The organism is Chitinophaga sp. YIM B06452, assembly GCF_039655965.1.
Classification (GTDB): domain Bacteria; phylum Bacteroidota; class Bacteroidia; order Chitinophagales; family Chitinophagaceae; genus Chitinophaga.
This window is the reverse complement of the sequence record NZ_JAWLKY010000002.1, coordinates 172,253-402,938: the sequence shown is the minus strand read 5'-3', so window position 1 is coordinate 402,938 and position 230,686 is coordinate 172,253. Positions and strand designations below refer to the sequence as shown.

159 protein-coding genes (2 of these 159 cut by a window edge) are annotated in these 230,686 nt (G+C 54.1%); 92 read left to right on the top strand and 67 right to left on the bottom strand.

Features of this window, described 5'->3' with window-relative positions; translation table 11 throughout:
- Positions 1-1,033, top strand: the 3' portion of a protein-coding gene (locus R3I13_RS11225) for an MFS transporter (RefSeq protein WP_346318045.1). It extends 146 nt beyond the left edge of the window; the window shows 1,033 of its 1,179 coding nt (coding positions 147-1,179); its start codon lies beyond the left edge, outside the window; it ends in the stop codon at positions 1,031-1,033.
- A gap of 122 nt (positions 1,034-1,155) precedes the next feature.
- Here R3I13_RS11225 and R3I13_RS11220 read toward each other — a convergent pair whose 3' ends face one another.
- The 4 genes from R3I13_RS11220 to ppsA form a co-directional block, all read right to left on the bottom strand.
- On the bottom strand, positions 1,156-3,390 hold the full coding sequence (locus tag R3I13_RS11220; RefSeq protein WP_346318044.1) for a trypsin-like peptidase domain-containing protein: 2,235 nt from the start codon (positions 3,388-3,390) through the stop codon (positions 1,156-1,158).
- A gap of 338 nt (positions 3,391-3,728) precedes the next feature.
- The gene (locus R3I13_RS11215) at positions 3,729-4,640 is read right to left on the bottom strand and encodes a DUF1266 domain-containing protein (protein ID WP_346318043.1); all 912 of its coding nucleotides are present in this window, start codon (positions 4,638-4,640) and stop codon (positions 3,729-3,731) included.
- Between the two features lie 7 nt (positions 4,641-4,647).
- Positions 4,648-4,989, bottom strand: coding sequence for a hypothetical protein (locus R3I13_RS11210; RefSeq protein WP_346318042.1), 342 nt, complete (start codon positions 4,987-4,989; stop codon positions 4,648-4,650).
- 213 nt (positions 4,990-5,202) lie between these two features.
- Positions 5,203-7,653: a phosphoenolpyruvate synthase gene (gene ppsA / locus R3I13_RS11205; RefSeq protein ID WP_346318041.1), complete on the bottom strand. Its 2,451-nt coding sequence runs from the start codon at positions 7,651-7,653 to the stop codon at positions 5,203-5,205.
- Between the two features lie 399 nt (positions 7,654-8,052).
- Between ppsA and R3I13_RS11200 the strand changes: the two genes are divergently transcribed.
- Positions 8,053-8,511 (top strand): Lrp/AsnC family transcriptional regulator, encoded by a 459-nt coding sequence (locus R3I13_RS11200; protein ID WP_346318040.1) that lies wholly within the window; start codon positions 8,053-8,055, stop codon positions 8,509-8,511.
- On the opposite strand, the gene R3I13_RS11195 is transcribed toward R3I13_RS11200, so the two are convergent.
- From R3I13_RS11195 to R3I13_RS11185, 3 genes are all read right to left on the bottom strand, one after another.
- Positions 8,508-10,025 (bottom strand): PepSY-associated TM helix domain-containing protein, encoded by a 1,518-nt coding sequence (locus R3I13_RS11195; protein WP_346318039.1) that lies wholly within the window; start codon positions 10,023-10,025, stop codon positions 8,508-8,510. The genes R3I13_RS11200 and R3I13_RS11195 overlap by 4 nt on opposite strands.
- Positions 10,026-10,098: 73 nt before the next feature.
- A complete protein-coding gene (locus R3I13_RS11190; protein WP_346318038.1) occupies positions 10,099-10,506 on the bottom strand; it encodes a hypothetical protein in 408 nt (135 codons plus the stop codon).
- A gap of 4 nt (positions 10,507-10,510) precedes the next feature.
- Positions 10,511-13,045, bottom strand: a complete 2,535-nt coding sequence (locus R3I13_RS11185; RefSeq protein WP_346318037.1) for a TonB-dependent receptor — start codon at positions 13,043-13,045, stop codon at positions 10,511-10,513.
- A 218-nt stretch (positions 13,046-13,263) separates the two neighbouring features.
- On the opposite strand from R3I13_RS11185, the gene R3I13_RS11180 reads away from it, so the two are divergent.
- Positions 13,264-14,193 carry a hypothetical protein gene (locus tag R3I13_RS11180; protein ID WP_346318036.1) on the top strand — a complete coding sequence of 310 codons (930 nt, stop codon included), beginning with the start codon at positions 13,264-13,266 and terminating at the stop codon, positions 14,191-14,193.
- Positions 14,194-14,251: 58 nt separating this feature from the next.
- Here the strand turns inward: R3I13_RS11180 and katG are convergent, their stop codons facing one another.
- The gene (katG, locus tag R3I13_RS11175) at positions 14,252-16,528 is read right to left on the bottom strand and encodes a catalase/peroxidase HPI (protein WP_346318035.1); all 2,277 of its coding nucleotides are present in this window, start codon (positions 16,526-16,528) and stop codon (positions 14,252-14,254) included.
- Between the two features lie 223 nt (positions 16,529-16,751).
- On the opposite strand from katG, the gene R3I13_RS11170 reads away from it, so the two are divergent.
- The 10 genes from R3I13_RS11170 (at position 16,752) to R3I13_RS11125 (ending at position 35,669) form a co-directional block, all read left to right on the top strand.
- Positions 16,752-17,336, top strand: a complete 585-nt coding sequence (locus tag R3I13_RS11170; RefSeq protein ID WP_346318034.1) for a sigma-70 family RNA polymerase sigma factor — start codon at positions 16,752-16,754, stop codon at positions 17,334-17,336.
- 128 nt (positions 17,337-17,464) lie between these two features.
- The gene (locus R3I13_RS11165) at positions 17,465-18,637 is read left to right on the top strand and encodes a FecR domain-containing protein (RefSeq protein ID WP_346318033.1); all 1,173 of its coding nucleotides are present in this window, start codon (positions 17,465-17,467) and stop codon (positions 18,635-18,637) included.
- 249 nt (positions 18,638-18,886) lie between these two features.
- A complete protein-coding gene (locus R3I13_RS11160; RefSeq protein ID WP_346318032.1) occupies positions 18,887-22,156 on the top strand; it encodes a TonB-dependent receptor in 3,270 nt (1,089 codons plus the stop codon).
- A gap of 24 nt (positions 22,157-22,180) precedes the next feature.
- Complete coding sequence (locus R3I13_RS11155; protein WP_346318031.1) at positions 22,181-23,623, top strand: RagB/SusD family nutrient uptake outer membrane protein; 1,443 nt, start codon at positions 22,181-22,183, stop codon at positions 23,621-23,623.
- Positions 23,624-23,977: 354 nt separating this feature from the next.
- Positions 23,978-28,057 (top strand): carbohydrate-binding protein, encoded by a 4,080-nt coding sequence (locus R3I13_RS11150; protein ID WP_346318030.1) that lies wholly within the window; start codon positions 23,978-23,980, stop codon positions 28,055-28,057.
- Positions 28,058-28,185: 128 nt separating this feature from the next.
- Positions 28,186-28,758 carry a sigma-70 family RNA polymerase sigma factor gene (locus R3I13_RS11145; protein ID WP_346318029.1) on the top strand — a complete coding sequence of 191 codons (573 nt, stop codon included), beginning with the start codon at positions 28,186-28,188 and terminating at the stop codon, positions 28,756-28,758.
- Between the two features lie 80 nt (positions 28,759-28,838).
- Positions 28,839-29,828, top strand: coding sequence for a FecR domain-containing protein (locus R3I13_RS11140; protein WP_346318028.1), 990 nt, complete (start codon positions 28,839-28,841; stop codon positions 29,826-29,828).
- A 75-nt stretch (positions 29,829-29,903) separates the two neighbouring features.
- Positions 29,904-32,987, top strand: a complete 3,084-nt coding sequence (locus R3I13_RS11135) for a TonB-dependent receptor (RefSeq protein ID WP_346318027.1) — start codon at positions 29,904-29,906, stop codon at positions 32,985-32,987.
- Between the two features lie 18 nt (positions 32,988-33,005).
- Positions 33,006-34,784, top strand: coding sequence for a RagB/SusD family nutrient uptake outer membrane protein (locus R3I13_RS11130; protein WP_346318026.1), 1,779 nt, complete (start codon positions 33,006-33,008; stop codon positions 34,782-34,784).
- 27 nt (positions 34,785-34,811) lie between these two features.
- Positions 34,812-35,669, top strand: a complete 858-nt coding sequence (locus R3I13_RS11125) for a glycerophosphodiester phosphodiesterase family protein (RefSeq protein ID WP_346318025.1) — start codon at positions 34,812-34,814, stop codon at positions 35,667-35,669.
- Positions 35,670-35,751: 82 nt separating this feature from the next.
- Here R3I13_RS11125 and R3I13_RS11120 read toward each other — a convergent pair whose 3' ends face one another.
- Both R3I13_RS11120 and R3I13_RS11115 read right to left on the bottom strand, forming a co-directional pair.
- Positions 35,752-37,203, bottom strand: a complete 1,452-nt coding sequence (locus R3I13_RS11120; RefSeq protein WP_346318024.1) for a serine hydrolase — start codon at positions 37,201-37,203, stop codon at positions 35,752-35,754.
- A 77-nt stretch (positions 37,204-37,280) separates the two neighbouring features.
- On the bottom strand, positions 37,281-37,856 hold the full coding sequence (locus R3I13_RS11115) for a Crp/Fnr family transcriptional regulator (protein WP_346318023.1): 576 nt from the start codon (positions 37,854-37,856) through the stop codon (positions 37,281-37,283).
- A gap of 102 nt (positions 37,857-37,958) precedes the next feature.
- Here R3I13_RS11115 and R3I13_RS11110 point away from each other — a divergent pair, with 102 nt between their 5' ends.
- Positions 37,959-38,735, top strand: coding sequence for a type 1 glutamine amidotransferase domain-containing protein (locus R3I13_RS11110; protein ID WP_346318022.1), 777 nt, complete (start codon positions 37,959-37,961; stop codon positions 38,733-38,735).
- 61 nt (positions 38,736-38,796) lie between these two features.
- Here R3I13_RS11110 and R3I13_RS11105 read toward each other — a convergent pair whose 3' ends face one another.
- Positions 38,797-39,873 carry a serine hydrolase gene (locus R3I13_RS11105; RefSeq protein ID WP_346318021.1) on the bottom strand — a complete coding sequence of 359 codons (1,077 nt, stop codon included), beginning with the start codon at positions 39,871-39,873 and terminating at the stop codon, positions 38,797-38,799.
- A 168-nt stretch (positions 39,874-40,041) separates the two neighbouring features.
- On the opposite strand from R3I13_RS11105, the gene R3I13_RS11100 reads away from it, so the two are divergent.
- Genes R3I13_RS11100 through R3I13_RS11085 form a run of 4 tightly spaced genes read left to right on the top strand, consistent with a single transcriptional unit; the run spans position 40,042 to position 44,102 of the window.
- On the top strand, positions 40,042-40,935 hold the full coding sequence (locus tag R3I13_RS11100; protein ID WP_346318020.1) for an aldo/keto reductase: 894 nt from the start codon (positions 40,042-40,044) through the stop codon (positions 40,933-40,935).
- Positions 40,932-42,104: an enolase C-terminal domain-like protein gene (locus R3I13_RS11095; protein ID WP_346318019.1), complete on the top strand. Its 1,173-nt coding sequence runs from the start codon at positions 40,932-40,934 to the stop codon at positions 42,102-42,104. The genes R3I13_RS11100 and R3I13_RS11095 overlap by 4 nt, the downstream gene beginning before the upstream one ends.
- A gap of 17 nt (positions 42,105-42,121) precedes the next feature.
- The gene (locus tag R3I13_RS11090; protein ID WP_346318018.1) at positions 42,122-43,684 is read left to right on the top strand and encodes a sodium/solute symporter; all 1,563 of its coding nucleotides are present in this window, start codon (positions 42,122-42,124) and stop codon (positions 43,682-43,684) included.
- A gap of 10 nt (positions 43,685-43,694) precedes the next feature.
- A complete protein-coding gene (locus tag R3I13_RS11085; protein WP_346318017.1) occupies positions 43,695-44,102 on the top strand; it encodes an L-rhamnose mutarotase in 408 nt (135 codons plus the stop codon).
- 6 nt (positions 44,103-44,108) lie between these two features.
- Here R3I13_RS11085 and R3I13_RS11080 read toward each other — a convergent pair whose 3' ends face one another.
- Positions 44,109-44,978 (bottom strand): AraC family transcriptional regulator, encoded by an 870-nt coding sequence (locus tag R3I13_RS11080; RefSeq protein ID WP_346318016.1) that lies wholly within the window; start codon positions 44,976-44,978, stop codon positions 44,109-44,111.
- A gap of 266 nt (positions 44,979-45,244) precedes the next feature.
- Between R3I13_RS11080 and R3I13_RS11075 the strand changes: the two genes are divergently transcribed.
- The 6 genes from R3I13_RS11075 (at position 45,245) to R3I13_RS11050 (ending at position 59,697) form a co-directional block, all read left to right on the top strand.
- Complete coding sequence (locus R3I13_RS11075; protein ID WP_346318015.1) at positions 45,245-48,367, top strand: SusC/RagA family TonB-linked outer membrane protein; 3,123 nt, start codon at positions 45,245-45,247, stop codon at positions 48,365-48,367.
- Positions 48,368-48,386: 19 nt separating this feature from the next.
- On the top strand, positions 48,387-50,198 hold the full coding sequence (locus R3I13_RS11070) for a RagB/SusD family nutrient uptake outer membrane protein (protein ID WP_346318014.1): 1,812 nt from the start codon (positions 48,387-48,389) through the stop codon (positions 50,196-50,198).
- A gap of 290 nt (positions 50,199-50,488) precedes the next feature.
- Positions 50,489-53,482 carry a LamG-like jellyroll fold domain-containing protein gene (locus R3I13_RS11065; RefSeq protein WP_346318013.1) on the top strand — a complete coding sequence of 998 codons (2,994 nt, stop codon included), beginning with the start codon at positions 50,489-50,491 and terminating at the stop codon, positions 53,480-53,482.
- 126 nt (positions 53,483-53,608) lie between these two features.
- Entirely contained in the window at positions 53,609-56,686 is a 3,078-nt protein-coding gene (locus R3I13_RS11060; RefSeq protein ID WP_346318012.1) for a two-component regulator propeller domain-containing protein, read from the top strand.
- A gap of 66 nt (positions 56,687-56,752) precedes the next feature.
- Complete coding sequence (locus tag R3I13_RS11055; protein WP_346318011.1) at positions 56,753-57,400, top strand: response regulator transcription factor; 648 nt, start codon at positions 56,753-56,755, stop codon at positions 57,398-57,400.
- An 80-nt stretch (positions 57,401-57,480) separates the two neighbouring features.
- Entirely contained in the window at positions 57,481-59,697 is a 2,217-nt protein-coding gene (locus tag R3I13_RS11050) for a prolyl oligopeptidase family serine peptidase (protein ID WP_346318010.1), read from the top strand.
- On the opposite strand, the gene R3I13_RS11045 is transcribed toward R3I13_RS11050, so the two are convergent.
- A complete protein-coding gene (locus tag R3I13_RS11045; protein ID WP_346318009.1) occupies positions 59,666-60,490 on the bottom strand; it encodes a LuxR C-terminal-related transcriptional regulator in 825 nt (274 codons plus the stop codon). The genes R3I13_RS11050 and R3I13_RS11045 overlap by 32 nt on opposite strands.
- Positions 60,491-60,682: 192 nt before the next feature.
- Between R3I13_RS11045 and R3I13_RS11040 the strand changes: the two genes are divergently transcribed.
- The 9 genes from R3I13_RS11040 to R3I13_RS11000 all read left to right on the top strand — a co-directional run bounded on the left by R3I13_RS11040 (position 60,683) and on the right by R3I13_RS11000 (position 67,274).
- Positions 60,683-61,048: a hypothetical protein gene (locus tag R3I13_RS11040; RefSeq protein ID WP_346318008.1), complete on the top strand. Its 366-nt coding sequence runs from the start codon at positions 60,683-60,685 to the stop codon at positions 61,046-61,048.
- Between the two features lie 83 nt (positions 61,049-61,131).
- Positions 61,132-61,671, top strand: a complete 540-nt coding sequence (locus R3I13_RS11035) for a cupin domain-containing protein (protein WP_346318007.1) — start codon at positions 61,132-61,134, stop codon at positions 61,669-61,671.
- Between the two features lie 15 nt (positions 61,672-61,686).
- A complete protein-coding gene (locus R3I13_RS11030) occupies positions 61,687-62,169 on the top strand; it encodes a DUF1772 domain-containing protein (RefSeq protein ID WP_346318006.1) in 483 nt (160 codons plus the stop codon).
- On the top strand, positions 62,166-62,660 hold the full coding sequence (locus R3I13_RS11025; RefSeq protein ID WP_346318005.1) for a hypothetical protein: 495 nt from the start codon (positions 62,166-62,168) through the stop codon (positions 62,658-62,660). Before R3I13_RS11030 ends, R3I13_RS11025 begins: the two co-directional genes overlap by 4 nt.
- An 11-nt stretch (positions 62,661-62,671) precedes the next feature.
- A complete protein-coding gene (locus R3I13_RS11020) occupies positions 62,672-63,163 on the top strand; it encodes a hypothetical protein (protein WP_346318004.1) in 492 nt (163 codons plus the stop codon).
- A gap of 94 nt (positions 63,164-63,257) precedes the next feature.
- Positions 63,258-64,016, top strand: coding sequence for a DUF5602 domain-containing protein (locus tag R3I13_RS11015; RefSeq protein WP_346318003.1), 759 nt, complete (start codon positions 63,258-63,260; stop codon positions 64,014-64,016).
- Positions 64,017-64,048: 32 nt separating this feature from the next.
- Positions 64,049-64,405, top strand: coding sequence for a hypothetical protein (locus R3I13_RS11010; RefSeq protein WP_346318002.1), 357 nt, complete (start codon positions 64,049-64,051; stop codon positions 64,403-64,405).
- 5 nt (positions 64,406-64,410) lie between these two features.
- Entirely contained in the window at positions 64,411-65,376 is a 966-nt protein-coding gene (locus R3I13_RS11005; RefSeq protein WP_346318001.1) for a cytochrome c peroxidase, read from the top strand.
- 185 nt (positions 65,377-65,561) lie between these two features.
- Complete coding sequence (locus tag R3I13_RS11000) at positions 65,562-67,274, top strand: tetratricopeptide repeat protein (RefSeq protein WP_346318000.1); 1,713 nt, start codon at positions 65,562-65,564, stop codon at positions 67,272-67,274.
- Between the two features lie 99 nt (positions 67,275-67,373).
- On the opposite strand, the gene R3I13_RS10995 is transcribed toward R3I13_RS11000, so the two are convergent.
- From R3I13_RS10995 to R3I13_RS10975, 5 genes are all read right to left on the bottom strand, one after another.
- Entirely contained in the window at positions 67,374-68,894 is a 1,521-nt protein-coding gene (locus tag R3I13_RS10995; protein ID WP_346317999.1) for a redoxin domain-containing protein, read from the bottom strand.
- A 20-nt stretch (positions 68,895-68,914) separates the two neighbouring features.
- On the bottom strand, positions 68,915-70,495 hold the full coding sequence (locus R3I13_RS10990; protein ID WP_346317998.1) for a RagB/SusD family nutrient uptake outer membrane protein: 1,581 nt from the start codon (positions 70,493-70,495) through the stop codon (positions 68,915-68,917).
- A gap of 19 nt (positions 70,496-70,514) precedes the next feature.
- On the bottom strand, positions 70,515-73,850 hold the full coding sequence (locus R3I13_RS10985) for a SusC/RagA family TonB-linked outer membrane protein (RefSeq protein ID WP_346317997.1): 3,336 nt from the start codon (positions 73,848-73,850) through the stop codon (positions 70,515-70,517).
- Between the two features lie 228 nt (positions 73,851-74,078).
- Complete coding sequence (locus tag R3I13_RS10980) at positions 74,079-75,050, bottom strand: FecR domain-containing protein (RefSeq protein ID WP_346317996.1); 972 nt, start codon at positions 75,048-75,050, stop codon at positions 74,079-74,081.
- A gap of 97 nt (positions 75,051-75,147) precedes the next feature.
- Positions 75,148-75,702, bottom strand: a complete 555-nt coding sequence (locus R3I13_RS10975; RefSeq protein ID WP_346317995.1) for an RNA polymerase sigma-70 factor — start codon at positions 75,700-75,702, stop codon at positions 75,148-75,150.
- A gap of 136 nt (positions 75,703-75,838) precedes the next feature.
- On the opposite strand from R3I13_RS10975, the gene R3I13_RS10970 reads away from it, so the two are divergent.
- The 9 genes from R3I13_RS10970 (at position 75,839) to R3I13_RS10930 (ending at position 92,208) form a co-directional block, all read left to right on the top strand.
- Complete coding sequence (locus tag R3I13_RS10970; RefSeq protein ID WP_346317994.1) at positions 75,839-76,633, top strand: DUF72 domain-containing protein; 795 nt, start codon at positions 75,839-75,841, stop codon at positions 76,631-76,633.
- A gap of 84 nt (positions 76,634-76,717) precedes the next feature.
- Positions 76,718-77,302 (top strand): RNA polymerase sigma-70 factor, encoded by a 585-nt coding sequence (locus R3I13_RS10965; RefSeq protein WP_346317993.1) that lies wholly within the window; start codon positions 76,718-76,720, stop codon positions 77,300-77,302.
- 84 nt (positions 77,303-77,386) lie between these two features.
- Complete coding sequence (locus tag R3I13_RS10960) at positions 77,387-78,538, top strand: FecR domain-containing protein (protein WP_346317992.1); 1,152 nt, start codon at positions 77,387-77,389, stop codon at positions 78,536-78,538.
- Positions 78,539-78,755: 217 nt separating this feature from the next.
- A complete protein-coding gene (locus tag R3I13_RS10955) occupies positions 78,756-82,169 on the top strand; it encodes a TonB-dependent receptor (RefSeq protein ID WP_346317991.1) in 3,414 nt (1,137 codons plus the stop codon).
- A gap of 24 nt (positions 82,170-82,193) precedes the next feature.
- The gene (locus R3I13_RS10950; protein WP_346317990.1) at positions 82,194-84,041 is read left to right on the top strand and encodes a RagB/SusD family nutrient uptake outer membrane protein; all 1,848 of its coding nucleotides are present in this window, start codon (positions 82,194-82,196) and stop codon (positions 84,039-84,041) included.
- A 22-nt stretch (positions 84,042-84,063) separates the two neighbouring features.
- On the top strand, positions 84,064-84,444 hold the full coding sequence (locus R3I13_RS10945) for a DUF5017 domain-containing protein (RefSeq protein WP_346317989.1): 381 nt from the start codon (positions 84,064-84,066) through the stop codon (positions 84,442-84,444).
- A complete protein-coding gene (locus R3I13_RS10940) occupies positions 84,441-85,823 on the top strand; it encodes a mandelate racemase/muconate lactonizing enzyme family protein (RefSeq protein ID WP_346317988.1) in 1,383 nt (460 codons plus the stop codon). Before R3I13_RS10945 ends, R3I13_RS10940 begins: the two co-directional genes overlap by 4 nt.
- A 43-nt stretch (positions 85,824-85,866) precedes the next feature.
- Positions 85,867-89,094 carry a polysaccharide lyase family 8 super-sandwich domain-containing protein gene (locus R3I13_RS10935; RefSeq protein WP_346317987.1) on the top strand — a complete coding sequence of 1,076 codons (3,228 nt, stop codon included), beginning with the start codon at positions 85,867-85,869 and terminating at the stop codon, positions 89,092-89,094.
- Between the two features lie 24 nt (positions 89,095-89,118).
- Positions 89,119-92,208: a PVC-type heme-binding CxxCH protein gene (locus R3I13_RS10930; protein ID WP_346317986.1), complete on the top strand. Its 3,090-nt coding sequence runs from the start codon at positions 89,119-89,121 to the stop codon at positions 92,206-92,208.
- Positions 92,209-92,219: 11 nt separating this feature from the next.
- Here R3I13_RS10930 and R3I13_RS10925 read toward each other — a convergent pair whose 3' ends face one another.
- The 3 genes from R3I13_RS10925 to R3I13_RS10915 form a co-directional block, all read right to left on the bottom strand.
- Positions 92,220-93,290, bottom strand: coding sequence for a 3-oxoacyl-[acyl-carrier-protein] synthase III C-terminal domain-containing protein (locus tag R3I13_RS10925; protein WP_346317985.1), 1,071 nt, complete (start codon positions 93,288-93,290; stop codon positions 92,220-92,222).
- A gap of 208 nt (positions 93,291-93,498) precedes the next feature.
- Positions 93,499-94,167, bottom strand: a complete 669-nt coding sequence (locus R3I13_RS10920; RefSeq protein WP_346317984.1) for a response regulator transcription factor — start codon at positions 94,165-94,167, stop codon at positions 93,499-93,501.
- Positions 94,168-94,231: 64 nt separating this feature from the next.
- Positions 94,232-94,879 carry a Pr6Pr family membrane protein gene (locus tag R3I13_RS10915; protein ID WP_346317983.1) on the bottom strand — a complete coding sequence of 216 codons (648 nt, stop codon included), beginning with the start codon at positions 94,877-94,879 and terminating at the stop codon, positions 94,232-94,234.
- Positions 94,880-95,061: 182 nt separating this feature from the next.
- Here R3I13_RS10915 and R3I13_RS10910 point away from each other — a divergent pair, with 182 nt between their 5' ends.
- The gene (locus R3I13_RS10910; RefSeq protein ID WP_346317982.1) at positions 95,062-95,694 is read left to right on the top strand and encodes a DUF2306 domain-containing protein; all 633 of its coding nucleotides are present in this window, start codon (positions 95,062-95,064) and stop codon (positions 95,692-95,694) included.
- 1 nt (position 95,695) lies between these two features.
- Here the strand turns inward: R3I13_RS10910 and R3I13_RS10905 are convergent, their stop codons facing one another.
- Positions 95,696-96,259 (bottom strand): dihydrofolate reductase family protein, encoded by a 564-nt coding sequence (locus R3I13_RS10905; RefSeq protein WP_346317981.1) that lies wholly within the window; start codon positions 96,257-96,259, stop codon positions 95,696-95,698.
- A gap of 256 nt (positions 96,260-96,515) precedes the next feature.
- The gene (locus R3I13_RS10900) at positions 96,516-97,091 is read right to left on the bottom strand and encodes a cupin domain-containing protein (RefSeq protein WP_346317980.1); all 576 of its coding nucleotides are present in this window, start codon (positions 97,089-97,091) and stop codon (positions 96,516-96,518) included.
- A 135-nt stretch (positions 97,092-97,226) separates the two neighbouring features.
- Between R3I13_RS10900 and R3I13_RS10895 the strand changes: the two genes are divergently transcribed.
- Both R3I13_RS10895 and R3I13_RS10890 read left to right on the top strand, forming a co-directional pair.
- Complete coding sequence (locus R3I13_RS10895) at positions 97,227-97,808, top strand: hypothetical protein (RefSeq protein ID WP_346317979.1); 582 nt, start codon at positions 97,227-97,229, stop codon at positions 97,806-97,808.
- Between the two features lie 25 nt (positions 97,809-97,833).
- Positions 97,834-98,526 carry a DUF2071 domain-containing protein gene (locus R3I13_RS10890; RefSeq protein WP_346317978.1) on the top strand — a complete coding sequence of 231 codons (693 nt, stop codon included), beginning with the start codon at positions 97,834-97,836 and terminating at the stop codon, positions 98,524-98,526.
- Between the two features lie 54 nt (positions 98,527-98,580).
- Here the strand turns inward: R3I13_RS10890 and R3I13_RS10885 are convergent, their stop codons facing one another.
- From R3I13_RS10885 to R3I13_RS10875, 3 genes are all read right to left on the bottom strand, one after another.
- Positions 98,581-99,921: an ectonucleotide pyrophosphatase/phosphodiesterase gene (locus R3I13_RS10885; protein WP_346317977.1), complete on the bottom strand. Its 1,341-nt coding sequence runs from the start codon at positions 99,919-99,921 to the stop codon at positions 98,581-98,583.
- Positions 99,922-100,028: 107 nt separating this feature from the next.
- The gene (locus R3I13_RS10880) at positions 100,029-102,281 is read right to left on the bottom strand and encodes an excinuclease ABC subunit UvrA (protein WP_346317976.1); all 2,253 of its coding nucleotides are present in this window, start codon (positions 102,279-102,281) and stop codon (positions 100,029-100,031) included.
- A gap of 76 nt (positions 102,282-102,357) precedes the next feature.
- The gene (locus R3I13_RS10875) at positions 102,358-102,600 is read right to left on the bottom strand and encodes a hypothetical protein (protein ID WP_346317975.1); all 243 of its coding nucleotides are present in this window, start codon (positions 102,598-102,600) and stop codon (positions 102,358-102,360) included.
- Positions 102,601-102,761: 161 nt separating this feature from the next.
- Here R3I13_RS10875 and R3I13_RS10870 point away from each other — a divergent pair, with 161 nt between their 5' ends.
- Entirely contained in the window at positions 102,762-103,562 is an 801-nt protein-coding gene (locus tag R3I13_RS10870; RefSeq protein ID WP_346317974.1) for an alpha/beta hydrolase, read from the top strand.
- Here R3I13_RS10870 and R3I13_RS10865 read toward each other — a convergent pair whose 3' ends face one another.
- From R3I13_RS10865 to R3I13_RS10840, 6 genes are all read right to left on the bottom strand, one after another.
- The gene (locus tag R3I13_RS10865; RefSeq protein WP_346317973.1) at positions 103,563-105,464 is read right to left on the bottom strand and encodes a hypothetical protein; all 1,902 of its coding nucleotides are present in this window, start codon (positions 105,462-105,464) and stop codon (positions 103,563-103,565) included.
- A gap of 74 nt (positions 105,465-105,538) precedes the next feature.
- A complete protein-coding gene (locus tag R3I13_RS10860) occupies positions 105,539-106,105 on the bottom strand; it encodes a pentapeptide repeat-containing protein (RefSeq protein ID WP_346317972.1) in 567 nt (188 codons plus the stop codon).
- Positions 106,106-106,171: 66 nt separating this feature from the next.
- The gene (locus R3I13_RS10855) at positions 106,172-106,987 is read right to left on the bottom strand and encodes a CHRD domain-containing protein (RefSeq protein ID WP_346317971.1); all 816 of its coding nucleotides are present in this window, start codon (positions 106,985-106,987) and stop codon (positions 106,172-106,174) included.
- 295 nt (positions 106,988-107,282) lie between these two features.
- The gene (locus tag R3I13_RS10850; protein WP_346317970.1) at positions 107,283-111,014 is read right to left on the bottom strand and encodes a glycosyltransferase; all 3,732 of its coding nucleotides are present in this window, start codon (positions 111,012-111,014) and stop codon (positions 107,283-107,285) included.
- Positions 111,011-112,345: a glycoside hydrolase family 2 TIM barrel-domain containing protein gene (locus tag R3I13_RS10845; protein WP_346317969.1), complete on the bottom strand. Its 1,335-nt coding sequence runs from the start codon at positions 112,343-112,345 to the stop codon at positions 111,011-111,013. The genes R3I13_RS10850 and R3I13_RS10845 overlap by 4 nt, the downstream gene beginning before the upstream one ends.
- A 95-nt stretch (positions 112,346-112,440) precedes the next feature.
- Positions 112,441-112,887, bottom strand: a complete 447-nt coding sequence (locus tag R3I13_RS10840) for an SRPBCC domain-containing protein (RefSeq protein ID WP_346317968.1) — start codon at positions 112,885-112,887, stop codon at positions 112,441-112,443.
- A 124-nt stretch (positions 112,888-113,011) separates the two neighbouring features.
- Between R3I13_RS10840 and R3I13_RS10835 the strand changes: the two genes are divergently transcribed.
- The 3 genes from R3I13_RS10835 (at position 113,012) to R3I13_RS10825 (ending at position 115,616) form a co-directional block, all read left to right on the top strand.
- On the top strand, positions 113,012-114,001 hold the full coding sequence (locus tag R3I13_RS10835) for a helix-turn-helix domain-containing protein (protein WP_346317967.1): 990 nt from the start codon (positions 113,012-113,014) through the stop codon (positions 113,999-114,001).
- An 88-nt stretch (positions 114,002-114,089) separates the two neighbouring features.
- Complete coding sequence (locus tag R3I13_RS10830; protein WP_346317966.1) at positions 114,090-114,548, top strand: DUF1569 domain-containing protein; 459 nt, start codon at positions 114,090-114,092, stop codon at positions 114,546-114,548.
- 339 nt (positions 114,549-114,887) lie between these two features.
- Entirely contained in the window at positions 114,888-115,616 is a 729-nt protein-coding gene (locus R3I13_RS10825) for a DUF72 domain-containing protein (protein ID WP_346317965.1), read from the top strand.
- Between the two features lie 7 nt (positions 115,617-115,623).
- Here R3I13_RS10825 and eutC read toward each other — a convergent pair whose 3' ends face one another.
- The 4 genes from eutC to R3I13_RS10805 all read right to left on the bottom strand — a co-directional run bounded on the left by eutC (position 115,624) and on the right by R3I13_RS10805 (position 119,865).
- Positions 115,624-116,361, bottom strand: coding sequence for an ethanolamine ammonia-lyase subunit EutC (eutC, locus tag R3I13_RS10820; RefSeq protein WP_346317964.1), 738 nt, complete (start codon positions 116,359-116,361; stop codon positions 115,624-115,626).
- Entirely contained in the window at positions 116,358-117,731 is a 1,374-nt protein-coding gene (locus tag R3I13_RS10815; RefSeq protein WP_346317963.1) for an ethanolamine ammonia-lyase subunit EutB, read from the bottom strand. The genes eutC and R3I13_RS10815 overlap by 4 nt, the downstream gene beginning before the upstream one ends.
- 12 nt (positions 117,732-117,743) lie before the next feature.
- A complete protein-coding gene (eat, locus tag R3I13_RS10810; RefSeq protein WP_346317962.1) occupies positions 117,744-119,051 on the bottom strand; it encodes an ethanolamine permease in 1,308 nt (435 codons plus the stop codon).
- A 175-nt stretch (positions 119,052-119,226) separates the two neighbouring features.
- The gene (locus R3I13_RS10805) at positions 119,227-119,865 is read right to left on the bottom strand and encodes a hypothetical protein (RefSeq protein ID WP_346317961.1); all 639 of its coding nucleotides are present in this window, start codon (positions 119,863-119,865) and stop codon (positions 119,227-119,229) included.
- Positions 119,866-120,020: 155 nt separating this feature from the next.
- On the opposite strand from R3I13_RS10805, the gene R3I13_RS10800 reads away from it, so the two are divergent.
- Positions 120,021-121,154 (top strand): serine hydrolase domain-containing protein, encoded by a 1,134-nt coding sequence (locus R3I13_RS10800; protein ID WP_346317960.1) that lies wholly within the window; start codon positions 120,021-120,023, stop codon positions 121,152-121,154.
- 22 nt (positions 121,155-121,176) lie between these two features.
- Here R3I13_RS10800 and R3I13_RS10795 read toward each other — a convergent pair whose 3' ends face one another.
- The gene (locus R3I13_RS10795; RefSeq protein WP_346317959.1) at positions 121,177-122,559 is read right to left on the bottom strand and encodes a serine hydrolase; all 1,383 of its coding nucleotides are present in this window, start codon (positions 122,557-122,559) and stop codon (positions 121,177-121,179) included.
- Between the two features lie 726 nt (positions 122,560-123,285).
- Here R3I13_RS10795 and R3I13_RS10790 point away from each other — a divergent pair.
- Entirely contained in the window at positions 123,286-126,336 is a 3,051-nt protein-coding gene (locus R3I13_RS10790) for an ATP-binding protein (protein ID WP_346317958.1), read from the top strand.
- A 7-nt stretch (positions 126,337-126,343) separates the two neighbouring features.
- Here R3I13_RS10790 and R3I13_RS10785 read toward each other — a convergent pair whose 3' ends face one another.
- The 3 genes from R3I13_RS10785 to R3I13_RS10775 all read right to left on the bottom strand — a co-directional run bounded on the left by R3I13_RS10785 (position 126,344) and on the right by R3I13_RS10775 (position 131,442).
- The gene (locus tag R3I13_RS10785; protein WP_346317957.1) at positions 126,344-126,982 is read right to left on the bottom strand and encodes a response regulator transcription factor; all 639 of its coding nucleotides are present in this window, start codon (positions 126,980-126,982) and stop codon (positions 126,344-126,346) included.
- Between the two features lie 575 nt (positions 126,983-127,557).
- Entirely contained in the window at positions 127,558-128,316 is a 759-nt protein-coding gene (locus R3I13_RS10780) for a response regulator (protein ID WP_346317956.1), read from the bottom strand.
- Between the two features lie 9 nt (positions 128,317-128,325).
- The gene (locus R3I13_RS10775) at positions 128,326-131,442 is read right to left on the bottom strand and encodes a two-component regulator propeller domain-containing protein (protein WP_346317955.1); all 3,117 of its coding nucleotides are present in this window, start codon (positions 131,440-131,442) and stop codon (positions 128,326-128,328) included.
- 540 nt (positions 131,443-131,982) lie between these two features.
- Here R3I13_RS10775 and R3I13_RS10770 point away from each other — a divergent pair.
- The 9 genes from R3I13_RS10770 to R3I13_RS10730 all read left to right on the top strand — a co-directional run bounded on the left by R3I13_RS10770 (position 131,983) and on the right by R3I13_RS10730 (position 146,572).
- The gene (locus R3I13_RS10770; RefSeq protein WP_346317954.1) at positions 131,983-135,162 is read left to right on the top strand and encodes a TonB-dependent receptor; all 3,180 of its coding nucleotides are present in this window, start codon (positions 131,983-131,985) and stop codon (positions 135,160-135,162) included.
- A 19-nt stretch (positions 135,163-135,181) separates the two neighbouring features.
- Positions 135,182-137,083, top strand: a complete 1,902-nt coding sequence (locus tag R3I13_RS10765; RefSeq protein ID WP_346317953.1) for a RagB/SusD family nutrient uptake outer membrane protein — start codon at positions 135,182-135,184, stop codon at positions 137,081-137,083.
- 15 nt (positions 137,084-137,098) lie between these two features.
- Positions 137,099-137,809 (top strand): DUF3823 domain-containing protein, encoded by a 711-nt coding sequence (locus R3I13_RS10760; RefSeq protein WP_346317952.1) that lies wholly within the window; start codon positions 137,099-137,101, stop codon positions 137,807-137,809.
- Between the two features lie 72 nt (positions 137,810-137,881).
- A complete protein-coding gene (locus R3I13_RS10755; protein WP_346317951.1) occupies positions 137,882-138,952 on the top strand; it encodes a cellulase family glycosylhydrolase in 1,071 nt (356 codons plus the stop codon).
- Between the two features lie 20 nt (positions 138,953-138,972).
- Entirely contained in the window at positions 138,973-140,538 is a 1,566-nt protein-coding gene (locus R3I13_RS10750; protein ID WP_346317950.1) for an MFS transporter, read from the top strand.
- Between the two features lie 62 nt (positions 140,539-140,600).
- A complete protein-coding gene (locus R3I13_RS10745; RefSeq protein WP_346317949.1) occupies positions 140,601-143,855 on the top strand; it encodes a PVC-type heme-binding CxxCH protein in 3,255 nt (1,084 codons plus the stop codon).
- Between the two features lie 5 nt (positions 143,856-143,860).
- A complete protein-coding gene (locus R3I13_RS10740; RefSeq protein ID WP_346317948.1) occupies positions 143,861-144,577 on the top strand; it encodes a ThuA domain-containing protein in 717 nt (238 codons plus the stop codon).
- Positions 144,578-144,606: 29 nt separating this feature from the next.
- Entirely contained in the window at positions 144,607-145,719 is a 1,113-nt protein-coding gene (locus R3I13_RS10735) for a Gfo/Idh/MocA family oxidoreductase (RefSeq protein WP_346317947.1), read from the top strand.
- Between the two features lie 4 nt (positions 145,720-145,723).
- Complete coding sequence (locus R3I13_RS10730) at positions 145,724-146,572, top strand: sugar phosphate isomerase/epimerase family protein (RefSeq protein ID WP_346317946.1); 849 nt, start codon at positions 145,724-145,726, stop codon at positions 146,570-146,572.
- Between the two features lie 202 nt (positions 146,573-146,774).
- On the opposite strand, the gene R3I13_RS10725 is transcribed toward R3I13_RS10730, so the two are convergent.
- Entirely contained in the window at positions 146,775-147,710 is a 936-nt protein-coding gene (locus R3I13_RS10725; protein ID WP_346317945.1) for a DUF6607 family protein, read from the bottom strand.
- A 249-nt stretch (positions 147,711-147,959) separates the two neighbouring features.
- Here R3I13_RS10725 and R3I13_RS10720 point away from each other — a divergent pair, with 249 nt between their 5' ends.
- On the top strand, positions 147,960-148,322 hold the full coding sequence (locus tag R3I13_RS10720; RefSeq protein ID WP_346317944.1) for a VOC family protein: 363 nt from the start codon (positions 147,960-147,962) through the stop codon (positions 148,320-148,322).
- Here R3I13_RS10720 and R3I13_RS10715 read toward each other — a convergent pair whose 3' ends face one another.
- On the bottom strand, positions 148,323-149,093 hold the full coding sequence (locus tag R3I13_RS10715; protein ID WP_346317943.1) for an SH3 domain-containing protein: 771 nt from the start codon (positions 149,091-149,093) through the stop codon (positions 148,323-148,325). It abuts the gene before it with no gap.
- A 112-nt stretch (positions 149,094-149,205) separates the two neighbouring features.
- Positions 149,206-149,694, bottom strand: coding sequence for a DinB family protein (locus tag R3I13_RS10710; protein WP_346317942.1), 489 nt, complete (start codon positions 149,692-149,694; stop codon positions 149,206-149,208).
- 276 nt (positions 149,695-149,970) lie between these two features.
- Between R3I13_RS10710 and R3I13_RS10705 the strand changes: the two genes are divergently transcribed.
- The 9 genes from R3I13_RS10705 (at position 149,971) to R3I13_RS10665 (ending at position 165,241) form a co-directional block, all read left to right on the top strand.
- A complete protein-coding gene (locus tag R3I13_RS10705; protein WP_346317941.1) occupies positions 149,971-152,349 on the top strand; it encodes a TonB-dependent receptor in 2,379 nt (792 codons plus the stop codon).
- Between the two features lie 167 nt (positions 152,350-152,516).
- Entirely contained in the window at positions 152,517-152,975 is a 459-nt protein-coding gene (locus tag R3I13_RS10700; protein ID WP_346317940.1) for a hypothetical protein, read from the top strand.
- Between the two features lie 129 nt (positions 152,976-153,104).
- Positions 153,105-153,359 (top strand): hypothetical protein, encoded by a 255-nt coding sequence (locus R3I13_RS10695; protein ID WP_346317939.1) that lies wholly within the window; start codon positions 153,105-153,107, stop codon positions 153,357-153,359.
- Between the two features lie 86 nt (positions 153,360-153,445).
- The gene (locus R3I13_RS10690; RefSeq protein WP_346317938.1) at positions 153,446-154,006 is read left to right on the top strand and encodes a sigma-70 family RNA polymerase sigma factor; all 561 of its coding nucleotides are present in this window, start codon (positions 153,446-153,448) and stop codon (positions 154,004-154,006) included.
- A 191-nt stretch (positions 154,007-154,197) separates the two neighbouring features.
- Positions 154,198-155,229 (top strand): FecR domain-containing protein, encoded by a 1,032-nt coding sequence (locus R3I13_RS10685; protein ID WP_346317937.1) that lies wholly within the window; start codon positions 154,198-154,200, stop codon positions 155,227-155,229.
- Positions 155,230-155,414: 185 nt separating this feature from the next.
- A complete protein-coding gene (locus R3I13_RS10680; RefSeq protein WP_346317936.1) occupies positions 155,415-158,576 on the top strand; it encodes a SusC/RagA family TonB-linked outer membrane protein in 3,162 nt (1,053 codons plus the stop codon).
- A gap of 34 nt (positions 158,577-158,610) precedes the next feature.
- Positions 158,611-160,287, top strand: a complete 1,677-nt coding sequence (locus R3I13_RS10675; protein ID WP_346317935.1) for a RagB/SusD family nutrient uptake outer membrane protein — start codon at positions 158,611-158,613, stop codon at positions 160,285-160,287.
- A 250-nt stretch (positions 160,288-160,537) separates the two neighbouring features.
- Entirely contained in the window at positions 160,538-163,738 is a 3,201-nt protein-coding gene (locus R3I13_RS10670; RefSeq protein WP_346317934.1) for a SusC/RagA family TonB-linked outer membrane protein, read from the top strand.
- Positions 163,739-165,241 (top strand): SusD/RagB family nutrient-binding outer membrane lipoprotein, encoded by a 1,503-nt coding sequence (locus R3I13_RS10665; protein ID WP_346317933.1) that lies wholly within the window; start codon positions 163,739-163,741, stop codon positions 165,239-165,241. It abuts the gene before it with no gap.
- 4 nt (positions 165,242-165,245) lie between these two features.
- Here R3I13_RS10665 and R3I13_RS10660 read toward each other — a convergent pair whose 3' ends face one another.
- The 8 genes from R3I13_RS10660 to R3I13_RS10625 form a co-directional block, all read right to left on the bottom strand.
- Complete coding sequence (locus tag R3I13_RS10660) at positions 165,246-166,076, bottom strand: glycoside hydrolase family 16 protein (RefSeq protein ID WP_346317932.1); 831 nt, start codon at positions 166,074-166,076, stop codon at positions 165,246-165,248.
- A gap of 153 nt (positions 166,077-166,229) precedes the next feature.
- Positions 166,230-168,941, bottom strand: a complete 2,712-nt coding sequence (locus R3I13_RS10655; RefSeq protein ID WP_346317931.1) for a sugar-binding domain-containing protein — start codon at positions 168,939-168,941, stop codon at positions 166,230-166,232.
- A gap of 4 nt (positions 168,942-168,945) precedes the next feature.
- On the bottom strand, positions 168,946-172,296 hold the full coding sequence (locus tag R3I13_RS10650; RefSeq protein WP_346317930.1) for a DUF5107 domain-containing protein: 3,351 nt from the start codon (positions 172,294-172,296) through the stop codon (positions 168,946-168,948).
- Positions 172,297-172,307: 11 nt separating this feature from the next.
- Positions 172,308-173,645, bottom strand: coding sequence for a sugar porter family MFS transporter (locus R3I13_RS10645; RefSeq protein ID WP_346317929.1), 1,338 nt, complete (start codon positions 173,643-173,645; stop codon positions 172,308-172,310).
- Between the two features lie 11 nt (positions 173,646-173,656).
- On the bottom strand, positions 173,657-174,343 hold the full coding sequence (locus R3I13_RS10640; protein ID WP_346317928.1) for an SGNH/GDSL hydrolase family protein: 687 nt from the start codon (positions 174,341-174,343) through the stop codon (positions 173,657-173,659).
- 9 nt (positions 174,344-174,352) lie between these two features.
- The gene (locus R3I13_RS10635) at positions 174,353-175,969 is read right to left on the bottom strand and encodes a glycoside hydrolase (RefSeq protein WP_346317927.1); all 1,617 of its coding nucleotides are present in this window, start codon (positions 175,967-175,969) and stop codon (positions 174,353-174,355) included.
- A 10-nt stretch (positions 175,970-175,979) separates the two neighbouring features.
- Positions 175,980-177,557 (bottom strand): RagB/SusD family nutrient uptake outer membrane protein, encoded by a 1,578-nt coding sequence (locus tag R3I13_RS10630; RefSeq protein WP_346317926.1) that lies wholly within the window; start codon positions 177,555-177,557, stop codon positions 175,980-175,982.
- Positions 177,558-177,576: 19 nt separating this feature from the next.
- Positions 177,577-180,696, bottom strand: a complete 3,120-nt coding sequence (locus tag R3I13_RS10625; RefSeq protein WP_346317925.1) for a SusC/RagA family TonB-linked outer membrane protein — start codon at positions 180,694-180,696, stop codon at positions 177,577-177,579.
- Positions 180,697-180,878: 182 nt separating this feature from the next.
- On the opposite strand from R3I13_RS10625, the gene R3I13_RS10620 reads away from it, so the two are divergent.
- Together R3I13_RS10620 and R3I13_RS10615 are read left to right on the top strand one after the other, a co-directional pair.
- Positions 180,879-181,763, top strand: coding sequence for an AraC family transcriptional regulator (locus R3I13_RS10620; RefSeq protein WP_346317924.1), 885 nt, complete (start codon positions 180,879-180,881; stop codon positions 181,761-181,763).
- Between the two features lie 55 nt (positions 181,764-181,818).
- Complete coding sequence (locus tag R3I13_RS10615) at positions 181,819-182,274, top strand: YhcH/YjgK/YiaL family protein (protein WP_346317923.1); 456 nt, start codon at positions 181,819-181,821, stop codon at positions 182,272-182,274.
- A 361-nt stretch (positions 182,275-182,635) separates the two neighbouring features.
- Here R3I13_RS10615 and R3I13_RS10610 read toward each other — a convergent pair whose 3' ends face one another.
- From R3I13_RS10610 to R3I13_RS10600, 3 genes are all read right to left on the bottom strand, one after another.
- A complete protein-coding gene (locus tag R3I13_RS10610; protein WP_346317922.1) occupies positions 182,636-183,169 on the bottom strand; it encodes a hypothetical protein in 534 nt (177 codons plus the stop codon).
- On the bottom strand, positions 183,157-183,627 hold the full coding sequence (locus tag R3I13_RS10605) for a sigma-70 family RNA polymerase sigma factor (protein WP_346317921.1): 471 nt from the start codon (positions 183,625-183,627) through the stop codon (positions 183,157-183,159). The genes R3I13_RS10610 and R3I13_RS10605 overlap by 13 nt, the downstream gene beginning before the upstream one ends.
- 94 nt (positions 183,628-183,721) lie before the next feature.
- Positions 183,722-184,408, bottom strand: coding sequence for a DUF1080 domain-containing protein (locus R3I13_RS10600; protein WP_346317920.1), 687 nt, complete (start codon positions 184,406-184,408; stop codon positions 183,722-183,724).
- Between the two features lie 87 nt (positions 184,409-184,495).
- Here R3I13_RS10600 and R3I13_RS10595 point away from each other — a divergent pair, with 87 nt between their 5' ends.
- Together R3I13_RS10595 and R3I13_RS10590 are read left to right on the top strand one after the other, a co-directional pair.
- Positions 184,496-186,328 (top strand): sugar-binding domain-containing protein, encoded by a 1,833-nt coding sequence (locus R3I13_RS10595; protein WP_346317919.1) that lies wholly within the window; start codon positions 184,496-184,498, stop codon positions 186,326-186,328.
- Positions 186,329-186,490: 162 nt separating this feature from the next.
- Positions 186,491-189,334, top strand: a complete 2,844-nt coding sequence (locus R3I13_RS10590; RefSeq protein WP_346317918.1) for an insulinase family protein — start codon at positions 186,491-186,493, stop codon at positions 189,332-189,334.
- A 63-nt stretch (positions 189,335-189,397) separates the two neighbouring features.
- On the opposite strand, the gene R3I13_RS10585 is transcribed toward R3I13_RS10590, so the two are convergent.
- From R3I13_RS10585 to R3I13_RS10570, 4 genes are all read right to left on the bottom strand, one after another.
- Entirely contained in the window at positions 189,398-190,423 is a 1,026-nt protein-coding gene (locus tag R3I13_RS10585) for an SO2930 family diheme c-type cytochrome (RefSeq protein WP_346317917.1), read from the bottom strand.
- A gap of 9 nt (positions 190,424-190,432) precedes the next feature.
- Positions 190,433-191,671, bottom strand: a complete 1,239-nt coding sequence (locus tag R3I13_RS10580) for a parallel beta-helix domain-containing protein (RefSeq protein WP_346317916.1) — start codon at positions 191,669-191,671, stop codon at positions 190,433-190,435.
- An 11-nt stretch (positions 191,672-191,682) separates the two neighbouring features.
- Complete coding sequence (locus R3I13_RS10575) at positions 191,683-194,433, bottom strand: carboxypeptidase-like regulatory domain-containing protein (protein ID WP_346317915.1); 2,751 nt, start codon at positions 194,431-194,433, stop codon at positions 191,683-191,685.
- 326 nt (positions 194,434-194,759) lie between these two features.
- Positions 194,760-195,653 (bottom strand): LytTR family DNA-binding domain-containing protein, encoded by an 894-nt coding sequence (locus R3I13_RS10570; protein ID WP_346317914.1) that lies wholly within the window; start codon positions 195,651-195,653, stop codon positions 194,760-194,762.
- Between the two features lie 93 nt (positions 195,654-195,746).
- Here R3I13_RS10570 and R3I13_RS10565 point away from each other — a divergent pair, with 93 nt between their 5' ends.
- On the top strand, positions 195,747-196,535 hold the full coding sequence (locus R3I13_RS10565) for a DUF4846 domain-containing protein (RefSeq protein WP_346317913.1): 789 nt from the start codon (positions 195,747-195,749) through the stop codon (positions 196,533-196,535).
- Positions 196,536-196,582: 47 nt separating this feature from the next.
- Here the strand turns inward: R3I13_RS10565 and R3I13_RS10560 are convergent, their stop codons facing one another.
- Positions 196,583-196,786, bottom strand: coding sequence for a cold shock domain-containing protein (locus R3I13_RS10560; RefSeq protein ID WP_346317912.1), 204 nt, complete (start codon positions 196,784-196,786; stop codon positions 196,583-196,585).
- Between the two features lie 191 nt (positions 196,787-196,977).
- Between R3I13_RS10560 and R3I13_RS10555 the strand changes: the two genes are divergently transcribed.
- The 5 genes from R3I13_RS10555 to R3I13_RS10535 are packed head-to-tail and all read left to right on the top strand — an operon-like array spanning position 196,978 to position 201,765.
- Complete coding sequence (locus tag R3I13_RS10555) at positions 196,978-197,817, top strand: S1-like domain-containing RNA-binding protein (RefSeq protein WP_346317911.1); 840 nt, start codon at positions 196,978-196,980, stop codon at positions 197,815-197,817.
- Between the two features lie 14 nt (positions 197,818-197,831).
- A complete protein-coding gene (locus R3I13_RS10550) occupies positions 197,832-198,212 on the top strand; it encodes an SRPBCC domain-containing protein (protein WP_346317910.1) in 381 nt (126 codons plus the stop codon).
- Between the two features lie 18 nt (positions 198,213-198,230).
- A complete protein-coding gene (locus R3I13_RS10545) occupies positions 198,231-198,710 on the top strand; it encodes a hypothetical protein (protein WP_346317909.1) in 480 nt (159 codons plus the stop codon).
- A 13-nt stretch (positions 198,711-198,723) separates the two neighbouring features.
- A complete protein-coding gene (locus R3I13_RS10540) occupies positions 198,724-199,581 on the top strand; it encodes a metallophosphoesterase (protein ID WP_346317908.1) in 858 nt (285 codons plus the stop codon).
- 51 nt (positions 199,582-199,632) lie between these two features.
- Complete coding sequence (locus R3I13_RS10535) at positions 199,633-201,765, top strand: TIM-barrel domain-containing protein (protein WP_346317907.1); 2,133 nt, start codon at positions 199,633-199,635, stop codon at positions 201,763-201,765.
- Positions 201,766-202,025: 260 nt separating this feature from the next.
- Here R3I13_RS10535 and R3I13_RS10530 read toward each other — a convergent pair whose 3' ends face one another.
- Entirely contained in the window at positions 202,026-202,373 is a 348-nt protein-coding gene (locus R3I13_RS10530; protein WP_346317906.1) for a hypothetical protein, read from the bottom strand.
- 186 nt (positions 202,374-202,559) lie between these two features.
- Here R3I13_RS10530 and R3I13_RS10525 point away from each other — a divergent pair, with 186 nt between their 5' ends.
- On the top strand, positions 202,560-204,077 hold the full coding sequence (locus R3I13_RS10525; protein ID WP_346317905.1) for a carboxypeptidase: 1,518 nt from the start codon (positions 202,560-202,562) through the stop codon (positions 204,075-204,077).
- A gap of 231 nt (positions 204,078-204,308) precedes the next feature.
- Here R3I13_RS10525 and dinB read toward each other — a convergent pair whose 3' ends face one another.
- Together dinB and R3I13_RS10515 are read right to left on the bottom strand one after the other, a co-directional pair.
- The gene (dinB, locus tag R3I13_RS10520; RefSeq protein ID WP_346317904.1) at positions 204,309-205,385 is read right to left on the bottom strand and encodes a DNA polymerase IV; all 1,077 of its coding nucleotides are present in this window, start codon (positions 205,383-205,385) and stop codon (positions 204,309-204,311) included.
- Positions 205,386-205,430: 45 nt separating this feature from the next.
- On the bottom strand, positions 205,431-205,745 hold the full coding sequence (locus R3I13_RS10515; RefSeq protein ID WP_346317903.1) for a hypothetical protein: 315 nt from the start codon (positions 205,743-205,745) through the stop codon (positions 205,431-205,433).
- Positions 205,746-205,907: 162 nt separating this feature from the next.
- On the opposite strand from R3I13_RS10515, the gene R3I13_RS10510 reads away from it, so the two are divergent.
- Both R3I13_RS10510 and R3I13_RS10505 read left to right on the top strand, forming a co-directional pair.
- Complete coding sequence (locus R3I13_RS10510; RefSeq protein ID WP_346317902.1) at positions 205,908-206,411, top strand: DUF4251 domain-containing protein; 504 nt, start codon at positions 205,908-205,910, stop codon at positions 206,409-206,411.
- A 54-nt stretch (positions 206,412-206,465) separates the two neighbouring features.
- On the top strand, positions 206,466-208,121 hold the full coding sequence (locus tag R3I13_RS10505) for an FAD-dependent oxidoreductase (protein ID WP_346317901.1): 1,656 nt from the start codon (positions 206,466-206,468) through the stop codon (positions 208,119-208,121).
- Here R3I13_RS10505 and R3I13_RS10500 read toward each other — a convergent pair whose 3' ends face one another.
- From R3I13_RS10500 to R3I13_RS10490, 3 genes are all read right to left on the bottom strand, one after another.
- The gene (locus R3I13_RS10500) at positions 208,122-209,246 is read right to left on the bottom strand and encodes a DUF2341 domain-containing protein (protein WP_346317900.1); all 1,125 of its coding nucleotides are present in this window, start codon (positions 209,244-209,246) and stop codon (positions 208,122-208,124) included.
- Between the two features lie 72 nt (positions 209,247-209,318).
- A complete protein-coding gene (locus R3I13_RS10495) occupies positions 209,319-210,005 on the bottom strand; it encodes a LytTR family DNA-binding domain-containing protein (RefSeq protein WP_346317899.1) in 687 nt (228 codons plus the stop codon).
- 3 nt (positions 210,006-210,008) lie between these two features.
- The gene (locus tag R3I13_RS10490) at positions 210,009-211,118 is read right to left on the bottom strand and encodes a sensor histidine kinase (RefSeq protein WP_346317898.1); all 1,110 of its coding nucleotides are present in this window, start codon (positions 211,116-211,118) and stop codon (positions 210,009-210,011) included.
- A 170-nt stretch (positions 211,119-211,288) separates the two neighbouring features.
- Between R3I13_RS10490 and R3I13_RS10485 the strand changes: the two genes are divergently transcribed.
- Both R3I13_RS10485 and R3I13_RS10480 read left to right on the top strand, forming a co-directional pair.
- Complete coding sequence (locus R3I13_RS10485) at positions 211,289-213,427, top strand: TonB-dependent receptor (protein WP_346317897.1); 2,139 nt, start codon at positions 211,289-211,291, stop codon at positions 213,425-213,427.
- An 87-nt stretch (positions 213,428-213,514) separates the two neighbouring features.
- The gene (locus tag R3I13_RS10480) at positions 213,515-214,012 is read left to right on the top strand and encodes an outer membrane beta-barrel protein (RefSeq protein ID WP_346317896.1); all 498 of its coding nucleotides are present in this window, start codon (positions 213,515-213,517) and stop codon (positions 214,010-214,012) included.
- A gap of 83 nt (positions 214,013-214,095) precedes the next feature.
- Here R3I13_RS10480 and R3I13_RS10475 read toward each other — a convergent pair whose 3' ends face one another.
- Both R3I13_RS10475 and R3I13_RS10470 read right to left on the bottom strand, forming a co-directional pair.
- Entirely contained in the window at positions 214,096-214,788 is a 693-nt protein-coding gene (locus R3I13_RS10475; protein ID WP_346317895.1) for a DsbA family oxidoreductase, read from the bottom strand.
- Between the two features lie 106 nt (positions 214,789-214,894).
- Positions 214,895-216,103 (bottom strand): FAD-binding oxidoreductase, encoded by a 1,209-nt coding sequence (locus R3I13_RS10470; protein ID WP_346317894.1) that lies wholly within the window; start codon positions 216,101-216,103, stop codon positions 214,895-214,897.
- Positions 216,104-216,270: 167 nt separating this feature from the next.
- Here R3I13_RS10470 and R3I13_RS10465 point away from each other — a divergent pair, with 167 nt between their 5' ends.
- The 7 genes from R3I13_RS10465 to R3I13_RS10435 form a co-directional block, all read left to right on the top strand.
- Positions 216,271-216,852, top strand: a complete 582-nt coding sequence (locus R3I13_RS10465; RefSeq protein WP_346317893.1) for a hypothetical protein — start codon at positions 216,271-216,273, stop codon at positions 216,850-216,852.
- Between the two features lie 80 nt (positions 216,853-216,932).
- Positions 216,933-218,894 (top strand): M1 family metallopeptidase, encoded by a 1,962-nt coding sequence (locus tag R3I13_RS10460; protein ID WP_346317892.1) that lies wholly within the window; start codon positions 216,933-216,935, stop codon positions 218,892-218,894.
- Between the two features lie 219 nt (positions 218,895-219,113).
- A complete protein-coding gene (locus R3I13_RS10455) occupies positions 219,114-223,160 on the top strand; it encodes a two-component regulator propeller domain-containing protein (protein ID WP_346317891.1) in 4,047 nt (1,348 codons plus the stop codon).
- 449 nt (positions 223,161-223,609) lie between these two features.
- Complete coding sequence (locus tag R3I13_RS10450) at positions 223,610-226,819, top strand: TonB-dependent receptor (protein WP_346317890.1); 3,210 nt, start codon at positions 223,610-223,612, stop codon at positions 226,817-226,819.
- A gap of 18 nt (positions 226,820-226,837) precedes the next feature.
- Complete coding sequence (locus tag R3I13_RS10445) at positions 226,838-228,481, top strand: RagB/SusD family nutrient uptake outer membrane protein (protein ID WP_346317889.1); 1,644 nt, start codon at positions 226,838-226,840, stop codon at positions 228,479-228,481.
- Between the two features lie 17 nt (positions 228,482-228,498).
- Positions 228,499-229,722 carry a glycan-binding surface protein gene (locus tag R3I13_RS10440; RefSeq protein WP_346317888.1) on the top strand — a complete coding sequence of 408 codons (1,224 nt, stop codon included), beginning with the start codon at positions 228,499-228,501 and terminating at the stop codon, positions 229,720-229,722.
- A 2-nt stretch (positions 229,723-229,724) separates the two neighbouring features.
- On the top strand, positions 229,725-230,686 hold the 5' portion of the coding sequence (locus tag R3I13_RS10435; protein WP_346317887.1) for an alpha-L-arabinofuranosidase. 784 nt of this gene lie beyond the right edge of the window; only the first 962 of its 1,746 coding nucleotides appear in the window; it begins with the start codon at positions 229,725-229,727; its stop codon lies beyond the right edge, outside the window.

Here is a 230,686-nt window from a genome sequence, read left to right as displayed (position 1 = left end):
GTCTGATACCTTGTCGAACCTGTTGCCTATGGCGGTTTTCCTCTGGTTCCTGATCTTTTCCGTGCCCACGGGCATGCTGATGAACAGGATCGGCAGGAAACGCACCGTGCAGCTGAGCATGCTCATCACCGGCGTTGGCCTGCTGGTGCCGGTGATATCCTATACTTTACCCGTGGTGCTCTCCGCCTTTGCGCTGCTGGGCATCGGCAACACCTTGCTGCAGGTGGCGCTCAACCCGCTGCTGACCAATGTGGTGAGTAAAGACAGGCTGACCAGCAGCCTTACTACCGGGCAGTTCATCAAAGCGGTAGCCTCCTTCCTGGGCCCCATTATTGCAGCCTATGCCGGCACGCGCTTCGGGAACTGGCAGTTGCTGTTCCCGGCATTTGCGGGCGTCACGCTGCTGTCTTTCCTCTGGCTCAGCGCCACGCCGCTGCAGGAAGGCGGGCGCAGGGAAAATACTTCTACTGTCGCGGAATGCTTTGCCCTGCTGGGCGACGGCAGGATATTCCTGTATTTCCTTGGCATACTGACATTGGTGGGTATTGATGTGGGGCTGAACGTATCCGCTCCCAAAATACTGATGGAGCGCACCGGCATGGCGCTTGAGCAGGCGGGTTATGTAGCCAGCGTATATTTTGTTTTCAAGACCGCCGGCACGTTCCTCGGCGCTTTCCTGCTGGCCAAATGGCCCGCCCACAGGTTTTACCTCGGGTCCGCCATAGCCGCGGTGGCTGCCATGATAGTGCTGCTGTTTGCGCACAACGCAGGCGTGATCTACGCCGGCATTGCACTGGCCGGGTTTGCCTGCGCCAATATTTTCTCCATCCTGTTCTCTTTTGCATTGCAACGGATGCCGGAAAGGTCTAACGAAGTGTCGGGCCTGCTGATCATGGGCGTTTCAGGCGGCGCTATTTTTCCTTTGCTGATGGGCGTCGCTTCCGATGCGGCGGGCGCGCAATGGGGAGCAATAGCGGTGTTGCTGGTTTGCTGCGTATATCACTGGGCGCTTGCGGCGAAAGAGATGAGATAGGAGAGTGCGTGCGCTTAGTTCCGCCAATACCGGATGGGGGCCGGTCCCGTCTTTTTTAAAAAAAATGCCCCGGGAGCAAACATGCTGTTCGTTCCCGGGGCACTTTTATTACTATTGTTTAATTACCGCTTGATGATCGTTTCACTTCTCCATTCCTTCCCGTTATAAACCCGCAGGAAGTAAACATCCGGTTTTAATCCTTCCATATCCAGCGTCAGTTTTTTAATGCCCTCGCTATAACGGGCCTGTTTCACTACGTGGCCTGTTTTATCTGTCACCTGTATTTCGCGGATGGACATGGCCTTTTCGCTCCTGGCGGATGTCTCATCCAGCGCAATTTCTACCCGGTTGCTGACGGGGTTGGGCGTAACGGTGAACGCAAAACTGCAGCTTTGTACGAAATGGTAATATCCCGGCGACCATTCACTCCAGCCGCAGTTGTTCCGCACCCTGAACCGGAAGGTTACAACATAGGGCTGGGATTGCGTCGGGAATGTGCCGGTAAATCCTGCCCGGTTCACAATACTGGTGCTGTAACACGCTAAGCTGCCTGAGTTATAATTGATGCTATAGGAATATGGGCTCTGTATCCAGTATTCTACCTCTGACACACTGGCGTTCGTACGCAGCGCGCAGCCACCGGCGCCGTTGTAGGTAACCCCGAAGGACGGGGTGCAGGGATTCCCTGTTTTTTCAAAAGTAAACCCATCCAGTTCCGGTTCGGCAACGCCTACCAGCTTGGAGGCGGTCCTGCTGCTGCCGCAGGTGATCTCCGTGGCGGTGAGCGTAAACGTTCCGCAGCCCACCCTCGTTACCGTTGCCGGGTTGCCGGACGGTGAAACGGTGGCCACGGCGGGGTTGGAAGAGGTCCAGGTTACGTTCCCCGTATAGGGGGCGCCGTTATAGTACAATGTATAATTTTCCGCAGGTGCGTTGAGGTAGGAATTACCTGTTACCTCAAGCGTACCCGGGAACGTGTTCAGTTGGTTGATGTTGGTGGTATTCGTGGTAACGAAGCCGCTGTTGAGCGGATCCAGCCAGTTGCTTAACCGCGTGGAATTCGTTCCGCCTCCCGTCCAGGAAATATCGAACCTGCCGTATTCGCCGATAGGTGTCTGTATACAAAAACAAACGTTGTCTCCAAGTATGCACCCGTTTGCCTGGTTGCCGTGCAGCTGCCCTACAATACGGTGGTTGGGATCAAATAAAGGCGCGCCGGATGAACCGTGCTGCACGATCCCCACATCGAAGGTAGCCCGCCAATGGTCGGCCGCCCCGCCAAGATAAGATACCGCAACGAGTGGATTATTATCCTGGCTGATCTTCATCAGGTCTCCCATAGGATGATGAATGGTGGTGGCAGAAGCGGCCGGTGTTGTGCTCCTGGTCCATCCCGCATAAGTGATATTGGAATTGACGGGCGGCGTATTGTTCAGCTGCAGCAGGGCGAAATCTGTTTCGCCATGGTTGGCCCGCAGGGTGCATCCGTTGAACTGCATGTCTTCCAGCCAGCCGGTATTCACATTGCATTGGGTGCTCCAGGTCTGGAACTGGAATACCCAGTTGGGTACATTGCCGGCATCCAGGCAGTGATTGGCGGTGAGCAGGTAAGGAGTGCTGGTGTTGCAGGTATTCATGACCAATGCGCCTGTACAGGCTTCGCTGCCATTGGCCACGATCAGCGCGATGGAATTCCGTTCGTTGTTCCAGCCATTACCCGCCGGGCAGGCAACGTTTACGTTACAGGCGGCCGACGCGCCGGGATCGCCGAAAAAGTCGGTCCCGAACTTCTGAAATCCGAAATTGATCTTGTCGATAATAAGGGTATTGCCTTTTTCTTCCCCCTTCGGCACTTTCAGGGAAATGGTCAGCTCATTGCCCTGGTATACCCGCGTAGCCCACATCTGCTGCGGGTTATTCTCCCTGGCGGTAATGCTGTCCGTCAGTTCATGGCGGGTGTAGATGCTCAGTACGGCATTTGCGGAGAGGATAAACTTCCCGAACTGAAGGGAAAGGTTAAGCGCCTTTGCGCCTTTCAGCGAATACAGGTAAGTGGTCCCGCTTTGATCACTCTCCACTTTGGCGGATTGCAGCACATCGATGGAAACATGCGCCGGCGTGGCAAACCTGTTAACATATTGCCCGGGATCCGCTCCGCCGGTTTTACCGCCGGCCTTCAACTGGTCGAAAGACGCAGGCGCCGCCACCAGCTGCGGAGCAATGCCGGCTGCCCGGGCGGACACAGTGGCGGGTATGCCGTCTTTGAATATTTTCGTCTTAACCTGGGAAAATGAAATAAGGGGAATTAAGCTGCATAATGCTCCCGTAAGGAGTATGCGCTTGTAGAAGTGTTTCATGGATTTCTGATTTCTGTATTGAATAATAGGTACATGCAAAACTATTGGAGGCAAAAAACGGGTTACAATATCCGGGTGCTGACTGCAGGTATAGTTGGGTCACAAAATTCAGGGCTCGGGAAGTAGTCAGGTTTCCAGGTTTTCATGCACTGCTCTCTATGTACAGGCACTATGCAATATAAAAAATAATTTCTATTCGATGCGTTCGTGCAGCTGCTAATTATTCCGCTAAAATAAATTGCTCTCCCGTTCCCATACTACTTAAAGGTTCAGACATTGAATACTATCAAAAAAACAAAAGCCACCGTGAAGTGGCTTTTTATATTTCGTATAACAGATCATCCTTCCGGGTGAAATGCAAATTTCACCCATGGACTTTGCGGATCACTCAGCAGCAGCTCCATGCCGGCCTGCATTTCAGTCATTACGTCTTCGTCAATTCCATTCCACACGCACCTGGCAAACTGGTAAGAAACAGAGAGCTGTTTCCAGGAAGCATACATCTTGCGGATAGGCTCCGCGCAACGTTCTATGTAAGATAATGCTTCCTCTCTCGTAAGGTAACCTGCGTCAAATCCGCCGCGGCTGAGATTGATGATGCGGGTATAGTCCCATATCAGCATCTCGGGCTGTGTATCCGGCTGGATCAGCTGCCGCTCCCTGTACAGCTCCAGCGCATCCCGCATGTTCCGCAGCCGCTCCAGCGCCGTTTCTTCTTCGATCTTGTTTGAGGCAACATACTCGCGCAGGAAAGCCTTGCTTTCTTTAATGGAAACGGTATTCATGGCCTGCCAGATAATATCGTACTGGATGCGGTGCCCTTCGTTGAACAGCCAGGTGAGGGTATCTGTCAGTTCTTCCTTGCTGTCTATATCCCACCACTGGGAGAGCAATTCCCTGCAATCCTGCCGGGTGAAGCCGGTGGTAAGGTCGTTGAGGTACTGGCCGTTCATGATGGCCAGGTCTGCCCCGCAGGCAACCGCCCACTGCTGCCCCGGTGTGAGCGTGCCGGCCGGGTTCAGCAGTATTTTTTTCGGCGCCGCGGAGGAGTTGGCTTCCGCATCATCGCCGGTGAACATGGCGTTGAATTGCTGCATGTTCTGGCTGAACTGGTTCAGCTGGCTGGCCCAGGCGTTGGAAAACTGCATGGACTGCTCCATTTGTTTCCGGTACATGTCTATGGCTTCCTCGCTCATGCCCATGGCTTTGAGCGATTGCAGGTATTGTTCGATATTATTGAGCGGGTTCATGGATGGATCAGGATATTTTGGTTTGCAGTGCCGCAGATACTTCCGCTTCCAGCTTATTCCAGGAGGGGAGCAGTATCAGGCGGGTCAGGAAATTGCCGAACAGGGTGCGGTCCAGGACCATATTGGGTACAATGCCGTCCACGTCCACGGTGTTCTTCTTTTCATTCACAAATACACCCACGCCGATGGTGCCGGATTTTTTGATGACCACGCAGTTCTTGGGGCCGGAGAGGTTGATAGACCAGCGGTCGTGCACAATATCACAGCTGTATTTGCCAGACAGCTGCTGCTTGATGATCGCATGAAGTTCCTGGATGGAAGGCGGTGTTTGTTGCAATTGTAAGGTCATAGAAATGGAATTTGAGTGTTGTGGTTTGTGTAACACAAAAGTAGTAGCCTTCCGGCCCGGAAACGGGGCGTTTCCAGATATGCCGGGAACTTTTTAAAATCCGCGCGCTTTGGGGCCGGATTCGATGGGGGATAGGTTCCTGAAAGAGGAATGGCCCCGCAAAGAGGCCATTCCATGTCAAACATGCATCATCAAATGTATCCGAGGTTGATCTTAGACTTTTAAAGCGGCGCTTTCCTTCTCCTTCAACGCCTTTTCAATGGCGGCAATTTCATTGATGGTTTTGAAAACAGCATCCGGGGTGACGGAGATGCTGTCAATCCCTTCTTCCACCAGGAACCGTGCAAAGTCCGGGTAGTCAGACGGGCCCTGGCCGCAGATGCCCACTTTTACGCCGTTCTTTTTGGCCGTTTGGATCAGCATGCTGATCATTCCTTTCACGGCGGGGTTCCGCTCGTCATAAAGATGCGCTACCAGGGAAGAGTCGCGGTCCAGCCCAAGGGCCAGCTGCGTGAGGTCGTTGGAGCCGATGGAAAAGCCGTCGATATGTTTGGCGAATGCGTCGGCGAGGATGATATTGGAGGGCAGCTCCGCCATCAGGTAAAGGTCCAGGCCGTTCTGGCCTCTCACCAAACCGAATTCCTGCATCGTCGCCTTTACCTTCTGCAGCTCTTCCACGGTCCTGCAGAATGGTATCATCACCACGATATTAGACAAGCCCATTTCTTCGCGGGCTTTCCGGATGGCTTTGCATTCCAGGCCGAAAGCGGGTTTGTAGGCATCTGAATAATACCGGGAAGCCCCGCGCCAGCCGATCATGGGGTTTTCTTCCTCCGGCTCGAAATATTTTCCTCCCAGGAGGTTGTAATATTCGTTGCTTTTAAAGTCGGAGAAACGGACGATGACCTTATTGGGATAGAACGATGCGGCAATTTTGGCAACACCGCATGCCAGCTTATTCACGAAAAAGTCTTCTTCATTTTCATAACCGGCAATGCAGGCTTTTATCCGCTCGGTCAGCTCCGCGTCTTTAATCTGCTCATGCTGCAGCAAAGCCAGGGGATGCACCTGTATGTAGTTGTTGATGATGAACTCTTCCCTGGCAAGGCCCACACCCTTGTTCGGCAAATTCGCGAACTGGAAGGCCATGGAAGGAGAAGCTACATTGAGCAGGAGATCTGTTTTGATCGCGGGCAGGCTGTCCAGGTCGTATTCTTCTTTCACAAACCTGATCACGCCATCGTACACGTAACCCACATCGCCTTCCGCACAGCTCACCGTGATGGGCCGCCCGTCCTGCAAGAGTTCCGTGGCATTCCCGCAGCCTACCACCGCCGGCAATCCCATTTCCCTCGCCACGATGGCGGCATGGCAGGTCCGGCCTCCTTTGTTGGTAACGATCGCGGAGGCTTTTTTCATGATGGGTTCCCAATCGGGGTCCGTCATGTCGGTGACCAGTATATCTCCTTCGTTGAATTCATGCCCTTCCAGCACGCGTTTGTCCAGAGAATAGAGGATATTCACCTTGCCGCTGACGATCTTGTCGCCCACGGCAATGCCTTTTACGAGCACTTTATCGCCTCTCGTTTCATCGCTGATCTTATAATCAATGAATTTGCTGCTGTTCTTCCTGGAATGAACGGTTTCCGGGCGTGCCTGCACGATGAACAGCTCTTTGCTCATCCCGTCTATCGCCCATTCAACGTCCATCGGCGTCCAGGTTTTTTTGAGACCGCTGTAGTAACTTTCGATCTTCATCACCCAGTCGGCCAGCTTTAGGACCATGCTGTCCTTCAGGCAGAAGCGGTTTTGGAAAGCGCGCTCCGTGGGGATCACGCGTACGCGTTCGTCTGCATCGTCGCCATAGACCATCATCTTGTCTTTCGCGCCCAGCTTTTTTTCGATCAGCGCGGCATATCCTTTCTGCAGGGCGGGTTTAAACACCACGTATTCATCGGGCGACACTGCGCCCTGCACTACCAGCTCTCCCAGGCCGTATGAGCCGTTGATCACCACTACGTCCCTAAACCCGGATTCCGTGTCCAGCGAAAAGGCAACGCCGCTGGCGCCCAGGTCGCTGCGCACCATTTTCTGCACGCAAACGGAGAGGCCTACCGTGAAATGATCGTACCCGAAGTTTTCGCGGTAAGAAATAGCCCTGTCGGTAAACAGCGAGGCGAAGCAGTTGCGCACCGCATCTACCAGCGCCGCAGGCCCTCTCACATTCAGGTAAGTTTCCTGCTGGCCTGCGAAGGAGGCGTCAGGAAGATCCTCGGCGGTGGCGGAAGAGCGCACGGCAACATCGGTAATATCCTGGCCGTATTGCGCGGATAATCCTGTGTAGGCGTCAATGATCTGCTGGGATAAATGGGCGGGGAAGCGGGCGTTCCGGATCAGGTTTCGCACGGAAAGGCCCGCTCTTCTTAAAGATTCCACCTGGTTGTAGTCGATCTCCTTTACCAGCGATTGGATCTTTGCAATAAGGTCGTTGTGCCTGATAAATTCATTGTAGGCATTCGTGGTGATCACAAATCCATCCGGGATCTTGATGCCGAGCGTTGTAAGGTGCTGCAGCATTTCACCCAGGGACGCATTTTTTCCTCCCACCAGGCTAATATCCTCTATACCCACTTTTCCAAGCGGCAGGATATATTGATTGTTCATATTGGGCGATTGTTTTGGTGTATGTCGAAAAATGCCGGCTCAGCGGGCGGCCCGTGGAAAAATAAAATGCCTCGTGTGGAATATAAAATGCGAAAACTTTGTCAGGTTGTTTAAGATCAAGAGTTTCCTGTTACGGAAACTCTTGAGGAATGAATGGTTGGTTTATGATTGGCGATCGAAAAAATGAATGGTTGGTTCCTGGCCGGGAAAATGTCCTATCTTCCGGCTGAAATATTTTCAATCTAAATTCAAAAATGTTTTCCATATTTAGCGTGATTTAGCAGAAAACCGTAAAAATTCCGGAAAATGCCGGAATGCGGGTTCTTTTCAATGGAAAAACACACATGCGGATGGGAAACACCGAATTTCTTCCGGCGTACTTCTTAAATTTTTGAAACGATGACGGACCTTGACCACACTGACATGGAAATTTTACGGTTGCTGCAGAAAAATGCAGAGCTGACCAACAAGGAAATTTCGTACAAGCTGCATAAGTCTGTAGCCACTATCCACGAGCGGGTCAGGCGGCTGAAGGAGCAGGGGTATATCAGGCGGGTTGTTGCCATCCTTGACAGGAAAAAGATAGACAAAGGCCTGATCGCTTTCAGCCATGTGCTGCTGAAAGACCATTCGGCCAATACCTTAAGCTCGTTTGAAAAGGAGGTGGTGAAATTTCCCGAGGTAATGGAATGTTTCCAGATGACGGGCACCTTTGACTTCATCCTGCGCATCGCCACAACGGATATGGACGCCTACCATATTTTCTACCGCAAGCTGGCTACACTGCCCAATATCACAACTGTACAGAGTTTCTTTGTATTGTCTGAAACCAAAAGCGATACGGCTTACCCGATTTAAAACACCTTCATATTCAATTGCGCAATGAGGATGATCACGGGAAGGAACACCAGCAGGAAGGCCAGCGACAGCGCGAAATACCGGTGCACCCGTTTCGGGTAACGCCTGAAAGGCCCCAGCAGCAAGAGACAGATAATGCACGCCAGCAGCGCGATGATGAAATTGACGCATATACTGATGCCTGTATACAACACCGAAAACAACGCCGGCTGCACTACTATCCCGGAGATGAGGCCATACAACGCACCCGCCAGCAATGAACATACGAGCAGCAGCGCCGCGTATTTCAGGCCTTTTTTAAAATAATGGGAAAAACATTTGCCGTAGCTCATGTAAACCTTTACGACCGGCTTTTCCGGCGCAGCGGGTTTCCGCTGCTGCTTTTTATGCCGCGGCCACCAGATAATGAAACCTGTGATGTACAAAAGCACCGGTATCAACCCGCCTATCAATGCCAGGATGCGGGTGGGCATGCCGCCGAAAGTGCCGTAATGCAAGGGCGTCAGCCAGCTCAGGTATGAATTGCCGATGTTGGGAAAATCGTTCTCGCTGTTGAGCAGCACTTTCCCGGTATACTGGTCCACGAAAAGCATAATGCGGTTGCCGGTCCTGGCGGGGCCTTCAGACTTCATATCCAGCCGGTAGACCATATCTTTCGTGGTAGGCACGGCGATGCCGAGCAGTTGCCCGTAAGGCGCCGTTTTTGCGGCAATGGCTGCAACTTCCGCAGCAGTAAGGCTCCTGGCGCCTTCCGCATATTGGGATTTCTGCGCGAATATGCTGGCTACGGATTGGGGAGACTTCCCGGTCAACATAAAAAGAAAAGAGATGAACACGGTGCTGAAAGTGATCGCAAAGCCCGTCAGCGAAAGCAGGATGATCACGGGAGAGGAGTAGAACCCGAGCACGTTGTGCCAGTCGTAGTTCTGCCGTTTGAGTCCTGCCTTGAAATTTACCGTGAGCACGGACCGCCATTGTTTCCATTTGCGGTATTGCTGCGGCACCCACATGCGCAGGCCGCTGATGGTGAGGATAAGCATGCATAAAGCCGCCAGCCCTACAATGTACCTTCCCGCTGCAGGTATCAGCAGGGTGCGGTGAATGTTCATCACGATGCGGATGAATGCACTGTCTGTCAGCCGCTTCCCGCAGAGCTCGCCGGTGTAGGGGTTTACAAAGAACTCTTCTTCCGTTTTGAATTGAAAGAAACGGTAAGTGGCGTTGGGATTGGTCTCGTCTGTCTGGAAAACGTAATCGAATTTTCTACCAGGATATTTTTGCTGCACCACCGGGATGATCTCCTGGATCGCATAACGTTTCTGTCCTTTTAAGGTTTCAAACAGTTCCCGGTTCAGGGCAATGTCTATTTCATCCTGGAATACGAGTATGCTGCCGGTGAGGCCAACGATGCATAAAATGGCCCCGGCAATGATGCCTACATACAAATGCCATTTGCCAAACCATCGTTTCTGGTGCTGCGCCCAGCGCCATTTCTTCTTTTTATGAGTTGTCATCCTGGTAATCTGGTCGGTGATATTAAAAAACGGAGTTGCAGTTCATTTGCCTGCAACTCCTGCGAAACCGGGGTCAATTGGGAATAATGGATGATTTCCGGCTGATGTTGAGTTCTTTTACCAACAGGATATTTACGGCAATGATGAAGGCCAGCAATGCCAGTTGGCGGATATCGCTGCTTTCATGCATGAAGGTCATAACAAGATGCACGACATTCAGCAGGCCGAGCAATATGGCAAACACCAGGCTGGCCCAGGTAAACCATTTTCTTGTAACGTACAGCGCAGCCAGGCCGGCGCTTAAAGGCACTATTTCGATCAGCAGGCTGAAAAGATGGGATGACAGGGGCACTTCGCCTTTGGCATCCGGTATCTTAATATCCACGCCAAAGAACAGCTCCGCAACGTGATAATATCCGTGCAGCAGGTAACAAAAAACGATCAGTATCCACAGCAGCGCGATCTTAAATTGATGATTCATGGGTTTAGAATTTAACGGTTACAGTGCCAATAAGCTGTCTTTTCATCTGCGGGATGATGTTGCTCCAGCCCATCCAGTATTTTTCGCCGGTGATGTTGTTGACCTTCACGCCGAGGCGGTAACGTTTGGCGTCGTAGGTGATGTGCGAGCCCAACACGGCATAGGCCGGCAGTACCAGCGCGCCGTCGGGGCGCTGGTTGAACGCGTAGGACTCGCCGGAGTAATTCAGGCTCAGCCCAATACCCAGGCCTTTCAGTTTGGTTTCGGTAAAGGTGTAGTTCGTCCAGAAGTTGACCATATTCCAGGGGCCGGAACCTACCGGCCTTAGCCCTTCCACATCGGCTTCTGCTTTTACGTACCGGCTGTCGTTATATGCGTAGCCGAGGAGGATGGTCCAGCCGGTAAAAGGGTTGGCCACGATCTCGGCTTCCAGGCCTTTGCTTTTCTGCTCGCCGTCCTGTATGTTGAACTGCGGATCGCTGATGTCAGTACGGATCATGTTTTTGGCGAGAATGTCATAGTAGCTGACGCTGCCGGTGAGCTTGTTCCCGAACAGGCTGTATTTAACGCCTGCTTCTTTCTGGTTGGCCTCTTCAGGCACAAATGCCTTATTGTTCCGGTCCGCACCGAATTTATTGGTGAAGCTGTTCTGGTAGTTGGCGAAAATGCTCAGCACGTCTTTTACCGGCATGATGATCAAACCGAACTTGGGCGACCATTTGGTCTGGTTCTCTTTCAGGATGAGGTTGCGGAAGTTATCCATCCTCACGCCCGCCGATACGATGATGTAATCGGTGATATTGGTCACGTTGTTCACATACCCGCTGATCACACGTGATTTCTGGTCGTAGGGCAATGTGCCGGGAGGCCTGGTGGAAAAGGCGTTCAGCACGTTGGCTTTGTTGAGGTCGTCCATTTTTGGGGAATTGCCGTCTACCGGCACGATGTCGAACAGGTCGGGGTAGGGCACTGCGCCAAAGAGGCTGCCATAGAACCGGTTGTACGTTACGAGCGATTTATAATAGGCATAATCAAAGCCAATCACTGCGCGGTTCCTCACTTTACCCCACTGGTAATCCGAAATGAAGTTCTGTTGTACATTGAAGGTGTTGGTGCTGCCTACGGGGCGCCATACCATCCTGCCGGTACTGTCGTGCCCGGGCGTACCGAAGCTGGGCGCGCCGCCGCTCATCATGGAATTGATAAAAGTGCCGAGGTAATTGGGCAGCAGGTATTGATAAGGTGCATAACCGTTGTTGTGGCTAAGGCTGTAGGTTACAGCCGTTTGGGTGGTCCAGTGGCGGGATATGCGGTAGGAGCCGTCTGCAAAGAACGCATTGGACTGCGTGGAGGAATACACCTCGTTGTTGATGAAAGAACGGTCGTAGCTCAGTTTGAATTCATCTACCTTATCCGTACCGAAAGCCTCTTTGAAGGTTTTCGGCGCCTGGGACATGATGGCGGCTACCTGTTGCTGGGACAATCCCTGCTGCAGCAACACACCACTCAATGCGTTGTTGATCGTACCGGGTGTGAGGATGAACATGAAGTTGCCGCCGTTGCTGTTCCCTTTGGAACCGACGATCTCCGCATCCAGGTTCAAAGTGAGCCGGTCGTTCGGCTTGTACAGGAACGACGGAGCGATGATATAGCTGCGCTGGAAACCTGCGTCCTGCCAGCTGTCCTGGTTCTGGCCGGCGATGTTCAGCCTGGCCGCCATTTTATCTTTCTGTATCACGAAATTGGCATCCGCGGAAGCGCGGTAGAAGTTGAAGCTGCCGTAAGACACATCCGCATAACCGCCATTCTGGAAATAAGGTTTTTTGGTAACGCGGTTGATGAGGCCGCCGTAGGAAGAAACAATGCTGCCGAACATGGTGGCGGAGGGGCCTTTGATTACTTCAATGCGTTCCAGGTTGGCCATTTCCACGTTGGTGTTCACGATGTTGGGCAGGCCGTTGCGCACCTTGGTAGTCACCTGGAAGCCCCTGCTGACGAAGATGGAACCGCCATCGGGCCGGCTGGTGGCATCCCACAGTTTGGTCATGCCCGGGGCATTCTTCATGGCGTCTTCCAGTGTCATGGCATTTTGCTTGCGGAGGATGACGCTGGAGATGGAATGCACGATCTGCGGCGTTTCCAGCGAGCTGAGGGAGATTTTATTCGCAGTAGACGCGGCCCTGTTCATGATCTTGCTGGTTTCCACTACTACTTCTTCCAACTCGCGGGCGCCGTATGTGATGGTGAAATCAAGTTTCGTATTGCTGCCGGCAGTGAGTGTAACGTTTTCCGTTTTCTGCACTTTGCCTGTGAAGGATAGCTGAACGGTATAAGTGCCGGGCTTTATGTGCTGGATGCGGTATTCCCCGTTCTCGTCTGTAACGGCGCCCCAGCGGGAATCCAGCAGGGCAACGGTGATGGAACCGACCGGCTGGCCCTGGCCGGTGGTCACTTTCCCGGAAAGGGAAGCGCTCTGGCTGTAGGCCGCTACGCTCAGCAATAATAATAAAAGGAGGAATGTATATTTCCTGGTGTACATGGTATAGCGTTTTGGCCTGTAAAAATGGAGCGTATTGGCGGAGTTAGTTTTTGAAATCCGGAAAAAGAATTATCAAATCGGGAAATATTAGCGCGCGCACCGGTGTTAAGCGTCTTCTTTTTATTGAAAAAAAATGATATCATTGATTGACTGTTGAATAAAACCATGCGGAAACGGCTTCCCTAAACCGGGTAAATCATTTAAAAATCACTCACCATATGCGGAACATACCCCTCCTCATCCTGACATGCCTGTTCCCGGCCGCTTTATTTGCGCAAAAGCTAGAGACGGTCTACCTGGATAAAAAAGACAGCACATCGAATATGTACATCGCCGTTATCCCGGAAGCCAAACCGGTAAAGGCTTTGATGATCCTGTTGGATGGATTTGGCACCGCGCCGGAGGATGTCCGGCAGCAGACGGAATTGCCGAGGTATGCAGCACAGCAGGGAATCTTAACTATCATCCCGTTATTAAAGACAGGGCCGTTATATTTTGGTACAGACGCTGCGTCGCAGCAGTCCTTAAAAGAGCAGATAGGGGAGGCCGTTGCCAGGTACCAGGTACAGGGGAAAGATCTTTTTATCGGCGGCTTTTCCATCGGCGGCGCCTGCGCGGTAAAATATGCGGAACTGGCCGTTAAAGAAAACTATCCTGTCAAACCCAAAGCCGTATTTGCAGTGGACGCGCCACTCGATTGGGAGCGTTTCTATCATTCAGCCAAACGCGTGGTAAGGCTGTCGGACCCTGCCCGGGTGAACCCGGAGGTTACGTACATGATAGACAGGATCGAAAAAGAAATGAAAGGAACACCGCAAACCGCGCTGGAAAATTTCTACAACAATTCCCCCTATTCATATTCCGATTCCACCCAGCGGGCAGTGAAGACCCTCGTGAATACGCCGCTCATGCTGATCACGGAACCGGATATACAATGGTGGCTGAGCCAGCGGGGATATGACTATTCATATATCAATGTCACAGACCACGCTGCGATGATCAATGAATTGCAGCGGCTGGGGAATAAAAATGCCGTGCTGGTAACGACGGAAAACAAAGGCTTCAGGAAGCCGGACAACAAGCGGCATCCGCATTCGTGGAGCATCGTAGACCCGGAGCAGCTGGTAAAGTGGTTGATGTCTCATTGAAATGAATAAAGCCTCCGCTAAAGGAGGCTTTATTTTTCATTATTCACTGGATTCATAATTACGCAAGGTCAAACCTGTCCAGGTTCATCACTTTGGTCCAGGCCGCTACGAAGTCTTTTACAAATTTCTCTTTCGCATCTGCGCTGCCGTACACTTCCGCAACCGCCCTCAGTTCCGAGTTGGAGCCGATCACCAGGTCTGCGCGGGTGCCTGTCCATTTTACTTTGCCGGTGGCGCGGTCGCTGCCTTCATAGAGTTCTTTGTCCTCGGAAATGGCTTTCCAGGCGGTGTTCATATCCAGCAGGTTCACAAAGAAGTCGTTGGTGAGCAGGCCGGGACGGGCGGTGAAAACGCCGTGATTGGAGCCGTCAAAATTGGTTCCGAGCACACGCAAGCCGCCCAGCAATACGGTCAGTTCAGGCGCTGTAAGGGTCAGCAGTTGCGCCTTGTCTATCAGCAACGCTTCGGTAGACACATGGGATCTTGATTTGCGGTAATTGCGGAAACCATCAGCGGCGGGTTCGAGGTAACCGATAGATTCAACGTCGGTCTGTTCCTGCGAAGCATCCATGCGGCCCGGTGCAAATGGCACCGTGATAGCCTGTCCTGCGTCTTTCGCCGCTGCTTCAACAGCCGCGCTGCCGGCCAGTACGATCAGGTCTGCCAGCGAAACTTTTTTGCCGTCTTTCTGCGCGGCATTAAATTCTTTCTGGATGCTTTCGAGTTTATCCAATACTTTCTGCAGCTGCGGCGGGTTGTTTACCTGCCAGTATTTTTGAGGAGCGAGGCGGATGCGCGCACCGTTGGCGCCGCCGCGTTTGTCCGAACCACGGAAGGTGGAAGCGGAGGCCCAGGCCGTGGATACCAGCTCGGATACGGTCAGTCCAGACGACAGTATCTTCGACTTCAGGGCCGCAACATCGCTGTCATTGACCAGCGCATGATCTACTTCAGGGATGGGATCCTGCCAGATCAGTTCTTCCGCGGGTACATCAGGGCCGAGGTAGCGCGCGCGGGGGCCCATATCGCGGTGTGTTAATTTGAACCATGCACGGGCGAATGCATCTGCAAACTCATCCGGGTTTTTGAGGAAGCGCCGGGATATTTTTTCGTAAACGGGATCGAATCTTAAAGAGAGGTCGGTGGTGAGCATCGTGGGCAGGTGCTTTTTACCGCTGTCGTACGCATCGGGAATAATGTTCCCCGCGTCTTTGGCTACCCACTGGTGCGCGCCAGCCGGGCTTTTGGTAAGCTGCCATTCAAAGCCGAACAGGTTCTCGAAGAAGTTGTTGCTCCATTTCGTGGGCGTTTTTGTCCAGATCACTTCCAGGCCGCTGGTAATAGTGTCTGCGCCTTTACCGGAACCGTAAGCGTTTTGCCAGCCCAGGCCCTGCTGTTCCAGGCCGGCGGCTTCCGGCTCTTTGCCTACATTGCTGGAAGGGGCCGCGCCATGGGTTTTGCCGAAGCTGTGGCCGCCCGCTATGAGCGCAACTGTTTCCTCGTCGTTCATGGCCATGCGGCCGAAAGTATCGCGGATGTCTTTCGCCGCTGCAATGGGATCGGGGTTGCCGTCGGGCCCTTCGGGATTCACGTAGATGAGGCCCATCTGCACGGCCGCCAGCGGTCTTTCCAGGTTGCGGGAATGGATGTGGCCGTCTGCGTCATCGTCAGACGATACTACGCCATGTTCCTTCGGCACGCCTTCAGAACCGTTTGCATAACGGATGTCGCCGCCCAGCCAGGTGGTTTCTGCGCCCCAGTACACGTCTTCATCGGGTTCCCATACATCCGGGCGGCCGCCGGCAAAACCAAATGTTTTAAAACCCATGGATTCCAGCGCAATGTTGCCGGTGAGGATCAGGAGGTCTGCCCAGGAGATCTTGTTGCCATATTTTTGTTTGATGGGCCAAAGCAGCCTGCGGGCTTTATCAAGACTTACGTTGTCGGGCCAGCTGTTCAGCGGGGCAAAACGTTGCTGCCCTGCGCCTGCGCCGCCACGGCCATCGAACACGCGATAGGTGCCTGCACTGTGCCAGGCCATGCGGATGAACAGGGGGCCGTAATGCCCGAAGTCTGCCGGCCACCAGTCCTGCGAGTCGGTCATCAGCGCATGAAGATCTTTTTTCACTGCTTCCAGGTCGAGGCTTTTAAAGGCTTCGGCATAATTAAAATCCTCACCCAGCGGATTGGATTTGGAAGCGTGCTGGCGCAGGATGCTCAGCTTCAGCTGGTTTGGCCACCAGTCGCGGTTCCTGGTGCCGCCGCCGCCAACATTCTGCTTCAGGCTGCCATTGTGAAACGGGCATTTGCTGATGTCGTTCGATTCTTTTCCCATTGTAATAAGTTTATGTATTGAGTAAACAATTGCCTGCACGCAGTAGTTGTGCAGACGGGTAAAATTACCGTATTGAGTCAATAATAAAAATCTATTGAATTTATGATTTGATAGGCAGAATCTATTTGTTGTAAAATCGGCGAGGTTGAAAGAAGCCAGCCCTTATCAATAATTTTATTACATTGGCAATCATTCAACCAATATATCGCATCCACGTTTAGGCATGAACGACCGTTCACACACAGATAAAGCGTTATTCCGGTTAATTGCAGAGGGCGACGAGGCCGCTTTCCGCGAGCTGTTCCATGCCTACGTTCCGCAACTGGAGCCGCTGGTGATGCACCTTACCAAAACCGCGTCCGTCACGGAGGATATTATCCAGGAAACGTTCCTAAGGGTATGGCTCAACCGCGACAAGCTGCCGGCTATCGAAAACCCGCGTTCCTGGCTGCTGCGGATCATCTTTTACCAGTCGTTCACCTGGCTGCGCCGCCGCAGCGTGCACCACAAAGCCCTGGACGCCATGGCCCGGGGCGACGAGGAAATGCGCAGCACCACGGAAGAAGCCGTGGCATATGCCGCCATGCTGCGGCTGGTGGGGGAGGCGGTGCAGCAGTTGCCTTCGCAGGCCAAGAAGATCTACAAGCTCAGCCGCGAAAACGGTCTTCGCATCCCTGAAATAGCCGCCCAGCTCGAATTGTCCCCCAATACCGTAAAAAATTCCCTTGTACGCTCCCTGCAGGCCATCAGGCGGCACATGGAGGCGGGCGGGTACTGGCTGCCGCTGATCGTATTGTGGATGCTGTAACCGGTTTTCCCGCTACCATGGCTGATCTTCTCTTTTTTGAATTTTTTTTCCTTCCAATAGGTCCTAAATATTCAGTTGCGCGTCTGTTTTGATGAAAGCGCCACGTAAACTGAAAAACGATACCAAAATTGACTACCCAACAACGTATAGCGGTACTTCTCAAAAAAGCTGCGGACGCCACAGCCACGGCGGAAGAATTACAGGAGCTCGCCGATCTCGTACAGCATGACCCCTCCGGGGAGCGCGCGCTGGAGATGGAAGCGCTGCTGCGTGAAGATGCAGCGCCCGGGCAGGTATACGACCAGGTGCACTGGAACAGGCTGGCCGATAACATTCTCGCGGCAGACCGCCCTCAGCCGGCAAAAGTAATACCCTGGCGCCGCCGCGCCTGGGCCGCCGCCGTTGTGCTTATTCTCGCATCCTCCGCAACTTATTGGCTGCTGCGCCGCCCCGTTTCCATAAAAGAACCTGCGATAGCAACAACGCCCGTTCAGAAAGACATCGCCCCCGGCGGCAACAGGGCCGTGCTCACCCTGGGAGACGGTACCGAAATTTCCCTGGACAGCGCGGGCAACGGCATACTGGCGCAGCAGGGCAATGCAAAAGTGATCAAAACCGGCAACGGGCAGCTGCAATACGATGCGCCGCAAAACGGCGGGCAACCCGTCTTCAACAAGATAGCCACTCCCCGCGGCGGGCAATACACCATCACCCTGCCGGACGGCAGCCGCGTATGGCTGAATGCTTCCAGCAGCCTGCGTTACCCCGCTGTTTTCAGCAACAGCAATAGGGTAGTGGAACTGAAAGGCGAAGCATATTTTGAAGTAGCAAAACAGGCCGGTCAACCCTTCGTCGTGAAAGTGGATGAGATGGAAGTAAAAGTGCTCGGCACGCATTTCAATATCATGGCTTACGACGACGAGCCGGCAGTGAACACCACCCTGCTGGAAGGCGCGGTGGAAGTGAAAAAGGCCGGTGTTGCCCGGAAGCTGAAACCCGGCCAGGGCGCCAGCCTGCACCGCCGGAGCGGCGAACTGGAGCTGCTGCCCGAAGTGAATACCGAAGAAGCGGTGGCCTGGAAGAACGGTTTCATCCAGTTCGAAGGCAACGACATCCGCTCGGCCATGCGCCAGATTGCGCGCTGGTACGATGTGGAAGTAGTATATAAAGGCAATGTGCCTGCGCATTTCAGGGGCATTATACCACGGAATGTGCCCGTATCGCAGGTATTAAAAATGCTGGAACTGACAGGAGAAGTGCATTTCGAGATAGGAGACAGGCAAATTATTGTTTCACCATAAAAACGCAGCGAACCAAAATTTTTTCAACGTTATGAGTCCCTGAACTATGATACCATGATGGCCCAAATAAAAGCCGGAAGCGTTCGTACCGCTCCCGGCGGGGTTTGGGTGCATAAACCAACAATCGTTTCGCAATTATTATTTAATTACCCATAACCGTACAAATGTATGCTTTTTTCCCAAAGCAGGCCCCGGTATGCCCGGCGGCGACTGAAGATTCCGCGATTATCAGCAAAAACGTTACTGATCATGAAATTGATAGTGCTTTTGATGACCACCGCCTTACTGGAGGTACATGCAGCAGGATTTGCACAGACCGTGTCGATCTCTGCGCGCAGCACTTCACTGGAAAAGGTTTTTAAAGAGATCAGGAAACAAACGGGTTATACCTTCCTGTATACGGACGAGCAGCTGTTCCACGCCCGCGCTTTCAGCCTGGAGCTGAAAGACGTGCCGCTGAGGCAGGCACTGGACCAGTGCTTTGAAAACCAGCCGCTGCACTATACCATTGAAAACAAGACCATCGTGGTAAAACGCAAGCCCGCCGCCAACAACACCGTTGCTCCCGCCGATGTGGTGGTAAAGGGAAAGGTCACGGACGACAAAGGACAGCCGCTGCCGGGTGTTACCATCCAGGTGAAAGGCACGGCCCGCGGCGTAACCACTAACGCGAACGGGGAATACAGCATCGAAGTACCCGGCCCGGATGCCGTGCTCATCGTGTCTTCCATCGGTTACGACCGCAGGGAAGTGCCGGTGGGCGGCAATACCGAGCTGAACATCGACCTCAAAGTTTCGGCCTCCAGGATCACGGAGCTGGTGGTAGTGGGTTATGGCGAACAAAAAAGAGGGTCGCTTACCAGCGCCATCTCTTCGTTGACGGCCAAGGACTTCGAAGCCCAGCCTGTGAACCGTATCGACCAGGTGTTGCAGGGCCGTGTAACCGGTGTGCAGGTAACGAATTCCGCAGGCTCTCCCGGTGGCGCGGTGCGCATCCGCATCAGGGGCGCCAACTCCATCAACGGCGATAATGGGCCTATTTACGTGGTAGATGGGTTCGTTGGCGCGGAGCTTTTTTCCATCAACCCCGATGATATCGAATCCATACAGGTGCTGAAAGATGCCGCCGCTACTGCCATCTACGGCAGCAGGGGGTCTAACGGCGTTATTCTCGTTACCACCAAAAAAGGCAGCAAAGGCGGCCTGAAAGTAAATTTCACCACCCGCTTATCTACTTCGCAGGTCATCAAAAAAATGGACCTGCTCAATGCCGAAGAGTTTGCCACCACGGTAAACGAACGCGCCACCGCGCTGGGCACCGCCAAACCTTTTACGGATGAGCAGATAGACGGCTTCCGCAAAAACGGCGGCACCAACTGGCAGGATGAGATCTTCCGCAACGCCCTCGGCCAGGAATACCAGCTGAGCCTCTCCAACGGCAACGATAAAAGCGGGTACTTCATCTCCGGCGATTATCTCAACCAGGACGGCGTGATCAACAATTCATCCTACCGCCGCTACACGCTCCGCTCCAATATCAATTCAAAACTTACCAATAAAGTTTCAACTTTCCTCAACATCACCGGCTCTTACAGCACGGCGCAGAACGTAGACATCCCGGCAGACGGCCCCCACAGCCCGCTTGCGCAGGCCGCCACCTGGTCGCCCACCGTACCGGTGCGCAAGGCAGACGGTACCTACACTACAACGGATCCCGTTGGCTCCGTGTTCTTCAACCCGGTAGCGCTCACCACCGAGCAGATCTCTGCCCGGGAACGCATGCTGGCCAACGCCATCGGCGGGTTCAAATTCGACGATATCGCGCTGCCCGGCCTGTCGCTCAGCCTCCAGTACGGCGCGAACTATCTCGAATACCAGGATAAATCTTTCGCCGGCAAAGTGATCAACTCCGGCACGGCTACGGCCAGCCTCCGCACCAACAAGGAGATCAAGCTGCAGAGCACCAATATGCTCAACTACCGGAGAACATTCAACGACCACAGCATTGATGCGACGGCGGTATTGGAATACCAGCAGATCGTGTACAGCTACATGTCTGCCGGCGCATCAAACCTCACGTATGAATCTTTCCACTGGAACAACCTCACGCAGGGAACCGCCGGCAGCCCGGGTTCCGGCTATTCCAAATCATCCATTTTTTCTTTGGTGGGCCGTGTGAACTATGGTTATAAAGACCGCTACCTGCTGTCTGCAGCCGTTCGCCGCGATGGTTCCTCCAAATTCCTGGGTGGTAATAAATACAGCTATTTCCCGTCCTTCTCCGCCGGCTGGATCATCAGCCAGGAGCCGTTCATGAAAGACCAGGAATTGTTCAGCAACCTGAAACTGCGCGGCAGCTGGGGCTTTACCGGCAACGACGGCGTTGGCCCGTACAGCACTTTCTCTGCCTATTCCAACCGGAATGCTTCCTTCACCAACTCTACTTTCCAGAACGGCCTCATCCTCGGCGTGATCGGCAATCCTGACCTGAAATGGGAAACCACCGAACAGCAGAACGCCGGTATAGACGCTTCGCTGCTGAACGGCCGGGTGAACATCAGCGCGGACTACTTCGTGAAAAATACCCGCGACCTGCTGCTGAATGAGAACCTGCCCATTTACCTGGGCGGCAACGTGATTACCCGCAACGTCGGTTCCGTGCAGAACAAAGGCTGGGAATTTTCCGTGGAAGGCGATGTAGTAAACCGTGGCGCCGTTACCTGGAACACGGCCGTGAATGTTTCCTTCGTAAAAAATAATGTGCGGTCTACCGGCTCGAAGTCTATCATCTTCGATCCTAACAACCGCAAAATTGGCGGCGGCATGTCCCCGCAATCCGAGTTTGTGGTAATGGCGGGCCAGCCGCTGGGCGCCATCTGGGGCCTGCAATACCTGGGCACCTGGAAGCCGGGCGAAGAAGCCGCGGCTGCCAAATTCGGCGCCAAGCCTGGCGATTCGAGGTACCTTGATCTGAAGGAAGACGGCGTGATAGACGCGGGCGACTACGCGGTGATCGGCACCGGCATTCCCAGGACATCCCTGGGTTGGACCAACACTATCAACTACAAAACTTTTTCATTGAACATTTTTTTTCAGGGCATGTTCGGTTTCGATAAACTCAACTACAACAACGCCGCGGCCATGTATCTCGGCGGCGACGCCCGCCAGGCCACGCTGCGCGACATCCTGGACCGTTACATTCCCGGCAAGAATGAAACTTCCGACATACCGGCTTTCAGCTCTACCAATAAAAATTTCACGCAGTCTACCCGCTTCCTTGAAAAAGCAGATTTCCTGCGGCTGAAAAACGTCAGTCTTTCTTACACCTTACCCAGGCCCATATTGCGGCATGTGGGGCTTAAGGTATTCGTGAGCGCCACCAACATCCTCACCTTTACCGATTATTCCGGCATCGATCCGGAAGCCAGTTCTTCTTCCGGCGATTTCAGGCAGGGCATAGACTATGGCTCGTACCCGAACGCCAAAACGATTACCGGCGGGCTTACACTGAATTTTTAATGGTTTGATCCAAAACAGCAATTCATGAAAAAGATATATTTCTCCGCACTCATCATCCTCTTCGCCGGTTGCTCCAAATCACTCGAAGAAAATCCACGCGGTCTCGTCATAGGCAGCGAAGGCCTGAGCAGCCAGGCCGGCCTGGAAGCCGCGCTCACCGGTGCTTACGGCAGCCTGATGGTTCCCTGGGAAAGCGGCTTCACCACCGTTTCCCAGATCGCTATGAGCATGGGTGCAGACGACCTTACCACGCATCCCGGCTCCAACAAAGAAGAGTTCAGGGAATTCGACCGCTTCAACGTTTCCTCGCTCAATAGCCGCATGACGCCCATCTGGCGCGGTTGTTACAAGGTGATACAATCCACCAACAACATCATCAACAATTATACGGCGGTGAAAGACGGCAACGAAGCCACCGTGCGCGCGATCGTAGGCGAAGCGTATTTCCTGCGCGGACTTTGTTATTACTGGCTCACCCGCTACTGGGGCGCGGTGCCGCTGGTGCTTACCGAAAAATATACTTCAGACCAGCTGAACATGCAAAAAAGCCAGCCGGCCGATATCTACAAACAGATCGAGGCGGACCTGCTGAAGGCGGAAGAGTGGGTGCCCAACAACAAACGCGACCCGGGAAGGCCGAACAAAGGTTCTGTGAAAGCGCTGCTGGCGGATGTGTATCTCACCGAAGCCGGGTGGCCGCTGAAAGACCAGAGCAAATATGCGCTGGCGGCTACGAAAGCGAAGGAAGTGATCGATAACAAAGGCACTTATAAATTCGACCTGTACCAGGACGGTTTCCTGAAAATATTCGCAGGCGGCACATCAGAAGATGTGTTTACGCTGTTCACCCGCGGGCAGTGGTCCACCTACAATTCATTCTACGGCCTTTCCACCATGCCCGAAAATGAAGGCGGCTGGTCCGACTTCTTCCCCGAGCTGAACTTCTTCAACAACTTCCCCGCAGGCAGCAGGAAAGACGCTACTTTCTCCACTTCTTTCGTGGTGGGCGGCGTTACAATTCCCTGGCAGGAGGTTACAACAAAACATCCCTACTACAAAAAGTTCACCATCCAGAGCGGGCAGAAAGACACCTATATGTCGAACAACCCTGTGGTTATGATCCGCTATGCGCATGTGCTGCTGATCTATGCCGAAGCGCAGGCCAGGTCTGGCGCTGCTCCTTCGCCTGAGGCATATGCCGCCATCAATGCCGTGCGCCAGCGCGCGGGGCTGGGAGACCTTACGCCCGGCCTGAACAGCGCTGCGTTTGCTGATGCCGTGGTGGATGAAAGAGCCTGGGAATTTGCCGGTGAATGGAGCCGCTGGTTCGACCTCGTGCGCCTGGAAAAAGTGGAAGCGGCCAACGCCTCCAAAGACCCCGGCGACCTTACGCCCGGCCCGATCACGAAGGCAAAATACTGGCTGCCGATACCCGGTGCGGATGCGCAGATGAACCCTAATCTTTAATTCCACATTTTTACGAGCCCGTCATCGCGGGGAACGATGAAGCAGAAAAAGCCGTCATTGCGAGGAGCAGTAGAGCCAAAGCGGGGGCGCGACGAAGCAATCTCCCGCATTGGATTGATATACCCGGTGTTTGGAGATTGCTTCGTCGCCCCTCCCGCACAAGTCCCACGCCGCTCCTCGCAATGACGGTCTTTGGGGCGATGACAGGCACCCCGCAATGACGGACCTCGATGCACGGCAAGTTGCTCTTTGCAATGACGATTTTTTGAGACGATGGCAGGCTTTTCACGCGCTGGTACAAACAAGCGCATAATCAATAAAAGTTAACTATCACCACAATGAAAAACACCCGTTATGAAAAAACTTTTACTGCTCCTCCTGGGCGGCCTGCTATGCTGCAATGTGCTGCACGCCCAGTTCCTGCTGCTGGACGATTTTGAGGGCCACGGCCCCTGTTCCGGCAGATGGACCTTTTACGCCGGGGCCAATGCCACCGGCAATGTATTGTTCAACGTGCCCAACCCAGCCCCCTCATCCATTAACCCCAGCTCGCATGTAGCGAAATTCACGAAAGACACGACCTGCTTCGAGTACATGAGCGCCAGCTGCGGCCTTACCTCTACCTTCGACCTCAGCGGCGGCGGCGTTTTCAAAATGCTGGTGTACAGCAATGTGCGCGAAGAAGTGATGTTCAAACTGCAACCTGGTAACGACTACACGAAAGCAGTGTTCTTTACCTACAAGATCAAGAACGTCAACCAGTGGGAAGAAGCCACCTTCAACTTCTCGAGCGTGGCGAACAGGACGGATTTCAACCGCATCGCCGTACAGTTCATCGACGGCCGGAAAGCCAATGGCATCCTGTATTTCGACCTGGTGCAGGCGCCCAACCCCATCAGCCTCAACTTTATTAATACCAGCATCCTGATGGGCCAGGAAAACGGGGCGGTGATACCGGTGAAGCTGAACCGCGCTGTATTCAACGACACGCTTACCCAAACGAACTGGAATGCGGAAAACCTGCCGCCGGGCGTGAGCATCGGCAGCGTTCAGCGCGTGAACGATACAATGGCGAACATTGTACTGGCAGGCAATTCCCCGGCCAACTATTCCCGCACCACACTCAAACTCACCGTAGCTGGGCAGGAGGTAGACAGTGCCAACACACCGTCTTACACCGTGAAAGGCAACGCCGTTTTTGAAGGCAACCCCAACTGGACGATGATCTACAACGACGAGTTCAATGTGGACGGCGTGCCCGACCGCAGCAAATGGACGGTGGATCCCCAGCCGAAAGGCTGGATCAACGGGGAACAGCAGGTGTATACAGACAGTACGCACGACAATGCACGCGTGCGCAACGGCAACCTGGTGATCACCGGGAAAAAAGATTTCCCGAACGGCGTGTCCACAGAACCATGGTCTTCCGCCCGCGTCATCTCACAGAACAAAATGGATTTCCTGTATGGAAAAGTAGAGGTGAGGGCCAAGCTGCCCAAAGCGAGAGGCTCCTGGCCCGCCATCTGGATGATGCCTACCAGCAGCGTATACGGCGGATGGCCGAAGAGCGGCGAGATCGATATCATGGAACATATCGGGAACCAGCTGGGCAGGGTGATGTCTACCGTGCACACCCAAAACAGCAACTGGCAGAACGGCGGCCATCTTACCGGCTCCCGCAACTTCCCCGATGCGCATACCGCGTACCATACGTATTCCGTGGAATGGTCGCCGGACTCGCTGAGGTTCGTTTTCGACAGCCTGCATATATACACATATAGAAACCCGCATACCGACTGGAAGGACTGGCCTTTCGACCAGAAATTCCACATCATCCTCAACGTCGCCATCGGCGGCGGCATGGGCGGCAATATCGTGGAAAGCGACTGGCCGGACAGCATGAATGTAGACTACGTGCGCGTATACCAGAAAGGCCTGGGCACGCCTTATCCTGACACGGTGATCGTAACGCCCGCCAACCAGCTGGTGCTGGCCGGCAAATCGTTGCAGTACACCGCGAAGGTGCTGGATCAGAACGGGCATGTGATGAACCTGGCGCCTCAATGGAGCATCACCGGCGCCGGCAATACCATTACCAGCACAGGGCTGGCCACGCTGGATACTTCCGGCGTCATCACCGCCACGGCCGGGCAGGATACCATATCGGTCAGCGGTTCGGCATATGTCAATGTGCGCACGCCTAATTACAAGCTCATCCCCGCAAGGATAGAAGCCGAGGCGTTCGACAACTCCAATTCTTCGCAAACCGAGCCTACACAGGATACCAGCGGTGTGGTAAACGTAAGCTACATCGGCAAAGGCACCTGGTTCGATTACGATATCGATGTGCCTGATACCAACAAATACCGTGTACAGCTCAGGGCGGCGGTGAACAATGCCACCAGCGCCAGCATTTACCTGGATACTACCTTACTGGCCACCGTGAAGCTGCCTGCAAGCGGCGGCTGGCAGAAGTGGATCACCGTATCGTCGCCCAAGATCAGATTCAGGGAAGGTAAACAAACCATCCGCGTTTATTCCAATGCATCCGGCTGGAACTTCAACTGGCTGCGGATCGTGGATGCGGACAGCGTGGTGGTGACGAACGTGGTGGTAACGCCCGATTCCGTGACGCGTAAATACGGCGAAACCCAGCAATATAGCGCCAAAGCGTTCGACCAGCGCGGCGATATCGTATCATTCACGCCCGAGTGGAAATTGCGCAATAACGATACCGTGAATGCGATCGACCAGCAAGGCCTGTTTACCGCCGGCGATTCAACCGGCTGGTTTATGGTGAAGGCGAGAGACGAAGGCGCGACCGGAACCGCCATGGTGAAAGTAGTGCCCGTACCTGTCTTGACAAGAGTAGTCATTTCACCGCGCAGCGCTACCGTGCCCGTAGATGCTTCTCAGGCGTTTACCATTACCGGGTACGACCAGTTCGACAGCATTATGCCTGTGCCCGCGCAAAGCGGCTGGGCGGTTACCGGGGCGCGCAACCGCGTTAGTACGGCGGGTGTGTTTACCGCAGGTGATTCCATCGGCACTTTTATGATCACCTTCTCCAACGGTGTTGCGAAAGACACCGTGTATGCCACTACCACCTGGGGCTGTACGGTGAATGATCATTATGAAGCGGAATCCGCTTCGTCCGTGGCCGGCGGCTCCACGCTGCAGGCCTGCACCGACGTGGGCGGCGGCCAGAACTATACCAACCTGGCAAGCGGCCACCGCTTCACCTATAGCAATGTTAACGTGCCGAATCCCCGCAAGTATACGTTCCGCATCAGGGTTTCATCTACCTATCCGGGTGAAATGAGGGTAAATTATAATGGCCAGGTATACGGCTACATTAAAATACCCAACACCGGCGGCAAATGGGTGACCATTTCAGATACCGTTCACCTGCCCGCCCTCACAACCATGAACATCACCGTGGGTTCCGGCAGTCCGAAGTTCAACTGGTTCAGTCTTGAGAACTGCGCGCCGGAAATCGTGCGGCTGGATCTGAGTCCTGATACGGTGGATGTGAGCGCCGGCAACTCGCAGCCGTTTATACTGACGGCTTACGATTCCAGCAACACCGCCGTGATGCTGCCTCCTACACAATGGACGGCCACTGGCGCAGGTAATGCCATCAGCTCCCAGGGCGTGTTCACAGCCGGGACAACGGCCGGCGCCTACACGGTAACAGCGGTGACACGCGGCCTCAGCGTTTCCGCGGTGGTAAACGTGGTGAGTGCTCCCTGTACAATTAATAACAAACGCGAAGCCGAAGCCTTCACAACGCGGCACGCGGGTCCCTGGCTGCAGGCTTGCACGGACGTTGGCGGCGGCCAGAATTTCACCGGCCTGGCCACTGGCCACTGGTTCTCTTATGACAACCTGTACGTGCCCACGGCGGGCGTTTACACCGTCAGCATAAGGGTGAATTCCACGGCGGCGGCGCAGATCGGAGTTGGTTATTCCGGCGTTACATTCGGGCTGATAGACATACCCAATACCGGCGGCACCTGGCAAACAGTGAAAGACACCGTGACACTGCCCGCATCGCCCAACATCACCCTGAGCGTTAAAGCAGGCACCTTCAAATACAACTGGTTCAGCATTGACAATTGTAATGCAGTGCCGGCTGAAACCGCGCCGCTCGTTGCCGTGTCTGCCAAAGCAGAACCGGAAGCCAAACCGGAGGTTACACAGGCTGCAAGGGTGTATCCCAACCCTGTTTCAGGCAATGTCACCATCGACCTGCCGGAAGGCTACCGCACGGCCACCCTGCTGGATCTGCAGGGCCGCGCCATCAGGTTGTGGATGATACAGCGGGGAGATACGAAGCTCGTGAAGGATCTCAGTTTCCTGAAAGATGGTTTTTACCTGATCAGGCTGGAAGGAACAGGGAAAACGGAAGTGCTGCGGATCATCAAACAATGACAAGGTAATTTATAACCGGAAAGCCGTCTCTACTTTAAAGGGGCGGCTTTTTTTTGCCTGCTTCAGAAAAGGCTTTACAATTTTATAACATCACTCTAAACGCGGTTCCTTGTAGTTTTGCCCGCGACATGGACATGCCATATTTTGCCGGACGCTTGCCAGACCAGGTAGACCTGGGTGCCTTTGATGCGTTATACCATCAATATCACCAGGCCGTGTACGCCAACATATGGAAGATCGTAAAACAGCACGAAGCCGCGGAAGACATACTCCAGGAGGTTTTCCTGGCCCTCTGGGAAAACCGCGTAAAGCTGGACGCCGCCAAAGTAGCGGGCTGGCTGTTTGTGACCAGCTTCAACAAATCCCTCAAATACCTCAGGCAAAAAGAAAGGCAGCTGGTGCCGCTCAGCACCACTGAAATTTACCCGGAAGAGCCGCTCAATGAAGAATTATATACCTTCCGGCTGTCTATCGTCGAAGAAGCGGTGAACCATCTTCCGGAACGGAAAAAAGAAGTTTTCAGGCTGTGCCGCTATGAAGGCAAATCATATGACGAAGCGGCGCATATTCTAGGCATTTCCGCCGCTTCCGTAAAAGATTATCTTAAACAATCTACCCGGTTCATCAAAGACTACATCTCTCATCATCCCTCCGAAAGCCTTACCACAGGCGCCGCTTTGCTCTTTTTTTATCTCAGCTGAAGTACATAACAATTTCGTAACACGGAACGGCATCCCCTTTTTCCCGGTTCAGGGTATTTATACCAGAAACCAGGAACAGCATGGCATTAAAAAGAAATGAACGAAGGGAGAAAGCCCGTTTGAAAAAGGAGTTTGAAGACTTTCTTCATTCCGGCGACCCCATCCTTCCCCCGGAAAGGTCAGCGCTGCTGCTGGAGAAATTGCACAATAGCATCATTGAGAGAGAAAATACATCCAGGCGCAGCAATACCAGGCGAATGATCGTGATGTCTGCAAAATGGGCGGCCGCGGCCATGATATTATTAATTGCCGGCGCAACCTGGCGGCATTACAGCACCGGGCAAAAAGCGGTGCCGGTTGCGGCTTCGATCGAAATAAAGAAAAACCTGCCGGTCGTTGAATCCAACACCGGCAGCAGCGTCCGCCGCCTCGTGTTGCCGGACAGTTCCGTCGTGAAACTGGCGCAGGGAAGCTCCCTCAGCTATTACACGCCGTTTGATACCGGCCGGCGGGATGTCAGGCTTACAGGGAAAGCAACCTTTGAGGTGACGAAGAATGCGGCAAAACCTTTTACGGTGTATGCCGGGGATATCAGTACAACGGTTTTAGGTACCCGGTTTATGATGAATACGCTCCAAAAGAATAAGGTAAGCGTAAGATTATTCGAAGGGAAAGTAGTGGTCCGCTCTACCGTGAAAACATCCGGTATGAAGGACGTATACCTGACGCCGGGAGAGCAGTTCGTGATGGATAGCCGTTCCGGGCAATTCACGGTAAAGTCTTTCAGGGAACCGGCCGGTAACATCCCGCTGCCCGTGCAGGTTACAGATACAACCAGCATATCACTTGAATTCAACCAGGAGCCGCTGGTGAAAGTACTGGCCAGCATAGGAAGGCAATACAATGTCGAATTCAAATTCAGCGATGCGGGCTTTGATAACATGCTCGTAACAGGCAAGCTCCTGCCATCTGATTCACTGGACGCGGTGCTTTCGATGCTGGGGAACGTCAATGGACTGGTATTCAAAAAAGTGGACAGTAACAGGATAGAAGTAACCAGGATTCAATAAGAAAAAAACTTAACCCCTTAAAAAACGTGTCCATACGGGCATGCGGGGAAACTTTTGTCAAAACGAAAAAGCAATATGATGAAATTCAGATCTCTAACAGTCAAATGGTGGCTATGCCTCGCAGCATTTGCCTTTTCAATTTCATTGAAGGCGCAGGAGAAACCACAACTGACGGGCATCGTCACGTCCGAAAAGGGAGACGCGCTGCCGGGCGTTGGCGTGAGCATAGTGGCAACCGGCACTACTGAGAAACAAAACACCGCTACCAATGAAAAAGGCATGTTTGCCGTATCGGGCCTGAAGCCCGGCAATAAATACCAGTTCACGTTTTCCTTCATGGGGTTTGAAAAATATGTGATCAAAGATTTCGTGATCAAAGCCGGCGCCAACAATTCATTGATCATACGCATGAAAGAAGCGCCTGCCGATCTCAATGAAGTGGTCGTGATCGGCTATGGTTCCGTGCTCAAAAAAGACCTGACCGGCGCCATCTCCACCATAAAATCAGAAAAGATCACAGAGGTGGCGGTAACCAATGTTACACAAGCCCTCCAGGGCCGCATAGCCGGTGTAATGGCGCAAACAACTTCCTGGAAACCCGGCGCTACCACGCAGGTAAGGATCAGGGGCAACCGTTCCATCAACGCCAGCAACGAGGTGTTGTACGTAGTGGACGGCATCCCCCTCACGGATGGCGCAGACCAGATCAACCCCAATGATATTGAGACCATCAACGTATTAAAAGATGCATCCGCCACCGCGATATATGGCAACAGGGGCGCAAACGGGGTGATCATCATTACAACCAGGAAAGGAAAGCCCGGCCAGACCACCGTGGAATATAACGGCTACTATGGCGTGCAGAAACACCGCCCCATGCCGCAATTGATGAATGCCGCGGAGTTCGTGGAGTTTTCCCGCGAAGCGCAGCGTAACGCACTGGGCGGCGCTTACGATCCGAAACCCAGCCGTGAGATGGATTTTAAGAACGACCAGCTCGTGGCTACTCCTTATATGTTGCAGAACATGGAGAACGCATGGGCCAGCGGCACCTACGATCCTTCCAAACTGACCAGCACAGACTGGATGAGCTACGGCCTCCGCACCGGCAGCATGCAGGATCACCAGGTGAGCGTGCGCGGCGGAACGGATAAAACAAAGCTGCTGCTGTCTGCCGGTTATTTTAATAACGCAGGCGTGGTAAAAGACCAGGATTATACTCGCTATAGTATCCGCGCCAACGTAGACCACAATATCAGGGAACGTATAAAGATCGGCACGCAATCCCTGTTTACCAGCTCAAAGCTGAACGCCGGCTGGTCCGAGATCTTTGATGTGTATGGATTAAAAAGCTTCAATCCCCTCGCTTCTCCTTATACGGCAGACGGGAAAACGCTGGCGTTATTCCCCACCAACAACACCCGCACACCCAACCCCATTACCAACTTCGGCAATACCAAACGCCTGGTGAAGCAGGACCGTTACATCGGGAACTATTACCTGGATATTTCTTTCCTTGACGGGTTCAATTTAAGGTCCAATGTGGGGCTCGACTACCGTGGCACGCAAAACCTCAATTTCGACAAAGCCAATACCGCTTCCGCCGGAGGAGAGGCGCCATCCAGGACTTCCAACGGCGGCAATAAGAAACTCATGTACAGCTGGGAGAACATCCTGAGTTACAATAAATCTGTGGGTGATCATAATTTCTACGCCACGCTGGTACAATCCATACAATCTGAAACCATAGAAAGCTACGGAGTTTCCGTGAGGGACCTGCCTTACGACCAGCAGCTGTACTACAACCTGGGCAGCGCTTTGACCATCAGCGGCGTTTCCAGCGCTTACACCCGTTCATCGCTGGCTTCATTTATGGGAAGGCTGAACTATAACTATAAGAATAAATACCTGGCCACCGTTTCTACCCGCTACGATGGTTCTTCCGTGCTCGCCGAAGGCCATAAATGGGTGGCTTTCCATTCCGTGGCGCTGGCATGGCGCCTGAAAGGGGAGAATTTCCTGAAAGACGTAAATACCATCACCGACCTGAAACTCCGCCTGGGCTGGGGGAGAACAGGCAATGCAGGCGTAGCGCCTTATACGACATGGGGTAGCCTTTCCACCGTAAGATATGTATACGGCGAAACCTCCAAACTGGGTTTTGCGCCTACAGAAATGATCAATCCCGATCTTGGCTGGGAAACAACCGGGCAGTACAACATAGGGCTCGACTTCTCACTGCTCAGGGGCCGCATTTCAGGCAGCATCGAAGCATACCGGCAAAACACCAGCGACCTGCTGCTCAACCAGCAGCTGCCTACCGTATCTGGTTTTGACAAGATCCTCGTGAATATTGGTAAAACAACCAACAAAGGTTTCGAAGTAACCATCAACACCGTGAATGTATCCAACAGGAAGCTCAAGTGGAGCACAGACTGGATATTTGCCACCAATAAACAACAGATCGTGGAGCTGTATAATGGTAAACACGACGACCTCGCTTCCGGCTGGTTCATCGGCCACCCCGTGAAAGTGATGTACGACCTGAGCCCCAACGGCATCTGGCAGGACACAGAGGCAGACAAAGCCGAGATGGCTAAGTTCGCCGTTAACGGCGCTGTTTTCAAACCGGGAGATATCAGGCCGCTCGACCTGAACAACGACTATAAGATCGACGCGGCAGACAGGCATATCTTTGGCCAGCAAGACCCGAAATGGACAGCCAGCCTGGGCAACAACTTCCAGTATGGCAATTTCGATGCTTCCATTTTTATCTATGCCAACATCGGCCAGACCGTTTATCATAGTCTGGATATGCGTTTTGACGGCCGCTACAACCAGCCCAAGCTGGATTACTGGACGCCCAATAACCCCAGCAACAAATATCCCCGCCCGTTCCTTGGCTCTGCCGGCCTGAACTACCTGGGCATCCTGAACTATTATGACGGTTCTTTTATGCGGGTGAAAAATATTTCCCTGGGTTATACTATTCCCGCCACTCTTGTGCACCGGGCGCACCTGGAGAAGTTCCGGGTTTACGCCAGCGTGCAGAATCCTTTTGTTATTACCAGTTTTCCCGGCACAGACCCGGAAGGCGCCACCGGCTTCAACGAGCCGAGCCTGACCATGTACCTGCTGGGCGTAAATGTGAGTTTCTAATACTATAAAGAGAAATAAATGAAAAAGATATATGCATGCCTTGCGATCGTAGCAATCGCTTCTTTCACCGGCTGTAAAAAATTCCTGGAAGAGAAAGTGATCTCCAAGGTCTCTTACCAGCTCTATGAAACGCCGGAAGGCGTGGAAGGCGCATTGACAGCGGCTTACAACAACCTTAGGCTGGCTGTGAACGGAGAACGCGCCCTTACTTTCAGCGACGCAGGTACGGACCTTTTCACGGCGGGTTCCGACGGTGACCTGTCTTTCAACCAATACCTTGCCACTCTCAGTTCCCTCAACGGCGATGTGTCCGAGTACTGGGATTATCACTATTTCGGCATCTCCCAGTGCAACGTAACGCTGAACTACCTGCCCAAAGTGGTCATGGACGAGGGCAGGAAGAAGGTGGTTGAAGCAGAAGCAAAGTTCCTGCGTTCGTTCTATTATTTCGAGCTGGTTCAGCATTTTGGTAATGTGCCTTTGGTGCTTACTGCGATAGATAAAGTGAAAACCGATTTTAAACGTTCGCCGGTGAAGGATATTTATGCCACCATTATTCCGGACATGGTAACGGCGGTTGAGCAGCTGCCAATAATGCCCGCGGAGCAGGGACGCGCTACCAAAGCCGCTGCCGCGCATCTGCTGGCGAAGATCTACCTGGCAAGAGGAAGCGCCGTTTCCGCTGAGCAGAAGGCCATCCGTGGTTCGAAGGCAACGGATATAGACAGCGTTATTTTTTACGCCGGTAAAGTGGTAAGGCAGGAGATGGGCGCCTATTCCCTGGTGCCGGATTATGCACGGCTGTTCGATATCACCAACCAGGTAAACCCTGAAGTGGTATTCGCGGTGCAGTTTACCACCAATACCCTTAACAACGGAAGCGGCAACAACATGCACCTTTATCATGTTCCGCAATACGACGCCGTGAACACCAAAATATTGCAGCGCACTACGGAGTACGGCCGTCCTTACCGCAGGGTACGCCCCACGCCTTATGTGTACACCGGCCTGTTTGGCGCTACCCGCAAGTATGATTCCCGCTTCGCGAAGTCGTTTGTATGGGCTTACATTGCCACCCAGGCGGCAACAGGCATTACCACTACCGCCGGCAACAAAGTGGATGTGAAAGTGGGAGATACGGCTATCTGGTTTACCCCCACGCTCTATGCCACACAAGCGGAACAGGACGCCGCCACCCAGGAAAACAAGCGCTTCCCTTATTTCTTCCCGCTCAACTTCTACATTCCCTTTTCCAGGAACAACATCTTCCCCGGCCTGAAAAAATGGCTGGATAAAACCCGCGTTACTACCAACGATACCAATGGCTCGAAAGACTGGATGGTGTTCCGTTATGCCGAAACATTGCTGCTGCTGGCGGAAGCATACGGCCGCAAAAACGATTTTGACAATGCCGCCAAATATATCAATGAAGTAAGAACGCGTGCTGCCTATAAAGATGGTGAAATGAAAACCACCCAATACTGGACGTTTGAAGGCGGCAGCTACGCAGACAGGACCACGGGCACCGTTCCGCAAATGCAGGTGACCGCAGCGCAGATCAGCACGGGTTTTGTTGATTTCATACTGGAGGAAAGAGGCCGTGAAATGCTGGGCGAGCTGAACAGGTGGGAAGACCTGGACCGTTGCGAAAAGCTGGTAGAACGCGTGAAATTGTACAACCCGGACGCAGGTAACATCCGTAACTTCCATGTACTGCGGCCCATCCCGCAAACGCATATCGACAGGCTAATACCCAAGGGGCCGATTGAAGAAGAGCAGAATATAGGTTATTACTAACAGCAAAAAACCATAAAACACACTCGTATGTTCAGGAAAGTTCTATTTGCAGCGTTATTGCAGGCGGCCGTTTTTTTTACGGCATCCGCACAGGAAACGGCCCGGTTTAAAGAGATCAATAAAGCGTTTTTGTCCCCCGGTTCAAAGATAGTGATGATCGCATCGCACCGCGGCACGCATAATGATTGCCCGGAAAACTCCATGGCCTCATTCAAAAAGGGTATAGAGTTAGGCATTGATGTGATCGAGCTGGATGTGCGCCATACAAAGGATGACTCGCTGGTGGTGATGCACGATGCCTCTGTTGACAGAACCACCAATGGCACCGGTAAAGTGGCTGATCTTACTTTTGAGGAGATCAGGAAATTGCGCCTGAAGTTCAACGGCCAGTTGACAGACGAACAGGTGCCCACGCTGGAGGAAGCGCTGAACCTGGCCAAAGGAAGGATACTGGTAGACCTGGACATCAAGACCAACCGTGTTCCCCAAATTATAGAGGTGGTGAACAGGACGCAGACGGCCGGCACCACCATGTTTTTCCTGGGCCGCGGCATTTATGCGAAAATGGTGAAAGAGAAAGACCCTGCTTTCAGGACACTGGTGAGAACACACCAGGCAGCAGACGTCGATTCGCTGTTTGCCGTTACTAAAACTGAAGCCGTACATATCGACCCTTCACACAACACCGTGGAAGTAACCTCGAGAATAAAGGAGAATGGCGGGCGCGTATGGATCAATTCACTCGGCGAAGTGGATAAAAGAGCCGCTGCCGGCGACCTGGAAGCTTTTGGCGAATTGCTGAAGAATGGCGCGAATATGATACAGACGGATTATCCTGCTTTGCTGATGAAATATCTGAAAAGCAAGAACCTTTATTACAACTGACACTACAACGTAATAAATGCAGAAGGCCGTCCCAGCAACCGGAGACGGCCTTTTTGTATGGTAAGGAACCGTGCTGTGGTTACTATTTCCCCATAATTTCCGCTATCATCTTCTTTCCATGCTCGTTACCCGGGTTGAGCGCAATGGATTTCCTGTAATGCTGCAAGGCTTCTTCTTTTTTACCATCAGCCAGCAACGCTTCTCCGTAGCTGTCATACACGTTCCAGCTGTTGGGGAACAGGTGCACGTTTAGGCGGAAGACCGCCAGTGCTTCCCTCAGCTGCCCTTTAGACATCATCCGGTATGCCCATTCGTTCAATTCGTTTTCGCTGGGATTAAGGCTGGGATTGTTTTTCATGGCTGCATCTGTAACCGCGATGGCATTATCATACCTGGTTTTCCGCAAGTTCGTTCTCAGCAGGGTAATCAGGTCGTTTTGAATGATGCCGGGAATGTAGCACGCAGCCAATTCTTCCAGGTAATCTTCCGGGGAACTGCCACCCAGGTTCGTGAGTACAATCACTGCCAGGTCATCGTCAGGATACACGAGGAAGGCGTTACGGCCCCCGCCGTTCATGCCGATGGCTTTATGTTTGGAGCGCCACTTGGCCATGCCCCATCCCATGGACCATTGCGCGGGTGTTCCGTTGCCGAGCGTTGAGCGCGACCATAGTATGTCGAGCGAAGAGGTGTTCTTTAACAGTTTCCCCGTTTGCAGGCTGATGATCCAGCGTGCCATGTCTTCCGCAGTGCTGTTGAGGCCTGCCGCCGTCCTGGTGAATTCCGGGAACTCGTGATATCCCATTTCCAGTTTTTCTTTGGGCAATTTCCGCCCGTCCTGGTTTTTCCTGTAATGATAGGTAGGAGCATAAAGCGGTATCACATCGCGGGAATCGCCGAAAACGGTTTGCTGCATGCCCGCCACCCGGAATTGTTTTTCTTTAAAGAACTCATCGAAAGGCTGCCCGCTTAATTTCCGGATGATCTTTCCCAGCAGGTACCCGTTTGTTTGATTATAGCTGAATTGCCCGCCGGGCCTGAAATCCATCGGGAGCGTTTTTAATTTCGCCCAGATGGCGCCTTCATTCCTTAAAGCGCCCACGCCCCCTGTCTGGGGATCAAATAATTTCAGTATATCGGGTATGCCCGAGGTATGCGTAAGCAGCTGCGCAACGGTAACCTCCTGCCAGGGGGCGGGCAGGCTGTCCACATAGGCGGCCACAGGATCGGATAATTTGATCTTTCCTTCTTCCACCAGCTGCATCACCGCCACGGCGGTAAACACCTTGGTGCAGGAATTAATGGGGAAAACGGAATTGCCGGTAACCGGTATGTTGTTCTGAATATGCGCAGTGCCATAGGATTTGCTTAAAACAATCTTTCCATGTTGTACGATTGCAATTTGCAATCCGGGTATCGACCGCTCGTTCATTTCCCTGGAAATGATACTGTCGATGGCGGCCGGCCTGTCCTGGGCGGGCAGTTGCATCCCGGTAAAAAGGGCTGCAAGCAAAAGGGCGATTTTCAACTGCATATTGAAAGTGATTTAGGGCCAGGATCTGGTCATTGAATATAAAAAAAGTTATGTGAAATACATGTCGTAAATGCCGCTCACTCCGCACCGGAAATGCTCATCCGGCTTAGAGTTTCCCTGGACACGCCGATGTAGGAAGCAAGCACAGCTTTGGGTACACGCTGGAAAAGGGTAGGATATAATTCGAACAGCTGCCTGTATTTTTCCTGGGCGTCGCTGCTCAGCAGCGACAATATGCGGCGTTGCAAAGCCACATAACCATAATTGGATTTTACCCGGAAAAAATGTTCCATCTTATGCATTTCACGGCACAGTTTGTCTTTATTTTCTTTTGTAATGCCCAGCAGCTCACTGTTCTCCAGGCAATCCGCAAAGCTGGAAGCCGGCGTGCCGTTCAGGTAAGCGCCATAGTCAGACAGCCACCAGTCTTCCATTGCAAACTGCAGGATGTGCATTTTCCCGCTTTCATCCAGGATATAGGATTTTAATAATCCCGACAATACAAAGAATTCATAAGGCACCGGGTCTCCCTGTTGTATCACGAACTGGTGTTTTTTGTATTTCTTCCTGGTGAAAAATGAAAGGACATGCGCGAACTCCGTATCGGTAAGCGGTACAATTTTTTCTATCTGGCTTCGAAATACTTGCTCCATAAGGGTTTGGTTTGAATGTGATGTACATCACACCATAATTGTGATCCGGATCATTGGCGGGTTACCCGTTTGGTGATGAACTTTGTACAAAATAAACAAAGTATGAAAACATTGACAAAAATACTCCTGGCCGTGGGTTTCCTGTTTGTTGCTGCAATAACGCAGGCCCGGCAGGCGGGAATAAAAAATGAAAATATGAAACACAAAAAAGTATTGTTCATACTTAGCTCCGTCAGCAAAGTAAAGGCTACCGGGCAGCCTACCGGTACCTGGATAGAAGAGTTTGCCTCACCTTATTATTACCTGCTGGAGAAAGGCATTGATATTACGATCGCCACTCCTGAAGGCGGTATTGCGCCAATAGACCCGAAAAGCCAGCTGCCTGAATACTTCACGCCGGCGGTGAAGAAATTCAATGAAGACAAGGCAGCCAGGGAAAAATTGAACCATACGCAAAAGCTTTCCGGGATCAACCCGGGGGAATATGATGCGGTGTTTTATCCCGGCGGCCATGGCCCTACCTGGGATCTGCCCGGGAATAAGGTTTCCATTGCCATCATCGAATCGTTCTACCGGGCGGGTAAGCCGGTGGCGCTGGTGTGCCATGGCCCGGCTGCCCTGGTAAATGCAATGGCCGCAAATGGAGAACCCCTGGTCAAAGGCAAAAAGGTATCCGGTTTCACGAATTCAGAAGAGCAGGCCGGCAAAACTACGGACGCGGTGCCTTTCCCGCTGGAAGACCGTTTGAAGGAACTGGGTGCGCTTTACCAGAAAGGCCCCGATTGGCAGCCGTTCGCCGTTGCGGACGGCAAATTGCTGACCGGGCAAAACCCCGCTTCGGCGGAACTGGTAGCGGAGCATTTGTTCCGGCTATTGTGAGGTTGAAAATGACTATATGGAAGGCGGTCCTTTACAGGCCGCTTTCTTATTGAACATTCATTCAGGACTGGGGAGAGAAAGCCGGCAATATATATTTCACCAACAGGTCGAACGCCCGCTTCGCGCTCCTGGAGCCGTAGTTGCCCTGCGTGAAAACCACCACCAGGCCAAGCTCATTAATGATCATGATATACTGCCCGCCGTTCCCGGAGGCGAAAAGCACATCCACAGCCAGCCTGACGGTCTTGATCCTTTCCCTGTACCAGTAGTACCCGTAACGGGCCGCTTGTGTGGTAGACGCTGGTACCCCGCCGATCTCCGCAAATGAAAAGCCGCGGATGACAGTTGTTGCTGTCGTGGATTCCCGCAGCCAGGATGAAGAAACGATCTGCCTGCCCTGCCACGTCCCGTTTTGCCGCACCAGTTCTCCCAGCTTCAGCATATCAGCGGGAAGCATAAAAAACGACCCGGCGGTAGTGACGTGGCCGGTTGCATCCATTGTCCAGCGATATTTGCGGATACCCAGCGGGCGGAACAGGTATTGTTCAGCAAAGCGTTGTACCGGCATCCCGGCGGTTTGACTGATGATGCCGCCAACGATGACCGGGTTGCAGGATGTGTACGCCCACACCTTGCCCGGGGCGTTTTTCAGGGGGAGGTCCAGTGAAAACTTCAGCCAGTCATTCGTTTCGCTCATTTCATCCTCGCAGTCCTTCCCGTCGTTGAATTCCTCACAATCGAATCCCGATTTCATTTCAAGCAGGTCTTTGACCGTCATCGCTCCTTTGCGGGCATCAGGGTTTTTGAATGGCTGATACTTTGGAAAAAAGGAATAGACCTGCTGACGGATATCTTTGATGAAACCTTTATCCAGCGCAATGCCCGCCAGCAGGCTGGTAACAGACTTGAAAGCGGAGCGGGTATCGTGGAGGGAGTCTTTGTTCCAGCCGTTGAAATAACGTTCGTATACCTTTTTCCCTTCTTTTGCGATCACTATGCTGTGGATGTTGGCATAGACGTTCTGTTCCGCTGCGCGGGTCATACTGTCCAGCAGCGGCAGATTAGCCGGACGGGTTTTCTCCTGCGCGTTTGCCGCAAGTGTGTACAACACGGGTATGGATAATAAAAAGCGTTTCATGGCAGGGTATGTTTAAATAGACTTTTTCAAAGATAGAAAACCATCCGCTCCGGGCGGCCGGGTCAAAAAAACATGTAAATTGGTCAAAAAGCATCTGGCCGGGCTGCCTTACGCCACACTACATTTGGGCGTAGAGAAAATTAGTCATTAAAACATACAATTCCCGTAATGAAATTCGAACGGCTCATATTAGGTACGGCTGGTATTGGCGGCATATGGGGGGATGTTTCGCAGGAAGCCTCCGTTGAAACCGTATTGCTGGCGCTGGAGCGGGGCGTGAAAGCGATCGATACCGCGCCGGCATATGCGCGTGCAGAAGCGTTCCTCGGCGCTGCATTGAATCAATGGAAAGGGCCGGCGCCCGCGATCAGTTCCAAAGTAGGGCGGCTCCAGGGTTTTACCGCTTACGACGGGCGTTATGATTACAGCCGCGATGCCATGTTCAGGAGTGTAGCCGCCACCCTTGAGAATGTGGGTGTTACTTCTCTCGATATACTTTTCCTGCACGATCCGGCCCAGATCCCCGAAAATGCTTTCGGCGCCGCGGTGGAGGTATTGCAGGAACTGAAAGCCAAAGGGTATGCGCGTGCGCTGGGGCTGGGCGGCAACCCGCCGGCATGGGCCTGGCGGTGGTTGAATGGCGGCGCTTTTGATGTGCTGATGGAATACAACCGGCTCAACGCCTGCCATACGCCGGCGATGGAAACTTCACTGCCAGCCTGCGAAGTGGCCGGGCTGCGTTATTTTGCCGCCAGCCCGCTCTACATGGGCCTGCTGGGCAAATCGTTCGCCACTTTCTCCGGCGATCTTCCTGCATGGCTGACGGAAAATGATGTAGCGGCAGCACGGTGGCTGGGCCTGTTGGCGGAAGCGGAAGGCATGCCGCTTCATACATTGGCCCACCGTTTCCTGCTTTCCGTTCCTTTTTCATTTAATATCGTCATCGGCCCTTCCAACCCAAAAGAGCTGGAAAAGACCCTCGGTGATTTTGCCGCCGGGCCGCTGCCTCAAACCCTCTACCAGAAAATTTTGCATTACAGCAAGGATATCATTACAAGATGAAAGACATCAGCGACCAGTTATTCAATATTATCCGCGTCCGGATCAACGTGCTGGAACCGGTTCCCGTGGCCATGCCCTTCCAGGACGCTACCATGGGCCCGTTCCTGACCTTCGGCCTTGCCGTCATCACCCTGGAAGACGAAAACGGTTTCCTCGGGGAAGCGCCGGTATTCAGCAGCTATACCAACATCCTCGAATCCTGTTTCCTGCCCATCCTCCTGCATAGCAAAGATGTTCCGTATAACGAGATGTACAGCAAGCTGTACTGGTCCATCCGCAACGAAGGCTTCCGGGGCGCAGCGGCGGCCATGCTCGGGCAGATCGACTTCGCGCTGCATGATCTCGCAGCCCGCCGTGCCGGCCAGCCGCTGCACCGTTATCTCGGCGCCACCCGCGATCATGTGAAGATCTATGGCAGCGGCGGCGGCACGAATTATACCTATGCGCAGCTGGAAGCAGAGGCCGGTTTTTTCCTCGGACAGGGCGTGGATTGTTATAAGATGAAAATAGGGAAGGACTTCGGCGCCCGCCTGCACGAAGATGCGGAGCGGGTAAAATTTGTGCGCAGTCTCCTGGGGCCTGATGTGAAACTGGCGGTGGATGTGAACCAGGTCTGGAATGTAGAGCAAACCCTTCGTTTCCTGGACCTCACGGCGGCGCAAAACATTGCGTGGATAGAAGAGCCCGTGCATTCCGCCGCCATGGACCAGATCAGGACGCTTTGCGCCGCGTCGCCGGTGAAAGTTTCTTTCGGCGAGTCTGAGCGGACTTCCCGGATGTTTCCTACCTTGTTGCAAATGGGAGTGCTTCACCTGCAGCCGGTACCCACACAGATCAGCGGCATGCGGGAATGGGCGGAAGTGCGCGACCTGGCAAAAGCGGCCGGGGCGGACTTTTCCTCCGGCGGTTATTCGCTCTACACTGCGGGCCTTATGGCCACAGCCGGTGAAGATTGCCGCGTGGAATACCTGCATTCCATTATGCACGGGCTTGAAAGATATTTCAGTGTGAAGCCTCAATGGCGCAAAGGGGGATGGTCGCTGCCGGAAATTGAAGGCGCGCCGGTGCGCGTGGATTGGGATTACTGGCGCCGCGCCGGAAAGATCACGCGCAGCGTGCAGTGGGAACCATCGTCTGTAAAGGCTTACCTGCCGAACGTCATTTTATAAAACGAAAAACGCATTCCTTGGATATAACACTGGAAGGGGCCGATTACCTTGTACTCCTGCTGTACGTTGTGGCGTTGCTGGCCACAGGTTTTTACCTGAACAGGCGGAGCAAATCCGCCGGCCGCGATATTTTTCTCGGCGGCCGCTCCCTCAGCTGGTGGCAGATCGGTTTTTCGCTGTTCAGCGCCAACGCCGGGCCTTCCATGCTGGTGGGCTTCGCCAGCATCGGGTTCACCCAGGGCATGGTAGGCAGCAACTTCGAATGGCTGGCCTGGGGCTTCATCTTTTTGATGTCCATGTTTTTCCTGCCGCACTACATTTCGACAAAAGTATTTACCATGCCGCAATTCCTGCTCGCCAGGTTCGGCAAGCCATCGTATAATTTCCTCGTCATCTACAGCCTTATTTCCATCCTGGTGGTGTGGCTGGGCAGCGCGCTGTATGCAGGCGGGCTTATTATTTCGCAGATCTTCCGGATACCGCTTATGCAGGCAGTGTCTGTAGTGGCGCTCATCGCAACGAGCTTTACGGCCGTGGGCGGACTGAAAGCGGTGGTGCGCACGGGTATTTTTCAATCCGCCGTTATTATACTCTCTTCCATCATCCTTGTATACCTGGCGCTGGAAAAGATCGGCGGCCTGCAGGCATTGTCGGAAGCGGCGCCCGCTCATTACTGGCGGCTGTTCCGCCCGGCGTCGGACCCGGAATATTCCTGGGTGGCCATTGTACTGGGGTATCCTGTAGTGGGCATCTATTACTGGTGCACAGACCAGACGATCGTGCAGAAAGTGCTGGCGGGGAAAAACATGCAGGAAGGGCAGTATGGCGCGATCTTCATTTCCGTGCTCAAGATCATCATGCCGTTTATTTTCATCTTTCCCGGCATTATGTGTTACGTGTTGTACAAAGACGTTGCGCAGCCGGACAATGCGTACATCACGCTCGTAAGCCAGGTGATGCCGCACGGTTTCCTCGGTCTGTGTATCGCCGCGCTGATCGCGGCTTTGATCGACACTGTATCTTCCGGCCTCAACTCATTCAGCACGGTTTTCACACTCGATGTGCTGGCACGGTACCGGCCAATGGACGATTCCTCGAAAAGAACCACCGGGCAATGGGTGACGGTGCTGGCCGCGGTGCTGGCCATTGGCGTAGCATATTTATTTTCCCATTCGGGAAAAGGATTTTTTGAACTGAGCCAGGGCATGGTGTCTATCCTTGCGCCGCCGCTGTCCGTCGTGTTTGTAGGGGGCATTTCCTGGAAGCGGGTGAACAGTACGGCAGCGGAAGTAGTGCTTTACGGCGGCGGCCTGGCATGCCTGGCGGTAGGCGCCTGCCATGTGCTGAACTTTCCCTCGAAAACGTTCTGGCCGCATTTCCTGCTGCTGTCGTTCTACTTGTTCGTGGCCATGTCTGCCGTGCTGGTAGCGGTTACTTTGCTAACGAAGCCGCCGGCCGTTCACGCGCTGCCTTCCATCGCGGAATCGTGGCGCAGGGGCGGGAAGAGCCCGGCCAGGGTTTGGTTGCTATGGGGTTTGCTGGCCGCGGTGATGTGCGGAATTTATCTTTACTTCGGTTAAAATCATCAACATGCGTTTGTGTATGCTCCTGGCGTTGGCGCCTGTTTTGTTATTACTGTCCTGCAGCCGCGAACGGCTCATGGAAAAGGTATTCGTGGTACAGATCAAAGCCGGGGAAGACAAGCTGAAAGAATACCTGGAATATCACCGCGCAGTGTGGCCCGAAGTAGAGCAGGGCTTTGAAAAGGCCGGCTACAGGCAGATACGGCTCCTGCGCAGCCAGCATACCGTGGTGATGATCATTAAAGTGCCGGAAGGGGCAGACCTGGAGGCAATGGGAAAAGAAGCGGAGGCATACAACCCGCGCTGCGCGGAATGGAACCGGCTGATGAGCGGGTACCAGGAAGGCGTGCCGGGTACCGCGCCCGGGCAAACGTGGACGGTGGCGGAACCGTTTTATCTTTTCGGCCGCGAATGATGATGCCTAGCGGCTTTCAGGCATTTCGTACTGGCGCATGAAGTCGCGCGGCGAAAGACCCTTTACTTCCTTGAAATGTTTATTGAAATTGGACAGGTTGTTATACCCGCTCAGGTAACAGGCTTCTGTTACATTGTGTTTCTTTTCCAGCAGCAACTTGGCGGCATGGCCAATACGCACTTCCTTCACAAAATCGATCAGCGTCCGGTTGGTCCGCGCTTTGAAATACCGGCAGAACGCGGCGGGCGACATGTGCAGGATATCCGCCGCGGCTTTCAGCGAGATCTCGTCGCGGAAATTCCTGAAAATATAATCGAACACTTTGTTGATCTTTTGCGCTTCGCCGGAAGAGCTGACTGAATTGTAGTAAGGGGAAGCCAATACTTCCGAAGGCGCATTGGCCAGGAGGTCCAGCAGGCTGAGCATCAGCGCCACGCGCGCCATGCCGGTGGAGAACAGCATCTGCTGCATGATCATTTTCGCAGACTGGATCGTATAACCTGAAAAGGCCACGCCTTTCGCCGCTTTGCTGAACAATTCATTCAGCTGCCGCGCTTCCGGCTTCTCCAGCAGCTGCTGCCCCAGGAAGTCCGGGAAAAAATGAATAACGGTGGCCTGCGGCTGGATCATGGGGTCCAGCACGGTGTAATACTGCCAGCAATGCGGCAGGTAGCTGCCCAGCAATATCAGCTCTGTTCCCTCGAAATCCTCTATATGATCCCCTATAAATCTTTTGCCGCTGCAATTCTCCAGCAATGCGATCTCGAAATTGATGTGAGACCGGAACGCGGCGTATTTTTTTATTTCCAGTATCTCTGAACGGATGGTAAATGACTGGTCAGGCGGAAAAGTGAAATTCTCATATATGTATTGCATACGTAGCTTATCTCCTTGAAACGATCCTGGTTGTCCTGAAAAGCAATAAAAAGTCCTCAAATATAACGAATTCCTGGCTTAACGGCCGGTTCGGGAATGAATGCGCGGCGCGAAATGCCGGCCTGCAAAAAAAGCATAGCTATTAGTCAAATTTAGGGTGGTGGAGGGACGGGTATTGTAGGAATTTTATGCCATAGCCAAACACATGGGATGTCAATTCCGCCAGAGGAGCTGTTGGTCATTTTTCCACCTATACAATTCCAATTATGAATCAATCAAAATTTATGTGCTGGATGCTGGGCCTTATTTGCCTGGCATTGTATTCCACGCGTATGTATGCACAGGAAAGAATTATTTTAAAAGGCGCTGTTACCGACTCTACGGGCGCGCCGCTGCCGGGGGCTTCCATCAGCCAGGTTGGCGGAGAAAAAAGAAATGTCGCGGCAGACGGGGAGGGGAAGTTTGAGTTGAATGTATCTCCCGGCGCGCGTCTTAAAGTTTCCATGACGGGTTATGAATCGCAGACGGTTACGGTAACGGGCGCTTCCATCCGTATTGTGCTCCGGTATTCCGCCACTTCGCTGAAAGACGTAGTGGTAACAGGTTACGGCACGCAGCGGAAAGACCTGGTAACGGGATCGGTGGCTTCTATGAAAATGGACGAAGACCGGCGCAATTTCCCCACCACGTCTATGGCCAACCTGCTGGCCGGCCAGTTCCCGGGCGTATCCATTTCCACGCCTTCCGGCATCCCGGGCTCTTCGCCGGGCGTCCGCATCCGCACGGGCAGCACTTTCCCGGGAACTTCACAGAACCCGCTGTATGTGATAGATGGTATTATCAGTTCCGCGGATGATTTCAACAACCTGGCGCCTAACGACATCGATAACGTTTCCGTGCTGAAAGATGCAGCTGCTGCATCCGTGTACGGGGCCCGTGCCGCCGGCGGCGTCATATTGATCACCACCCGCAGGGGGGCGCTCGGCATCGCGCGCATCAGCTATTCTTTCAACACCGGCGTTTCCAAACGCGGAAAGAACGCGGAACGCACCAACGCGATCGAGACCGGGGAGATCTACAACCGCCTCAATCCCGGCTCCAGCAGCATGTGGTCGCAGTCGGATTTCGATTATTTCCGCAAGATCAATAACGGCTGGGGATATGACCAGCTGAATGAAGTATACAACGATCCCAACATCACCGCGCATAACCTCAGCGTGAGCGGCGGCAGCGAAAAGATCAAATATTTTATTTCCGGCGCGTATATCAAGGAAGACGCCGTAATGAAAAACCTCACCTTCAATCGTTATAACTTCCGCGCAAACCTGACGGCGGACATTACACCCCGCCTGCAGGCCTTTGCCGGCATCGGGTTGTACAATAATCTCACCTACGGACCGCCATCCACCGCGGTGGCCGGCAACCCGAACGACCTCTACCGCAAACAGCTGCTCTGGCAGCCGGAGCAACCGGTATGGACGGACGGCGGCAACCCCATCGATTACGGATGGATCGGCAACGTAGGCGCGGAAGCGCGCGGCGACGGGGGATACATCAAAAGGAACTTCCTCACGCCGAACATCAACCTGCGGCTGCAATACAAGGTGCCGGGCATCAGCGGCCTCACCGCTTCCGGCCAGTTCTCCAAGAATTACTCCTTTAACCGTTCCAAATATTTCGAAAAACAATATGACATGTGGGTGATGAAAACCACCGGCGTGCGCCAGATCAGCACAAACGACGGCGACCGCGTGGCCATCAAACGTTCCTCACAGATCGGCAAGAACTTCCTGCAGGAAGACTATAACTGGTTTACAAACTACCAGCTTAATTTCCAGCTGAACTACGATACCACCTTCAACAAAGTACACCACGTGCGCGGTTTGCTGGTATTCGAAAAAGCGCATTATGAGTTTGGCGGCATACAAACCGCGAGGGATAATTTCCCCGTGTACCTTACAGACCAGTGGTGGGCCACAAGCGGCGACCGCCTTGATTCTTACAACGGAGGCAGCACCGAACAGGCCAACGGCCGCCGGTCGTGGGTAGGGCAGCTGGGCTACGACTACGATGGCAAATACATCGTGGCCTTCAGCTACCGGTACGACGGGTCTATGCAGTTTGCGGAAGATAAACGCTGGGGCTTCTTTCCCTCTGCTTCCGCCGGCTGGGTCGTGTCTAAGGAAAACTTCTTCAACAGCGTGAAAGGCATCCAGTTCCTGAAGCTCCGCGGGTCTGTGGGCGTTACCGGCAACGACTTCGTGGGCGGATGGCAATGGCAGCAATCGTACCAGAACGGCAGCAATGCGTATTTTGGCAACGACGGGAAAACCAATGCAGGCATCACTTACGGCCCTATCGTAAACGAAGGCCTGACATGGGAAAAGACGCTCAGCTACAACGCAGCCGTGGACGTAAACTTCCTGGATCATTTTAATGCCACGCTGGAGCTTTACCAGGTGAAGACCTACGACATCCTCGGGCAGCGCATCGCCTCCGTGCCGCCTACTTTCAGCCGCACGCTGCCCAGCGCCAACTATGGCGAAATGAAGGCGAAAGGCGTGGAGTTCTCTATCGGCATGAACAGGAAGTCCGGCAACTTCAGTTACTACGTGAATGCCAACGCAGGCTATGGCGTAGCGAAATACATCACCCGCGACGAAAACGTGACCTATCCCTGGCAGCAAACGGTCGGCTTCAACGCCAGCAGGGTGGTTTCCCGCGTGGTTACCGGCATGCTGCGCACGCAGGCGGATGTAGATGCATTCCTTGCCAAAAATCCCGGTTACAAATATTACGGCATAACACCGCAGCCCGGGCATCTTACCTACGAAGACATCAGCGGCCCCGGCAACAAACCTGACGGTATCATAGACGACTGGGATAATAAAGTGCTTAAGCCCAACAACCACCCGGTGACCGTAGGTCTCAACCTGGGCGGCGAATGGAAAGGCATTGCATTGCAGGCTTCCTTCGGCGGCAATTTCAACCAGTGGCGGATGGTGAACAATCTCGTGGATGGCAACGTGGAATGGAACCGCATGTGGAAGAAATGGTATACAGACGCCTGGACACCCGAAACGCCCAACGGCATGCTGCCCCGCCGTTATTCCGCCAACGACGGCGCCAGGAGGGTGACCAACGACGCAAGCTCTTTCTGGATGAAGAACGCCAGCTTCCTGCGCCTCCGCTTCCTCAGCGCTTCCTACAGCCTGCCCGGCAGTTTGACAAGCAGGGTGGGTATCTCCGGGCTGAAATTCTATTTCAACGGGTCCAACCTTTTCGTCATCAGCAAATTCGGGAAAACGTACTACGACCCGGAAATGGCGGACGGGTTTACCTATCCCATCATGAAAGCATTCAACTTCGGCGCTATCCTTTCGCTGTAATCTCTTAAACGGTCCAAACATGAAATTGAATAAAGAACTCCTCATAATACTCCTTGCAGCAGCAGCGGCCATCGGCAGCCAGTCCTGCAAAAAGGGGCTCGACTACGAGAATAAGAACAACCTGAACCCGGAGACCGTCTGGAAGGACTCTTCGATGATCAAAGCCTTCCTCAGCGACATCTACGGGCGCATGATGCCGGGATGGCCTTTCAACGGCAACAGTTCAGACGAAGGCATCAGCAATGTGCGCAGCATGCCGGATTACAACCGTGGTATTATTTCCGTATCGTCTACCACTTCATCGCTGAATTATACGCAGATAGACCGGATCAACTTTTTCCTGGACCAGCTGGGGCAAACGCCTTCGGAGGTATTGTCCGGTCCTACCAACCAGCAATACCAGGGTGAAGCGAAGTTCTGGCGTGCATGGGCTTACTGGGGCATGGTGAACAGCCTGGGCGGCGTGCCGCTGATCCTGCACACGCAGCAAACGGATAATATAGACGCGCTGTTTGTGCCCAGGAATAAAACATCCGAATGCGTAGCCCAGATCATCCGTGACCTGGACAGTGCGATTATGCTGCTGCCGGGCGTATATCCCAATGCAGGGATGGATTACGGCCGCATCACACGCGTGGCTGCCATGGCCTTTAAAGGAAGGGTGCTGCTGAGTTATGCCAGCCCGCTGTTCAACCCGAACAACGATGCCAACAGGTGGCAGGCGGCATATGACGCCAACAAAGCAGCGGTGGATTTCGCGGTGGCGCAGGGTCATGCGCTGCATCCGGCCTTTAATAAGATCTGGGTGCAGGAGCGGAATAAAGAGATCATCATGGTGAACCAGTTCCAGTATCCCAATCATTCCAATAACTTCAACGGCATCCGGCCGGAACCGCTCACCAAAGACGCTTCGAACAACAACCAGCCGATCCTTTCACTGCTGCTGGCCTTTCCAAAGAGAGACGGTTCGCCAATGCAGTTCGATAAGAACCAGCTTGCAGACCCGGCATATAATGCACAGTTCCTCACCGATTTCTACACCAACCGCGACGACCGCTTCTATGCGACCGTTTTCTGCGGAGGCACGCCTTACCCCACGCCCGATGAAGTAGCGCCCATTTACGTGAAGGGCAACAGCTTCTGGAATGTATGGCGGTACAATGCAAACGAGAATACGTACGTGAATATCATGAACGTCATCCATCCGGCTATGCCGGGCAATCCCAGCATTACCGGCTTCTTCCAGCGGAAAGGTCTTGATACGACCGTGACTGCGGGCCTGGGCGGACAGGCGCAGACCGATTGGCCGGAGATCCGCTTCGCGGAAGTGCTGATGAACTATGGCGAGTGCGCCAACGAAACCAACCGTGCTGCTGAAGCATTACAGGTTTTGAAAGATATCCGCAAACGCGCCGGCATCCAGCCCGGGGCAGGAGATAACTATGGTATTACGGCAGCGTCAAAAAGTGAGATACGGGAAGCGTACATACAGGAAAGATATGCGGAGTTCGCGTATGAGAACAAACGTTTTGGCGATCTCCGCCGCTGGAAACGTTATGATGTGCTCAATAACCAGGTGACACGGCATGGCCTTTACATCACGCTGAAAGACGGGCAGATGGTCGTTCCCGCGGATAATATCATGACGCCTGCCGTAAGGGCAAAGTTCACCGCGAGTTTCATCGACAACCTCGACGGCGATGCGAATTTCAAATTTAATCTCGACCTGAATCACTGGTTCTATGCCCTGCCTGAAAACCAGATATCCCAATCCAAAGGTGTGTTGCAGCAGAACAAAGAGTGGGGCGGCCCGTTCGATCCGTTGCAATAGCTATTTAAAAATGTACAGAGAAGAACAGGGATGAGTGATCAAAGAAGTTTTTAATTTCTTGTGTGTATACGGCGGCCAGTCAGCAAGCTGGGCTGCCGGAGATCCTGCGCCCGCTGCAAGGCGGGTTGCAGGTTTCTTTGAAACGGGTGGCAAAGGTGATGTGACATGCTGCATTCATTGACCGAAAGTAAACGTACCTTCCGGTAGTGAAATTACAGTGAAGATCATGGCAGATGGTAAAGTGATCCCACGATTTTCAAACAGATCATAACTGACAACAGCATAAAAAAATGATTTACAGAAAAGGAATTGTGACAGCGGTTTTCCTGGCGGCCGCAACATGGACCGTAAATGTTTTCGCACAGCAACCGCCGGCGGTTCACTACAACATGGGCCGGGCCGGCGCAGTTACTTATGCGACGGCCCCGGATACGCTCTGGCCGCTGGCCGGCAGCCGCCTGCCGCTAAAAAGAAACGGGCAGCCTTTGTTTTTCGCGGATGCCCCGGCGGAAAAAAAACTGGCCAGCGAAGGCGCTGTGCTGTTTAAAGACAATGCGGGGTATGTATCGCAGGGCACGGTAGCGGCCGGGGGGAAGGATTTTTTACTGGAGGTCTGGCTGCAGGCCAATGCCCGCCAGGGCGCAGGGGACCGTCTTCCCGGGAAAACTTCCGTGCTGTATTACGGCGGCCAGGGCAAAGGTTATGAGATATGCCGGGAAAACGAAAACTGGACGCTTTATGTTAACGGGATAGCCATGAATTCGCCCATCGGGAAAGTTATGCCCGGGGAATGGGTGCACATTGCGCTGGTAGATGCCGGTGGAAAAGCCACCGTTTACCTGGACGGGAAGAAAAGCGCCACAGGATCCGCCGCCGGGGGATATGCCGCGGATTCCCTTTTCCTCGGCGCGGTAAGCCGTACGCCTGCTTTCAGCGGGCTGATATACGAAGCCCGCCTGACACAGTTGCCAAATGGCCGCTTCAATGCATCCAAAGACCTGCACTACAACCAGCAAACCATAACCCGCAATAAACAGCTCGCAGAAAGCAGGCAAAAAGCGCTCATCACGGCTATCGCGGAAAATAATAAGATCAGGCAAACGGACGACCTGCGTGAGAACCCGGTAAAGGAAGACTGGCTCGTTCATAAAATTGACCGCTGCTCCGAATTATCCTTCCGCCAATCGCCCGACGGGCTTACCGGCAAGCTGCAGCTCACCAATGGCCTCATCAGCCGGGAGTTTTACATCGGCGACAACCTTGCCGGCGTCAGCTTCAGGAATCTTGCCAACGGCGCGCAATACCTCCGCGCCGTAAAACCCGAAGCCAGGATCAAACTTGATAGCACCTGGTACGACATCGGCGGGCTCTCCGGCCAGCCGGAAAAATCATACCTGCTGGAATCGTGGCTGAAAGATATGGTCACCGATCCTTCCGCGTTCCAGTTCGCCGGGATTGAAGTTACCCAGCCGCAGGCCCGGTATCCCTGGCAGCGGAAGTACAATGCCGTACATGCAGACTGGCCGCCGAAAGGCTTGCAGGTCATCATGCATTACCAGGCGCCTCCCGGCAAAGAGGAATGGAAAAAAACGCTGAAGGTGTCCGTCCATTACGAGATCTACGACGGCATTCCCGTGCTCGCCAAATGGATCACGATCCACAACGGAACGGGCAAACCTTTGCTGGTAGCGGAAACAGAATGCGAAGTGCTGGCCGTATGCCAGGACCAGGAAAAACGCCTGCACGCGGAGAGCGACTATTCCTTCGCCCTGGCCAATGCAGACAGTCATGGCAGCGCGCTGATGCACTACAAGGGCGAACCGCCGGCTTATCATGTAGGCGGCTCCACTACTTCATGGCAGGTAGATAAAGACTACCATACCTGGGCCTCACACAACCAGGCCGAAGATAAATTCCTGGACTTCCCCCATCATTCGCTGCTCGTAAGCCGGCTGCCCATGGGCCCTTCCGAATTACTGGCGCCGCAATCCGCTTTTACATCATTCACTACCTTCGAACTGCTGCACGACAGCGACGACCGCGAACGGCAAAGTCTTGCCCATAGAAGGTTTTACCGCACGCTGGCTCCCCAGGTCACGGAGTCGCTGCTCACCGGCGGTATCACCTCGCACGACCGCACAGAGTTGAAGAATTTCATTACCCAAATGGGCGAGCTGGGTTTCGAAAGGCTGGATATCATGGCCTGGCCGGGCATTTCGCACGATAAGCTGGACACTGATTACGTGGCTTTATGGAAGGAGATCGCAGACTTTGCCAAAGAGAAAGGCATCGTGATGGGCGGGTATGAACTACAGGTAGCATCGAGGGGAAGAGGGCGGGAGGTGGACTGCGTGGATCCCGAGACCGGCAAGCCCGGCAGTCTTTTCGGGCAAAGCGTTTGCATCGCCAGCAAATGGAAGGACACCTATTATCCCGCCATGTGGCAATTCTTCGACCGCACCGGCCTCATGACCTTCAATATGGACGGTCCTTACCATGGAGACGTATGCGCATCTGCTACGCATGCCCATCACCGCGGGCTGGAAGATTCGCAATGGAAACAATGGCAGACACAGGTGGAAGTGTTGCGCGAGTTGCAACGCCGCAATATGTATATCCCGATCCCGGACTGGTATTTCCTGAACGGGCAATCCTCCACCGGCATGGGCTACCGCGAAGCCAGCGCCAATCTTACGCCCCAGCAGCAATTACTCCTGGGCCGGCAGTATATCTACGACGGCACCTGGCATAAGGCGCCCACCATGGGCTGGATGAGCCTGCAGCTCGTAGGGTTCTACACCAATGATCCGCGCGTGGGACTTGAGCCGCTTTCCCGGAACATCGGCAGGTACGAAACAGGGCTCTTCCAGCACCTGGCCAGCGGCTGCCAGTTTACAGTGAGGGGAAAAAGATTGTACGACACGCCGGAAACAAAAGCCATGGTAACGAAATGGGTAAACTGGTTCAAACAATACCGCGACATCCTGACTTCGGACATCATCCACCTCGGCCGTCCTGACGGCAGGGATATCGATCTCATGCTGCATGTAAATTCAGCGATCGCAAACAAAGGCATGTTGATCGCGTTTAATCCCACAGACCAGGAGATCACAAAAACGGTACGGGTGCCATTGTATTACACCGGCATAAAAGGCGCCGCGAAAATAACCGGGGCTGACGGGCAGCAGGTAAATAAAACGCTGGATAAAGATGCGGGCATAGACATGCAATTGACGATCCCGGCGGGAGGATTTGGTTGGTACCTGGTGCAGCAGGCGGAGTAGGCGGTTTACGTGGATTTTCATCGATGGTCCATGAGGTTTGTACCAGCGGGGTATCAGCATAAACAAGCGGACAATCTTTTAATTTTACTAATTTTATCCCTCGGCTCATACCCGCCCCCGAAAACCATGTTGCTGAAACCGCTTCTCATTACCCCGATCCTCTTGTGCCTTGCTGTTATTCTCCCCGCGCAGCAGCCTGGATTGTATTTTGAAAAGATCAGCACGCAAAACGGCCTTTCACATAATAAAGTGAACTGCTTTTTGCAGGACCAGCGCGGGTTTATGTGGATCGGTACGGAAGACGGGCTGAACCGGTACGACGGGCAGGCCTTCACCGTTTACCGCCACGAGCCCGGCAATCATTCCTCGCTTTCCGGCAACATCGTCACCGATATCCTGGAAGATGATGCGCAGGTGCTGTGGATCGCCACGGCAGACGGCGGGCTTACAAGATATGATTACCGCCTTCCGCCGGAGCGGCAGTTCAAACAATACAAACACTCGCGCAGCGACTCCGCGTCGATTCCTGTGAACATGATAAATACCCTGCTGCATGACCGCCAGGGTTACCTCTGGCTGGGCACCGGCGGCAAAGGCGTATGGCGCTTCAATAAAAAAACGGAACGCTTCGAACAGCCTGTTTCCAAAGGCACACAAGGCATCCTGGACCTTTGTATGGACCACAGCGGCGTGATCTGGGTAGGCAGGCAGGGCGGGGGACTGCTGAAGATCAATTCCCGGAACCTGCATTATGAAGCAGATGCCCGGTATGCCAAACTCTATGCGCAATTGCCTCATGCAACGGTCACCGCCCTCTTTGCAGACAGCCGGAACAATATGTGGTTCGGCTCCTGGGACAAAGTGCTGTACCGCTACAATCCCCAAACGGGCAAAGAAGAAGTGTTCCGGCAGGCGGGGCTGGAAGACAGTTTTTTAAATGGTTTCGTGAACGATGAGATCATGTGCTTCGCAGAAGACAGCAACGGCCGGCTATGGATGGGCGGCAGCCGGAACGGGTTGCAGGTATACGATCCAAAGCATAACGTCTTCCGCAATTACCGTTCAGACGCGGCATTGGAAGGAACGGTGGCAGATGATAAGATCAACAGCATCTATGCGGACAGGCAGGGCATTATCTGGATCGCGACGGACAAAGGCTTGAGCGTCCATCATCCCGAACAAAAGCAGTTTGAGCAGGTGTTCCTGCCTCAAAACCCGGGAGAAGACCTGAAAGTATATGATTTCTACCGCCACGGGAACGAGCTGTGGATCGGCACGAATAACGGCATTTACAGCTGGCAGGCCGGTTCCTTCCGGCACATTCCTTTACGCTACCAGGGCCATCCGCTGAGCATCACGAAATTCTTCCGGGACGCAGACAGCACGCTTTACCTTGGTACCGATTATTCATTATTCCGCTTCAACGTTTCCAACCACGGGCTTTCGCTGCTGCCCAATACGGAAAAGGATTCGGTGATGAACAGGATCATCGAGTCGCGGGTGGTGAGCATTGCCCGCGATACGATAGAAGGCCGCCCGGTATTGCTGGTGCTGCCTTACGGGCATTTCCTCGCGTACTACGACCTGGCGGGGCAACGATGGGTGTCCCGCGTGGATACGGCACGGAAAATATTGCAGCGCTTCAACCTCAAAGACAATCTCATCAGGAAGATATTCAAAGCCCGCAACGGCGCCATCTGGCTGGCCACGGCAAAATCAGGCCTGGGAAGCTGGGTAAAGCAACCGTCGCCCCGTGTCATATACTTCAGCAGCGATCCTGCGGATTCCGGCAGCATCCACAGCGATCATGTGTACGATATCGCGGAAGATGCAAAGGGTAACCTCTGGGTGAGCACCTATGGCGGCGGCCTGCATAACTTCATCCTGCGGACGGAAAAATTCTCTCACATTCCCGGCAGCAGGAACCTGCTGGAAGGCTTGAGTACAGACAGTTCCGGCAACGTATGGATGATCAGCAGCGGCAACCTTTACCGCTACGATCCTTTAGACGGATCATACGTTTCGTTCCGCCTGCCCGATCTTAAAAAGACAGGCGGCGTCAGCGGCAATATTTACCAGGACGGGGACGGGAAAATGTACGTGGCCGGCGCAGGTTATTTCATCGCCTTCAATCCCGCCGCCATCCGCAGCGAGAGCAAAGCGCCCGATGTATTTTTTACCGACTTCAAGGTGTTCAACAATTCCTTCAGTCACCTGCTCATGCAGGAGAAGATCACGCTCAGGCACGACCAGAATTATTTCCGCATAGAGTTCGCCGCGCCGGATTTTTCCTCCCCTGATACCCGGTACGCTTACCGGCTGGAAGGCCTGGACAGGCGCTGGATAGACAATGGCAGCCAGCATTTCGCGCAGTTTTCCAACCTGGAAGGAGGGGAGTACATCTTCCAGGTAAAAGCCACAGGCGGGCCTGGAGCGAAAGAAGGGAAAACCGCCTGGGTGCGCATCGTGATCATCCCGCCCTTCTGGCAGCAGTGGTGGTTCTATGTACTCGTTGCCCTGGCACTTGCCGGCGCGGCGTATGGCATTTACCGCTACCGGGTGAATGAGCTGCTGAAACGCCAGGCGATCCGCAACAAAATTGCGCAGGACCTGCACGACAATGTAGGCTCTACCCTCAGCAGCATCGCGGTGTACAGCGAGGTGGCCCAGATACACAACCAGCGGCAGAACCAGGACGAACTGAGCGGGGCCATTGCCCGCATCAGCGATACCGCGGAGGAAATGATCTCCGAAATGAACGACATCGTTTGGGCCATCAATCCCGGCAACGACAGCATGACCACCATCCTGCAGCGCATGGAATCGTTTGCCCGCCCGCTGCTGGCCGCCAAAAATATACGCTTTCATTTTGAAACGGCGCCGGAAGTGATGCAGGTGAACCTGGAAATGACCCGCCGCAAGAATTGCTATCTTATTTTCAAGGAAGCGGTGAATAATGCCCTGAAGTACGCGGATTGTGTAAATTTGTGGGTGAAGATCGGTCTTCACCACCGCCAGCTGGAATTAACCGTGCAGGACGATGGCAAAGGTTTTGACCGGGCCATGGCGGGCGCCTCGCAGTCTTTATCCGGCAATGGCCTGCGCAATATGGAAATGAGGGCGGCGGAAATGAAAGGTACACTTGTTATCCAAAGCCGGCCCGGGCAGGGAACGCTCATCCGCCTCACGTTCCCCGTTTCGTGAGGAATCCCCGCTTTTGGGGATTGCGCATGTCCGCAAATAGGAAGAACTTCAGCCAACAGCCATACCATGAGCATACGCATCGCAATATTCGACGACAACAAAAGCATCCGTGAGAGCATTACCATGCTGCTGAAGACCGTGCCGGAGATGGAAGTGGCGGGTTCTTTTTCGCACGTGCTGGACTGCGTGGCTGACGTGCGCAGCTGCCGGCCCGACATTATCCTGATGGACATTGAAATGCCGGGCATGACGGGCATTGAGGCGCTCAAGCTGATCAAAGCGGAGTTCCCGGAAGTGCAGGTGCTGATGCAAACTGTATTTGAAGACGACGACCGCGTGTTCGACTCCATCTGCGCCGGCGCATCTGGTTATATTTTGAAGAACCAGCTCAACACCCGGCTGATCGATGCTGTCAGGGAGTTGCAGTACGGCGGTTCACCTATGTCGCCCTCCATTGCGAGGAAAGTGCTGGCAAAGCTGCAGCAGATCCCCCAGCATGTACAATCCACTCCCGCCCCGGATTACCGCCTTTCACCCCGCGAAAAAGAAGTGCTGGCCTGCATCGTGGAAGGCCTGAGTTATAAAATGATCGCGGACCGGCTGTCTATCAGCTACGAAACCGTCCGCAGCCACGTGAAAAAGATCTATGAAAAACTGCACGTGGCATCCCTCACCGAAGCCGTGGCAAAGGCCATCAATCAGAACATCATTTAATTCCGCGCCGGTTAGTACTAAAATACTATTCCCCGCCGCCCGCGTCCCTGTTAGTTTTGTTGCTTAAACCAACAGGAATCATGAAACAATTAACCCCTTTAAAACTCTGCCTGCTCATCCTTTATTTTACAGCAGGCCAACCCGCAGCACAGGCGCAATACCAATACCCCCATACTAAAGTGCAACCCGTAACCGATAATTATTTCGGCGTAAAGGTAACCGACCCTTACCGCTGGATGGAAAATATGGACAATGCGGAAACACAGCAATGGTTCAAAGCGCAGGGCGAGCTTACCAGCCAGTGGCTGGACAGCATAGAAGGCCGCGCCGCGCTCCGTGAAGAGATACTTCAGTTTTACAACATGGCCCGGCCATCGAGGCTGGGCACGGACCTGGAGATATATGAACGGAACAACCGCTTCTTTTACCGGAAAGAAAAACCAGGACAGTCCGTTGCCGTGATCTGCTACCGCGAAGGACGGAATGGTCCCGAGAAAATACTGGTGGACCCTGTTGCTTTTTCCATCGGCAAAAGCATCGAGGCCGCCTTTTTCCTGCCTTCCAACGACGGCAAAAAGCTGGCATTTGGATTATCAGAGAACGGGAAAGAGCTGGCTGCTATCCGCATCATCGACGTAGAAAAAGGCACGCTTTTCCCTGAGATCATATATCCCTCGTGGTTCGGTATTTCCGCCTGGACGGGCGACAACAACGGTTTCCTCTACACCCGCAACAACAGCGATAACGTGAACGACACCAATATGCTGCTGGACACGAAAGTGATGTATCACCGCCTGGGCACCGCCGAAACAGCGGACAAGGAAATATTTTCCCGCGCTGCATACCCTGAATGGGATATACAATCCCGGGATATACTTTCGGTAAGTATTTCAGACGACAACCGCTATCTCATTGCTTATGCGGCCACCGTGCTGGATGAGTTCAAATCTTTTATCGCGCCGGTTGCCGCTTTGCAGCAGCCGCATATTACCTGGAAGCCGGTTACTTCAACGGAAGATGAAGTGAAAGGCATTTACCTGAGAGGGGATGACCTGTTCCTGCTGTCTCACCGCGGGGCGGGAAACTTCAGGGTATTGCGTACCTCAGCCGCCGATCCTGATGTGAAGAATGCGGGCGAGGTGATCCCTGAACAAAAGCAATTGCTCGAAAAGGCCAGGCAGTCGAAAGATTTTCTTTATCTCACCTATTCTGATGGCGTGAATCATTTCCTGAAGCGGTATCATTTCGCTACAGGCAAAGTTTCTGACATCCCGCTTCCCTTAAAAGGCACGATCAATGCCACGGTGACGGACCCTGCCGGGAATGGCTGCGTCGTGGAGATAACCTCCTGGAACATGCCCCCGGTGAAATTTGATGTGGACGCAAACCCGCAGGTGCAGAAAAGCGTTTTCGAAATGAACGCCCCCGTGCCCGGCAGTGCAGACATGGTGGTGGAAGAAATAGAAGTGCGCGCCCACGACGGCGAGATGATCCCGCTGTCCATATTTTACCATAAAAAACTGGTGAAGAACGGTACTGCGGCTTGTTTCGTGAGCGGGTACGGGAGCTACGGCATGACCATTTCCCCTTTCTTCCATCCCGCCTTTTTTGCCATGATGGGTAAAGGCGCTGTGGTGGCCATTGCGCACGTGCGCGGCGGCGGGGAAAAAGGTAATGCCTGGCGCATGGGAGGCTTTAAATCCACCAAGCCCAACACCTGGAAAGACCTGATCGCCTGCGCGGAATACCTCGTCGAAAAGCGCTACACTTCCGCCAAACGTATCGTGGCCCATGGCGGCAGCGCGGGAGGCATCACCGTAGGCCGCGCAGTGACCGAACGGCCGGACCTCTTTGCCGCCGCCATCAACGAAGTGGGGCTGAACAATATGCTCCGGCTGGAACAAGCCCCCAACGGGCCTGGCAACGCTACGGAATTTGGTACGGTAAAAGATAGCATTGAATGCATGGGATTGCTGGAGATGGACAGTTACCATCATGTGAAACCAGGCGTGGCTTACCCGGCAGTGCTCTCCACCGTGGGCATGAACGACCCCCGCGTGAGCGCCTGGCTTACCGGCAAGTTTGCCGCGGCCTTGCAACGGGCTTCTGTTTCAGGTAAGCCGGTCATGCTTTCGGTAAACTACGAAGCCGGCCATATTTCACGGGACAAGAGCGTGGCAGCCGCCCGCTATGCGGACATTATTTCGTTTGCCCTCTGGCAATGCGGCCACCCGGACTTCAGGCTCAAGAAAGAAAAGGAAAAGATCACACCGCGGGAGGCAGCTTCCACTCGCTGATATGCCGCGCGCCGGGAGACGGGATGTTTTCCGGCGCGTTTATTTTATTCAGGAGTTCAATGGCATTATTCACCTGGAACTTCTGGAACAGCTTCTGCCGCATGTTCCGCACGGTATGGTGGCTGATGCTGAGGGAATGGGCGATCTCTTTGGTGGAAAGGCCCTGCTTCATCAGCGGCAGCAGCTCGGTTTCCCGGGGAGACAGCTGGCTGACGGCCTGGGCAGAGGCATCGTACTCGATAATTTTTTTATTGCCATACCCGTCTTTATACGCCGCCATTTTTACGCCGGAGAACGGGGTTTCTTCGCTGATGTCGCGCCACAGCATAAAATGCAGGTTCAGGCCATTGCGCAGGGGGATCATGGCTTTCTCGTCGTGCAGGTGCATGTACCGGCCGGAAGGGTGCTGTATGCGGTAATTGAATATAAAACGCAGCTTGTGGCGTTCCCCGGGTTCTTCTTCCTCGAACAGCCTGGCGATCAGCTGCAGGCTTTGGGAGTAACCTTCCAGGTCAGCGGGGTGAATGCGGTTAAAATATTCCGCCCCGTCCAGCATGCTGGTGAGATGCCCGGGATCGAAGCCCAGCAGCTCGGTGGCATTATCGCTTACATAGAAGAAGCCTTTATGCATCAGCCGGCAGGTGCAGATCACCCAGCGCGGGAATATCTTCTGGAGATTCATGAACGTATGCATGATCTCTTCGTGCACATCATCCGGGTGTACGTGCCCGGGAGCCGTATGCGCGATAATACTGTTCGTTTTTCGCGCCAGCGTGAGTAAGGAGGATTGCATGGGGTATTCGTTTATTCAGGCCAAAGACCATTCCCGCAAATATATTTACCGCCTTCTTTTCCCGCAATCCCCGAATCCGGGGATGCCCCGGTAGTATAAATGTACCATTGCCCACGGCCCGCACGGCAGGTAATTTTGTACCCGAAGTTTGTAGGACACTTCATTTGTTATGCCCCAAAAATTACTGCTGTTATGAAAGCATGGTTATTTTCTTTTTTGATCCCCGGCGTGGCGGTATGGGCCGCCAGCTGCACGGCAGAGCAGGCTTCCCCGCCGGAAGCGCCCTGCGACGCGGCGGAAACGGTAACATACCGCGTGCAGGTGGCCAGGATCTTTTACAATAACTGCATAACCTGCCATAACAACGCCAGCCGCCTGGGCAGCATTTCGCTGGAAGGATATGAAAATGCAAAACAAGTGGTAAGGGAAGGAAGGCTGCTGGGCGCTGTCCGCCATGCGCCCGGCTTTTCTCCCATGCCGCAGGGCAACGGCCCCAGGCTGAGCGAATGCGATATACAGGCGATAGAACAATGGCTCAACAACGGAACTCCATACTAAAACAGGCTTTTAGACCAAGTTGATGAACAGGCCCTTTCATTCCTGGAAGGGTAATCCTTTGTCAAAAAAAACAAAAGAAACATATGCAACGCACGATCGTGAATCCCCTTTACAGGGATACTGTCACATTTCTCGAAACAGCTTCCGAAGCGGATCATCAATATTCGCTGATGGAACTTACACTGATGCCCGGCGGCGGCAACCCGCCTCATTACCATACTGCCTTCGCGGAAAAGTTCACCGCGGTAGACGGTACGCTGGGCCTGCAATTGCGGGACCGGAAAGTATTCCTGCGGCCGGGGGAAGATTACCTGGTGCCGGCCGGTACGGTACATAATTTTTTCAACCCGGGTAAAACGGAGATCCGGTTCCATGTAAAGTTCAAGCCCGGCCACGAAGGGATGGAAAACACCCTGCGGATCGCGTATGGCCTGGCTACAGACGGGCTCACGGACAGTAGGGGATTGCCCAGAAGTATACTGGTGGCGGCTTTGATCCTGGAGATGAGCAATTCGTATCCCACCGGCGCCATGACGGTCTTAAGACCCCTGCTTCCTTTCCTTGCCAGGAGGGCGAGGAAAAAAGGAATAGAGCAAATGCTGATCAATAAATACTGTAAATAAAAAACACGCAAAAAAATGTATAACAAATGGATAGAGTTGAGTCTTGGCTTGACTACTTTTTTAAGCGGCCTGTACGGCGGCATCGGGTTCTTTACGCTCATGGGCGGCAACCCGGCGCTGGAAAGGCTGAGCCCCCGCGGCTTTGCGGAATACTGGCAGCAGATAGACAGCTTCATGGGCGCAAGAATGCCCGTATTCGGCCCGGTGCTGTTATTGTCTGTGCTGCTCAGCGCCATGCTGCTGCTCAAAGAGTGGCGCACCCTGCCTTTCTGGCTGATGTTGTCCGCCTTTTCGGTACTGGTGGGCGATGTTGCCTTTACGTTGTCCGTCAACCACCCGCTGAACCGCCTGATACAAGGCTGGGACCTGAACAGCCTGCCGGACAACGTGGAACAGATAAGGCAGAAAGTGGTGAAGGCTTTCAACGTGCGGCTCCTGTTTATGCTGGGCGCTTTTGCCCTGGTGATCTTAGCAACCTGGACAAGGCATAAAAGATGATGAAACAACAAACCGTAAGAACAGCCATCCTGTTCCTCTTTATAGGCATGGTGTTTTACTGCTACGGCGCAGGCATGATGGATTATTTCGCGATATACAAGCCCTGGAAACTGATACCTGAAGCGGATTTCGCCGGTTTTCACCAATACCAGGGGCAATTCGTGATCAATATTTTCGTGATCCCTTCCGCAGTGATGACGCTGCTGAATATCCTGGTTTTCCTGTTCCCGCCGCGTTATCTGGGCAGGAAGCTGCCCGGTCTGGCGCTGGCAGCCTATGCATTTGACTGGATCTTCAGCTTCACCATGCAGATACCCATCCAGCTGGAACTGGAAAAAGGCAAAAGCATGGAACTCCTGGACGAGCTGCTGCGCACTAACTGGTGGCGGTTCACAGCGGATACCATCCAGTTCGTGATCGTCTGCATGCTGCTCTGGCAGCTGCTGCGTAAGCTGGAAAAGTTTGCTGCACGTAGTGATAATAATTTCTGAATAAAAAAATAATGAAACAACAAAACGTAAGAACAGCGATCCTCTTCCTGTTCATCCTCTTAGTATTTTACTGCTTCGGCACCCGCATGATGGATTATTTCACGATATATTATTCCTGGAACCTCATATCTGAAGCGGATTTTGCCCGATTTCACCAATACCAGAGCGTGTTTATCATCAGCATCTTCGTGATCCCCGCCGCGGTAATGACGGTGCTGAACATCCTGGTTGTACTGTTCCCGCCCCGCTACATGAGCAGGAAGCTGCCGGGCCTGGCGCTGGGCGTTTATGCATTCGACTGGATCTTCAGCTTTTCCATACAGATACCCATTCAATTCAAACTGCATAATGGCAAAGACATGGGTCTGCTGAACGAGCTGATGCGCACCAACTGGTGGCGGTTCACAGCGGATGCCATCCAGTTCGTGATCGTCTGCATACTGCTCTGGCAGCTGCTGCGCAGGCTGGGTGAATTTGCTGCCGCCCGGAACGGTAGTATTTAAATACTATTTTTTCGGCCTTTCCGCCATGCTAATTTTATAAAGGAAATCATGCACGATACCCCAAAATTTATTTTTAACTGTTAAACGTAAAAAGATGAGGATAACCCCTTGGATGGCAGCGGTCGCTGCAATGGGACTGATCATGTCCTGCCACAAAGACGATGATAACGATGAAAAGCCGCAGCAGGGAATATTCTACGGCAACAAGGTGAATGTCGGCAATGGCATTGCCCGGAGCTTTATTTCCCATACAGACGATCATGACCAGATGGAGCTGGGCATTACGCTGAGCGCCTCGGCATTGCAGGGTCTTTCCGCCAACGAACAGGAATTTGAGCTGGACATGCCGAAGGAGGCCGCGGGCCTTACGCCTTTTGATCATATCGCGCTGGGCTGGATGTCTCACGGCCACCCCGATCCCGTATATCATCTCCCGCATTTCGATATTCATTTTTACATGATATCCAAAGCAGAGCAGGAAACCATTTCGCCGGACAAACCGGAGATGGGCCTGCTCCCGGACCTGAAATTTTTGCCGCCGGAATACATCAATCCCGACCTGACCGGCGTGCCGAAAATGGGCAGGCACTGGGTAGACCCCACCGGTCCTGAATTCCAGCCGGGCGGCAAGTTCACCACGGCTTTCCTGATGGGTACTTACAACCGGAAGGTGGTTTTCTGGGAACCGATGATCACCCGCGAGTATCTTACCACCAAACCGGATACGGTGATGGCGATACCGCAGCCCCCGGCATTTCAGCAAAAGAGCCATTACCCCACCCGGTACGAGATCCGTTTCGACCAGCAAAAGCAGGAATACCGGATACTTATGTCCGGCTTCGAGCACCGTTAAAAATTAAAAAACAACAAAACATTCACTCAATCATGAAAATATTACTGATATCAGCTGCAGCATTTTTCTACGCCTGGTTTTCCGGGAACGATGTATTGACCGGCAGATGGGAAAGCCGCCCTTCCGAAAGAGGAAGTGTGACGGGCGTGGTGTTCAAAACCGACAGCACTTTTGAAGGGTACGTCAACAAAAAGCCTTTCGCCACCGGGAAATACACCCTGGAAAACGATGTGTTCACATTTGTGGATAACGGCTGCGACGGCAAACCGGGCAGCTACCGGATCATTTTCTTCAGCAACAGCGATTCCCTGCGTTTCCAGCCCATCAGCGACAGCTGCGAGGGGAGAAGGCAGGGTATGAGCAGGCTTGTGATGGGCAGAGTAAAATAATGTTTATGAAAAGATATGCCCTTTTGGCAATCACTGGTTGTGTGTTGGTTTTTGTTACGCAGGCTTCCTCATCGCGTGAGGGGCCTGCTAACAAGGCCGCACTGGGAGAAATGCTCTTTTCAGACCCCATCCTTTCACGCACCAGGACCATCAGTTGTGCCAGCTGCCACAAACCCGCGTTCGCCTTTGCCGACACTTCCGCGGTAAGCACAGGCGTAGAAGGCAGAACCGGCGTGCGAAACACGCCTTCCGCCATGAACCTCAGCCTGCAACGCACCTTCTTCTGGGATGGGCGCGCCAAAAGCCTGGAAGAACAGGCACTTGCGCCTATCAGGAACCCGGATGAAATGGACCTGCCCATCGAAGAGGCCGTACGGCGTTTGAAAGAAGACAGCAAATACAATTCGTATTTCCGGAACATATTCAACAGCGAGCCCGACAGCACAAACCTCGCCGCCGCTATCGCGGCATTCGAACGCACGCTGGAAACCAGCAACAGCCCGTTCGACAACTGGAAGTTTTCAGATGATCCGCGTGCTGTCAGCGATGCTGTAAAGCGTGGCTTTACGCTCTTCAATGAAAAGGGAAAATGCGTGAAATGCCATTTCGGGGCTGATTTCACGGCCAACGAATTCAGGAACATCGGCCTGTTCAACGGCAGGGATTTCAACGACAGCGGCCGCGCCGTTATCTCCGGGAATAAAGAAGAGACCGGGAAGTTCAAAACCCCCGGCCTGCGCAACATAGCGCTCACCGCGCCTTACATGCACAACGGCATGCTCAGGGACCTGCGCGAAGTGATCGATTTTTACAATGAACCGGGCAAATTCGTCAGGAATGCTGTTGGCCGCGACAGCATATTGTTGCAGCCACTGGGACTAACAGAAGATGAAAAGAAGGATCTCGAGGCATTCCTGCTTTCGCTGACTGACAAAAGGTTTGAGCAGCAAAGCGGGGCCGCCGCACAGTAAAAGGTCAGGTACAAATGAAGCTCCGGCAGGCCTGTAGGCCGCCGGGGTTTTTTGTTTAACTTTGATGAACAGGCGCCGGATACCACGAAAATCCCGCCAGTTATAAACTCCGGGCTTGCCGGCTGCCGCAGGACGGTTAAATTGACAGCGGCTGTTTTCATGTTGAACCATATAAATTCCTGCTCATGAAAAAGATCCTGACCGCAGAAAGGCTGATCTGCTGCATCGGTCTGCTGATCCTCACCGGTTGCGCCGGCAAACCCAAAGTGCCGGGCAGCGAAGCCATCGACGCGATGAATCTCAAAAAAGGCAAAACGATCCTCTGCGGCCCTGCAGACCAGCAGCTGGGCGCCGTATCGTTCGAAACCTCGTGCGCCGGGAAAGTCAGGGATGAGTTTAATCTCGGGCTGGCCCTGCTGCATTCATTTGAATACGACGAAGCGGAAAAGGTGTTTGCGGACATCATCAGCAACGAGCCGGGCTGCGCTATGGCTTACTGGGGCGTGGCCATGAGCAATTTCCATCCGCTATGGTCGCCGCCCAATAAGGAAGAGTTTGAAAAAGGAAGCAAGGCAGTGGCCATTGCACAATCCATTACCAATAAATCGGAAAGGGAATCCGCCTACATCGCGGCCATCGCCGAATTTTATAAAGATCCCGGGAAAACGAACCATAAAAGCCGCTGCGTCAACTTCGAGAAAGCGATGGAAAAAGTGCATCTCACTTATCCCGATGATATAGATGCGGCCTCGTTCTACGCGCTGGCGCTGAATGGCGCGGCTGAACCGTCGGATAAGGCATACAGCAAACAAAAGAAGGCCGGTGAGATACTTTCCGCAATGGGTAAAGACAGATCTCATCCCGGCATCATCCATTACATCATCCACAGCTATGATTATCCCGCGCTGGCTTCCATGGCGCTGCCTGCGGCAAGGAAGTACGCTTCCGTAGCCCCATCTTCCGCGCACGCGCAGCATATGCCTTCCCATATCTTCGTCAGGCTCGGTCTTTGGGATGAAAGCATTTATTCCAACAACGTGGCAGCTTCCGCGGCAAAGTGTTACGCGGAAAACCTGCGCATCGACGGCCATTGGGATGAAGAACTGCATGCCCTGGATTACCTCGTATATTCCTACCTGCAAAAGGCCGACAACAAAAGTGCAAAGGAGCAATGCGATTACCTGCTGACGATTCAGAAAGTATTCCCCGAAACGCCAAAGGTGATCTATGCCTTTGCAGCTATTCCCGCCCGCTATGCGCTGGAAAACAGGCTGTGGGAACAGGCCGCGGCTTTGCAGCCGCAGGCGGCGGGCGCGGTATGGGACAACTATCCCTGGGAAAAGGCCATCATACATTTCACCCGCCTGCTTGGGGACGTGCAGCTGAACCGGCTGGATGCTGCCCGGGGAGAATATAAGACCATCAGCCAGCTGCATGATGCGCTTGTAAAAAAACAGGAAGCGTACAAAGCCAACCAGGTAGCGATCCAGCTGAAAGCTTCCGAAGCCTGGATATTGTTCAAAGAAGGGAAACATGAAGAGGCGCTGAAGCAGATGACAGCGGCCGCCGTCATGGAAGAATCCACACCCAAACCGCCGGTTACGCCTTCAGAAGTAGTACCCGCCAGGGAACTGCTGGGCGATATGCTGCTGGCCATGAACAAGCCGGCCCAGGCTTTGGAGGCTTATGAGCTTAATCTCAAAGACCATCCCAACCGCTTCAACGCTTTATACAGTGCAGGCCTGGCCGCGGAAAGATCGAACGACCCCATGAAAGCGGGCGTTTATTATGGACTGCTGGTCAAAAACGCCAACTCACCGCACTCCAGCCGGCCGGAGTTAACGGCCGCGCGGCAGTTTCTCGGGAAATCGAAAGCATTGGCAGCAGCGGGTACCTGAACTTTCAATGATATCATCATATACCTAAAAGAAAAAGGGGCCGTCTCATTTACTTTTGAGACGGCCCCTTTTTGTTGATTGGTTTTATAGACAGGTTATTCAGCTCGTCTTTTTCTGCAGCATGGATTCGATCATCAGTTCCAGCATCCTTTCATTATCCCCATGGATCATGAAGTTGGAGTAGATGATCCGGCCATCCTGGTCTATCAGGTAATTGGTGGGTGCGCCGGGCGAAGGCAGGTTGCCTTTATCGCGTTTTTCTTCTTCGGCGAGCGGCGTAAAGGTGTAGCCGCTGCTCTTCAGGAAGGGTACCACATAAGGGTCCTGTTCGCGTACGATATTGATGCCAAGGTACACCACGTCTTTCCCTTTGAATTTCTTCAGCACGTTCTCGAAGTGCGGGAATTCGCCGCGGCAGGGGCCGCAGCCGGGGAACCAGTAGGTGAGGAGTATCACTTTCCCCCTGTAATCGGAAAGGGAGATCTTGTTTTTGGTGAAGTACCCTTCCAGCGTGAACGGCGTGGCCTGTTTGGCTTTCTGGTCGCGGAGCGCGCTAATGTCGCGCCGGATGGTTGCTTCGTTTTTGCCCAGTTTGGCGGCGTAGCTATTGATGGCCTGGCCGATCTTGTCGGAAGGTTGGATGGATTGGAATTTCAGCAGGCTGTCGTAAGCTTGCTGTGTACGGCCGGCAGCGGCTTCCAGCGAGGCCTTCAGCAGGGCCAGCTCTTCAGCGGGCACCGCGTCGCGGCGGGTGTTGAGGCCTGTTAGCAAGGCCAGCGCTTTGTCTGGTTCAGCCTGCAGGGCCTTTGCTTCTTTGAACCGCCGTGCTACCAACTGGCGGCGGGTCCATTCCTCCTGTCTCATTTCATCCTTGCCGTAGAGGGTTTTCATCCTTTCCGTAAGTTGCAGCGCTTTGTCAATGTCCCTGGTAAAGAGCAGCTCATAGTAATAATCCATCCCGTATTTGCTCCAGTCATATTTTTCCGGCGGAAATTCATTGGACATCATTTCCGCGTATTTCAATTTTTTTGCCGGGTCTTTCAGGCGGAAGGCCAGCCAGTACAACGCCTGCGCGGCACGCGGGCTTTCGGGGAAACGTTTGGTAACCTCCAGGCTGAGCGCTTCATATTTGGCGGGATCGGATTCGTCGAACTTCATGGCGTAATAGAAGGCATAGTTCGGATTTTCCGGGTCGGCTGCAACGGCTTTGGCCAGGTATTCGGTGGATTTGCCGAACTCGCCCCAGCGCTCAGCATCGGAACTCAGGTTCATCCAGGCCGTAGCCATTTTGGGATCGCGCTTTATGGCTTCCAGCAGGTAGGTTTTGGCTTCGGGACTTTCCTGGTTGGCCAGGCGTTCCCCAATTGCAGCGGGGATCACGGCAGACTTGGGATATTTTTTGATCCATGCCTCGTATTGTTTTAATACTTCGGGCGTAGCGCCGCCGGCGGCTTTGATGTAGTCCTGGTGCTTCTTCGCGTCTTCCGGTTGGGCGATCACGGCGGCCTTTGCTTTGGCGATCTCTTCGGGCGAAGCGGGAACAGGTTTCCGGCCCTGGCCCATTACAGTAAATACACAGAAAAAAATGGATGATGCGAGTGTGATGATATATTTTTTCATGACTTGAATTTTAATGGTGATCAGTTCCAATCAGGGTTTTGCGCCAGCGGCGTGCCGGCCGGGTATTTGTTGATCTCGGAAAGCGGGATGGGGAAGAAGTACATCTTCGGCTGGAAGAACCTGCTTTCTACTTCAAAACGCGTATAGGTGCGGCCGCCGGGCGTGTCCTGGATGTCCGTTCCGAATATTTTTCCGCCGATCTTTTCCGCGCCCAGGTTCCAGCGTTTGATATCGAACCAGCGCTGGCCTTCAAAGGCAAGCTCCACGAAACGCTCGTGCTGCAGGCTGGCGAAAGTGAACCCGGCAGCTTCAATCTCCGGCATGCCCGCGCGTGTACGCAGCTTGTTCACATACTTGCGCGCTTCTTCCGCATCGCCCAGGTTCCATTTCGCCTCTGCATAAATGAGGTAGATCTCTGCAAGGCGTATCACCGGGCAGTTCTGGAAATTGCCGTTGTTATTGTTCACTTTCGTGTCAAATTTCGGGTTGAGGAATTTCCGCAGGAAATAGCCGGTGGGCGAAGATCCTGAGCCGGAGGCGCGGTTGAATTTGCTGCCCTTTTTCATGTCCACCTTTTCGTTCATCCACTGGTAGCCATCGTGCAGCACGGTGGCATAGAAGCGCGGGTCGCGGTTTTCGTAGGGTTTGGCGGGATCGTACAAAGGCGATTGATCCCAGCTGAGACCGTCCTTCATTTCAAAAGCATCTACAAGGTTCTGTGTGGGACAGGTGATGGCGCTGGAAAAACCGGTGAAGAAAGACGAGTTCTCGTAAGTATCCAGGGAATGTGTTTGCCCGCTGATGCCGCTGGCATATTGTTTATCGAAAATGATCTCGATGTTGTTGTCGCTCTCCGGGTTGAACAGCGTGAGGAAGTTAGGGAACAGCTCGTATTTTTTGCTGTTGATCACGGCCCATGCGGCTTCGGCTGCCTCCGCATCGCGGTGCCGGTTCAGCAGGAAGCGGCTTTTCAGCGCAATGGCGGCCCATGAAGTAGCGCGCCCCAGGTTGGCGGAGTTGTAGGAAGGCGGAAGGAGCTGGGCGGCTTTATCCAGGTCGGCAAGGATGAACTTCACGCAGTCTTCGTCTTTAGCCCGCTGCACGGTGGTTTCATCTTCGAGGCTCAACACTTTGTCGATGATAGGAAAACGGCCAAAGCGCTCGTAGAGCTGTATGTAAGCCTGTGCACGCAGGAAATACGCTTCACCGCTCATGCGCTGTTTCAATCCTTCAGACACCGGGGCGCCCGGGATCCTTTCCAGCAGCGTATTGCATTTGCGCGCCTGGGTATAGCAGCCGATCCAGTATTCGCTGTAAACGTTGTCCGAAGGGCCGTATTGACCGGTATTGACCTGGTGCGACTGGTGAAAGGTACGCGCGCTTTCACCCTCGTCTGTAATGCAGGCCATGAGCCAGTTGCCCGCTTCGTCGTAAGTGGTGAGCATGCCGGCATAAATATTTCCTACATAAAGATTGATCAGGGTGCTGTCTTTCCAGACGTTCTGCTCGCTGTATTTGTCCAGCGGCCCGCGGTCCAGCAGGTCGGTGGAGCAGGAGGCGAGCAGGGAAACGGCGAGTATGGAGAAGAGGATTTTTCGCATGTAATGTTTGTTTTTAAGATCAGAACTTCACGTTTACGCCCGCATTGTAATACCGCATCAGCGGGTATGCTACGGATGCTGATGCTTCCGGATCGGTGTATTTGTAAGAGGAGAAAGTCAGCAGGTTCAGTGCGCTGACGTAGAACCGCACCTGTGAAAATCCCACTGGTTGCAGTATTTGCCGCGGCAGGGAATACGCCAGTTCCAGGTTCTTCAGTCTCAGGTAAGATGTGTTGCGCAGCCAGTAGGTGGAGTTCTGCGCATTGTTTTGATTGTTGATCCACAACCGCGGGAACGATGCATCGGGGTTCTCCGGCGTCCAGCGGTCCAGGTGCTGCGCGGCGGGCACGCCATCTCCGAAGAAAGGCCAGGCGATGGTGCCGCGGAAATGTGTTTCCACATTGGCAGCGCCCTGCCACAGCAGGTTCAGCTCAAGCCCTTTCCAGGATGCGCCCATATCCGCGCCCAGCAGGATGTTGGGGTATGGCCCTTTGCTGATAACGGTCCTGTCTGCCGGCGTGATCTTGTTATCCCCGTCGATGTCCGCATACCGGATGTCGCCCGGTTTTACGTTGGGATACAGCGGCGTTGGCCCTGCTTTGATCTCGTCGTCTGACTGGTACAGCCCCTGCGCCTGGTAGCCGGTAATGGCGCCGAAGCCCACGCTGAGGCCTTCCAGCCGCTGCCATTGCGGCACGGAGGAAGCCTGTGCGTATTTCAGTACTTTGTTGCGCAGGAAGGTCGCATTCGGGCGTACGCGCCAGGAAAAGTTCTTGCTGCGGTCCGCATACCCGAGCTGTATCTCTACGCCGCGGTTCTGCACTTCAGCCGCGTTCTGCGGCGGCAGCGCAATGCCCAGGGTGGAAGCCACTACCAGCGTAGGCGGTATCAGGATGTCTATGGTATGTTTGGTGAAGTAGTCCGCTTCCAGCGTCAGCCGCCCTTCCCAGAAGGATGCTTCTACGCCGATGTTGCCGATGCGTGTTTTCTCCCAGGTAAAATCAGGATTGGGCAGCACGCTTTCCTGCAAGCCGGAAATGTATTGCGGTGAAGCGCCGCCGAAAGAATACCCGCTGGTGGCCTGCATGAGGTTATAGGTGGCGAGGAACTGGTAAGGGCTCACCGCATCGTTGCCCGCCAGTCCATACGACCCGCGTACCTTGAGCGAGGGGATGAAATGCAGGGCTTCTTTGAAGAACGGTTCGTCTGAAACCCGCCATCCCAGGGCCAGTGAAGGGAAGAAACCGAACTGGCGGCCGGGAGGGAAGATGTTGGAACCGTCGTACCGGAAGTTGAATTCCAGCAGGTAACGCTCTTTGAAATTATACCCGAAGCGGCCAACATACCCGATGCGCCCGCGTTGTGTGGCATTGCCGGTATTGGTGGCCTGGGTGCGGTCGCCAAGGTCCAGCTGGTCCAGCGCGGAAGAGGCAAAGTTGGTCCTGCCCGCGGAAAGGTTGTCGCCCTGGTCGTCTGTACGGTTAAAGAGCAGCAACCCTGACACGTTGTGATGCCCGAACTGGCGCTGGTAAGCCAGCGAAAGCTCCGTCACCAGCGTCTGGAACTGGCTGTAGGTTTCGGTCAGTTCCGGTTTGGAAGGAAAGGTGTTCGCCGGGGTGTAGTTGCCCGCTGCATCGCGGATGTACGCGGTATAGGGCGTCAGCCAGCGTTTGCCGAAGGTGTTGATCTTATCGTATGCCAGCGTTCCTTTTACGGAAAGGCCCTGCAGGAAGGGAACGTCGTACTGCAGGGATACGTTGCCGTTGAAAACATTGTTGGTGGCGGAACGTGTGCCGTTGTCGCCACGGGCCATCAGGTACATATTGCCGCGCGCCTGGGGAATGTAGTTATACAGGCCGTTGGAGAAGCGGTTGGGATAAATGCGCGGGCTTTCGATGGCGAACTGGATCACGTAATCGTGATTGAAGCTGCCCATGTCGTTGGACTTTGCAGCCATGCCATTGCTTTGTATGCTGAAGGTGAGGTTTTTGCCCACTTTCGATTCAAGGTTGAGGCGGAAGTTGTAGCGGTTATATTTCGCAAGGCTGAAGAGGCCGCCTTCGTAAGCGTAGCCCGCTGATGCGAAATACCGCGTTTTTTCCGCGCCGCCGCTTACGGAAAGGTTATGCTGTGTTTGTATGGCGTAGTCGCTGAGTATTTCATCGTACCAATCGGTATCTGCGTATACATCGCGGTCGGAGCCGTCTTTGAACTTTTGCAGCTCTGCGTCTGTATACCCGCGGCCAGCGGCGGGATTATAAGAACCTTCGTTCTTATGCGCTTCGTTGAACAATACGGCATAATCGTAGGAGCCGAGAATATCATAAAGACGGGTAGGGCGCTGCATTACGACGCCGCTGTTCAACGAAATGGAAGGGGCGCCGCGAACGCCTTTTTTGGTGGTGACGAGGATAACGCCGTTGGCCGCTCTTGCGCCATACACGGCGCTGGCGGATGCGTCTTTCAGGATGGAAACGGTCTCGATCTCGTTCGGGTCCAGGTTGTCCAGCCCGCGGCCGGGAATGCCGTCTATCACCACGAGCGGGGCAAGACTGTTCAACGGCGGCCCGCTGTTGAGCGTGCTGAAGCCGCGGATGTAAAGGTCTGAACCCCTGCCGGGCCCGCCTGCGCTTTTCACCGCCATGAGCCCGGGCACGCGGCCCGCAAGGGCGTCGGAGGCTTTAATGACCGGGGAGCGCTGTATCTCTTTGGAATCTATCGTGCCGATGGCGCTTACAACGTTCCGCTTGCGCTGTTCGCCGTAACCTACCACGATCACTTCTTTCAGTTCCGCATTGTCGTCCTGCAGCACGATGCGGAGGGGACTGTTGCCTGCAATGGCCTCCTGCTGGAGGTAGCCAAGGAAGGAGAAGACGAGCACGTCGCCCTTCCGGCAGCGGATATTGAACGCGCCGTTCTTGTCAGACACAACGCCGGTAAGCCTGCCTTTCACGCGGATGCTCACGCCCGGCAGGGCTTCGCCATGATTGTTGGTCACGGTGCCGGTTACGTTCTGGTCTTGCGGGGCAGCAAGTTCTTCTACCGGGTTGTAGATCACGATGCTGTTGTCCATCTCGCGGAAAGCCAGCGGGGTGGAGGAAAGCAGGCTGCCGAGAATGCTGCCCAGGTTTTGCCGGGTAAACCGTTTTTCCGTGATGCTGAACTGTTTCAGCTCTTCGGGATTGTAGGCAAATTCGACGCCCGTCAGCCTCCTGATCTTGCGGATGCAGGTTTCGAGGGATTCGTTGCGGAAAGAAACCGAGTATTGTTCCTTGTCCAGCAGCTGGCCTTTGCTGCTGGCGGATGCCAGCATGGCCGTAGCAAAAAGAAGAGATGTAAGCATCACTACCCGCATAAACTTGATAATTAACGTTAATGGCGGTTTTTTCATAAATTTGTTTGTTACGGTTTTTGTTGTTAAACAATAAAATACCAGCCGGTGCACCGCCTGCAAGTTTACCAGACCAAGGCAGTGTAACCGGAATAACGTTCCGGTGCCCGTTTTCGCGGGCACTTTTTTTATGTCGAACAATATGCGTGTGGAATCAATATGCAGCCTTTGCTGCAGCTCAGTCTAATTATTTTAAATGTCGCCACATCCGGCGCCGTAAATCAAAATTCCTCCCGGTGTGACCTTATATTCAAGATGGTTGATCAATTTCAGTTTGTCCAGTATTTCCGGCAACGGGCGGCCGGTATTGATACTGATGGTATTCCTGCATGCTTTCAGCCGTTCTTCTTCGAAGCTGAAGCGTACGTTATAAATGCTTTCCAGTAGCAGGGCCAGTTCGCCGGTAGACACATTGTCCAGCTCCAGCGAGCGCACCTGCCATCCTTCGCGGGCCTGCGCGGATTGCGGGGCTGCCGGTGCCGTGTCTGTTTGTTTCACAGCCGGTACGGGTTGCGCCGGTTTGAAGGCGGCAGACTCCTGGCGGCTGAGCACCACGGGCGGCTGGCTTTTTCCTTCCACCTGTACTTTACCGGTGATCACGGTCACTTCCACGGCTTCTTCCGGCAGGCCGGCGTTGATCCTGAAAGAAGTGCCCAGCACGCGCGTGCGGGTGCCGCGGGCTTCCACGGTAAAGGGATGCCGGTCGTCCTGTTTGATATCGAAGAAGGCTTCGCCTTTTTCCAGCACTACATGACGGCCTTCCGTAAAGCCGGGCTGGTAGCGCACGCTGGCGCCGCTGCTGAGCCAAACGCGGGACCCATCGGGCAGGGATAGCGGCACGATGTTGCCTGCCGCGGCGGTGATCTGCTGCAGTTCAGCGCCTGGTTTTGGACGGGCGAGCCATAACGCCGCAGATGCTGCGATCAATATGGCTGCCGCCGCGGCCCAGCGTATGCCGCGGATGAAGCGGCGGGGACGCAATTCTCCGCCGGTGCGGGCTGCGATCTTTTCCCAGAGCAGGTCCCCTTCCGCAGGAGGCAGCGGTTCGCCGGGCTGACCGGGCAGGGAGGCATACCATTGTTCCACAATGGCCTTTTCCTCCGGGGCGCAGGTGCCTTCGGCGTACTTCTTTAATAATTGCGCTATGTGTTTATGCGTATCCAAAACCGGCTTTATTAATAAGACACTTCAAAATGCCGGGTATACCAGATGGCGGGAAAATATTTTTTGAAAAGGAGGGGAGAATAAAGAAAAACTTTGCCTACAGGGAGTTTGGCAGGGAATGGCCGCGGTAATACGCTGCGACCTTGCCTTTCAGGCGCCTGAGCGCGTTGGATATCTGGTTGCGGACGGTCTGTTCGGAAATAGAGAGCTGCGAGGCAATCACAGGGGCGGAGAGGCCTTCTTCGCGGCTTTTGAGATAAACGGTGCGCATTTTTTCAGGCATCTGGTCCAGCTCGGCCTTTACCTGCGCGGCCAGTTCCTTGATGGCCAGGGGCGCCTGGTGATGGTCTGTTGCCTGGGGCAGCGTGCCGGAAATTTCGCGGATATGCGTGGTTTGGGTGAGCTGTGCGCGGAAATAATTGATGATCCTGTTGCGGAGCGCCGTGAAAAGATAAGCGCCTACAGCGCCGGTAATAAATAAACCAGACCGTTTTTCCCAGAGATGTACGAAAAGCTCCTGCAGGATATCTTCCGCATCCTGCAGCGAACCGGTTTTGCCGGCCGCCTGCAGCAGCAACGGCTCCCAATACCGCCTGTACAGCTCCCGGAAAGCGTCGTGGTCATTCCCCCTGATCATCCCGATCAGATCCATATCTGAATAACTTTCCACCCGATTTTGATTGGTAAATGTTTCGTGTGAACGTCAGCATTCACGGGTTGAATTTACAAAGAATCCGCGATTTTTCTGCATGCAACATACTGGTGGGGTTTTTGATGAATAGCTTTTTATGGCAGGAAGGCAACATACCCGTAAAGTCGTGTTCAGATCAGGCACCAGCGGCCTGGTGCTGCCTGTGCCCAATAAACAAGCTTTCCCGCCCGCGTTCCGCGACAAAAGCCGACTCACCTATTACAGTTCCCTGTTCAACAGCATTGAGATAAACAGCTCGTTCTACAAAGTGCCGCAAGCTGCTACGGTAAAGAAATGGGCGGATAGTGTGCCGGATGATTTTGCATTCACCTTTAAGCTCTGGCGGGAGATCACCCATGCCAAAGGTCTGGAATACCAACCCAAAGACGTTTTGCATTTCATGGAAGTGATCAGCCAGGCGGGCAGTAAAAAAGGCTGCCTGCTGGTACAGTTCCCACCGTCGGTCACCGTGGAGCAATTCAGCAAAGTGGAGCAGCTGCTGGACATACTGCAACATATCCGCCCTGCGCATGGCTGGAAGGTAGCGCTCGAATTCAGGCACCCTTCGTGGTACATCGGCGAGGTATATGAGTTGGCGGACGAACACGCCTGCAGCGTGGTGCTGCACGACATTCCAGGATCAATGAATGTGCGGATGAACAGGAAAGCGCGTTTCGTGTACCTGCGTTTTCACGGCCCGGCGGGCGATTACAGGGGCGGGTACGATGATGCGCACCTTCACCGGTATGCCGCGCAGGTCCGGCAATGGATGAACGAAGGGAAAGATGTCTATGTCTATTTCAACAATACCATCGGCGATGCCATTAGTAACCTCATCACCCTGAACGGCATGGTGGCGGTGGATTCTGCTACCCCTGAAAAAGGATATTGAAACGATTGAGCGGAATTCCTGTTCTTTTTTATACTTTAGTCCCGATATTGACCAGGGTCGGATCACCAAGCCAGCCACCACGGGATGTACGCGGATATTCAAAACCAGGCATATTTATTACATGAGATGGCCGCCGGCAACCAGCAGGCGCTGAAGACCATTGTGGAAGCTTTCTGGCCCAACATCTACGCCCATGCGCTGGCTTACCTGCGCTCGCCGGAAAAGGCCGAAGAGCTGACGCAGGATGTTTTTCTCGCCATCTGGGAAAAACGGGAAACACTACCCAACATAGAGAATTTCCGCGGTTACCTGTTTATCACCGCCAGGAACAAGATCGTGTCGCGCCTGCGGGTAAAGCTCGCCACAACGCATCCCGCGGAAGAAACGGACGCAACGGAAACACTTTATATACCAGACAGCCAGCTGGAGCTGAAGGAACTGAACAACCTGCTGCGCGAAGGCATTGAGCAGCTGCCGCCCAAACGGAAACGGGTCTTCGAAATGAGCCGCCTCGAAGGGAAATCGCATGCTGAGATAGCCGCCGAACTCGGCATCTCCAAAGACACGGTGAGCGAATACATCACCCTCGCCCTCAATTTTCTCCGTACTTATCTTAAGAACAACGGCAACCACCTGCATATGCTCATATTCTGCCTGTATTACATATAGGAATTAAGAATATCTGATTTTTTTACAAACCCATCCCCGGTACTGTTTTCCTTTTGCGTCTTTATTGTTAACTGCATTCAAAACATGATGAACAAGGCCCTGCTGGAAGAACTGACAGATAAATACGTAACAGGCGCTGCCACTGCGGCGGAGGAGCGGCAATTGAAAGAACTGCTGGACGATCCGCTGTACCTGGCGCAATTTGAAGAGATGGTATTGGGCAATCTTGAAGCGGAAAAATATTGGCAGGAGCCCGATGAAGAAGTTTTCCGTCGCATCTATTCCCGCATAGAAGCAGGCATCCCTTCCCGGCCGCGCATACGCAGGCTGAAACTGTACTTCGCCGCCGCGGCCGCCGTGCTGCTGCTGGTGATGACCGGAGGCGTGTACTTTCTGCTCGATAATAACACGAAAACCCCGGAAACCGCCCAGGTGGCGGATATACAGCCGGGCGGCAATAAAGCCATTCTCACCCTGGCAGACGGCAGCGTGGTAACGGTAGACAGTTCCGCCAGGCAGATCAATCAGAAAGGAGGGGCCATCGCCCAACAGAACGGCCGCCTGCAATACGCTGCCAACGGGGCCGGTCAGAATACCTACAACACGCTTGCCACGCCTCCCGGCGGCCAGTACCGCCTGCGCCTGCCCGATGGCACGGAAGTATGGCTCAATGCCGCTTCATCCATCCGTTTCCCCGTATCGTTCAGTAAAAATGAAAGAAAAGTGGAGCTTACCGGCGAAGCTTATTTTGAAGTAGCACAGGATGCCTCCGCGCCGTTTAAGGTAACGGTGAATAAAGAAACGGAAATACTGGTGCTGGGCACCTCATTTAACGTCAACGCATATACGGATGAGCGTAATATCACCACCACCTTGCTCAGCGGCAAAGTGAAAGTAACGGCAGGCGCAGCCGGCATACAGCTTTCCCCGGGCCAGCAGGCCGTGAGCACAGGCGCAGGGCTGGAAGTGAACAGGGATGTGGATGTTGACAAGGTCGTAGCCTGGAAGAACGGCCTGTTCAATTTCCAGGATGCTTCGCTGGCAGAAGTGATGCGCCAGCTTTCCCGCTGGTACAACATAGAGATCGTATATGAAAACGGCATACCGGACATGGAATTCTACGGCAAAATGCAGCGCGCCATGCCGCTTTCCGCCATGCTCAAAATGCTGGAACGCGCAGGGCTGGAATACAGGCTGGAAGGAAATAACAGGCTCGTGGTGATCACCGGCAGGTAAAATAAAATAACGGAAGCAACATAAAAAACACCGCCGTCACAAAAAGAATACGCCCCGGATTAGGGCCCGGAGCGCATCGGTGACCTGGCGGACGATGAATACGCACAGTCGCGGCAGACTGGTTATTAGTCAACCAAATCAATGTAAAAGTATGCAATTTAAAGCTATTTGCAGGGGCCCCGTCATGCCCGGGCCCTTTGCCAAAATGTTCCGCGCCATGAGATACACCGCTTACCTGTTGCTGGTTTTTTTTCTGCATGTTTCGGGGAAGAATATTGCCCAGACCGTGACCGTTTCGGGCAGTAACATGCCCCTTACCAAAGTTTTCAGCATCATCGAAAAACAAACGGGCTACGTTGTGTTCAGCAACAAAAAAGTGCTGAACGGCAGCCGCCCGGTATCGCTGCATGCTGTGGACATGCCGCTGGAACGCCTGCTGGACGCTGCCTTGCAGGGGCAGGCGCTGGGTTACGAGATCAGCAACAAGACCATCCTGATCTACCGCAAACAGGAAAGCGGCAGGGGCGCGGCCACGCAGGTGGCGCTGATTGCGCGCAACATCACCGGCACGCTGGAAGACAGTGCCGCTGTACCCGTACAGCGTGCGTCCGTTAGGCTGATGCCCGGGAACAAAGGCACTTCGACGGACAACCGGGGCGCATTTTTACTCGCGCGCGTGGCCCCGGGCAGCTACCAGCTGGAGATCTCCTGCCTGGGATACCAACCGCTGCGTATACCCGTTAACGTTACCGAAAACGCAGACCTGAACCTCGGCAGGATCCGCATGAAACAGCAGGCCAATACGCTGGGCCAGGTGGAAGTGGTGGTGGCCTATGGCACGGTAAAAAGAGCGGATCTCACGGGCGCTGTAGGCCAGGTAGATATGGGAGACCTTGCCAAAGCGCCCGTAGCGTCGTTCTCCGAAGCGCTGGCAGGGCGCATTGCCGGCGTACAGGTGTCCTCGCAGGACGGCCAGCCCGGCAAAGGCATGAACATCGTGATCCGTGGCGCCAACTCCCTTACGCAAAGCAATTCACCATTGTATGTTATAGACGGCTTCCCGATAGAAGACCCGGAAGACGGTATGCTGAACCCCGACGATATTGAAACGATCAACATCCTGAAAGACGCCTCCGCCACCGCCATTTACGGCTCCCGGGCGGCAAACGGCGTGATACTGGTGGAAACCAAGAAAGGCAGGATAGGCAAGCCTGTAGTGACCTTCAACACTTCCTACGGCGTGCAGCAGGTGCAGAAAACGATCCCCGTGATGGATGCCTATGAATTTGTAAAATACCAGGCAGAGCTGAACAAGACCTCCGCCGCCAACACGTATTTCCAGAATGGCCGCACGCTGGAAGATTACCGCGGCGCGGAAGGCATCAACTGGCAGGACCAGGTGTTCCGCCAGTCGCCCATCCTCATCAGCAACATTGCCATCCGCGGCGGCACGGGGCAAACGCGGTATTCCATTTCCGGTTCCGTGTACGACCAGCAGGGAATCGTGATTAACTCCGGCTACAAGCGCTACCAGGGCCGCGCAGCGATAGACCAGTCCATTGGCAGCAAGCTGAAAGCCGGCATCACCGTCAATTACAGCAGGATCAATACGAACGGACAGCCGCTGTCTGAAGGCAACGGCCCAATGTTCACCACCTACCTGCTGTCGCGCGCATGGGGCTACAGGCCCATCGCCGGCGATGCGAATGTGGACCTGCTGGACGATGACGGTGATATGGCCTTCATCAACCAGTACGACATCCGGCTGAACCCCATTACCACCAGCAATAACGAATACAACAGGAACAGCACCTCCGACTTCCTGGCAAACGGTTACCTGACCTACAGCCCGGTATCCAATCTCGTGTTCAGGTTCGCCGGCTCTATGTCTAACCGCCAGCGGCGGGGCGACATCTTCTACAATTCCAAGACCGTGCAGGGCAGCCCGCTGAACCCGCGGAATGTAAGAGGGCAGCATGGTTCCGTGACCTTTACGGAAACAAACATCTGGTCTAACGACAACACCGTTACCTACAATACCACCATCAACAGCGACCATAAGATCACCGCGCTGGGCGGCGTATCGTTCCAGGACTACCGGGCCGAGACATACGGCTACGCGGCGCAGAACCTGCCTAACGAGCAGCTGTCTATGCCCGGCCTCGACGAAGGCATACCATATTCCTCGTTCGCCAGCTCGGGCGAGAATTTTATCGCGTCCTTCTTCGGGCGGCTGAGCTATAACTACCGCTCCAAATACATGCTGGAGTTCACTTTCCGCGGAGACGGCTCATCCAAATTCGCCAAAGGGCATAAATGGGGCTATTTCCCTTCCGGGTCTTTTGCATGGAACATGCAGGAAGAGGAATTCATGAAAGGGCTGGCGTTTGTTTCCAACTCCAAGCTGAGAGTGAGTTACGGCAGCACGGGCAACAACCGCGTGGGGAACTATGACGCTTTTTCAGGATTAAGTTTTCCCGTTGCCAGCTCTTATTCCTTCAACAACGGCGTGCCGGGCAAAGGCGCCATCATTTCCGGCCTGGGCAACAGCAATCTGAAATGGGAAACCACCCGCCAGCTGAACATCGGCTACGATCTCGGCCTGTTCGGCAACCGCATAGAATTTACGGCAGACTGGTACCGCAAGATCACCAGCGACCTGCTGCTGAATGCCGACCTGCCCGCTACCATGGGCATTTTACAGGCGCAGCAGAACATCGGGAAGATACAGAACCAGGGGATAGAGCTGGGGCTGAAGACCGTCAATTTCAGGACGAAGGATTTTGAATGGAGCAGCAATTTCAACATCAGCTTCAACCAGAACAAGATACTGGAACTGGTGAGGGGGCAGGACGCGCTGTATTCCACGGTGAGCTTCGAAACGCAATACAATAACAATCCGCCGTACATTTCGCAGGTGGGCCAGCCCGCAGGCATGTTCTACGGGTATATCTTCGACGGCGTATACCAGCTGACGGACTTCGATAAATCCGCATCAGGCGTTTATACCCTGAAGCCCGGCATCACCAACAACGGCGCGGCCGCACAACCGGGCCACATCAAATACCGCGACATGAACGGCGACGGCAATATCACCCCGGCAGACCTCGTGGTGATCGGCCGGGGGCAGCCCATCCATACCGGCGGTTTTTCCAATAACTTCTCCTGGAAAGGGTTTGACCTGAACGTGTTCCTGCAATGGTCTTACGGTAACGACATCCTGAACGCCAACCGTTACATGTTCGAAGGCAACGGCAACATCAGGCTCAGCCTGAACCAGTTTGCCAGCTACCTGGACCGCTGGAGCGAAACCAATCCCACCAACAAAAATTTCAAAGCAGGCGGCCAGGGCACTATTGGCAGCTATTCGTCGCGCGTGCTGGAAGACGGTTCCTATCTCAGGCTCAAAACCGTTTCGCTCGGCTACAATCTTCCGCAGAGATGGCTGAAGGTATTGCATGTGAACAAGCTCAGGCTCACGGCGGCTGCGCAGAACCTGCTTACGTTCACCGGCTACTCCGGCATGGACCCCGAAGTATCTGTGCGTAGTTCCGTGCTCACGCCCGGCTTCGATTTTTCCGCTTACCCGATCGCCAGAACGATCGTGTTTGGCCTGAATGTCACTTTTTAATTCCTGACGCTCATATTATACAACATGAAGTACAGAAATTTATTGATCGCCGTTTTTATCCTTGCAGGCTTTACGGGCTGCGTAGAGAAGCTGGACCGCAAACCGAAAGATTTCCTGGAGCCCGCTGATTATTACCGCACGGCAGAGCAGCTGAATATTGCGCTGAACGGCGTGTACGACAACCTGGGCACGCTGTATTCCAACCCCATTCATTTTCGTTTCGGTTTCGAAGGCGACGAGCACTGGTATGTAAAGAATTCCCCGCTCAGCGGCCTGCATATTTACGATTATACCGCCGCCCATCCCGATTTCCAGAGCTTCTGGAGCAATCTCTACATCGGCATCGGGCGCGCCAATTATTTGCTTGCCAACGTGGACAACAACCCGTCTATCGACGCGGCCATCCGTTCAAAAGTAAAAGGAGAGGCTTTATTCCTGCGGGCATATTACTATTTTATGCTGGTGCAGAGCTTCGGCGGCGTGCCGCTGGTACTGGAGCCGCCTAAATCCCTTAATGATGTGGACGTGCCGAAGGCAACGGCCAAGGCAGTATACGAGCGCATCATCGCGGATATGACGCAGGCAGAAGCGCTGGTGGCGCCTATACAGCAGCTGGGCTTTGGCGGCAGGGTGAACAAATCCGCCGTGCGTGGCATCCTGGCCAGGGTATGCCTGCATATGGCCGGCTACCCGGTGAGAGAAACTGCCAAATACCTTGAGGCACGCAACTGGGCCAAAAAAGTGATAGACGACGCTGAAGCCGGTCACGCCCTGAATCCTTCTTATCCCGGCGTGTTCATCAACCTCATATCTGACAAGTACGATATCAAAGAATCTTTATGGGAAGTGGAATACTGGGGGAATAAATCTGACGCCTACACGGAAACAGGTTCCCTCGGGGATGTGAATGGTCCTGCTACGCAGAATACGCAGACCGGTTTTGCTTACGCCGGCATCAAAGCCACGGCGGACAATTATTACCGTTACCAGGAAGGCGACGCCCGCCGCGACTGGTGTATCGCGACATTCAACTATGGTACCGCCAGCCAGCCTGCCAATCACAAGGTTTTTCTCACTTCCGTAAACCGCAACACCGCGTATAACCGCTGGCCGGGGAAATACCGCCGCGAATACGAGATCGTGCTGCCCAAGAACAATACCGGCACACCCACCAACTGCCCGCTGCTGCGCTTTTCCGATGTGCTGCTGATGTTTGCCGAAGCGGAGAATGAAATTTCCGGCCCAACTCCTGACGCTATAGAGGCGGTGAATAAAGTAAGAAGGAGAGGATGGAGCAGCGGTATAAAATCTGTCACGATCACCAACGGCGGCGAGGGATACACTACGGCTCCAACCGTGACATTCACGGGCGGCGGCGGTTCCGGCATTACCGCCACTGCTACTGTTGCAGGCGGGAAAGTGACCGGCATCGTATTCGCCAACGACGCGATGTACGGGAAAGCTAACGGTACCGGGTATACGTCTGCTCCGGCGATCTCCTTTATCGGCGGCAACGGCTCGGGCGCAGCGGCTACAGCGACGATCTATACTGCTGCAGACGCGGAAATGCCTGCGGCTGCAACAGCTGGCAAGGACCAGTTCCGCAAGTTCATACAGGATGAACGGTCGCGCGAGCTGAATGGTGAAACGTTCAGGAAAGCGGACCTGATCCGCTGGGGCATTTTCGTGGAGCGGATGCACACGCTTTCCGCTACCATCGAAAAAGACCTGGGAACCCTCACCACGCCGGCCTATCTGAACCTTTTTATTAAAGGTTTCGGGCCCAATATAACGGAGAGGAATACACTATGGCCTATTCCCACCAAAGAATTAACCTTAAACAGGGCATTGACCCAAAATCCCGGTTGGTAATGCATTATTAAAACTCGTATCGATGAAATATGTACAAATGATCTGCTGCATGCTGCTGATGATGGCATGCAAAAAGGAAGTATTGCCTGAAACGCCTGATTTTAATGTGCGGTCCGCCGCTGTTACTTTCCAGGCGGGGAAAGAAGGCGTGTTTGAATTTGAAGGCACGGCGGGTATTATTTCCTTTTATTCCGGCGAAGCCGGGAATGAATACGTGCCCGGCGCGCCCGATGGCGTGAACAAATCGCTGGCGGTGAAAGGCAATTCCGATTCCAGGCTTGCTGTGTTCGCTTACGCTTACAGGACGAAGGGTGTTTACAAGGCTTATTTCGTAGCGAAGAACGCCAACATCTACGGTGTAAGAGAAGTCGTAAAAGCAATAGACGTAACTGTTACCGAATGATGGACAGGAGAGCTTTTCTGAAGAACGCCGGCATGGCGGCCGCACTCAGCGGCAGCGGCCTTTCGCGCGTGCTGGCAAAGCCCGCCGGCAACATCACCGTGACGCACGCCGATTCGGATTTTGAACGCGAAGCGTTGCTGCGGCCATTCGGTTTCAAAGGCGGTTACCTCACCGAGCTGTGGCAGGTGGCTTCGCGCTTGCAGGCGGCCTCCGGCAAAAGCAGAACGGGCATCGCGACGCAAAGCGTACTGTATGGCGACGCGGAAATGTTCGCCTCGCATACTGAAACGGAAGGCAATGCCCTGATGTACCTCGTGGCCGTAAGGGCACTGAAACTCATAAAGAACACGCCTTTCACCGACCCCGTAATGTTGCAGGAAACCATTTTCCCGCAATTGCTGGCCGAAGCGCGGCAGATCACCGGGAGAAAAGACCTGCACACCAATTTCGTATACAATGCGCTGGTAAGCGCAGACAATGCGGCCTGGCTGCTGTATGCCGCGGAGAACGGCCTTGAGAGCTTTGACGCGATGATACCTGCGCCTTATAAGAAAGGGCTGTCCCATCAAAACAGCAAAGTGGCGGTTACTTACCAGGTGCCTTACGGCATGCCCGTAGAAGAACTGGAACGGGCCGCAGCCGCGGGATATTTTGTGTTCAAGATCAAAACAGGCTACCCCGGCACGCAGGCTGAAATGCTGGAGAAAGACATGCAGCGGCTGAGCCAGGTGCACCGTGTGCTGAAAGACCTGCGCACGCCGCACACCGCCACCGGCAAGCTGATCTACACCCTCGACGCGAACGGCCGGTATGAAAAGAAGGAACTGCTGCTGCGTTACCTCGATCACGCAAAAAAGACCGGTGCGCTGGAGCATATCCTTTTTTATGAAGAGCCGCTGGCCGAGCATAACGACGAAGACGTATCAGACACCGGCATCCGCATGGCGGCAGATGAAAGCGTGCATGACGAAGCCGGCGCCCTGCGCAGGATCGGACAGGGATACACGGCCATGGTGCTGAAAGGCATTGCCAAAACGCTCACTTTGTCCATGAAAATAGCCGCGCTGGCCGCGGAAAAGAAAATACCCTGCCTGTGCGCGGACCTGACGGTGAACCCCGTGCTCGTGGAATGGAACAAAAACATTGCCGCCCGCCTGATGCCTTTCCCGGGTATCGGCATGGGGATCATGGAAACCAACGGCGATATGAATTACCGCAACTGGAAGAATATGAGCGCCTGGCACCCGCTGGCCGGCGCATCATGGACGCAGCCGCGCGACGGGGTGTTTGAGCTGAATGATGACTATTACCGGCAAAGCGGGGGCATCTTCCTCCCGTCTGCCCACTACGAAGAAATGTTCCACCGCCGCCTGAAATGATAGCATGCGGTTATTTAATCAGATGTATTAAAACACTTTAGCAATGAAAACATTTTTACTTTTTGCAGTAATGACATTGGCAGTGTGCGGTCAGGTTAAATCCCAGCAAAGATTCGTTTCCTTCGACAGTGCGTTGCCGATGAACTGGAATACCAATTCGGCCACGGCATTGTCTTTAAGCCCACAGCATGTGAAGGCCGGCGGCCAGGCACTGTTATGGAAGGCAAAAAACGGCGAGTATCTCAGCGCTGCTGCGCTGGCCATTCCTTCCGCGGAGCTGAACAACGCCACCAATTCGCAGGCGCAGATATTTTTCCATTCCCCGGCTGCTACCAACGACACGCTGCTGTTCCAGTTCCTGGACGAAACCGGCGTAGTGCGCCGCGAAGGGAAGATGTTGCTCAATTTCAAAGGCTGGCGCGAATTCCACCGGTCTTATTACTACGATTACAGCAGCGGCATAGCGGCGTCTCCCTTCAACCTCGAGGAAATGCGCATCACCTATCTCCCTGTAAACCCGGCAGACAGCTGCACCCTGCATATAGACGAAGCCAGGCTCATCGGCAATGCAGATGTACGCATTCCCGGCCCCCATGTATGGCCGGATTACGCGGATTTCAGGCAGCACGTCACCAACGCGCCTTACCTGAATGTGCTGCCCAACTGGGAAAGCGGGCCCGACATGCCTGTTACCGCCGCCACATCCGCGGAGCTTGCCGACCTTGCAGTGCTCAGGATGCGTTTTGCCCGCGTTGCCGGCGCCGATACATTGTTAACCATCGCCAAGAACTTTGTGCAGGGCTGCCAGGTACAGACCCATGCAGACGGCAGCCTCAACGGCAGGGGCATTTACAACATTTACCGCGCGGATTCGCTGGTGATATTTTCCAACTACATCGCTTCACTGGCCAGGGGCGCAAAAGCCGGCGATACCGATGCGGAAAACAAGCTGCTCTTATTTACAAGATACCTGCTGAGCGAAGGCCTGGCGGAAGGAGGGAGGATCGTGCACCAGACGAATTCTTATCCCAATGCGCGCACATTCCCCGTCGGTTTTCTTGAAGCCCTGCCATTGTACCCGGCTGACCTGCGGGCCGAAGTGCTGGACATGCTCAAATGGAGCAATGAGTACAGCGTGGTCTACGGCGCAACGTTCATGGAAGGTTACAGCGTAGACTACCTGAACATCCGCATCGCATTCCTTTTCGAGCTGGCCCTTGCCAACCCTGATGATAATGCGGCAGTGAGAGATGTGAAAATGGTAAAACGTTTCCTGGAGCGCAATACTGTTCCCGGCCTCGGCGGCCGCGACGGCATGAAACCTGACGGCGTGGGCTATCACCACGGCTCGCAGCATACCAGCTACATGGGGGCCTGGAGCAAGTGGATAGACATGGCGGATCTGCTGAAAGGCACCGTATACCGCGTGGACCTTGCAGCTTACGAGAACATCAGCCTTGGCTTTAAATACCTGCTGGCAGGCTCTTCCGGCGGCGTGCTCTTCGCGCATGCGGAATCAGGCAGGAACCCGTTTCCCGCTGCATTGCCCGTAAGCCTTGCGCAGTTTCAAAAGTTTGTGCTGGTGGGCGGGGATATCAAAGGAACAACGGCAGACCCGGTGATGGGCGGTTTTTATAATGCCGTAACCGGCACCGGCACATTCCCCGCACCGCCTGTATCCGCCGACGGTTTTTATCAATACAACTACGGCGCGCTGGGCATTCAGCGGAAAAGCAATTGGGTGGCGGTGATGCGCGGGTTTACCAGCAAGATATTCGGCGCGGAGATCTACAGCGCCGAAAACCGCTATGGCCGGTACCAGAGTTATGGTACCCTGGAAGTGTTATATGGCGGCACTTTGGCGGCTACAGGCTACATCCTCGCCGGCAAAGGCTGGGACTGGAATGTGATGCCCGGCACCACCACTGTTCACTTCCCCGATTTCGCGGGCTTGCAGCCTTTAAAAACGACGGCCATGGAATTCCAGAACAACAACTTTGCAGGTTCGCTGTCGCTGGGGCAGGAGGGCATCTTCGGTTTAAACCTGGATGAGAAAGCAAATGGGAACTATAGCCCCTCGCGGCTGAAAGCGAAAAAGTCCGTGTTCGCGTTCGACAGTATCCTGGTTTGCCTCGGCAGCAGCATCAATGCGCTGAATGGTTTGGGGAATGTGGCCACTAATTTTTTTCAGGCCGTCAATAAAACAAGCAATGCGGATATTTATGTGAATTCCGTTACCCCGGTTTCCAATTCCACATACGACCAGACGATAGACACGCAGCCGGCAGACCTTTGGCTGCTGAATGGCCAGTCTACCGGGTATTATATCCCACAGGGCAACGGAACAGTGCGCGTGATAAGGGGGAAACAAATCACGCCCAAAGAAACCGTGTCCAACCCCAGCCTTCCCAATTCCTACGACTCCGCCTACGCCAGCAAAGCCTGGATGAACCATGGCGTGAACCCCGTGAGTGCAAAATATCATTACGTGGTGGCGCCGGGCATAACGCCCACAGCCATGCAGGCGCTGGCTACGCAGCTGGCGGGCGGCACGTTGTACAGCATCCTCAAACAAACGGATACCATGCATATCGTCAAATACAACCCGCTTAACCTGACTGGCTATGTATTCTTCAAAGCCAATACCGCCGTGAACACCGGGCATATCAAGAGCGTGTCTGCCGTATGCATAGCCGGTATCCGCGAAAGCGGCGATACCATTACGGTAACGGTCAATTCGCCGGATATGAACATCCAGACGGAAACTGCATTTAATTATTACTGGCGGGCGCTTCCCCGCACCGTGAGCCTGGTGCTGAACGGCAATTGGGACGTAGTGGAAAACCTTTCGGGCGTGGCCATCACAAACCAGGCTACAACGGTCACGGCTTCGTTTACGCTGGAGCATGGCTTTGCGAAAACCATTAAGCTGAAAGTGCCGGATGCTGCCCGTCGCGCATCTGAACTGGCATACACGGATACGGCTGCGCTGGCGGCTTTGCATACAGGGGAGAATAAAGAGAAAAAATTTACGCTCTTCCCCAATCCCGCCAGCAAAACGATGGTGGCGGATTTTGTTGCGGCGGAGCACGGTGTGGTGAACGTGGAAATATTCAACATGCAGGGCGCATTGATGCAACGGCAGCAGATCACCGTGAAGAAAGGCCAGAACCGTCACCCGCTGGATGTTTCGACGTTTATTCGTGGCAGTTACCTGGTGGTGCTTACGGGTGGAGGCTTACAGGAGAGAAGCATATTTATTAAGCAGTAAACAGTATTTGGAAAACAATTTCAAATGAATCGGAATATACAAGTCTGGCTGATGTGCGCAAGCCTGGCAGCATTTGGAGCAGCCTGCAACCAGAAGGGCAAAAAGAACGGCGGGAAAGACAGCACAGCCGCAGCTTCCCGGCTGCCGGAGAGCGACAACGAAGATGTTGCCCGCTATATGCAGTCGTTCAGCGGGGTGGGCGCGCTCAGCGATTCGTCGCTGCCAACGCCGCCGCAGGAGGCCCTCAATCATTTCAGCTATCCTGCAGACCTTGCGATGGACCTTGTGCTGTCAGAACCGCAGGTAGTGCAGCCCGTAGAACTGAGCTTCGACCACTGCGGGCGGCTGTGGGTGGTGCAATATCATCAATACCCTTATCCGCAAGGACTAAAAGTGACCAGCGTAGACAACTACCTTCGCGTAAAATTCGATAAAGTACCCGCCGCTCCGCCATCAGGCGTGAAAGGCGCGGACAAGATCAGCATCTTTGAAGATACGGACGGCGATGGCCGGTTCGACAAATCGACCGACGCCATCACGGGATTAAATATTGCCACGAGTGTATTAACGGGCCGTGGTAAGATCTGGGTGTTGAACCCTCCGTATCTTCTTGCTTATCCTGACGCCAATCACGATGGTATTCCTGAAGGAGCGCCGAAGGTTTGCCTGGAAGGCTTTGGGCTGGAAGATACGCATGCCGTGGCCAACAGTCTCCGCTGGGGGCCCGATGGCTGGCTGTATGGCGCGCAGGGCAGCACCGCTACTGCAAACGTGAGCTCAGCCGTTTCAAAGAATATTGCATTCCAGGGGCAGGCCATATGGCGGTACAACACGGATACGCAGGTGTTTGAAGTGTTCGCCGAAGGCGGCGGCAATACCTTCAACGTGGAGTTCGACAGCAAAGGAAGAGTGTTCTCCGGCGACAATGGTTACGACCGTGGCCCGAACTTCAAGCAGGGCGGGTATTACCAGAAAAGTCTCGGCAAACACGGCCCTTACACCAACGCCTACACGTTCGGGCATTTACCCAGCATGCCGCTGACGGGCGAGCGGAAACGTTTTACGCATTCTCTCATCCGTTACGAGGAAACTTCATTGCCGGAAAGATACCATGGAAAAATGATCGCCGTAAACCCGCTGCTCAACTTCGTGCAGCTCACCCGCATGGAGCCTTCCGGCTCTACTTTTAAGAATGTGGATGAAGACAAGGTGCTTACAACAGACGACCACTGGTTCCGCCCCGTGAACATCAAAGCCGGCCCGGACGGGGCCGTGTACCTGGCGGATTGGTACGACAGCCGCCTTTCCCACGTGGACCCGCGCGATACCTGGCATAAATCTTCCGGCAGGGTGTACCGCCTCCGGAATAAAACAGGCCAGCGCAAGCTGCCCCGCTTCGACCTGGAAACATATACGCCCGAACAGCTGAACGGTTTATTAAAAAGCGAAGACAAATGGTTCCGCCAGCAGGCGCAGCTGCAATTCGCGAACCGTGGCAACAGGTCATTCGTGCCTGCATTGCTGCCGCTGCTCCGCTCCGGCGACGGGCAAACGGCGCTGGAAGCGCTCTGGGCCATCCACGGCAGCAAAGGATATACCGATGAAGTGGCTATGATTGCGCTTGGGCATAAAGACCCGTACGTAAGATACTGGGCCGTAAGGTTTGCAGGAGACGGGAACGCCGCATCGCCGCAGGTAGCAGGGGAACTGGTGCAGCTGGCGCAGGCAGAGCAGCATCCAGAAGTAAGAAGCCAGCTGGCCTCCACTGCCAAACGCATGCCGGGAGCGCTTTCCGTGGCCATGATAGAAGGCTTGCTGAAAAATAAGAACGATGCGGGCGACGCGGATATTCCATTGCTCACCTGGTGGGCCATGGAAGCAAAAGCCGAAACCGACCGCGGGCTGATACTGGCCATGTTCCGTAACCGCCAGCTGTGGCAGGGGAAAACGGTACAGCAGGTCATCCTGCCAAGACTGGTACAGCGGTATGTGATGCCGGGCGGTGAAGAGAATTATACAGCAGCGGCCCAACTGATCGAAATGGCGCCTTCGCCGGTCATGGCGAAGATACTGATAGGCGGGCTAAGTGAAGGATTGAGAGGAAAGGACGTTACCGGCCTGTCTCCCGCGCTTACCAAAGCCATCAAGCCTTACCAGGCTGAGCTGTTTGGGGCGCCGCTGGCGCTGGAGATCAGGCAGGGCAATGCAAAAGCAGCGGACCAGGCTATCAGGATCATCGGCGACGGGAAGGCAGAAATGCGGCACCGCCTCGCCTACATCAGGATCATGGGCGAAACCGGGAAAGAAAAAGCAGTGCCCGCTTTGCTGAAAGTGGTGGCCAGCGCAGGTTCCTCAGGCTCGTTGAAACAAACCGGCCTCCAGGCCCTTCAATATTTCAGTTCACCTGAGATAGGCGCAAAAGTAGTAGCCGCATACCCGCAGCTGCGTGGCGACCTAAACGTGCGCAATGCCGCGATAGACCTGGTGTGCAGCAGGGCCCAATGGGCCGCTTCCTTCCTGGATGCGATCGAAAAAACAAAGACCATCAGCCGCGACGACGTGAGCGAACAGGCCGCCCGCAAGCTCAAACTCCTCAAAGACCCTGAAGTAACAGACCAGGTGAACAGGCTGTGGCCGCATCTGAAGCTGGCATCCAACGAAGAAAAAAATGAAAGCATCGCGCGGTATATGAAGATCATTAGATCCGGCGGCGGCAATATGAGCAAGGGGAAAACGCTGTACCAGAACAGTTGCGGCGCCTGCCACCGCCTGTTCGATACCGGCGGCAACATAGGGCCGGACCTTACAGGGTACGACCGGGACAACCTGAACAGCATGCTGCTGAACATTATCGACCCCAATGCGGACATCAGGGAGGGATATGTGATCCACCGCATCGTTACAACAGACGGGCGCACGCTGGAAGGCAAGATCGTTTCCAGGAACGGGAATGCCATCACGCTTCAGTCCCTGGGCGGGAAGGAGATGGTGCTGACTGCTTCGCAGGTGAAAGAAATGAAAGCGCAGCAATCGTCCGTAATGCCGGAGCGGCTGCTGGACCGGCTGACCGACCAGGAGGTGAAGGACCTGTTTGCTTATATCATGAAAAAATAACCGCAGCCCTGTTATATCCTGTAGCACACGGCGTTGATGTTCATACCGGCGCCCACCGAGGCAAACACGACAATATCGCCGGGTGAAACGCTGTGCCGGGGGATGGCTCCTTTCCGCACCATGTCAAATAAAGTGGGGATGGTGGCCACGGAGCTGTTCCCCAGTTCGCGGATATTCATGGGCATCACGTTTTCCGTGACAACGGTTTGCCCGTATAAGGCATATAGCGCTTTGATAATGGCATCATCCATTTTTTCGTTCGCCTGGTGGATGAATATTTTACGTACGTCGGCAATGGCCACCCCGGCGTTATCCAGGCAGCTTTTGATGGCCAGCGGCACATATTTCAGCGCGAATTCATACACTTTCCGCCCCTGCATTTTGATGAAGCGGATACGCTCGTCGGACCCCGGGAAATTGGATTTTCCCATATTGATATACTGTAATTCGTTTAGCGTATAAGAAGCTGCGCTGCTGCCAAGGATGCCGTTATCCGCGCCCTCACGGGCTTCCGCGATACAGGCCCCGGCGCCGTCGCTGAATATCATACTGTCACGGTCGTAGATGTCTATCACGCGGCTGAGCATTTCCGTGCCGATCACCAGGCAGCGCCGGGCTGCTTTGGCTTTAAAATAAACGTCTGCCTGCATGAGGCCCTGCACCCAGCCGGGGCAGCCAAACAGCAGGTCGTACGGGATGCAGGAAGGATTGGCGATGCCCAGCGCATGTTTTACGTGAGAGCCCAGGGAAGGCACGGCATCCATCTGGATGGTGTGTTTGATCACATTCCCGAAATTATGCGCCACGATGATGTAGTCAATGGTTTCAGGGTCAATGGCCGCGTCTGCGATCGCATCTTTAGCCGCCAGGCAGGCCATGTCTGAAGCGCCCATGCCTTCTTTGGCGTAGCGCCGCTCAGATATGCCGGTGATCTTCTGAAACTTTTCAATGATCTCTTCAGCTGCATTGGGGATCCGCTCCTGGCCGTTGGTATAAAAATCGTTGACGGCAAACTCCCGGTTGTATTTGATAACCGGGGGAATAAAGCTGCCCGTGCCCGTAATTACAGTTGATGTGCTCATTGCAATAGTTTTACGTGTAAAAAAGTCCCCGGCTTGATCATATGAAGGGCTCACTAACAAACTAGTTGCTGCAAAAATCCTGCAAAAAACTCAACTGATGGGAGTTTACGGGAGTAAAATAACAATAAAAACGGGGTTTGACCGCGATTTTGAGCAAAATGATGGCCGGGATGTGCCTGAAGGCTTTATTCAGAAACATACATGACGATCAATCTTCCCACTTGTAGCCGGTGCCATACACGTTTTTCAGGTAGTTGCCATAACCGGCGTCCGTGAGTTTTTTTCTCAGGTTCTTGATATGCGCGTATACGAAGGCATGACTGTCCATCATATCCGCAATATCGCCTGAAAGATGCTCTGCCAGGGCGCTTTTGGAGATCACCCTGTTTTTGTTGCCGAGGAAATAGAGCAGCAGCTCGAATTCTTTTTTGGTGAGCGGCACTTCTTTTTGATGCACCTCCAGTTTTTTGGAAAGGAGGTCTATGCTCAGTTCATGCTGCGTGATCACATCGGCGTTGGAAAAGTTCTTCCTGCGGATCACGGAATGGATCCGTGCGGCCAGTTCAGACAGGTGGAAGGGTTTGGCGATATAATCATCCGCGCCTTTTTTCAACCCCTTCACTTTATCTTCCAGCGCATTGCGGGCTGAGATGATAATGATGCCGTCCTGCCGGTTCAGCTTTTTGAATTCTTCCAGCACGCGTATGCCGTCGCCGCCGGGCAACATGATGTCCAGCAGTATGCAGTCGTACTCATGCTGTTCTATCTTCTCCAGCGCTTCGGCAAACGTACCGGCCGTTTCGCAGGTGTAATCCGCGAGGTATCCTGTTATGCTGGATGCGAGGTCTGCTTCATCTTCGATCACCAGGAGCTTCATGGGGTAAAGTTATCACCCAATTTAGAATAAATTCTGTATGCATGTTTCCTGTGGCGTGAAAAGGTTATACGTGCTCTGCTTTCCGGCGTTTTCCCAACTGCGAAATGCCCATCAGCAGCCAGGCGCAGGCCCAGAAGCCCGCCATCATGGCCGCCCCGTTCAGCAGGGCCTTGGGATAGCCCAGCAATGAAGCATCCGCAAAAGGATAGGGGTAATGGCCGGTAAACAGGCCAAGCGTGATCACATAGGTGATGTATACGAGCGGGTAAAGCAGCCAGGGGTTAAAATCTTTCATTTTCAGGTCATGCTTCGGTATAAAAAGTATCCAGAAGAAAACGAACATGACCGGCAGCACAGAATGCAGCAGCTCGTCGACCGCCAGCTGGAAGCCTTTCGGTTCCCAGGTAAAACGCAGTATCACGTTGTACACCACGCCAACGATGATGATAAATACAGTAATAGCGAAAACAGAAGAAGGCTTCCGGAGGAACACGCTGAACCGGCCTTTGCCTTCCAGCCAGAACGAAGTATAACACAGCGCGGCAAGCGTGTTGGTGGTGATGGTGAAATAACCGATGAACCGGATCAGCAGCTCGGCCACGGAAACCGTTCTGACCGTCAGTGAAAGATACAGCTGGCTGAGGACGGCCAGCCAGCCCAGCAATGCGCCGGCGGCAGCGTATGTTTTCAGGGATTTCGCAGGTGTTTTCATGCGTACGTTTTCAGGGCCGATTAAAGTGATCCATTTAAGTTACGCAATCTTTGGGTGGATTCCTATTGTTTAGCCTCGATTGGCGCACAGGGAATAATTTTTCCCTGCCTGAATAATTATTCCGTTATTGAATGGATCAGCCAGGGTACTGATTTTTGTGTTCCATCAAAAACGGAACCGACATGAAGAACACATATACCGCCAGGCCCTGGAACATCGTTGAGATCATGCTGCTGATGCTGTGGGCCGGCATAGCTTTCCTGACCTGGAGCTTTATGCATCATGCAGACCACTTCCTGGAAATGACGCCGGAAGCGCTGGGGAAATATTTCAACCTGCGCTGGATATTGATATTGCACATTACCGCGGGCGGCGGAGCCTTGATCATGGGGCCTTTCCAGTTCTGGGAGCGGCTGCGGAACAATAACCGGCGCCTGCACAGGATCGTGGGGATATTGTACCTGCTGGCCATTGCCGCCAGCGGGCTCTGCGCGCTCATCCTCGCCTTCACCACGGCCAAAAGCATCAACTGGCCTTATGCTTTTTCGTTGCAGGTATGGGTGAGCGTATGGCTCACGGCCACTTTCATTGCCTACCGCGCCGCCATTCAACGCAAATTCAAGCTGCATAAGGAATGGATGACGCGCAGCTACATCGTTACCCTTGCCTTCGTAGTGTCCGGCAGCCTGTTGAAACTGCCGGTGGTTCAGCAGTTGGGTGATTTCGCCGATACTTCTCCGACATTTTTCTGGCTGGGCTGGGCCGTACCGCTTTACCTCTACGAAATGGTGCTGGCTTACCGCCGCAAAGCCTGAATTACAGCTTGCGGTAATGCAGCCAGATCACGCCGGAAGCATACACATGGGAATTGACCAGCTTCAGCCGTTGCAGGGTATCCTGCCGGAAAAGGGGGATGCCTTTGTTGATGGCCACGGGGTTCACGAAGAGCCAGTATTCATCGATCAGGTTGTGCTCAATGAGCACCTGCGAAGCGCCGGGACTGCCGAAGATCAGGATATTCCTGCCCGGTTCTTCTTTCAGCGCCCTGACCTGCTCAGGCACGTTTTCGCTGATCACCCTGGTTTTGGGATCGTCGCTTTTCATCGTCCTGGAGAGCACCACTTTGGTGACGCTCTTGTACCATGCGGCATGGTGCCGGGCGTGTTTGCCTGCATCCGGCTTCTGGTCGGCGGTGGGCCAGTAGTTGTCCATTATTTCGTATGTTTTCCGGCCATACAGGGCCGTATCCGCCTCATCGGTCTTGCTGTCCACGAAGCTGAATATTTCATCGTCTATCTTTATCCAGTCCATTTCCCCGTTGGGGCCTGCTACGTAACCGTCCAGCGAAACGTGCATGGAGAGTGTGATGATCCTTGCCATGATCTTATTTTTTATTGTAGTGTAAATGTCCGGCAATATGCGGAAAGGCAGCGGGGGGTATAGCGACATTTCAACGGGGCGATATCGACAAATCCGTGCTAACCCCGAGGTAAGTGGTAACCTTATGGAAAGTAGTGCGGGTTCCGGGCTGTGGTTGGTTTACTTTTACAGCTTGATTATACTACCAAGGTAATCGAATTAGTATAACAGTTGTAGGTAAACTATAAAGCCGCTGTTCCCAGCGGCTTTGCCATGTTCACTGCTTTAAATATGTTATGGGCGGCCCGACCTTTTCAAAGCCGTGCTCTTTTCTGAGATTATTCCTTTCGTCCTCGGTCATGTTTTTAGCTACGCCTTCGCTGAGCTTTCTAAAATATTCTTCCATCTTGCCAGCAGGTTGATGGCATATGATTACTTTTGCCTCTCCCTGTCCAACCTTCGCAAAAGTATGAGGTACCATCCGGGGGCCGAATACAAGGTCGCCCGCTTTGGCGTTATAAGTGTTGTCTCCGACCCTGATCAGAAACTCCCCCTGCAAAACATACCACCATTCATCGGTATCATAGTGCGTGTGTAGAATAGGCCCTCCTTCCTTCATGCGCGTTGATTCAAAAACATACATGCCTCCATTGGTGTCTTTAGCCGATACTTTAGTGTAAAAACTGTCGCCCTCGAAAGGAGAAGTGCTTTTATTGAAACGGTCTTTGCCCGCGTCAACCTTGAAACCTTTGTCATCCCTGGTCTGGGGCCCGGGTTTTGCAATTGCGCCAAAAGGCGCCGTAAGGAATGAACCTACGGCAATGCTCAATTTTAAAAAGGAACTGCGGTTCATAAAATTGATTTTGCAGTAAATTTAACGCATATAATGATTATACCGGAAACCACGCTACTACCGGCATTTTGCGCCGTTAAAAAGCTACTTTTTCATTAAATTGCTTCGGGAACTCATATGCCCAAATAAAAAATGATGTTCAAACATTTACTCCGCCGGTTCTTACCGGCCGGAATATTATCCCTGTTATGCTATGACCTGGCGGCCCAGGCTCCCGGTGAAACGCCCGGTAATCTTTTCCTGCGGAAAAAAAAGAAGACGGTCACTATTGTTCATGGCGACTATATAGGTTTCACCACCGCGAAAGATACCGTGAAATACTTCGGGGATAAAGAGCTTAGCTACAAGCTGTTTAAAGCCGATACAAATAACTTTTTACTGCGGCGCCCGCTACAATACCGGGATACCGTAGTCGAACCCGGCAAGTTTGATCTCTCGAAAGCAGGAGAGTACCGCTACGGGCGGGCTTACAGGAAAGATAAGAAATGGTATGCCAACATTGTGCTGGTGGATTCATATGAATATAAATCGGTGGCCGTTAAAGACATCACCGCCATTCAGTATCCTCCAGATGCGGACAATACGCTGGGATGCATTTTCTGCCCGTTTGTACCTGTTTATAATATCTTTTACTTCATCTCGCTGAAGAAGCGGTGGCGCCCTCAAAATTTCGAAATGGGAAAATGGCGCCTGGTGCAAAAGAGCGCAGCAATTTGATTCCTGATACAAACAAATCCCTGCTATGAAGATTCCCGTCATAAAAGGTGTCATCGACCGCCGGATCCTTATCAATTTTACGGCCGAACCGACCGTTGTGCAGGCAATGCTTCCTTCCTGCTTCCGCCCGAAGATCCACAATGGTAAGGCGATCGTCGGCGTATGCCTCATCCGGCTGAAACAGGTGCGGCCAAAAGGGTTTCCCGCATTTACCGGTGTTTCGTCGGAGAACGGGGCGCACCGCTTTGCGGTGGAGTGGGATGAAGACGGTGTGGTGAAAGAAGGCGTGTACATTCCCCGCAGGGACACTTCATCCAGGCTGAATGCATTTCTCGGGGGGAGGTTTTTCCCGGGCAAACATCACCGGGCGGATTTTAACGTGGAAGAGTCCGGTGGCAACTTCCGGGTGTCGTTCAGCAGTGACGACGATACCAGAATAGCTATTACTGCGAAAATAGCAGATCATTTCCCGGCGGATTCCGTATTCAGCAGCCTTGAAGAGGCTTCCGCTTTTTTCGAAAAAGGGTCGGTGGGTTATTCCCCCGGCCGCGACGCCGGGCTGGATGGGCTGAAGCTATATGCCTACCGCTGGGAGGTGCAGCCACTGGAGGTTTCAGAGATACATTCCAGTTATTTTAAAGATAAAGCGGTTTGTTTTGACAATGCTTTGCTCATGACCAACATCGAACACGAATGGATGGGGATGGGAGAAAAGTAAAAAAGGCCGCCATTTCACGAACGGCAGCCCTTTCTATATTGCATATTAAACCTTCTATTTCGCCAGCACCCCGTTCAGCAGCAAACCGTCGCCCGCGGGCATATCCAGTTGCAGGAGCTTGCTGATCAGCGGTGCAATGTCTACCAGCCCCATCTGCGGTATCACCCCGCCTTTCCGGATGCCGTTGCCGAAAGCGACGAACCCGGTCTGTATCTCCTTGAAATCAGGATAAAAACCATGTGTGCCGCCTTTGGATGCGCGGATGAATTCGCCGGTGGAAGCGGGCGTGAAAGCATAACCCTGCTGCGCGGCCAGGCCGAGCGCGGCGGTGGGGTCGGCGCCTATCGCATCCAGTTCTTCGCGGGATTTGATGATGAAGGTCTGCTGTTGCTGTATAGGTAAGTTTTTCAGAAGCTGTATCACTTTCTCTTTGGTCTGTTTGTAGTTCCTGTCCTTCAGCTGCAAAAAGCAACCGCCGCCCGCGGTGTGGAAACAGGCTTTCCAGTTCTCCGGTTTTTGCGGATCGTACAGGCCTGCCTGTGCCAGCAGCACGTTGGGCGCCAGCACGGCGTGGATGTCCACAAAACCATGGTCGCCGGTTACGATGATGGTAGTGTTTTGGGTGATGCCCGCCATGTCTACCGCTTCGCGGATGCTTTTCACGGCATGGTCCACACTGGCCACTGCGGCCCGTACTTTATCTCCGTCGCGGCCCTGTTCATGCTCGAAGTGATCCACCATCACCAGGTGTACGGCGGTGAAGGCGGGTTTGTATTTGCGGATGAGATAGCAGGCGGTGCGGGCAAGGTTATCGTCGAGCCCGAGGTAGTCGCCGCTGAAATCGACGTCTTCCAGCTTGCCGAGGGCATTGTTTTCCAGCTCTTCAAACAGGCCGGCGGGAGCGGTGTTCTCTTTTAATGCCTTGAGGGTGATGCGGGCCTTTTTGTCGGAGAGGTACCAGTATTCCGGGAAATTCCAGGTGGCGGGGGAGTTGAAGGAAACCGGCCAGTATACGGAAGCGGTCTTCAATCCTTTGGTTTTCGCTGCGCTGAAGATGGTGGGCGTTTTGATGGTGTTGTAATCCCATATCCATTTGCCGGTAGCGCCCAGCGGTTCGAAGGGCATATTGTAATAAACGCCGTGTTTGAGCGGTTTTACGCCGGTGATCATGGTGGTGTGGGAAGGGTAGGTAACGGTTGGGAAAACGCCGTCAACCCCGTCGGCATACACACCTTCCTTCATGGCCTGCCGGAGGTTCACCATGTTCCACGAGGGATCTTTGTAAAATTCTGGCCTCAAACCATCGATGCTGATCAAAACGACGTGCTGATCCTGGCCATAGGTAACGGTTCTCAGGAAAAACACAGCTAAAAGCGCAAGTGTTATCTTCTTCATTTGGATCTGTTATAGAGTATAAACATCTAAAATAACACTTACACTTTGTAATTAATAATGTTACGAAATCTTTAATTCGAGTTAAAAAATATTTAATTCCAGATGGTTTATACTGAATAATATGCTTTGAGGTATTTCCCCGTCACGCTATCCTCCGCTTTCACCAGGTCTTTCAAGGTGCCTTCAAATACTACTTTCCCGCCTTTGTTCCCCGCGCCCGGCCCGATGTCTATTACCCAATCCGCCTGGCTGATAACTTCCACATTATGCTCAATGATGATGACGGTATTGCCTTTATCTACCATCTCATGGAAAATTTTCATCAGCTGCGCGGTGTCTGAGGCATGAAGGCCGGTGGTAGGCTCGTCGAAGATGAAGAGCTGCCCTTCTTCTTCCATCTCGGTGGCCAGCTTGAGCCGTTGCCGCTCGCCGCCGGAAAAGGTATTGAGCGATTGCCCCAGCGTGAGATATCCCAGCCCGAGCCTTTCCACTTTTTGCAGCGTGTTCTCCACGGCATGACCCTTAAAGAAGGTGATGGCTTCTTCCACCGTCATGGCCAGCACTTCAGCGATGTTCTTATGATGCCATTTGTAACGCAGCGCCTGCGGGTTGTAGCCGCTGCCATTGCAGGCGTCGCAAAGCTCTTCTACATCGTCCATGAACGCGAGGTCGAGGATGATGATGCCAAGGCCTTTGCATTCCGGGCATGCGCCTTCGCTGTTGGCGCTGAACATGCCTGCGCTGGTTTTATTGGCTTTGGCGAACAGGCTCCTGATGTAGTCGAAAACGCCGGTGTAGGAGGCGATGTGCGCCCGGCGGGAGCCGCGCAGGGGCGACTGGTCTATCAGCTTTGCAGAAGGGTGTTGCTCTGGCAACACCTGGTTGATGAGCGTGCTTTTGCCGGAGCCTGCCACGCCGGTAACAACGTTCAGCACGCCTTTGGGGATGCGGAGGGTTACGTCTTTTACATTATGCAGCGTGGCGTGCGATATCGTGAAATACCCGGATGCTTTGCGGGGATGTTCATTCAGGATATGTTGCTGCCGGAAATATGCGCCGGTAAGCCCTTTGGAACGTTTCAGGCCGCTGAGGCCACCTTGGTATACAATTTCACCGCCATGAATGCCCGCTTTCGGCCCCATATCCACTACATGATCGGCAATGGCGATAATGTCCGGGTCGTGCTCTACGATGAGGATGGTATTGCCTTTGTCGCGCAGCTGTTCCACCTGGCGGTTCAGGCGCTGTACGTCGGCAGGGTGGAGGCCGGTGCTGGGTTCGTCGAAGATGTAGATGAGGCCGGTGAGGCTGCTGCCCAGGTGTTTCACCATTTTGATACGCTGGCTTTCGCCGCCGGAGAGCGTGGCCGTGCTGCGGCCGAGGCTCAGGTAGGAAAGGCCAATGTCTGCCAGGTGCTGTAATCTTTTGATCAGCTCGGCCACAACGGTCTGCACGTTCTTCGTTTTGACGTGTTCAAGGAAACTGATCAGTTCGTTGACCTGCATGGCTGCGCAATCGGCAATATTCTTCCCTTTGATCCTGCTCGCCAGCACTTGCTGGTTCAGCCGTGCGCCGTGGCAAACGGGACAATCGTCCAGCCTCATCACCTGGTACATTTCCTCACGGTTACGGGTAAACGACCTTGATTCCCTTTTCAGGTAAGTGCGGGTAATGCGGGTGATCACGCCTTCATACAGCTGCGTTTTGCCCCAGCCCGGCAAAGGATGCGGCGGTTTATGCTCCGGCGCATTCAGCAGCAGGTCCCATTCTTCGGGGGTATAATCGCGTATTTTTTTATCGTTGTCGAAGTAGCCGGATAGTGTATACCGGGCCCAGCGGTAGCTTCCCGGCTGAAAGGTGGGGAAGTTGATGGCGCCTTCGTTCAGTGATTTGTTTTTATCGATCAGCTTGTCGATGTGAATGGTGTTCACTTTGCCCAGCCCTTCGCAGTTGGGGCACATGCCGGCGGGATTGTTGAAGGAAAAGGCGTTGGCATAACCGGCAAAAGGTTGCCCGGCGCGGGAAAAGAGCAGGCGCAGCAGGGTAAAGGTGTCTGTGGCTGTGCCTACAGTGGAGCGGGCGTTTCCGCCTATCCGTTTCTGGTTGATGACGATGGCCACGTTCAGGTGCTCTATTTTATCTACGTCAGGCTGGCCATAGTGCTGCAGGCGGTGGCGTACAAAGCTGTCGTAGGTCTCATTCAGTTGCCGCTGCGCTTCAGCGCCGATGGTCTCAAACACCAGCGACGATTTGCCGGAGCCGGAAACGCCGGTGAATACGGTGATCTTGTTCTTGGGCAGGGTCAGGGAAATATTCTTCAGGTTGTTCTGCCTGGCATTCACAATGGAAATGGGTTGCATGGTTTCAGTTAAATGGTCTGCATAGGATTCACAAAAAATAAGCCTGAAGTACTGCTGTAATAAAAAAGAGCTGCCATTACAGCAACTCTTTTCCGGGAGACAGCGGGATCCGCGCTGTTATTCCCGTATCTGTTGAAGCACGGATTTCATCTCCGCCTTCTATTGTTATAAGGTAAAGGCCTTTGCCGGGGGATATATCGGGCACATGCGTGTTGCCGCGAACGCCGGGACTGGTTTTCAGCAGCCTGCCGCTCAGGTCTGGAACGCTGATGCGGCATGCAGTTCGGGGCTTGCCGTTGAAATACCATATCCGCCGCACGTTATCAAGATAGGCAGCGGCGCTGCAATCTTATATCAGTGTTGACGAGTTCTTGGAATAAGGTGTTCAGGGCCACAAACCGGTATAACGGCTTAAAGCGGGGTAAACTTTACGTTAATTCCTGCCGATTTTTATTTTCTTTGTTTGTAAATTTCCCGTTCATGAAACATTTTGCCCTGTTCTGGCTGTTACTCACCACCATTCCCGCATTTTCACAGGATACCGCGGTGTATCTCCAAAAGAATAACCTGGCTTACCGCACCGGCCAGCAAACGGACTATATGAAGGAGCGCTGCGTGCTGGATGTGTATTATCCCGTCAAAGCCGCCAATGCGCCCGTGATCGTCTGGTTCCACGGCGGAGGCATTACCGGGGGGAATAAGTCTATCCCGGCGGAACTGAAAAGGCAGAACGTGATCGTGATCGCGGCCAATTACCGGCTGAGCCCCAAAGTGAGCTGCCCTGCCTATATCGAAGACGCGGCCGCAGCAGTGGCCTGGGCATTCCGGAATGCGGCTTCCTTCGGCGGGGACTCCAACAGGATCTATGTGTCCGGCCACTCGGCAGGGGCTTACCTGTCCTGCATGGTAGGGCTCGATAAAAAATGGCTGGCTCCCTACCACATCGATGCGAACCGTATCGCGGGACTGTTCTCGTTCAGCGCGCAGGCTATTACCCACTTCACTATCCGCAAGGAAAAAGGCATTGCAGATACGCAGCCTGTTATCGACGAGTATGCGCCGCTTTACCATGTAAGGGCCGATGCGCCGCCGCTGTATCTCTACACGGGCAACCGCGAAATGGAAATGCTGGGCCGCTATGAAGAAAACGCCTATCTCGCACGCATGATGCAGCTCACGGGCCATAAAAAGACCTGGCTCTTTGAAATGGACGGCTATGGGCACGGCGATATGCCGAAACCTTCATTTTACCTGATGTTGAAGGAGATCAATAAAAAATGATCACTGCGCTCTCCGGCCATGCCGGCGGAACGCGGCTACCAGCTGGAAAATGCTGTAAGCGATAATGATGCGGCTGAGGAAGTCCACGAGTTTAGCCCAGAAATTCAATTGTGTTTTAGGCAACAGGAAATCCTGTTTATGCGTGGGGTCGAGGAAGCTGAAGTATTCGCCGGCCCAATTCCCTAAACCGGGTGCAGCCGGGTCGGGGTAAAGCGTGATGTAATAGATGAAATACATTGCCAGGGAAACGATGAATGTAAATGCCAATGCCTGCGGCCAGCTTTCGCCGTGGCGGTTGCTGAGAGCGTTCAGCCGGAAGGTAAAAAGCTCCAGCCAATCTGATACCCGCGGCCAGCCTGTTTTTTTACCTTCATTTTGCTTCCAGTCCAGTCTCAATAATTTCTCCTGGTGCGTCATCATCAATGCATGGTACTTCGTCGCGGCGATCATATCACCCTGGTTTTCGTATACTCTTTTCAACTGGCTGTAAAAGAAATACAATTGCTCTTCCGATTCCCGCGAACCAGGTAAGGCGCCACAGATGCGGATATTATCTTTGGTGAAGTCTGTGCCGGTTATATATAGGTCTAATAACTTGCTTTTGGAGAATTCGATGCTGAAATCGTTCAGGTTGGTACCGGTTATTTCGGACTTTCCGAGTGAGCTGTTCACGATCATGAAAACGGGCCGGTACATGGCTTGACCGGGTATGCGTAACGCAGGGTTGTCATATGTGGAACGCTGGATATAATCCTGTACCCTGAATTTTTTCCGTTCGTTGAGCGCCCTGTCAAATGTAAACCTGAATTCATCCGGAACATCCAGTGGTAGATGTATTCCCGGTATCTGCTCATCCAATGTTACCGGTTTTTGTTTCGCCTGGACATTCCTGATCTGCAACTGCCCGAGGATACTGGTATCCTGGATCAATCCATGATGGAGGCTGCCGCCGGCAAGGGTGCAGACAGCATCTTTTGGCAAGGTGGCATTGGTCATGACGAACAAGTTGATCTGGCAATTACGGAAAACAAAATCACCGCGGTTGCCGGAATCCCACTGCACTGCATGGAAACGGCAGGAGAGGATATGCGTAGCCGCTATCCATGCATTGTTCATCATGAAGTTCTGAAATGTACGCTCTAATATGCATCCAGTTATTTTGCAATCACTCAGCGAAAGGTTCCAGCAATAACTGTCTTTGATGGTCAGGCTCCCGATCTCACTGTTTGTCCTGATATTTGCATAATCCAGCTGGGTGTTTTTTTTGAAATTCAGCAAATCGATATGGCTCTTTGAAACTATCATGCTTTTCCCGCAGCTTTCTTTCCATTCAAACAGCCCGCAGTTGCTTTTGTCTGTCACCTGCAGCTTTTCACAATAGGTATGTTCTATGTCAACCCATGAACAGGCGCTGTTATCTTCAATGGCAAGCAGGGAAATAATACTTGTACTAATATCCAGTCTTTGTGTTTGCATATTGGACAGGCGTGCATCATCCAAGGTGCTGCCTTTTACCATTGTGAAATCACAACCGGTATTTTTAATACGCAGTTCTTTGCAGGAAGAATTTATCAGGCTCAACATCTTCACTTTCGAATTATAGCATTGCAATGCCGCTAAATGGCAATTTTTAAGCTCAATACGGACAATGTTGCAATTATTGAAAATGAGAAAGAGCGGGTCGTCAGGCGTTCCAACGTCTTCAAGAATAATGTTCCCGTCCTCCGGCTCCGCATCCGACAGAACCGTAAAGTTCCCCGCATAAATGGATTCAAACCCCTCCACGTACTTGTGCATGCCCAGCGATGGCCGCCTGCGCAAGCCTTCTATGGGTGTAAATCCCGGGTCTCTCAAACAGCTGATCAGTTCTTCAGTCGTTACCTTATTGGCATAAGTCTGCATGGGGTATAGGTTTTGAGGCAGACTGAAGTTAAGCAGATTTTTCCTTTTCTCTGCGGGTAACAAACAGGTTTGTATTATTCGATCTCAAGATCATACTTCCCCAGCAGCCCCGGCAAGCTCATCAGTGAGAACTTCGCCTTTTTGATGCGGTTATTCTCTGGGTCCAGCGAAATATTGAGGGCAGTGCGCAGGTCCGATTTTTCGAGCGTGGTATTGTCGAATGTGGCGTTGAGAAGGTCGCAGCGGTCGAATACGGCTGAAGTGAGATCGCAGCCGGAAAAGTCCGCTTCGTGGAAGGTCGTGTTTCTGAAGGTTGTCTTTGCCAGCTTCGTGCCGTAGAAAGATGCGTTGTTGCAATTGCAATTGTCCACCGTTATTTGAAACAGGAATGGATTGCACTGGTCGAAGCGGAGACCGAGCATTTTGCAGTCCCTGAACTGTACGTCCCTGAAAGCCGTATTGCCGGGCTTTGCCAGGCTCAGGTTGCAGCCTTCGAAAGTGCATTCAAGGAATATGCTGCCGGAAAGCGAAGTTTCGGAGAAGTTGCAGTTCTCAAAGATGCAGTTCTCATATTCGCCCTGCGGTAAAGGGTTTTGGGTATAATCCTTTTTACTGAACGTTTCGCTGTAGATCTCTTCCATGCCGGGAAGGTAAATAAAAAAGGGATAAACGTATTTATCCCTTTAGATGAAAACGATGCAATGCGGTTAGCGGAGTTGCCCGCGGATCACGCCATTGGGCCAGGTGGTGGAGTGCGCGTTCACGTACAAAGCTTCCGTACGCAGCGCGCTGGCAGTCGCTTCGTCCAGCTGGGTCATTTTGGATATGCCGAAATCCGCTGCTGTGGCACAGAGCGGTACCAGTACACCGCCGTTTACGCCGGCAGCGCCACGGTGGATGTGCGCCATGGTCAACGCGTCGCCGCCGGGGAGGTTGGAGACGGTCACTTTGGAATACAGCTTCCGGTCTACCGTCAGCCGCAGCAAGGCCACGCCCGTAGCGGTGGTCACAACCGGGGGCACTTCATTTACGCCGGACATATTCACGGTCTCAGCCAGCAGCAGGTCGCTGTTCACCGTACCGCGCACCAGGCCGCCGGGGAACTGGGTGGAGTGGACGTTGAAGTAGATGTCGTTGCTGCGGTTCTTCAGGCTGTCTGCCAGCGATTTCCGCAGCGTAAGCGTGCCGCTGCTGGTAGTGCCCGTCCATGCAGGGAAGGGGAGGATAACAGGGCCATTGGTCACGGGGTCGCCTGTATGGAAATGCGCCATGGTCAGCGCGTCGCCGGAGGCCAGGTTGTCTACCTTGAAAGAATAACGAAGCGTGTTGTCCGCATACAGCTGCATGGTCAGCAAACCGGTTTCCGATCTGCCGGGAGGGGCGGGGTTCTCCAGCTTTGTACTGAGTGGTATCTCGAATATCAGCACGGGGTTGTTGTCGTCATCGTCGTTGTTGCAGGAGGAAAAAGAAATAAAACCAGCCAGTGCAAGCGCCGTTGCGGCAAATACATGTTTGTTTTTCATAACGAAATGGTTTGTTCACTTCTAATCATACAATGATCAGTCCAAAAAGGTTGCCTCGGAAGTGAAAAAACGGGGTTGGAAACAACTGTAGCGGAGTATTTTAACGGGGTTTGTCCCACAATTTGCTCATCATTACCTGCTGGAGCGCCTGTTCCCGGTAATGGCGGCTGATGGGCACGCGGTGCGGGCCGGTGAAGATCTCGTTGCCGTGAATACTGTCAATTTTGTTGACGGATACAATAAAGCAGGCGTACAGAAGGAAGTGCTCACGGGAAGAGCGGGAGCGGGTGAGGTATCAATAGAGCGGCGTATGCAGTGTATTCAGCGAAGTGGATACGCTGCTGTCTTTCACAGCTTCCAGGTACAGGCGGTATTGCAGCGCGTTCTCCGGAACGGACAATGTAACGGAAGGGCCGTTCCCTGCTTTTTCTATGAAGATGGGATGGCCGTACTGGTCTGTTTTTACGAGATACCATTCGTAATGCAGGCCGGTGTGCATATTGCCGGCAAACGCCCATCCGCTGCCATCTTTCACCAATGCATGATAGGTAAGCCTGCTGCCGGGCAGCGTGGTGCGTGAAGGCCGCAATATTTTCACCTTTGGCAATGCGGGCGTTGCTGCCTGTCCCCAGGCCGCCGCCAGCCGGTACCAATCAGGCTTATAGCGGCCGAGGTGATCGGTGAGGCCGTTGAAAGTGACGAAATCGCGGGTAACAAGGTCCTGCCAGGTGGTTAAGAACGCAGGCTGGCGCATTGCTGCGGGAAGCGTTGTATAGGTCTCTGCCGGCATCCTGCTGATAAAACACGGGAGGCCGGACGACAGCAATTCCGCGAGCCCGGTGGTGTCTGCACCTGCCTCAATACCGAATGCATCCACCGCGGGAAGCTGCGGCCGCAGCCATTGCAATGATGGTGTAATACCCGGCGTAAGGCGCAGGTCCAGCGTTACTGGCCGCGATGAATCTATTGTTTTGATAGCTGCGGTAAGGCGGGCCAGCCAGCTGATATATTCTTTTTGCTGGTATAGCAGGCCGGGTTTGTAATGGTGAAGGGCCAGCCGCTGCCAGGCATTATTACCGATGCTCCATGCGGTGATAACGGAATCGCCGCGGTGTTTGCGGACGGTGTGAAGGATGCTCTTTTCAAGCGCCGACAATGTTTCAGCATAGGTATCCATAGCAGTGATAGCCGGTATCCAGAAGCCATAATGAAGGTGCAGGCCGTTGATGCGCGCTTCCGCCAGGATGTTCCTGTCGTATACGCCCGGGCCGTAACGCAGGATGGTATTAGCTCCCAGCTGCTTTATGCCCCGCAGGTCCCTGGCTGCTTCGCGCCGGGTAACGGCATGCAGGTTCCGGAACCAGCTTTCGCCTTTCTGGTAATTCAGCCCGCGGATGGAATCGGGCAATGCGCGGTGCGGGAAAGTGTCTGCCGGGATCGTATCATTCAGCGCCCCGGCGTATGCGGCTGGCTGTTGACTGCGGAGTCGGGGGAAGCTGTCCAGCCATGCCTGCAGCTGCTGCGGGTTTTGTATGCTCCAATCCAGCGAGGGAACGGAAACGCCGGGCGGCACATTTTTGTCGTGGCTGGTGTTGAAGAACACGAGCGCATGTATTTCCGGGAAATTGTTATTCACTGCTTTCAATGCGTCATGCATCCACTGGTCTTGCCCGGCAGCGCCAGGAGCGCCTGCTTCGGCTATCATCACGGGAACGCCCGTACGAAGAAGCGGCAGGCGGCGGAAAGGCATATACAGGTTTTCGAATGAATAAGACGAACGGCTTTCCAGGTGCGGGCCATAGTCCAGGATGGTAAGGCCTATCCAGTCCACCGTTTCTTTCCCCGGGAAATACTCTTCCGCCGCTCCCGCCTTCCAGGGGTTCCATACCCATATGGCGTTGAAAGCGCCCCGGCGCCGGAAAACATCGCGCACGTACCGCCAGGCTGATTTGAATTCTTCCGGCGTATTGCCGCCGCGGGCAGACCAGGGATAGGCGGGATTGTCAGGCTCGTGCGCGAAGCGCAGGAACACGGGCCGGTTGAGGGCTTTTACCTGGTCTGCAAACTGGCCGAGGTAATGATCGAACATGCCGGCGGTGATATGCGCGAATATCTTTTGTTCTTTTTCGAGTTCCCCCGTTGTGTTCCTGAACAGCTTGGCCCAGGGCTCCCAGGTGATCATGGGAATGGCGCCCTGCCGGTAGATGTCTGCCATCAGCGAATCCGGCAGCAGGCTTTGCGGCCCGTCGCCCCAGGGGATGTACAGCGAAACAATGCCGGGGTTTGTTATGTTGTGACGATGGTCCGGGTCATAAACGCCGGTATAGAAAGGCTGTTCCTGCCGGCGTTGCGCGCCGGGCGGCGTTTCCGGCTCATTGCCGCCGCTGATAAAATGCCAGCTCAGGAATATGACGGCCAGCAGCAGCGGCAGGCCCAGCTTCCGCACGCCGGCATAAAGATGCAGGTGCCTGAAAAGCCAGAATTTTCTTTTCAGAAACAGCGGCACGATCAGCATGGTCTCCACCCAGCTGTAACGCGCGGGTATCTTGCGCAGCCGCAGGCTGGCTACGATATTGAATGCCATGATCAGGCAGTTTACGCCCGCAATGCCCGCCATAAATAAGGAATAAGGATTCCAGTCGTAATACAGCCCGTAAACGATCGCTGCCACGGAAACCACTATCACCGCGATATTTGGCAGGTTCAGCCGCCAGTCGTCCGGCCCTGAATCATCTTTGGGCGTAGGAATGTATGGCACTTTTTTCCTGGCCAGCGTGTATACGAGCCCGAGAATATAGATCCACCAGGTGCCGATGAACAGCAGGCCGCCCACTACGTGAAAGCCGCGTTCCGTTTCTTCCATCACCCACCGCTGCACGAAATGCCTGATCAGCAGGATGGATGCAATGGCGGGGAAAGCCAGCATCGCGAGGTTGAGCACGTCCGACCGGAAAGGGATCAGCCCGGTCACCAGAGACAATACAGGAATAAGGAAGTTGATAAAGATGATGACGCCTGAGAAATAATGAAACGGAACAGTGCCGTAATGCAGCCGCTGCGCCCAGGTGAATTTCCGGAAGAGTTTTGGATAGGTGGTGACCAGCAGCTCGAAAGTGCCGCGCGCCCATTTGAGCTGCTGCGCGTAGTAGGCGGAAAGCGTGTTGGGAACGAGCCCGCGGGTGAGTACGGCAGGCACATATACCGATTTCCAGCCGGCAGCATGCAGGTGCATGGCTGTATGCATGTCTTCCGCCAGCCCGCTGGCATGCCCGCCGATCGAATCCAGCGCGGCCCTGCGGAAAGTACAATTGGCGCCGATGGCCTGCACGGTGCCGTAGCGGTTCATGGTAGACATAATAGGACCATAGAACTGGAAGGTTTGCTGCGCCGCGCCTTTGGCCACGATGCTGTCTCCCAGGTTGCTATATGCCTGTACGATCTGCACAAACCCCACTTCCGGGTCGTTGAAGTAAGCCACCACTTCGTCCAGGAAGCGGGGCGCGGGCACATGGTCAGGGTCCAGCACCACGCACAGCTCGCCGGTGGCGTACCGCAACGCATTGTTGATATTGCCGGCCTTTGCATCCCTGCGGTCGCTACGGGTGATGTGGCGCACGCCAAGGCGGTTGCAGACTTCTTTCAGGTATGGGTCATCGGCTTCGTCGCAGAGGTAAGCAGTATGCGGGTAAGGCATAGCCTGGATAGCGGTGAGCGTGTTCACGATTATTTCATACGGCTCGCCCGGGAAAAAGGTAGTGAGTACGTCTACTGTAAAGCGGCGTTCCTGTGGGGGAGCGGGAGGGATGGTAATGGAAAAGTAATGATACCACTCGTGCAGGATGGCAAGACAATTAAAGGCAATGCCGGCTATCAGCACCCAGTAAAAAGGAGCATAACCCACCTGTGTGCCGCGCAGCAGGCTGTAGAGCAGCACGCCCATGCTGAGCACGCCCAGCACGATCATCAGCCTGATGGTGAATAATTCCAGCCGCGACGGCGGGGATACCGGCTTTAGTGGTTCCTTCATGGTGCTACTACGTAAAAAGGTGTATTGGCGGATACGAAATTACCATACGCATCGGATACGGTGGCGAAGATCCTGTATGGTCCCTCTTTCGCGGGAGCGCGGAAACTGGTCTTATTCCCTTTGAGGGAAAGCAGCAAACTGTCCAGCACAACAGGTTTCCTGGCATTCACGTCACCACGGTACCGGGTATACCAATCCTCGGGAACAATCTCCCAGGTAACCCGCAATGAATCGCCAACGGCCGTGTCGAATAATATTTCCGCCGCATTCACGGTGCCGGGCCCCAGCAGGATATTGTCCCGCGCGCCTTTTCCTTCCAACAGCATATATTTCAGCGGGGGGGCTTTGTGCGTTGGCGGCTGCCCGGTCCAGATCTGCTGCATGGTTTGAACGATGGGGGATGCGGCGCCGTTTTCAGAGAAAAGGCTGAACCAGGTATGCGTCACTTCCTGCTTCTGCCCCCAATAGAATATGCAGGCGCCGAGGAAGCGGGGATTGTCCACAGGCATATGATCGGTATACCGTTGAAGGTATTGTTCTGCTTTTTTGTTGCTGGTATTTTCGATGGGCGCCCCCCAGGCTGTGGTTTCTGTTTCCCATGGCCCGTTGATGCCCCATTCCGATATGAGGAAAGGCCCGTTCCAGAACCAGGAGAAATTTTTCAGGTCGCGTTCAAGGTTGGGCAGCTCTCCGAAAATATTCAGCGAAATTAGGTCGAGGCCTTTCACTTTCCAGCGGATATTGTAAATGCAGCGCCTGTCGAAGTTTATCAGCGCCGTGGTAACAGGATGATCCGGGTCTTGCGAATGGATCATCTCCAGCAAGCGGTTGTATGTTTTGTAGAAAGGCCGGAAGCGTGGTCTGTAAGGGAAGTCCACCTCGTTGCCGAGGCACCACATCAGCAGGGCAGGATGATCTTTGTAACGGTTCACCAATGCATGGCAGGCGTTGTATAATGCCGTCACGCGGGCAGTGTCTTTATAAAATCCCAGCGAACGGCTCAGCGGGATGGGGATCCCCGCGATCACGGCAATGCCGGAGGCATGCGCACGGTCCAGCACATCGCCCAGCCCCGCAGTGTCCCAGGTGCGGATGGTATTGCCGCCCGCAGCGTGCAGCGCTTCAAAATTGCTGAACCCTGCGGCGCCCTTTATGATGAAAGGTTTTTTATCGCGGAATAAAACATACCGGGCATCCTGCCGGTCGATATAAACTTTGCGTTCTTTAGACGGGACAGGCGGTGTGGAGCAGCTTGCGAGCAACAGGAATAACGCAGCCGCAGCCAGCGCTGGCCACCGTTGTGCCCGTATGTAAGGTGTAATTCGGTGCATACCTGATCCCGGAGGATAGATAAATATAGTGGATTTATCCGGACTCCGGGAATTTGCAGGGGAAGGCGCCATGCAATACAGGCAATGCTACGCTCTTATACTTTCCAGGTATCGCCTTTTTCTCCTTCCAGTACTTTCCGGAGGCTGCCCAGGAAAAAGTTCCAGCCCTGCTGGCAGATGTTCCAGCATTCCACCTCAGGATTCAATCCCTCATGGACCATTTCCAGGTGCGTGCCGTTGCCTTCTGGCGTAAGCTGCCAGTGCATGCGGGTGCCGATCCATTCTGTTCTGTGCGAAAGGCCGGGCATGTCCTGCAGGTTGTCCGTGCAGGTCCAGGTGAGCTTGTGACCGGGAAGGGCCGCATCGATCCGGAAGGTCATAAATGTACCACCGAAACGTACGGTAAACACTTCGCCGGGTTGGGTAGCCTTGCCGCTGAAGTCCTCGGTCCACCAGGCAGGAATGCCGGCAGTAAGGGCAGCATACACCGTTTCCATGGAAGCGGGTACGGTAAAGCTGTGCTGATAGTCTGTTGTTGTCATAATGAATGTTTTTGCCGAAATAAAGATACCGATCGGTTACATATTGGGCCGGGGCTAAAACAGACAATCCGGGGGGCCTGTTTGGCCATTTTTTCATCCTACCTTTGGCGGAAACAGCAGAGTAATGAAAACGCTCACCATTCTCATTCCTGAAGGGCAGAACAATCTCAGCAGCGTGATCGGCCCTTATAAGTTTTTCACGAAGGCCAATGCCTTTTACCGTAACCAGGGAAAAGAAGAAGTGTTCCGCGTGCAAGTGGCCGGCGTTGCGGCTTCCACGAACCTTTACGGCGGCTTGTTCTCTATTCATCCGCATACCTATATCAAATCCGTTAAACAAACAGACCTGGTGATCATTCCCGCGCTGGCACATGAAAACCTGGCGGAAGTGGTGGCGGCAAACAAGGAAGCAGTGGAATGGATCCGGCGGCAATATAACAACGGGGCGGAAGTGGCCAGCATCTGCACAGGCGCTTTTCTATTGGCCGCTACGGGCCTGCTGGAAGGAAAATGCTGCTCCACGCACTGGAACGCAGCAGCGAAATTCAGCGAGATGTTCCCCGGCGTAAACCTGCAAACAGACCGGCTGATCACCGATGAACAGGGGATCTACACGAACGGCGGCGCTTATTCTTTCCTGAACCTGATGCTGTACCTCGTGGAGAAATACTACGACAGGGCTACGGCCATCTTCTGCGCAAAAGTGTTCCAGGTAGACATAGACCGCAACAGCCAGAGCCCTTTCACGATATTCAACGGGCAGAAAAACCATGCAGACGAGATCGTGCTGCAGGCGCAAACCTACCTGGAAAACCACCTGGATGCACGGATCAATATGGACGAGCTGGCCGGCAGCCTGGCCGTGAGCCGCCGCAATTTCGACCGGCGGTTCATTAAAGCCACCGGCAACACCCCGGTGGAGTACCAGCAGCGCGTAAAAGTGGAGATGGCCAAAAAAGCCCTTGAAACCGGCCGCAAAACGGTGAATGAAGTAATGTACGATGCCGGCTATACGGACGTGAAAGCCTTCCGCGACCTCTTCCGCAAGATCACCGGCCTCTCGCCGCAGGAGTACCGGGGCAAATACAATAAGAACGCCGCCGGCCTTTCCTAACGTGCCCGCCCGTGAGAGAAGATGAAAGAATATGCCGTAATGCATTATTTTTACGGGAACACCTATTTCAAACCTAACCTGTAAAACCATGGCATTACCAGACATTTTCTCACGCAGTGTTTCCGACCAGGTCATCGGACGCATCAACCGGCTGACGCCCGCAACCGCTCCCCAGTGGGGCAAGATGAACGTAGGGCAGATGCTGGCGCATGTAAACGTGGCCTACGAAATGGTATACGACGACAAATACCCGAAGCCGGGCTTTTTCATGGGGATCATCCTGAAAACATTTGTGAAAAAAGTAGTTTGCGGAGAAGCGCCCTACAAAAAGAACAACCCCACTGCGCCTGCATTCCTGATCACCGGCGAACGGGATTTTGAAAGGGAGAAGCTCCGCCTGATCGATTACATCAACAAGACCCAACTGCTCGGCAGCCAGGCTTTTGACAACCGGAAAAGCCTGTCGTTCGGCAAACTCAGCATTCCCGAATGGAATAACATGTTCTATAAACACCTCGATCACCACCTCACGCAGTTTGGCGTGTGAGGAGTGCAAATAATTGACCAGCCGTCCCTGCCCGGCAGGGACGGATCTTTTTATGGGTCTTAATGACTATGTCTTTTCTTATTGCCCATGTCCCTCGTTCTTTTGTTTCCCTGGGCGAAAAAGTAAACGATAACCAACAGCAATACGAAAGCCAGCGATAAAAGTGGAATAAGCATGACCGTTTATTTTCATTACCCGGTCAAAATCAGCGCCAGCCTGCCATCGCATGTTATTTTCACGCTGCCTTCACAACAGCTGCATTGCTGCGTTAAACAACCCATGCATTTCCGCGCGGATATTCCACATTTTGCATGGCATAGTAATTGGGCCGGCCTTTGTATGAAACAGGGAAAGGTTCATATCGGCACGTCCGGGTGGGTGTACAGGCACTGGAAAGGCACATTTTACCCGGAAGACCTGAAGCAGGCGGACTGGTTCGCCTATTTTTCAGAACGTTTTCATACGGTGGAGATCAACAATTCATTTTACAGGCTGCCGGAAATTAAAACCTTCAACACCTGGCGGAAAATTGCGCCGGAAGGGTTTGTATATGCGGTCAAAGCCAGCCGCTTTCTTACACATATGAAGAAGCTGATCGTGGACAGGAGAAGCATCGATAAGTTTTTTAACCGCGCGCTGCATCTTGAAGAGAAGCTGGGCCCTGTGCTGTTCCAGCTGCCGCCTAATTTTTCCGTCAATGCAGAACGGCTGGAAACCTTCCTGCAGGCGCTTCCCGAAGGATTGTGTTATACATTCGAGTTCAGGGATGAAACCTGGTATGAGAAGGAAGTATATCAACTGCTGAAAGCGCACAACGCTGCTTTTTGCATCTATGAATTACAATACCACTCCTCTCCGCTGGAAGTAACGGCGGATTTCATTTACATCCGCCTGCACGGCCCGGGGAAAAAATACCAGGGCAGCTATCCCGATGCCACGCTTCGCAAATGGGCGACCTTCTGTAAAAAGTGGAAGAAAAAAGGGAAGGATGTGTATGTCTATTTCGATAACGACCAGGAAGGATATGCCGCTTTCAACGCCCTCCGGCTGGCGGAACTGGTGAAATGAACAGCGCCTATTGAAGCGAAAGCGTATAATTATCTTTTAGCAGAACGCCGGTAAGCCGCAACCGCAGCGCTTCCCGCAGCAGGTAAAAGATCTTTTCCGCAGCAAGATCATAAGGTAATCCTTCGGGCCGGATATTTGAAATACAATTGCGCGCTTCATCTGTAATGCCGGGTTGCGGGTTGAATGTGAGGTAAGCGCCCAGGCTGTCTGGCGAGGAAAGCCCCGGCCTTTCGCCGATCAGCATCAGCACCAGTTTTACTTTTAATAGTTGCCCGATCTCATCGCCAATGGCCACGCGGCCCTGCTGCACCAGCTGAATGGGCGCGCAGCTGATTTGCTGGTTTTGCAGCATGGGGAATAATCTTTCTATCAGCGGCATGGCATGCCTGTTCACGGCGGTGGCAGAAAGCCCGTCCGCCACAACAATAGCCACATCTGCATTTGCGGCTTCCAGCGCAGCAGCGGAAGAAGGATGCAGTTTCCTGCCTTTATCCGGCCGTTGCAGGTAATCGGTGCGGTCTGCCGCTTCGCTGTGCAATTCATTTATTTCCCAGGATTGCTGCCGGAACAGCTGCATATCCAGTGAAGAGAAAACAGCATCGCGGGCATGCGCATGCGCCAGCCTGAACTGCAATACCTCGCGGACGGGAATAGCAGTGCCGGTCCGCCCCAACGCAATGCGCGCGGCGGTAAAGGCGCGAAGCCCATCCCATGGATCGGGTGTGATGTAGTGGTCTTCTTTCATGGGTAATTTTGCAGCAGCAGGTGAGAAGATGGTACGGGCAACGATCTGCCGTGTTTGTCCATTAAACCGTATTGCACCAGCCATTGCTCGAATTCGGGGGCCGGCCGTAAACCGAGTGCCTGCCTGATATACAGGGCATCGTGGAAAGAGGTGGACTGGTAATTGAGCATGATATCGTCTGCTCCGGGCACGCCCATCACGAAATTGCAGCCCGCCACGCCCAACAGGGTCAGCAGGTTGTCCATATCGTCCTGGTCCGCATTTGCGTGATTGGTATAACATACGTCTACGCCCATAGGCAGGCCCAGCAGCTTGCCGCAGAAGTGGTCTTCCAGCGCCGCGCGGATGATCTGCTTACCGTCGAAAAGATATTCCGGGCCAATGAACCCCACTACGGTATTGACCAGCAGCGGGCTGAAATGGCGCGCTACGGCATAGGCCCTGCTTTCGCAGGTCTGCTGGTCTGCGCCTTCGTGCGCATTGGCTGATAAGCTGCTGCCCTGGCCGGTTTCGAAATACATCACGTTGTTGCCGATAGTGCCGCGTTGCAGTTCCAGCGCAGCGGTATGGGCTTCTTTGAGCAGGGAAAGACTGATCCCGAAACTTTTATTGGTTTTCTCCGTGCCGCCGATGGATTGAAATACCAGGTCCACCGGGGCTTTATGCATCACCTGCAGGGCGGTGGTCACATGGCAGAGCACGCAGGATTGGGTAGGAATGTTGTATTGCTGCCTGAACTGGTCTATGAGCGTGAGGAGGCTTACCACCGCATCAGGACTGTCTGTTGCCGGGTTGATGCCGATTACCGCGTCGCCGCTGCCGTAGAGTAAGCCATCTATCATCGAAGCGGCAATGCCCTTCGGGTCGTCTGTATTGTGATTGGGCTGCAAACGCACGCTGAGCCTTCCTTTCAGCCCGATAGTGTTGCGGAACCGCGTTACCACTTCCATCTTGCGTGCGGCGCTTATCAGGTCCTGGTTGCGCATGAGTTTGCTCACTGCCGCCGCCATTTCAGGCGTGATGCCGGCGGCGGTTTGCTGCAGGGTAGCGGTGTCTGCAAGATCGCTCAGCAGCCAGTCGCGGAAGCCGCCCACGGTGAGGTGGGAGATGGGGGCGAAGGCTGCTTCGTTGTGCGTATCGATGATGAGGCGGGTCACCTCGTCTGTTTCATAAGGGATAACAGGTTGTTGCAGGAAGGTTTTCAGCGGGAGGTCCGCCAGCGTCATCTGCGCAGCCACGCGCTCCTCGTAGGTTTCAGCGGCAAGCCCTGCCAGCGCGTCGCCCGAGCGGTACGGCGATGCTTTGGCCAGCAGCGTTTTCAGGTCGCTGAAATGATAGCTGCGTTGATGTATGGTATGGCGCCAGGACATAAATATTTTTTCTCAGGAAAGCTGCCTGATCTTTTGTTTCCGGATGATAAGATACGTAATCCATGTGACCAGTAACCCCGCAAAAAAAATAACGCTCAGCAGCCGGTTGTAATAGATGATGGCGCCAAGCGTAATAACGGACAAGCCCAGCGCGATGGCCGGGAACCAGGGATAAAAGGGCGTTTTGAACGGCCTCTCCAGCTGAGGCTCTTTCCTGCGGAGCACAAAAAGGCTGATCATACTCACGATGTACATCACGATGGCCCCGAGCACAGATAATACCACCAGCTGATCTGTCCGGCTGATGCAGAGCGCGATGATGCCAGCCAGCGCGCCTACGACCAGGGCGTTGTAAGGCGTTTGCCTTTTGCGGCCGATGGCGGCCAGCAGCGAGGGCAGGTAACCTTCCCTGGCCAGGGCGAATATTTGCCGGGAATAACTGATGATGATGCCGTTGAAAGAGGCGATAAGCCCGAAGAGGCCAATGCCCGCGAATATTTTCGTGATCCCGCTGTCTTTCCCCAGTACAATGCCGATGGCCTCCGGCAATGGGTAATCGATAGCGGACAGCCGTTGCCAGTTGGTGATGCCGCCGGTGAACATCATCACGGCAATGGCCAGCACCACCAGCGTCAGTATTCCGGAAATATAGCCGATGGGAATGTTCCGCGCCGGGTTCTTCACTTCTTCCGCTACCATGGCCACCCCTTCGATGCAAACGTAAAGCCACACCGCGAATGGCAGGGCCGCAAATACGCCGCTGTAGCCGAAAGGCAGCGCATCTTTCAGGAAGTTCTCCATTTTGAAATGCGGCGCCACGATGCCGAAATATACCAGCAGCTCCACGACTGCCAGCAAGGTGAACAGCAACGTGAAAGCAGCAGATTCTTTAATGCCCAGCAGGTTGATGCCCGTGAGCAGCAGGTACACGCCGATGGCAGTGCCCAGCACCGGCAACCCGGGATGCAGGAAATGAAGATAGTTGCCCAATGCAAAGGCGATGGCCGGTGTAGCCAGCAGGAATTCGACGAGGGTGGCATATCCCGCGATGAGCCCGCCTATGGGCCCGAGCGCTTTCCGGGCGTAAGAGAATGGCCCGCCCGCGTTGGGGATGGCAGTGGTCAGTTCCGTAAAACTGAAAATAAATGTGACATACAGCAGCGTTACCACCAGCGTGGCCAGCAGGAAACCGATCGTGCCGGCAACGCCCCAGCCGTAATTCCAGCCGAAATATTCCCCTGAGATGACCAGTCCTACGGAAATAGCCCATAAATGCACAGGGCGGATCGCTTTTTTAAGTGTAGCCGGGTTTTCAGGCATGAGGGCAAGTTTTGCAGGTTTTTGAAAGGTGGTTGATCTCAAAAAATACAAAATTCTGCCGGTAAATTCAATTTATTGAGAGGAGTGTAACGTAAAAGTTCCGGATATAATTTATTTCAATGCATGATGATCCACGCCACGCAATATTTCGACGGTAATAAATGCAAAGCCGGGTTTATTGATGCGCTTGCTGTTCATACACCGCCGCCAAGGCATCAGGCGTTACCAGCCTGCCGTCTTTTTTCAGCAGGTAAAACCGGTCCATCCGGCACCACTCATGTGCGGAAGCCCATTGTGCGGGAATATTGAGCCTCATGATGAAATTGTTGGCGAAGCCGCCGGGTACTTCAATATACTGGTCCATCATGCTGAGCAATAAATACCCTTCGGCCGGCGGATTGATGATCTGTGCCATTCCCTGCGGGGAGAGCAGCATAGGGTCCAGGCCGCCGTCCGGCCACTTCCAGTACATCTGTGCGCTGTTGGAGATATTTTTGCCGCAACTGGCGATTATCGTTACGTTCAGGGTATCGCCGGGAGTGAAGAATGCCGTCAGCGACCGGACTACCTTTATTTTTTCGGGAGGTTGGGGAAGGAAAAACACCGTGTCCTGCACCTGCTGCCACTGGCCTACCGACCGCTCCGCCACACGGCCACAACCGCCTTCGGCAAAAAAAGTACCGTCGCGGTACAGCGTCACGGAAGGGGCACAGCTGTCTGGCGACTGTTTATATAGCTCATAGTCAGCCGTTTGACCGGCAGCCGTGACCTGCAATAATAACAACGCAGGCAGAAGGTGAAAGATGTGTTTCATGACCCGGACAGGTTTGTTGGCATTCAAATATAGTATAAATATTATTAATATTTATCCCTGCTTGCTTTCATTTCCGGGTCTGTCCCCGTTCAATTCCGGAATTGAATAGGCTGTATGCGGCCATTTACACAGATTTGCAAACAAAGAAACAAAGCATGTATAAAAGACCTTTAGCCATTTTAATACCGGTCATTGCTTTATCCGCCAGCCTCCGGGCCCAGGATCACCGGTGGGACAGCGCCAATTTTCAATCCTTTGAGCGCAGGCTCGAACAGCTCCGGCTGAAATATCATATTCCGGGTATATCCGTGGGCGTTATGAAAGGGAAAGAACTGGCCTGGGCAAAAGGGCTGGGGTATGCCGATGTGGAGAACAGGGTGCCGCCGGACGAAAACACCGTGTACCAGGTGGCCTCCGTCACCAAAACCTTCGGTTCCATCATCCTTATGCAGCAGGTGGAAGCCGGTAAGATCAATCTCGGCGATCCTATCAATAAATACGGCATCAACCTCGGCGCCCGCTGGGGCAGCGACCCGCGCATCAAAATAAAACATCTCATGACGCATACGGCTATGGGCAATATGTGGAACAGCTATAAGCCAGGTTACAGGTTCAGGTACAACGGCAGCTGGTATCATCAACTGGATACCGCGATCAGCAAAGCATCCGGCCGCAGCTTCGGGGAACTGCTGATGGATACCATTATCCGGCCGCTTGGCCTGAAACGCACCGTGCCCAGTACGGACGATAGCCTTGATTTCAGCCTCAGCGGCTATTCCAGGGAGGAGGTGCTGCAATGGACGGCCAAACCTTACGACTGGCAGAAAAAGAAAAAACAACTCCATCCGGTTACCTTCAAATACGGCTTCGGGCCCGCGGCGGGGCTTATGAGCACTGTAGCGGACCTGGCCGTGTATTCCGCCGCCATTGATGACGGGCGTTTCCTGCAACCGCAAACCTGGGAGCAGGTATGGACGCCTTTCGTGAATAAAAGAGGGAAGCGTATCCAATACGGGCTGGGCTGGTTCGTAACCTATTACAAAGGCATTAAGATGGTATGGCATACCGGCTGGTGGTTCGGGTATTCCGCTTTATTCCTGAAAGTGCCGGAGAAAGACATTACGTTCATCATCCTCGCCAACTCGCAGGACCTGAGCAGGCCTTTCTACCACATCGTGCAGCCTATCCCGGGTTTCCTGGCGATGTTCAGCCCTTTTCATCAAAACCTGAATAAAAAGATACAGGCTTCAAAATTTGCGAAGGCTTTCCTGGATCATTTCCTGGACTGAGGGAGCGGTGCGTATCGCTGCTTTATTTTCCCTGCAGCTTCTTCAGTTGCACCACTGCATTATTGTTCTGTGGGTCCAGTGTAAGGGATTTCTGGTAATATTCGATGGCAAGGGCGCTGTTGCCTTTTTCCATCCAGGCCTCGGCCAGGCTGTCCCATACGTTGCCGGATCTCGGAAAATCTGCCGCATTCAGCTCCAGCACGGCAATGGCGTCATCTACTTTTTTCTGCCGGAGCAGCAGGTAGCCGATCATGTTGATATGCGCTTCGGTCAATCCTTTGCCTTTTTCATTGTATGTACGAAGGGCTACGGCAGCGCCCCGTTTCTCGATATCCGTCAGCAAAGCGGGTGCGGCGGGATCGAATTTGGTATAGGCAAGCCAGTTTACGGCGGGGTGCTGGCCGCCGATGGCGTCCTTCAGCATTTCATCGGAAATGGAAAGGCCGTTGTAGCTGTTGGTGAAATAAAGAATGGCGTTTTTCTTTTCAAGGTCTGCCGTGAAATAACATTTGCTGTCGCCCTGGTCGCCCCAGTGCCAGGCGTATTTCCCGGTGGGCGTGTTTTCCAGGCCAACGCCCAGGCCCCAGGATACCTGGGAGCTGTCGTTCACTTTTACCTGCGGACTGAACATTGCCTGCCAGGTGGCGGGTTTCAGTCCTTTGCCGTCCATGAGGGCAATAAGGAATTTTGAATAATCCCCGATGGTGGTGCGCAGGCTGGCGGCGGCATTCACGCCATGGCCTTCCCAGCGGCGGGAGGGTTTGCCCAGCCAATCGTGCCGGTACACCAGCAGCGAATCGAACGGGGGCTCCCAGTTGAAGCTGCTGCTGGTCATGCCCAGCGGTTCAAACACGGCTTTTTTGATATAGGTGTTGAATTCGGTGCCGGTGATCAGTTCGGCCACTTTGGAAAGCATCACGAAACCTTCGCCGGAATACCGGAACCTTTCCCCGGGCTGGAAGAGGATGGTGAGTTTGCCGCCTTCGGGCCGCCAGTTAGGATAGCCGCCGGAATGGCTGAGCACCATGCGGGCGGTGATGAGCCGCACTCTTTCGTCTTCCACTTCATAATTGTTGCCAAGGTATTTGGTAAGCGGCTGGTCCAGGTTGAGGCGGCCTTCGTCTACCAGTTTCAATACGCCGTAGGCGGCCACTACTTTGCTGAGCGATGCCGCTTCAAAGACAGTGGCCGCGGTAACAGGTTTACCGGTGCTGGAATTGCTGAGACCGTAACTTCCCGTCCAAACCAGCTTGCCGTCTTTAATAAGAGCGGCAGCCAGGCCGGGGATAATGGCTTCATTCATCAGGACAGGTATATCCTTTTCCAGCTTAGCAACGGCGGGGTCCTGTGCACTGAGGCTGATGGCGGACAGCAGCAGGCCCAGGAGGAATATGGGTAGTTTCATGGCAATAAATATTTAGAAGCAGGGCGCAACCTGCAATACGACGGATTTACTATAAGGACGCGCGTTTTTCCGGAAAGTTTCAGTCAGCCGGGATAATTTTTTCGGGATCTCTCAGTTCGGGCTCTCTCCGCTATAAACGCATAATCCGCCCGGTAATTGCAGGACCTGTTATTTTTTCGTTTCCTTTTAAGCAGCCAGCCACCAAACTTATCCAGCAGGCTTTCCGGGAAATGTTCCCGCTGCCCCGTTAATTTACCGCGGCAGGTTAAACAATATTTTCGTATATCCGTTATCGTTATTGATCTTCTGAAGAGGAACATATGCCGGGAGATAAAACTTCCGCTTCCTGAAGAGCTCTTCCTGCGGGTTGTTCCGGGGCTGGGAAATAGGTATAATTTACCTTAAATATAAGGTAAAAAAATTATTTTTAAATTCCTGTTGTTGCTGTATGGGATTCAGTTCTGAGCTTTTGCCTCGCCCCATTTTCCGGGCTCCGATTGTTTTTTATTTTCAAAAAACAGGCAGTTCGCTTAGGAATCCGAATAATTCAGGTTTATATTTGCTGCGTCAGATTTCCGCAGGATGGAAGCGGAGAAAAATTCCATCTCTATATAGCTATGTTTTTTTGTATATGAAACGTCGGGAACCCCTTGCTTGCAGCGTTTATATCTTGAAGAACGCACTTATATAGTTCGAGCCAACCGCATGCTTTATTGATGAACGGGAATGAGATTTTTTGCTTTACTACTTGGTCTAATCGGATGCGCTATCAATGCCGCCCACGCTCATGCTGTCGATACGCTGCCTTTTACGGTGGAGCATTTTACAGATGAGAATGGTTTGCCCCAGAACAGCGTAAAATTCCTGGCGCCCGACAACGATGGTTTCCTGTGGCTGGCTACGGAAAACGGCCTCGTACGCTTCGACGGTAAAAAGTTCAGGAACTTCAACAGCGCAGACCTCCCGATGCGCAGCAGCCGTATCTCTTACCTGTTCCCGGATGCAGAAAGGAAAACGATCTTTGCCCGCACGGAAGACAAGGAGATCATCCGTGTCAGCAAAGGCATGGCTACTTTTTGGGGAAAACATCTTCCCACATCGGGGAATTATGATTACTTCACCTACGATAACGACAGCAGCCGCATTTACCCCGTGGTAGGCCTGCCTAATTTTTATGCGGACATGATCGGGAACGACAACTGGTACTGTTTTCCCACCGGCGCCCGTTCATATTACATGATCTCGCCCGGCGCCTACACCTACTTCGACCAGGGAAAGGCGCATTTCAACAACAATTACGTTTATACCAACCCCTGGAATTTCTTTACCCTCGGCCGGCATCTCTACCACCTGGATACAAATGGCCGTTTCAACCACCTGCACAGGAACGGCCACCAGCCGGTAACACTGCTGGGCGACCTGCCGGAAAACCCTGCATACCGCCTGCATGCGAACAAAATGGCGCTCTATTGGAATTACGTGGCCGGGCAAATGTTCGTTTACCTGGAAGGCAGTCTCTACAGTCTCGCGGAAGGGCAGGGCGGATCGCTGTACTCCAGGCGCGTGCTGAAAAATTTTAATTTCGACCGGCAGGATATCACCTGCGTTTATCATGACGAAAGGAACAAAAGGCTCTTCCTGGGCAGCCTGACAAAAGGATTGTTCATGATCACGGAGAAACAGTTCTGGCCCATGAGGGCGGCGTCGGCGCGGAGTAACGTCTTCTATTCGCAGGCGCCGTTAGGCGCCGATAGCATTGTTACCCCCCAGGGATTTGTTTTTGACATGAAAGGCAATACCAGGCAGCTTCCGCTGCTGCAGCAATACAACAAAGGAGATAATTATTGCCTGCAAACGGACCAGCAGGGCAACCACTGGTACAAGGTAGGCCACAGGCTGCTTAAGTTCAACAAGGATTTTTCGGAGTTGCTGTGGGAAAGGCAGCTGGCTGATATTGGCCAGCTCTATGCCGGGCACGATGGCCGGTTATGGATCGGCACGAAAAAAAAAGGCATCTACTTCGTGAATACAGACAAGCCGGACCCCGTGCCCCTGCTGCTTACCGCCGCAGTGCCCGATGTGTCTTACTTCGCTTACGAACATCCCGGCGTGTTGTGGGTCGGTTCAGGCCAGGGCCTCTTCAGGGTGAAGCTGAGCAATGCAAAAGTAGATACCATTGCCGGCCTCAGCGGGCATTACGTGCGCAGCATTTATGCCATAACGCCCAAAGAGATCTGGATCACCACTTACGATAAAGGCATTTTCCTGCTGCTGAATGGCCGGGTATACCAGATGCCGATGGACAGGCTGCAATACCTGTCTGCCTCCCACTGCATCATCCCTGACGGCAACGGGTATTTCTGGATCACGACCAACAAGGGCCTTTTCCAGGTATCGCGCAACGATCTGCTGGCATATGCGCGCGGGGAAACCTCTTATGTGTTTTATCTCTACTACTCCAAGTATAACGGTTTTTATACCAACGAATTCAACGGCGGCTGCCAGCCCTGCGCCCTGAAGCTGGCAAACGGCCGCCTGTCGCTCCCCTCGCTGGACGGGCTGGTGGTGTTCGAGCCCGGCAACATCCGGCCGGAAGTGCCTGACAAGGGGCTGTTCGTAGACATGATGGAAATGGATACCCGCCGCATCGCGCTGAGCGATACCGTGGTGCTGCCCAACAATTACCAGCAGTTCCGCCTGGAAGTGAACACGCCCTATTTCGGCGACCGGTATAATCTTCAGATGTTCTACACCCTCGAAGGCGACGGCGACGACATCTGGCTGCCGGTGGAAAACGACCGGTCTATAACCTTTTCCCGCCTGCATTCCGGCAATTACCGCCTCCGTATCCGGAAGGTGAGCGGTTTCGGGCGGCATAATTATGTAGATAAGCTGGTGTACATCACCGTGCAGATCGCCTGGTACGAAACCCTCTGGTTCAGGGTGCTGGCGGCTTGTTTTCTGGGTTTGCTCGTGTTCATTTTCATGCGCATCAGGCTGGCGCGCAGCCATTACAAGAACCGCATGCTGGAGCTGCATGTGTCTGAGCGGACGCGCAAGCTGGAAGAAACCCTGGAATTCCTGCAATCATCCGAACGGCAGCTGCACCAGCAGGCGCTGATGCAGCAAAGGCTGATAGCCGCCATTACCCACGACATCAAAACGCCCATGAAATTCCTGCTGCTGATGACCGGTTCCATGAAGAACAAGGACAAGCAGCATGCCGCGCTCCATGAAACGCATTACCGCATGTACCATCTCATCGAGAACCTGATCCAGTACATGAAAATGCAGTTCTCGGAAAACGGCTCTTCCTCCGAAATGCTCAACCTGGACGTGCTGCTGGAGGAGAAGGCGGACATCTTCAGGCCCATCGCACAGCTGCGCAACGTGGAGATCATCCACCGTACCAACGGCACGGAACCCGCGCTGGTAAACCGGCAGCTGCTGGGAGTAGTGGTGCACAACCTGCTGGACAATGCCGTGAAATACACCACCGCCGGCACCATTACCCTGGAAACGGAGCGGCACGACGATATGGTCATCATCCGGATCATCGATACGGGCATCGGCGTCCATCCCATGCTGGCGGACCGGGTGAATATGCATATACCGGGGAAATACCTGATTGGCGACAACCGCTGGCCGGAAGAGCACCAGGGCCTTGGCCTGCTGATCGTGGTGGAACTGTTGCGGCTGATAAACGGCAGACTGAAAATGCAGCCGAACGAAGGCGGTGGCACGAGGGTGAGCATTGTGCTCCATACCGCCATTTAACGGCCTTCTAGATGGAGGTGCTGTACATTTTCACTTTTTCCAGCAATTCAATGACATTGGTAATTTGCAGCTTTTCGAAGATGCGTGTTTTGTAAGTGCTCACGGTGGTCACCTGCAGGTTGAGCATGTCTGCAATGCGCGCCACCGGTATGCCTTTGGTGAGCAGGTACATCACTTCCACTTCCCGCCCTGAAAGTGTGGATAAGGGGTTCACTACCGGTTCGCGCTGGGTGTTGAGCATGCTCAGCAGCTGTTCCCGCGTGCCGGCGCTCATGTATTTCTGCTGGTTGAGCACCGTGCTGATGGCAGACCGGATCTCGTCTTCCGGGGAATATTTCACCAGGTACCCGTCTGCCCCTGCCTGCATGTAATTGATGGCAAACAGCTGCTCGTCGTACCCGCTGAACATAAGTATCCGGATATTAGGCTGGCGCAGCTTTACGGCGTCTATCATCTGGAGGTTGTTACCCCCTGGAATATTGATGTCGAGTATCAACAGGTCGAAAGGCCTGGATTCCAGCTGCGCGATCACCTCGTCGAACGTAGAGGCCTCTTCAACGGCAGTAGGAGTCTGGAGCGTGGATATGATATGCGAAACGCCCAGTCGTACAATTGTATGGTCGTCTGCAATGAGTATACTTTTCATAGGAGGTGCGGTTCTGGTATGGTAGCATAGACTGATCCTGTAAAATTAATCATTTTTATATACCCTGTATCTATCTCCACGGCTGTTTTTGCCAAAGTAGTATAATTACTACAGCTGTTGCGAATAAGCTCTATAGGCGGGGTAATAGAGTTTAAGTAACTTGGGTACAGTGAATAGGTCAACCGTACTTAATTTTTGATGAGCATATCCATATTCTATCAATAAACCATTCAAACCGTAACAAACCAAACCGTAACCACCTATGAAGAATTGTATCCGTTCCCCGAGAATGCCTGGCTCTATACATTTCAGGCATGGCGTGCTGTTCTCATTGCACATGTAACGATTTTCCCTGTATTTATTGAACCGATGTGCCATGAAAATATTGCGCCCGGTAGGAATGTGCATACATACCCGGAACCGTACCTGGAACAGCCACTGGCGGTAGCCTGGCTTCCGAACCGCAACCGAATACACCTGCTACCTGCAACCTGGTAGAAATTATTATGCGGAACGAGCCTGTTTATCCCCGTACAACGTGCGCTGTTCCGGTACCGGCGCCGGTTCCCCACGGTTTATTTCTTCTGCATCACGTATTGGCTGGGGCTCACCCCGAACTGTTTAATGAAATTTTTCCCGAAATGGGTCTGGGATTTATACCCCACCATCATGGCCACCTCGTAGATCTTGTAATTCTTTTCCGCCAGCAGCTCCGCCGCTTTTTTCAGCCGGGTGATATTGATCAGCTCATGCGGCGTAAGGTCCGATATCGCCTTGATCTTCCTGTACAGGCTGATCCGGCTCATGTTCACAAAGCGGGAGAGATGGTCTACATCCAGCTCGGTATTTTCTATTTCCTGTAAAATAAAACTGTAGATGCTGTTGAGGAAGGCTTCGTCTTCCCGTGTATGCGCCATGGTATTGATGGCCGCCTGCGGTGTGCTGGCAAAGTATTTCCTGATCTTGATGCGGTTGCTGAGCAGGTTGGCGATCTGCACTTTGAGGTGGGCGGGGGAGAAGGGTTTTTCAATATAAGCGTCCGCCCCCGTTTCCAGGCCCTCGATCTTGGAACGGAGCGTGTTCTTCGCCGTCAGCAGGATCACGGGGATGTGGCTGATCTCGAACGTGGTCTTGATGCGCTTGCACAGCTCCAGCCCGTCTACCATCGGCATCATCACATCGCTGATCACCAGGTCCACACTTTCGGCATGCAGGACACTGATGGCTTCTTCCCCGTTCTCGGAGCGGAGAATGGTATACTCGCTTTCCAGGATGGAGCTCACAAAATCAAGTATCTCTTCGTTGTCGTCAACAAGCAGAATAACAGGTTGCATAACGGTGATTTAAACTTCGGTTGAAATTGCCTGGCCGATAGGCAGAATAAATACAAACGTGTTGAGGCCGTCCTCTTTCTGGTCTACATACAATTCGCCCTTATGCAGGGTGGTAAGGCTGCGGCAGATAGACAGCCCGATGCCTGTGCCTTTTTGTTTTTCATTTTCTTTCAGGCGCACGAAAGGCGCGAATATCTTTTCCCGCATGGTTGCCGGTATCAGCGGGCCGTCGTTGGCTACTTCCAGCACAACGTTCTCGCCGTTCTCCCGCAGCGTTACCTTTACTTTCTTTTCGGCGTATTTGATGGCGTTGCTGAAAAGGTTGCTGAATATTTTGTTGATGCCCTCTTCGTCTGCATAGGCATAAATATCATCCGCTGTCATCCTTATCCTGAAATCAAGTTTCTTCTGCGCGGCAGGCAGCCTGAAGTTGTCGTAAGTATCCTGCAGGATAGACGAAAGGTTGAGCCGCTTGAAATCCAGCCTGAAGCCGGTGGCTTCCGTCTGCCGGAAATCCAGCAGCTGGTTGGTGAGCTGCACCAGGCGGTTGGTGTTCCGCTCCATGATCTGCAAATGGTTGCGGTTGGCCTGCAGCCGTTCAGGATTTTCTATCACCTGCTCCAGCGGCCCTTTGATGAGCGTGAGCGGGGTGTTGATCTCATGGGCCACGTTCGTCAGGAAGTCTACCTTGGCCTGGTAGAGTTCTTTTTCTTTCTTCAGCTGCAGCTCTTCCAGCTTCCGTTTATGCTTCAGCGTTTGCCGCTTATGGTACCGCCTGATGAAATAATAACAGCCGCCGGCCAGCAGGATGGCGTACAGCACGTATGCCCACGAAGTGGCCCAGTAAGGCGGCCTGATCTCTATTTCCAGCCAGGCAGGATAGTCGCCGGCCCGCCCGTTGTTGTCCGTGGTGGTCACCCGGAAAGTATAATGTCCCGGCTTCAGGTCGGTGAAATATACGATGCGGTTGGTTTTGAGATAGGTCCATTCTTTGTCGAGCCCATCCATTTTATACGCATAGGAGATCATATCGGGCGCGGTGAAGCTCAGCGCCGCGAAGTCTATGCTGAACGAGGACTGGTCGTACGGCAGCACGATCTTTTTGGTGAAGAACAGGTCGCGTTTATCATCCTGCGAAGTGGGTTTGTTCTTGACGTTGAAACCGGTGATGTATACAGGGGCCACGAAGGTATCCGGCAGGAACTGGTCAGGATTGAAGCTGATCATGCCTTTCACGCTGCCGAGGTACATTTTCCCGTTCCTGTCCTTGTAGCCGGAGCTGTAGTTGAACTGGTCGTTCAGCAGCCCGTTGATGCTGGTGAACACCTGTATGGCGCCGGTGTTGGGGTCCAGGCAGGCGAGGCCGCGCGAGGTGGTCACCCACATGTTGCCCCGGTTGTCTTCCAGCACTTTGAAGATATAATCGCTGGGCAGGCCCTGCTGGGTGGTGTAGCGGGTGAAGCAGCCGGTGGAGGGAATGAGCTTGTTCAGCCCGAAACCTTCCGTGCCCGTCCAGATCTGCTGCCGGCTGTCGATATACACAGTGTTGAGGTTATTGGAGCTGATGCTGCAGGTGTCTTCGGGTTGATGCCTGTAATTCCCTTTCTGTCCGGTGGTCTCATTGAACCAATACAGCCCGTTGTCTGCCGTGGCGGCATACAGCGTGCCGTCTGCCGCTTCTGCAATGCTGCGCTGATTACTGTACGGCACTTCGTCTATTTTAAGGAAGGCGTCTTTCGCCGTATCGTATTTCGCGAGTTCCCCGCCGGTGCCCAGCAGCAGCGAGCCTTTGCGCGTTTTGTAGATCCAGAGGATGAAGTTATGTGCGAAGGAGCCAGGCCCCGCGGCATAATGTTTCACTACCTTGCCGGTGCGGATGTCCATTTTATCAAGACCGTTATCCAGCGTACCGATCCAGAGGTTGTTGCCTTCTGCATAAAGCCCGTGGATATTGGTATGCGAAATGCCGTTCTTACAGGCGGGGTACTGGGTGATCTTTCCCGTGGCGACTTCTATCTTATTGATCCCGTTGTCTTCCGTGCCCACCCAGATATTGCCGAATCGGTCTTCGCATATCTCGCGCACGGCGTTCCCGCTGAGGGTGTTACTGCTGTTATCAGGGAACCATTTTTCAAAGAAGGTGTATTGCCGCGGGTAATAATTCGCCCCGCCGAAGAAAGTGCCGGCCCACATGCCGCCTTCTTTATCCTTGTGCAGGTAATAAACAGCATTATCGGTCAGTGACCAAGGATTATTGTATGCCTTGCGGAGGTTCACTGATTTGCGCGTGGCCAGGTTATACACGTAAATGCCGGATTCCGTGGCCACCCAGTATTCGTCGCCTTCATGATGCAGGATGTGGCGCACCCAGATGCTGACGTCCTTGTCCGTTACGGTGATGAGGTCCTCATACTCCCCGGTGTTCGTATCCAGCAGCTTGAGGCCCTGGTTGGAAGTGCCTACCAGCAGCTTTCCGCCGGGTGCGCTTACGATCACGGTCACCCGGTTGGTCAGTACTTTGGGCGAATGGCTGAACACGTTGAACACCCTGCCGGTGTTCATTTCCCTCACGGTGCCCTTTGGAGAGCCCAGCCACATGGCGCCTTTTTCATCGAAATAAATATCCGTCACGGCCGGGTCGCCCGCGGGTTTGGGATAATGGATGATGGTATCTTTGATGGGATCGTACCGGAAAAGGGAATATCCTTCCAGGAACCAGACCATGCCATCGGGCCCGCAGCGGATGTTACCAATGCCTTTTGAGCGCGTGCCCTTCACCATTTCAAAACTTTCCGTTACCGCGTGGTATTTATACAATCCCGCGCTGGCGCCCACCCACAGCTGACCGTTCTTATCCGTGTCCAGCGAGAAAATGAAGTTGGAAGCAAGACTGGTACTGTCCCCGGGGATATTGCGGAATACCTTGAACGCATGCCCGTCGAAGCGGTTCAGCCCGTCTTTGGTGCCCAGCCACAGGAATCCCTGGTGATCCTGCTGTACGCAGAACACCGTGTTGTGAGACAAGCCGTTCTCTACCTGGTAATGCCTGAAATAATGTTTCTGGGCGTTGGCGGCGTGCCCGGCGGAGAGCGCAAACAGGAGCAGTATGAGTATTCTTTTATTCAACGTGGCGGATTTGTGCGCTGATCCAAATATAATATTTATAACCGCACTGCAGCAAATTTTTAAAGATCAGCCAACGTCATTGCGAGGAGTAGCAGCGCCTAAGCGGGGGGACGACGAAGCAATCTCCTTCATTGAATGTGGTGGCCCAATATCAGGAGGAGATTGCTTCGTCGCGCTTCCTGCCGCACAGTATCCCCCGCTGCTCCTCGCAATGACGGGAGAAATTTGATACGTTTTTGCGAAAAAATGAAATAAATCGGCGAATGCGTCTGAAATCATTTTTCTTTCTTTGACTTGCGTTAATGAAACTGATGTTAGTAGCAGGTTAACCAGCTTCCACCAGCCGGAGGATCGGCTGGAACGTGCTTCTATTGTGTAATTCCGGCTAGTTGAAAAATCGAAAGAACAAGATCCACGTTTCGCGGAGAACCCTTTTTCCATAACATTCCGCACCTGGCTTGGCAGGCGTTCTGAAACCACGGGAACCGCCTGATGGGAGAATTATGTTCCTAATTGCCAAAATCAAAATCATTTTCACTTATGAACGAATTTACACAAACCAAAATCCTTTCGCTCAAAAGCTGGCGGCTGTGCTGGCTGCTGGTGCTGCTCTGCTCCATGTGCCTGCCGGCGCTCGCGCAAACGGGCACGCAAAAAATTACGGGTACTGTCAAAGACAGCACCGGTGGTGTTTTGCCGCAGGTGACCGTTTACGAGAAAGGTACCCGCAATGGTACGCTCACTACCATGGAAGGCCACTTCACCATCACCGTTAAGGAAAATGCCGTGCTTGTTTTTACCATGGTAGGTTTCAAAACGCAGGAAGTGCCGGTTGCGGGGAAAACCAATATCAACATCGTGCTGGGAAGCTCCGCAACCGATCTTACGGATGTGGTGATCGTAGGTTACGGCTCCACCAAAAAACAATCGCTCACCAGCGCTATCTCTGCCGTGACGGCAGATGAGATCGGCAACGTGCGCGGCGGCTCCACCGTGAGCACTACGCTGGCCGGTAAAGTGCCCGGCGTTTCCTTCAGGATGGCAGACGGCCGGCCCGGCGCATCCGCCAACATACAGATCCGGAACATGGGCACGCCGCTGTTCGTAATAGACGGTGTTCAGCAGGACCAGGGCCAGTTCAACAACATAGCACCCAACGATATCGAAAGCATTTCTTTCCTGAAAGACGCATCCGCGGCCATTTACGGCGTGCGTGCGGCAAACGGCGTTGTAGTGGTTCAAACCAAGAGAGGTAAACTCGGCCAGCGCAGTTCCATTAATCTCTCCGCCAACTGGGGCATCCAGAACTGGACGCGTTTCATCGATGTGCTCGATAATTCTTATGATTACATGAGCCTGAAAGCCGAAGCGGAAATGAACCGCGTCGTGAACCCCGGCGGCAATCCCATCACTACCAACATCACGAAGGAGGAACTGGAAAAATACAGGCAGGGTACCGAATACGGTTATAAGAGCTTCAACTGGCGCGATTTTATCGTACAGGGAAACACGCCGATAAATACGTACAACCTCAACTTTACGGGCGGTACGGAAAAAGTGACATACTATCTTTCCGCTACGCACCTGTTCCAGAACTCCGTGCTGGGCAGGGAATACAAGTTCGACCGCACCAATATCCAAAGCAACGTGTCTGCCCGCGTGGCCAACGGCCTTAAGGTAGGCATGTCTATCAACGGGAGGGTGGAAACAAGGGAAAACCCCGGTGTACCGCAGGCAGACGATTATTGGCAAGCCCGCTTCGCCATCCTGCGCAATACGCCGATGGAAAGGCCTTTCGCCAACGACAATCCCAATTATCTCAACGACATCAAACATAACGAAACCAACTGGGGATACCTGAATACCAAATATGCCGGCAAATTCGTGAACGAATGGCGCCAGCTGCAGATGAACCTGGACGGCGAATGGGAGATACCCGGCATCCAGGGCCTGAAGCTCTCAGGACTGTATTCGTATTATATAGCAGACAACATGCTCAACAACCACGAATACACATACGACACCTACACTTATAATCCTTCCAACGATACCTACACCCGCACAGGCGGCAGTACCAACCCCTGGCGTGAAAGGAACCAGGAGAAGCAGATCAACCAGACCTCGCAGATCAGGCTTTCTTACGAGCGGTCATTCGGCAAACATTCCCTTTCAGCCATGGTCGTGTCTGAACGTATCAGGAACCAGCGCCTCCGCAACTGGATACACGCGGTTCCCATCACCAACGTGCTGCCGCTGATCTACTTCAGCACGGCGGATACATATACAGATGAAGATTTCCGCCAGGCGCGGACCGGCGTGGCTGGCCGCCTCAACTACAACTATGCCAATAAGTATTTTGTCGAAGGCCTTATGCGCCGCGATGCCTCGTATCTCTTTGCGCCGGACCAGCGTGTGGGGTATTTCCCGAGCGTGTCCGTGGCATGGCGTATCACCGAAGAAGGTTTCATGAAGAACCTGCTGGGCAATGACCGCATATTGTCAGACATGAAGATCAGGGCTTCCTACGGCGAGCTCGGGGACGACGGCACCGCCCTGGGCCTTGCTGAATTCGCTTTCGTGGAAGGGTATAACTACAACGACGGTGTGGCCATCCTCGATGGCAAACCCGTTGTAGGCTCGCGCGACAGGGGAGCGCCCGTCCGCAACGTTACCTGGCTGAAAAGCACTCACCTCGACCTGGGGATCGACTTTGGATTCTTCGACCAGCGGCTCACCGGTACCCTCGATTATTACCACCGCAAACGCAACGGCCTGCGCGGTAAAAGAACGAGCGTGCTGATCCCGTCTGAGCTGGGCTACGCGCTGCCTGATGAGAACATCAACAAAGACGCGCGCACCGGCTTCGACTTCGACCTGCAATACTCCGGCGAGCTGGGCGGGAAATTAAAGTACCGTGTAGGCGGTAACGTTAGCTATTCCCGCAACAAGTTCGTTTCCAGTTATAATCCTGTGTTCTTCAACTCGATCGATCAGTACTTCTCCTCCAACGAAGGCCGCTGGCAAGGGTTTGAGTGGATACTGGAATACATCGGCCAGTTCCAGAGCCAGGAAGAAATAGACAACTATCCCGTGAATATAGACGGGCAGGGCAACCGCACACTGCTGCCGGGCGACCTGAAATACGCGGATCTGGATGGCGACGGCAAGATCACCAACAACGACCGCCGTCCGCTTGGATGGGCTTCCGGCGGGCAGCCAAACATGAACTTCGGCCTGTCTATCGGCCTGCAATACGGCAATTTCGATTTCGTCATGGATTTCTCCGGCGCCAGCGGCTATACCTGGATACAGGAGCATGAAATGAAAATCCCCTTCACCAACGACGGTAACCTGAACCGCATATTCACAGACCGCTGGCACAGGGAAGACATGTGGGACCGCAACAGCAAATGGATCCCCGGCAAATTTCCGCCCCTGCGTTATAACGACCACAACCACAGCAACAACCAATGGTCCACTTTCTGGATGAAAAACGTGAATTACTTACGCGCAAGAACGATCGAGCTGGGATATACATTGCCCGGTGCATGGACGAACAGGGTGAAGGCACAACGGGCAAGGATATACGTGAATGCTTATAACCTCTTTATGTTCGACAACCTGAAGGATTACGATCTTGATCCCGAGATATCGGACAGGAACGGCCTCCAGTACCCGCAGAGCAAAGTGCTGAATATAGGCGCGAGCATTTCATTCTAAACCAATCAAGCAAAGAACCATGAAACTAAAAATAATATCATTCAGTATAATGGCCTTGCTGGCGGTAATGATCGGTTGCAAGAGCGAACGCGACTTTCTCGATATCGGTCCCACCAACGTTTTCTCGAACGAACAGGCGTTTTCGGATACCAACCTCGTAGTGTCTGTGCTGGCCAATCTTTACAACCGGCAGCTGGATTTCTCGACTATTAAGAACTGGGAAACCATGGCTGATTTTTCCGAGACCTTTCCTTCGCAGAACGGCACCATACAGGACATAGTAAAACGCAACGACTGGGGGTATGGTACCTGGAGCACCTGGGACTACGCCTATATCCGCGAGCTGAACCTTTTCCTGCAGCGCTGCGAGGCTGCGCCGCAGCTGCCGGAAGGCGCCAAGAAAAAATACATGGCGGAAGGCCGTTTCCTGCGCGCCAACTATTACTTCGAAATGGTAAAACGCATGGGTGGCGTGCCTTTGATTCTCGAACCGATGGTCTACGATTTTAAAGGCGATCCAACTTACCTGCAACATGCGAGGGCGAAGGAGTCCGATATTTATGACTTTGTGATCAGCGAGGCGGACGCCATCAAAATGGACCTTAAGGCCGACGTGAACAATAAATCCCGCGCCAGCCGCGGTTCCGTGCTTGCCATGAAATGCCGTGCGGCATTGTATGCAGGCTCCATTGCGAAATATGGCGGCATCACCCCGCAGGTATCGCTGCCGGGCGGCGAAGTAGGTATTCCCGCATCCAAAGCCAACGATTATTACAACAAAGCGCTCGCTGCCGCCACGGAGATCATGAACGGGAGCGCGGGTGCATATGCCCTGTACGCTAAAAAGCCCGACCTGGCAGACAATTTTGCTTCTGTTTTTTACGACAAGGACCTGAACCCTGAAACGATTTTCGTGGAAGACTTCAGGCTGAAAAGCGGCAAGGTGCATGGCTTTTCCATCTCCAACCAACCCCGCTTCGGCGCGGAAGAGGAAGAAGGCGGCAGGCTGAACCCCTCGCTGAACCTCGTGCAGAGCTTCGAGCTGCTGGACAATACCTTTGCCCCCCTGCCTGTTAAAGACGGAAGCGGCAATCCCATCTTCTACACCGACCAGGTAGATATATTCGCCGGCCGCGATGCGCGTCTTGCAGGTACCGTGATGCTCCCGGGCACCCTGTTCAAGGAACGCAGGGTAGACATCTGGGCCGGTTACCAGCTGGCAAACGGTTCCATCATTTCCGGCGACGAACGCGGGCAGCAAAAAACGCTTCCCGGCGGTACAGCCCCCGTGCAGGTGGTAGGTTTCGATGGCCCCATCAACGGTAAGGAACACACCGCGCAAACAGGTTTTTATCTCAGGAAATACCTCGATCCCAAGCCAGGCTCCGGTTCACGCGGTACAGGCAGCGATCTTCCGTTTATCCGTTATCGTTATGCCGAAGTGCTGCTCAACGCTGCCGAAGCGGCTTTTGAGCTGAACCAGCCCGCTGTGGCCGCCGGGTATATGAACCAGGTAAGGGCCCGTGCAGGACTGGTAACGCCGCTGGATGCGGGTGATATCACGCTGGCGAGGATCATGCATGAAAGAAGGGTGGAGCTGTCCTTCGAAGGCCATATCGTTTTCGACCAGAAACGCTGGCGCAACGCGCACGTGATCTGGGACGGCCAGGCCATGTCTGAAGCAGACCTGCTGGCCAATATCGGCGCGCCCGACAAGAGGAACACGCAGCCTTTCGGCCTGTGGAGCTACAAGCTGCACGACCCGGGCAACCCTAATCATGGCAAATGGCTGTTTAAAGTCGTGAAAAGCCCGCTGGTAACCGGCTCCAACCGCTTCCGCATGGGAAACTATTATTCCTTTATCGACGACAACATCCGTTCCAACAATCCCAAGATCGTAAGACAACCGAACCAGGACTAACCAAAAAATCCGATCATGAAATTATCGAACTATATTATAGCAGTGCTCCTTACCGGTTTGGCCGCTTCCGGCTGCAAAAAGGACAACTATGACCCTCCCTCATCCATGCTCAGCGGCCGGCTGCAGTACCAGGGAGCGGAGATCCACGTGGAATACAACCAGGTACCCTATCTTCTGTACCAGTATGGTTTCGGGAAAGTAGGGCCTGTGAGCAATACCAATTTCGACCAGGACGGCTCATATTCCGTGCTGCTGTTCGACGGAGAATATAAAATGATCATCCCCGGAGGCCAGGGGCCTTTCCTCTGGAAAGACACGCCGGGAGCGGGTTCTGATACCATCGTCGTGAATATGAGGGGCAACCAGACCCTCAACATCGATGTGACGCCTTACTACATGATACGCAACCCGCAGTTCACAGTGTCTAACGGCAAAGTGAACGGTACTTTCAATATCGAAAAGATCATAACCGGCGCCAATGGGAAGAACGTGGAGAGGGTAAACCTGTATATCAACAGGACCGCTTTCGTATCAGGCGGAAGCAACTACAATGTTGCATCCACATCCAGGCCGGGCGCGGACATCACCGATCCGAACAACGTGGCGCTCAGCGTAACGATACCGTCGCTTTCGCCCGCCCAGAACTACATATACGCCCGCATCGGGCTGAAGATACAGGGAGTGGAAGACATGCTCTTCTCGCCCGTGGTAAAGCTGGACATGTAACGCATCATGCATACGCGGCTGCCCCGGAAAACGGGGCGGCCGCCTTTTTACATAAGTAACAAAACCGATACGATGACAAAAAACAATGTGAAAATTTTTCTCCTGGTTGGCATTTTAACAATGGCCCTGCAAACCTATGCGCAGGAAAGAACAGTCTGGTCCAAAGAAAAAGCGAACGAATGGTACCGCAACCTGCCCTGGATGGCCGGGGCCAATTTTTATCCCGCCAATGCAATCAACCAGCTGGAAATGTGGCAGAAGGAAACCTTCGATCCCGCTACTATCGACCGAGACCTGGGATATGCCGCGGGCATCGGCATGACCGTGATGCGCGTATACCTGCATCACCTGGCCTGGGAAACAGATAAGGAAGGATTTATTGACAGGATGAAACAATACCTTTCCATTGCAGACAAACATCGTATCAAGACCATCTTCGTGATTTTCGACGATTGCTGGAATGATACCTACAAACCCGGCCTGCAGCCCGCGCCGAAACCGGGCGTCCACAATTCAGGCTGGCTGCAGGACCCCGGGAAGCTGCTGCATACCGATCCTGCCCTCATCACTACGCTGGAAGCATATGTGAAAGCTGTGCTCACGGCATTCAAACACGACAAACGCATTTTGCTCTGGGACCTCTATAACGAGCCGGGCAATTCCAATTATGGCAACAAAAGCATGCCGCTGCTGCAAAAAGTATTCAGCTGGGGCCGCACCATAAACCCGGACCAGCCGCTGAGCGCGGGCGTTTGGAAATTCAGCCTGAAAGAGCTTACGCAGTACCAGCTGGACAATTCCGACGTGATCACTTACCACGACTACAACGACGATAAAAGTCATTTCCACGTGGCGGATTCGCTGGCGCGCGTAACCGGCAAGCCGCTCATCTGCACCGAATACATGGCGCGCACCAGGGGCAGCAAATTCCAGAACATCCTGCCGGGCCTGAAAGAACGGAAGATCATCGCCATCAACTGGGGACTGGTAGCTGGAAAGAGCAATACCATCTATGCCTGGAATACGCCGATCAAAGACGGCAGCGAGCCCCCGGTATGGTTCCATGATATTTTCCGGCAGAACGGTACGCCCTTCGACCCGGCTGAAACAAGCCTCATCAGGTCGCTGACCGGCAAGCCTTAACAGAGCACTAAAAGATTCCTATGGATATGATCTCATCTGCCAGCGCGCAGCATGTACAAGCCGGCTCAATACGTTCGCAGAAAGGGGACAGGCTGCTTTTTTGGGGATGTTTCACCGTGCTGGTGGCATCCGCTTTCGGCTTCGTGTTCCGCTCCTTCCTGATGGATGGCTGGGGCATCCAGTTTGGCCTCAGTAAAACCCAGCAGGGCGAAATATTCGGCGTCAGCTTCTGGCCTTTCGGCATCAGCATTGTGCTGTTCAGCCTCATTATCGATAAAGTAGGGTATAAAAGCGCGATGGTATTCGCATTCCTCTGCCACTGCGGCTCCGTGATGCTCACGGTGCTGGCAGACGGTTACTGGATGCTGTACTACGGCACCCTGCTGTTCGCGCTGGGCAACGGCGCAGCCGAAGCGGTGGTGAACCCCGTGGTGGCCAGCCTTTACCCGCGGGAAAAAACCAAGTGGCTCAACATCCTGCATGCCGGCTGGCCCGCAGGTATGGTGCTGGCGGGTTTGCTGGGCATCGGCCTCATGCACCTCGGCGTGAAATGGACCTATATGATGGGCTTCATTCTTGTGCCCGTGCTGGTATACGGCATTATGATCTTCAACCGGAAATTCCCTGTGAGCGAGCGTGTGCAGGCCGGCGTTTCGTACCTGGATATGGTGAAGGAGGTTGGCATCGGCGGTATTTTTATCATTGTTTCACTGTGCACTTTCCAGATAGGCAGCCTGCTGGGCTGGTCGCTCACGGGCAAGATCGTGGTGACGGTGGCTATTACCGGCGCTGCGGGCTTCGTAGTGCGCAGCTGGGGCAGGCCGATGTTCATCCTGCTGCTCCTCATCATGATCCTGCTGGCCACTACCGAGCTGGGCACAGACAGCTGGATCACGGACCTGATGACGCCGGAGATGGCGAAGATCGGGTTCAAAGGCGGATGGGTGCTGATCTACACTTCCATCATCATGGCCATCCTGCGGTTCTATTCAGGGCCGTTCGTACATAAGTTCTCGCCATTGGGCCTGCTGGCCGTGAGCGCGCTGATCGCGTTCGCCGGTTTGCAGTTCCTCTCATATTCCACAGGCATCCTCATCATCCTCGCAGCAACTGTATATGCATTGGGTAAAACTTTCCTCTGGGGCACCATGCTGGGCGTAGTGGCAGAGCAGTTTCCCCGCGGCGGTGTGCTGGCGCTCAATTTCACGGGCGCAGTGGGACAGGTGGGCGTAGGCGTGATCGGCGCGGTGATACTCGGTTTCGTGCAGGACAAACAGCTGGACGCCAACCTGGCGGCCTATGACGCGGTTAACAATACGGCCCTGCACAACACCTACGTTACCGAAGAAAGGCAAAGCCTTTTCGGCGCCTACAAAATACTGGACGCATCCAAACTTTCCACCGCGGCGCCTGAAACGCTGGCCACGATCCAAACCGTGCGCGAGAACGCGAAGAAAGACGCCCTGCGCACCGTGTCCGTTTTCCCGGTGATCATGCTGCTGGGCTATGCCGGCATGATACTCTGGTTCCGCTCCCGCGGCGGTTATAAGCCGGTGCTGCTGCCGCCGGTGAAAACGGAAAGCTGAATGAATTGAACCATTCATCCATTGTTTCCCCACAGCACAATATTTATTTCAAAGATGGAAGTATGAACCGATTAATTGTTTTGATGATCACCGGGGCGTTATGCGCTTTCACCTTCGCTGCCGGCCGCGATAACGGCAGGAGGGCGGAAGTACTGTTCCTCGGGCAGAAAGGAACGATACATGCTACCTGGCTGGCTACCAAGTTATTTAAAAGCGGCATCAACCTCACTTATACCGAAAATGCCGCAGACCTCAGCGCAGCGGGCCTTTCAGCCTACGACGGACTGATCGTGAATACCAGTACCCCGCTTACGCCCGCGCGTGATGTGATCGTCCGCCAGTTCGTAGCTTCCGGTAAAGGGCTCGTTATTCTCAACAAAGGCGCCGGCGCATTTAAAAACGCAGCATGGGCGGCCCGTTCGGGCACAGAAGGCAAAGGCCGCATCTTTTACGCCAGGGAAGGCGCGAAAGATGAAGAATGGAAAGAGCGCGCCTTCCTGGGCAAAATGCGCGACAGCATTTCCTGGGCGCTGGGCGAAGAAGTGCGGCAGCAGATCATTGCGGCGGATATCCCCGACGTCGATATTTACAATTCAGATACCATTGCGGATTACACCAAACGTTACCTGGTGCCAAAAATGCAGGAGGCGCTCAGCCCCGGGGCATCCAACAAACTCACGCAAGTACCCGCTGATTTCGAGATAAAACTTTTCGCGGCAGAGCCAGACATCACCAAGCCCATCGCCATGACCTGGGATGAAAAAGGCCGCCTCTGGATCGTGGAATCCGTGGATTATCCCAATGCCTTCACCGAGATAGACAGCGCCGCCAACGACCGCATCAAGATCTGTGAAGACACAGACGGCGACGGCAAAGCGGACAAGTTCACCATTTTTGCCGACAGCCTCAACATCCCGACCAGTATCGTGCTGAGCAACGGAGGAGCTATTGTTTCCATGGCGCCGTATTTCCTTTTCCTGAAAGACACGAACGGCGACGACAAAGCGGACGTGCGTGAAGTGATGTTTACCGGCTGGGGCAAGCAGGACACACATGCCGGCCCTTCCAATCTCCTCTACGGTTTCAACAACAAGATCTGGGGCGTAACGGGCTATTCCGGTTTCGACGGGACCATCAACGGCAAGCCCCTGCGCTTCCCGATGGGCGTTTACAGCTTCCGGCCGGACGGCAGCGATTTCAATTTCCTCGCCAAAACCTCCAACAACACCTGGGGGCTTGGCCTGACGGAAGACAACCACGTATTCATTTCCACTGCCAACAATACGCACAGCGCTTATTACTCTATGCCCGCCAGCCTTATGCAGCGCGCGCTCAACGGCGCGCAGCCGCTGGACCCCATACAGAAGATAGACGGTCACTACGACGTGCACGCCATGACGCCAAACCTCCGGCAGGTGGACGTTGTAGGCGGTTTTACCTCCGCCACCGGTCATCATTTCTACACCGCCCGCAGCTTTCCCAAAGCTTACTGGAACCGCATTGCCTTCATCAACGAGCCCACCGTGCGCCTTGTGCACAATGCCGTGATAGAGCCTGATGGCGCCGGTTTCAAAGAAAAGGACGGCTGGAACCTGGTGGCCAGCTCAGACGAATGGTTTGGCCCCGTGCAGGCGCAAACCGGTCCCGATGGCGCGGTTTGGGTGGCAGACTGGTACAACTTCATCATCCAGCACAACGTGTTCGTAAAAGAGCAGGCCCCCCGCGAAATGGTACTGCCCTTCACCGATCAGCCGCATGGCAAAGGCAACGCTTTCGAGAGCAACCTCCGTGACTCGGCGCATGGCCGCATTTACAGGGTGGTGTATAAAAAAGCCAAGCCCTACCAGCCCATGCAGCTGAAAGCGGGCGATGTGCCCGGGCTGCTGGCCGCGCTGAAGAGTGATAACATGTTCTGGCGCATGACCGCCCAGCGCCTGCTGGTGGAAGGCGGGCATAAAGAAGCCATTCCCGAGCTGTACAGGATCATACAGGATCTGAAAGTGGACGAAGTGGGGCTGAACAGTCCCGCTGTGCACGCCCTCTGGACCCTGCAGGGTCTTGGCGCTTACGATGCCGCTTCCATGCAGGTAATGGCCCGCGCCATGAAACATCCTGCCGCAGGCGTGCGCAAAGCCGCGGTGGAGGTGTTGAAAGAAGAAAAGAAAGGACTGTCCTCGATCATTCAAAGCAATATACACAACGACCGCAACCTGCAGGTTCGGTTGGCCGTGTTTAGAAGTTTGGCAGACTACCCTGCATCCAAAGAAACAGGTGCGTTGCTTTTCAAAGCCGCGCTCAATTCCCAGAATGCCAAAGATCCCTGGCTGAACCGCGCTTTGTTTGCAGCTGCGGTTACGCATGAAGAAGGCTTCCTGGCAGCGGCTGCCGGGGGCACGCCCAACGCTTTCGCCAAAAACGTGATCAAAAGCCTGGAACAATCCATATACAATGTAGAGACCCGCACCATCATGCAAAACCCGCCGGACATCACCGGCAAAGAACTGATCATGAAAGCCACCGTCGGCAAACGCAGGGAGCGTGAGGTGGAAGGGCTTATCATGGCGCATGGCAACCAGCAGAACGGTTACGGTCTGTATATCCGCGATGGGAAGCTTGCGATGGTGATAAACCAGCAGGGTAAAGCCTACGAAGCCGCTACAGCGGCGCCGTTGCCGGAGAAAATGGAAGTGGAGGCAAGGCTGCTGAAAACAGGCGAGATGAAAATACTGGTAGACGGAAAGGAAGCCGCTAAAGGCAAGGCGCCCGGCCTCTTTACCGTGCCGGCGCCGGTGGCGCTGAGAGCGGGAGAGGAGCAGCTGCCGGACCAGCGGGTGGCAGACTATGCAGGCCGTTTCAACTTCATCGGCCAGCTGCAGAACGTCAGCCTGCAGCTGGACAGGCCGGTGAAAAAAACGATCGCCGCGGCCGCTGAAATGCCCGGCATCGTGATAGACCTGAAAGTTGTGAAAGACATCATGCAATACGATAAAAAACGCATCACCGTAAAAGCCGGCCAGAAAGTGACCATCCGGCTTGAAAACCCGGACGGCATGCAGCACAACCTCCTCATCATCAAACCCGGCACCCTGCCTAAAGTGGGCGCTGCCGCGGATGCCATGGTTCGCGACCCGCAGGCTTCCAAAATGCAATACGTGCCCAAAGTGCCGGAAGTACTGTGGGCCACGAAGCTCGTAAGTCCCGGCGAAACGGTGAGCCTGCGCTTCACCGCGCCTTCCAAAGCTGGGGATTATCCGTTCGTCTGCACATTCCCCGGCCACTGGCGCGGTATGAACGGCATTATGCAAGTAATCAATTAAAAGATATGCAACACCACATTTCCAATTCAATTTTCCGCCTGGCCCTCGGCCTCGCTTTGCTGCTGACCGGTAACCCGCTGGCAGCGCAGATCCGCGTACTCATGGTAGGCGGCGGGGGCTCCCACGACTTTAACCGCTGGTACAAACAGGAAGACGCCGCCACGCTCGAAAAAGGAGGCCTGGCAACGGTTATCTACACAGATGACCCTGCCACCATCCTCGGGCATTTGCCTAATACCGACGTGCTGATGCTGGCGAATAACCAGCCCATCAAAGATTCCGCTACACGCACGGCCATCTTCGCATTTGCCGATGCGGGCAAAGGGCTGGTGCTGGCGCACCCTGCCATCTGGTACAACTGGCGCGACTGGCCGTTGTACAATTTCAAGCTGGTAAGCGGCGGCAGCCGTTCCCATGAAAAATACGGGGCATTTACCGTTACGGTAAACGACAAAAAACATCCCGTCACCAAAAATGTTCCTGCAAGCTTTACGCTGGACGATGAGCTGTATCATTACAATGCGGACCCCGCTGGTCCCGGCATCCGCGTGCTGGCTACCAGTAAAAATGAAGCAGGTGTAAGCCATCCCGCGCTTTTCGTGGTGAAGCACCCGAAAGCCCGCATCATAGGCTTTGCGCTGGGGCACGATGCCGCTTCGCATGAACTGGAAGCTTACCGGACCATCCTGCGGAATGCCGTGAAATGGGCAGCCCGGAAATAAGATCTTCAAATAAAAAATCAGTATACACAATGAAACAGATCACGGTAGTAATCGTTGGAATGGGCTTCGGCAAAGAGTTTATACCCATTTATCAGAACCATCCCGCCATCAAGCGGGTGGGGATCTGCACGCGCAATCCTGAAACGCTGAAAGAACTGAAAGCGAAATTCAACCTGGACGATGACCTTATTTTCACCAATTACGAAGACGTGCCCAAGCGCGCGGATGTAGACGCCATCCACATCGTAACGCCCGTGCCGGAGCATGCGCGGATGACGCTGGCTTCGCTGAATGCCGGCAAACACACGGCCTGCACCATTCCCATGGCCATGACCGTGGAAGATTGCAAAGCCATCGTGGAAGCAAGGAAGAGATCAGGCAAAGTGTATATGATGATGGAAACCGCGCTTTACACCCGTGAGTTCCTGTACGGCCTGCACCTTGCAGAAACCGGCCAGCTGGGCCGCATCCAGTTCGTGCGCGGCTCTCACATCCAGGATATGAGCATGCCCGGCTGGGATGAATACTGGAAAGGCTACCCGCCCATGCTGAACGGCACGCACGCCATTTCGCCGCTGCTGAGGATCAACAATACGACCGCCGAATCCGTTGTATGCCACGGTTCCGGCCGCCTTAGCGACGACCTGGCCAAACGTTACAATTCTCCCTTCGCCGTGGAAACGGCCACCTTCACGCTCAAAAACTCCGATGTAGTGGCAGAGGCCACCCGCTCGCTTTTTGACGTGGTGCGCCAGTACCGCGAAAGCTATGATGTATATGGCACCAAGATGTCGTTCGAATGGGAGCAGCTGCAGGATGAAGAGCACGTGATATTCGACGGCGGCGAAAATGCCAGCCGCATTAACGTGCCCGATACGGACGCATTGCTGATCCCCGAGATAGCGCATTTCACCAAAAGAGAAAAGATAGACGATCCCAACCACGTGTCATTCCTGCAAGGCGCAGGCCATGGCGGCTCGCATCCGCACCTGGTGCAGGAATTCCTGGCGGCGATCACGGAAAACCGTTACTCCGCCGTAGATGCGCACATTGCTGCAAACTACACCTGTGCGGGCATTTGCGCGCATGAATCAGCCATGAACAATGGCAAACGCATACAGATCCCTGATTTTGAAAAGTAACGGTATGCAGACAGGCGTTAGCACATTCGTATGGGTTTCCCCGTTTTCCACCGCGTCGTTTCACCTGCTGCAAAAGGTAAAAGCGGCAGGGTATGATATCATTGAAGTGGCGGTGGAAGACGCGGGCTTGATAGACTGGCAGCAATTAAAGGCCATGGCGCAGGACGCCGGGCTGAAGATCACCATCAGCGGCGCTTTCGGGCCAGACCGTGATCTTTCCTCAGACAATGCGGCTATCCGCAAACAGGCATTGGATTACATCGTCGAATGCACCCGGATAGCGCAGCGGATGGGGAGCCCTGTTTTCACCGGCCCCCTTTACGCCGCGGTAGGCAAAACCCGCATCGTAAGCCCTGAGCAAAAGGCGCAGGAGCGCAACTGGTGCCTGCAAGGCCTCCGCGAAGCGGCCAATGCCGCTGCGGACCATGGGATATTGCTGGGCGTAGAACCGCTGAACCGCTTCGAAACGGATATGATCAACACGGTAGACCAGGCGCTGGACCTGGTGTGGGAGGCCGGTCACCCCAGCCTCCGCATTTCGCTGGATACCTTTCATGCCAATATCGAGGAGAAAGACATCCCGGCGGCTATCCGCAAAATAGGCGGCGATATGCTCTGCCACGTGCAGGGCAACGAAAGCGACCGCGGCACACCCGGCACCGGCCACCTCGACTGGCCCGGCATCCGCGATGCGCTGAAAGACATCGGCTACAACGGCGCAATTGTGCTGGAAACCTTCGGTGCGCCCTCCAAAGAGCTGGCGCGCGCAGCCTGCATCTGGCGGCCGCTGGCCAACAGCGCGGATGAGCTTGCAGCTGAAGGCGCGGCCTTTTACAGGAAAATGTTCTTATAATTCTTTGAGTTCAACGACTGGAAACGTGGAACACTGGCGGCTCTCCCCGGCAAGGGAGGCCGCCTTTTAAAGGAAGTTTTTTATAGAGTTCAATAACTGGAAACGTGGAACACTGGCGGCTCTCCCGGTAAGGGAGGCCGCCTTTTTTGCAAAGAAAATCCCGCCCCTGGAAACAGGAACGGGATCAATATTTGGGGTTTGATTATTTCATGCTCACATCTTTCCTGCCCGCAAACTGCTGCAGGGTAGATGCGATGGCTTGTTCCAATGCTGCGCCGGAAAGCTCGTTGGCGTGCGCTTTTTTCTCCAGCTCGTTCATCGCTTTGTAAAGCGGCGTATCGTTTACTTTTTTCTGAAGCGTAACGGTGGCGTTTTCCCGGTAAAGCTGGTCCCAGCTTTTACGCACCAGCGCCCAGAACGCTTTGTGTTCATTCCACCATGCAATGGCCTTTTCGCACTGCGAATCATCTACGCGGTTGTAAGTATTGAGGCCTTTTTCACCCACGATTACTTTGTCGCCGCTGGCGGAGCGGATCACCTTTTGGTTGTCCTGCTCGTGAATGGAGCCTTTGGCGGTGATCTCGTGGTGATTGGTGCGCACCAGCACGTTGTAGTCGCTGCGGGTAGTGTATTCGCGGCGGGGAAGAGGCGCGCTGCTGGTAGATTCCCAGTAATGGCGGCCGTCTGCATGCACCCAGGTGGCGGAGCCTTCGTAGCGGGGCTCGTCGTCTACACCGAATACTTTCTGCGTCCATTGCCCTTTTACCTGCGCGGCGGGAAGCCCGGTCTTTTTCCACTGGTCATCTTTATCGAAGGTAAGCAGGGTGCGGTTTTCGTACTGCCAGTCTTCCGTCCAGTGTTTGATCACATCGCCGCCGGCTATGAGCAGGTGCTGCAGCACGATGCGGCGCGGGCCTTCTTCGGCAACGGTGATGTATTCAATGGCACCGGAGGTTTTTTTGTATCCTTTCGGTTTATAATTGCTGTCTGAAGGGAATGTTTCGGCATATTCGAAGGTAACGTCGTGGCAGCCGCAAAAGTTTTTGATGGCGGCCTTATCCTGCGCGAGCTTGTCCTGCGCGTTGCCGTTCATTGTGGCAAAAACAAGGGCAAGGGCGGGGATGATCGTTTTTTTCATGGCTGAATGGCTTTAAAGGTCTGTTTGAAGCAGCGCGAACCGTTTCGCCTCATGTTCAGCAGCAAATGTAGGACCGGTAAAGCCGGGATTGTTACGCAAGCGGGAAATATTGTTACGAGATCGGGAAAATCCTGGAACGTCTTTTTCTTCCCGCCTTTTAAAAAATAATCCCCCTATTTGCTAAACCTGTTTAGCAATAATTCTCCAAATCTCCTGATATTTGCTGCGTGAATCAGAAATCAATCAGTGATGATCAGTTTTAAAAGGTTGGATCACGTGGCGGTAATGATCCCAAGGGGCAAAACCGCCGAAGCCAGAACATTTTACGGGGAAATTTTACAGCTAAAGGAAATCCCGGGCCAGCACCCGCGGAATGCCACCTGGTTCGAAGTGGGCGGTGTGCAGCTTCACCTGGTGGAGGAAGACGGTCTGCCAGACTACATCTCCGGCCGCCATCCTGCATTCGAGGTTACAGACCTTGAAGCGGCCAAACAATACCTGCAAAGCAAAGGGATAGAGATCGCCTATTCCTCCGTGATCACAGGGCGCGAACGTTTCTTTTTCCGCGATGTGTTCGGGAACAGGATCGAGTTGCTGGAGTATTTGCAGTGATCAGGGTGCTTTGGCAGCGTCCTCCAGCCGTTTTGAGAGACGTTTGAAGGCGGGGTCGTTTTCCTCCTGGTCGAAATGACTGGAAAGATTACCCAGGCCAAACGCTACCGTAGCGCAAAGCCCGCTGCGCGTTTCCCTCGGGAAGGCCGCCAGTGCCTGCAGCAAAGCGTCTGGCTGGCAGATATAACATTCACCCAATGCAAAGTCCGGCGTTTCGCTGGCAGAGCCGCTGTCCTCAATTTCGAGTTCGAAAAGCAGCTTTATGATCGCAGCATCTTTTGTACGGCAGAAGTAACCGGGAAGTTCGCCGAGGAGGATGGCGTACCTCGTTTCATGGAATTTTTCCTTTTCGCTGCGGGTTTCAGCATATTTTACGCTGTCTTCCCGGTTCTTCCATCTTTTTTCCCGCTCATTATACCTGTCATACGCCCTGTTAAATTTTTCAGTCAGCTGTGCATATTGCTGGAAATTGCTGCGGAAGACCGGCTCTTTTGCGCTGTCAGGCAGGTCTCTGAACAGCTGGATACGGCTGCGGTGAACATATCCCTCGGTGCCATAAGAAGACACTTTCCACCAATCGCCTGTACCACGTTCACAATAAAAGAATTCATCTTTCAGCAGCTTTCCCGCTACTTCAGATTGCGCGTTGGGAGCTGTGCGTATATTGGTATATCCATCAGGATCGCTGATGCGGGCTACTTCAAAGTTCTGGGCATGGAGAACAGCAGAGGCCAGGCAGGGCAGGAGGAACAGGAATAAACGCAGCTTCATAAGGACCAGGATGTTTGGCTGTACCTGAAGATACATTTTTATTTCGGCTTCGTTGGGGCATACAGGACAAAAGATCCCGGGAACAAGCCCGGGACCTATGTATAGCTGGTATTTACGCCTGCTGATATACGAATTTGGAATAATCCGTGGCCACGCCGGCCTGCCCCAGCTGCCGCAGGATGGTGGCAATATTGCCGCGGTGATACGTGCCATGGTTCACGATATGCTGGATCACATCCGCGTATGTGAACAGGCTGCCGCCGTATTGCAGCTCTTTTGCCGGGCTGTTTGCTTCCATAAAGGCTAACAGCCGGTGGTGCAGCAGCCGGAACAGGACTTCCATGCCGGCCAGGTCTTTCCCCGCGGTTTCCGCCAGGAAAGCAAGGTAGGTTTCCCGCGAGGGCTGGTAAGCAGGATCGGAGAGAAGGGCGAACCAGCCGCGGTCTACCACGTACATATGCACAAATGTTTCATGCACTGAAGGGAAAGAGCTGGGCGAAACCTGCGTGTACAGCGCTTCCGGCAGGCTGCGCAGATGCGCGCAAAGCGCCGCCTGCGCCCACATATGGTAGCACAGCAATTTGATGACATGTTGATGCATCGTGAAATATTATATGAAAAAATGCTCCGTAAAACTGTCCGGGTAAAGGCAGCAAGGAAAGTGTACGCCTGGGCGCCGCTACGGATTATGCGGCGCTGCCGCCTGTTTGTGTGATAACTGTCATATTGCACCTCCTTTTTTGCAGGTGAGGAGATAAGGTCGCGGGTGCAAGATACGTAATCCTGGTTTTTCCGCATTGCGTAAATCGTTTTCCGCATCTGAGCAACGGCCCGGTGGCGGTGGGCGTACCTTGCAGGCCAAAATACCGGCGAATTTATGTTATACAGAGCTTTACTTTTGATAATATCGGCGGCGCTCCTTTCCGGTGGCGCATTTGCGGCCGATGACGAGGCGGATTACGGTCATATTGCAGGAAAGGTGCTCACTACAGACGGGAAACCCGTGGCGGCAGTGAGCGTAGTGCTGAAAGATACCCGCAAAATGACAGTGACCGGTGATGACGGCCGGTTTTCACTGAAACATATCAGATCCGGCAATTACGAGCTGGAAGCTTCTTACCTGGGCCACGACCGCCAGGTGCAGACCGTGACCGTTTCGGGCGGCGCCACCACGGAAGTGACCATAACGCTGAATATTTCCAGCGTGAACCTGAAAGAATTTACGGTAACAGATAACCGGAACCCGTATAAAGAGACCGCGCCCTCTAACAGCCTTCGCTTGAACGGCCTGCTGATAGAACAGCCGCAGAATATACAGGTGGTGACCGGCAGGGTGCTGGCAGACCAGCAGATCACCAGCATGAACGACGGGATTGCCCGCAATGTGAGCGGCGTTACGCGTCTGGAACACTGGGGCGACCTCTACGCCCGTTTGAACATGCGCGGCTCCAGGGCTTCCGCTTTCCGCAACGGCATGAACATCACTTCTACCTGGGGCCCGCTTACGGAAGACATGAGCGTGGTAGACCATGTGGAATTCGTGAAAGGCCCGGCAGGCTTCCTGATGTCTAACGGCGAACCCAGCGGCATTTACAACATCGTTACCAAAAAACCTACCGGCGTAACAAAAGGCGAAGCCACGCTGATGACCGGCAGCTACGACCTTTACCGCGGTACGCTCGACCTGGACGGGAAGCTGACCAAAAACGGGAAACTCCTGTACCGCCTGAACCTCATGGGACAGATGAAAAACTCCAACCGTGCCTATGAATTCAACAAACGTTACAGCATTGCACCGGTGCTGACCTACAAATTCAGCGACAGGACCTCCCTCACACTGGAATACCTGTTCCAGCACGTGAACATGTTCGACGCGGGTTCTTTCTACGTTTTCCATCCGGACGGCTATGCCAAGCTGCCCCGCAATTTCACCACTGCGGAGCCTGGCATCGATCCTACTATCATAGACGATCACAGCGTGCAGCTGAATTTCCAGCATAGCTTCAATCCTGCCTGGAAACTGACCGTACAGGGCGCTTATACCGATTATAAGCAGGAAGGTTCCACTATGTGGCCTATCGCTGTAAATCCTGATGCTACGATGATCCGCGGGGTGGGCATTTGGGATGCGATCAACCGTGCGGAGTTCGGCCAGGCTTTCCTGAATGGCGAATTCCACACCGGCGCTGTACAGCATAAGATACTGACGGGCATTGACGTGGGTAATAAACACTACCTGGCGGACTGGAGCCAGACGATCCCGCTGGATTCCAATAATGCATTCTTTGATCTCAACAATCCCAAATACGGCTCCCCGGTGATGGGTCTCCCGAAATTCGACCGCAGCAAAAGCCTGAAAGAACGCGCAGGGAGCAACATCGTGGACCAGTTTTATACCGGGCTGTACGTACAGGATGAACTGGGCTTTTTTGACAATGCGTTGCGACTGACACTGGCAGGGCGCTTCACGTATGTGCAGGAAAATTCCTATGGCACTAAAACGTATGATAACCGCTTTACACCGCGTATCGGCCTCAGCTATTCCATCGATAAATCCATGTCTGTTTACGCATTATACGACGTGTCGTTCCTGCCGCAGTCAGGGATATTGGAGAACAAAGATGAAAAAGTGAAACCGGTTACCGGAAACAACATCGAGGCGGGCGTGAAGAAAGACTGGATGGGCGGAAGATGGAATACCTCTTTGTCCGCATACCGCATCATCAAAAACAATGAGCTGACGCCCGGCCCGGCGAATTCCAATTTCTCCGTACAGCTGGGGCAAACCAAAACAGAAGGCGTGGAGTTTGACCTGCGCGGAGAGATCGTGAAAGGGCTGAGCCTTGTGGCGAATTACGCCTATACAGATTCGCGGATATCCCGCGCTTCTGAGACAGCCGCTGTTGGCAGCAAAAAGGGCGATGTGGTGCCGGGTTATGCAAAGCACAACGCGAATGCCTGGCTGCATTACAAGCTGGAAAAAGGCTTGCTGAAAGGATTTGGCATATCGGCCGGATTCAGTTACCAGGCAGACAGAACGACGTGGAGCTGGGGCGGCACCGGCCAGGATCCGATGCCTTCTTATTTCCGGCTGGATGGAGGTTTGTTCTGGCAGAAAGACAGGATCAGCGTCAATGCAAACGTGTTTAACATTCTCGACGAGTACCTGTACAGTGGTGCCGCGTATGCTTCATATTATTACTGGCAGGCAGAACCCGGCAGGAACATGCGTTTGAGCGTGGGTTATAAATTTTAGGAAAGTATTTTCGTAACAGGAAAGCCGGTCTGCATGACCGGCTTTTTTTGTGAAAAAAATGTGCTTATCAGGTGAGATTTTTTTGCATGCAAAAAATGTTGGCGCGTTATAAAATGCGATATTATTGCGGGAGAGGCATTGTTTGTTTTTCATCTCATTGTTTTGTTATGACCTTGAAATCGAAGATTGATTTTATGGAGGTGTATGCGGTGGAGTATGTGGAGGGCAGGCGCATAGGGGAGTTTGATGCTGAGTTGAGTGATGGAGGTTTGGTACGCCTGAAGCTGGAGATCAATGAAGAGCCGCATGGCATCATTCCAAGAACTTATAACCTGGCTTTCGGGCCTATAGACGGGAAGCGGAAAATAAATGTTCATGCGCGGCTCAGTTACAGGGACCGTATAAGAGTGTTTTCTACGATCCTGTTGTTTATAGAAAACTATTTGCGCGCTTATCCCGGGCATGCGGTTGGCGTGGACGGTTCCAGTAATTCGAGGGCGGAATTGTACTACCGGGGATGGCAGCGGCATTTTGTGCGGTTGACGGCGTTTATGAAAATGACCGGTATAAAGTTTTACGTCAGGATATCGCGGCAGGGAGAGCAGCAGTACGATAAACCCGTTTGACTTTACGGATATCGAGTACCTGACATTCCCGGTTACGAGAGAAGGGCCTCCTGATAACAATAGTATGTATAATTATTTTGTTATATCCGATAAGGATTTTGTTTTTTATTGAACATCAAAATTTTGAGTATGCATCACAATCATCATGACGATTCCGGCAAGTCCGCTTCAGGCGGGCGCAGGCAGTCGGTGCGCAAGCCAAGGGCGAACTGTTCCTTTGAGTTCCTTTCATTGCAGGAAGCCTTGTTGATCATGGAGTTGACGGATACAAAGGAAAAAGCACAAAGATTTATGAACCACATCCGGGAAAATTACGGGGAAGAACTGAAGCGGGAGGCAGAGGAGCGGGCGGCTTTGCGAGCCTCTTTCGGCTACGCCCGATAGGTACAGCGCTGATTAATTCCCCCTCTTTTTTTTATTCCGTGGATTTTTACTACTTTTTCGCCACAAGAAAAGTTGCGAATAGTGCTATGAGTTCACCTTTATCCGAGCATATTCATCAATGGTATGCTTCGTTCCACGTCCACCTGGTAAAGATCGCGCTCCGATGGGGGTATGGGGAAGAAGAAAGCCGTGACCTTGTACAACAGTTCTTCCTGGACCTCATGCAGAAGAACCTGGAGTACAACGGGGTGCTGAACCCCCAGGCCTACCTTTCCCGCGCATTCAGCCGCAGGCTGGTAGACGACTACCGTAAACAAAAACAGCAGCAGAAAGCTGCCGGCCTCATAGCTATTAAAACCTACGAACCCTCCATCCTCGAAAGCATCGTGGAAATACAAGCCAACGAGGAACTGATCGCTAAAATAAAAACCGCCTACAACGCCCTGCCCGCCCGCTGCAGGAAAGTCATCCAGCTTAAGTTCTACGAAGGGCTCACCACCGAACAGATCGCGGAACGCACCGGCTGGAACAGCCGCACCGTGTACAATAACCTGTACGAAGGCATCAAAGCCCTTCGGGCAGAGCTTACCCGCACCGACCCCCGGCTCAGGTTCGCCGCGGTATTTTCCATTTTGCCGGTGTTATAACAATCCTCGGCAAACCGCCCATGCCGGTCCTTTTTTTACGCGGCATACAAAATGAATTTTACCTGCTTCGGGCCAGGGCTCCTTCCTGTAAATTCCCCGCTATCGCGGGTTTTACACCGGTTTAAAAAAATTTTCACGAAAAGTTGGTAAAACAGGAATGCCTTCCCGTCTAAACAGGAAACAGGCAGCACATGTCAGAACGTTATGAATTGGAAGAACTGGTCATAGACGACTCGTTTGTTAACTACTGCTTCCGGCGGCAGGAAGCCGACGTTGCCCGCTGGGAAGCCTACCTGCGGCAATACCCGGACGAAGCGGCCACCATGGCCGAAGCCCGCGAAATGGTGCTGGGTATCTCCGTCATGTTCTGGGAAACCCAGCCCGCTCCCGTCAGCAAACCTTTCCCCCTGCGCCGCACTCTCGCTGTTGCAGCCTCCATAGCCGTCATTGTACTTGCAGGATACTGGCTCCTGCGGCCCGCCCGGCAACCGGTTGCCGGCCTCGCCGTAAAACCGGAAGTTTTCATCACTATGCTGGCTGAAAAGAAAACCATACGCCTGCCCGACAGTTCTACCGTGATCCTCAACGCAGGCTCAGAACTGCGGCTGGACAGCGGTTTTGGCATCAAACAACGCTGCGTACGCCTGAAAGGGGAAGCCCTGTTCGACGTAGAACCGGATGCCGGGAAGCCCTTCATCGTGAAAGTGGAAGATTATGACGTGAAAGTGCTGGGAACCGTATTCAATGTAAAATCATACCCGGGGGATAAAAACAGCGAAACTTCCCTGCTGAGCGGTAAGGTGGAAATACAGCTTTCCAATCATCCATCCGCCTCCAAAGTATTGCGCCCTAAAGAGAAATTCGTAATTAATAAAGCGGCAGCGCCGCTGCAGCCCGTAACGGGCGCAGGGATAGACAGTCCGAAAGCGGCCACCCTGCAAACCGCCGTCCGCCCGCTAAGTTATAACCGCAACCAAATGAATATAGAAACAGCCTGGTCAGAAAACAGGCTGGTCATAGAAAATGAAACATTCGGAGACATCCGCGAAAAGCTGGAACGCTGGTTCGATGTGTCTATACAATTTGATGACAAGGCCATCGAAGCCTACAGATTTACGGCCACTTTTGAAAAAGAAAACATCGTGCAGGTATTAAAAGCGCTGCAAGCCTCGTACAGCTTCACCTTTACCAAAGAAGGCAGGAGCATCAGGATCAGCCGGTAACATAGACGAGACAAAAAGCCTTTTCCCGATAAAAAAAGGGGATATAACAGCTGGTACCTGTTCTATCCCCGGCTAAAAACGGGTACGGATTTCCGCGCCCTATTTCTAACATAAAGCATCACTAAGGTATGAAAAAGACCTGTATTAAACTGCCCGGCAGCCGGGCGTTTAAAAAGATTCTACTTATGAAACTGACAATTGTACTGCTGCTCACCACTACATTGCAGGTAATGGCCTACGAAGGGAATTCGCAGGACAAGGTGAGCGTGGATTTCAGGGGCACCCGCCTCACCCGCGCGCTGAAAGAAGTGGAAAAACGCTCCGCGTACCGCTTCGTGTTCAGCAACCTGGTGCTCGACGAGCAAATGAAAGTGACGCTGGAGGCGAAGAACATGCCTGTGCCCGACCTGCTCCGGCAACTGCTTACCGGCACCGGGCTTTCTTATAGCCTGATGAACGACAACCTCGTCATCATCAAGAAAATGGAGCTTCCCGCCGGCGTCATCACCGTAAAAGGCAAGGTGACAGACAGCAAAGGCGTACCGCTGCCAGGCGTTACCGTGATGGCAGGGCCCGGCAAAGGAACGGTCTGCGACGCAAACGGGGAATATACCTTACAGGTGGATGAAAACGGAAGCCTCAGCTTCAGCTTTATCGGCTATACCACGCAAACGGTAAAGGTGGATAAACAGACCGTCATCAATATCACGCTCATCGAAAGCACAGACAAAGAGTTGGGTGAAGTAGTGGTGGTGGGTTACGGTACCCTCAATAAACGCGACCTCACCAGCGCCGTGACCAACCTGCGGCAGAAAGACCTCATCGGCGGGGCCGTATCGCCGCTGCTGGCCATACAGGGCAAGGTGCCCGGGCTGACCATAGCATCCGGCAACGGCACCGATCCCAACGCCGGCGTATCCGTACAGCTGCGCGGGGTGAACTCCATCAACGCCGCGCAGGGGCCGCTGATCGTGATAGACGGGATACCCGGCGGAAGCATCAACTCCGTGGTGCGGGAAGACATTGAATCCATCAACGTGCTGCGCGACGCATCCGCCGCCGCCATTTACGGTACCAGGGCTTCCGGGGGCGTGATCCTCATCACCACCAAAAAAGCGAAGGCGGGGCAAACCAATGTAGCACTCACGACGGAGATGTACATGGAAACAGTACGCCGCCGCCCTGAAAGCCTTTCTGCTGAAGAATTCCTGCAGCATGATCTTGGAACGGATTTCGGGCACCGCACAGACTGGTATAATGAAGTGACCAATAAAAACCCGCTCAGCCAGCGTTATGTGCTGAATGTAAACGGCGGCACGGAAAACGCGCAGGTATACGCCACCTTTATGGCCCGCGACGCAAAAGGCATGGCCATCGAATCGCGGAGGAAGGAAGTGAGCGGAAGGCTGAACACCAATTTCAAATTCCTTGGAGGCTTCGCGGAGCTCTCTACCAATATCAGCTACCTGCAGGCAAAAGCGGATTTCAGCGACAACGAAATATTCAACATGGCGCTGTTGCTCAACCCCACTGAAACACCCTACAATCCTGATGATGTGACCGGCCTGAACGTGCTCACCGCCAGCTACGATTATTTCAATCCCGTGGCCGAAGTGAGGCTCCGCAGCAACCAGACACAGTACAAGTACCTGCTGGCCAGCTCCACGCTGAAGCTCAACCTGACGAAAGATCTCTATGCTGCGGGAACGATAGCCATCAAAAACAACACCGAGCATAATAACTTCTACCGTTCTTCCCAGCACCGCATTTCCCGCCAGGACGGTATAGACGGTTACGGATCGCAGAGTTACAGCCGTTGGGACGACCGTACGCTTGAGCTCACGCTCAACTACAACAAAGTGATCGGCAACCACAGCGTCAATGCAGTGGGCGGTTACACCTACCAGGACTTTAACGGCCAGGGCTTCAACGCGAACAATTCCAACTTCCCTGTAGACGGTATCCGCGACAATGACCTGGGCACCGGTACCTTCCTGGCCGACGGCCGTGCGGGGCTTGGCTCCTGGAAGAGCCCTTCCGTGAAGCTGATCGCTTTTTTCGGACGCGTGAATTACGCTTACCGCGATAAATACATCTTCACCGGCTCGCTCCGCCATGAAGGTTCTTCCAAATTCGCGCCGGGCAACCAATGGGGTACTTTCCCCGGCCTGTCTGCCGCATGGAGGATCTCTGAAGAACCTTTCCTCAAAGGTAGCAACGTGATCAATAACCTTAAGCTGCGCGGGGGCTACGGCGCCACCGGCAACGAAGGTTTCGACGCCAATGTGGCCACCCGTATGTACGGCCCGGACACCTGGTGGCTGGTGGACGGCGACTGGATCCGCACCTATGGCGTGCTCCATAACCAGAATAAAGACATCCGCTGGGAAGTGAAAAAAGAATACAACATCGGGCTGGATTTTGCATTATTCGACAACCGCCTCAGCGGCCGCTTCGACGTCTATAAGCGTAAGGTGGACGATATGATCTATAACATAGAGGTATCCCAGCCTCCCGCCATCCACAATACTACCTTGGTGAACGTGGGCAATATGGAGAACAAAGGTTACGAGATCGAGCTGAACGTGGATGTGGTGCGCAAAGAAAATTTCAATTATAGTACGAGCCTCATCGCGGCTTCCAATCGCAGCAAGCTGATTACGCTCAACGGCGGAAGCACTTATATCGACCGGAAAAGTTTCCCCTCCCCGGGCAATCCCGGTACCGCTGTAAGGCTCTATCCGGGCGAGGATATCGGCCGATTCTTCCTCTGGAGGTCCGCCGGTTTTTCTGACGCCGGCGAGTGGATGTTGTATGACGAGGAAGGTAAACCTTATGTCGTGAAGCCTCCGCGTTCCAAAAGGAATGAGGAAAAATCCTTTGTAGGCAACGCTATTCCCCGTCTCATCCTCAGCTGGAATCATTCCTTCAACTGGAAACAGTTCGATGCCGGTGTGTACTTCCGCAGCTGGCTGGGCTACGATGTGTTCAATATGATCGACATGTATTATGGCATCGGCCAGAAAACAGGGCGGAACGTGCTTAAGAGCGCTTTCAGTAAAAACAGCCAGATCAAAAGCGAAAAAGAGCTGAGCGATTACTGGTTGGAAAAAGGGAACTTCGTGAAACTGGATGCGCTGTCCATCGGTTACACCTTCAAACCCGGTACTGTTAAGCCTTTCAACGGCCTGCGCCTGTACGCCACCGTGCGCGACCTGTTCGTGATCACCAACTACAGCGGGCTGGATCCCGAAGTGAACATCAACGGGCTGGAACCTGGTTTCGAAGAAAGGAACGTATACCCGGAAACCCGCACTTTTATGCTCGGCGCACAGGTTAATTTCTAAGACGGATATTTTTCATTCCACAAGTTCATTCTATATGAAAATAAAGATCATTACAGCTTTGATAATTGTGTTCCTCGCGGGATGCACCAAGCTGGACCAGACATTCTACGACCGGGTAACGCCGGAAACTTTTTTCAAAAGCGAAAAGGACATCAAAGCCGCGCTGTACCGGCCTTTCACCCATGCCCGCTGGTATCTTGGATCGGACCGCTGGAAGCTCCAGGAATATACCGCGGACCATTTTGCTATAACCACCAAAGGCCGCCACTGGTATAACGGCGGTGAGAACGAACGGTATCACTACCACGGCTGGACGCCGGACGATAACTGGATCTGGGAAACCTGGCGCGGCACCCTTATGGGCGTGGCCCTGGCGCTGGATGCCAAGTCCGACCTCAGCAAGCTGGACTATTCCAAATTTGCGCTCAGCCAGGCGGATAAAGACGACCATGTGAACCAGCTCAACACGCTCATCGCTTTATTTTATCTCTATGGCCTGGATTATTTCGGCGGGCTGCCCATTTTTGAATCGCTGGAAGGTTCTTCACTGCCCAGGAATACAGCCCAGGAAACGTTCAACCATATCGAAAAGCTGCTGAAAGAAGCGATCATGAAGCTGCCGAAGAAGCAGTCTGCAGATAAAGAAGAAGGCGCCCTCCGCGCCGCCGCTGCCGCCGCTTTGCTGGCAAGGCTCTATTTTAACGCAGAGGCTTATATCGGTACGCAGAAATTCTCCGATGCGCAAAAGCTCTGCGAAGACATCATTGCCGGCGTATACGGAACCTATTCCCTGGATCCTGTATGGAACGGGGTGCATGGCTTCAGGAACGACCAGTCGAAGGAGATCATCTGGTCTATTCCATCGGAGTTCAATAAGCTGCAATATGACTGGTTCTATGCGGATTTTTATCATTACAATACGCGCCAGTATTTTGACGCAGACGGCGGGGCGAACAACGGCGGGCATTTGCAGCCTTCCCGCACGCCTACCGGTACGTTATACAAAACTGTTTTCAAGCTGGGCTCTCCGTATGAAAAATTCAACGATGCGGATCTGCGTAAACGCCCCTATAAATACAACGGCGGCGGCAATTATCAAGGCATGTTCATCGTTGGCCCGCTCCTTACACCAGGGGGGGCAGTTATAAAAGGAGGAGAGGAATACAAGGACCTGCCGCTCGTTTTCGTGGACCAGGTAGGCCGTTTCTCAGAGGTTGGCCCTGGTAAAAAATATGCCACTGTTGCCCAATTGCCCAGCCGCATGGCGGATGGCGAAGAGAACACCGGCGTGCGTCTCGTGAAAGTGCCTATCCCGAACAGGGCGGATAACAGCCTGCGTTGGGGAGCAGACAATCCTGCCATCAGGCTGTCCGAGATATATTTCATGCTGGCTGAATGTAAAATGCGCGCGGGTGATGCCGCCGGCGCGGCAACGCTGATCAACGATGTACGCAGGCGCAACTTCGCCGCTGCAGATCCTGATCCTGCAACCGCCGCCAACCTCGATGAATACCGGATGCTGGACGAATGGGGCGTGGAATTCCTGGGTGAAGGCCGCCGCAGGACGGATCTCATCCGCTTCAAGAAATTCACAACTGAGACCTGGTGGGATCATCAGCCATCTGAAGCTTACCGGAACCGTTTTCCCGTTCCGTTGCGGGCTATTTCAGGAAACAATAACCTTGAGCAAAACCCCGGGTACGGAAAGTAAGCGCTGGGATTGGAATCAGCAGCAATAGAAGCGGCCGCCTGAACTGGCGGCCGCTTTGTTATTGGTCCCGGCCGGCTGCTTCGCCTCATTTTCATTAATTCTCAATTATTTTCCCCCGCAGATTATGCAGGAACCGCGGCAATCTGTAGCTTCGCACCTGGTCCTTATTCCGAAATTTTACAACAACCAAGGTCGCCATATCTGAAAGTCCGGCATCATATCATCATACTATGGTCTAAAAAATATACTTATGCATGAGAGCTTTACCAAGCTTTTCGCATTCCTGCCGGCGCTGCTGCTATGCCTGCTGCCGGTGGAAGCGCGGGCCCGGGAAGCAGGTCTTGGGAACGCAGGGAACATCCAGGTTACAGGAACAGTTACAGACGCCAGGCACGAAGTCCTTCCCGGCGTAAGTGTCACCGAAAAAGGTACATCCAACAGCACGGTCACAGACGCGAATGGCCGCTTTTCCATGGCCGTGGCCGGCAGTTCGTCTATCCTGGTATTCCGTTCCACCGGTTTCCATTCCAGGGAAATGGCCGCGGGCAACAAGGTGTTGCTGGTGCAGCTGGAGCAGGACGTGCGCCAGCTCAACAGCGTGGTGGTCACGGCCCTGGGTATCAAACGCCAGGAAAAAGCGCTGGGTTATTCCATCGCCACGCTCCGTGGTGATGAAGTGAGTACGGTGAAAGAGGTGAATATCGCGAACGCGCTTTCCGGTAAAGTGGCCGGGGTGAATGTGCGCAGCGCCAGTGCTGACCCCGGCGCCACGCCGCTGGTGGTGATCCGCGGGCAGGGCAGCTTCCAGGGATATAACCAGCCTTTGTACGTGGTAGACGGCACGCCCGTTGCCTCCGCGATCCGTATGCCGGTGCAGCCCGTCGGCGAATCGGCGGTGGATTACGGGAGCACGGTGGCTGATATCAACCCCGATGATGTTGCCAGCATTACCGTGCTGAAAGGCGCCAGCGCCTCCGCATTATACGGCAGCCGCGCGATCAACGGCGTGATCCTCATTACCACCAGGTCGGGCAGGGGCGCGAAGAAGGGCATGGGCGTATCGGTAAACTCCAGCCTGCTGTTCGACCAGCCCTGGCTTTTCCCTCATTTCCAAAACCAATTCGGCGCGGGCGACAGGACGGGTACGGAAGAAACCGTTTCCGAAGCCTCCTGGGGGCCGAGGATAGACGTTGGCACACAGCATGTGCAGTGGAACAGCCCGGTGAATGCATCGGGAGACCTTGTGCCGACAGACTGGGTAGCTTATTCCAACCGACACAAAGATTTTTTCACCACAGGCCATACGCTTACCAACAATATCGCCATCGCGGGGAGCAATAAGGACGGGGATTTCCGCCTGTCTTACACCAACCTCACCAACAAGGGCATGGTGCCCAATACCGGGCTGGACAGGAATACGCTGAACCTCGCCGCCGGGTACCTGCTTCACCCCAAAGTGAAGGTGGTTGCCAATATCGGCTATACGAAAAATTCCAGCGACAACCGCCCGGCTTACAACCGTGGCAGCGTGGGCAATATCGTGTATACTACCACGCCCAATGTTGATATCAGGCAGCTCCGTGATTACTGGATGCCCGGCCGTGAAAACGTACAGCAATTTTCGCATGTACCCGGCGCGGTAGACAACCCGTATTTCGTTGCCCATGAGTTCATTAACAGCTACGACCGCAACCGCCTTACCGGCAATGTGGAGCTGGGCCTTCAGCTCACGAAAAACATCAGCCTGATGGCCAGCACCGCCATGGATATGTTCAATGAAACACGGGAAAATAAACGTCCCTTCAGTTCCATCCGAAACCCCGTAGGGGCGTACGCGTTAGAAACGGAATATTTCAGGGAGCAGAATACGGACTTCCTGCTGACCTATAAAAAGAACCTTTCACCGGCGTTCGTTATGTCTGTTTCCGGCGGCGGCAACCGCATGGACCAACAGGGGCACAGCACGCTGCAAAGCACTGAAAGCCTTGTCACGCCCGGCGTTTACAACATCGGCAATGCCCGCGCGGGAACGGTGTACAACAATAACTACCGCTTCCGCAAGCGCATCAACAGCCTCTATGGCATGGGGCAGCTGGTTTTCCGCAACTACGCCTTCCTGGACCTTACCGCGCGCAACGACTGGAGCAGCACGCTTCCCGCGGCGAATAATTCCTATTTCTACCCTTCGGTTTCCATGAGCCTGTTGCTGTCTGATATGCTGAATATCCCATCCGGCACATTGTCTTTCGCGAAGCTGCGGGCCGGCTGGGCACAGGTAGGCGGCGATACGGGGCCATATGAATTATACAACACGTATACCTTCGGACAGGATTGGGGAAATGTGAAACGCGCCTACCTGGACGATGTGCTGAAGAACAGCAGCCTGAAACCGCTCATCGCTGCGTCGTACGAATTGGGCGCGGATGTGCGTCTCTTCCATGGCAGGCTGGGTGTTGATCTCACGTATTACAACACGGTCAACCGCAACCAGATACTTAACATCCCCACCACTATGGCTTCCGGGTACGGGCACAAGCTGATCAATGCGGGCAGCATCAGGAACCGCGGCGTGGAGATCAGCCTGAATGCGGCGCCACTCACCGGCGCGCTTCGCTGGAGTTTACAGGCGAATTTCACGCGCAACCGCAACAAGGTATTGCAGCTCACAGAAGGCCTTAGCAGCTTCCTGCTGGGCGGTGCGGAAGGCGTTCGGTACGAAGTGAAGGAAGGAACGGAGATGGGCGATTTTTATGCGCTCGGCTGGGCCACGGTGCCAGACGGCAAATACAAAGGCCAGCCGTTGCTGAATGCGGATGGCAGCTATCAGCAGGTCAATAATTACGTAAAGATCGGAAATTACAATCCTGACTTCATGCTGGGTTTTACGAACACATTCAGCTACAGGAATTTCTCGCTCAACCTGCTGCTGGACTGGCGACAGGGTGGTGAATTCTTTTCATATGTGGCGAAGAACCTGCTCAGCGATGGCCGCACCACCACCACATTGGCCGGCCGCGATCCCGCCACCGGCGGCCTTCCCTGGACGGATGCCGCAGGCAACCAGCGTACCGACGGGATGATCCTCTACGGCTACATCGAACAAACGCCCGGCAACTACGTGCTGAACGAAAACGTGACCGACCCGGAAAATTATTACGGCGAATATTACTGGTCCTTCGCCGGCCGTTCCACTTTCGACGCCACGTATGTGAAGCTGCGGGAAGCGTCGCTCACTTACAGCTTCACGGAAAAAACGCTGGGCAGGCTGCCCGTCCGCAACCTGAGCGTGTCCCTCATCGCCCGCAATCTTTTTACCTGGACCGCCGCCGGCCAGGGATATGACCCGGAAACCGCCATGACCATTGCCAATGGCAGCTTTTCGCCGGGCGTGGCCAGCTGGTCGCTGCCGTATACCCGTTCTTTAGGCGCACGGCTTGGATTTAATTTTTAAATGAAAATATTTACGGTAATGCTGCGCATACCCATAAAATATATCATGCTCCCGCTCGGGATAGCCCTTTCAGCCTGCGATAAAGGATTGGAAGAGCTCAACGCCAACCCGAACGCATCTGAAACTGTCAGCCCGGAATTCCTGCTGAGCAGTGTGCTGATCAACACCGCTTACGATTACCAGAGGGAGGCGTATTGGGAAGAGCCCGCATCCGCAGGCCGTTACATCACCCTCGTGCGCAACGAGGAAAATGATAAGTTCGACTGGGGGCCGCGGAGCTGGGACAATTATTACGCCCGTCTTTCCGCCAACCGCGAAATGATGGAGATAGCCGCCGCTATGAATCAGCAGCAATACGTGGCAGTAGGCAAAATAATGGAAGCGTTCATTTTCGCTTACATCACGGACCTGTATGGAGATATACCTTACAGCGAAGCATTGCTTTCGCGCAACGAAGGTATTGTGCACCCGAAATATGACCGGCAGCAAAACATTTATCCCGCGTTGCTGAACACGCTGCAAGAAGCCAACGATGAGCTGGCCGGATTCAGCGCAGGCACAGACGTTACCGTGGACGCCACGGCAGACCCCATGTATAGCGGGTCAATACTGAAATGGAGGAAGCTGGCCAATTCGCTCCGCCTCCGCATGCTGCTGCGCATTTCCAAACACTACGCGCCGGCGTTTACCGAAATGCAGGAAATACTGGATGATCCAATGACGTATCCTGTTTTTGAAGGCAATGAAGACAATGCAGAGATCAGGTACCTGGGCGACATCGGTATCAACAGCTGGCCGGGCGGCCCGCTGGCAAATGCTTTCGCGGAATTCGACAAGCGCAAGCCTGGCAAGGAGATCGTAGATGCGCTGGTAGAGCGCGCCGACCCGAGGCTGAAAGTCTGGATCGCGGAGGTGGATGATCCCAACGGCGGAAGAATGCCCGGCCATGCATACGTAGGCGTGCCCAACGCCATCCCCGCGCCTTATGACTACAACGGCGGGTCGCCGTATATCTCACGGCTTTCGGCCATGTTCAACAGCGACAGCCACCCGCTGCTGAAGGCTTCGCTGATGACCTACACAGAATTATGTTTTATTCTCGCGGAGTGTGTACAGCGAGGAAAAGTAACCGTGCAGGGGAGAACAGCAGAAAGCCTCTACTACGAAGCAATACGCTCCAGCATGCAGTATTACGGTGTGGAAGGTGGAGCGGAAACGACGGATTATTACGATCAGCCCGGCGTACAATATGATGGAACGCTGGAACAGCTGATCATACAAAAATGGATCGCGATGTTCCTGAAAGGCCCTGAAGGCTGGTTCGACCACCGGCGAACGGGTTTTCCGCAGTTTGTCACCGGGCCGCTGGCCGTTTCAACCCTGATCCCGAAACGCTTCATGTACCCGGATACGGAACTGGCTTACAATGAAGAACAATACCGGAAGGCGCTGCTGCAATTCGGGGAAGACAAGCCGGGAACGCTGATGTGGTACCTGAAATGACGGTTTATTTTACGGCCTCGTATACTCTTACATAATCCACTAAAAATTCCTGTGGCAGCGCATTGCCGTCTACAGGGCCGGGCCAGCCGCCGCCCAGGGCAAGGTTCAGCAGCAGGTAGAATGGTTTGCGGAAAGCATTTCCATTTGCATTGTCCGCAACATCCAGTGTAAACCGGTGGTAACGTGTGCTGTCGAAATAAATATCGATTTTCTCTTCATCCCATTCAATGGCGTAAATGTGGTAGCCTTTATGCAGCGCATCGCTGGAGATCTTGCTGCCGCTGGAAGCATGGCCGTTGCCCTTGGCATAGTGAATGGTGCCGTGTATGTTTTGCGGCTCTTTACCGATGAATTCCATGATATCGATCTCGCCGCAGTGCGGCCAGCCAACGTGGCTGCGGTTTATGCCCATCATCCAGATGGCAGGCCATATGCCGGCGCCGGCGGGGAGTTTGGCGCGCACTTCAATGCGGCCGTATTTTACGGCGTATTTGTTGAGCGTGTTGATGCTGGCGCTGGTGTAATGCGCAATGCTGTCCGCTTCATTCCAGCGTTCGCTGCCCGGGCGGTAAGCGGCATTGGGATAGGTTTCCTTCAGCCCGCGTATCACGAGGTTCCCGTTCTCCACGCGCACGTTTTCCGGCCGGGCACGGGTGTAATACTGCTGCTCCTGGTTACGGATGTGCCCCACTTCATATCCCCATTTGGAGGTATCGGGCAGGCCGGTATAGTTGAATTCCTCCTGCCAGGCGAGTTTCCAGCCTTTAAGCTCCTGTGCTGACGCGGCGCCCGCTATCAGCGCGGCGCAGGTTATCATGCCAAACAATTTTTTCATACCTGTAATTTAATACAGAAAACCGCAAGTTCCGGGTTTTAGGGACGAGCGGCGCGGGTTTTTGGATGACATGGACAGGAGTAAGCCTGTAAAAACAAACAGCAGCTGCATAGATCATCGCAGCTGCTGTTCGTATCTGAGAAGATGTTCTGTTTATTTCATCAACCCCTTTATCTGCTCCTCCGTTAATACCACAGCGGGTTTGAAGGCGCTGCCCTGCATGTATTTTTCCAGGCTGTAGCGCAGCTGCCGCGCAGCGGGGCGTTTGCTGAGGTCACGGGAAAGGTCGAGGGAGGTGAAGATGAGCTTTCCTTTTCCAGCGCGGGCTTCTATCACATTCGCCATTTTGCGGTTCTTAAAGAAGTTGTCCATCACCCGCACAATGGGCGTAAGGTTGGGCAGGCTGTCTATCACCATGGTTTTGGATGAGGTGATCAGGTCCCACCATTGCCAGTCGCTGTACGAAGCCGTGGGGAAGTCCGCCAGTGCCGGATGTTGCGGGTCGCAGAGAATGCCCATAGTGCCGGGCTGCGAAGGGAAGTGTACCGGGCTCCAGAACACCGGCGCAAAGCGGCCTTCCACGCCGTTGAGCGAAGCGGTATCCGGGTTCAGCAGCACGGTTTTTCCTTCGTTCAGCCACTGCATGGCTTCCGGCAGGGAACGGGTGTAATGAACGGAAGACGATGGCCCGGCAAGCGTTTCAGGGTACACCCATATCCGCCATTCATTGTGGTGCTGCCCGATGCGCAGCGTGATGGTCAGTTCCGATGCCGCGCGTATCTTATCCAAGGGCACGCTGATGTTGCCCAATGTATGCCCGTTCCCCAGCGGTATCTGTATGGCGGATAATTTACCGGCGGCAATCACCGTGCCTGCGCTGGTTTTTATGCTCCACTCAGGCGATACGCCGCTGAGGGCGCCTTCGCTGAAATTCGCCGCTTCCGCAGTGGCGGTAAAAGTTTCGTTGTTGGTATAAGCCGCTTTGTCAAAACGGAGCAGGGGGACTATTGCAGAGCAATACATCCGGTGCTGCGCGGGCGTTACCAATCCTTTGCTGTCCCAGAAAGCATCCAGTATGCCGATGAGGGCAGTGCCCTGGCCGGGAAAATCGTGCAGGTCCAGCAGCTGGAAACCGCTGAAGTTGCGGGTTTTCAGCGCGCGTTCGATCTCTTCTTTATAAAGATTGGCGGCAAACCGGCCGCTGGCTTTAAGGTATTGCGGGGCAAGATGCAGCAGCCCTTTGCGCTCCATATCTTTCCGGATCGCTTTGAAGTTCAGCGGGTCCAGTACGCCGGTGTATTTTTTTATCTCGTCGAGGTTCGGGAATACGGAGTACTGGCCGATCTCATGTGTGATAAGCGGCACAGGCAGGCTGTCTGTTTCTTTCGTATAGTCGGTGGCGAAAGAAGGAGGAATACTGTTGAAAATGCCCTGTCCGCGCACCCAACCTTTTCGGGTGTATTGAGTGATGAAAAAATCATCGCCCGGCTCGGGCCATTTGCCATGATCGCGCTGGAAGCTGAAGGTGGTGGTGGTATACAAATGCCGGGGGTCAGACTGTTTGAGGCTGGCCACGATCTTTTCCAGCCACCGGAAATCGCCTTCCAGCTCGTTGCCCATAGACCAGAAGCAGAAAGACGGGTGATTGCCATATTCGTTGCTGATGCGCGCTGCTTCGGATTCCAGCCAGGCATTCATGGCATCGTCTTTCCCTGCATTTTTGTTCCAGAACGGCAGCTCCACCTGCAAATAAAAGCCCATGGAATCCGCCACCTCAAAAGCGGCAGTCGGCGGGCACCAGGAATGGAATCGCAGATGGTTCAGGCCGTATGCTTTAGCGGAACTGAACACTTTCTGCCAGCCTTTCCGGTCCATCGGCGGGTGGCCGGTAAGCGGGAAGATGTTGCACTCCAGCGTACCGCGGAGAAAAATGCGTTTCCCGTTCACCTGCAGCAATGCATTTTTATTGGTCACTTCGCGCATCCCGAAGGCCGTCCGGTGGCCGTCTTTGCCATTGCCTGCGGCCAATGTGGTTTGCAGCGTGTATACGTGGGGGTGAAATTCATCCCAGGTTTTCATTCCGGCGCCCAGCTGGAGCGTAAGCTCATGCGTGGAAACGCCTTCCGGCAGTTCCGCGTCCAGCGTTTGCGTTTTGCCCTCGGCAGCGATCGTGATCTGGCCTTTAGACGCAGCGCCGCTTTCATTTTTTACCTGCACGCGCACGCGGGCAGAGCGGCTGGCGAGGTCAGGATACACCTGCGTTTGCGCGATATGGATCTTGTTCCTTGCTTCCAGCTGCATTTTGCCGATCACGCCGTTCCAAATGATCTGTGTGCCGTTGGTGTAAGCATGCGCCATATCGCGGGTGCTCATGTCGTAACGTTTCCGGTTATCCACGCGTATCACCAGGCAGTGTTTGCCGGGCGTAAGAACGGTGGTGGCGGAGAAACGGTGGGGGGCGATTAAGCTCTCATCCGCACCGCACTCCTTGCCATCCACCCACACACGGGTATTCCACAGTACGCGTTCCAGCGTAAGTTGAATGCTTTTATTGCGCCATGATGCAGGTATCGTAACCTCGCGCGCATACCAGGCGGGCCCGGTATAGGCGTGTTTACGCGTGAGCATCAGGAGTATTTCTTTGTTCAGTGAATCGGGCGTGAGCGCGGTGGCTTCGCCGATGCCCGCATCGTCCAGCGTACCGGGCAGTTGCAGGGTTTGGGTAAAGGTTTGGCTGAACCATTGTTCTTTCACGCCTTTGTCTTCCGGGTCCAGCCGGTACTGCCACCTGCCGGCGAGGGGCATGGTTTGCGCCATGGCGCCGGCGCTGCTGAGAAGGAATATGATGATGAGTCTGCGGAACATGTATTTATTTTTTTTCATTACCTGCTGCGGCAGGGGCCTGCATTTCGCGGGCCAGGTTTAAATGCGTTTTTGCGCCCGGGTGAAAGCCCTGCCCGAGCACTTTACGGAAGCAGGCCACGGCGGATGCGGTTTCTTTCAGGCCAAGATAACCCAGCCCTTTCATAAATTCACAGTGAATGGCGTTGCGCTGGCTGAGATCGTCTTCGAATATCAGCAGGTCCGGCAATGACACGGCGAAATAATCGATCTTCACTTCATCGTTTCCATGCGCTTCCCCGTAATCGATCAGCTTGCGGAAAATGGCCGCTGCTTTGGCCTGCTGGCCAAGCGCTTCCCAGGCAAGGCCCTGGTAGAATATCTTTTCCGGCGGCTGGTCGTTGTAATACATGGCGGCGGCAGGCTCATACTGGCCTTCGGTGGCTTTGCGGAAATATGCCTGCGCAGAGGCGGTATCGTTCATACCGTCGTAAGCCTTGCCCAGCCAGTAAAAGATATCGTTCTCCTGCGCGCCATATAGTTTCCCTTCGCCGAGCGAGTCGGGGAATACCCGCGCCTGCTCCAGCTTTTCGATGGCGGCTTTGTAGTTGCCCTGCACAATGTCCTGCCGCGCCAGGGCGGTAAGACTGTAGCAATACTGACCTGACACTTTGCCTTCGCCGCCTTCCCAGGGATGGAACCTGCGTTGCATGATGAGCCCGAATGCATGTTCGTGGCGGCCGAGGAAGTTGTGCAGCGCGGCTCTTTCGAGGTAGAGGTCGTCGCGCCAGTTCACCGCATTGGGATGCGCTTCGAGGAAAGCCAGCCGCTGCCCGGGATCGGCGTTCAGGCGTTTGCGCAGCTGGTCCAGTTCCATGAGCACACGTGCATCTGAAGTATCCAGTGCAAAGGCCTTTTCGAAGTGCTGCAAAGCTGTCGCGGCATTATTGCGTTTGTTGAACAGGGCAATGCCAAGGTTGCGGTGAACGGTGGGGAAGGAGCCGTCGCGGCGGAGGGATTCTTCCCACATGGCAATGGCTTCGTCGTATTGTCTTTTATCGTACCAGAGGCAGCCGAGGTAATATGGCGCCTTTGCATCCTGCGGATTCAGTTCCATAGCCAGTTGCAGTACGGGGATGTCTTCTATCCTGTTAGGGAAGCACAGCGCAGGATCGGCAGCGGCGGCTTGCCGGAAGAACTGCAGCGCAGCGTCTGCCTGGCCGCCCTGCCGGTAAAACCAGCCCAGGTAATAATAATGCATGGGCGATCTTTCCTGCGATTGCAGGCCCAGCAAACCGATGGCTTCTTCATACAGACCGGCGGCGGCATAATCGCCTGCGTATTCAAGGAAGTTGTGGTCATGGTCGCGGCCGAGGCGCACCAGCGTGCTGCCGGCCAGGGCGGCGGCTTTCACATTGCCGGATGCTTCCAGCGAAAGCTGTTGCTCGAAGTACAGCGAAAGATTGAACAGGTCGCGGCGGAGCCCGCTGCTGCACACTTCCAGGGCCTCTTTGTACCGGCCTGTTTTACGCAGGATGGCGGCTTTCAGCGTCCATGCTTTGTTGTTGCGCGCATTGCGGTCCAGCGACCAGTCGGCTTGCTCCAGCGCTTCTTCGTACCGGCCGCGGCGGGCGCTGAGGCGGGCAAGGGAAAAATACCCGCTGTCCTGCCAGGCGCTGTTCCACACGGCTTTATAATATTGGTCGTAAGCTTCTTCGTAACGCCCCTGCATTTCCAGGCAAAGCCCCAGGTTGTAGAGCGGCTCGCCGTCGTAGGGATTGGGATTGCGCCGGGTCAGCGTTTCCACGGCCTTCCGGAAATAGGGCTCTGCTTTGGAGAACTGTCCCCTGCGGAGAAGCCATGCACCGAGCGCGTTATTGTTCCTCGCATCTTTCGGGTCGCGGCGGAGGGCTTCGGCGTAATAGTCGGCGGCGTTGTACGTAGCGTGACGGTATTGTTCCAGGTGAAGGCCGGTGAGGTAAAGCTGTTCGTTGTTCTCCACAGCTTCCGGCGGAAGTGCGGCGGATGCGGGGGAGGGTATTTCAGTATTCCCGCTGGCAACAGCCTGGTAGCGGATCTTTTCTTTGCCGTCGCTCCCGTTCACCATGACCAGTAATGATTCTTCCCTGGTGCCCGCTGGCAGCGGGATGGTGCGGTTATATACCTGCCGCGGCGATACGGAAAAAATGTCACGGTATACAGACTGCCCGTCTGCAAAGAGTTCCAGCGTATTCATCGCCTGTTCGCCGGTGGCGAATATTTTTATTTCCAGCGAGCCTTCTTTCATGGAGGTGTACAGCAAAAGGTCTTTCGTCGCATTTTTGACCACCCCCAGCTCCCTGTAGGGCATGAAGTATTGTGTGAAGGACTTTTCTTCGTAAGGCATCAGCCAGCTGAAATCGGGCTGATTATCGGTATAAACGCCGGTCATGAGTTCAATGTAAGGCCCGTCTTCGTCGGTGAGATTTTTATCCCATGCCCGCCCGAAATCGCTGTGGCCCCAGGTCCATTGTTTTTTGCCGGGAGAAATATGATGATTGGCCACATGCAGCACGCCCGCCTGCGCGTCGTTCTCATAGCCGCCCACGAAATCGTAATCCGAACGGATAGCCATATACGAAGTGGGGACGGGAATATTTTTGTACCGGGAAATATCCGTTCCGGGCGCGTAATCCACTTTGTAATACACGCCGGTGGCGATGGGAAAGTCGCTCACATCGCGTTTGCCGTGGTCGAACACGGCATGCACATCGGGCGGGAACACGGATTGGTAGTGATCGTTCACTTTCACAGCGGGATTCGCCCACCAGAGAAAGGTTTGCGGGAGCGGTGTGCGGTTGTAGAGCTTGCCTTTAATTTCAAGGTAGGCCTTGTCGGGGTAGAGCGTAAAACCCGCCATGCCTTTGGTTCTGAACATCTTCTCCACTTCATTTACCCACACGGTCTTGCTGCCGTCCGCATTTTCCTCGATGGTGAAATCCACTGCTTCGTAGGTGCTGGGGCGGTGGTGCTGCGGCCAGTTGAACTCTATGCCCCCGGATATCCACGGCCCGCAAAGCCCAACCAGCGCAGGTTTTATCACCTGGTTGTAATAGATGAAATGCCTTTTGCCTACTTTGTCGTACGCCATCTGCACGCGCCCGCCCAGCTGCGGCAGGATCATGATCTTCAGGTATTGGTTCTCCAGGAATACGGCATCCCAGATCTCGTCTTTCTTTTCGTCCAGTATCTTTTCAATGACGGGGTTAGGGTATACAACGCCGCTGGAGCCCTGGTATACCCGTTTCTCGAAAAACATGGGGTTCTTATCCGGTTTGCCAATGCCGTACGTCGGGATGCTGATCTTTTCTTCCCAGACCTGCACAGAAAAATCACTCATTGCCTGTTTATTTAGTGTCTTATTAAATGTTGCTCCAGTTGTTCCAGCGTTTTACCTTTTGTTTCCTGCACTTTGCTGCGCACGAAAAGGAAACCGAGGAAGCAGATGCCCGCATACAGGTAGAAGGGGCCATATGTTCCCAGGCTTTCAGCCAGTATGGGGAAAGTGAATACGAGGATGAAATAGGCGCCCCAGAGGGAAACGATGGCGACGGAAGAGGCCAGCCCCCTGATCTTGTTGGGGAATATCTCCGAAATCAGCACCCAGGTAACGGGCGCCAGCGAGGTGGCATACATGGCAATGGCCAGCAGCACGAAGAAGGAAACGAACTTCACATCTGCCTGGTTGCGCAGCAGCAATGCCAGCACGATGTACACCACGGAAAGCCCGAGCGACCCGATGAGCATCAGCGGCCTTCTCCCCAGCTTATCCACCTGCCACATGGCCACGAGGGTGAAAATGAGGTTCACGATGCCGATGGAAATGGTCTCGAACAGCTGGCTGTCCAGGTCTGCGCCCACGGATGCGAATATGGTGGAGGTGTAATTGAATACGATGTTGATGCCGCAAAGCTGCTGGAATACTGCCAGTGTAATACCCACTACCACGGCGGGTCTTACGGCTTTTTCGAATACGGCTCTCAGGCTGGTGAGGGTGCTGCCCTGCAGGGAGCGCCGGATGTCTTTGGCGGTTTCTTCCACGAAAGCGGCATCGCCGATGCGGGCCAGTGTTTTTTCGGCCTGCGCGGTTTTGCCTTTGCCCATCAGCCAGCGCGGACTTTCAGGGAGCAGCAACACGCCGAGCAGGAACACCAGGCTGGGCACGGCGCCCAGGCCAAACATCCACCGCCAGGCCTCATCGCCTTTGGAAGCGAGGGTGTAATTGACCAGGTTGGTAATGAGTATGCCGGTCACGATGGTGAGCTGGTTGATGGATACATTCCGCCCGCGCAGGTGCGCAGGGGATATTTCAGCGATGTACAGCGGGCTGAGTATCGAAGCCATACCCACGCCGATGCCTGCGGCGAAACGCATGGCCACGAACATGCCAAGACCGCTGGAAAAGGCCATGCCCAGCGAAGACAGTGTGAAGATGAACGCGGCTAGGATCAGCCCCGGCTTCCGGCCATAACGGTCTGCCAGCGCGCCTGCCGCCAGGCAGCCTGCCATGCAGCCGAGTGCGAGGGAACCCGTCAGGAATCCTTCCCACCAGGCATTCAGCGCAAATGCAGTGCGAAGGAAGGGCAGCGCGCCTGAGATCACGGCGAAGTCGAAACCGAAGAGGTAGCCGCCGAGCGCTGAAATGAATGAAATGCCGATGATGTATGCGTGGTTGAATCTTTGCTGCATGCTGTACGTTTTTATAAGAACCAATGTAATATTCCTTCCGCAATCAAACGATGCCCCTTTTCGTTGGGATGGTTGCTTTGCGCCATCAGCGGTTTCACATCCGCCTGTTGGAGGAATATATCATACGTGTTCACCAATCCTGTTTTGTATTGTGCCGCAAGCGCCACGATCTGGTCGCGGAGCAGGCGGAGCGGGTTGTCCGCCGCTTTCCAGTTGGTGGAAATATCCGGCGAAGGCGTTAAGAGTATCACGGGTACCTGCTGCGCCTGTGCTTCACGGATCATCTGTTCCGTGGCGACGCGGGCTTTATCAAGGCCGATGGCACGGTCGTTCAGCGCATAGTCGATGAACAGCACGTCGGGCTTGTGAATGAGCACGGTGCTGCTGAAACGCGCGGCGCCTTTCTCTGAATTTTCCCCGCCGATAGCCGTCACGATCACGTTCACAACGGCATTCGGATATTGCTGTTTGATGCCTTGCAGCACTTGTTGCGGGTAAGCCTGCAAGGTGTTCACCACGGGCGTGGCAAAGTAGCCCGCGGGCACGGAGTGGCCGTGGAACACGAGGTTGATGGCGCGGTTGCCGGGCCAGGTCTTCCGCAGCTCAGACCGCACCTGCCGCAGGAACAAGCTGTCCTGCGCGTGCAGGGCGGTTATGCTGAAAATAATAAAGAGTGCCGTCAGGAACTGTTTTTTCATGTGCTTCGGTTATGGGTATTTGCCGCTCACGGTTACTACGGATTTGCCGGGGATCACTATCCTGCCTGCATCCGTAACGGACCGCCTGCAGTTGCTGTTGGCGTCGGTCGTGTATTGGTCCAGCCGGTTGCCGCTGATGGCCACGCCGCTGAGCTGTATGTATTTTTCTTTGTTTTCAGGATTCACCATCACCACTACGAGCTTTTTATCCGCTTCGTTCTTATAAGCGGAGATCATGAGCGTGCCGGCCGCAACGATCGGGTCGTTGTTGCCTTCCACACTGGTTTCCACCCTTTTCATTCCCGGCCTGATGAACCGGGCGAAGTTGCCGAAAGCCCAGAGCTGCTTGGAGTCCAGCACGATGCCGTCGGTCTTGCAGTTGCCCACGTTCATCTGCCCCGCGGGATCATTGATGTACACCAAAGCATCGCTGTAATTATAAGGGCTTACAGCCAGCCACCACTGCCACGAACTAACGCCTGCTATCACGAGGTCGTGATGCAAAACCTTTGCCACATACAGCCCGTATTCAATGCCGGTGTTGCGGGGCGAACCCTTGTACTGGCCGCAGATATCACCGAGGATTCCAAATTCGGTCTGCCACAGTTCAAGATTCGCGTCCACTTGCCGGGCCTTGCTCAGCAGCTGTGTGCGGGTGTTTATAAGCGTGTTGTCCGGGCAGGTGGTGAAATAGCTGTGCCCTGAAATGATCTTTGCCACATTGGGCAAAGCGCCAAGGTAATAGGTTGAGGAAGGGGAGAAGAACTGGCTGATCTGGTCTCCCCGGTTGTCTGTATTCTTGCCGTACAGGAATTCAAGCGTGCCGGCTTCGCCCACTACGATGCGGGAGCTGCTGCCTGCCAGCTTTTGCGCGGTAAGCCTGCTCAGTTCAGCCACCTGGTCGTTCGTAGCCTGGGTGCCTTCCTGGTTGGCGCCGCTGGCCGTGCCCCAGGCCCATTGCGGCTCGTTCACGGGGCTCAGGTAGTCGAAGCTGAAATGTTTGGTGACCTTAGCCAGGAAGTCTGCATAAGCCTCCATCTTCCCGGCCTGTATGTTCATCATGGTGCCGCCGGAACCGTTGAAGGCTTTGCCGTTCAGCGAAAAATGGACAGGCGCGGAAAGGGAGAAGCCAAGGGTGTATTTCACGCCGCGCTGTTTGGCGGCCTGCAGGAACCATTGTGCGCCCTGCTGTTTGCTCCAGTCGTACGAACCGTCTGCATTCAGGAAACATTCTTCTCTTCTCCACTCGTCGGCAATATTGCTGGCGGCGCCCTGCTCGCGGCTGCCCGCGCCGATGTTGAAGCGCCAGAGCGACAGGCCGATGCCTTTGGGTGAACCGTCTGCCGCGGTGTCCATGCTGAAAAGGTAATCTGCTACCTGGTCTTTTTTCGCGGTATTGGCCCAGGCGCCGATGTACTTGGTGGTCCAGCAGTCGGACGCGCCGAAGCTGTGAATGGTCTGCTTCGTGTTCTGCAGCTGTATGGTCACTTTCTGTACGGCCTTCTGCCTGCAGGTGTCTGTACCCAGGTAGATGCAGGAAGAACCGCCCGGGCCGGGGCCCGGGGTGGAACTTTTGCCGCAGAAGGCCGCCAGGAAAGCAAAACTTATGATCGAAATTGTCTTCATCCGTGTCAGTTTAGAAATACCCCGGGTTTTGTTGCATGGCTCCTTCGGAGAGCAGCAGCTGGTTGGTCGGGATTGGCCACAGCATATGCGTGTTTTCTTTGAAATTGATGCCTTTGTTCTGCAATTCGGTAGTGTTCCCGGTTTCGAAGGGATCGGTACTTACCTGTGTGTTGTAGATTACGAAGCTGCCCTGCGGCCCCATGATGCTGCTGATCACGGGTTTGCCGCTTTGGTCTTTCCAGCGGCGGATATCGTAGAGGCGGTCGCCTTCGTAGGCCATTTCAAGCCTGCGCTCTTTCCGCACGGCATTGATGAGGTTCCAGCCGGTGAGCGTCATATCGGTGGTAAGGTTCACCCTGTCGCGCACGCGTTTGAGCGAGCCAAGTGCTTCGCCGGTCTTTTGCTGCATGGCGCAGGCCTCTGCATGGATCAGCAACACGTCCGCAAAGCGGAGTATCTTGTCGTTGAGGCTGGAAAGCCCGTTGGCAGGGCGTTCTGCCCTGGGCGTATAGTGCTTGCGGCTGTAACGGGCCGATTTGGAATGATTGGATGAAGGGAAAGGCCGCCCGTCGAATGAAGGCGCGTTGGGATCGCCGGCCACGGGCAGGCCGTGGCGGTTGATGGTCCATTGCAGCCGGATGCTGTCGCCTTCTGATTTATAGGCATTTTCCAGGTCGCTGGAAACGGAGTAGTATCCCCAGCCTGCGTCTCCCGGTGAATTCAGCACGCGCTGGAATTCGTTGTAAGGCAGTGCGGGCACCTGCGAAGAGCCGTTCTGTATCTCGAAAATGGATTCCACGCCGTTCTTGTAAGTGTACTGCCAGAGAGTGGAGAATTGTGCTTCGAGATTGTAATCGCCTTCGTCTATCACCATCTTGGCGAGTGATTCCGCTTTAGCCCAGTTTTCCATGTACAGGCTTGCCTTGGCCAGCAAAGTGAGCGCGGCCCCGCGGGATGCGCGGAAGCGGTCTGCCTGCGGGTAAGCGCCTTTTTTAGGCAGCGTGGCAATGCATTCATTCAGGTCTTTGTCTATCTGGTTGTAAACGTCCTGCACGGAAGAGCGCGGCAGGTGGGTGTCTGGCGGGTATATCTCCAGCACCAGCGGCACGGGCCCCCAGTTGCGGATAAGATCGAAATAACACCAGGCGCGCAGGAATTTCAGCTCGGCAATGAACTGCTTCTTGCTGGCGTCGGGAATAGGCGCGCCGGTAATGCCGGCAATGGTACTGTTGAAGCGGCCAATGCTTTTATAGAGGTCCACCCATTGGGCCTCGTTGCGGTCATTGCCTGCGTCGAGAGTGAAGTGGGCCACGGCGTCGTAGGTAACATGCGACTGGTAGGTATTGCCCACCCAGCCGTTGTCTGAGGCGGCTTCGCCGGCGAGGTAACGCCAGTTGAGTATTTCCCACCAGGAGCTGTAGTTGATGTAGCGGTAGGCTACCATGGTGGAAGTGTTGCACTGGTCCAGGTTGGTGTAATACTGGTCTTCTACGACGGCGGAGCCGTAAGGCGCCTGGTCAAGCTGGCTGCAGCCCGCCGCCGTCACCAGCATTGCGCCGCCGAGGATATATGGAAAAAGATGTTTCATGTGCATGAATTGAATGAGTTTATAAAGCAAGGTTTAACCCGAACGTATACACGCGCGGCGGTACCATCTGGTAATTGTCCATGCCCGCGTACGAAACGGTGGAGTACCAGGGAATATCCGGGTTCAGGCCTGAATAATTGCTGATGGTGAACAGGTTCTGGGCGGAGGCATACACGCGCAGGTTCTTCACGCCTTTGATCAGCCCGTTGGGAATTTTGTAGCCCAGCTGCATCAGGTTGGCCCTTACGAAGGTTCCTTTTTCGAGGAAGAAGGTGGACATCTTCGTGAAGTTGCCATTTAAATCGGTTTTGCGCAGCTCGGGGAAGCTGTTGCTCGTGCCCGGTCCGTTCCAGTACTGGTCCTGGAAACCGGAGATGAAATTGTAATTGCTGCCCGCAATCATGTTCCTGCGGTATTGGTTGAAGTTCTGCTGCCCGAATACACCATACAGCTCGGTCCTGAAATCGAAGTTGCCGTAAGCGAGGGTGATCGCAAGGCCGGCGGAGAACTTGGGATAGGGCGAACCGAGGTCAGACATGTCGCTGTTGTCGATCTTGCCGTCGCCATTGAAATCGCGGAATTTGAGGTCGCCTGCAATGGCCTGCGGCTGCAGCCTTTCGCCGTTCTTATTCACGTAGCCGCTGGCTTCTTCGTTGGTCTGGAACACGCCGTCTACAATAAAGCCCCACCAGGAACCGGGCGCATGGCCCACGGTGGTGCGGGAGCGGAAGGTGCTGATCACTTCATTGTTCTCCCCGCCCAGGATCGGGTCGGAGCTGGAGAGATAGTCCACGTTGCTCTTGAACTGCGTGAGCGTGAGGTTCACGCCATAGCTCAGCTTGCGGCTGATGTTGTCTTTATAACCGAGGGACACATCCCAGCCTTTGGTCGTCATTTCCCCCACGTTGGCGTATTGTGTGGCGATATATCCCTGCGGGTAACCAAGGGCAAAGTCTACCCGTACCGGCAGCAGCAGGTTCTTCGGGTTGCGTGTGTAGCGGTCCACGGAAATATTCAGCCGGTCATTGAACAGCGCTGCATCAAGACCTACGGTGAAATCCTGCTGCACTTCCCATTTCAGTTCCGGGTTGCTGATGGAGCTGGGTGCGTAGCCGTTGATCACTTTGCCGGTCGCGTCCACGTAGGTGGTCATGTTTACATAAGACATGTATTCGCCTACGCTGCCGGGCAGATTGCCGCCGCTCTGGCCCCAGCTGGCCCTGAGTTTCAGGAAGCTCACATGGTCTTTGAGCGCATCAAAGAAATCTTCCTGCGATACCACCCATGCGCCGGACACGGAGGGGAAATAACCCCAGCGGTAGAGCGGGTTCACCAGGCTGGATGCGTCTGCGCGCATGGAACCGTTGATGTAATATTTCTCTTTGTAGTTGTAGCGCAGCGATCCGAAGAAGGAAAGCATTTTGCCGAAAGGTGCGGCCCCGGGCTGGTAAGAACCGCCATTGCCGGTTACGAGGTTGCCCGAGGTGATGTAGCGGTAAGGCTCGCTGTCGAACGGTACGTTCTCCCGCGCGGCGGTGGTACCTTTCACGGAATAGCTGTCGTAGCTGTGGCCCAGCAGCACGTTCACCGAATGATCCGCCGGCAGCGGCAGCGTGTAGTCGATCGTGTTAGTGATCTTAATGCGGCTGTTCTGGTTGGTGTTGGATGATACGGCGGTCCTGGCGTTGTAGCTGTTGGTGGCGAAATAATATTTCGGGCTGTAGTTGTTCAGCTGCGCGAAGTTGGCCGTGGCGTCCAGCACGGATTTCAGCACGAGGCCTTTCATCGGTTTGATCTCCAGGTAAGTGCTGAACTGCCCGCCGAAATATTCTCTTTTATCGAAGTTGGTGCGTTTGTTGAATTCAGGGTTGATCAGCCCGTTAAACAGCGACCTGCCAGGTGTGCTGTAATAGGGATTGAACGCCGTCATAAAATCGGCGAACACGCCGGTGAGCGGCGGAAGCGAACTGATCACATCCGCTTCGCTGCGGAAGGGCGCCACGGTGGGGTCCATCGCAAAGGCGTTCCAGGTAAGGTTCAGCGGCGCAAAGGGATAGTTCTCGTAACGCGGCGCAATGTTGATGCCGGTCTTGATAACCTTATTCACTTCCCAATCTACATTCAGCCTGCCGGTGATCTTTTTCCACTGTCCCGCTGCTTTGCCGGCGTACGAATCTTCGGAATAGTAGCCAAGACTGCCGAACACAGAAAGGCCGTTGTTGCCGCCGGCGATGCTCAGGTTGTAGTTCTGGCGGTTGCCCTGGCCGAAGGTCTCATCCCAGTAATTGGTGTTGCTGAGACTGTTCGGGTCCGGGAAAGGCAGCGTGGCGCCGCTTTTGGTGGCGATCTGGTTCATCAGTCCGGCGTATTCCTGCGCGCTGGCCAGCTTTACGCCGGGCGACTGTGTGATGCCATAGGTGGCGGAGAAATTGATGGCCGGCGCGCCCTTTCCTTTTTTGGTGGTGATGAGTATAACGCCCTGGCCGGAACGTGCGCCATAGATGGAGGCTGCGGAAGCGTCCTTTAATACGTCGATGCTCTGGATGTCCAGCGGGTTGATCGTGTTCATGAAGTTGTAGCCTGTTTCCATCCCGTCTACGATCACGAGGGGATTGGTGTTGCCGGTGATGCTGCTCAGCCCGCGCACGAGGATGCGGGGTTGGGAACCCACGCTGCCGTCTGCCGCCATGATCTGCACGCCGGCCAGTTTGCCCTGTATGGAGGTGGCTACCGTGCCGGTGGTATAGGGTTCAATATCTTTAGAGGAAACGGAGGAGATGGAAGTGGTCACATTTTTGCGTGCGGTGCTCTGGTAGCCGATCACCACTACGTCGTTCAGTGTTTTGTTGTCCGTTTCGAGGGTTAATGCAATGAATGAACGGCCTTTCAGGGCCACTTCCTGCGGCAGGAAGCCGATGGAGGAAACGAGGAGTGTGGCGTCGGTAGCGGCCTGCAGGGAAAAGACGCCCTGGGCGTTGGTGATGGCGCCGGTTGAAGTGCCTTTTATTTGCACTGATACGTTGGAAAGCGGGGACCCGTCCGGCCCGGAAATTTTACCGGTGACAGCGGAGCCCTGCGAAAAAGAAAGCTGGTACAGGCATAGGAGGAATGCCCATAAGAGCAGTAGTCGTTTTTTCATAACATTACGTTTTTAACGCCGTGGAAAGAATTGTTACAAATATTGTACATCCGCGCCGCCGGTTCAATAGTCATAATTACGGATATGATGGATTATCTTACGGTATGATGTATTTTGTACACAGGTAACTTTGATCTGTAGCAGGGATTCATGGATTTTTTTATTATTCATTACATTTGGGCATGATCCGCAAAAAAGAAGGTTTCGAAGGCCAGCGCGCCGTTATCCTGCCGAGGAAGATCGTGGCGGAAGCCTGCGCCGGCGACCCCGTCATCGGCGGGGCATATATTACGGACATCGGTTATTACCCGAAAGCGAAGTATCACTTCCGGCAGCGGTTGCATGGCATCGACCAGCATATTCTCATCTATTGCCGCGAAGGCAAGGGCCAGGCGCAGGTAGGGAAGAAGAAGTACCTGCTGCAGCCGGATTCTTTCGTGATCATTCCCGCGGGCAGCGCGCACAGCTATGCCGCGGACGGAAATGATTCCTGGACCATCTACTGGACGCACTTCAAAGGCCCGATGGCCAAAGAGATCACCGGGGCGATGATACGCAGGCATGGCGGGCATATGGGCAGCATTACCTTCCAGCAGAAGCGGATAGCGCTGTTCGAGGATATGTATGCAAGCCTGGAAAGGGGGTATGGCAGTGATAACCTGTGTTATGCAAACATGTGCCTCTGGCATTTCCTGTCGTCTTTCCTGTACGACGACCAGTTCAGCCTTTCCGAAAAGAACCGCCGGAAAGACGCCGTGGAGCTGTCTATCAGCTATATGCAGGAGCAGCTGGCGCAGGCGCTCACTTTACAGGGGCTGGCGCAGGCGGTGAATCTTTCCACTTCGCATTATTCTTATATTTTCCGCAAGCGGACTGGTTTTTCGCCGATGGAATATTTTAATCACCTGAAGATCCAGAAGGCCTGCCAGTACCTGATCTTCACGGATATGCGGGTAAAAGAGATCGCCTATAAGCTGGGAATGGCAGACCCGTATTATTTCTCCCGCATGTTCAACAAGCTCATGGGCGTGAGCCCTAACCATTATCGCGCAAGGCGCGGGGCATAAATTATCTTTGAGATTTCAAAATCTCCGTATATTTCTCCCCGATTAATTTTTTATTATGATCATTGATACATTGGATAATGCGGCGCTCTACTATGGTCTTGGGCCCAAATTCATTAAAACCTTCGAGTACCTGGCCCAAACGGACTTTTCCAAGCTGGAAAAAGGGAAATATGAAGTGGATGGAACAGACATCATCGCGATCGTGAATGAATATGAAACCATCGACCCGGCAGGGGAGCAGATGGAATCCCACAAAAAATATATTGACGTGCAATATATCCATAAAGGGAAAGAACTGATCGGGCACGACTTCATGCTGGAAAAAAAGCCCAGCAAGGCTTACGATGAAGCGTCCGACTATATGCTGTTTGCTGAAAGACCTTCTTTTTTCTCCCGCCTCGAAGCGGGTTATTTCGCTATCTTTTTCCCTACAGACCTCCACATGCCCAACCTGCGGGCAGACGGGCCTGAGCAGGTGAAAAAGGTGGTGATGAAGGTGAGCGTGAATTAACGGACGGGACGAATTTTTTCGCAAAATAAAAGCGGGCTGTTACCAAAAGTTGCAGCCCGCTTTGCATTACTTAACAAGCGTTTAACGCCGGAATACCTGTTTGTTGAAGTATATTCGGGACTCAGAACATTTCTCCATAGCTCAGGATGTCATCTTATTAACGAATAAGTTATTCTTTTGCCGCCCTGAGTGGCTCTTTCCGCCAACAAACGTTTATGCATGGCCGTTACATCCGGGCCCTCAATGATCTGACAACAATTACTCTCCATTTATTCATATTTCCCGGGTGTATGCATACATTGACATTTCCTCACCGGCATGTTCCGGTCAACACCTTCCTGTATTCACAGGAAGGTTTTTTTTATTCCCCGGCGAAGCGGTCAGGATCAGCGGCTGCGATCCTCTTCAGCCAAACCCTTACCAGCAGCAGCATCTGGCCGAGAAAGACGAGCGCCGCGCCAATCAGTACCCATACTTTGAATGTATTCAGCTCCACCGCCCACGTAAAGAAAAGCAGCAGGCAGATGTACATGCCCGCCCGGCTGGCCACCGAAATGGCCGCGAAAATCTTCAGCCGGGAAGCATACCCGGAAAGCACATCACGGAGGTTTTTCCCTTTCAGCACATTCATCGCCTGCGCAATGCCGGTAAGGTTGTGCAGTATCACGAAGCCTACAGCCCCGGCCAGCAGCAGGTTCAGGTACAGCGGTTTTTTATCCCCGTCGAACGCGTCGTAGTAAAAAACGAGGAACAGTGTGAGCGCGGCGGTTTCCAGTATCATCTGGAACAGTACGCTGCGGCGCACGGGCAGCTTGCGGAGGTATTGTTTCAGGTCTTCAGGACTTTTGTGCTGCCCTGCGCCCATGTTTTGCCATGCGGCTTTTAATTCTTCCATGATGTTGAGTTTACGTGTTTTTTGATCCTGGCGCGTATCCTGTTGAGACGCACGCCAACATTGTTTTCGGTGATACCGGTGATCTCAGCTATTTCGGCATAGCTCAGGTCTTCCAGGTAGAGGGCCATCAGCGCCTTATCCGCCGCGTCCAGCGGGGCGAGCAGCTCCAGCAGCCTGTTTTCTTCCATTTGCGCGGGCACCTCGGGCAGGGCAGGCATGTATACAATGGCCGGCCGCCTGCGCCTGAAATGTACCAGGGCGGTGCTCAACGCAATTTTGTAGATCCAGGTGGAAAATTTTGAACGGGCCTCATAGCCGGGAAGGCTCTTCCACAACTGGTATACGATCTCCTGGAACAGGTCTTCCCGGTCTTCGGGCGTATCCCTGTAAAGGCGGCATATTTTGAAGAGAATGCCTTCGTGTTCAGACAGCTGTTGCAGAAATTGCCTTTCGTCCATGATCATCAGTAATCGTTTCCCTGTTAGTTGCGGGAAAAGGGGAAAACTTACACGGCAAGCAAAAAAAAATCCCGGCTCAGCCGGGACGGTTATCTTATTTAGCGGTAAAATGTTTGATAGGCGTCAGTTCCAGCTTCCGGAACTCCACTTCCGCGCCTTCCGCCTGCAGGGCAATGCTGCCTTTGGTCGTAGTGATGTTGTAGCCGCTGTTCACCAGGTCTCCGTTCACCCACACCATGATCTTATTCCCCACGCATTCGATCACCATGGTGTTCCATTCGCCGAGCGGTTTTTCAGAATTGTCCGTCCGGTTCCTGACGCGGCGGGTGGTGCCGTCTACCACGCCCCATTTTTCTTTCGGGCCGCGGTAAACCTCCATGCTGTCTACCGTCACATCTTCGCCGATGCACCAGAAATCCCCGGCGTTTTGATGCATCATCTGCACTTCCAGCGATTTCGGGAACATGCCGTACAGCACGCGGGGAGTGGTGGCATGCACCAGTACGCCGCAGTTGCCCGGCTTGCCTGCAAAACGGTATTGGGCTTCCAGGCGGTAGTCGTGATACGATGCATCCGTGATCAGGTGGCCGCCGGGGGTGCCAAGGCTTACCAGCATGCCGTTGCGTACAATGAAGGGGTTGATGGCGCTGGTGTCCTTATCCATCGCGGGCACGTCCACATGCCAGCCGGTAAGGTCCCTGCCGTTGAAAAGACTGCGGCCCTGCGCAGAACATAACGTGGCGCTGCACAGCAGCATAGCGGAAAAGACAAATGTTTTCATATATGAAAGATATAAAATTTTCTTTCTATTTTGTCTGGCCCGGAAGGCCATGCTTATCATGTACACAGTATATCATTTTAAACGTCTATGAAAAAGTTATTTATTTTATTGTTCGCAGCCTCCGTTGCGAAAGCGCAGGAATGGAAGCCCGTACCGGGAAAGATCAGCACGCCCTGGGCGGAACAGCTGGATACGGCCAAAGTGCTGGCCGAATACCCGCGCCCCCAGTTCGTACGCGGCAGCTGGAAGAACCTGAACGGTTTATGGAATTATGCGCTCACGCCCCGTAATGCCACTGCGCCCGCAGCCTGGCAGGGGAAGATACTGGTGCCTTTCGCGATAGAGTCCTCGCTTTCGGGCGTGGGCAAAACCGTCGGGAAAGACCAGCTGCTCTGGTACCGGCAGATCTTCGAACTGCCCGCGGACGCCAAAGGCCGCAAAACGCTGCTGCACTTCGGGGCGGTAGACTGGCAGGCGGACGTCTACATCAACGGCCAGCTGGCCGGCACGCACCGCGGCGGCTTCGACCCGTTCTCCTTCGATATCACCCCTTATCTCAAAAAAGGCAAAAAGCAGGAACTGACCGTAAAGGTTTGGGACCCGACAGACGAAGGCCCGCAGCCCCGCGGCAAGCAGGTGCGCAAGCCCGAAGGTATCTGGTACACGCCCGTAACCGGCATCTGGCAGACCGTTTGGCTCGAAACAGTGCCCGGAACCTATCTTTCAGCCGTAAAACAAACGCCTGATATAGACGCACAAACGCTGACAGTAGCCACCACCGTGGTAAATCCCGCGCAGGGCGACAAAGTGCTGCTCAGCGCCTGGAAAGGCGGTGAAAAAGTAGCCGAAGCGGAAGCCGAACCCGGCGCCACGGCTGTCTTGAAGATCAGCAACCCCGAGTTATGGAGCCCTTCCAATCCTTTCCTGTACGACCTTAAAATGAGCATCGTGCGGAAAGGCAAAGCGGTAGATGAAGTGCAGAGCTATTTCGCGATGCGTAAGATATCCCTGGGTAAAGACGCACTGGGCATCCAGCGGATGCTGCTCAATAATAAGTTCCTTTTCCAATACGGCCCGCTGGACCAGGGCTGGTGGCCCGACGGGCTGTATACCGCGCCTACAGACGAAGCCCTGAAATTTGATGTGGAGAAAACAAAGGCCATGGGCTTTAACATGATCCGCAAACATATCAAGGTGGAGCCTGCCCGCTGGTATCATCATTGCGATAAGCTGGGGGTACTGGTTTGGCAGGACATGCCCAGCGGCGACCTGGGCAACCGCTGGGAGCCGCGCCCCGGCATTGTTGGCCGTGCCACAGAGCAGAAGCGCAGCGCCGAGTCTGAACGCAGCTACCGCGAAGAGTGGAACCTGATCATGGATGCGCTGCACAACGTGCCTTCCATTGTTGTTTGGGTGCCCTTCAACGAGGCCTGGGGCCAGTTCAAAACAAAGGAGATCACCGAATGGACCATGAAAAAAGACCCTTCCCGCCTGGTGAACAGCGCCAGCGGCGGCAACTTTGTACATACCGGCCACATGATAGACCTGCATAACTATCCCGATCCCGCCATGCCCGACCCCGAGATCTACGGCAAAACCGACCAGGCGATCGTGCTGGGCGAGTTCGGCGGGCTGGGCCTCCCGGTAGACGGGCATGTGTGGCAGCAAAAGGACAACTGGGGCTACCAGACCTTCAAAACCGCGCAGGAACTGTTCACCCGCTACGGAGAATACATGATCAAACTGGAAAACCTGATCAGATCAGGCCTTTCCGCCGCCGTATATACCCAAACCACAGACGTGGAAGTGGAAACGAACGGGCTCTTGACCTATGACCGCAAGGTGTTCAAGAACCCGGTAGCGTCTTTCAGCCGGGTGCATGAGAAGCTGTATCATGCGGGGCTGGTTAATATGCCATGATTTTGAGGGGAAGCGAAGCTTCCCCTCTGTTTTTAACGGGCTTACCCACATGTTTGCATCTCCTTCCGCCATCCGATTCATACCGGTCGTGTAACAACGCGCGGGCGGAATGGATGAATGTCAGTATATTTAGCCCCAACCAACCAAACTGGATAACTTTTTATGAAACGCAATTTTCTGTTACTGGCGCTTGCAGCCGCGAGCGTCTTTTCCCTGATAGAGAACCCTGCATTTGCACAGCCCAAACAGGCAGTGGCAAAAGCGGCACCGGGGGAGAAGTTTCCCGCAGACCCGGATGTGAAGATCGGGAAACTGGCCAACGGGCTTACTTATTATATCCGCCGGAACGTGGAGCCCCGCAACCGCGCCGTATTGTATATGGCCCTCAAAGCAGGCTCCCTCATGGAAACCGATGCACAGCAGGGGCTGGCACACTTCACGGAGCACATGGCCTTCAACGGCACGAAGGATTTTCCCAAAAATGAGCTGATCAACTACCTCCAGAAGGCGGGCGTGAAGTTCGGGGCGGACCTGAATGCGTATACCGGTTTCGACCAGACCGTTTACCAGCTGCCCATTCCTACAGACAGTGCGGCGCTGTTCAAAAACGCTTTTAAGATACTGGCCAACTGGGCGGGACATGTGAACATGGACAATACGGACATCGACGAAGAAAGAGGCATCATCGTTGAAGAAGAGCGCCAGCGCGGAAAAAATGCGCAGTCGCGCATGCAGAAGGAAGCCCTGCCGGTGCTCCTGTATGGCTCCCGTTACGCGGAACGTATTCCCATCGGCAAGCTGGATATCATCCAGAATTTCAAACATGAAGAGATCAAACAGTTCTATAAAGACTGGTACCGCCCCAACCTGCAATCCGTGATCGCGGTGGGTGATTTTGATGTGGCCGCCGTGGAGGCGATGATCAAGGAGAACTTCAGCGGGCTGAAGAATCCTGCCAATCCCAAGCCGCACCAGACCTACGGCCTGCCAGACAACAAGGAGCCGGTTGTGAAGATCATCACTGATAAAGAATTCCCCTACAACGTGGTGTTCGCCACTTACCGCCATCATGCCAAACCCACCCGCACCACTGCCGATTACAAAAGCAGCATGATCGTGGGTATGATCAACTCCATGATCGGCGCGCGCATGGTGGAGCTGAAACAAAAAGGCACTGCGCCTTTCGTGGAAGGGCAGCTGAGCTACGGCCCCTGGCAGGGCGGCATGATAGAAAACCTGAATGCGCTCTCTGTTGTAGCGGTTACCAAAGATGCGCAGGAGCTGGGTAAAGGGCTGGCCGGCGTAATGGCTGAAGCAGAGCGCATGGCGCAGTTCGGCTTTACCGCATCAGAACTGGAAGTAGTTAAAAAGAACACGGAAGCCGCCAACGAAAAGGCTTACAGGGAGAAAGACAAGATACCTTCCGCCAGCTTCGTGCAGGCTTACCTGAAAAACTTTTTGTCCGGCTCGCCCATCATCAGCACCGACGTGCGTTACAACCTCACTAAAAAATTCCTGGACGAGATCACGCTGGACGATGTGAATAAAGCCGCGAAGAAAATGCTGGCAAACGAGAACCTGACCGTAATGGTGCAGGCTCCTGAGAAAGATAAAGACAAGATCCCCACCAGCGCGCAACTGCTGGAAAGCCTGCGCAATGCCGGTAAAGGTCTTACCGCTTATGTGGACAATACCGTGAAAAAACCGCTGCTGGAAAAGAAACCCACGCCCGGTAAAGTAACAGGTACAGAGAAGATCGAAGGGATCGGCGTTACAAAGCTCACACTGAGCAACGGTGTAACCGTGTACCTGAAGCCCACGGATTTCAAGAACGACCAGATCCTGTTCTCTTCCTTCCGCCCCGGCGGCACTTCGCTGGTAGACGATAAGGATTACATGGCGACCAACTATGCAGGCAACATCCCCGGCGACGGCATCGGCGAATTTGACGTAACGCAGCTGCGTAAAATGATGGCCGGCACCACTGCCGCGGCATCCGCTTACCTGGGCGACCTGTACGAAGGTTACAGCGGCAGCGCATCGCCGAAAGACCTCGAAACGGCCCTGCAGCTGGTGTACGCCTACGCCACCAATCCCCGCAAAGACCCGGTGGTGTTCAAACAGAATATGGAGGACTTTAAAGTATACCTCCAGAATGCAGACGATGCGCCGGATAATGTATTCGGAGACACCATCACCGCTGTATTATCTTCCAACAGCCTCCGCGAAAGGAAACCCACGCTGGCCGAACTCGACCAGGTTAGCCTGGACCGTTCCCTCGAATTCTACAAAAGCCGTTTTGCAGACGCCACCGGCCAGGTCTTCGTATTCGTTGGCAACTTTGATGTAGCGCAGATCACCCCGTTGCTGGAAACCTACCTCGGCGGCCTGCCTTCCACCAACAGCGGCAGCAAGTATGTGGACCGCGGTATCAGGCCGCAGACGGGCAACATCACCCGCATCGTGAAAAAAGGCATTGAAGACAAAGCGCAGGTGAAACTTTTCTTCTATGGCACTTACGATTTTGCGCCGCAGACCAATATGCAGCTCAGTGCCCTCAGCGATATCCTGGAATTCAAGGTGCTGGAGCGCCTGCGTGAAAAAGAAAGCGGCGTGTACAGCCCGAATGTAGGCATCGGTTACGACAAGCAGCCATATGCCAACTACAGCCTCACCATTTCGTTCAGCTGCGCTTCCGCGAACGTGGACAAGCTGGTGAACGCTACGCTGGATGAGATCGAAAAGATCAAAAAAGAAGGCGCCACAGCGGTAGACGTGGAGAAATTCAAGGCAGAAAGCAGGAGGGCCATGGAAGTGAGCCTGCGTGAAAATAGCTTCTGGCTGAACTATCTCACCGGCAAGTTCAAGACCAGCGAAGACCCGCTGAGCATCCTCAAACAGAACGAGCGCCTGGAAAAAGTAACGCCTGAAAGCGTGAAAGAGACCGCGAACAAATACCTCAGCAACGCCAGCTACTTCAAAGCAGTGCTGGTGCCTGAAAAATAATTCCGCCGGCGAAAGCTGTGTGAAAGGGCTGTTTCAGTAATGAAACAGCCCTTTTTGATTAGATCACTGCTCCTTCTTCATTTCGTTGATCCACTGCACGATCAGTGCCACACCTTCTTTATGCACCAGCGTTCTGGCCAGCTCGGGCATGGCCGTGCCAGGTTCTGTGCTGTTCATCCGGTAGGTGAGGATAGAGGCGGCGGCGTTGCCGGGAACGATGTCGAAATCCAGCCCGCCTGCGCCGTTGCCTGCTGAAACGGGGCCTTTGAGAATGCCGAGGTGAGCGGGTTGCTGCTGGTCGTATTCAAGGAAAAGGCCGGTATTGTCCGCATCGCCGCCTTTGGTGTGGCAATGGGCGCAATTCACATCCAGGTAGGCGCGGGCGCGTTGTGAAATGGAATAATGCAGGCTGTCTGTCCACACGGGAAGCGCCGGCACCCGGCTGATGTCTGGCATGTCCTGCAAGATGCCGGCTGAAGCCCATTGCAGCAGCTGTTCTCCTTTGCCGTAATGCAGGTTCCGCGCTTTCGGGCCAATGGGCAGCAGCGTGCCGTTACTGGAATGGCAGCGTTTGCAATCGTTGGTGTTGGGCACCTGGTACAGGGTGCTGATGCGTTGCTGATGATCGTCCAGCAGGGTAATGGGCACCTGTTTGCCGGCGATCCATTTCTCTGCTTCGGTTTGCGCGGCGTTCCAAAGGTAGTTCATCACTTTCCATTTGCCGTCCTGCGGGTCTTTATGCAGCAGCCGCGTTTCTATCAGTACTTTGTTCCCCGCGGTATCGCGGTAGGAGAAATTTTTGATGATGAAAGTGCCATCGGGGAACTGCAAAGCGCCGCTGTCGCGGTATTGCATGCCCGTGCCTTCGGGCAGGGCAATGAAGCGGTCTTTGATGGCGTAATCGGTGAACAGCGGCGTGGCGAGGTCGTAGCGGTGCACATGGGCCTCCGGGCTCAGCTGGCTGAGCTTTCCTTTGAAGAAGCCGTAGTCCGACAGTTTTTCCAGGAAGCCGGAAGTAGTTGCAGGCTTTTTGGGCCTGCAACTGTATAGGGTAGTCATAGCCAGGATCAATACGATCACATATCTCATCACGATAGATTATTTACAGGTAAATGCCGTCATGTCCGTTCCGGGGCTCCATTGCGGCTTGCCCATGTTCAGCGCGTCCACGTTCACGAATAAGTTGCTGCCGGTTTGTTTGATGCATATGGAATCCGGGTTAGTGGCTTTCTCCCGCGTGAGCACATTGGTGGAGATACCGTCGTACACGATCAGCGGGATGCGCTGTTTCATCGCCTGCTCGATGGCCACGAGTATTTTGCCGGTGTGATGGGTGAATACCGGCTCCGGGAAGCTGGTGCCCATTTCCAGCGTGTTGCCGTGTATCAGGATGTTTTTCGATACGGGGAAATAATTCGCGTTGATCTTTTCGCCCGCCTTGGCATCCACAAAAAAGCCGGATACGAGGATGATAGCGCTGGAGTTGTTGTTGATGATGCGGTTGTTGTACAGCTCCACGTCAGACGTAGCCTGGATGATCACCCCGCTGCCGGGCGCCGCGTTGCCCACGCCCCAGGTGGTGCCGAAGCTGCCCGATTTGGCGAAGTTCCTTTCGTTGTTGTCGTGTATGTAGTTGTTGTAAGCCTTCACATGCCCGCCGCGCTGGCTCAGGTCAGGCAGGTCGAAAATGAGGAAGCCGGCGGTGTTGCCGTAAAATTCGTTGTCGTAAACTTCCGCGTTGGTCGTGTTCTCGATCTCACAACCCGCAACGTTCTTGTAAGCTTTGCTTTTCCTTACAACGGCTTTGTTGGATTGCCCCACGTAAATGCCCGCATCAGATGCGCCTTGCGCGTAACAGTTCTCCACCAGCACATTGGTGCAGAGAACGGGATAGATGCCATAACCGCCGCTGGTGGAGTCGGAGGTGGACCAGATGGCGTGCAGGTTGGTGATGGTCACATTCTTGCTTTTATTCACTTTCAGCAGGTCGCCTTTGGAATCTTTGATGGTCATGCCGCTGATCTCGAAACCATCCACTTCGGCCACGCGGATGCCTTCGCCGCCCTGCGTTTGCCCGGAGAAGTCCAGCAGTGTTTTATCGGGCCCGGCGCCGGTGATGCGGATGTGTTTGAGCTGCACGAGGCTGAGGTTGTTGAATTTATACGTGCCTGCCTTCAGTTCCAGGCTGCTGCTGTCCGTCATGGTCAGGAAGGCTTCGGTGATCTTTGATTCTTCGCCGGGGCCGAAAGCCAGCACGGTCTTGAAACCGCCTTCTGTCTTCTTTTCGGGTGCGGCGCATGCGGCCATCAGCGCCAGTAACAGGATGGAGTATCTCATAGTGGTATGTTTTAAAAAACGTTGTAAGCGAATGTTGCATAATAGACTCCGCCAATGCCGGGACTGCCAAAGCCGGTGTAGTAGTATTTATTCGTCAGGTTCGTAGCGCCGATCTTGATCCTTGAGCGGGCCTTTGCCAATTTATAACTTACCTGTGCATCCAGCACTACATTGGCGTCTATCGTGCCGCTCGCGAAACCGATGGCGTAGAAGTACGCCGGGCGGTAACGGAGACTGGTGTTGAAAGAGAAAGCCTGTTGTTTGCCGAAGCCGGTATTGCCGAATTCTACATTGAATTTCCAGTTGGGAGTATTGAAATTATTGATCTGGCTGTTGTTCCTGTTCCTGAGAAAGTCTGAAGAGAAATTGGCTTTCGCCATGAAATTGCGGCTCAGGTCTACGCTCACGCTGGCGGCATATCCGTACGTATTTACCTTTTCTGCGCCGTTATATGCAATATTATAGGAAATATATTTACTGCGCTCCTTGAACGCTGTAATGTCGTCCGTTCCCGGCGTATTGGCCACATTCACATACCCGATGAAATTTTTCCAGGTGGAATAATACCCCAGCACATCCACAAGCACGCGGCGGGCAAACAGGCCGGAATATCCCAGCTCAAACGCATCCACGCTCTGCGGTTTGATGTCCCGGGGACTGAAACGCTCCAGCTTGGACGGGTCGTTGGTCTGCTGGTATGCTGCCACACTGCTTAGCAGGTAGGGCGGGTATTTATCGAACTGGTATTCGCCGTACAGCAGCCTGGCGGAGCCACCGGAGGCGTAGGAGTTATAATCCACCAGCGTGCTTTGCAGGCTCTGGATGTTGGAAGGGAAGCTGTAGGCGTTCTGGTAGGAGAAACGCAGGAAATGTTCCTTTGCGATCTCCTGCACGGCGGATACACGTGTGGTGATGCGGGGTTTGTCGAACAGGGTATTTTTGTCGTACCGGAAAGCCGCTCCGAGCCTCAGTTTATTTTGTATCAGCTTTTTGGACAAGTGCGCATAGGCGCTGTATTCGGCCACGTCTATCGGCCCGTCTGTATCGGGGAAAAGGGTGCCTTTGGAATCGAGGCGGTAGAGGCGGTAGTTGAGCCCGGCGATCAGTTCCACCCAGGGAATGAGCTTCGTGAAATTATATTGGAACTCGGTGTTGTAAAGCCTGCTCCGGTCCAGGAAAAGCGTGCCGCCCTGGGAGGTGGGAAGGCCGGCGATGCTGTCTTTCAGCCGGTTGAATGCCGCGCTGCCTGCTTCGGGCCTGCCCTGGTCGGCAAACTGGCGGGCGGCCCAGTGGGCGTTGTCAAGACTGCTGCCCGTGGCCAGGGCCTGCAGCAGGGCGCCGGTGTATTGCGGGTACCAGCCGTCCATGGTAGCGGGATTGAAACTGGGTTTCCAGGCTTCGTTCAGCAGCTGCATGGTGGGACTGGCAATGATGGTGTTGCCGGAGTTTTCTTTGGACGTATAGGCGCGGAGGAACCATTGTTCGCTCCTCAGTTCGGCGCGGTACTGGCTGATCTTGTAACCGGTAAGGGCATAACGGGTATCGTTGCTGTACACCGCATTGCCGCTGCCATACGTGCCGGATACGATGGCTTCCAGCCGTGGCCGGATCTTGTAACGTATTTCGGCGTTGAGCTTCAGGAGTTTCGCTTCGTTGCTGAGGTAACCGTATTCGGGGTAGCCGGTGCGGGCTACGTAGTTGGAGGGTTTGGCCAGCAAGGGGTCTATAATAGGCGCCAGCGACGGGTCCTGCGCCAGGGCGGCCTGCAGGAAAGGGTTGATGTCTACGGAAGTTTTGCTGCCATATGAATTCACGCCGTTGTAATTCGGGTCGGTATACCTGGTGCCGGGGCTGTTGGTGTTGCTGGTGTCCGTGGCCAGCCAGTCTTTAGCAAGGGTGTATTGCGCGTTGATCTTGAATGCGAGCTTGTCGTTCACTTTGTACGCCCAGCGGAGGGTCCAGTCGTAGTAGGGAGAGGGCCCCATCGGGTCGTTGCCTTTCCCTTTTTTTACGTGGTTCACGCCCTGCGTGACCTGGAAGCTGAGGCCCTGGTATTTGAAAGGGTCTTTGCCGGTCATTACCAGCGTGCCGTTCAGCCCGCGGGAGCCGTAGAGGGCGGAGGAAGCGCCGGAAAGCACTTCCAGGTTGTCCACATCCAGCTCCGTAAGCCCGATGGATGCGCCCAGTGGGAAGTTGAGGCCGGGCGCCTGGTTGTCCATCCCGTCTACGATCTGCGTGAAATTGGTATTGCCGCTGGTATTGAACCCGCGGGTGGTAACAGTGGTGAAGGTGAGGCTGGACGTAGTGATGTCTACCCCTTTCAATCCCTGCAACATATTATAATAATTAGTCTGCGCCGAATTGATAATGTCTTTGTTGTCGATCCGTTCAATGGTGACCGGTGATTCGATCTTCCGCTGCACGTGCCGGCTGGCGGATACGACTACCTCGTTGCCGAGGATGCTGGCGGGATCCAGGGTAATGTTCAGCGGCCCGGCGCCGGTTACTTCCATTTCTTTGGAAGCATACCCAATGGACGAAATGACGAGCGTAACGGGCAGGGCGGCGTGCAGGGTAAAACGGAAATTCCCCTGGTCGTTGGTATAGTCGCCATAGGGGGTATTTTTCGCTTTAACGGATACGGCGGGCACGGCTTCGCCGGTGGCGCTGTTGCGCACATTACCGGAGATCACATGCTGCGCGCTCAGGCTGGCAAGCCCGGAGAACAGTCCCAGGACGGTCAGTAGCATCAGTTTGGTCATAGTTCAGGGTAATTTTGGTTGGAATGGTAGCAGCGATATTAGGGAAAAGGGAGCTGCGGCGGGCAGGGGAACAGCCGCTTTGGGGTGAACAGGAGCAATTGCGGGGTGAAATCAGGTGCCTGGGGTGAACATGCTGCAATACCGCTGCCGGTAAGAGCGATGGCGATGGGCTGGCCTATCCGGTATCGCTTATGTACCTCCTGGTACCGGAGTACTATTAAAGGTGCTTTATCAACGCTTTAACTACGGGTTTAATACGGGTTTAATACGGCGTTAATAGGGGTGAGGCAGGCCCGGGCCCCGTCCCCATCCTGGTTTACATCTTGCTATTCCGCCGGGGCGAACCGCTGCAAAAATTCAGGCAGGTAAGAACCGGATACCGGTACATGCACCTCATCGATCCCTTCCATTACCACGAAGTGCCCTTTTGTGTGTTTTTTGAATAAAAGCACCTTGGAAAGGTTCACCATGTAAGAACGGTGCGCCCTTGTGAAACCGTGCCCTGAAAGTTGGGGTTCCAGCTTTTTGAGGGAGCTGCGGATCAGTTCCCTTTTCACTGCGCTGCCATTGCGGTAATAAAGATGAACGTAATTGTCTTCCGCTTTCAGCAGCAGCAGGTTGGAAGGGCAAAGCGTCATAGCCAGCTTGCCATATTCGTCGTGGATGTGCAGCTCTTCAGGGGCTGCGGATGGCGTGGCTGCGGGCGTCTTCGCGAGGTGCTTCAGCCGACCCGCGGCTGCCCGGCCCTGGAACCAGAGCAGCGCCATGGAATAAGGCAGGGCCATTACCCCGAAACCATATTTTAACGTATCGGTATACTCCGGCCAGGAATATTCCAGGTAGTCATGCATGCTTACATTCACGACGTTCACGATCAGCGCCACCAGCATCACTTCCCCGGTAAACCATGCCAGGAATTGCCAGTGCCTGAGCGGCTTTTTCCCCTTCAGCCTGATGAGCCCGAACTGGGAAAGGGTCATGCCCGCAATGCCGCTGAGGGAAAAAGCGCAGAACACGCCCGCTACGGAAAGCGGCCCGCCTTCATACCACTGGTTCATATTGAAAGGGGAGAAGATGTACATGAAAAGGAAGCTGAAGACCCCGCAGAACAGGATCAGGAAAACCCTGTTCCCCACAGGGTCCAGCAGCCGGAAAGGCGCATTGAGCCACCCGGGTACCGCCGCCTGGCCGTTCAATGGAATAGTGAGCGTGTTTTTCATTGCCGTGGATTATATGATTAAGGTAGAACTCTTTTTTGAATTACGGAACGCCGGGTATACCCCGTTCGATGACGTCGACGCACAAACTCTTTTATGGAATTTTCCGGCATCCGCATCTCACAAAAAAACTCCGCCATGTTCCTCACCGCATTGTTTATCACAACCCTCACCACCGGCAACATCGCCCTTCCGCAAGGCTACCAGCGCATTCCCCAGCCGGCAGGTTCTTTCGGGGAATGGTTGCGCAAAATGCCGCTCAAACCCGCCAACACGGTTTACCTCTTCAACGGCCGCCCCAAAGCCAACCAGTCCGCGCAATACGCTGTGCTGGACGTATCCGTTGGCCGGCGAGACCTCCAGCAATGCGCTGATGCGGTCATGCGGCTGTACGCCGAATATCATTACGCACAGGCGCAATACAGCCGCATCGCTTTTCGCGCCACAGATGGTACGCTGATGGATTACGAAGGCTGGCGTAAAGGAGACCGCTTCGTGTTATCAGGCAGCCGCCTCCTGCGTAAACGCAGCGCGCAACCCTGCCATACGCGGGCATGCTTTGAACAATATCTCCAGACTGTATTTTCTTATGCCGGCACGCTTTCCCTCCAGCGTGAACTGCAGCCCGCGGGCAACGAGGTCAATCCCGGCGATGTATTCATCCAGGGCGGCTCTCCCGGCCATGCGGTGATCGTGATGGACGTGGCGCAAAACATTAAAGGGGAACGGATCTTTCTACTGGCACAGAGTTATATGCCCGCGCAGGATATCCATATATTGAAGAATCCCGCCTCTTCCTCGCCATGGTACCACAATAAACCAGGGGAGGCCCTGCAAACGCCGGAGTGGGATTTCCCGGCCGGTTCGCTAAGGTCTTTTAAATAAAAAAGGCCGGTCATCAGACCGGCCGGTAAACGATATATTAAGCAAGCTTAATCGATGCGTTTTACATTAACAGCATTCATGCCTTTTCTTCCTTCCTGCAGTTCAAACTCTACGCGGTCATCTTGCTGGATCTCGTGGATGAGACCGTTAACGTGTACGAAAGTCTCTTTGGAAGACTCGTCGTGTTTAATAAAACCAAAACCTTTGGTTTCATTGAAGAACTTTACAGTTCCGGTGAATTTTTGTTCCATGTGTAAAAATTAAAAAATAAATGGCTACGAAGGTATGATTAATAATCTGTTACACCTAATTATTACAATAATAACCCCGCAGCCTTGCTGAGTAGTCGTTTACAGATGGGTAAATATGCATATGTGTTGTTTTCCGCGCTCCGGCTCCCATTTATTTTATTGTACCTTTGCGCAAGCTATATCGTATAATAATGACCAGAACAGGTGCGTACAACACGCTAAAGATCAAGAAGGAAACGGATTTCGGCGTATATCTCGACGGCGGCGGCGGCCAGGAAATACTGCTTCCCAAAAGGTACGTTCCCCGCGGCGCCAAACCCGGCGATGAACTGGAAGTATTCCTCTATCACGATTCCGAGAACCGCCTCATTGCCACTACGGACAAACCGCTCGGCATCGTAGGCGATGTGGTGAACCTCAAAGCGGTGGATGTTACGGCACAGGGCGCTTTCCTGGACTGGGGCCTGCTCAAAGACCTCTTTGTACCCAAATCGCAGCAGCTTTCCAAAATGGTGAAAGGGCAGGAATACCTCGTAAGGATCTATCTCGACGAGCTTACAGGCCGTGTAGCCGCCACCGAAAAGATCGATCCCTATCTCAGCAACGAGCACCTTACCATAAAAGAAAAAGATGTGGTAGACCTGGTGATCTACCGCCGCACGGATATCGGTTTTGTGACCATCATCAACAACCTGCACACCGGCATCCTGCATTACAGCGACCAGTTCAGGCCCATGGACATTGGCGACCGCTTCAAGGGTTTCGTCAAAGCCGTGAAGGAAGGCAACCTGGTTGATGTGGTGCCTGGGCAGAGCGGTTATAAAAAAGTGGAAGACGAAGCGGAGAAGATCATGCGGCTGCTGCGGGAGAACGACGGGTACCTGCCTTACCACGACAAGTCTGATCCCGAAGAGATCTACGCTTTTTTCGGCATGAGCAAAAAGACCTTCAAAATGACCACCGGCAGCTTATACAAACAGCAAAAGATCGCTTTCACCAAAACCGGCATCCAGCTGGTGGAAGGCGCATAACAATATTGTCCAGTATGAAAGATTTCAAACAACATTTCATCGTTCCCGCCCCGCCTGAAGAAGTATACCGCGCGCTCACTTATGCGCCCACGATCCAGCTGTGGACGGGCGATAAGGCCGATATGAGCACCGAGCCCGGCTCCGAATTTTCCCTCTGGGACGGCAGCATCGCAGGCCGCAACCTCGAATTCGAAGAAGGCCGGAAGATCGTGCAGGAATGGTATTTCGGGGAGCAGGAAACGCCTTCCATCGTTACCATCATCCTGCATCCGCACAAAAAAGGCACTTCCGCCGAGCTGAAACACAGCAATATCCCCGATGAAGATTATGACGATATCGTGGAAGGCTGGCGTGATGCATATTTCGGCTCACTCATCGATTTTTATGAAGAATAGGGGATTGATGAACGATATATGAAGACAGCCACTATCAACGAATTAAAGAAAGAGCTGGGAACCGTGCCGCATGCGCAGCTGGTGGAGCTTTGCCTGCGGCTGGCCAAATACAAGAAGGAAAGCAAGGAGCTGCTCACCTACCTGCTGTTCGAATCGCACAGCCTGGACGGGTACATCGCTTCCGTGAAAGAATTCATCGCGCTGGAATTCGACTCCCTTTCCACCACCCACCTGTACCATTCAAAGAAAACTTTGCGGAAAATTCTCCGGATCACGAACAAACATATTAGATTTACCGGGTCTAAACAGGCTGAAACGGAACTCCTGCTGTTCTTCTGCCAGAAAATGCGCCGCAGCGGCATCAAGATCGGCGCCAGCGTGCAACTGGCCAATCTTTACCAGCAGCAGCTGCGCAAGATCGAAAAAGCGATCGAAAGCCAGCATGAAGACCTGCAGTTCGATTACCGCAAACAGCTGGACGCCTTAACTTATATTTAATCTACCACAACGTATGATCTCCCGCAGAAATTTCCTTGAGATGACCCTGAAGGGCATCGTGCTCATTGGCGCAGGTAATACCCTGCAATCCTTTGCCCCCGCAGGTTTCACCCTGCCGTCCCGCAAAAAGGTGAGGCTCCGTTTTGCACTGGCTTCAGACGGGCATTACGGCCAGCCTAAGACCACTTATTATGAGAACCACCAGCGGATGGTAAAATGGCTGAACAAGGAGAAGAAAGGCCGCGGGCTGGATATGGCGGTGATCAATGGCGACCTCTTCCACGACGATGCCAAATTCCTGCCCGATGTGAAAGCAGCCTGGGATAAGCTGGCCATGCCTTACGTGGTGTCTCACGGCAACCACGACAAGATCGCGGAACCGGAGTGGCTAAAGACCTTCGGCACCGCCTGGCACCACGATTTCGAAAAAGGGGATGCAGGATTCATCGTATTGAATACCGCGGATGTGGAAGGGAAATATATCTGCCCTGACCTGGACTGGACCAGGGCAAGGCTGGAGATGTACGCAGGAAAAAAACACCTGTTCGTGATCATGCACATCACGCCCGTGAAATGGACGGAGCACGGGATCGACTGTCCTGAGCTGGTAGAGATGTTTTCCAAACAAAAGAACCTGAAAGCCGTTTTCCATGGCCACGATCACGCTGAAGACGGAATGAAGGAAAAGAACGGCAAGCATTATTTCTTCGACAGCCACATTGCGGGCAGCTGGGGCACGCCTTATTACGGTTACCGCATCGTGGAAGTGCTGGAAGACGGCGAAGTGCTTTGTTACCAGGTAAATCCAGAACAGAAGGAGCCCGTGAACAGTAATATTTTATCGGAAACTGCCTCAATTTTGACAAAATAAAGGGTGTGAAGGAATTCCTTTATACCTTATGCGTAGAAGTTTCCACGATATATGAATAATACGCGCGCACTCCGCCTCGTGCTTCTATGCCTGCTGCTCAGCGCAGGCGCACAGGCGCAATTACAATGGAAAGAAATAGAGCCCGGTATCTGGAAAGCCACTGCCGGCCAGCCTGAAAAGGTGACCCTCCTGGGCGTGGCTGATAACAAGGCCAGCAAATCCTCCCTGCAGGCCCTGCCCGCCGCAAAGTTCCCGCTGGCGGAAGCGGATATCGCCGTTACTTACCGCGACGGGAAAGTATATCTCCGTTTTCCCCTCGAAAGGGAAGAGCAGATCTTCGGGCTGGGTTTGAACTTCAAAACCGTCAACCAGCGCGGCCGGGTGAGCCAGCTGCATATGGACCACTACGGCGGGGAAGATAACGGACGCACCCATGCGCCCGTTCCTTTTTATGTTTCCAGCCGCGGCTACGGCGTGCTGGTGGATGCGGCGCGCTACCTGACCGTGTACGCCGGCACAGCGGTGCGCGTGGATACGAAGAATCCGCCTGTGCTGCACGACCGCAACGGCAACAAGGATTGGGATTCCCAGCCATATTCCGATGCGATGGAGATACTGGTGCCAGCCGCGGGCGCAGAGATTTACATTTTCGGCGGCCCCACCGCCATGAATGCCGTGCAGCGTTACAATCTCTTCAACGGCGGCGGATACCTGCCGCCCAAGTGGGGCCTGGGTTTTACGCAAAGGGTGCCGACATTATATTCGCAGACAGACATCCTCCGCGAAGCCTCCGAGTTTGAAGAACACAACTTTCCCCTGGACTTTATCGGCGTTGAGCCGGGCTGGCATTCCATGTCGTACCCTTGTACATTTGAGTGGGACAGCAAGCGTTTCCCCGATCCCAAAGGCTTCATAGACGGGCTGATGGCCAAAGGTGTGCGCGCCAACCTCTGGATAAACCCTTATGTATCGCCTAAGAGTTCGCTGTACCCGGTAATAAAACCCCTGTCAGGCACCCATACCGTATGGAACGGGCTGGTAGCGGATTTCACGTTGCCCGCAGCGCGGCAGGCATTTAAGGAGCATTTCATCAAAAATCATATATCCCTTGGCGTTAGCGGGTATAAAATGGATGAGAACGACGGCTACGACAACTGGCTCTGGCCCGATGTAGCCACCTTTCCCTCCGGTACCGCGGCGGAACAGATGCGCCAGGTCTATGGCCTCGCCATGCAGAAGATGACGGATGAATGGTTCCGCGAACAGAACCGCCGCACATATGGGCTGGTAAGGGCTTCCAACGCCGGCGCCAGCAATTTTCCCTATGTGATCTACAACGATTATTATTCCCACCCGGACTTCATTACCGCGCTGGTGAACAGCAGCTTCATCGGCGTGTTGTGGACGCCCGAGGTGCGCGCCTCCAAAAGTGCGGAAGAATGGGTGAGAAGAATGCAAAGCGTTTGTTTTTCGCCCATGGCCATGCTGAACGCATGGGCAGACGGCACCAAACCCTGGTCATTCCCCGAAGTGGAAAAGGCCGTGCAGGACGTAGCCATGCTGCGGATGCGCCTGCTGCCTTACCTGTATTCCACTTTTGCGCAGTATCATTTTGAAGGGAAGCCGCCTTTCCGTTCCATGAACCTCGTAGACGGCTTTGCATACATCCCGCAGGTATCCGGCGGCCAGCTGGACGCCACGCTGAACCCATACGAAGCCAAGATCCGCTCCGACCTGAAAGACCAGTACATGATGGGCGACAACCTCATCGTGGCGCCTTTCTTTGCGAAGCAAACGAGCCGCAAGGTGTACCTGCCCAAAGGCAAATGGTATGATTTCTACACCGGCAAACTGGCCGGGGAAAACGAAGTGATCACCATCACTGCCGAGCTGGACAAGATCCCGCTGTACGTGCGCGATGGCGGCCTCATCCCGATGATCCCCGCGCGCAGGCAGGCGCCGAAAACAGGAGAGGTACTGCCGCTCGAAGTGCGCGTTTACGGAACGGCTCACGGCTCCTTTGAGCTGTACGACGACGATGGCCTGACCTTCGATTTTGAAAAAGGCGCATTCAGCCGCGTGACCCTGAAGTCGGAAGCAGGCAAAGGCACGATGGGCAAGCCGCAGGCGGGCAAGCCTTTTGGGTACCAGAAGAATGTTACCTGGACGTTTATGACAAAATAATTTACTGTAAAAGATATCCTTACGGGCGCGGCAAATTTGCTGCGCCCGTTTTGTTTTGCTCAGCATCACCGGCTAAGCCCGTTACACATGGCAAACAACTTCCCTTCCAGGCACGGCATATATTGCTGCGCCCTTTGCCTGCATGCGTACCCGCTTGCCTGGTTTGCAAAGGCAACGGATATCCTTTACAGGCACGGCAGGAATGCTGCGCCCGTTTTTGTATACTCCTCCATAACGTTTTGCGGGAATTTAATTCGGGGCTACATGAATTTGTACCCCAGGCCGAAGGTCCAGGCCCATTTGTCGGTTTTGGCCATGTAGAAGCCAGGTGTCTGTAATTGCCATTTGCCGTAGTCCAGTCTTGGGGTCAGCCCAAGTTTAGGCTCGGCTTTGCCGTTGAAAATGAACAACGAGGGTACTGCTGCTACGCCAACCGCCCATTTGGGGGTCAGCCTCAGCCGGAGGCAGGGACCGCCTACGTTTACGGATACAATGTTGTTGCCAACGGTTACCGCGGCTGCGCCTTCGAGCCCGGCGGTGAAAGGGCGCTGTTTTTTAACAGTCGAATCTGATGTGTGGAGAGCGAGGATTAGGAGTATTGTTTTCATTCACCCAAAATAATGATCTAAATCCAAGTTTTATAGTGAAATTTTTGTGGTTCTATGTGTTTTTAATGATTTACGATGAAAATTTATGTGGATAGAATTATTTGTAATGTGTTTTTTCGGCGGGGAAAATTTACCTGTGCATCATAAAATTTATGCGGATTTAATTTTTATTGATATGTTTAAAATATGAGAAACATCCTTACCGCAGCGCTCCTGCTTAGCTGCACCAGCCTATTTGCCCAAAAAGCCGATACTTCAGATGGAAAATTCTACAGCCAGTCCAGCGCCACCCGCGCCCTGAAGATCGACGCCGCCGTTACCACCAGCCACGAAGTAACCATTAAAGGTCAGCGGGTTCCCTACAAAGTAACTGCCGGCTCCCTGCCCGTGTGGGACGATGACGGTAAAACCATCGCCGGGGTATTTTATACTTATTTTGAAAGGACAGGCGTGGCAGACCAGCCTTCGCGCCCCCTCGTATTCTCCTTCAACGGCGGCCCCGGAACGGCTTCCGTATGGATGCAGATCGGGTATACCGGCCCGCGCGTGCTGAAAATAGACGACGAAGGTTATCCCGTGCAGCCTTACGGACTGAAAGACAACCCGCACTCGATCCTCGATGTGGCCGATATCGTGTATGTAGACCCCGTGAATACCGGCTTCTCCCGCACTGCAGGCAAAGATGTGCAGGGCGCTAAATTCTTCGGTGTAAACCAGGATATCGAATACCTCGCCGAATGGATCAATACCTTCGTGACCCGTTATAAACGCTGGGCTTCCCCCAAATACCTGGTCGGCGAAAGCTACGGCACCACCCGCGTTTCGGGGCTTGCGCTGGAACTGATGAACTCGCAGTGGATCTACGTGAATGGCGTAGTGCTGGTGTCGCCCACGGAACTGGGCATAGAGCGCAACGGCCCTGCGGAAGCGGCTTTGAGGCTGCCTTATTACGCGGCTACCGCATGGTATCATAAAGCGCTGGCTTCCGATCTGCAGGCGAAAGACCTTACGGCTATGCTGCCCGAGGTGGAAACTTTCACCATCAAGGAGTACCTGCCTGCATTGGCCGAAGGCGGCTTTATCAGCGATGCGAAGAAAAAGGAAATAGCGGCTAAAGTGGCCCGTTACTCAGGCCTCCCGGAAAAAGTGGTGCTGCAGAACAACCTCGATATCTCCACCAATCTCTTCTGGAAAGAACTGCTCCGCGACCGCGGCTATACCGTAGGCCGCCTGGATTCCCGCTACCTGGGCATCGACCGCAGGGACGGCGGCGAAAGGGTAGATTTCAATGCGGAGCTCACTTCCTGGCTGCATTCCTTCACGCCCGCCATCAACATGTATCTCCGCGAAGAGCTGAAATATAAAACGGACCTGAAATATTACATGTTCGGCCCCGTATTCCCCTGGGACAACAATGGCAACCGCACCGGAGAGAACCTGCGGCAGGCCATGGCGCAGAACCCTTTCCTGCATGTGCTTTTCCAGAGCGGCTACTACGACGGCGCCTGCGATTATTTCAACGCCAAATACAGCATGTGGCAGCTGGACCCCAGCGGCAAGCTGAAAGACCGTCTCTCCTGGGAAGGCTACCGCAGCGGGCATATGATGTATCTGCGCAAAGACGACCTGGCCACCAGCAACGAACACCTGCGCGAGTTCATCCTCAAATCCATCCCGAAAGCAGGTCAGCCCGCGAAATACTGATCATCGCGCAAAACCGTCATTGCAACAAAGGCTGTCAATGCGACAAAGCCCGTCATTGCGAGGAGCAGTAAGGAATGCTATGCGGGAGGAAGCGCGACGAAGCAATCTCCAAACATAGGGGGTATCAATCCAATGCAGGAGATTGCTTCGTCGCCCCTCGCGCTTTGGCCCAGCTGCTTCTCGCAATGACGATTTTCCTTGCTTCGTTGCTCCTATTTCGGCTCAGCTGCTTCAAAACAACGTCAATTGCGCCGTTCCTGTAACAGGCTTATCTTCCCCGAAATTCGACAGCGTGATCCCCAGCAGCCTGATCTTCACATCGGCAGGATCGGTTTTCACCAGCAACTGCTTTGCAGTAGCCGCAATGGTTTCCAGGTCGTTGATGCCTTGCGGGAGCGATTGGTTGCGGGTGATCTGCCTGAAGTCGCTGTACTTGATCTTGAGGGTCACGGTCCTGCCTTTTAATTCATATTTCTGAAGGCGGTTGGCAACGGTCTGCGCTATTTTATCCAGCTCGGGATACATTTCTTCGAGGGTGGTGAGGTCGTGGGGAAAGGTGTCTTCCGCGCCTACGGATTTCGTTTCGCGGTGCGGCTGCACGGGCCGGTCGTCTTCCCCCCGCACGATTCGGTAGTAGAACCGGCCTGTTTTCCCAAAATGCTGCACGAGATCGTTTTCCGTGAGTTTCTTCAGGTCCGCGCCGGTGTGCAGGTTCATGCGTTTCATTTTGTCTGCCGTTACTTTCCCTACGCCGAAGAATTTTTCTACCGGCAGGCCTTCCATGAAGGATTCCACCTGCGTGGGCGCTATGAAAGTGAGCCCGTCCGGCTTCTGCATGTCCGACGCGATCTTGGCCACGAACTTGTTGATGGAAACGCCCGCGGAAGCGGTGAGCTGCAGTTCTTCACGGATAGCCTGTTTGATCTGCTGCGCGATGGCGATGGCGGAGCCGATGTTGAGCTTGTCTTCTGTAACGTCCAGGTATGCTTCGTCGAGGGAGAGGGGTTCTATGAGATCGGTGTAGCGGTGGAATATTTCGCGCACCTGCTGGCTTACTTCGCGGTAGGCGGCGAAGCGCGGGTATACGAAAATAATATGCGGGCAGAGCTGCAGCGCTCTTTTGGAAGGCATGGCGGAGCGTACGCCGTATTTACGGGCCTCATAACTGGCGGTGGCCACCACGCCGCCGCGCCCTTCAGGAGAGCCGCCTACGGCAATGGCCTTGCCGCGGTATGCAGGATTGTCCCGCTGCTCCACTGATGCATAAAAAGCGTCCATGTCTATATGAATGATCTTGCGGACGGACATGCATGCAATATACGCAACAATCGCAGCAGCGGGAGCAAAGGAGTTTTACCGGCCCTGGTACTTCGGCATCACGAACAGCTTCACGATAGTGTGCGCGATGGCAGATAATACCAGCGGGATCACGAGGAAGAGGCCTTGTTTCACCCGCGTGTCAAACACATCGATGACGGGCGATTCCCCCGTTCCAGCGTACAAGGTCGCTGCAATAAAAAACAGGATGCCGCAGATCCAGAGGGTGAGGTGCGACCAGCGGTATTTTTTTGAGTTGTAGCCGGATTTTCCGAAAGAGGTGAACAATAAAAAAACGTGGGCTACGAAAAAAAGGGCGGCTCCGGGCAGGAGCAAAGTGAGAGGCGTCATAGTGTATGGTGTTTAAGGATATGCTAAACAATATAATGAAAATATCATAAGCTGCGGTGTTTTAGCGTTATTAAATGCAAGTGGCTGATTGTGAATGCCTGTATGGCTGTCAACATTTATGGCCTGCGTTTTGTTTCTTATGGGTACAGTAAATTTCCGCATATGAAATGCTTGAAAATGATACCGTTATTCCTTTTGGTGCTGGCCGGTTTCCAGTGTTCCGCCCCGCAGCAGGTACAGCAGGCAGACGCCGGTAAGCTGAAGCAGCTGATAGCGGACAGGAACTATGTGTTCCAGGTGCAGACGGTGCTGCCCATGACCGGCCGCACGCGGCAGATGCAAGGGGATGGGTACGACGTAACCGTATCGCGCGATACGGTGAATTCTTTCCTGCCTTATTTCGGGCGCGCTTATTCAGCTCCTATGGACCCGTCCAAAGGCGGCATCCAGTTCATCTCCCAACAATTTGAATACGACGAAAAGCCCGGCCGGAACGGCGGATGGGATATCACCATCAAGCCGAAAGACGTGCAGGATGTGCAGCAGTTCTTCCTGACCGTATCCGAAAGCGGGTACGCCAGCCTGCAGGTCACCAGTACCAACCGCCAGCCTATTTCATACAATGGCATTATTACGGAAAGGCGGCCGCGCAAGAGCAAAAAATAACCCCTTACCCCGTCCTGTATATCCCGGCCCAACCAAAATTGCTTATACAGGCACATGGAAGAAGACTTTGACGTAATTATCGCCGGCTCCGGCGCCGCGGGCATGACGGCCGCGCTCAGGGCGCATCACGACGGATTGAAGGTGCTCATCGTAGAGAAGAGCGCGTATTATGGCGGCTCTACCGCCCGCTCCGGCGGCGGCATATGGGTGCCGAACAATTATGTGCTTCAACGGGAGGGCATACACGACGATCCTCAAAAAGCCCGCGCTTACCTCGATGCCGTGGCAGGCGAAGACGCGCCTTCAGAACAAAAAGCCGCTTTCCTTTCTCAGGGCCCGGCTATGCTGGCCTTCCTGCGGGCGCACACTGCATACATGCGTTTTTCATACGCCCGCGGTTACGCGGACTACTACCCTGGAAAGCCCGGCGGGCTTGCCGAAGGCCGCACCATTGAGCCCCTGCTGTTTAACGGCGCGCTGCTGGAAGAAGACCTCGCTTTGCTGAACCCGCCCGTAGTGCCCATCCCGATGGGCTTTTCCTTCAATTCCGCCGAATTTAACCGCATGAACATGGCTTTCCGCACCTGGAGAGGCTTTGGCACTTCCGTGAAAGTGATGCTCCGTGCCATGGGCAGCAAGCTGACCGGCAAAAAGATGCTGAGCCTGGGCCAGGCGCTCTCCGCGCGGTTGCGCATGAGCATGAAGGAAGCAGGCATTCCCCTGTGGCTGAATTCGCCCATGAAAAGCCTGCTCACTGAGAATGGGAGAGTAACGGGCATGATCGTGGAAAAAGATGGGGAAGAGATTGCCCTTCGCGCAACGCGAGGCGTATTGCTGGCTGCCGGCGGGTTTGAACGCAACCTGCACATGCGCCGGGAATTCATGCCTGCGCCTGAAACCACGGAATGGACGCAAGGCTCGCCGGGCAACACGGGAGACGGCCACCTGGCGGGCATTGCAGCCGGCGCGGCCCTCTCGTTGATGGACGATGCCTGGTGGGGGCCCTCTGTGCGTACACCCGGCGCGGAAGCTTTTTTCTGCGTGGCGGAACGGTCGCAGCCCGGCTCCATTATGGTAAACCATGCCGGCGAGCGATTCACCAACGAAGCAGCGGCCTACGTGGATGTGGTGCATGAAATGTACCGCCGTAATGCGCAGGGCGTACAGCATATCCCGTGCTTTTTTATCATGGACCAGCGTTTCCGCAACCGTTATCTTTTCCTCGGCATGTTCCCGCGGCAGCGCATCCCTAAAGCCTATTACCGTGAAAAGATCATTTTCAAAGCGGATACGGTGGATGAACTGGCCCGCCGCATCAACATTCCGGAAGAGAACCTGGTGAATACGCTGCGGCGTTTCAACGATATGGCGCGCAAAGGGGAAGATGAAGATTTTCATCGCGGGGAATCGGCTTACGACCGCTATTACGGCGATCCACGCATCAAGCCCAATCCCTGCCTGGCGCCGATAGACAAGCCGCCGTTCTACGCGGTGGAAATGGTGCCGGGAGATATCGGTACTAAAGGCGGCCTGGTCACAGATGGGCATGCGCGCGTGCTGCGGGAAGATGGTACGGTGATCGAAGGGTTGTATGCGGCGGGGAATAATGCCGCTTCAGTGATGGGCCGCAGTTACGCCGGCGCCGGCGCTACCATCGGGCCGGCTATGACTTTCGGCTACATTGCGGCATTGCATATGGCAGGGAAGTAATTATTTCTGCTGCGCCTTCCCGAATTGCAGGAAGCGGCTGCCGGGCCGCTGGCTCTCGTAATCCAGCTTAATCCAGTGCTCGTTCTTTGCCTGGCCGATCACCCTTGCTTCGTCCAGCACACCGTCCCAGTTGCGGCCGCCTTTTTCCGGGAATTGGCTCTGGTTGCCGATCCCAACGGGATGGTCATCTGTTTTCCATTCGGCATCAAACTTTTCGGATTTATCCAGCACGCCGTTCACGTAGAGTTTTACGTAGGGATGATCGTGCACGCCGGTGATGTGATACCATTGCTCCGTTTTCATATCCGTTCTGCCTACCACGCAGAGGTCGCCGCGGGGGCTGAGCCTTTCCACGCAAACCTCTACCAGTTCTGCTTCCGGCTGGTGCCAGTTGCGGATGCCGAACTTCTGCAGCCGCCAGCTGTTGTCGCCTTTGGCGAACATCGTTTCGTAGCCGGGCAGCACGCGTTTGTTTTCATCGCCTTTGTTGGAATAGGTATGCGCCAGGGCCCAGATGGAAAAGGTCAGCTGGCGTGTGATGTCGAACAGCCTGCGTTTGTCGCTGTCCACTTTGATCCATTGGCCGTCGCTGTAACGGAATTGCTGGGCTTTGCCGAGGGGGCCGTCTACCGTGCAGACGGGGCGCATGTTCACGCCGGTGGCATGCGCGGCATTGGCGGTGGCGTCCTTGTATCCTTCGGGCAGGGTATTGCCGGGTTCATTGAGGTGCCATACGCCGGTGAAGCCTTCTTTCACGGAGAAGATCTCAGCGGCATGGTCTTCCGCTTCCGCCCGTTCATTTCCCCAATGCATGTAAATGGCCTGCTGGTCTGTATTTCCTTTGATGAGCGGCACTTTCACCCAGATGAGCGCTTTTTTGTTCACCGGATCCCACCACTCGATGCTGTGCGGGAGAAAAGGCCCGTCGGGCGTGGTGGAAAAACGGATATCAGCGCCGTTGGCGCGGGCTTTGGAAAAGTCGAAGCTGGAAGCGTTCAGTTGTACGGCCAGCGGGTAAGCGGATACATCGCCGCCAACATTGGCGCCGGAGAGGCCTGTGTTCATCCTGATCTCTGAAAACCACGGCCATTGCGCGGATTGCTGGGCAGGGGCATGCAGTGTCAAACAGCAAAAGAAAAAGGGCAACAGTAAGTTTTTCATAAAAGCGGGCATACGGGAAGGTACAAAAATTCCATTTTATTCCCGGTAGCGCTTCAGCACCTGCTCTTTATACAAACTGCTGAGCGGGATGCTGATATCCTGCGACAGCACGAGGCTTTCCGCCTTGATCTGCTTCACATGCCGCAGCCCGGCAATAAAGGATTTATGCGTGCGCACGAAAAGTGCCGGTGGTAACGCTTCTTCCAGCTTTTTCATGGTTTGCAGCACGAGGTAATGCCTGCCGGGCGTATGCACTTTCATGTAATCGCGCGCGGCTTCGATATAGAGGATGTCTGCATACGGGATTTTCACCAGTGCGTCTTTTTCGCGCACAACGAGGGAACCGGCGTCTTCCGGCTGCGCGGGCGCGGCAGCGCTTGCGGGCATGCGGGCCACGGCCTTGGCGAAACGCTCGTAGGAAAAGGGCTTCAGCAGGTAATCCAATGCCTGCAGCTCAAAGCCTTCCACGGCGTGCTCTGCATAGGCGGTCGTAAATATCACCTGCGGCGGCTTGCTGAGCGAACGGAGGAATTTGGTGCCGCTGATGAGCGGCATTTCAATGTCGAGGAACATCAGGTCCACATCCTGCTGTTCCAGCCTGGCAAAGGCTTCCATAGCATTGCGGCATTTGGCCACCAGGGTAAGCCCTTCCGTTTGCAGGATAAACGTTTCCAGTATCTGGTGGGCCATCACCTCATCGTCCACTATCATGCATCTGATCATAGCCTAATTTAATTCAATGCTGAGTTCTACGGTAAAAATATTATCCCGTTCCTGTATCGCCAAACGATGTTTGCCGGGATAATACAGCGCCAGCCTGCGTTTCACATTTTCAATCCCGATACCGCCTTTATTGGCGCTGCTTTCCTGCAGGGGGAATACATCGTTCTCCAGGCTGAAATGCAGGGAATTGCCCCGCTGCACCAGCTTCCCGCGTACGAAGCCATTGCTGGTAATGCGGTGCGCGCCGTATTTGAAGCTGTTCTCCAGGAAGTTGATACACAGCAGCGGCACCACTTTCCGGTCGCCCGCCTCCACTTCCGCTGTAAAATCGATCACCGCATCCGGGTACCGTTTCTTTTCCATTTCAATGTAATGCTGCATGAACGCCACATCCTTTTCCACCGGCACTTTGCTCTCCTGGCAATCGTACAGGATGAAGCGCAGCATATCGCTCAGGCGGAGGATGAACGCGGGCGTTTCTTTGCTTTGCTGCAGACTCATGGCATACAGGCTGTTCAGCGTATTGAAGAGGAAATGCGGCTGCAGCTGCGCTTTCAGCGATTCCAGCTGGAGGTGGAGATTGTCCGTTTCCAGCTGGTGTTTGCGGGCTTCGTTCCGGAATGCAAAACGCACAAAGAAGATGGAGGTGAACATGGCAAACTCAATGGCCAGCAGCCGGAGATCCCAGCCGGTCAGGAAATGCTGTATGCGGACGGTGGCAAGATGATCCTGCTGTACATAGAAATCCTGCAGCAGCAGTTGCTGGTTCAGCGCAAGGAATAGCTTCCCGAACGCCCAGTAATTCACCTTGGAAGCATAGGCGAAGAACAGGATGGCCGTGAGCACGAACAGGCCGTACCGCCTGCGGGTAAACAAAGCGGGCGCCAGCAGGCGGTAATAAAGGATCATGTAGAGGCTTGTGGCGATGGCATACAGCAGCAGGCCGTTGAAGGGGAAGACCTGCCCGCCGGGTACGCTCATGCGGGGCAGCATGCCCAGGTAATAATCGTATTTCCAGATCACGACGTACATGAGCCAGATAAACCCTTCGTAATAAAGAGGGAAGCGGGACGGTTTGTGCTGTTTGAATGGTGATGGAAGTTCCTGCTGCATATTGAAAATTAATGTCCCTGCCGCTCACGGCGGCTTCCTGATCGGCGAAACGGCTTTTTTATCGACGAAACCGCCCCGGCCCCGTTTTGCCGGAAAGCCGCCAGGCTTCATCGAAAGCGCCTTTCCGCCGGGAAAGCCCTGCGCTTTCTTTGTATCATAAAACCGAAAATATGAAAAAGAATTTTTTAATCCCTGTTCTCTTCCTCGCAGCCAGCCTGCATACCCAGGCCCAGGATTCCCTGAGGCTGCATAAAGACACGATCGCGCTGAAAGGCGTGACCATCGCATCCAAAAAACAATTCGTGGAAATGAAGCCCGGCAAGCTGGTGCTCAACCTCGCCAACAGCCCGCTGGCAGCAGGCAGCAACATCCTGGAAGTGCTGGAGCTGGCTCCCGGCGTGAAAGTGGATGCCGAAGGCAATATTTCCTATAATGGCAAGCCGGTTACGGTTTATATAGACGGCCGGCCCTCGTACCTCAATAAAGAAGCGCTCAAAAACCTGCTCACCGGCACGCAAGGCCAGCTGGTGGACAAAATAGAGCTGATCAGCAATCCTTCCGCCAAATACGACGCGGCAGGCGGCGCCATGGTGAATATCCGGATGAAGAAAGAGAAGGGCCTTGGCACCAATGGCACCGCCACCGTTGCCGCCGGCGCGGGAGACTACGCCCGTACCAGCGCTTCCGTGTTCCTGAACCATCGCGCCCGCGGACTGAACGTGTATGGCGGCATAGACGGCGCATACGGCAAACGCAGCGCCACGCGCGAACATACCCGCGAAGTAAACGGCTTCAGCGTCAACGGCCATGAAAATAGCGTTACCGAAAGCCGCAACTTTAACCTGCGCGGCGGGCTGGATTATGAGATCAATAAAAAAAGCGCCGCAGGTCTCACTTTCACGCTTGGGCATACAGGCAGCCAACTGGCCCGGGCAGACGAATCCCGCTTCTACAGCCATTCTCCCAACCCCGATTCTGTCCTCAACGCCAGCACCAGCGGCCGCAACAATACCTGGATCCCCGCGCTCAATGCATACTACAAAGTAACGCTGGACAGCACCGGCCGCAGCCTCGCCATCAATGGCGATGCCTACGCCTACCGCCGCGATCCTGAAAATCTCTTCTCCACCTGGTCCACGCATGCGCAGCCCTACATCCTCCGCGACCATTCGCCGCAGGAAGTGGCCATCCAGTCGCTGTCTGCGGATTATACCCATCCTTCAAAGCTGGGGAAATTCGAGGCAGGCATAAAGGCCATTCATATACAAACGGAAACGGATACACGCTGGGAAGAGCAAACGGGAAAAGGATGGATGAACGACGCCGGCAAGACCAACGTGTTCATCTACCGTGAATGGATCAGCGCCGCATATCTCAATTACGCCCGCAGCTGGGGCAAATGGAGCCTGGAAACCGGCGCCCGCCTGGAAGATACCCGTACACGCGGCAATTCCCTTACCACCGGCGCTTCCTTCAGCAAACATTACCTGCGCTTTTTCCCGAATGCCGCCCTGCAGTTCTCGCCGGACGATAACAATGAATTTTCTTTCTCTTACCGCAAAAGCATCAACCGCCCGGGCGTTTCCGCGGTGAACCCTTTCCTCACTTTCCGCAGCAAATACAACTATACCCGCGGCAATCCCGGCCTGGACCCCGAGATCGCCCATTCGCTGGAGCTGACGCATGGCTGGAAGGGCATGCTGTTCACCACGCTTTCTTACATGCGCTACAACGGCGTGGTAACCGAAGTGAACGAGCAGGAACCCGGCAGCCAGGTGCTGTACAACACTTACCGCAACCTGAGCTATTCCGAATGGCTGTTTGCCGGCATTACTTTCAGCAAAGCGCTCAACAAATGGTGGAGCATGAACGCAGCGCTGCAGGGCGGTTACATCCGTTATCATTACGACACCGCGGCCCTGCTGGAGCCCAGCCCGGGATATTTCTTCAGCAATGTTCATTCTTTTAACATCCCCGATTGGTTCAATCTCCAGCTGGCTTTCAATTATTCCTCCCGCGTATCGTCCGGCCTGGACATCATGGAACCGGTATGGGGCGTGAATATGGCCATCCAGCGCAGCATCCTGCAAAAGCGCGGCGACCTGAAACTGAATGTGACGGATATTTTCCGCAGCCGGAAAATGGGCGCCATTGCCAACTATCATGGCGTGCAGACCGGCAGCACCACCTACAACGATGCACGGGCCATCACTTTCACGTTCACCTGGCGTTTCGGCAACAGCAGTGTGAAAGCAAGCAAGACAAGAAAAAGCGGTATCGAAAGCGAGAAAGGGCGCATCGGTCAATAAGGCGTGTAATCGTTTGGTTTATTTTGGTTTATGTGGGAATAAATAATAATTTCGTACAATACGAATAACCACCCAAATATCCTGAAAATGAAAAACAAATTCTCTCTGCTCATCGCCCTGTTACTGGTCTGCAGCGTTGCCGCGCAGGCACAACTAAAACGCTTCAGCATCGGCCCTTACGTAGAAGCCGGTTTCCCCGTCGGCGGCGATTTCCAGGACACGCATAATACTGGCTGGGGCGCAGGTCTGAATGCAGACATTAAGCTGGTGGCTGGTTTTGGCGTAACAGGCTCTGTCGGTTACATGCATTTCAGCGGCAATACCGTGAACAATGTCAAGTATAACAAGCTCGCAGCCGTTCCTGTAAGGGTAGGCCTGAAATACAAACTGGTGTCTATCCTCTACGTTAAGCTGGAAGCAGGTTCCGCGAACTTTGTGGACAGCGATCCCACCGGCGCGGCGTTCCTGGTAGCGCCCGGCGTAGGCATCAGGGTGCTGGGGCTTGATGTGGCGGCCAAATACGAAGCCTGGTTCCGCGATGGCACGAGAGGATTCTTCGGGCTGAAGGCAGGGTATAATTTCTAACATATTTCCGGTTTAAATAAAAAACCTTCTGCGGCAGACGAAATCGTTTGCCACAGAAGGTTTTCTCTTTTTACGGAAGAGCTTTATACGGTGCAGGAGCCATCTTCGCAAACGCCGCCTTCGCTGTTGGAAGGGGTAATGTCTTGCGGGTGATTCTCTTCCCAGACCTTTTGCAGGGTCTGCGAAAATACATCCACCGGCTGCGCGCCCGATACGGCATATTTCATATCGAACACGAAGAAGGGAACGCCGCGGATATTCAGGCTTTGGGCCTGCGCTTCGTCCCGGCGCACTTCGTCGGTAAACGCATTGCTGTTCAGCAGGGGAGACGCGTCCAGCCCGGCTTCTGAGGCAATGGCCTGGAGTGTGGCCGGGTCGCTGACGCGTTTGCCTTCGGTGAAATAGGCTTTGAACAGGCGTTCTTCCATTTCATCCTGTTTGCCTTCTTTGTGGGCCAGCTGTATAAGCCGGTGCGCATCGAAGGTATTGCCGGGCTTCACATTGTCGAAGTCGAACGACAGGCCCGCCGCCCTACCGGAAGCGGCTACACGCTCTGTGTTCGCAATGGCCTGTTCGCGGCTCATACCGTATTTATTCGCCAGCAACTGGTACTGGTCTTCTTCATATTCTTTTTTCGCGGAAGGGTCCAGCTCGAAGCTGTGCCAGGTAACCTGTACGTCCTTGCTGTGCGGGAACTGCTCCAATGCTGCTTCCAGGTGGCGTTTGCCGATGTAGCAGAAAGGGCAGGCCACATCCGACCAGATATCGATCTTCATACACTCAAAATTTAAGGGACAAATTTACGGATTAAAGCAGGGATGGATGTCAGCGCCGTGTCATGCAGGGGAGGAAAGGTGGTTACTTGCGGGTAACTGCCTGTTTTCAGCCCTTAAACCGGTCGAAGGAGAAGATACCTGCATCAGGATGTTTTTTGCCCTGTATAAGGCTGCAAACGATCTCCGCGGCTGTCTGGCTGAAGGTGATGCCATTGCCGCCGAAGCCCAGCGCAAAAAATGTATGCGGCATTTTACGGTATCCGCCGATATAGGGCAGCCCGTCCTGCGTGTTGCCGAAAGTACCGGCCCAGGCGAATTCCGGCTGGAAGTCCAGGTGCGGGAAACGGGCGTGCACATCGCGCTGCAGCTGGCGCGTTTTGGTTTTAATGAGCTTGTCGCGGCGGTGGGGATTGTAATAGGCTTCGTCGCGGCCGCCGACGATCACCCGGTTATCCGTTGTGGTGCGCATGTACAGGTATGGGGTCTTCGTTTCCCATATAAGGCAGTCGTGGTACCAGGCGGGCCCGCTTTCCGCGTGTTCGCCTGCGACGGCGTAGGTTGAATAGAGTTGTACGACATGGGCGGGAAGGTATTGCAAGGTCTCATATCCTGTGGCAATCACGATGTTCCTGCTCCGTATCACCGGGCCGCCCGCGGTGAGCAGTTCCGCGCCGGTTTTGGAGAAGCGGATATCCTTTACCGGCGTGCGGTCGTATACCTGTGCGCCTTTGCTGATAATATGCCGGTGCAACGAATGCGTAAGCAGGTAAGCGTCCGTTTGCGCGGCGGTGGCAGACCAGATGGCGCCGGGCTTTTCAAATCCCATATGCTTCTTCACCGCCGCCGCATCCCACCATTCCACTTCGAGCCCCATCGCCCGCCTGGCTTTGCATTCGGCTTCCAGCCACGTCACATCTTTTTTGTAAGAAGCCAGCAGCAGGCTTTCCTTATGCCGGAACAGCGAGCCGTCCAGCTTATGGCTGATCTCCTCCAACGCGCCGATGGATGCTGCGCAAAGCTCGTAGGCCCGCTGTGCATGCGCCTTCCCGATCTTCGCTGAAAGCTCCGTCAGCGGCACGTCTATCTCGTACTGCAACAGCGAAGTGCTGGCACAGGTGCTGCCAAGCCCTGCCGTGCGCGCATCCACCACCACGCACTCCAGGCCGGCATTTACCAGCGCGTAAGCGGTCAGCGCGCCGGAAATACCCGCGCCTATTACGGTAACGGGCGTACGAATATCCCGCCGCAGCTTAGGATAAACATGCGGCAGGCCGTTCTGGATAAGTGAAAGCGGTAAGCCTGAACTGAGGTCCACAAGCGGGTGATTTTAAAACCTGGAAATCACCGGTAACAACGCAAAATCCATACCGCATGTTCAGCAACCGCTTCAAGATCGCGTTCCGCAACGGCTGGAATGCATTGCCTTACGGTAGGAATATCACCTGAAGGTGGAGTAAAAGCCATTTTGCTTATATTTAAGGAATGATGTTCCGCATGAACCACCTGAAAGGCATCAGGGAAGGAAAGATCAAGCTGGCGTACCGCAACTGGCGCAGGCCGAACCTGAAAGCGGGCAGCACGCAGCTGACAGCTTACGGGCAGCTGATGATAGACGAAGTGACGGAAGTGCCGCAGTCAGACATCACAGAAGCTTCGGCGCGCGAATCAGGTTTTCCTTCCAAAGCAGCCCTGATGACGGAGCTGGCCAAACACCCCGGCCAGCTGTACCGCATCCGCTTTCATTATCTCGGCGAAGACCCGCGCATTGCCCTCCGCGAGAACAACGAGATCTCCGGCGATGAAATGGCCGGCATCCTCAAAAAACTCGCTTCCCTCGATAAACACAGTGCTATCGGCCCCTGGACGAAGAAAGTATTGAGCGCCATCGAACGCCATCCTGCAGAACGGGCGGGCGACCTGGCGGTGGCCCTGCGAATGGACAAGGACTGGCTGAAGCTGAATGTCAGGAAGTTGAAGAATATTGGTCTTACTGAAAGCCTGAAACTGGGCTACCGCCTGAGCCCGAGGGGAGAAGAAGTGCTGGCTGCGCTGAAGCAGCGGTAGGCCATCCGCTCATCCTGCATTTGCTTTTTAAAACAAAATATTATCCCTAGATTACCACCCGTTTAACACAACAAGAATTTATGCCTGCAATCCAGCAAAAGACCGCCAGGCTGGCCGCTTTCCTTGGAATGATGAGCCTGCCCGCGATGGTATCTGCGCAGCAAAGCCCTGCCAGCACATCCAAGTTCAGCCAGTATGAAGCATTTCAACCGGTATTTTATTTATCAGACGGAAACGATGTGCGTACAGCCAGCGGCCGCCCCGGCAGCAAATACTGGCAGAATGCCGCCGATTACAAGATCGATGTAACATTCGATGATCAAAAAGAAACCGTTTCCGGCACTGTGATCATCACGTATAAGAATAACAGCCCCGAAACCCTGCCGTTCTTATGGTTGCAGCTGGACCAGAATATTTACGACAAAGAATCGCGCGGGTCCGTTTCCACCGGCGGCGCCGGCCGCTGGGGCAACCGCAACTTCGACGGCGGTTATACCATCGGCAATGTGTCCGTCATCACCGCAGGCAAAGAGCAGAAAGTAACGCCGCAGGTAACGGACACGCGCATGCGCGTAGACCTGCCGCAGGCCCTGAAAGCCAATGGCGGCGCGGTACAGGTGAAAGTGCAGTTCTCTTTCCCCATCCCTGAATATGGAACCGACCGCATGGGCATCCTCAAAACGAAGAATGGAAAGATATACGAGATCGCGCAGTGGTATCCCCGCATGTGCGTGTTCGACAACGTGCTGGGCTGGAACACCCTGCCATACCTCGGCCAGGGCGAATTTTACCTGGAATACGGTAACATCGAATACAGCATCAACGCGCCCGCCAGCCACATCGTGGTTGGTTCCGGCCAGCTGCTGAACCCGGCCGAAGTGCTGACCCCCGTGCAATTGCAGCGTTACCAGCAGGCGCAGCAGAGCGACAAGACCGTGATGCTGCGCGACAGGAGCGAAGTGACCGACCCTGCTTCACGCCCTGCCAAACAGCGCCTTACCTGGAAGTTCAAATGCAGTAATACGAGGGACGTTGCCTGGGCTTCATCACCCGCCTTTATCTGGGACGCTGCGCGCATGAACCTGCCTGGCGGTAAAAAAGCGCTGGCCATGAGCGTTTACCCCGACGAAAGCGCCGGGGACACTGCCTGGAGCCGCTCTACCGAATACGTAAAAGGCTGCATCGAGCATTATTCCGAAAAATGGTATCCCTATACATATCCCGTCGCGGTAAATGTAGCCGGTATTGTTGGCGGGATGGAATATCCCGGCATCGTGTTCTGCTCTTCCCGCTCACAGCGCGCGGGCCTCTGGGGCGTAACCAACCACGAATTCGGCCACAACTGGTTCCCCATGATCGTGGGCAGCAACGAAAGGCGTTTTGCGTGGATGGACGAAGGTTTCAACACCTTCATCAACGGCATTGCAGACAAGGCTTTCAACAACGGCGAATACGCCAATAAAGGCCGAGACCGCCATAACCTGAGCCGCGCCATGTACATGGATTCCGCCGGCATCCTGCACCGGCCGGATATCGTGCGCCAGGGCAGCCTTGGCATCCTGGCCTATTACAAACCCGCTGTGGGGCTCGACCTGCTGAGGGAAGAGATCCTTGGCGAAGAGCGTTTTGATAAAGCTTTCCGGTATTATATCGACAACTGGGCGTTCAAACACCCTACGCAGTGGGACTTCTTCCGTGCCATTGAAAACAGCAGCGGCGAAAGCCTTGACTGGTTCTGGCGTTCCTGGATACTGAACAACTGGAAAGTGGATATGGCCGTTGGCGCCGTAACCTACCAGAACGATACTACCGCCATGATAACCCTGGAATGCCTGGAGCAGGCGCCCATGCCGGTAACGGTAGACCTGAAGCTGGCAGACGGCAGCGTGAAACGCCTGAAATTCCCGGTAGAGATCTGGCAGAGCGGGCCGGTGTTCCGTTTCAGGCAGACCGTTTCCGGTAAGATTGAAAGCGTGACAATCGATCCTGACAAACGTTTGCCGGATGTGAACAGCGCGAATAACAGCTGGGTCAAACAATAAAAATCTTGCTGTAGCATAACAACGAAGAGCGCCTGTGATGGCGCTCTTTTTTATTATTGTAACATTAAAAAGTGTTTTATTGACATTTAATTTTACCCTGTTGTTTTTTTACTTAATTTCCCGGCAGATGCCAACGGGGTTTCTTTCCATATTAACGGATATATGCAGGGAAAATCCGATCTAAATCGTTAAATTACAAAAGACAGTTCCACGCGTTCCATGTTACAGAAATATAAACTGTTACTGCTTTTCTGTATGCTGCTGAACCGCAGCCATGCACAGCAGCCTTTGCACGAATTCAGCACCTTGAATATCCATCATGGGCTTTCCAGCAACCAGGTGAACTGCATTTACAAAGACGCCAAAGGATTCCTGTGGTTTGGCACCATGGGCGGGCTGAACCGCTACGATGGCAGCAATTTCCGCCATTTCCGCCACAGCATTGCCGATTCCCTTTCCCTCAGCGACGATTATATCATGGGTCTTTATGCCCTGCCGGGCAAACGCATGTATGTTAAGACCCGCAATGGCGATAATCTTTACGATCCCGTGCTGGAGCAGTTTACATCCGCCCCCCTGTGGCTGAAAGGCCTGGGCCTGCCGCAAACAGGGGTCACCAGCATCCTGCCCGCCGGCGACACCAGCTGGGTAGCCTATGCGGATTCAGGGCTGTACCGCATCCTGGCGGGAAACAAAACAGCCCGCGTGCCGCTGAAAAACCCACGCGGCGCAAGGATCGCAGACATCAGGCGGGAAAATGAGCAGCACATTATGCTGCTGTATATGGACGGCGGGCTCGTAAGGCTGGATGCGCGCACCGGCCGCACGTTGATGGAAACAGACATACTCTGCCCGTACGTGACCAAACCACCGCTGTCCCTCCAGCTGTTCATCGACGCGGAGCAGGACCTGTGGCTGTATATGCCGAACAGCGATTTCGGCGCGATGTATTACAACCCGCGCAACGGCACAATACGCCTCCTTTCCAGGAGGAACATGGTGCTGAATAACGACATCGTGAACAGCATCATACAGGACGCGCACGGCCGCATCTGGGTTGGAACAGATCATGGCGGCGTGAATGTGGTCAACAAAAAAGATTTTACCACCACCACCATCACCAACCGGATCGAAGACACCAAAAGCATTGCGGAAAACGCGATCTATGCCTTGTATAAAGACGACCAGGGCATCATCTGGTGCGGCACCTACAAACGCGGCGTGAGCTATTACGCGGAAAACAAAATGAAATTCCGCCTCTATGAGCATAAACACGGCATCGCAGGCAGCCTGCCCTACAATGATGTGAATTGTTTTGCCGAAGACGCCAAAGGCAACCTCTGGATCGGCACCAACGGCGGCGGGCTCATTTACTTCGACCGGCAGGCGCATACCTTCAAACAGTTCAAACACAACCCGGCAGACGATAACAGCATCAGCAACGATGTGATCGTGAGCCTGTACGTTGATAAATACGACAACCTCTGGATCGGGTATTATTTCGGGGGCATGGATTATTACAACCACCAGCGCTTTGCCCATTACCGCCACAACCCGCAGGATCCCAACAGCCTGGCCAATAAGACCGTGTGGAAGATCTACCGCGACCGCCGCAACACTTTCTGGATAGGCACGCTGGGCGGCGGTTTGGACCGCTTCGACCCGGGTAACGGCATCTTTTACCACAACAATGCGGACCAGCCGAATTCTGTACATTCCAACTACATCACCGCTTTCGCGGAAACGCCGGCCGGCGACCTCTGGGTTTCCACCGCCTACGGCATCGATGTGATGGATAAATCGAAGGGCATTTTTGTCCACCTGCTGCACAGCACGCACCAGCTCAGTAACGACAACGTCAGTTCCCTGCTATGTGACAGCCGTGGCCATATGTGGGCCGGCACGCGCGAGGGCCTCAGCCTCTTCGACCCCGCCACCCGCACTTTCCGCACCTTCCGCACCGCGCAGGGCCTGCCGGACGATAATATCATCAGCATACTCGAAGACCGCCAGGGCTACATCTGGGTGAGCACGTCACGGGGCCTCAGCAAAATTTCAGTGGAAGAGGGAGAAGGGGGCGTGCGCATCAAATGCCGCAACTACGATGATGGTGACGGATTGCAGGGCAAGGTGTTCAACGTAAACGCCGCGCTCACCCTGCGCAGCGGCGAAATGATCTTCGGCGGGGCAGACGGGTTCAACATCTTCAGGCCTGAAGAGATCAGGCAGCATCATACCCAGCCAGCCCTGGTGTTCACCGGCCTGCAACTGTTCAATAAGACCGTGGGCGTCAATGAAAAGTTCCGCAACCACATCGTGCTGCCCGCCGCATTGCCTGAAACCAAAGAACTGGAGCTGCGGTACAACGAAAATGATTTTTCCATCGACTTCGCTTCGCTCAATTTCGCGCACCCCGGCAAGAACCGCTACACCTATTTCCTGGAGGGGTTCAACAAAGAATGGATGGTGACAGACGGGCGGAGCCGGCGCATTACCTACACCAACATCAATCCCGGCGAATATACCCTGCACCTGAAGGCCGCGGAAGAGGACGGGCAATGGCACAACGAGGGCATTTCCCTGAAGATCCGCATCCTGCCGCCGTTCTGGAAAACGCCCTGGGCCTATGCCGTGTATATCATGTTGACCATCGCGCTGCTGTATTTCTCCAGGAAAATGGTGATAGACCGTGCCCACCGCCGGTTTGCATTGCAGCAGGAACGCAAGGAGGCCCAGCGCCTGCACGACCTGGACATGATGAAGATCAAGCTGCTGACCAATGTGAGCCACGAATTCAGAACGCCCGTATCGCTCATACTTTCCCCGATAGAGGACATGATCCGCAAAAGCGGCAACCATGAAGAAAAGCAGCAGTTCCAGCTGATACGCCGCAACGCCAAACGCCTGCTGAACCTGGTGAACCAGCTGATGGACTTCCGCAAGATGGAAATGCAGGAACTGAAGCCAGTGCCCACACAGGGCGAACTGATGGGCTTCCTGGAAGAAGTGGCCCAATCATTCTCCGACCTCGCCGAACGGAAAGGCGTGGAGTTTACCTATACTGCCAATGCCAGCCAGTTGCAGGTGCTTTTCGACCATGACAAAGTGGAGCGCATCCTGTTCAACCTCCTGTCTAACGCATTTAAATTCACCCCCCAGGGCGGCAAAGTGTCCGTAACGGCAGACGTGACCCTGGAGCCCGAGCTGGCTACGCTGGAGCTGAAAGTGAAAGACACCGGCATAGGTATGCCTGCGGGGCAATTGGAGAAAATATTTGAACGCTTCTTCCAGAGCGACCAGCCGGGGCAGTACGTGAACCAGGGCAGCGGCATCGGCCTTGCCATTACCCGTGAATTCGTGAAGCTGAACAATGGCACCATCGCCGTGGAAAGCGAGGCGGACAAAGGTTCCTGCTTTACCGTAAGGCTTCCTTTCACACCTGCCGGCCAGGCGGAAGAAACGAAACCCGCGCCGCCGCAGAAAGTATTCCTGTCCAACGGTAAGAAACGCAACAAAAAGAAGCAGACCATCCTGCTGGTGGAAGACAGCGACGATTTCCGTTTTTACCTGAAAGACAACCTGAAAGAATATTACGACATCATAGAAGCGCAGGACGGCGCCGCCGGCTGGCAACAGGCCCTGGCCCAGCTGCCGGACCTCGTGGTGAGCGACATCACCATGCCTTTGATGGACGGGGTGGAGCTTTGCCGCAAAATAACCGGGGACGCCCGTACCCGCCACATTCCCGTGATACTGCTTACCGCCCTGGCGGCTGAAGAACAGCAGCTGAAAGGGTTGGAAACCGGCGCGGCCGATTACCTGATCAAACCGTTCAACTTCGAGATCATGCTCTCCCGCGTGCGCAACCTGCTGAACCGGCAGGCGCCTGTGCAGCTGGTGATCCCGCAGAAGGAGCCGGAAGGCAACGGTCTTTCGGGGGACGAAAAATTCATGCAGCGGGCGCTGGAGATCGTAGAAAAGAATTTGTCCGACCCCGGTTTTTCAGTGGAAGTGCTGAGCCGCGAACTATGTATGAACAGGGTGTCTGTCTACAAACGCATCTTCGCCCTTACGGGGCATCCTCCCATAGAGTTCATCCGCACGGTGCGCCTGCAAAGGGCCGCTATGCTGCTTACCAAAACGGAGATGAACATTACCGAAGTGGCGTACGAAGTGGGCTTCAACAACCCAAAGTACTTTGCGCGCTACTTCAAAATGGCATATCACATGCTGCCCTCCGCTTATGCTACCGCTATGCGGAAATAATATTAAATACAGGGGAAAAACACAACGCTGGCACAAGCCTGAAGCGCAGGTTGCACGTAGGCAGACTTGTGCCATTGGAAGAACCTGGGGCGAATATTGCGCTACCCAAAGCCCGCCCCGGCACAAGTCGGCTCGCGCACATGGCAAGCCCTTCAGACTTGCGCCAGCTTCTTGATTAACTTTTCCTTTAAACCTGAACCATCCGGTTTAATCCTATGAAAACCAATCCTTTTACCCTCCGGAGGCTACAAATCATACCCTTCAAATTAACATCCCGTCCGGGGTGTGCAACATTCCCGACCGCTTTTATAAACAAGGCACTCCCCCCGGTGTGTGGGCGTCTGCCTACTTTTAGCCGGATGATTCCACAATAATAGGTCCACTTATGTTATGAAATGACAACCAAACTAAAACGCTCAATTCCACCATCCACAAAACTCATTGCACGTATGAAAAAACACAGCATTACAGTACGGTCGTGCCTGGCATTATGGGCCCTGATCTGCATCTGGCTGCTTGCCTTACCGGCACATGCACAAAACACTTCCCCGGCCGGGCAACCCGCTCCCCGCAAAATTACGGGCACAGTGACGGACGCTGAATCCGGCAGGCCGGTACCCGGGGCAACCGTGGCAGTGCGCGGCACTACCAACGCCGTGGTAACAGACAACGACGGCCGCTTCAGCATCAACGCCTCCACCGGCCAGGTGATCGGCATCACATTTATCGGTTTTGCCACCAGGGAGCTGCGCGTAGGCGCCTCCAACGTGATGAACACCACCCTGGAAACAGACCAGCGCCTGCTGAAAGATGTGGTGGTGGTCGGCTACGGCACCATGAAGAAAACTGACCAGAGCAGCGCGCAGGTGTCTATTTCTTCAGCAGACATTAATAAGACGATCAACACCACCATGGACCAGGCCCTCCAGGGCAGGGCCGCGGGCGTGTATGTAACGCAGAACTCCGGCCAGCCGGGCGGCGGCGTTTCCGTGGTGATCCGCGGGGTGAACACCCTGAGCGGCACCAACGAGCCGCTGTACGTGATAGACGGCATTCAGATACAGCCCGCTATCGTGAGCTACGGCAACACCAGCTCCGTGAACCCGCTGGCAGGTATCAATCCGAGCGACATCGAGTCCATCGAAGTACTGCAGGGGCCTTCCGCAACAGCGGTGTATGGCTCCCGCGCCACCAACGGCGTGGTGCTTGTAACCACCAAACGCGGCAAGGCAGGCCAGTTCAAAGTAAGCTACAACTACCTCTATACCCTGCAGGATAAACCGGACGAGCTGCCCGTGATGAACCTGCAGCAGTTCGCTATCATGAACAACGAGATTGCGCGGCTGCTGAACCGCACGCCTACCGCTGAATTCGCCAATCCCTCCGTATTGGGCGCCGGCACGCAATGGCAGAAAGAGCTCTTCCAGACTGCCCCGCTGCAAAAGCACCAGGTAACCGTGAGCGGCGGCCTGAACAATACCACCTATTACCTGTCCGGCGAGTACTTCAGCCAGGATGGCGTGGCCATTGGCTCGAACTTCGACCGTTATTCCTTCAGGCTTAACCTGGACAACCAGGCTTTTAAATGGCTGAAGCTGGGCACTACGCTCAACTTTTACCAGACGAAAGAAAAGCTCGCTTCCACCAGCGAAGATGTGATCCGCAACGCCCTCAACCTTGCGCCGAACGTTGCCGTGAAAAATCCTGATGGCAGCTGGGGCGGCGCAACGGAAAATGAATACGGCGGCAATGCGAAGTATGCCCCGCTAAACCCGGTGGCCATTGCGAACCTGGTAGACAACCGGCTGAAAAAGACCGGCGGCCTGGGTGGCATTTTCGCAGAAGTAGGCATCATCAAAGGCCTCACCTTCCGCACCAGCTTCAACGGCAGCTTTGAATACGGGGACGGCAGCAAGTTCACGCCCACTTACCGGCTCGGCTACGTCGCCAACGAAAAAGCAAGCCTGAGCGTGAACAACAACCGCAACTTCTACTGGAACCTGAACGAATTATTGCAATACAATACCAGCTTTGGAAAACACAGCATCGGCGTAATGGGCAGCCACGAGGCGCAGGCCTGGAGTTACCAGGAATTCAGCGCCACCCGCACCGGTTTTGCCAGCAACGACATCCCCAGCATCAATCTCGGCGATGCATTGGGGCAAACAACCGGCAGCGTCAAAAACTCCGGCGCGCTTGAATCCTGGCTGGGCCGCGTGAATTACACATACGACAACAAATACATTGTGCAGCTGGCCGGCCGGGCGGATGGTTCATCCAACTTTGGGCCTGAGAATAAATGGGGCTTTTTCCCCTCCGTGTCTGCCGCCTGGCGCGTGAGCGAGGAGCCTTTCATGCACGGGCTTGATTTCATCAGCGATCTTAAGATACGCGCTGAATACGGCACCACCGGCAACAACGGCCAGGGCGGCAAACAATATTCCGCGCTCAAGTCTGTTACCACGCCATGGGGCGCAGGTTTCCGTACCGATCAATATGGTAACGCCGGCCTCAAATGGGAATCCACCGAAACAAAGAACATCGGTATCAACCTGAGCCTGTTTAAGGACAGGATACAGCTCGAAGGCGATTATTATATCCGTAAAACCGATAACCTGCTGATGGATAACCCGCTGCCCGCCTATATGGGCACAAAGGGCGAAGGCGCCATCAATGCGCCCGTCGTGAACATCGGCGCGATGGAGAACAAAGGTTTCGGCATTACGCTCAACACCGTGAATATCGACAACAAAAAAGGTTTCACCTGGCGTACCAATTTCAACATCTCCTCTTTCAGGACCAAGATCACCAAGTTCTATTCAGACGCGGCTTTCCTTAACCGCTCCGCCTGGTATATGGACAATTTCACGAGCCGTTCCGCCATCGGGCAGGCCCCGTGGATGTTCTGGGGCTACATCATGGATGGTATCTTCCAGTCTGAAGAAGAGATCCGCAACAGCGCTATTCCCGAGAAGTCGCCCGGCACTCCGCTGGATATATCCAGGGATGGTGGCGTTTGGGTAGGAGATATCAAATACCGCGATCTGAACGGCGATAAAGTCATCGACTCAAGGGACCAGACCTTTATCGGTAACCCATGGCCCAAGCTCACTTTCGGGCTCACGAACACCTTTTCCTACAAAGGTTTCGACCTGAGCATTCTCGTCACCGGGGCGCAGGGCAACGATATTTACAATTACCTGAGCTTCATCAATACCAATCCCAACAGTATCAACCTGGGCCGCAACCTGCTGATCGAAGCATTTGACTATGCGCGCTTAAGATCAGACGGCGGGAAGGATGTGCTGGAGAACCCCGGCACCACCGTTCCCCGCATCACCGGCAGCGACCTGAACGGTAATGGTAACCGCTTTACCAACCGCTTCGTGGAAGACGGTTCGTATATCCGCATCAAGAACGTGCAGTTGGGCTATAATCTTCCCAGCTCGCTGCTGCGTGGCCAGAACGTGCTGAAAGCCGTGCGGCTCACCGTGGGCGCGCAGAACCTGCACACCTTTACCAAATACAAAGGTTTTGATCCCGAAGTGGGCGCATACCTCGGTAAAGAAGTGCAGCTGAACAGCCAGCTGATAGCCGTGGATGCAGGCCGCTACCCGCTTACACGGATGTATTCCGCCAGCATCGGCGTTGATTTTTAATGCAAAAACCATTACAACATGAACAAGCCCAATCATACAAAAATATTTCTCCTGTTGCTCTGGTGCGGCATGCTGGCCGGTTGCAGCAAAGACTTCCTGAACCGTCCGCCGGAAGACGCTATCGTGGACGCTAACTTCTACAAAACGCCCGAACAGGTGCTGGCGGGAACAGCGCCGCTGTACAACATCGTATGGTTCGCCTATAACGATAAATCATCCCACGGCATTGGCGACGGCAGGGGCGGAGCGCTCACATCCGGCTCATACCAGGTGCAGAACATCCGCATGCAAACCACCGATGTCACCCCCGAAGTGTACTCTTCCTGGACCTCCTTCTTTAACGTGGTGGCGCAATCGAACATGGTGATCAACAATCTCACCAAATACACGGGACCGGGCGTGCCTGAGAGCGCCAAGCAGGCGGGTATCGCCGAAGGCCGGTTCATGCGGGCCGTGGCTTACAGCTACCTGGTGCAGAACTGGGGGCCTGTGCCGGTCATTGTAGATAACAATGTATTGCTTACAGATACCTCCATCACCCGCAATACCGTGGAATCCGTATGGGAATTCATTATCCGCGACCTGCAATTCGCTGCAGACAACCTGCCCGCCTCGCCCGCGCTGAAAGGCCGCATCACCAGCTGGAGCGCCAAAGGCATGCTGGCGAAAGCGTACCTCACCCGCGCAGGTGTCAGCGGTACGCTGAACCAGGGCGATCTGAACGAAGCGAAAAAATATGCGCTGGATGTGATCCAGAACAGCGGCGCAAGGTTGATGTCCAATTACGAGGACCTTTTCCTCACGAAGAACAACAACAACTCCGAAAGCCTTTTCGCCCTGCAATGGAAATACGACGGCGACTGGGGCACGCAGAACAGCGTACAGGCGTTCCTGGCCTACGGTTCAGAGATCACCGGCTTCGGCGACGGATGGGGCGGCGACCTTGGCGGTTCGCTGGACCAGCTAAAGCTCTATTCCCCGCTCGACAAACGGCGCAAAGCCACCTTCATGTTCCCCGGCGATCACTATTCCTACATTCACCAGTCGGTAGACGATCCCAACAATCCCGGCAGGAAGATCATACAGGAATTGCAGGTGCCCTGGAACTATGTAGGCACTGAAAGGTACAATACCCGCGCCTGGGTGAAGAAATACGTGGTAGGAAGGCCTGAAGACAACGACGGCAAAGTGACCCAGCAGCATACCGAGATCAATACCTATATGCTGCGCCTGGCAGATGTATATCTCATTTATGCCGAAGCAGCTTTAGGCGCGGCCCCGTCTACTACCGACGCTACGGCGCTGAAATATTTCAACGATGTACGCAAACGCGCGGGCGTTCCTGAAAAAACGGTCATCACGGCAAACGACATCTTCAACGAAAGAAGGCTGGAACTGGCGATGGAAGGGCAGATCTGGTATGATATAGTGCGCATGCATTACCATTCGCCGCAGAAAGCATTGCAGCTGCTGTCCGGGCAGGACAGGGGTACTTACCGCATTGTGCCCAATTCCGCCACCAATGCCACCAGCTGGACCATCACCTCCGATACGCCGGCATTCTATCCTGTAACGGAAGCGAACTTCCACCTGCCTTACCCGGCAGTGGAATTGTCTGCCGCGCCCAATTTGCGTAAACCGCCTGTGCCTTACAAGTTCTAACGCCAAAAAACAACGACATGAACAAACTGCAATCCATCATATGCATTTTTACGCTGAGCCTGCTGTGGGCCTGCTCTAAAGACGATGGCCTGAGCGGCCCGCCGTCAGTGCGTTCCGTGACCCTGCTGGACTCTGCCCGGCAAGACAGCGCTTTCACCCGCGCCCTGCCCGGCACACTGGTGCTCATCACCGGCGATAACCTCGGCGATATCACCAGCGTGTCTTTCAACGGGATGAACGCATATTTCAATCCTGCCTACAACACCAATACCCACCTTATCATTACCATCCCGGACGATGCGCCTACAGAGGCCACGGATCCGGATGTGCCGAATACGATCCACATCGTTACCAGCCATGGGGAAACATCATACTCCTTCGTGGTAGACATTCCACCGCCTTCGATCTTTGCTATTTCCAACGAAAATGCAATGCCCGGAGATTCGTTGTTCATTGCGGGTTCAGCGCTCTGGCTGATCGAAAAGATACAGTTCCCGGGCGGCCGTGAAGTGACCGCGTTCAAAGCGGATGCGGAAGGCACTATCGTGCGCCTTGTTATGCCTGACCTGGGCACAGATACGGGCCGCATTACCGTAGTGGCCAAGTATGGCAGCGCTACGTCTAACGGGCCGCTGAACGACCACCAGAGTGCGGATGTAATAAGCAACTTCACCAACGACGGCGAAACCGGAGAACTGCCGCGTCTTAACTGGGCCTGGTGGGGCGCCGAGCGTAAGAACGACGCCACTTTGTTTCCCGGCACACGCGGTTACTACCTGCATAACATATTTGGCGGCGTAGGCGCCGATGATCCTGCCTGGTGGAACGGCGGCCGCTCCGGCAATTTTAATGACGTGCCGATGTTTACCGCCGCCATCATGACGCAGCAGGCATCCGATTACGCGCTGAAGTTTGAAGTAAATACCAAAGAACCCTGGACCACCGCTATTTGTGTACTGCGCTTCGGTGAAACCTATGCTTACCGTCTCATGCCGTTCGCCGGCGCGCCCGGCGCTTCGTTCCATACAGAGAACAAGTGGGTGACAGCAACCATCCCGCTGAGCGAATTCAAAACCGCGGCAGACGGCAAGGAAGGCACCGGCACCGGGGCCGCTACTATGGGACAGCTGTTGAAAGCCAACGGTGTTGTGGCTTTTGGTTTCCGGATCATTTCGGAAGATAAGCCCATAGAAGTGTTCAACGCGGCGTTTGATAATTTCAGGATCATAAAGATTAAATAATAATGAGAATAGCAAGAGGGATCTGGTTGATAGCGCTGGTATGTACAACCGCGGGGGCATGTAACAAAAAGAATGGAGGAGACAGGTACAATGGCGGTGAGCAGGATACAGATACGACAGGGAATATGGTAACGCCTGCCGATCCTGCCACTGCCGCTACAATTGGCTTCTTCATGGATGGATGGTTGCAACGGAAGTTCACGGCGCCTGCCTTTATTGAGAAGGCGCCGCCTTCCGGTGCTGCATATACGGTAACAGTAGACGCATCCGTTATTGCCACGAAAGTCTCCCCTGCGCTGTTCGGCAACAATGCCAACACCTGGATGTCGCAGATGGCCAATCAGCCTAAGCTGATCACTCATCTCACGAATTTAGGCCCCGGCATTGTGCGCTTTCCCGGCGGCAACGTCAGCAGTGTTTACTTCTGGAATGCCGCTCCGGGCCAGGCCCCGGCGGATGCGCCCGCCAAGCTGCTCGATGCAGGCGGCGCACAGGTAGATGCAGGTTACTGGTACGGCGGCAATACGGCGGAATGGACGCTGGGCGTGGAGAATTATTACCGCACGCTGCAGCAGACCGGCAGCGAAGGCATTATCACCGTCAATTACAGCTATGCGCGTTATGGCACCGGCCCCGATCCTGTGGCGGCTGCCGCTCACCTGGCGGCGGATTGGGTGCGGGCAGACAAAGGCCGCACGCGGTACTGGGAAGTGGGCAACGAAAGCAACGGCACATGGCAGGCGGGTTACCGCATAGATCCTTCCCAGAATAAGGACGGGCAGCCCGCGATCATTACCGGTGAATTGTACGGCAAACATTTTAAAGTATTCGCTGATTCCATGCGTAAAGCGGCTGCTGAGAACGGTAAACCCATTTTCATTGGCGCGCAGGTGCTGGAGCATGAACCTGCCAACTGGGCCACTGCCACAGATAAGGAATGGAACGCCGGCGTACTGCGCCAGGC

Coding starts and splice junctions, on each gene's coding strand:
- R3I13_RS10490 (WP_346317898.1), bottom strand. CDS start 211,118: ATGCAGCAGGAACTTCCATCACCATTCAAACAGCACAAACCGTCCCGC.
- R3I13_RS11025 (WP_346318005.1), top strand. CDS start 62,166: ATGATGAAACAACAAACCGTAAGAACAGCCATCCTGTTCCTCTTTATA.
- R3I13_RS10665 (WP_346317933.1), top strand. CDS start 163,739: ATGAAAATATTTACGGTAATGCTGCGCATACCCATAAAATATATCATG.
- R3I13_RS10630 (WP_346317926.1), bottom strand. CDS start 177,557: ATGAAACATCTTTTTCCATATATCCTCGGCGGCGCAATGCTGGTGACG.
- R3I13_RS10530 (WP_346317906.1), bottom strand. CDS start 202,373: ATGAAAACAATACTCCTAATCCTCGCTCTCCACACATCAGATTCGACT.
- R3I13_RS11220 (WP_346318044.1), bottom strand. CDS start 3,390: ATGAAACACTTCTACAAGCGCATACTCCTTACGGGAGCATTATGCAGC.
- R3I13_RS10970 (WP_346317994.1), top strand. CDS start 75,839: ATGGCAGGAAGGCAACATACCCGTAAAGTCGTGTTCAGATCAGGCACC.
- R3I13_RS10880 (WP_346317976.1), bottom strand. CDS start 102,281: ATGCAACCCATTTCCATTGTGAATGCCAGGCAGAACAACCTGAAGAAT.
- R3I13_RS11170 (WP_346318034.1), top strand. CDS start 16,752: ATGAACGACCGTTCACACACAGATAAAGCGTTATTCCGGTTAATTGCA.
- R3I13_RS11210 (WP_346318042.1), bottom strand. CDS start 4,989: ATGACCTTACAATTGCAACAAACACCGCCTTCCATCCAGGAACTTCAT.
- R3I13_RS11195 (WP_346318039.1), bottom strand. CDS start 10,025: ATGACAACTCATAAAAAGAAGAAATGGCGCTGGGCGCAGCACCAGAAA.
- R3I13_RS11135 (WP_346318027.1), top strand. CDS start 29,904: ATGATGAAATTCAGATCTCTAACAGTCAAATGGTGGCTATGCCTCGCA.
- R3I13_RS10830 (WP_346317966.1), top strand. CDS start 114,090: ATGGCATTACCAGACATTTTCTCACGCAGTGTTTCCGACCAGGTCATC.
- R3I13_RS11095 (WP_346318019.1), top strand. CDS start 40,932: ATGAAAGACATCAGCGACCAGTTATTCAATATTATCCGCGTCCGGATC.
- eat (WP_346317962.1), bottom strand. CDS start 119,051: ATGCCTGAAAACCCGGCTACACTTAAAAAAGCGATCCGCCCTGTGCAT.
- R3I13_RS10660 (WP_346317932.1), bottom strand. CDS start 166,076: ATGAAAAAATTGTTTGGCATGATAACCTGCGCCGCGCTGATAGCGGGC.
- R3I13_RS10740 (WP_346317948.1), top strand. CDS start 143,861: ATGCAACACCACATTTCCAATTCAATTTTCCGCCTGGCCCTCGGCCTC.
- R3I13_RS10460 (WP_346317892.1), top strand. CDS start 216,933: ATGCCTGCAATCCAGCAAAAGACCGCCAGGCTGGCCGCTTTCCTTGGA.
- R3I13_RS11080 (WP_346318016.1), bottom strand. CDS start 44,978: ATGCAATACATATATGAGAATTTCACTTTTCCGCCTGACCAGTCATTT.
- R3I13_RS10655 (WP_346317931.1), bottom strand. CDS start 168,941: ATGTTCCGCAGACTCATCATCATATTCCTTCTCAGCAGCGCCGGCGCC.
- R3I13_RS10760 (WP_346317952.1), top strand. CDS start 137,099: ATGAAATTATCGAACTATATTATAGCAGTGCTCCTTACCGGTTTGGCC.
- R3I13_RS10730 (WP_346317946.1), top strand. CDS start 145,724: ATGCAGACAGGCGTTAGCACATTCGTATGGGTTTCCCCGTTTTCCACC.
- R3I13_RS10835 (WP_346317967.1), top strand. CDS start 113,012: ATGAAAACGCTCACCATTCTCATTCCTGAAGGGCAGAACAATCTCAGC.
- R3I13_RS10455 (WP_346317891.1), top strand. CDS start 219,114: ATGTTACAGAAATATAAACTGTTACTGCTTTTCTGTATGCTGCTGAAC.
- R3I13_RS10595 (WP_346317919.1), top strand. CDS start 184,496: ATGAAAAAGTTATTTATTTTATTGTTCGCAGCCTCCGTTGCGAAAGCG.
- R3I13_RS11180 (WP_346318036.1), top strand. CDS start 13,264: ATGCGGAACATACCCCTCCTCATCCTGACATGCCTGTTCCCGGCCGCT.
- R3I13_RS10670 (WP_346317934.1), top strand. CDS start 160,538: ATGCATGAGAGCTTTACCAAGCTTTTCGCATTCCTGCCGGCGCTGCTG.
- R3I13_RS10680 (WP_346317936.1), top strand. CDS start 155,415: ATGAAACTGACAATTGTACTGCTGCTCACCACTACATTGCAGGTAATG.
- ppsA (WP_346318041.1), bottom strand. CDS start 7,653: ATGAACAATCAATATATCCTGCCGCTTGGAAAAGTGGGTATAGAGGAT.
- R3I13_RS10600 (WP_346317920.1), bottom strand. CDS start 184,408: ATGAAAACATTTGTCTTTTCCGCTATGCTGCTGTGCAGCGCCACGTTA.
- eutC (WP_346317964.1), bottom strand. CDS start 116,361: ATGAAAGAAGACCACTACATCACACCCGATCCATGGGATGGGCTTCGC.
- R3I13_RS10475 (WP_346317895.1), bottom strand. CDS start 214,788: ATGAAGATCGATATCTGGTCGGATGTGGCCTGCCCTTTCTGCTACATC.
- R3I13_RS10505 (WP_346317901.1), top strand. CDS start 206,466: ATGGAAGAAGACTTTGACGTAATTATCGCCGGCTCCGGCGCCGCGGGC.
- R3I13_RS10900 (WP_346317980.1), bottom strand. CDS start 97,091: ATGAACCGCAGTTCCTTTTTAAAATTGAGCATTGCCGTAGGTTCATTC.
- R3I13_RS10635 (WP_346317927.1), bottom strand. CDS start 175,969: ATGAAGACAATTTCGATCATAAGTTTTGCTTTCCTGGCGGCCTTCTGC.
- R3I13_RS10615 (WP_346317923.1), top strand. CDS start 181,819: ATGATCATTGATACATTGGATAATGCGGCGCTCTACTATGGTCTTGGG.
- R3I13_RS11150 (WP_346318030.1), top strand. CDS start 23,978: ATGAAAAAACTTTTACTGCTCCTCCTGGGCGGCCTGCTATGCTGCAAT.
- R3I13_RS10465 (WP_346317893.1), top strand. CDS start 216,271: ATGATGTTCCGCATGAACCACCTGAAAGGCATCAGGGAAGGAAAGATC.
- R3I13_RS11000 (WP_346318000.1), top strand. CDS start 65,562: ATGAAAAAGATCCTGACCGCAGAAAGGCTGATCTGCTGCATCGGTCTG.
- R3I13_RS10650 (WP_346317930.1), bottom strand. CDS start 172,296: ATGAGTGATTTTTCTGTGCAGGTCTGGGAAGAAAAGATCAGCATCCCG.
- R3I13_RS11065 (WP_346318013.1), top strand. CDS start 50,489: ATGATTTACAGAAAAGGAATTGTGACAGCGGTTTTCCTGGCGGCCGCA.
- R3I13_RS10955 (WP_346317991.1), top strand. CDS start 78,756: ATGAGATACACCGCTTACCTGTTGCTGGTTTTTTTTCTGCATGTTTCG.
- R3I13_RS10675 (WP_346317935.1), top strand. CDS start 158,611: ATGAAAATAAAGATCATTACAGCTTTGATAATTGTGTTCCTCGCGGGA.
- R3I13_RS11005 (WP_346318001.1), top strand. CDS start 64,411: ATGAAAAGATATGCCCTTTTGGCAATCACTGGTTGTGTGTTGGTTTTT.
- R3I13_RS10915 (WP_346317983.1), bottom strand. CDS start 94,879: ATGAAAACACCTGCGAAATCCCTGAAAACATACGCTGCCGCCGGCGCA.
- R3I13_RS10580 (WP_346317916.1), bottom strand. CDS start 191,671: ATGAGATACTCCATCCTGTTACTGGCGCTGATGGCCGCATGCGCCGCA.
- R3I13_RS11020 (WP_346318004.1), top strand. CDS start 62,672: ATGAAACAACAAAACGTAAGAACAGCGATCCTCTTCCTGTTCATCCTC.
- R3I13_RS10710 (WP_346317942.1), bottom strand. CDS start 149,694: ATGCATCAACATGTCATCAAATTGCTGTGCTACCATATGTGGGCGCAG.
- dinB (WP_346317904.1), bottom strand. CDS start 205,385: ATGTCCGTCCGCAAGATCATTCATATAGACATGGACGCTTTTTATGCA.
- R3I13_RS11160 (WP_346318032.1), top strand. CDS start 18,887: ATGAAATTGATAGTGCTTTTGATGACCACCGCCTTACTGGAGGTACAT.
- R3I13_RS10950 (WP_346317990.1), top strand. CDS start 82,194: ATGAAGTACAGAAATTTATTGATCGCCGTTTTTATCCTTGCAGGCTTT.
- R3I13_RS10445 (WP_346317889.1), top strand. CDS start 226,838: ATGAACAAGCCCAATCATACAAAAATATTTCTCCTGTTGCTCTGGTGC.
- R3I13_RS10545 (WP_346317909.1), top strand. CDS start 198,231: ATGAAGACAGCCACTATCAACGAATTAAAGAAAGAGCTGGGAACCGTG.
- R3I13_RS10770 (WP_346317954.1), top strand. CDS start 131,983: ATGAACGAATTTACACAAACCAAAATCCTTTCGCTCAAAAGCTGGCGG.
- R3I13_RS10540 (WP_346317908.1), top strand. CDS start 198,724: ATGATCTCCCGCAGAAATTTCCTTGAGATGACCCTGAAGGGCATCGTG.
- R3I13_RS10975 (WP_346317995.1), bottom strand. CDS start 75,702: ATGGATCTGATCGGGATGATCAGGGGGAATGACCACGACGCTTTCCGG.
- R3I13_RS11155 (WP_346318031.1), top strand. CDS start 22,181: ATGAAAAAGATATATTTCTCCGCACTCATCATCCTCTTCGCCGGTTGC.
- R3I13_RS10535 (WP_346317907.1), top strand. CDS start 199,633: ATGAATAATACGCGCGCACTCCGCCTCGTGCTTCTATGCCTGCTGCTC.
- R3I13_RS10440 (WP_346317888.1), top strand. CDS start 228,499: ATGAACAAACTGCAATCCATCATATGCATTTTTACGCTGAGCCTGCTG.
- R3I13_RS10985 (WP_346317997.1), bottom strand. CDS start 73,850: ATGCGGGTAGTGATGCTTACATCTCTTCTTTTTGCTACGGCCATGCTG.
- R3I13_RS10815 (WP_346317963.1), bottom strand. CDS start 117,731: ATGTCCTGGCGCCATACCATACATCAACGCAGCTATCATTTCAGCGAC.
- R3I13_RS10845 (WP_346317969.1), bottom strand. CDS start 112,345: ATGCACCGAATTACACCTTACATACGGGCACAACGGTGGCCAGCGCTG.
- R3I13_RS11215 (WP_346318043.1), bottom strand. CDS start 4,640: ATGAACCCGCTCAATAATATCGAACAATACCTGCAATCGCTCAAAGCC.
- R3I13_RS11100 (WP_346318020.1), top strand. CDS start 40,042: ATGAAATTCGAACGGCTCATATTAGGTACGGCTGGTATTGGCGGCATA.
- R3I13_RS10800 (WP_346317960.1), top strand. CDS start 120,021: ATGTATAAAAGACCTTTAGCCATTTTAATACCGGTCATTGCTTTATCC.
- R3I13_RS10940 (WP_346317988.1), top strand. CDS start 84,441: ATGATGGACAGGAGAGCTTTTCTGAAGAACGCCGGCATGGCGGCCGCA.
- R3I13_RS10870 (WP_346317974.1), top strand. CDS start 102,762: ATGAAACATTTTGCCCTGTTCTGGCTGTTACTCACCACCATTCCCGCA.
- R3I13_RS10745 (WP_346317949.1), top strand. CDS start 140,601: ATGAACCGATTAATTGTTTTGATGATCACCGGGGCGTTATGCGCTTTC.
- R3I13_RS10905 (WP_346317981.1), bottom strand. CDS start 96,259: ATGGCAAGGATCATCACACTCTCCATGCACGTTTCGCTGGACGGTTAC.
- R3I13_RS11120 (WP_346318024.1), bottom strand. CDS start 37,203: ATGCAGTTGAAAATCGCCCTTTTGCTTGCAGCCCTTTTTACCGGGATG.
- R3I13_RS10920 (WP_346317984.1), bottom strand. CDS start 94,167: ATGAAGCTCCTGGTGATCGAAGATGAAGCAGACCTCGCATCCAGCATA.
- R3I13_RS10780 (WP_346317956.1), bottom strand. CDS start 128,316: ATGCAACCTGTTATTCTGCTTGTTGACGACAACGAAGAGATACTTGAT.
- R3I13_RS10765 (WP_346317953.1), top strand. CDS start 135,182: ATGAAACTAAAAATAATATCATTCAGTATAATGGCCTTGCTGGCGGTA.
- R3I13_RS10585 (WP_346317917.1), bottom strand. CDS start 190,423: ATGAGATATGTGATCGTATTGATCCTGGCTATGACTACCCTATACAGT.
- R3I13_RS10590 (WP_346317918.1), top strand. CDS start 186,491: ATGAAACGCAATTTTCTGTTACTGGCGCTTGCAGCCGCGAGCGTCTTT.
- R3I13_RS10895 (WP_346317979.1), top strand. CDS start 97,227: ATGTTCAAACATTTACTCCGCCGGTTCTTACCGGCCGGAATATTATCC.
- R3I13_RS10995 (WP_346317999.1), bottom strand. CDS start 68,894: ATGAAAAAATATATCATCACACTCGCATCATCCATTTTTTTCTGTGTA.
- R3I13_RS10755 (WP_346317951.1), top strand. CDS start 137,882: ATGACAAAAAACAATGTGAAAATTTTTCTCCTGGTTGGCATTTTAACA.
- R3I13_RS11190 (WP_346318038.1), bottom strand. CDS start 10,506: ATGAATCATCAATTTAAGATCGCGCTGCTGTGGATACTGATCGTTTTT.
- R3I13_RS10685 (WP_346317937.1), top strand. CDS start 154,198: ATGTCAGAACGTTATGAATTGGAAGAACTGGTCATAGACGACTCGTTT.
- R3I13_RS10960 (WP_346317992.1), top strand. CDS start 77,387: ATGATGAACAAGGCCCTGCTGGAAGAACTGACAGATAAATACGTAACA.
- R3I13_RS10550 (WP_346317910.1), top strand. CDS start 197,832: ATGAAAGATTTCAAACAACATTTCATCGTTCCCGCCCCGCCTGAAGAA.
- R3I13_RS10890 (WP_346317978.1), top strand. CDS start 97,834: ATGAAGATTCCCGTCATAAAAGGTGTCATCGACCGCCGGATCCTTATC.
- R3I13_RS11060 (WP_346318012.1), top strand. CDS start 53,609: ATGTTGCTGAAACCGCTTCTCATTACCCCGATCCTCTTGTGCCTTGCT.
- R3I13_RS10450 (WP_346317890.1), top strand. CDS start 223,610: ATGAAAAAACACAGCATTACAGTACGGTCGTGCCTGGCATTATGGGCC.
- R3I13_RS10695 (WP_346317939.1), top strand. CDS start 153,105: ATGCATCACAATCATCATGACGATTCCGGCAAGTCCGCTTCAGGCGGG.
- R3I13_RS11125 (WP_346318025.1), top strand. CDS start 34,812: ATGTTCAGGAAAGTTCTATTTGCAGCGTTATTGCAGGCGGCCGTTTTT.
- R3I13_RS10570 (WP_346317914.1), bottom strand. CDS start 195,653: ATGAAAAACACGCTCACTATTCCATTGAACGGCCAGGCGGCGGTACCC.
- R3I13_RS10855 (WP_346317971.1), bottom strand. CDS start 106,987: ATGAAAAACAAACATGTATTTGCCGCAACGGCGCTTGCACTGGCTGGT.
- R3I13_RS11045 (WP_346318009.1), bottom strand. CDS start 60,490: ATGCAATCCTCCTTACTCACGCTGGCGCGAAAAACGAACAGTATTATC.
- R3I13_RS11035 (WP_346318007.1), top strand. CDS start 61,132: ATGCAACGCACGATCGTGAATCCCCTTTACAGGGATACTGTCACATTT.
- R3I13_RS10705 (WP_346317941.1), top strand. CDS start 149,971: ATGTTATACAGAGCTTTACTTTTGATAATATCGGCGGCGCTCCTTTCC.
- R3I13_RS11140 (WP_346318028.1), top strand. CDS start 28,839: ATGGCATTAAAAAGAAATGAACGAAGGGAGAAAGCCCGTTTGAAAAAG.
- R3I13_RS10720 (WP_346317944.1), top strand. CDS start 147,960: ATGATCAGTTTTAAAAGGTTGGATCACGTGGCGGTAATGATCCCAAGG.
- R3I13_RS11130 (WP_346318026.1), top strand. CDS start 33,006: ATGAAAAAGATATATGCATGCCTTGCGATCGTAGCAATCGCTTCTTTC.
- R3I13_RS10925 (WP_346317985.1), bottom strand. CDS start 93,290: ATGAGCACATCAACTGTAATTACGGGCACGGGCAGCTTTATTCCCCCG.
- R3I13_RS10910 (WP_346317982.1), top strand. CDS start 95,062: ATGAAGAACACATATACCGCCAGGCCCTGGAACATCGTTGAGATCATG.
- R3I13_RS11055 (WP_346318011.1), top strand. CDS start 56,753: ATGAGCATACGCATCGCAATATTCGACGACAACAAAAGCATCCGTGAG.
- R3I13_RS11070 (WP_346318014.1), top strand. CDS start 48,387: ATGAAATTGAATAAAGAACTCCTCATAATACTCCTTGCAGCAGCAGCG.
- R3I13_RS11015 (WP_346318003.1), top strand. CDS start 63,258: ATGAGGATAACCCCTTGGATGGCAGCGGTCGCTGCAATGGGACTGATC.
- R3I13_RS10645 (WP_346317929.1), bottom strand. CDS start 173,645: ATGCAGCAAAGATTCAACCACGCATACATCATCGGCATTTCATTCATT.
- R3I13_RS10690 (WP_346317938.1), top strand. CDS start 153,446: ATGAGTTCACCTTTATCCGAGCATATTCATCAATGGTATGCTTCGTTC.
- R3I13_RS10605 (WP_346317921.1), bottom strand. CDS start 183,627: ATGGACGAAAGGCAATTTCTGCAACAGCTGTCTGAACACGAAGGCATT.
- R3I13_RS10750 (WP_346317950.1), top strand. CDS start 138,973: ATGGATATGATCTCATCTGCCAGCGCGCAGCATGTACAAGCCGGCTCA.
- R3I13_RS11050 (WP_346318010.1), top strand. CDS start 57,481: ATGAAACAATTAACCCCTTTAAAACTCTGCCTGCTCATCCTTTATTTT.
- R3I13_RS10700 (WP_346317940.1), top strand. CDS start 152,517: ATGACCTTGAAATCGAAGATTGATTTTATGGAGGTGTATGCGGTGGAG.
- R3I13_RS10560 (WP_346317912.1), bottom strand. CDS start 196,786: ATGGAACAAAAATTCACCGGAACTGTAAAGTTCTTCAATGAAACCAAA.
- R3I13_RS10575 (WP_346317915.1), bottom strand. CDS start 194,433: ATGACCAAACTGATGCTACTGACCGTCCTGGGACTGTTCTCCGGGCTT.
- R3I13_RS10525 (WP_346317905.1), top strand. CDS start 202,560: ATGAGAAACATCCTTACCGCAGCGCTCCTGCTTAGCTGCACCAGCCTA.
- R3I13_RS10715 (WP_346317943.1), bottom strand. CDS start 149,093: ATGAAGCTGCGTTTATTCCTGTTCCTCCTGCCCTGCCTGGCCTCTGCT.
- R3I13_RS10480 (WP_346317896.1), top strand. CDS start 213,515: ATGAAAAACAAATTCTCTCTGCTCATCGCCCTGTTACTGGTCTGCAGC.
- R3I13_RS10565 (WP_346317913.1), top strand. CDS start 195,747: ATGGAATTTTCCGGCATCCGCATCTCACAAAAAAACTCCGCCATGTTC.
- R3I13_RS11200 (WP_346318040.1), top strand. CDS start 8,053: ATGACGGACCTTGACCACACTGACATGGAAATTTTACGGTTGCTGCAG.
- R3I13_RS10850 (WP_346317970.1), bottom strand. CDS start 111,014: ATGAAGGAACCACTAAAGCCGGTATCCCCGCCGTCGCGGCTGGAATTA.
- R3I13_RS10795 (WP_346317959.1), bottom strand. CDS start 122,559: ATGAAACTACCCATATTCCTCCTGGGCCTGCTGCTGTCCGCCATCAGC.
- R3I13_RS10610 (WP_346317922.1), bottom strand. CDS start 183,169: ATGGAAGAATTAAAAGCCGCATGGCAAAACATGGGCGCAGGGCAGCAC.
- R3I13_RS10965 (WP_346317993.1), top strand. CDS start 76,718: ATGTACGCGGATATTCAAAACCAGGCATATTTATTACATGAGATGGCC.
- R3I13_RS11115 (WP_346318023.1), bottom strand. CDS start 37,856: ATGGAGCAAGTATTTCGAAGCCAGATAGAAAAAATTGTACCGCTTACC.
- R3I13_RS10485 (WP_346317897.1), top strand. CDS start 211,289: ATGAAAAAGAATTTTTTAATCCCTGTTCTCTTCCTCGCAGCCAGCCTG.
- R3I13_RS10935 (WP_346317987.1), top strand. CDS start 85,867: ATGAAAACATTTTTACTTTTTGCAGTAATGACATTGGCAGTGTGCGGT.
- R3I13_RS10555 (WP_346317911.1), top strand. CDS start 196,978: ATGACCAGAACAGGTGCGTACAACACGCTAAAGATCAAGAAGGAAACG.
- R3I13_RS11075 (WP_346318015.1), top strand. CDS start 45,245: ATGAATCAATCAAAATTTATGTGCTGGATGCTGGGCCTTATTTGCCTG.
- R3I13_RS10990 (WP_346317998.1), bottom strand. CDS start 70,495: ATGCGAAAAATCCTCTTCTCCATACTCGCCGTTTCCCTGCTCGCCTCC.
- R3I13_RS10930 (WP_346317986.1), top strand. CDS start 89,119: ATGAATCGGAATATACAAGTCTGGCTGATGTGCGCAAGCCTGGCAGCA.
- R3I13_RS10865 (WP_346317973.1), bottom strand. CDS start 105,464: ATGCAGACTTATGCCAATAAGGTAACGACTGAAGAACTGATCAGCTGT.
- R3I13_RS10620 (WP_346317924.1), top strand. CDS start 180,879: ATGATCCGCAAAAAAGAAGGTTTCGAAGGCCAGCGCGCCGTTATCCTG.
- R3I13_RS10885 (WP_346317977.1), bottom strand. CDS start 99,921: ATGAAGAAGATAACACTTGCGCTTTTAGCTGTGTTTTTCCTGAGAACC.
- R3I13_RS10790 (WP_346317958.1), top strand. CDS start 123,286: ATGAGATTTTTTGCTTTACTACTTGGTCTAATCGGATGCGCTATCAAT.
- R3I13_RS10785 (WP_346317957.1), bottom strand. CDS start 126,982: ATGAAAAGTATACTCATTGCAGACGACCATACAATTGTACGACTGGGC.
- R3I13_RS10510 (WP_346317902.1), top strand. CDS start 205,908: ATGAAATGCTTGAAAATGATACCGTTATTCCTTTTGGTGCTGGCCGGT.
- R3I13_RS11110 (WP_346318022.1), top strand. CDS start 37,959: ATGAAAACATTGACAAAAATACTCCTGGCCGTGGGTTTCCTGTTTGTT.
- R3I13_RS10805 (WP_346317961.1), bottom strand. CDS start 119,865: ATGAAACACATCTTTCACCTTCTGCCTGCGTTGTTATTATTGCAGGTC.
- R3I13_RS11145 (WP_346318029.1), top strand. CDS start 28,186: ATGGACATGCCATATTTTGCCGGACGCTTGCCAGACCAGGTAGACCTG.
- R3I13_RS10640 (WP_346317928.1), bottom strand. CDS start 174,343: ATGAAAAAACAGTTCCTGACGGCACTCTTTATTATTTTCAGCATAACC.
- R3I13_RS10860 (WP_346317972.1), bottom strand. CDS start 106,105: ATGGAAGAGATCTACAGCGAAACGTTCAGTAAAAAGGATTATACCCAA.
- R3I13_RS10495 (WP_346317899.1), bottom strand. CDS start 210,005: ATGATCAGATGCATGATAGTGGACGATGAGGTGATGGCCCACCAGATA.
- katG (WP_346318035.1), bottom strand. CDS start 16,528: ATGGGAAAAGAATCGAACGACATCAGCAAATGCCCGTTTCACAATGGC.
- R3I13_RS10735 (WP_346317947.1), top strand. CDS start 144,607: ATGAAACAGATCACGGTAGTAATCGTTGGAATGGGCTTCGGCAAAGAG.
- R3I13_RS10840 (WP_346317968.1), bottom strand. CDS start 112,887: ATGACAACAACAGACTATCAGCACAGCTTTACCGTACCCGCTTCCATG.
- R3I13_RS11105 (WP_346318021.1), bottom strand. CDS start 39,873: ATGAAACGCTTTTTATTATCCATACCCGTGTTGTACACACTTGCGGCA.
- R3I13_RS11010 (WP_346318002.1), top strand. CDS start 64,049: ATGAAAATATTACTGATATCAGCTGCAGCATTTTTCTACGCCTGGTTT.
- R3I13_RS10725 (WP_346317945.1), bottom strand. CDS start 147,710: ATGAAAAAAACGATCATCCCCGCCCTTGCCCTTGTTTTTGCCACAATG.
- R3I13_RS11185 (WP_346318037.1), bottom strand. CDS start 13,045: ATGTACACCAGGAAATATACATTCCTCCTTTTATTATTATTGCTGAGC.
- R3I13_RS11085 (WP_346318017.1), top strand. CDS start 43,695: ATGCGTTTGTGTATGCTCCTGGCGTTGGCGCCTGTTTTGTTATTACTG.
- R3I13_RS11040 (WP_346318008.1), top strand. CDS start 60,683: ATGAAAGCATGGTTATTTTCTTTTTTGATCCCCGGCGTGGCGGTATGG.
- R3I13_RS10825 (WP_346317965.1), top strand. CDS start 114,888: ATGAAACAGGGAAAGGTTCATATCGGCACGTCCGGGTGGGTGTACAGG.
- R3I13_RS10625 (WP_346317925.1), bottom strand. CDS start 180,696: ATGAAAAAACGACTACTGCTCTTATGGGCATTCCTCCTATGCCTGTAC.
- R3I13_RS11030 (WP_346318006.1), top strand. CDS start 61,687: ATGTATAACAAATGGATAGAGTTGAGTCTTGGCTTGACTACTTTTTTA.
- R3I13_RS10945 (WP_346317989.1), top strand. CDS start 84,064: ATGAAATATGTACAAATGATCTGCTGCATGCTGCTGATGATGGCATGC.
- R3I13_RS10515 (WP_346317903.1), bottom strand. CDS start 205,745: ATGACGCCTCTCACTTTGCTCCTGCCCGGAGCCGCCCTTTTTTTCGTA.